At 72.1% G+C, this 162,514-nt stretch carries 155 protein-coding genes and 7 pseudogenes (1 of these 162 only partly in view); 79 read left to right on the top strand and 83 right to left on the bottom strand.

What is annotated here, in order from left to right; translation table 11 throughout:
- The 3 genes from AB0J66_RS28900 to AB0J66_RS28890 form a co-directional block, all read left to right on the top strand.
- The coding region (locus AB0J66_RS28900; RefSeq protein ID WP_364666978.1) for an RICIN domain-containing protein at positions 1-748 on the top strand (748 nt) is incomplete at its 5' end.
- A 57-nt stretch (positions 749-805) separates the two neighbouring features.
- Positions 806-2,089, top strand: coding sequence for a hypothetical protein (locus tag AB0J66_RS28895; RefSeq protein WP_364666975.1), 1,284 nt, complete (start codon positions 806-808; stop codon positions 2,087-2,089).
- A complete protein-coding gene (locus AB0J66_RS28890; RefSeq protein WP_364666972.1) occupies positions 2,079-3,062 on the top strand; it encodes a TIGR03617 family F420-dependent LLM class oxidoreductase in 984 nt (327 codons plus the stop codon). Before AB0J66_RS28895 ends, AB0J66_RS28890 begins: the two co-directional genes overlap by 11 nt.
- 322 nt (positions 3,063-3,384) lie before the next feature.
- On the opposite strand, the pseudogene AB0J66_RS28885 reads toward AB0J66_RS28890, so the two are convergent.
- Positions 3,385-3,786: pseudogene (locus AB0J66_RS28885) on the bottom strand (chlorophyllase); the annotation flags it as partial.
- 337 nt (positions 3,787-4,123) lie between these two features.
- Here AB0J66_RS28885 and AB0J66_RS28880 point away from each other — a divergent pair.
- Together AB0J66_RS28880 and AB0J66_RS28875 are read left to right on the top strand one after the other, a co-directional pair.
- A complete protein-coding gene (locus tag AB0J66_RS28880; protein WP_364666969.1) occupies positions 4,124-5,140 on the top strand; it encodes a sulfotransferase in 1,017 nt (338 codons plus the stop codon).
- Between the two features lie 51 nt (positions 5,141-5,191).
- The gene (locus AB0J66_RS28875) at positions 5,192-5,320 is read left to right on the top strand and encodes a hypothetical protein (protein ID WP_364666966.1); all 129 of its coding nucleotides are present in this window, start codon (positions 5,192-5,194) and stop codon (positions 5,318-5,320) included.
- Here AB0J66_RS28875 and AB0J66_RS28870 read toward each other — a convergent pair.
- Positions 5,284-5,658 (bottom strand): DUF427 domain-containing protein, encoded by a 375-nt coding sequence (locus tag AB0J66_RS28870; protein ID WP_364666965.1) that lies wholly within the window; start codon positions 5,656-5,658, stop codon positions 5,284-5,286. The genes AB0J66_RS28875 and AB0J66_RS28870 overlap by 37 nt on opposite strands.
- Positions 5,659-5,849: 191 nt before the next feature.
- Here AB0J66_RS28870 and AB0J66_RS28865 point away from each other — a divergent pair, with 191 nt between their 5' ends.
- The 5 genes from AB0J66_RS28865 to AB0J66_RS28845 all read left to right on the top strand — a co-directional run bounded on the left by AB0J66_RS28865 (position 5,850) and on the right by AB0J66_RS28845 (position 8,792).
- Positions 5,850-6,194: a hypothetical protein gene (locus AB0J66_RS28865; protein WP_364666963.1), complete on the top strand. Its 345-nt coding sequence runs from the start codon at positions 5,850-5,852 to the stop codon at positions 6,192-6,194.
- Between the two features lie 63 nt (positions 6,195-6,257).
- Positions 6,258-6,722 carry a YbaK/EbsC family protein gene (locus AB0J66_RS28860; protein ID WP_364666960.1) on the top strand — a complete coding sequence of 155 codons (465 nt, stop codon included), beginning with the start codon at positions 6,258-6,260 and terminating at the stop codon, positions 6,720-6,722.
- Between the two features lie 30 nt (positions 6,723-6,752).
- Positions 6,753-7,103 (top strand): UBP-type zinc finger domain-containing protein, encoded by a 351-nt coding sequence (locus tag AB0J66_RS28855; protein ID WP_364666958.1) that lies wholly within the window; start codon positions 6,753-6,755, stop codon positions 7,101-7,103.
- Positions 7,104-7,187: 84 nt separating this feature from the next.
- A complete protein-coding gene (locus AB0J66_RS28850) occupies positions 7,188-8,168 on the top strand; it encodes a calcium-binding protein (protein WP_364666956.1) in 981 nt (326 codons plus the stop codon).
- A gap of 54 nt (positions 8,169-8,222) precedes the next feature.
- On the top strand, positions 8,223-8,792 hold the full coding sequence (locus tag AB0J66_RS28845) for a DUF2087 domain-containing protein (RefSeq protein WP_364666954.1): 570 nt from the start codon (positions 8,223-8,225) through the stop codon (positions 8,790-8,792).
- Here AB0J66_RS28845 and AB0J66_RS28840 read toward each other — a convergent pair.
- A complete protein-coding gene (locus tag AB0J66_RS28840; RefSeq protein WP_364666951.1) occupies positions 8,769-9,242 on the bottom strand; it encodes a GNAT family N-acetyltransferase in 474 nt (157 codons plus the stop codon). The two genes, AB0J66_RS28845 and AB0J66_RS28840, sit on opposite strands and share 24 nt — an antisense overlap.
- Before the next feature lie 24 nt (positions 9,243-9,266).
- On the opposite strand from AB0J66_RS28840, the gene AB0J66_RS28835 reads away from it, so the two are divergent.
- Complete coding sequence (locus AB0J66_RS28835) at positions 9,267-9,770, top strand: GNAT family N-acetyltransferase (protein WP_364666948.1); 504 nt, start codon at positions 9,267-9,269, stop codon at positions 9,768-9,770.
- Between the two features lie 78 nt (positions 9,771-9,848).
- Here the strand turns inward: AB0J66_RS28835 and AB0J66_RS28830 are convergent, their stop codons facing one another.
- Positions 9,849-10,001 (bottom strand): hypothetical protein, encoded by a 153-nt coding sequence (locus AB0J66_RS28830; protein ID WP_364666945.1) that lies wholly within the window; start codon positions 9,999-10,001, stop codon positions 9,849-9,851.
- A gap of 735 nt (positions 10,002-10,736) precedes the next feature.
- Between AB0J66_RS28830 and AB0J66_RS28825 the strand changes: the two genes are divergently transcribed.
- Positions 10,737-12,017 (top strand): hypothetical protein, encoded by a 1,281-nt coding sequence (locus tag AB0J66_RS28825; protein WP_364666943.1) that lies wholly within the window; start codon positions 10,737-10,739, stop codon positions 12,015-12,017.
- Here AB0J66_RS28825 and AB0J66_RS28820 read toward each other — a convergent pair.
- On the bottom strand, positions 11,996-13,147 hold the full coding sequence (locus tag AB0J66_RS28820) for an MFS transporter (RefSeq protein WP_364666940.1): 1,152 nt from the start codon (positions 13,145-13,147) through the stop codon (positions 11,996-11,998). The two genes, AB0J66_RS28825 and AB0J66_RS28820, sit on opposite strands and share 22 nt — an antisense overlap.
- A gap of 132 nt (positions 13,148-13,279) precedes the next feature.
- Between AB0J66_RS28820 and AB0J66_RS28815 the strand changes: the two genes are divergently transcribed.
- The gene (locus tag AB0J66_RS28815) at positions 13,280-14,161 is read left to right on the top strand and encodes a hypothetical protein (protein WP_364666938.1); all 882 of its coding nucleotides are present in this window, start codon (positions 13,280-13,282) and stop codon (positions 14,159-14,161) included.
- On the opposite strand, the gene AB0J66_RS28810 is transcribed toward AB0J66_RS28815, so the two are convergent.
- From AB0J66_RS28810 to AB0J66_RS28795, 4 genes are read right to left on the bottom strand one after another with little or no spacing between them, the layout of a single operon-like run.
- A complete protein-coding gene (locus AB0J66_RS28810; RefSeq protein WP_364666936.1) occupies positions 14,151-14,714 on the bottom strand; it encodes a dihydrofolate reductase family protein in 564 nt (187 codons plus the stop codon). The two genes, AB0J66_RS28815 and AB0J66_RS28810, sit on opposite strands and share 11 nt — an antisense overlap.
- The gene (locus AB0J66_RS28805; protein WP_364666934.1) at positions 14,711-15,076 is read right to left on the bottom strand and encodes a hypothetical protein; all 366 of its coding nucleotides are present in this window, start codon (positions 15,074-15,076) and stop codon (positions 14,711-14,713) included. The genes AB0J66_RS28810 and AB0J66_RS28805 overlap by 4 nt, the downstream gene beginning before the upstream one ends.
- 8 nt (positions 15,077-15,084) lie before the next feature.
- Positions 15,085-15,603: an NUDIX hydrolase gene (locus AB0J66_RS28800; RefSeq protein ID WP_364666932.1), complete on the bottom strand. Its 519-nt coding sequence runs from the start codon at positions 15,601-15,603 to the stop codon at positions 15,085-15,087.
- 9 nt (positions 15,604-15,612) lie between these two features.
- Positions 15,613-16,296: a DMT family transporter gene (locus AB0J66_RS28795; protein WP_364667093.1), complete on the bottom strand. Its 684-nt coding sequence runs from the start codon at positions 16,294-16,296 to the stop codon at positions 15,613-15,615.
- Here AB0J66_RS28795 and AB0J66_RS28790 point away from each other — a divergent pair.
- Positions 16,234-16,776, top strand: coding sequence for an Lrp/AsnC family transcriptional regulator (locus AB0J66_RS28790; protein WP_364667091.1), 543 nt, complete (start codon positions 16,234-16,236; stop codon positions 16,774-16,776). The two genes, AB0J66_RS28795 and AB0J66_RS28790, sit on opposite strands and share 63 nt — an antisense overlap.
- A 19-nt stretch (positions 16,777-16,795) precedes the next feature.
- The gene (locus AB0J66_RS28785; protein ID WP_364666929.1) at positions 16,796-17,200 is read left to right on the top strand and encodes a hypothetical protein; all 405 of its coding nucleotides are present in this window, start codon (positions 16,796-16,798) and stop codon (positions 17,198-17,200) included.
- 15 nt (positions 17,201-17,215) lie between these two features.
- Here AB0J66_RS28785 and AB0J66_RS28780 read toward each other — a convergent pair whose 3' ends face one another.
- Positions 17,216-17,557, bottom strand: a complete 342-nt coding sequence (locus tag AB0J66_RS28780; RefSeq protein ID WP_364666926.1) for a hypothetical protein — start codon at positions 17,555-17,557, stop codon at positions 17,216-17,218.
- A 122-nt stretch (positions 17,558-17,679) separates the two neighbouring features.
- Here AB0J66_RS28780 and AB0J66_RS28775 point away from each other — a divergent pair, with 122 nt between their 5' ends.
- Entirely contained in the window at positions 17,680-18,105 is a 426-nt protein-coding gene (locus tag AB0J66_RS28775) for a hypothetical protein (RefSeq protein ID WP_364666924.1), read from the top strand.
- Here the strand turns inward: AB0J66_RS28775 and murJ are convergent.
- A complete protein-coding gene (murJ, locus tag AB0J66_RS28770; protein ID WP_364667088.1) occupies positions 18,002-19,474 on the bottom strand; it encodes a murein biosynthesis integral membrane protein MurJ in 1,473 nt (490 codons plus the stop codon). The genes AB0J66_RS28775 and murJ overlap by 104 nt on opposite strands.
- Between murJ and AB0J66_RS28765 the strand changes: the two genes are divergently transcribed.
- Positions 19,473-21,353 carry a glycoside hydrolase family 15 protein gene (locus tag AB0J66_RS28765; protein ID WP_364666922.1) on the top strand — a complete coding sequence of 627 codons (1,881 nt, stop codon included), beginning with the start codon at positions 19,473-19,475 and terminating at the stop codon, positions 21,351-21,353. The genes murJ and AB0J66_RS28765 overlap by 2 nt on opposite strands.
- 3 nt (positions 21,354-21,356) lie before the next feature.
- On the opposite strand, the gene AB0J66_RS28760 is transcribed toward AB0J66_RS28765, so the two are convergent.
- From AB0J66_RS28760 to AB0J66_RS28710, 11 genes and pseudogenes are all read right to left on the bottom strand, one after another.
- Positions 21,357-21,851 (bottom strand): DUF1877 family protein, encoded by a 495-nt coding sequence (locus tag AB0J66_RS28760; RefSeq protein ID WP_364666919.1) that lies wholly within the window; start codon positions 21,849-21,851, stop codon positions 21,357-21,359.
- A gap of 866 nt (positions 21,852-22,717) precedes the next feature.
- Positions 22,718-23,515, bottom strand: a complete 798-nt coding sequence (locus AB0J66_RS28755) for a M15 family metallopeptidase (RefSeq protein ID WP_364666916.1) — start codon at positions 23,513-23,515, stop codon at positions 22,718-22,720.
- Between the two features lie 56 nt (positions 23,516-23,571).
- Complete coding sequence (locus AB0J66_RS28750; RefSeq protein ID WP_364666913.1) at positions 23,572-24,591, bottom strand: ABC transporter ATP-binding protein; 1,020 nt, start codon at positions 24,589-24,591, stop codon at positions 23,572-23,574.
- Positions 24,588-25,421, bottom strand: coding sequence for an ABC transporter permease subunit (locus AB0J66_RS28745; protein ID WP_364666910.1), 834 nt, complete (start codon positions 25,419-25,421; stop codon positions 24,588-24,590). Before AB0J66_RS28745 ends, AB0J66_RS28750 begins: the two co-directional genes overlap by 4 nt.
- The gene (locus tag AB0J66_RS28740) at positions 25,409-26,305 is read right to left on the bottom strand and encodes an ABC transporter permease subunit (protein WP_364666907.1); all 897 of its coding nucleotides are present in this window, start codon (positions 26,303-26,305) and stop codon (positions 25,409-25,411) included. The genes AB0J66_RS28745 and AB0J66_RS28740 overlap by 13 nt, the downstream gene beginning before the upstream one ends.
- Positions 26,298-27,416: an ABC transporter substrate-binding protein gene (locus AB0J66_RS28735; RefSeq protein WP_364666905.1), complete on the bottom strand. Its 1,119-nt coding sequence runs from the start codon at positions 27,414-27,416 to the stop codon at positions 26,298-26,300. Before AB0J66_RS28735 ends, AB0J66_RS28740 begins: the two co-directional genes overlap by 8 nt.
- Positions 27,417-27,496: 80 nt before the next feature.
- Positions 27,497-27,727: pseudogene (locus AB0J66_RS28730) on the bottom strand (diguanylate cyclase); the annotation flags it as partial.
- Between the two features lie 30 nt (positions 27,728-27,757).
- Positions 27,758-28,825, bottom strand: coding sequence for a CaiB/BaiF CoA-transferase family protein (locus tag AB0J66_RS28725; RefSeq protein WP_364666902.1), 1,068 nt, complete (start codon positions 28,823-28,825; stop codon positions 27,758-27,760).
- 150 nt (positions 28,826-28,975) lie between these two features.
- Positions 28,976-31,009, bottom strand: coding sequence for a 3-hydroxyacyl-CoA dehydrogenase NAD-binding domain-containing protein (locus AB0J66_RS28720; RefSeq protein ID WP_364666899.1), 2,034 nt, complete (start codon positions 31,007-31,009; stop codon positions 28,976-28,978).
- The gene (locus AB0J66_RS28715; protein ID WP_364666896.1) at positions 31,009-32,223 is read right to left on the bottom strand and encodes an acetyl-CoA C-acetyltransferase; all 1,215 of its coding nucleotides are present in this window, start codon (positions 32,221-32,223) and stop codon (positions 31,009-31,011) included. The genes AB0J66_RS28720 and AB0J66_RS28715 overlap by 1 nt, the downstream gene beginning before the upstream one ends.
- Positions 32,213-33,376 (bottom strand): acyl-CoA dehydrogenase family protein, encoded by a 1,164-nt coding sequence (locus AB0J66_RS28710; RefSeq protein ID WP_364666893.1) that lies wholly within the window; start codon positions 33,374-33,376, stop codon positions 32,213-32,215. Before AB0J66_RS28710 ends, AB0J66_RS28715 begins: the two co-directional genes overlap by 11 nt.
- 61 nt (positions 33,377-33,437) lie before the next feature.
- Between AB0J66_RS28710 and AB0J66_RS28705 the strand changes: the two genes are divergently transcribed.
- Positions 33,438-34,037 (top strand): TetR/AcrR family transcriptional regulator, encoded by a 600-nt coding sequence (locus AB0J66_RS28705; RefSeq protein ID WP_364666890.1) that lies wholly within the window; start codon positions 33,438-33,440, stop codon positions 34,035-34,037.
- 10 nt (positions 34,038-34,047) lie between these two features.
- Here AB0J66_RS28705 and AB0J66_RS28700 read toward each other — a convergent pair whose 3' ends face one another.
- The 4 genes from AB0J66_RS28700 to AB0J66_RS28685 form a co-directional block, all read right to left on the bottom strand.
- The gene (locus tag AB0J66_RS28700) at positions 34,048-35,244 is read right to left on the bottom strand and encodes an alpha/beta hydrolase-fold protein (protein ID WP_364666887.1); all 1,197 of its coding nucleotides are present in this window, start codon (positions 35,242-35,244) and stop codon (positions 34,048-34,050) included.
- A gap of 63 nt (positions 35,245-35,307) precedes the next feature.
- Positions 35,308-36,693 (bottom strand): NAD(P)(+) transhydrogenase (Re/Si-specific) subunit beta, encoded by a 1,386-nt coding sequence (locus AB0J66_RS28695; RefSeq protein ID WP_364666884.1) that lies wholly within the window; start codon positions 36,691-36,693, stop codon positions 35,308-35,310.
- The gene (locus AB0J66_RS28690) at positions 36,690-36,974 is read right to left on the bottom strand and encodes an NAD(P) transhydrogenase subunit alpha (RefSeq protein WP_364666881.1); all 285 of its coding nucleotides are present in this window, start codon (positions 36,972-36,974) and stop codon (positions 36,690-36,692) included. The genes AB0J66_RS28695 and AB0J66_RS28690 overlap by 4 nt, the downstream gene beginning before the upstream one ends.
- Positions 36,971-38,089 carry an NAD(P) transhydrogenase subunit alpha gene (locus AB0J66_RS28685; protein WP_364666878.1) on the bottom strand — a complete coding sequence of 373 codons (1,119 nt, stop codon included), beginning with the start codon at positions 38,087-38,089 and terminating at the stop codon, positions 36,971-36,973. Before AB0J66_RS28685 ends, AB0J66_RS28690 begins: the two co-directional genes overlap by 4 nt.
- 81 nt (positions 38,090-38,170) lie before the next feature.
- Between AB0J66_RS28685 and AB0J66_RS28680 the strand changes: the two genes are divergently transcribed.
- Complete coding sequence (locus tag AB0J66_RS28680) at positions 38,171-38,884, top strand: acetoacetate decarboxylase family protein (RefSeq protein ID WP_364666875.1); 714 nt, start codon at positions 38,171-38,173, stop codon at positions 38,882-38,884.
- 27 nt (positions 38,885-38,911) lie between these two features.
- Positions 38,912-39,196 carry a hypothetical protein gene (locus tag AB0J66_RS28675; protein WP_364666872.1) on the top strand — a complete coding sequence of 95 codons (285 nt, stop codon included), beginning with the start codon at positions 38,912-38,914 and terminating at the stop codon, positions 39,194-39,196.
- Here the strand turns inward: AB0J66_RS28675 and AB0J66_RS28670 are convergent.
- Together AB0J66_RS28670 and AB0J66_RS28665 are read right to left on the bottom strand one after the other, a co-directional pair.
- Positions 39,193-39,627 (bottom strand): MarR family transcriptional regulator, encoded by a 435-nt coding sequence (locus tag AB0J66_RS28670; protein WP_364666870.1) that lies wholly within the window; start codon positions 39,625-39,627, stop codon positions 39,193-39,195. The genes AB0J66_RS28675 and AB0J66_RS28670 overlap by 4 nt on opposite strands.
- A gap of 179 nt (positions 39,628-39,806) precedes the next feature.
- Entirely contained in the window at positions 39,807-40,685 is an 879-nt protein-coding gene (locus tag AB0J66_RS28665; protein WP_364666867.1) for an SDR family oxidoreductase, read from the bottom strand.
- Positions 40,686-40,766: 81 nt separating this feature from the next.
- Here AB0J66_RS28665 and AB0J66_RS28660 point away from each other — a divergent pair, with 81 nt between their 5' ends.
- Positions 40,767-41,339 carry a helix-turn-helix domain-containing protein gene (locus AB0J66_RS28660; protein ID WP_364666865.1) on the top strand — a complete coding sequence of 191 codons (573 nt, stop codon included), beginning with the start codon at positions 40,767-40,769 and terminating at the stop codon, positions 41,337-41,339.
- A 305-nt stretch (positions 41,340-41,644) separates the two neighbouring features.
- On the opposite strand, the gene AB0J66_RS28655 is transcribed toward AB0J66_RS28660, so the two are convergent.
- Positions 41,645-44,956 (bottom strand): DUF6493 family protein, encoded by a 3,312-nt coding sequence (locus AB0J66_RS28655; protein ID WP_364666862.1) that lies wholly within the window; start codon positions 44,954-44,956, stop codon positions 41,645-41,647.
- A gap of 263 nt (positions 44,957-45,219) precedes the next feature.
- Here AB0J66_RS28655 and AB0J66_RS28650 point away from each other — a divergent pair, with 263 nt between their 5' ends.
- From AB0J66_RS28650 to AB0J66_RS28640, 3 genes are all read left to right on the top strand, one after another.
- Positions 45,220-46,800, top strand: coding sequence for a methyl-accepting chemotaxis protein (locus AB0J66_RS28650; RefSeq protein ID WP_364666859.1), 1,581 nt, complete (start codon positions 45,220-45,222; stop codon positions 46,798-46,800).
- 80 nt (positions 46,801-46,880) lie between these two features.
- Positions 46,881-47,864, top strand: a complete 984-nt coding sequence (locus AB0J66_RS28645) for a zinc-binding dehydrogenase (protein WP_364666856.1) — start codon at positions 46,881-46,883, stop codon at positions 47,862-47,864.
- Entirely contained in the window at positions 47,861-48,868 is a 1,008-nt protein-coding gene (locus tag AB0J66_RS28640; RefSeq protein ID WP_364666853.1) for an RNA polymerase subunit sigma-70, read from the top strand. Before AB0J66_RS28645 ends, AB0J66_RS28640 begins: the two co-directional genes overlap by 4 nt.
- 559 nt (positions 48,869-49,427) lie before the next feature.
- Here the strand turns inward: AB0J66_RS28640 and AB0J66_RS28635 are convergent.
- A complete protein-coding gene (locus tag AB0J66_RS28635; RefSeq protein WP_364666850.1) occupies positions 49,428-50,624 on the bottom strand; it encodes an epoxide hydrolase family protein in 1,197 nt (398 codons plus the stop codon).
- The gene (locus AB0J66_RS28630) at positions 50,621-51,058 is read right to left on the bottom strand and encodes a nuclear transport factor 2 family protein (RefSeq protein WP_364666848.1); all 438 of its coding nucleotides are present in this window, start codon (positions 51,056-51,058) and stop codon (positions 50,621-50,623) included. The genes AB0J66_RS28635 and AB0J66_RS28630 overlap by 4 nt, the downstream gene beginning before the upstream one ends.
- Between AB0J66_RS28630 and AB0J66_RS28625 the strand changes: the two genes are divergently transcribed.
- The gene (locus tag AB0J66_RS28625; RefSeq protein WP_364666845.1) at positions 51,057-51,563 is read left to right on the top strand and encodes a MarR family winged helix-turn-helix transcriptional regulator; all 507 of its coding nucleotides are present in this window, start codon (positions 51,057-51,059) and stop codon (positions 51,561-51,563) included. The two genes, AB0J66_RS28630 and AB0J66_RS28625, sit on opposite strands and share 2 nt — an antisense overlap.
- On the opposite strand, the gene AB0J66_RS28620 is transcribed toward AB0J66_RS28625, so the two are convergent.
- Complete coding sequence (locus tag AB0J66_RS28620; RefSeq protein WP_364666842.1) at positions 51,564-52,409, bottom strand: helix-turn-helix transcriptional regulator; 846 nt, start codon at positions 52,407-52,409, stop codon at positions 51,564-51,566. It lies immediately after the preceding gene.
- 113 nt (positions 52,410-52,522) lie between these two features.
- Between AB0J66_RS28620 and AB0J66_RS28615 the strand changes: the two genes are divergently transcribed.
- Positions 52,523-53,050 carry a YbhB/YbcL family Raf kinase inhibitor-like protein gene (locus AB0J66_RS28615; RefSeq protein ID WP_364666839.1) on the top strand — a complete coding sequence of 176 codons (528 nt, stop codon included), beginning with the start codon at positions 52,523-52,525 and terminating at the stop codon, positions 53,048-53,050.
- Here the strand turns inward: AB0J66_RS28615 and AB0J66_RS28610 are convergent.
- Positions 53,047-53,604: a TetR/AcrR family transcriptional regulator gene (locus AB0J66_RS28610; RefSeq protein WP_364666837.1), complete on the bottom strand. Its 558-nt coding sequence runs from the start codon at positions 53,602-53,604 to the stop codon at positions 53,047-53,049. The two genes, AB0J66_RS28615 and AB0J66_RS28610, sit on opposite strands and share 4 nt — an antisense overlap.
- A gap of 75 nt (positions 53,605-53,679) precedes the next feature.
- On the opposite strand from AB0J66_RS28610, the gene AB0J66_RS28605 reads away from it, so the two are divergent.
- Positions 53,680-54,633: a 2-dehydropantoate 2-reductase N-terminal domain-containing protein gene (locus AB0J66_RS28605; RefSeq protein WP_364666834.1), complete on the top strand. Its 954-nt coding sequence runs from the start codon at positions 53,680-53,682 to the stop codon at positions 54,631-54,633.
- A 60-nt stretch (positions 54,634-54,693) separates the two neighbouring features.
- Positions 54,694-55,140: a hypothetical protein gene (locus AB0J66_RS28600; protein ID WP_364666831.1), complete on the top strand. Its 447-nt coding sequence runs from the start codon at positions 54,694-54,696 to the stop codon at positions 55,138-55,140.
- 2 nt (positions 55,141-55,142) lie between these two features.
- Here the strand turns inward: AB0J66_RS28600 and AB0J66_RS28595 are convergent, their stop codons facing one another.
- From AB0J66_RS28595 to AB0J66_RS28575, 5 genes are all read right to left on the bottom strand, one after another.
- The gene (locus tag AB0J66_RS28595) at positions 55,143-55,646 is read right to left on the bottom strand and encodes a hypothetical protein (protein WP_364666828.1); all 504 of its coding nucleotides are present in this window, start codon (positions 55,644-55,646) and stop codon (positions 55,143-55,145) included.
- Positions 55,643-56,056 carry a hypothetical protein gene (locus tag AB0J66_RS28590; RefSeq protein WP_364666825.1) on the bottom strand — a complete coding sequence of 138 codons (414 nt, stop codon included), beginning with the start codon at positions 56,054-56,056 and terminating at the stop codon, positions 55,643-55,645. Before AB0J66_RS28590 ends, AB0J66_RS28595 begins: the two co-directional genes overlap by 4 nt.
- Complete coding sequence (locus AB0J66_RS28585) at positions 56,053-56,334, bottom strand: hypothetical protein (RefSeq protein WP_364666822.1); 282 nt, start codon at positions 56,332-56,334, stop codon at positions 56,053-56,055. The genes AB0J66_RS28590 and AB0J66_RS28585 overlap by 4 nt, the downstream gene beginning before the upstream one ends.
- A 53-nt stretch (positions 56,335-56,387) precedes the next feature.
- On the bottom strand, positions 56,388-56,741 hold the full coding sequence (locus AB0J66_RS28580; protein ID WP_364666819.1) for a hypothetical protein: 354 nt from the start codon (positions 56,739-56,741) through the stop codon (positions 56,388-56,390).
- A 213-nt stretch (positions 56,742-56,954) separates the two neighbouring features.
- A complete protein-coding gene (locus tag AB0J66_RS28575) occupies positions 56,955-59,351 on the bottom strand; it encodes a phosphoketolase family protein (RefSeq protein ID WP_364666817.1) in 2,397 nt (798 codons plus the stop codon).
- A gap of 139 nt (positions 59,352-59,490) precedes the next feature.
- Between AB0J66_RS28575 and AB0J66_RS28570 the strand changes: the two genes are divergently transcribed.
- From AB0J66_RS28570 to AB0J66_RS28555, 4 genes are read left to right on the top strand one after another with little or no spacing between them, the layout of a single operon-like run.
- Positions 59,491-61,143, top strand: a complete 1,653-nt coding sequence (locus AB0J66_RS28570; RefSeq protein WP_364666814.1) for a sulfatase-like hydrolase/transferase — start codon at positions 59,491-59,493, stop codon at positions 61,141-61,143.
- Positions 61,144-61,147: 4 nt separating this feature from the next.
- Positions 61,148-62,035, top strand: a complete 888-nt coding sequence (locus tag AB0J66_RS28565) for a nucleoside hydrolase (RefSeq protein WP_364666812.1) — start codon at positions 61,148-61,150, stop codon at positions 62,033-62,035.
- Positions 62,036-62,062: 27 nt separating this feature from the next.
- Positions 62,063-63,430, top strand: a complete 1,368-nt coding sequence (locus AB0J66_RS28560) for a transaminase (protein WP_364666809.1) — start codon at positions 62,063-62,065, stop codon at positions 63,428-63,430.
- Positions 63,431-63,471: 41 nt separating this feature from the next.
- The gene (locus tag AB0J66_RS28555) at positions 63,472-64,992 is read left to right on the top strand and encodes a methyl-accepting chemotaxis protein (protein ID WP_364666806.1); all 1,521 of its coding nucleotides are present in this window, start codon (positions 63,472-63,474) and stop codon (positions 64,990-64,992) included.
- A 624-nt stretch (positions 64,993-65,616) separates the two neighbouring features.
- On the opposite strand, the gene AB0J66_RS28550 is transcribed toward AB0J66_RS28555, so the two are convergent.
- From AB0J66_RS28550 to AB0J66_RS28535, 4 genes are all read right to left on the bottom strand, one after another.
- On the bottom strand, positions 65,617-66,345 hold the full coding sequence (locus AB0J66_RS28550; RefSeq protein ID WP_364666803.1) for a GNAT family N-acetyltransferase: 729 nt from the start codon (positions 66,343-66,345) through the stop codon (positions 65,617-65,619).
- 24 nt (positions 66,346-66,369) lie between these two features.
- Positions 66,370-68,907 carry a tetratricopeptide repeat protein gene (locus AB0J66_RS28545; protein ID WP_364666800.1) on the bottom strand — a complete coding sequence of 846 codons (2,538 nt, stop codon included), beginning with the start codon at positions 68,905-68,907 and terminating at the stop codon, positions 66,370-66,372.
- A 208-nt stretch (positions 68,908-69,115) separates the two neighbouring features.
- Positions 69,116-69,733, bottom strand: coding sequence for a TetR/AcrR family transcriptional regulator (locus AB0J66_RS28540; RefSeq protein WP_364666797.1), 618 nt, complete (start codon positions 69,731-69,733; stop codon positions 69,116-69,118).
- A 22-nt stretch (positions 69,734-69,755) separates the two neighbouring features.
- Positions 69,756-71,345, bottom strand: coding sequence for an MFS transporter (locus AB0J66_RS28535; RefSeq protein ID WP_364666794.1), 1,590 nt, complete (start codon positions 71,343-71,345; stop codon positions 69,756-69,758).
- A gap of 164 nt (positions 71,346-71,509) precedes the next feature.
- On the opposite strand from AB0J66_RS28535, the gene AB0J66_RS28530 reads away from it, so the two are divergent.
- Entirely contained in the window at positions 71,510-73,756 is a 2,247-nt protein-coding gene (locus AB0J66_RS28530) for an EAL domain-containing protein (protein WP_364666791.1), read from the top strand.
- A 10-nt stretch (positions 73,757-73,766) separates the two neighbouring features.
- Here the strand turns inward: AB0J66_RS28530 and AB0J66_RS28525 are convergent, their stop codons facing one another.
- A complete protein-coding gene (locus AB0J66_RS28525; RefSeq protein WP_364667086.1) occupies positions 73,767-75,050 on the bottom strand; it encodes an acetyl-CoA C-acetyltransferase in 1,284 nt (427 codons plus the stop codon).
- Between the two features lie 58 nt (positions 75,051-75,108).
- Here AB0J66_RS28525 and AB0J66_RS28520 point away from each other — a divergent pair, with 58 nt between their 5' ends.
- From AB0J66_RS28520 to AB0J66_RS28480, 9 genes and pseudogenes are all read left to right on the top strand, one after another.
- Positions 75,109-76,410, top strand: a complete 1,302-nt coding sequence (locus AB0J66_RS28520) for a 3-oxoacyl-ACP reductase (RefSeq protein ID WP_364666788.1) — start codon at positions 75,109-75,111, stop codon at positions 76,408-76,410.
- The gene (locus AB0J66_RS28515) at positions 76,407-77,429 is read left to right on the top strand and encodes a MaoC/PaaZ C-terminal domain-containing protein (RefSeq protein WP_364666785.1); all 1,023 of its coding nucleotides are present in this window, start codon (positions 76,407-76,409) and stop codon (positions 77,427-77,429) included. The genes AB0J66_RS28520 and AB0J66_RS28515 overlap by 4 nt, the downstream gene beginning before the upstream one ends.
- A gap of 41 nt (positions 77,430-77,470) precedes the next feature.
- Positions 77,471-78,211, top strand: a pseudogene (locus AB0J66_RS28510) (acyl-CoA dehydrogenase family protein); the annotation flags it as partial.
- A 159-nt stretch (positions 78,212-78,370) separates the two neighbouring features.
- Positions 78,371-78,829, top strand: a pseudogene (locus tag AB0J66_RS28505) (acyl-CoA dehydrogenase family protein); the annotation flags it as partial.
- A 119-nt stretch (positions 78,830-78,948) separates the two neighbouring features.
- Positions 78,949-80,844, top strand: a complete 1,896-nt coding sequence (locus AB0J66_RS28500) for an AMP-binding protein (protein ID WP_364667083.1) — start codon at positions 78,949-78,951, stop codon at positions 80,842-80,844.
- Between the two features lie 16 nt (positions 80,845-80,860).
- Positions 80,861-81,658, top strand: a complete 798-nt coding sequence (locus AB0J66_RS28495) for an SDR family oxidoreductase (RefSeq protein ID WP_364666782.1) — start codon at positions 80,861-80,863, stop codon at positions 81,656-81,658.
- 40 nt (positions 81,659-81,698) lie between these two features.
- Positions 81,699-82,109, top strand: coding sequence for an NUDIX domain-containing protein (locus AB0J66_RS28490; RefSeq protein WP_364666779.1), 411 nt, complete (start codon positions 81,699-81,701; stop codon positions 82,107-82,109).
- Complete coding sequence (locus AB0J66_RS28485; protein ID WP_364667099.1) at positions 82,039-82,539, top strand: hypothetical protein; 501 nt, start codon at positions 82,039-82,041, stop codon at positions 82,537-82,539. Before AB0J66_RS28490 ends, AB0J66_RS28485 begins: the two co-directional genes overlap by 71 nt.
- Complete coding sequence (locus tag AB0J66_RS28480) at positions 82,536-83,288, top strand: hypothetical protein (protein WP_364666776.1); 753 nt, start codon at positions 82,536-82,538, stop codon at positions 83,286-83,288. The genes AB0J66_RS28485 and AB0J66_RS28480 overlap by 4 nt, the downstream gene beginning before the upstream one ends.
- Here the strand turns inward: AB0J66_RS28480 and AB0J66_RS28475 are convergent.
- The 3 genes from AB0J66_RS28475 to AB0J66_RS28465 all read right to left on the bottom strand — a co-directional run bounded on the left by AB0J66_RS28475 (position 83,239) and on the right by AB0J66_RS28465 (position 87,088).
- Positions 83,239-83,682, bottom strand: a complete 444-nt coding sequence (locus AB0J66_RS28475) for a hypothetical protein (RefSeq protein WP_364666773.1) — start codon at positions 83,680-83,682, stop codon at positions 83,239-83,241. The two genes, AB0J66_RS28480 and AB0J66_RS28475, sit on opposite strands and share 50 nt — an antisense overlap.
- 32 nt (positions 83,683-83,714) lie before the next feature.
- The gene (locus AB0J66_RS28470) at positions 83,715-86,135 is read right to left on the bottom strand and encodes a glycogen/starch/alpha-glucan phosphorylase (protein ID WP_364666770.1); all 2,421 of its coding nucleotides are present in this window, start codon (positions 86,133-86,135) and stop codon (positions 83,715-83,717) included.
- Between the two features lie 62 nt (positions 86,136-86,197).
- The gene (locus tag AB0J66_RS28465; RefSeq protein WP_364666767.1) at positions 86,198-87,088 is read right to left on the bottom strand and encodes a LysR family transcriptional regulator; all 891 of its coding nucleotides are present in this window, start codon (positions 87,086-87,088) and stop codon (positions 86,198-86,200) included.
- Between the two features lie 67 nt (positions 87,089-87,155).
- Here AB0J66_RS28465 and AB0J66_RS28460 point away from each other — a divergent pair.
- Positions 87,156-87,914 (top strand): annotated as a pseudogene (locus AB0J66_RS28460) (inositol monophosphatase family protein); the annotation flags it as partial.
- Between the two features lie 42 nt (positions 87,915-87,956).
- Here AB0J66_RS28460 and AB0J66_RS28455 read toward each other — a convergent pair.
- Positions 87,957-88,136, bottom strand: coding sequence for a pentapeptide repeat-containing protein (locus AB0J66_RS28455; protein ID WP_364667080.1), 180 nt, complete (start codon positions 88,134-88,136; stop codon positions 87,957-87,959).
- 83 nt (positions 88,137-88,219) lie between these two features.
- On the opposite strand from AB0J66_RS28455, the gene AB0J66_RS28450 reads away from it, so the two are divergent.
- Complete coding sequence (locus tag AB0J66_RS28450) at positions 88,220-88,828, top strand: NAD(P)H-binding protein (protein ID WP_364667077.1); 609 nt, start codon at positions 88,220-88,222, stop codon at positions 88,826-88,828.
- A gap of 151 nt (positions 88,829-88,979) precedes the next feature.
- Here AB0J66_RS28450 and AB0J66_RS28445 read toward each other — a convergent pair whose 3' ends face one another.
- Positions 88,980-90,446 carry a GGDEF domain-containing protein gene (locus AB0J66_RS28445; protein ID WP_364666765.1) on the bottom strand — a complete coding sequence of 489 codons (1,467 nt, stop codon included), beginning with the start codon at positions 90,444-90,446 and terminating at the stop codon, positions 88,980-88,982.
- 214 nt (positions 90,447-90,660) lie between these two features.
- Here AB0J66_RS28445 and AB0J66_RS28440 point away from each other — a divergent pair, with 214 nt between their 5' ends.
- Positions 90,661-91,113, top strand: coding sequence for a hypothetical protein (locus tag AB0J66_RS28440; protein ID WP_364666763.1), 453 nt, complete (start codon positions 90,661-90,663; stop codon positions 91,111-91,113).
- Here the strand turns inward: AB0J66_RS28440 and AB0J66_RS28435 are convergent.
- Entirely contained in the window at positions 91,106-91,963 is an 858-nt protein-coding gene (locus AB0J66_RS28435; protein WP_364666760.1) for an acetyltransferase, read from the bottom strand. The genes AB0J66_RS28440 and AB0J66_RS28435 overlap by 8 nt on opposite strands.
- Positions 91,964-92,150: 187 nt before the next feature.
- On the opposite strand from AB0J66_RS28435, the gene AB0J66_RS28430 reads away from it, so the two are divergent.
- A complete protein-coding gene (locus AB0J66_RS28430) occupies positions 92,151-92,633 on the top strand; it encodes a DUF6069 family protein (RefSeq protein WP_364666757.1) in 483 nt (160 codons plus the stop codon).
- Positions 92,634-92,838: 205 nt separating this feature from the next.
- On the opposite strand, the gene AB0J66_RS28425 is transcribed toward AB0J66_RS28430, so the two are convergent.
- Genes AB0J66_RS28425 through AB0J66_RS28415 form a run of 3 tightly spaced genes read right to left on the bottom strand, consistent with a single transcriptional unit; the run spans position 92,839 to position 94,014 of the window.
- Entirely contained in the window at positions 92,839-93,156 is a 318-nt protein-coding gene (locus tag AB0J66_RS28425; RefSeq protein WP_364666754.1) for an SHOCT domain-containing protein, read from the bottom strand.
- Positions 93,157-93,158: 2 nt separating this feature from the next.
- Entirely contained in the window at positions 93,159-93,605 is a 447-nt protein-coding gene (locus AB0J66_RS28420; RefSeq protein WP_364666751.1) for a DUF6325 family protein, read from the bottom strand.
- 10 nt (positions 93,606-93,615) lie between these two features.
- Positions 93,616-94,014, bottom strand: a complete 399-nt coding sequence (locus AB0J66_RS28415; RefSeq protein WP_364666749.1) for a DUF6325 family protein — start codon at positions 94,012-94,014, stop codon at positions 93,616-93,618.
- 87 nt (positions 94,015-94,101) lie between these two features.
- Between AB0J66_RS28415 and AB0J66_RS28410 the strand changes: the two genes are divergently transcribed.
- Complete coding sequence (locus AB0J66_RS28410) at positions 94,102-95,481, top strand: hypothetical protein (protein ID WP_364666748.1); 1,380 nt, start codon at positions 94,102-94,104, stop codon at positions 95,479-95,481.
- On the opposite strand, the gene AB0J66_RS28405 is transcribed toward AB0J66_RS28410, so the two are convergent.
- The 4 genes from AB0J66_RS28405 to AB0J66_RS28390 are packed head-to-tail and all read right to left on the bottom strand — an operon-like array spanning position 95,460 to position 98,573.
- Positions 95,460-96,773, bottom strand: coding sequence for a DUF2252 domain-containing protein (locus AB0J66_RS28405; RefSeq protein ID WP_364666745.1), 1,314 nt, complete (start codon positions 96,771-96,773; stop codon positions 95,460-95,462). The two genes, AB0J66_RS28410 and AB0J66_RS28405, sit on opposite strands and share 22 nt — an antisense overlap.
- Positions 96,770-97,264: a DUF1269 domain-containing protein gene (locus AB0J66_RS28400; RefSeq protein WP_364666743.1), complete on the bottom strand. Its 495-nt coding sequence runs from the start codon at positions 97,262-97,264 to the stop codon at positions 96,770-96,772. Before AB0J66_RS28400 ends, AB0J66_RS28405 begins: the two co-directional genes overlap by 4 nt.
- Positions 97,261-98,400, bottom strand: a complete 1,140-nt coding sequence (locus AB0J66_RS28395) for an AI-2E family transporter (protein ID WP_364666740.1) — start codon at positions 98,398-98,400, stop codon at positions 97,261-97,263. Before AB0J66_RS28395 ends, AB0J66_RS28400 begins: the two co-directional genes overlap by 4 nt.
- Positions 98,376-98,573: a hypothetical protein gene (locus AB0J66_RS28390; RefSeq protein WP_364666738.1), complete on the bottom strand. Its 198-nt coding sequence runs from the start codon at positions 98,571-98,573 to the stop codon at positions 98,376-98,378. Before AB0J66_RS28390 ends, AB0J66_RS28395 begins: the two co-directional genes overlap by 25 nt.
- 157 nt (positions 98,574-98,730) lie before the next feature.
- On the opposite strand from AB0J66_RS28390, the gene AB0J66_RS28385 reads away from it, so the two are divergent.
- The 5 genes from AB0J66_RS28385 (at position 98,731) to AB0J66_RS28365 (ending at position 107,844) form a co-directional block, all read left to right on the top strand.
- Entirely contained in the window at positions 98,731-99,240 is a 510-nt protein-coding gene (locus AB0J66_RS28385; protein WP_364666735.1) for a DUF1269 domain-containing protein, read from the top strand.
- A 12-nt stretch (positions 99,241-99,252) separates the two neighbouring features.
- On the top strand, positions 99,253-101,010 hold the full coding sequence (gene sulP / locus AB0J66_RS28380) for a sulfate permease (protein ID WP_364666732.1): 1,758 nt from the start codon (positions 99,253-99,255) through the stop codon (positions 101,008-101,010).
- Positions 101,011-101,040: 30 nt separating this feature from the next.
- Positions 101,041-103,728, top strand: a complete 2,688-nt coding sequence (locus AB0J66_RS28375; RefSeq protein ID WP_364666729.1) for a glucosidase — start codon at positions 101,041-101,043, stop codon at positions 103,726-103,728.
- A complete protein-coding gene (locus tag AB0J66_RS28370; RefSeq protein ID WP_364666726.1) occupies positions 103,725-105,173 on the top strand; it encodes an alpha-amylase in 1,449 nt (482 codons plus the stop codon). Before AB0J66_RS28375 ends, AB0J66_RS28370 begins: the two co-directional genes overlap by 4 nt.
- A 76-nt stretch (positions 105,174-105,249) precedes the next feature.
- Positions 105,250-107,844 carry a LuxR C-terminal-related transcriptional regulator gene (locus AB0J66_RS28365; RefSeq protein ID WP_364666724.1) on the top strand — a complete coding sequence of 865 codons (2,595 nt, stop codon included), beginning with the start codon at positions 105,250-105,252 and terminating at the stop codon, positions 107,842-107,844.
- Here the strand turns inward: AB0J66_RS28365 and AB0J66_RS28360 are convergent.
- Positions 107,831-108,265 (bottom strand): hypothetical protein, encoded by a 435-nt coding sequence (locus AB0J66_RS28360; RefSeq protein WP_364666721.1) that lies wholly within the window; start codon positions 108,263-108,265, stop codon positions 107,831-107,833. The two genes, AB0J66_RS28365 and AB0J66_RS28360, sit on opposite strands and share 14 nt — an antisense overlap.
- Before the next feature lie 159 nt (positions 108,266-108,424).
- On the opposite strand from AB0J66_RS28360, the gene AB0J66_RS28355 reads away from it, so the two are divergent.
- From AB0J66_RS28355 to AB0J66_RS28335, 5 genes are all read left to right on the top strand, one after another.
- On the top strand, positions 108,425-111,052 hold the full coding sequence (locus AB0J66_RS28355) for a LuxR C-terminal-related transcriptional regulator (RefSeq protein WP_364666719.1): 2,628 nt from the start codon (positions 108,425-108,427) through the stop codon (positions 111,050-111,052).
- A gap of 107 nt (positions 111,053-111,159) precedes the next feature.
- On the top strand, positions 111,160-111,741 hold the full coding sequence (locus AB0J66_RS28350) for a DUF308 domain-containing protein (protein ID WP_364666716.1): 582 nt from the start codon (positions 111,160-111,162) through the stop codon (positions 111,739-111,741).
- 3 nt (positions 111,742-111,744) lie between these two features.
- Positions 111,745-113,844: an alkaline phosphatase family protein gene (locus AB0J66_RS28345; RefSeq protein WP_364666713.1), complete on the top strand. Its 2,100-nt coding sequence runs from the start codon at positions 111,745-111,747 to the stop codon at positions 113,842-113,844.
- Complete coding sequence (locus tag AB0J66_RS28340) at positions 113,769-114,605, top strand: class II glutamine amidotransferase (protein WP_364666710.1); 837 nt, start codon at positions 113,769-113,771, stop codon at positions 114,603-114,605. The genes AB0J66_RS28345 and AB0J66_RS28340 overlap by 76 nt, the downstream gene beginning before the upstream one ends.
- Positions 114,606-114,622: 17 nt before the next feature.
- Entirely contained in the window at positions 114,623-115,345 is a 723-nt protein-coding gene (locus AB0J66_RS28335; protein ID WP_364666707.1) for a metallophosphoesterase, read from the top strand.
- Here AB0J66_RS28335 and AB0J66_RS28330 read toward each other — a convergent pair.
- Positions 115,326-115,817: a hypothetical protein gene (locus tag AB0J66_RS28330; RefSeq protein ID WP_364666705.1), complete on the bottom strand. Its 492-nt coding sequence runs from the start codon at positions 115,815-115,817 to the stop codon at positions 115,326-115,328. The two genes, AB0J66_RS28335 and AB0J66_RS28330, sit on opposite strands and share 20 nt — an antisense overlap.
- Before the next feature lie 88 nt (positions 115,818-115,905).
- On the opposite strand from AB0J66_RS28330, the gene AB0J66_RS28325 reads away from it, so the two are divergent.
- Together AB0J66_RS28325 and AB0J66_RS28320 are read left to right on the top strand one after the other, a co-directional pair.
- Positions 115,906-116,448 carry a hypothetical protein gene (locus AB0J66_RS28325; RefSeq protein ID WP_364666702.1) on the top strand — a complete coding sequence of 181 codons (543 nt, stop codon included), beginning with the start codon at positions 115,906-115,908 and terminating at the stop codon, positions 116,446-116,448.
- Between the two features lie 53 nt (positions 116,449-116,501).
- Positions 116,502-117,884, top strand: coding sequence for an MFS transporter (locus AB0J66_RS28320; protein WP_364666699.1), 1,383 nt, complete (start codon positions 116,502-116,504; stop codon positions 117,882-117,884).
- On the opposite strand, the gene AB0J66_RS28315 is transcribed toward AB0J66_RS28320, so the two are convergent.
- From AB0J66_RS28315 to AB0J66_RS28305, 3 genes are read right to left on the bottom strand one after another with little or no spacing between them, the layout of a single operon-like run.
- Positions 117,832-118,707: a YhjD/YihY/BrkB family envelope integrity protein gene (locus AB0J66_RS28315; protein WP_364666696.1), complete on the bottom strand. Its 876-nt coding sequence runs from the start codon at positions 118,705-118,707 to the stop codon at positions 117,832-117,834. The two genes, AB0J66_RS28320 and AB0J66_RS28315, sit on opposite strands and share 53 nt — an antisense overlap.
- A gap of 38 nt (positions 118,708-118,745) precedes the next feature.
- Entirely contained in the window at positions 118,746-119,150 is a 405-nt protein-coding gene (locus AB0J66_RS28310) for a hypothetical protein (RefSeq protein WP_364666693.1), read from the bottom strand.
- Entirely contained in the window at positions 119,147-120,505 is a 1,359-nt protein-coding gene (locus tag AB0J66_RS28305; protein ID WP_364666690.1) for a diacylglycerol kinase family protein, read from the bottom strand. Before AB0J66_RS28305 ends, AB0J66_RS28310 begins: the two co-directional genes overlap by 4 nt.
- Before the next feature lie 111 nt (positions 120,506-120,616).
- Between AB0J66_RS28305 and AB0J66_RS28300 the strand changes: the two genes are divergently transcribed.
- From AB0J66_RS28300 to AB0J66_RS28280, 5 genes are read left to right on the top strand one after another with little or no spacing between them, the layout of a single operon-like run.
- On the top strand, positions 120,617-121,465 hold the full coding sequence (locus tag AB0J66_RS28300) for a M48 family metallopeptidase (protein ID WP_364666688.1): 849 nt from the start codon (positions 120,617-120,619) through the stop codon (positions 121,463-121,465).
- 5 nt (positions 121,466-121,470) lie between these two features.
- A complete protein-coding gene (gene ppk2, locus AB0J66_RS28295; RefSeq protein WP_364666686.1) occupies positions 121,471-122,265 on the top strand; it encodes a polyphosphate kinase 2 in 795 nt (264 codons plus the stop codon).
- The gene (locus AB0J66_RS28290; RefSeq protein ID WP_364666684.1) at positions 122,262-122,477 is read left to right on the top strand and encodes a hypothetical protein; all 216 of its coding nucleotides are present in this window, start codon (positions 122,262-122,264) and stop codon (positions 122,475-122,477) included. Before ppk2 ends, AB0J66_RS28290 begins: the two co-directional genes overlap by 4 nt.
- A 13-nt stretch (positions 122,478-122,490) precedes the next feature.
- Positions 122,491-122,943: a hypothetical protein gene (locus AB0J66_RS28285; RefSeq protein WP_364666681.1), complete on the top strand. Its 453-nt coding sequence runs from the start codon at positions 122,491-122,493 to the stop codon at positions 122,941-122,943.
- Positions 122,944-122,951: 8 nt separating this feature from the next.
- Positions 122,952-123,521, top strand: a complete 570-nt coding sequence (locus tag AB0J66_RS28280; RefSeq protein ID WP_364666678.1) for a DUF308 domain-containing protein — start codon at positions 122,952-122,954, stop codon at positions 123,519-123,521.
- A gap of 288 nt (positions 123,522-123,809) precedes the next feature.
- Here the strand turns inward: AB0J66_RS28280 and AB0J66_RS28275 are convergent, their stop codons facing one another.
- The 4 genes from AB0J66_RS28275 to AB0J66_RS28260 are packed head-to-tail and all read right to left on the bottom strand — an operon-like array spanning position 123,810 to position 128,231.
- On the bottom strand, positions 123,810-125,141 hold the full coding sequence (locus AB0J66_RS28275) for a dipeptidase (protein WP_364666675.1): 1,332 nt from the start codon (positions 125,139-125,141) through the stop codon (positions 123,810-123,812).
- Positions 125,141-125,578, bottom strand: a complete 438-nt coding sequence (locus AB0J66_RS28270; RefSeq protein WP_364666673.1) for a hypothetical protein — start codon at positions 125,576-125,578, stop codon at positions 125,141-125,143. The genes AB0J66_RS28275 and AB0J66_RS28270 overlap by 1 nt, the downstream gene beginning before the upstream one ends.
- Positions 125,575-127,011 carry an APC family permease gene (locus AB0J66_RS28265; RefSeq protein ID WP_364666670.1) on the bottom strand — a complete coding sequence of 479 codons (1,437 nt, stop codon included), beginning with the start codon at positions 127,009-127,011 and terminating at the stop codon, positions 125,575-125,577. Before AB0J66_RS28265 ends, AB0J66_RS28270 begins: the two co-directional genes overlap by 4 nt.
- 35 nt (positions 127,012-127,046) lie before the next feature.
- A complete protein-coding gene (locus tag AB0J66_RS28260) occupies positions 127,047-128,231 on the bottom strand; it encodes a threonine/serine exporter family protein (RefSeq protein WP_364666668.1) in 1,185 nt (394 codons plus the stop codon).
- Between the two features lie 64 nt (positions 128,232-128,295).
- On the opposite strand from AB0J66_RS28260, the gene AB0J66_RS28255 reads away from it, so the two are divergent.
- The 3 genes from AB0J66_RS28255 to AB0J66_RS28245 are packed head-to-tail and all read left to right on the top strand — an operon-like array spanning position 128,296 to position 131,949.
- The gene (locus AB0J66_RS28255; protein WP_364666665.1) at positions 128,296-129,783 is read left to right on the top strand and encodes an MFS transporter; all 1,488 of its coding nucleotides are present in this window, start codon (positions 128,296-128,298) and stop codon (positions 129,781-129,783) included.
- On the top strand, positions 129,780-130,883 hold the full coding sequence (locus tag AB0J66_RS28250; RefSeq protein ID WP_364666663.1) for a Xaa-Pro peptidase family protein: 1,104 nt from the start codon (positions 129,780-129,782) through the stop codon (positions 130,881-130,883). Before AB0J66_RS28255 ends, AB0J66_RS28250 begins: the two co-directional genes overlap by 4 nt.
- 1 nt (position 130,884) lies before the next feature.
- Positions 130,885-131,949: a hypothetical protein gene (locus tag AB0J66_RS28245; protein WP_364666660.1), complete on the top strand. Its 1,065-nt coding sequence runs from the start codon at positions 130,885-130,887 to the stop codon at positions 131,947-131,949.
- Between the two features lie 67 nt (positions 131,950-132,016).
- On the opposite strand, the gene AB0J66_RS28240 is transcribed toward AB0J66_RS28245, so the two are convergent.
- Entirely contained in the window at positions 132,017-132,976 is a 960-nt protein-coding gene (locus tag AB0J66_RS28240) for a zinc-binding alcohol dehydrogenase family protein (RefSeq protein WP_364666658.1), read from the bottom strand.
- Between the two features lie 244 nt (positions 132,977-133,220).
- On the opposite strand from AB0J66_RS28240, the gene AB0J66_RS28235 reads away from it, so the two are divergent.
- Complete coding sequence (locus tag AB0J66_RS28235; protein WP_364666656.1) at positions 133,221-133,868, top strand: TetR/AcrR family transcriptional regulator C-terminal domain-containing protein; 648 nt, start codon at positions 133,221-133,223, stop codon at positions 133,866-133,868.
- Between the two features lie 199 nt (positions 133,869-134,067).
- Here AB0J66_RS28235 and AB0J66_RS28230 read toward each other — a convergent pair whose 3' ends face one another.
- Genes AB0J66_RS28230 through AB0J66_RS28215 form a run of 4 tightly spaced genes read right to left on the bottom strand, consistent with a single transcriptional unit; the run spans position 134,068 to position 137,772 of the window.
- Entirely contained in the window at positions 134,068-134,967 is a 900-nt protein-coding gene (locus AB0J66_RS28230; RefSeq protein ID WP_364666653.1) for a YhjD/YihY/BrkB family envelope integrity protein, read from the bottom strand.
- A complete protein-coding gene (locus AB0J66_RS28225; protein ID WP_364666650.1) occupies positions 134,964-135,137 on the bottom strand; it encodes an LPXTG cell wall anchor domain-containing protein in 174 nt (57 codons plus the stop codon). The genes AB0J66_RS28230 and AB0J66_RS28225 overlap by 4 nt, the downstream gene beginning before the upstream one ends.
- A 13-nt stretch (positions 135,138-135,150) precedes the next feature.
- Entirely contained in the window at positions 135,151-135,579 is a 429-nt protein-coding gene (locus tag AB0J66_RS28220) for a hypothetical protein (RefSeq protein ID WP_364666647.1), read from the bottom strand.
- A 57-nt stretch (positions 135,580-135,636) separates the two neighbouring features.
- The gene (locus AB0J66_RS28215; protein ID WP_364666645.1) at positions 135,637-137,772 is read right to left on the bottom strand and encodes a LuxR C-terminal-related transcriptional regulator; all 2,136 of its coding nucleotides are present in this window, start codon (positions 137,770-137,772) and stop codon (positions 135,637-135,639) included.
- Between the two features lie 309 nt (positions 137,773-138,081).
- Between AB0J66_RS28215 and AB0J66_RS28210 the strand changes: the two genes are divergently transcribed.
- From AB0J66_RS28210 to AB0J66_RS28200, 3 genes are all read left to right on the top strand, one after another.
- Positions 138,082-140,580, top strand: a complete 2,499-nt coding sequence (locus AB0J66_RS28210) for a LuxR C-terminal-related transcriptional regulator (RefSeq protein ID WP_364666643.1) — start codon at positions 138,082-138,084, stop codon at positions 140,578-140,580.
- 18 nt (positions 140,581-140,598) lie between these two features.
- Positions 140,599-141,495 (top strand): HAD family hydrolase, encoded by an 897-nt coding sequence (locus tag AB0J66_RS28205; RefSeq protein ID WP_364666641.1) that lies wholly within the window; start codon positions 140,599-140,601, stop codon positions 141,493-141,495.
- Positions 141,496-141,560: 65 nt separating this feature from the next.
- Positions 141,561-142,502: a phosphoglycerate dehydrogenase gene (locus tag AB0J66_RS28200; protein WP_364666639.1), complete on the top strand. Its 942-nt coding sequence runs from the start codon at positions 141,561-141,563 to the stop codon at positions 142,500-142,502.
- A 90-nt stretch (positions 142,503-142,592) separates the two neighbouring features.
- On the opposite strand, the gene AB0J66_RS28195 is transcribed toward AB0J66_RS28200, so the two are convergent.
- Entirely contained in the window at positions 142,593-143,165 is a 573-nt protein-coding gene (locus tag AB0J66_RS28195; protein ID WP_364666637.1) for a hypothetical protein, read from the bottom strand.
- Between the two features lie 264 nt (positions 143,166-143,429).
- Between AB0J66_RS28195 and AB0J66_RS28190 the strand changes: the two genes are divergently transcribed.
- Positions 143,430-144,089, top strand: a complete 660-nt coding sequence (locus AB0J66_RS28190) for a hypothetical protein (RefSeq protein WP_364666634.1) — start codon at positions 143,430-143,432, stop codon at positions 144,087-144,089.
- 3 nt (positions 144,090-144,092) lie between these two features.
- Here the strand turns inward: AB0J66_RS28190 and AB0J66_RS28185 are convergent, their stop codons facing one another.
- The 6 genes and pseudogenes from AB0J66_RS28185 to AB0J66_RS28160 form a co-directional block, all read right to left on the bottom strand.
- The gene (locus AB0J66_RS28185; RefSeq protein ID WP_364666631.1) at positions 144,093-145,649 is read right to left on the bottom strand and encodes a pentapeptide repeat-containing protein; all 1,557 of its coding nucleotides are present in this window, start codon (positions 145,647-145,649) and stop codon (positions 144,093-144,095) included.
- A 362-nt stretch (positions 145,650-146,011) separates the two neighbouring features.
- A pseudogene (locus AB0J66_RS28180) lies at positions 146,012-146,203 on the bottom strand (NAD-dependent epimerase/dehydratase family protein); the annotation flags it as partial.
- Positions 146,204-146,249: 46 nt separating this feature from the next.
- Complete coding sequence (locus AB0J66_RS28175; protein ID WP_364666628.1) at positions 146,250-147,563, bottom strand: hypothetical protein; 1,314 nt, start codon at positions 147,561-147,563, stop codon at positions 146,250-146,252.
- Positions 147,563-147,958, bottom strand: coding sequence for a hypothetical protein (locus AB0J66_RS28170; RefSeq protein WP_364666625.1), 396 nt, complete (start codon positions 147,956-147,958; stop codon positions 147,563-147,565). Before AB0J66_RS28170 ends, AB0J66_RS28175 begins: the two co-directional genes overlap by 1 nt.
- Positions 147,955-149,217: a P-loop NTPase fold protein gene (locus AB0J66_RS28165; protein ID WP_364666622.1), complete on the bottom strand. Its 1,263-nt coding sequence runs from the start codon at positions 149,215-149,217 to the stop codon at positions 147,955-147,957. Before AB0J66_RS28165 ends, AB0J66_RS28170 begins: the two co-directional genes overlap by 4 nt.
- Before the next feature lie 59 nt (positions 149,218-149,276).
- Complete coding sequence (locus tag AB0J66_RS28160) at positions 149,277-150,473, bottom strand: lanthionine synthetase LanC family protein (protein WP_364666620.1); 1,197 nt, start codon at positions 150,471-150,473, stop codon at positions 149,277-149,279.
- 90 nt (positions 150,474-150,563) lie between these two features.
- Between AB0J66_RS28160 and AB0J66_RS28155 the strand changes: the two genes are divergently transcribed.
- The 3 genes from AB0J66_RS28155 to AB0J66_RS28145 are packed head-to-tail and all read left to right on the top strand — an operon-like array spanning position 150,564 to position 151,874.
- Positions 150,564-151,229 (top strand): hypothetical protein, encoded by a 666-nt coding sequence (locus AB0J66_RS28155; RefSeq protein WP_364666617.1) that lies wholly within the window; start codon positions 150,564-150,566, stop codon positions 151,227-151,229.
- Between the two features lie 17 nt (positions 151,230-151,246).
- Positions 151,247-151,495 (top strand): hypothetical protein, encoded by a 249-nt coding sequence (locus AB0J66_RS28150; protein ID WP_364666615.1) that lies wholly within the window; start codon positions 151,247-151,249, stop codon positions 151,493-151,495.
- A 4-nt stretch (positions 151,496-151,499) separates the two neighbouring features.
- Positions 151,500-151,874, top strand: coding sequence for a hypothetical protein (locus AB0J66_RS28145; protein WP_364666612.1), 375 nt, complete (start codon positions 151,500-151,502; stop codon positions 151,872-151,874).
- Between the two features lie 60 nt (positions 151,875-151,934).
- On the opposite strand, the gene AB0J66_RS28140 is transcribed toward AB0J66_RS28145, so the two are convergent.
- A complete protein-coding gene (locus AB0J66_RS28140) occupies positions 151,935-155,324 on the bottom strand; it encodes a bifunctional proline dehydrogenase/L-glutamate gamma-semialdehyde dehydrogenase (RefSeq protein ID WP_364666609.1) in 3,390 nt (1,129 codons plus the stop codon).
- Positions 155,325-155,415: 91 nt separating this feature from the next.
- Here AB0J66_RS28140 and AB0J66_RS28135 point away from each other — a divergent pair, with 91 nt between their 5' ends.
- Complete coding sequence (locus AB0J66_RS28135) at positions 155,416-156,357, top strand: LysR substrate-binding domain-containing protein (protein WP_364666606.1); 942 nt, start codon at positions 155,416-155,418, stop codon at positions 156,355-156,357.
- A 34-nt stretch (positions 156,358-156,391) separates the two neighbouring features.
- Here AB0J66_RS28135 and AB0J66_RS28130 read toward each other — a convergent pair.
- From AB0J66_RS28130 to AB0J66_RS28120, 3 genes and pseudogenes are all read right to left on the bottom strand, one after another.
- A pseudogene (locus AB0J66_RS28130) lies at positions 156,392-156,565 on the bottom strand (ion channel); the annotation flags it as partial.
- A 374-nt stretch (positions 156,566-156,939) separates the two neighbouring features.
- Positions 156,940-157,524 carry an RDD family protein gene (locus AB0J66_RS28125; protein WP_364666604.1) on the bottom strand — a complete coding sequence of 195 codons (585 nt, stop codon included), beginning with the start codon at positions 157,522-157,524 and terminating at the stop codon, positions 156,940-156,942.
- The gene (locus AB0J66_RS28120; protein ID WP_364666601.1) at positions 157,521-158,156 is read right to left on the bottom strand and encodes a hypothetical protein; all 636 of its coding nucleotides are present in this window, start codon (positions 158,154-158,156) and stop codon (positions 157,521-157,523) included. Before AB0J66_RS28120 ends, AB0J66_RS28125 begins: the two co-directional genes overlap by 4 nt.
- A gap of 144 nt (positions 158,157-158,300) precedes the next feature.
- Here AB0J66_RS28120 and AB0J66_RS28115 point away from each other — a divergent pair, with 144 nt between their 5' ends.
- From AB0J66_RS28115 to AB0J66_RS28105, 3 genes are all read left to right on the top strand, one after another.
- On the top strand, positions 158,301-159,251 hold the full coding sequence (locus tag AB0J66_RS28115; protein ID WP_364666598.1) for an aliphatic sulfonate ABC transporter substrate-binding protein: 951 nt from the start codon (positions 158,301-158,303) through the stop codon (positions 159,249-159,251).
- Positions 159,252-159,345: 94 nt separating this feature from the next.
- Positions 159,346-160,176 (top strand): ABC transporter permease, encoded by an 831-nt coding sequence (locus AB0J66_RS28110; RefSeq protein ID WP_364666595.1) that lies wholly within the window; start codon positions 159,346-159,348, stop codon positions 160,174-160,176.
- Positions 160,149-160,898 (top strand): ABC transporter ATP-binding protein, encoded by a 750-nt coding sequence (locus AB0J66_RS28105; protein ID WP_364666593.1) that lies wholly within the window; start codon positions 160,149-160,151, stop codon positions 160,896-160,898. Before AB0J66_RS28110 ends, AB0J66_RS28105 begins: the two co-directional genes overlap by 28 nt.
- Positions 160,899-160,910: 12 nt before the next feature.
- Here AB0J66_RS28105 and AB0J66_RS28100 read toward each other — a convergent pair whose 3' ends face one another.
- Together AB0J66_RS28100 and AB0J66_RS28095 are read right to left on the bottom strand one after the other, a co-directional pair.
- Positions 160,911-161,522, bottom strand: coding sequence for a peptidoglycan-binding domain-containing protein (locus AB0J66_RS28100; protein WP_364666591.1), 612 nt, complete (start codon positions 161,520-161,522; stop codon positions 160,911-160,913).
- Positions 161,523-161,641: 119 nt separating this feature from the next.
- Positions 161,642-162,514 carry the 3' portion of an FAD-binding oxidoreductase gene (locus tag AB0J66_RS28095; RefSeq protein WP_364666589.1) on the bottom strand. The gene runs 459 nt beyond the window's last position, so 873 of the gene's 1,332 nt are visible here — the last part of the coding sequence; its start codon lies beyond the right edge, outside the window — the gene reads right to left on this strand; it ends in the stop codon at positions 161,642-161,644.

Raw genomic sequence — 162,514 nt, 5'->3', positions numbered from 1 at the left:
CTTGGCTGCGTCCGGCATCGACCTGGCGCACACCGGCTCGGCTGCGTCCGGCATCGACCTGGCGCACACCGGCTTGGCTGCGTCCGGCATCGACCTGGCGCACACCGGCTTGGCTGCGTCCGGCATCGACCTGGCGCACACCGGCTCGGCTGCGTCCGGCATCGACCTGGCGCACACCGGCTTGGCTGCGTCCGGCATCGACCCGGCGCACACCGGCTCCGTTGCTTCCGGCACCGACGTAACGCGGGCTGGCTCCGGCACCGATCGGGCGTCCGGCGCACGGGCGACACCGAGCGCCTCCGCGGGTCGGGGCGGCCCGGGGCCAGTTGATCTGGTCGGGCTTGAGTTTCAGCTGATCAACGCGGCCAGCCGGGACTGTCTGACCACCGCGCTCGTCACCAGGCCGTGCGCCGGGGGCGATTCGTTCCGCTGGCGCATCCGGCCGACGGTGACCGGGGCCGGGTCGCTGCAGCTCCTCAACGTCGCTACCGAGAAGTGCCTGTCGATCGCGGGCGCCGCGACCCGCGACAACGCCCGGGCCGACCTCTACCCGTGTGACGGGCATGCCACCCGGCTGTGGCGGCTGCGGGACTCGACCGGTGAGACCGCCCGGTTCCAGAACGTTCTCACTGGCAAGTGCCTGACCTCGCGCGGCGACGTCGCCGTGCAGCGGCGTTGCACGGCCTCCCAGCGCTGGACCGTCAATGTTCTGCGCATCCCGCTGCCCTTCATCGGGACTGGCTCGTAACCCGAAAGAAGTGGCCGGTGTAGATGTCCGGGGCCGGCTCCTGATTAGATCCGAGGCATGCCGGAAACCCGCAGTCGCGCCGCTTTCACCGCGTGCATCGCGGCCGGGGTGCTGCTGCTGACCCTCGGCGTGGTGACGTCGCGGCCGGAGCCGCAGGGGGCGGCGATCGCGGCCGGGGCGGTGCCGCCGCCGCGGCCGCCCGGGCCCTACGAGCGGGCGGTGGGGAGTCTGCGGGAGCAGTCGGCGGCGCTGCTGCGGGGGGACGAGGCGGGGTGGCTGGCGGCGGTCGCGCCGGCGCTGCGGGCGCGGTACCGGTCGATGTTCCGCTCGCTGCGGGCGCTGGACGTGTCGCGGTTCGACTACCGGCCGGGCATCGGGCGGCCGGTCCGGGACGGGGTCGAGTTCCGGGTCGAGGTCTCGTACTGCCTGGGCACTGACATGTGCCCGGGCCGCCCCGGCTCGCAGTGGCAGGAACCGCCGCGCATCGAGCAGAAGCTGACGTTCAAACCCGAGGGGCCGCGGTACGTCATCACGAGCGCCACAAGCGCCGCCGAGGCCGATCCGCGGCGTCCAGCGCCGTGGGAGGACGGCGAGCTGGCCGTGTTGCGCGGTTCGCGGGTGACCCTGCTGGCCGCGCCCGCCCAGCGCAAGTACCTGCCCCGCCTGCTGCCGGTGGCCGAGGCCGCGGCCCGGGCCGACGACCGGTTCGCGGCGCTGATGGGCACCCCGCAGTCGCGGTACCGGATCTACCTGGCCGATGATCCGCAGTGGCGTTCCTGGTACGGCGGGGAGGAGAACGACTGGGCGATCGGCCTGGCCGTCCCGCTCAACATGTACGCGACCGATGTCGTGCTGCGGATGAGCGAGCTCGACGACGATCCGGAGTTCCTGCGGGTGGCCCTGCGGCACGAGCTCGGCCACGTCGTGACGCTGGCCGGGGCCTACCGGGCCGATGCGGCCGAGGACACGTGGCTCAGCGAGGGCATCGCCGAGTACATCGGCTGGTCGCCGCGGCCGGCGTCGGCCAGCGGGCGCCGGGACAGCGCGCGGTGGCAGCTGCGGGCCGAGCCGGCCCGCTCGATGATCCCGGTCAAGCCGGGCCCGGACGCGCCGGACCGGGCCGGGGACGCGTTCTACGGGCTCAGCCACTTCGCGGTCGACTGCATGGCCCAGCGGTACGGCGAGCGGAAGCTGTTCACGTTCGTCCGGCTGGTGCTGACCCAGGACAACGAGTACGACCAGGCCGCCCGCGACGCGTACGGCGTGCCGTTCTCGGTCGTGGACCAGGGCTGCGCCGAGTGGATCCGGGCCCGGGTGCTATCAAGGGATCATGCTGGTTGATTTCGCCGCCGACGTCGCGGCCACGCCCCTCGAGGTGGAAGCGGCCGCGGTGGCGGCCGAGCGGGCCGGGTACGACGGGTTCGCCGCGGCCGAGACCCGGCACGACGTGTTCCCGGCGCTGACCCTGGCCGCGCGGGCGACCGAGCGGATCACGCTGCAGTCGGCGATCGCGGTGGCGTTCGCCCGCAACCCGATGAGCGTGGCCGTGCTCGCCAACGACCTGCAGCTGATCTCGGCCGGCCGGTTCCAGCTGGGCCTGGGCTCGCAGGTGCAGGCGCACATCGAGCGGCGGTTCGCGATGCCGTGGGGGCGGCCGGCGGCGCGGATGGAGGAGTTCGTCCGGGCGGTGCGGGCGATCTGGCACGCCTGGGCGACCGGTGACCGGCTGGCGTTCCGCGGGGAGTTCTACCGGCACACGCTGATGACCGACTTCTTCAGCCCGGGCGTCAACCCGTACGGCCCGCCCCCGATCTTGATCGCCGCGGTGGGGGAGCGGATGACGCAGGTGGCCGGCCGGGTCGGCGACGGTCTGCTCGTGCACCCGCTGACCAGCGCGGCCTATCTGCGCGAGCGCACCCGCCCGGCGCTGGCCGAGGCCCGCGGCGGCGACCTGGACGGCTTCTCGCTGGGTCTGTCGGCGATGGCGGTGCTGGGTGCGGACGAGGCCGCGCGGTCGCGGGCCGAGCAGGCGGTCAAGGGCCAGATCGCGTTCTACGCCTCGACGCCCGCCTACCGGCCGGTGCTGGAGCTGCACGGCTGGGGGGAGCTGGCCGATCAGCTCAACAGCCTGTCCCGCCGGCAGGCCTGGGCCGAGATGACCGCCCTGATCACCGACGAGGTCCTGGACACGTTCGCGGTGACCGGCGACGTTTCCTCGGCGGTGAAGAACCGCTTCGGTGGGCTGGTCGACCGGATCTCGCTCTACACGCCCTACGAGGTCGATCCGGCGCTGGTCCGGGCGGCGCTGAGCTGATCGGTGAGCGTTCCCAGCGAGCCGGCCGACAGCGCGGGCACGCCGCCGTGGAAGGCCCAGCGCAGGAATCGGGCGCCGGCCGTGCTGAGGATCGGGAACTCGGCCGTGCTGGTCTGGTGCCCGCCTCGGTGAACGACAGCAGGGCCCGCGACCAGGGCGTGGCCTCGAAGACGGTGTGCCCGGCGGACCAGCTGACCGTGTCGTCCTTCCTGCCGTGCACGTAGAGCAGGGCGGCCGGCGGTCCGGTGAACGGGGTGGCCAGGAAGTCGGTGCCGGCCAGCACGATGCCGGCCTTGAGCCGCTCGTCGCGGTAGGCGCTGAACAGCCCGGTGGTGGTGATCCCGCCGGCCGAGTGCCCGGCCGCGGCCATCCGCGAGCCGTCGACCCGCCCCTTCAGCGGGCCGGCCACCGTGTTCTGCAGGGCGATCTGGGTCAGCACGTGTGAGGCGTCCAGGGGCTGGTCGGCCACGTCGTACGCGTTGAACGCGGCCGTGCCGAGCGAGGTGTGCGGATAGAGCGGGGCCGCCACCACCACCCCGGTCAGCGCCCAGCTGACCAGCAGCGCCGCGTAGTCGTCGGGCTGCGAGAGCATGCCGTGGCTGAAGACGAGCACCGGGTACGGGCCGGGGCCGACCGGGTACCACACCCGGGTCGGCAGCGACCGCCCGTCGCGGCTGAACGTGTAGTCGGCCCGTCCGACCGAGTTCACCCCGGCCGGCGGCATGCCGCCGGCCGGCTCATAGGCGGTGACCGGGCGCGGCCGCAGCGTGGACGTCTTGACCGAGGCCAGGATCTGCGAGACCGGGTTCGACCCGCGAACGGCCGCTTCGGCGGCGGTGGCCCTCATCGCGACGGCGCCGGCGGAGACTCCGAGCAGTAATGATCTTCTGCGCACCCGGGTCACGATGCCGCGCGGGCCTGTGCAGCGCCTTTGCCGTCCCTGTGCGGCCGCTAGCTGTGAACTTCCCAGGAGTCACAGGAGTTTCCTGAGCCGTACCCAGCTCGGTGGGTGATCGTTGCCGGAGAAGCGACGCTTTCTTCCGAACTGGGGTGATTTGTCCATGCTCAGCGACCGACCGATCTTCGTGGTGGGCTGCCCACGCTCCGGGACGACGATGCTCCAACTGATGCTGCATGCCCACCCGCGGATCGCGCTGCCGCCCGAGAGCCGCTTCCTGCTGCCGGCCTACCAGCGCCGGCACGAGTTCGGCGATCTGCGCGACCCGGACCGCCGCCGCGACCTCGGCGCCTGGATCGTCACCACGGACAACTTCGGCGACCTCGGCCTCGACGCCGGCCGGGTGATCGACGCCGTCGTCGGCGCCCCGCCCACCCTCGGCTCGGCCCTGGGCACGGTCTTCCGGCTCTACGCCGAGCGTTTCGGCAAGCCCCGCTGGGGCGACAAGCGCCCGGCCTACCTGCGCCACTTGCCGCAGCTCCTGCGGCTGTTCCCGGACGCGCAGATCATCGACATCGTGCGCGACGGGCGCGACTGCGTGGCCTCGCTCAAGGAGGCGCCCTGGGCCGCGGACTCGCTCGACCTGCTGATCGGCACGTGGGCCCGGTCGGCCGACGCCTCACTGCGGGCCGCCCGCGCCTACCGGCCCGACGTCTACCTGCAGCTGCGCTACGAGGACCTGGTGGCCGACCCCGCGGCCGAGCTGCGGCGGGTCTGCGCGTTCCTGGGCGAGGAGTACGACCCGGCGATGGCCCGGCCCCAGGAGGTGGCGTCGGTGGCCGTGCCCTCGTACAAGACCTGGCACACGCGGACCCACCAGAGCGTGACCACCCAGCGGGTCCGCAGTTGGCGGCAGCGGCTGAGCGCCGAGGAGATCGTGCGGTGCGAGGCCGTGCTCGGCTCGCGGCTGGCCCGCTTCGGCTACGAGCCGTCGACCCGCCTCGCGCCCTCGCCGGGCGTGGTCGCGACCCGGGCCTGGCTCACCGCCCGGGCCCACCTGAGCCCGCTGCGGCAGCTGGCCGGCGATGCCCGGGCGGCGGTGCGGGCCGGGCGGCGCGAGCCGGTGGTGGCCGCCCGGCTGACCAGCGGTCAGCGCAACAGCCGACCTCTTTCGAGGTAACGACGGCCCGGCTTGATCGCTAAGCCGGGCCGTTTTGGATCTTCTTTACCCGTGTCGTTGATCCGCGCGCTCGCGCTCCTGGCTTTCCTGGCCGCCTTGCTCGGCTTCACCAGGAGCGCGGCGGTCACTCTGGCCCCGGCCCGTCAGCTGATCGAGATCGAGTCGACCCGGTCCGGGTAGAAGGCGACGTGGTCCTTGATCTCGGCCACGGCGGGCCGCGGGTCGCGGTAGACCCAGATCGCGTCCACCGACTTCTCGCCCCCGGCCGGGATCGAGTAGTAGCTGGCGTCGCCCTTGTACGGGCAGTAGCTCTCGGTCCGGCTGTCCTCGAGCAGCGCCTGGTCGACGTCGCTGAGCGGGATGTACGGCACCGGCGGGTAGTTCGACTCCTGCAGCGTCAGGGCGTTGCGGGTGTCGGCGACGACCTTGCCGGCGACCGTGACCACGATGTGCGCCGGGTTCGGCGTGATCGTGATCGGGTGGTCCGGTCCGGGTTCCAGGACGGGCTTGCCGGTCATGTGGGAGCTCCTTCGCTCATGATCCATTCCCTGAACACATTCTGTCTCGCCGCGCAGCCGATCGTCCAAAGTCCGGCCGGTCATCCAGGATCCCCGGCCGAACGCCTCAAAGGCCGCTGTTACCGCATATGCGGCGAACCGCAGTGATGGTCTGGAGGCGAACGAACATACGGCTCGAGGAAGGTAGAGACATGAAAGCGGCAACGCGGATCCTGACCCTCGTCGGACTGAGCCTGGTCACGGGCGTGACGATCGGTGCGGGTCCCGCACAGGCGGCCTCGGCTGCCTCGTCCTCGCAGGGCGCGACCCAGACCCAGGTACGCCCGTGGGACGACGATGACGACGATGTGGCCGGCTACTACGACGATCGCCGTGATTGTTACCGCGCCGGCGAGCGCGGCGAGCGGCGCGACTGGTGGGAGAGCTACGACTGCGACTTCGTGCGCCGTGGCCCGCACCGTGGCGACTGGAAGCTCACGGTCGACCGGGACGACGACCGCGACCACTGGCGGGACCACCGCCGCGGTCGGGACTGAACGCGCGTAAAACAGGCCACACCCGCTTCGGGTGTGGCCTGTTCGCTGTCTACGGTTGATCACATGTCGAACCCCGCCGAAACCGCCGCCGCCGCGCTCGGCGTCCCGGCCGAGCTCCTGCGCCACGGTCCCGTCGCCAGCGTCGCGGAGGCGGCCCAGGCCCAGGGCGTCGAGATTCAGGACCTGGTCAAGACCCTGGTGGTACGCCGTCACGACGACGACTACGTTTTCGTGCTGGTCCCGGGCGACCGCTCCATCTCGTGGCCCAAGCTGCGCGCGCTGCTCGGCGTCAACCGGCTCTCGATGCCCGACGCCGCGACGGCCCTGGCCGCGACCGGCTACGAACGCGGCACCATCACCCCGTTCGGATCGGCCAAGCCGTGGCCGGTCATCGCCGACGAGCGCACCCGCGGCCGGACGATCAATCTGGGCGCCGGCGAGCGCGGGGTGGGCCTGCAGGTCCCGGCCGACGAGGCGGTGGCCGCGCTGGGCGGCCAGTTCGCCGATGTGACGGACGAGGCATCCTGACACCGCTGAGCCTCGGGTAGGTTGCTCCTCGTGACGAGCGAAGACCCGATCCAGCCCCACGTCCCCCCGTCCGGCACCGGCTGCGTCGAGTGCCTGGACGCCGGCGGATGGTGGTTCCACCTCCGTCGCTGTGCCCAGTGCGGCCACGTCGGCTGCTGTGACAGCTCCCCGAAGCAGCACGCGACCGCGCACTGGCGCGAGACCGGCCACCCGGTCGTCCAGTCCTTCGAGCCGGGCGAGGACTGGTTCTGGGACTACAGCACCGAGGAGGCCGGCAACGGGCCGCGGCTGGCCCCGGCCGACAGCCACCCGATCGACCAGCCGGCCCCCGGGCCCGCGGGCGCGGTCCCGGCCGACTGGAAGCACCACCTGAACCGCTGAGCTCTGCCGGGCCGCTCACCCCGTCCGGGCGACAATCGTGGGAACCGCCGCGCCGGCTCCACCGGCCGGATACGTTTCCTGGCCATGCGCTCTCTGCTGGTGATGGCCGTGCTCAGCATCGGTGTCGCCGCCCCGGCCGTGGCCTCCGACGGCAACTACTGCCCGAGCGAGGCGACCATTGTCGGCACCGCCGGCCCTGACAAGATCGTCGGGACGGCCGGGGCCGACATCATCTGCGGGCTCGGCGGCAACGACGTCGTCTACGGGCGCGAAGGGAACGACGACATCTACGGCGGGCCCGGCCGGGACATCGTCTGGGGCGAGACCGGCGACGACGACCTCAACGGCGGGACCGGCAACGACAGTCTCGCCGGCGGGGACGGCAAGGACACCATCCGAGGCTGCTACGTCGGCGCCTGCGGAACGGCCGCGGCCGAGGACGACGACAACATCTTCGGCGGCCCCGGCGCCGACGCCATGCAGGGCGGCCCCGGCAACGACGTGATGTACAGCGGGGGCAGCCCGGGCCAGGACATCATGTACGGCGATGCGGGCGACGACGCGCTGCTCGGCCAGGGCACGACCTACGGCGACACCTACTCCGGCGGGACGGGCAACGACATCCTCTATCCGCCGCCGGTGCGCACCTCGCCGCTCGGCAACCGGGCCTCCGGCGGTAGCGGCAACGACGTGATCATCCTGGCCAACTTCGCCATGGACGCGGCGACTCTCGGCGCGGCCCCGAACGTCCCGGTCGGGAACTGCAAGGTTGGCCTACCGCTGTCGGACGACCCACAGGAAGGCGACAAGACCAGTCTGAAGTGCACCCTGCCGTGGCCGTCGAAGATCAGCGCCCTGGCGAATGTCGTCTCGCTGAACGGCACCGTCGACTCGAACGGTGAGATCACCGCGGGCGCGTCGATGATCGGTGGCCTCGCGTCGTTCAAGGCGGTGAAGTGGACGGCGCTGGCGAAGTCGCAAGGCGCCCAGCCGGCCTGGAACGCCGACTTCTGCGTCTGCGACCCCAAGCTGAGCCCGCAGCTGCCCTACGACCTGATCCTTTGAGCGCCGCGGCCAAATAGGGATGCGACAGGGCCGGGCCCGCCTTACGGTGACGGGATGTCCGCCGACGCCGCGCGTGCCGCCGAAATGCTCAACCAACTCGCCAGCCCGCCGCGCCTCGCCGCCTACGCCGAGCTGGTCCGCCGCGGCAGCGAGGGCGCGACGATAGCCGAGCTCGCCTTCACCGTCGACCTGCCCGTGCAGAAGGCGGGCGAGACCCTGGCCCGGCTCGTCGGGGCCGGCCTGGCCACGGGCACCGGCAACGGCGTCTACCGCGCCGACCCCGGGGCCCTGCGCGAGGCCGCCGCCGCGGTCGACGCCCTGCAGCCGATCGCCCCGCTGCTGCGCGACTATCCCCAGCTGCGCGGCAACTTCGCCCACGGCCGGCTGACCAGCCTGCCGCCCACCCTGGGCGAACGCTACGAGCTGATCGGCGAGCTGTTCGCGCGTTACCTGGCCCTCGACGGCCTCTACGACGAGGACCACATCAACACCCGCCTGGCCCAGATCACCGACGACGTCGCCGGCGTCCGCCGCATGCTCGTCGACACCGGCTGGCTCGAACGCGACCGCGCCGGCACCACGTACGGCCCCGGCCGCCCCCTACCCGCCCAGCTCACCCCATGAGTAGAGGTACTCGTCGGCCGTCTCGCCGCAGAGCGTGAAGCGCAGCCGTTCGTAGAGCCGCCGCGCGCCGTCGTTGTCCTTGTCCACGTTGATGAACAACGGCCGGTGGTCGCGCCGCAGGCCGAGGATGATCGACGTGCCGATGCCCCGGCCCTGTACGGCCGGGACGAGCTGGATCCCGGCCAGCCGGACACCCCGCTCCTCGCGCACGGCCCGCAACCGGCCGACGATCTCCCCGCCCAGCAGCACCACCGACAGCACGTTGCCAGGGCTCGCCTCCTCGACGGTCCGCCGGCTCCACTCGGCGAAGCCGTCGCGCCACTCCGCCCGTTCCCGCTCGGTCATGGCGGGCAGGCGCCCCTGATGCTCGGTGGCCTCCAGAACGATCTCCGCGAGCCGCTCGGCATCCCCGGCCGTGGCCGGTCGGACGCTCACTCCTCGCAGGACCATGCCGACCTCCGCTCTAATGAGATGATGCAGCCCTCGGACATCCGCTTCACCGAACGGCTCCGCCTCGAACCGGTGACCGAACGGCACGCCGGCGATCTGCTGGCGCTCTACCAGGACCCGGCCGTGGCCGAATGGTACGGCGAATGGACCCCGGAGGCGATCGAGGCCGAGGTGGCCCGGATGGCCCGGCACTGGCGGGTCGACGGGGTCCACAAGTGGATGGCCTACCACCGCTCGACCGGCGAGCTGGTGGGCCGCGGCGGCCTGTCCCGGCAGCAGGTGGACGGCGTCTCGCGGCTCGAGGTCGGCTGGGTCCTGCACCGGCGATTCTGGGGCCAGGGCTACGCCACGGAGATCGGCCGGGCCGGCGTCGCCATGGCCTTCGACGAGCTGGCGGCGCCCGAGGTCGTCTCCTTCACCGAGGTGCACAACGCCCGCTCCCGAGCCGTCATGGAACGGCTCGGCTTCCGCCACACCAAGGACATCAGCGTCGAGGGGGAGCCGTTCGCCCTCTACGTGCTCGACTGACTCCGCGCGGCCCGCAAGGTGGTGGGTGTCGCGGGGTAGCGGGTGTCGTTGCGTCGCGGGATGGCGGTGTTCTAGGGCTCACGAGGTGGTGGGGAGCGGGCCGACGAGGGTGTCGATGAGCTCCTCGGCGGTGGTGCCGCCCCATTTCGGATCCTCGAGTTGGCGGGTCACCTCAAGGCCGGCGACGCCGGTGGCGCTGGCGATCATGGCCGGCACCGGCACTGCCGGCATGCGCGCTCTGGCCGCCGGCATGACCGCCGAGCAGGACACGCACTACGGCACCCTGATGCGTGCGCTGCCGGCCCACGCCGCCGCCTTCACCGCGGCCGGCGTCACCGCCGACGTGGCAGCCCGCACGATCGCCCGGGCCGTGACGGTCGGCCTTGGCTACCGCAAGGCGTCAGCGTTGGCGGGGAGCTGTTCGCCCTTTACCCGCTCGGCCGACTTTGCGTGCCGCTGCCTCGACGGCGGCGGCCGCGGCCAGCACGGCGGCCGTGCCCAGCGGGAGCGAAACGACATACCCGGCGGCGATCCAATGGCGTCTCATGATGACCTCCTGCCTCCAGCCAACGCCGCCGCGGGCGGTCCGGGCAGAGGCGTAAGGCCCTACAACCGCACGCGGAACGGGAGTGCACTGGAGGAGACGAGGCCATCATGTCCACAACAGAGATCACTCCGGTCCGCCGGGGCCGCCGGGAGGTCGGTGCCCATCTCATCACCCCGAGCGGTACGAGACACGTGCCCGCGGTCGACGTCACCGCCCTGGCGATGGCCGCCGCCGTGGCCGTCACCGGGATATCGATCGGCCTCGCCGTACCCCGTCGCCCCGCCGTGCGTGGGGGCCCTCTTGGGGTTGGGTCCGCGTCGGTGCCCGCTGGAAGTCACCTTGGCGATCTGCGTTTCCGATGGCTCGTCGACGTGGGGCGGCCGGCCCGTGATCGGCAGTGTGCTTGCTAGCGTTCCGGCATGGCGGTGGATGAGCGCGGCAGGCGAATCAGCGGGCTGGTCTTCGCGGCGGTGACCGGGGCGCTCAGCGGGGCCGCCCTCGCCGGGCGGCGGGGCCGGCGGGCGGCAGTGCTCGGTGGCCTCGCCGGGGCCGCCGCGCTGGCCGGGACCGAGGCGGTGTCGCGGGCGCGCCAGCGGCCGGGCGAGGTTCCCGCCTGGTGGTCGCGGGTGGTGATGAGCGGGGCCCTCGCGGCTCAGGCGGGCTGGGTCGGTGGGCGGCTCATCAAGGCCGGGCCGCTGGCGGTGGGGGTTGCGGCCGGTTCGGTGGCCGGGGCGCTCGGGTTGCGGCCGCAGAAGGTGGTGCTGGGGCCGGTCGTCGGGGCTGCTGTGGGTGCGGTCTGGCGGCGGGTGGGCGGTCGTGATGCGTCGTCGGCTGCTGTGGCGGCGAGTGCGGTTGTCGGGTACCGGGCGGTGGCTGCCCTGCTGTTCCGCGATCCGCAGGTCGGGCTGTTGGCGGAGCGGGCGCGGGCCGAGGATCTGCCGTTCGTGGTTCCGCTCGAGGCGCGCGGCGGCTATGTCGGCACCGACTATGTGCGGGAGCTGGCCGGGGTGCTCGGTGGTAAGTACGAGCCGGACGCGGCCGACGTGGGTATCGTGGCCTCGCTCGACGACCTGGCCGGGCCGGAGTTCGATCCGGCGGGCGTGGATCCGCTGGTGCGGGAGTTCTACGAGCACACGACCCGTTTCCGGCTCGACATCGTGCCCGAGTGGCGGCTCTGGGTGCGGCCCGGCTATCTGCTGTACCGCACGCTGGTCGCGCGCCGCCTGGGGCAGGCCAACGTGCCGATGAATCAGCGGGAGACCCAGCGCGGCGTCCGCAGCCGGATCGACACCATCACCCCGGAGGGTCAGGACCTGGTGGGCGTACGGGGGTGGATCCGCTCCTTCGCCGACACGGACGAGCCGATCTACGTGGGCGTCTACACCACGTACCGGCACGACGGCCGGGGTTATGTCAGCGTCGGGTTCCCCGTGCCGCAGGGCAACTTCACGGCGACGTTGGCGCCGGAGCCGCGTACCGGTAATGGTCTGGTCCTCACCAGCCGCAGCCGGCTCCCGCACCCCGGCCACTACCTGTCGTACATCGATCCCGAGACCCGCGACCTGACCACCCTGGCCGTCCACGGCTTCGCCGAGCAGCTCGACGTGTTCGCCGAGGACGGCCAGTTGCGGGCCGACCACGCGTTCTCGCTCTACGGTTTCCCGTTCCTGGTCCTGCGCTACACGATCTTCCGGAAGTAGAGCGCCGCCCCGGCGAGCGCGGGAACGGCCGTGGCGGCGAAGCACACGGGCAGCGGAACCCGTCCGATCAGCAGGCCGATCCCGGCCGCGCCGAGCGAGTTGGCCAGGTTGTAGCCGCTGTTCACCCACGCCCCGGCCCGTACTCGTGCCTCGGGCGCCGCGGCCTCGTCGGCGATCAGGTAGGCGGTGGTCAGCGCCGGCGACAGGAACACGCCGGTCACACCCACGAGCGCCGCCAGTGCCCACAGGTTCCCGGCCAGGCCGGCCGCCGCGAGCGTCACCCCGAGCGCGAGCGCCAGCAGCGGCAACCGCACTTGACCGGACGCCCGCCACCGGATCGTGCCGTAGATCAGCCCACCGGCGACGCTGCCGACGGCCAGCGCGGCCTCGAGCCAGGCGACCGCCGCGAGATGCCGCTCCCGGTCGGCGAAAGCGACGAGCAGCAGACTCAGCGCACCGAGACCGATCCCGACCGACGCCGCCACCAGGACCGGCCGGAACCCGACCCGGGCGGCCCCGACCGGTTCGGCCTCGCGCTGTTGCTTCCGGACCACCGGCGCGGTGGCCAGCAGCAGGCTTCCGAGCAGGACGAGCCCGGCGCTGACGGCCACCCCCAGCGCCGGATCGGCCACTGCGGCGAACACCCCGGCCAGCAGCGGCCCCGTGACGTACAGCAGCTCCTCACAGACCGTGTCCAGCGAGAAGGCCCGCCGTCGCAGCTCTTCGCCGCTCACCAGCTCGGTCCACAAGGCCCGCATGACGGGCCCGAGCGGCGGGGTCAGGCCGCCGGCGGCCACGGCCAGGATCAACAGCCGGCCGTACGCCGGTCCGGGCCGGACGGTGACCGCGGCGATCACGCCGAGCGCCAGGGCGTACCCGGCCGCCATCGGGGCGAGCGCCCGCCGCAGCCCGTGCCGGTCGATGAGCCGGGCCCGCAGCGGCGACAGGAGCGAGCTGGTCAGGCCGAACAGCGCCGTGAAGGTTCCGGCCATCGCGTACGACCCGGTGGCGTGCGTGACCGCCAGCACGAGCGACAGGAAGACGATTCCGTAGGAGAGCCGCCCGATCAGGGCGGCGCCGAAGGTTCGCGCCACGTTCGGGGCGCGCAGGACAGCGACGTACGAAGGCATGGTTGTTCCTCGGACGAGTGAGCGACAGGGCAGCGAAGAGCCGCGGTCGCCTACGCACAGAGGAACGTCATGCCCGAGATCCTAACCCGGCCTTCTGTCCGGCCCTCGGGACGGCGATGGCACGATCGTCGGGTGACTACGGGGTTGGACGGCATCCGCGAGACGATCACTTCGGCGCCGCTGCGGGAGCTGATCGAAGTGTTCGGCGGCCGGCTGCCCGACGCCGCGACGGGTGACCTGCTGGCCTGGCTGGACGATTTCTCCGGCGAGCACTGGGATTTCCGTCGCGGGCGCGTGGAGCGTCACCTGATGGGCCCGGCCGATCTGGGCGCGATCCCGCCCGCCGTCATCTCGCGGGCGGCAACGGCTCTCGGCCTGACCGGCACCCGCGCTCCGGCTCGGGCCGATTACAGCCACCTGCTGATCCTCGGCGGCCTCGGTGCCACCTGCCTCCAGCGCGCCGAGCACGCCGCCGGACTGTGGCGCTCCGGCCGCGTCGGCTCGCCCCGGGTCACCGGGCTCGGCAGTTTCCGCCCGCTGCACGAGGCCGAGCTGACCGTGCCCGCCCTGACCGGCTGCCGCTACGAGGTCGACGCCATGCGAGTCGGCGTGCGCGACAGCTTCGGCCTCGCCGACCCGGTCGAGCACCGCGGCCCCACCGGCCCGGTCACCCACCAATCCTGGTCGATCACCACGTTCGAGCCGCCGTCCGTCCAGGTGATGGCCGCCCCGTCGGCCGAACCGGCCACGCGCCGCGCCGACACCTCCGACACCTACCGCTTCTGGGCGCGGCACAACAGCCCTGGGCCGGACGACACCATCTTGATCGTGACCTCGCCGATCTACGTGCCGTTCCAGCACGCCGACGCGCTCCGGCTGCTCACCCTCCCGTACGGCTGCACGGTCGACACCGTCGGCCTCGACACCGGGCAGGCCATCGCCCCCGAGCGCTATCTGCAGGAGATCCGCTCCACCGTGCGTTCCCTGCGCAGACTCCACGCTGTCATCGGCTAGTGGGGCGATATCGCAGAACGACCGCCCCCGAGCGGAGCTCCTGGCGGTCCACGAGCTCGAGCTGGATGTGCTCGCGCAGCCCGGCGAGCAGCGTCGGCTCGTGCCCGGCCAGGACCGGCTGCACCACGAACGCGTACTCGTCGATCAGCCCCAGATCGGCCAGGGCCAGGGGGAGCGTCACGCCACCCACGAACAGGCCCTCACCCGGCTCGTCCTTGAGCTGCTGAACCGCTTTGGCCAGGTCGCCCCGCAGCAGCTCGGCGTTCCAGTCGGCCCCGCTCAGCGTGCTCGACACGACGTGCTTGGGCGCCCGGTCGATGGTCTCGGCGAACGGGACCTGCCACTCGGCCATCCACTCCGGCCACGCCCCCGTGGCCGGCCGCCGCCACGCCGATTCCATCATCTCGTAGGTGACCCGGCCGAACAGCAGGGCATCGGCGCGGGCCATCTCATCGGCCCAGTAGCGCATCGACTCCTCGTCGGGCGCGACCCCTGCCTCGTGATGACAGCAGCCGTCGAGGGTGACGTTGATGGAGTATCGCAGTGGTCTCATATCGTCGTTCTCCCGCTCTCCGGTCCAACCCTTGACGTCACGGCGGCAGCATCCGGCAAGCGACCGGCGGCCAGCAGAGCATCGAGCTCGCCGAGCAGCACCTCGAGGTCAGCCGGGCCGGCCAGGTCGTAGTGCTTGCTGACGACCCGCTCGTCGTCGAGGCGGACCGCATCGAGCTCCGCCTCGCCGCTGACCCAGACCAGCAGGTGACCCGTCCAGGTCGCCGACTCGAACTCACCGGCCACCATCGGCTTGCCGTGATTCGGCGTGACCGGGCGAACCCGCCACCCGACACCCAGCCGCGCCCACGCGCCGGCCCGCGCCGCCACGGCCGGCCCCAGCGCCTCGACCGGAAAGTCCACCCCCGGCACTATCGCACGGCCCCGGCCAGCCATTGCGCGTGCTCGCGCATGCGGGAACGATCGTCGGCGAACCAGCCCTCCCACGGATCGTCCAGGCTCCTCCAGGCAGCGGGCTGGCCCGGCTCGGGCACCAGCACAGCCGCCGGGTCGGCGATGGCCACGTACGACACGCTCAACGTCGCCGGCCGGCCGGGCTTGAAGGAACGCACGAACGCCGCGGCCGGCTTGTCGAGGAGCTCAGCGTCCACTCCGGTCTCCTCCCTCAACTCACGACGGGCCGCCACCCGGGGCGTCTCCCCGGGCTCGACCTTGCCGCCGGGCGGGACCCAGCCCCGCCACGGATGGAACACCAGCAGGACCTGGGCCAGGGCCGGGTCGAACACCCAGACGTCGGCCCCCAGCGGATCCGCCGGGCCGGCGCCGCCGGCATCCACCCAGCCGGCGACGTCGTCACACCCGGCCCGGGCCGCGCCGGCGTCGGCCAGCGCGGCCGCCAGCGATCGCCGCTGCAACTCCCCATGACTCATGGCTCCAACCTAGTGAGGGGGTACGACATTCTGGACCGGGCGGCGAAGCGGCTGCTCCGAGACGATGACGGCCAGGACGATGAGGGCGCCGCCGGCCAGCGAGCCGGCCGTCAGGCGCTCGCCGGCCAGGCGGCCGATCAGGGCGGCCCAGACCGGCTCGCCGGCGTAGATGACGGTGGCCCGGGTCGGGGCGACGGAGCGCTGGGCCCAGTTCATCGTGACCTGGATGACGGCGCTGGCCACGCCGAGGGCGCCGACGATGGCGGCCAGCGTCCACGAGGGCGCCGGCATCGGCTCGCCGGCCACCGGGCGTACGGCCAGGGCCAGCAGAGCGCACACCGCAAGCTGGACGACGGTGACCCGGCGGGCGTCGACGCGGCCGGCGAAGCGGCCGATGAGCAGGATCTCGGCGGCGATGGCGACGGTGCCGACCAGGGTGATCACCTCGCCCGGGCCCAGCCGCAGGCCCGCGGTCGTGGCGCCGGTGAGCAGCAGCAGGCCGGTGAAGGCGCAGCCGATCCCGGCCGACGCGCCGGCGCTGGGGGAGCGCCGGGTCAGCGCCCACAGCCCGAGGGGCACCAGCGGCACGTACAGGGCGGTGAGGAAGGCCGAGGTGGAGCTGGGGATCGACTGCAGGCCAACGGTCTGCAGCCCATACCCCGCGGTCAGCGCCACCCCGACCAGCGAGCCCACCGCCAGTTCGCGCCGGGTGAGCCCGCGCAGGGCGCGCGGGGACAGCGCCGCGAGCGCGAAGGCGGTGAGGGGGATCTGCCCAACATCGAGCTCGCCCGCCGGCTGCGGCTCTCCCCGGCGGCCACCCTCCGGCGGGTGCAGCGCTTGCGCGCCGAGGGTGTCATCACGGGCGTACGGGCCCTGGTCGACCCGGAGAAGGCGGGCGCCCGGGTCGAGGCGTTCGTGCTCGTGGCCCTCACCGAGCACTCCGACGAGGGTGACGCCCGCTTCGCCGAGGCCCTGGCCGGCATCCCCGCGGTGCTGCGGGCCGACGCGGTCACCGGGCCCGAGGACGTCCTGCTGCACATCGCCGCCGCCGACGCCCGGGAGCTGCAGCAGGTGCTTCGCTCGCTGACCCGGGTCGGCGCGCGCCGCCTGACCACGCTGCTGCGGCTCGAGTCGGTCAAGGCGCCGTCGCCGGTTCCCACCACCCGCGGCTGAGCGGCCCTATCCTCGGCGGATGGCCCGCTACGTCATCGACGCCCCGACCCTGCTGCACCTCGTCGACACCTCGTCGACGGTCCATTCCGGACACCAGCTGGTCGCGCCCAACGTCATCCGGTCCGAGGCCCTGCAACTGCTGCTCACGGACGTACGGCAGGGCAAGCGCACCGATCCCGCCGCCCGGGACACCCACCGCCTGATCACCGAGCTGAAGATCCGCCTGCTCGGCGACCGGATGTCCCGCGGCGTCGCCTGGCGGATCGCCCGCGAGCAGGACTGGGACACCCTGCGCGACGCCGAGTACCTCGCCGTGACCCGCCTGCAGGCCGACGCCCTCGTCACGATCGACCCCCGCCTGGCCGCCCGGGCGGAAAGCCTGGTGCCCACCGCCCCTCTCAAGGTCCTGCTCGACGCCGCATAGCCGCCTTCACTAGCGTCAGAGCATGGAGGTCGAGACGCTCCTGCTGCGGATCGGGACGACGGTGGCCACGGTGGGTGGGAAGGCCCTGGTCGCCGGGCGCCGGTCGGCGGCGGAGCGGCGGGTCGCCGGGAACGGCGGTCGGCCACCGAACGGCGGATGGACCTGCTGGAGCTGGCCGGGGCCCGGGGGCTGAGGGCCGTGCCGCAGCGGCGGCTGCGCCGGCAGATGGAGGAGCTGGCGGAGGTCGTCGCCGATCGGCTCCAGCCGGTCGTCGACGCCGAGATGACGACGATGCCGTCGGCCGACCGCAACGCCGCTGGACGGGGTGGCGGCGGCGCTGGAGGCGACCGAGTTCACCGACGACGTGCTGTTCGCGGCCGACGTCGACGAGGCCGGGCTGATGGCGCCGGTCGCCCCCGCGGCCGGGCGGCAGATGGCCCGGATGGAGTTGAGCGCGGCCGGTGAGTTGTTCTTCGACCGTGAGCGGCCTGCTCGCCCGGCTCCCCGCCCTGCGACGGCTGGAACTGGCGAACGTCGCCCGGCTGGAGGACACGGCCCGGCTGGGTGAACGCCATTCGTCCCTGTCATCGCTCACGCTGGCCTGGTGCACGGTCGGGGACTGGGAGCCGCTGGTCTCTCTGGGCGGCCTGCGGGAGCTGGCGCTGCTCGGCAACAACGACCTGCCCGACGTCGAGATCCTCAAGGAGATGCGCAGCCTGAAGAAGGTCCGCGTCGAAGGCCTGAGCCACCATCTGGGTCCGGAAGCGCAGAACTTCGTCGCGAAGCTGGAGGGCTCGGGCGTCAGACCGCGAGCCGGAACAGCTGCCGCAGCTCGCTCAGATGCACCAGCTTGGCCACGGCGAGATAGACGGCGGCGCCGGTCGGGGCGGCCGCGCCGAGCGTGATCAGCGCCGGCCCGCTGAGGGGCAGCACCAGGGCGACGGCGGCCAGGCCGGCGAGACCTGCGGCCACCGCGACCTTGGCGTGGGTGCGGAGCAGCCGGTGCCCGTCCAGGCGGCCCAGGCGGCGGCGCAGGATCAGCGCCGAGGCGACCAGGCCGGCGGTGTAGGCGATCGCGTACGCGAAAGGGACGCCGACCACGACGTACGCCCGCGGGAGAGCCCAGCCCGCGGCCAGGCAGCCGAGGACGCCGACCAGGGTGACGCCGGTGGTGATCAGGGCGGGCGTCCGCGTGTCCTGCAGGGCGTAGAAGCCGCGCTGAAGAATGGCGTAGGCCGTGAACGGGACCAGGGCCACGCCGAACGCGGCGATGACCAGGCCCAGCAGGGTGACCGCGGACGGCGAGCTGTTGCCGTGGGCGAACAGCAGGGTGGCGATCTGCGGGCCGAGCACCAGCATGGCGGCGGCGATCGGGGCCAGGGCGGCCACGGCCAGCCGGATGGCCCGCGACAGATCCTCGGTGACCTGGTGGTGGGCGCGGCGGGCGGCGTTGCGGGACAGCCTCGGCAGGATGGCCGTCATCACCGACAGCGCGATCACCGCGTACGGCATCTGGAAGACCGCCAAAGCGTTCTGGTAGGCGCTGACCCCGCCCGGGCCACTCAGCGACGCCGCCCGGGTGGCCACGGCCAGCAGCGCCTGCGCGGCGGCCACCGACAGCAGGACCCAGCCGCCGAGGCGGGCGATCCGCCGCAGGCCGATGCCGCGCGGGTCGAGCCGCGGGCGCAGCGGGAAGCCGCTACGGGACAGGGCCCACAGCACCACGGCCATCTGAGCGAGGACGCCCGCGGTCGTGCCCACGACCAGCAGGGTGAACGACGGCACGGCCAGGTACATGAGCCCGGCGACGATGACGACCAGGCTGTTGGCCAGCGGCGCCCAGGCGGGAGCGGCGAAGCGGCCGCGGGTGCTGAGGACGGCGCCGGCGACGGCGCTCACCCCGTAGAAGAGGATCTGCGGCAGGAAGAAGCGCGCGAACGAGACGGCGAGGGAACGCTGGGCCTCCGAGAAGCCAGGGGTGTAGAGCGACACGAGCCACGGCGCCAGGACCAGGGCGGCCACGGTGATGGCGCTCAGGGCGTACAAGATCAGCGTCAGCAGCCGCTGGGCGTAGGAGAAGGACGGGAAACGGGCCAGCAGCGGCACGACCACGCTGGCCATGGCGCCACCCACGACGAGCTCGAAGACGGCGTTGGGCAGAGTGTTCGCGACGTTGTAGGCGTCGAGCACCGCGCTGCCCAGACCGAGGGCGGACGCCACCACCAGAACCCGCGCGAAACCGGCAGCGCGCGACACCAGCGTGGCGATCGCCATGCCACGGCCGGCCTGCCCGGGAGAAGTCACCCCGCCGAGGATAAACGCCGGCCGCACGCGGGTATGGAAACCCGGCATGGCACTGCCGATCGAGGACTACGCGATCATCGCCGACACGCAGACGGCCGCGCTGGTCGGGCGGAACGGGACGATCGACTGGCTGTGCGTGCCGCGCTTCGACTCCGGGGCGATCTTCGCCGCGCTGCTCGGCGACGAGGAGAACGGGCACTGGAGCATCGCGCCCGCCGGTGAGGCCACGGTCAAGCGGCGCTACGTCGAGGACACGCTGGTGCTGGAGACCGAGTTCGAGACCGCGGACGGGCTGGTGCGCCTCACCGATTTCATGCCGCCCCGGGACAACCAGGCCCCCTCGGTGGTCCGCATCGTGACCGGTGTCCGGGGCCGCGTCGACATGACGATGGTGCTTCGGCTGCGCTTCGATTACGGCCACGTGGTGCCGTGGGTCTACCAGGAGCAGGGCGACCTGGTCGCGGTGGCCGGCCCGGACGCGGCCTGGCTGCGCACGCCGGTCGAGACGCGCGGCGAGAACATGGCCACCCGGGCCGAGTTCACCGTCGGGCCGGGTGACAGCGTGCCATTCGTGCTGACCTGGCGCCCGTCGCATCTGCCGCCGCCCGAGCCGGTCGACCCGGTCAAGGAGCTCGGCGTCACCGAGGGTTACTGGCGGGGCTGGGTCTCCGCGTGCACCTACGACGGCGAGTGGCGCGAGGCCGTCGTACGCTCGCTGTTGACCCTCAAGGCCTTGACGTACGCCCCCACCGGCGGCATCGTCGCCGCCGCGACCACCTCCCTGCCGGAGAAGCTGGGCGGCGTCCGGAACTGGGATTACCGCTTCTGCTGGCTGCGCGACGCCACCATCACCCTGCAGGCGCTGCTCTTCTCCGGCTTCCAGAGCGAGGCCACGGCATGGCGCAAATGGCTGCTGCGGGCCATCGCCGGCAACCCGGCCGAGCTGCAGATCATGTACGGGGTGGCGGGTGAGCGGCGCCTCGACGAGTACGTGGCCGACTGGCTCACCGGATACGACGGCAACCCCGTGCGGATCGGCAACGCGGCCGCCGAGCAGTTCCAGCTCGACGTCTACGGCGAGGTGATGGACGCGCTGCACCAGGGCCGGCGCGCGGGCCTGAAGGCCGAGGACCCGGCGTGGGGTCTGCAGTGCAAGCTGATGGAGTTCGTCGAACAGCACTGGCGCGATCCGGACGAGGGCATCTGGGAGGTGCGCGGCGGCTCGAAGCAGTTCGTGCACTCGAAACTCATGGCGTGGGTGGCGGCCGACCGCGCGGTCAAGGCGATCGACGATTTCGGCCTGCCGGGGCCGCGGGAACGCTGGATCAAGCTGCGGGACGAGATTCATGACGAGATTCTGGCCAAGGGGTACGACAAGAAACGGCGCACCTTCACCCAGTACTACGGCTCCGAGGAACTCGACGCCGCGCTCCTCATGGTCCCGCTGGTCGGTTTCCTGCCCGCCGACGACGAACGGGTGACCGGCACGGTCGCCGCGATCGAGGAACACCTGCTGGTCGACGGCTTCGTGCAGCGCTACACCCAGCATCCCGGCACCGACGTCGACGGCCTCCCGCCGGGCGAGGGCGCCTTCCTGGCCTGCACGTTCTGGCTGGCCGACAACTACGCCCTGATGGGCCGGCACGACGAGGCCCGCGAGACCTTCGAGCGCCTGCTGGCCCTGCGCAACGACGTCGGCCTGCTCTCCGAGGAGTACGACACCGACGCGGGCCGCCTGGTCGGCAACTTCCCCCAGGCGTTCAGCCACGTCCCCCTGATCGACACGGCCCGCACGTTGTCGGCCGCGCTCGCCCCCACGGAGGCGCGTGTCAAGGAGGGCCTCAAATGACCGTCATTGATCGACCGTGAAGATGACCGATCGGCCGCCCTCGGCGGCGCGTTGGTAGAAGTCGCGAACCTCGGCCAGATACGACCACGTGTACGCGAAATCCTCGTCGCTGAGGACACCCTGGTAGTCGTCCGGGTCGATCCGGTCGTAGCGCTCGCGCAGCCAACTCTCGGAGATGGGCTCGAGCGCGGCCGCCACCGCCGGGACCTGGTCGGCGAGCACGTGGGCCACGATGTAGTCCTCACCCTCGTGATGGTGAGCACCGCCGAGCAGGGCCAGCTCCAGCGGGCCGCCGGTGCGCCGGCCCAGTTGCAGCGTGCCGTCGCTCAGGCAGCGGTGCATCGCGTCCCACGACTTGTCCACCTCGCACAGCCAGGCAGCCTCCCACGCCTGCTCCACCTCGTCGACGAACTCCACGACCTCGTCGTCGTCCCGCGTGGCGACGAGCATGGCATCCTGCGCCCCGGTCAAGGCGAACAACACTCCACGGCAACCCATGGTGAAGAGTATTGCGGAGGGGTCTCTGTTCACCGGACCGATCCCAGATCCTCAGACGTCCCCGGAGATTACACCTGGGTCCTCATCTCGTCGCAGTTTCGTCCCAGGCAGCGGCCGTCCCCGTAGCGCGCCGCTCCACAAGCGCCCACGGAACCCGGAAGACGGAGAAGGGCAGCGGCGTGAGTTCTCGGGTCCGTCGACCTCGGACATGGTCCGCCAGGGCGCGCCTACGGTCCCAGATGCTGTAGCTCGAATGTTCATCACGACTTGCCTGATATTCGGACGATATGCAGGTCTTATCCCGAATATAGCATCGAAGTTCATTAAAATGGGAGCTGTTCACGATCTTCGGTCCCGGCAGAGCCGTGACCGATGGTCCCGGGGTCGAATCAACCTGATCGCGTGTTGGCATTATCGGCATCTGGCTATATGTACGGAACGGCTTCTCACCTCAAGTTCGGGCTGCGACGATCCTCACCTGGGCGGTGTAGCCGGCAAGCCGGCATCCGAACGTCAAGGAGGAGTCGTGACGAGTAGGGCTGATCTGGAGAGCAAGGGCGCTACCTGCGAACAAGTTGCCCTGGACTTCGTGATATGCACAGAGGCGAACGGGAAAGTCTGGTGGTGTTCGAACGGCGGAAAGGACTGCATCGAGGAGCCTAAGAGCCACCCGGTGCAAAATGGCCCCCGTGGGCGGATAATGCCGCGTTGGACGCGATGGACACGGTTTACGCGAGTGACAAGTTCGGAAGGACCATTGTGACCATCCGACTCTTTGCCGTGCCGAAGAAATTGAGGGGGGGCTCCTAGGGCACCCCGCCGTAAGTTGGGCCGGGAGTGAGCCGGATATGCGTGCGACCAGGCCGTCAGCGGTTGGTCAGGCTGAAGTGCATGTAGTCCTTCAAGGAGCGCCAATACCCGCCCCAGTGATATCCGTTCCCGAGGAAGGCTCGGGCGGCGCCCTCGGGGTGGAGCATGCCGATCAGGTAGCGGTTGCGGTTCAGGTAGTAGGCGCTGTTGGCGGGGGAGATGCTGGTGCCGCGGATCATCGGGTTCTGGAACGGGTTGATGTCGATGGCGACGCCGGAGGCGTGTTCGGAGAAGACCTTGGTGCCGCCGACGTTGCGGCAGCTGTAGGCGGCGGTGACGGTGGCCATGTTGGTCTGGGTGGGGTTGTTGACGCGCATCGGGGCCATGCCGTGGATGCGGAAGCGCCAGTTGTAGAGGGTGTGGAAGATCTGCTGGACCCGGGGGGCGGCGTCGGCGCGGACGACGATGCTGCCGTCGTGGTGGGCGCCGGTGAAGTCGATGTACGAGACCCAGACCTTGCGCAGGCTCGTCGGCAGGACGGGGCAGCGGCGCAGCGGGTTCCAGTTGACCATGCCGGGGGTGACGGTCTCGATGTGCGTGCGGAACGGTGGGAGCAGCACCGGCGGCGGGCTCAACCGCATCACCCCGTCGACCTGCACCGTGGTGTCGATCGGGAGCTGGTTCCAGCGGGCCAGCGTCGCTTTGGTGTAGCCGTACATGTGGGCGATGCCGGCCAGCGTGTCGCCGGGGCGGACCACGTGCCAGGCGGGGGCGGCGGCCGCGGGGCGGGCGACGACAGCGCATATCAGGGCCACAAGAAGGGCCACGAGAGCGGCCAGGGATCTCTTCAGCACGGTTTCCGACCGTACGAAGAGATCCCGGCGGGCCGCAGGGAAACGTGAAAAAAGGGTCAGGCGAGGGCGACGGGGCTGGGTTGCAGGGTCACCTTGACCGGGGCGCCGGCGGGCAGCGTGGGCAGGCGGTCGCTGGCGACCTGGGCCACCACGAGGACGTCGCCCACCATCACGGTGACTTTGCTGATCGGTCCCAGGAAACTGCTGGTCACGACGCGGCCGGGGCCGTCGGGGTCCGGCTCGACCGTGACCGACTCCGGGCGTACCAGCGCAGTTGCGTCCTTTGATCCGGACGGCGCGATCAGCGGGAGCCGGGTGCCCAGAACCTCGATCTCGTCGCCGGTGACGGTGCCGGGCAGGCGGTTGGAGAGGCCGACGAACTCGGCCACGAAGGCCGAGGCCGGGGCCTGGTAGATCTCGGCCGGCGGGGCGAGCTGCTCGAGCCTGCCGGCCCGCATGACACCGACCCGGTCGGCCACGGCGAGCGCCTCCTCCTGGTCGTGGGTGACGAAGAGCGTGGTCGTGCCGACCTCGGTCTGGATGCGGCGGATCTCGTCGCGCAGCTGCACCCGGACCTTGGCGTCGAGGGCGGAGAGCGGCTCGTCGAGCAGCAGCACGCGCGGCTCGATGGCCAGCGCGCGGGCCAGGGCGACGCGCTGCTGCTGCCCGCCGGAGAGCTGATGCGGGAAGCGATCGGCGTGCGTCCCGAGGCCGACCAGGTCGAGCATGTCGCCGGCCCTTGAGGCGGCCTTGACCCGGCCGCGCAGCTTCAGGCCGAAGCGCACGTTGTCCACAACAGACAAGTGCGGAAACAGGCTGTACGCCTGGAAAACCATGCCCATGTCGCGCTTGTTGGCCGGCAGCGGGGTGATGTCCTGACCGTCGACCAGGACCTGGCCACTGTCCGCGTCCTCAAGGCCGGCCAGCACCCGCAGCGCGGTCGTCTTGCCACAGCCGGACGGCCCGAGCAGCGCGATGAACTCGCCCGGCGCGATCGACAGGTCCAGATCGTCCAGAGCGTGCACGGAGCCGAACGTCCGGCGCAGACCCTTGAGATGTACGGCGACGCCGGTCATGCGGCGGACTCCTTGGTGACAGTGGACGAGACGGCGGGGGAGGCGGCCTTTCGCTTCCGCTCGCCGACCAGGGACAGGAGCAGGAGCAGGACGAACGCGAGCAGCAGGGCCGTGAGCGACACGGCGACCGACATCGTGGCGCTGCTCTTGCCCAGGAACGCGATGGCGACCTGCAGGTTGGTCCGGTTCAGCAGCGACGCGATCGTGTACTCGCCGAGCACCAGCGCCACGGTCAGGAACGCCGCCGACAGCACCGCCGAGCGGATGTTCGGCAGCACGACCTTCCCCATCACGGTCGCCCAGCCCGAGCCCATGCTGCGCGCGGCCTCGGCCAGCGTCTTGACGTCGATGGCGGACAGGCCGGCGTCGATGGCGCGATAGGCATAGGGCAGGACCAGGACGGTGTACGCAAAAACGAGCGTGACCGAGGACCCGCCCAGGAAGTAGTTGACCCAGGCGTAGACCGGCGCCAGCCCCACGACCAGGACGATCGCCGGAATGGTGAGCGGCAGCAGGCAAAGAAACTCGACCAGGCGGCGGACCCGGGGCAGCCGCAGCCGTACCCACACCGCGGTCGGCACGAGCAGCACCAGCATCAGCACCGCGGTGAGCGCGGCCTGCAGCAGCGAGGCCAGGATGCCGTCGGCCAGATCCGGGTAGGTGGCGCTCAGCTCCGGCCAGTCGGCCAGCAGCGGCCATGTTCGCGAGTCGCGGGTGGAGAACTCCACCATCGCGGCCAGCGGCAGCAGGAAGAACACGCCGAGCACGACCAGCACGGCCCAGCGGAAGATCCGCTGTTTGCGGGCCCGGCGGGCGATCACCCCAGCCATTTCGCCGTCCTCTTCTGCAGCAGCGTGTAGAGGCCCATCACGACCGACACCACGATGACCATGCCGAGCGCCATGGCCTTGCCCAGGTTGGCCTGGCCCAGGACGACCTCGCTGGTCAGGGCGCTGCGGATCTGCAGCGGGACGATCGGGTTGCCCTGGCTGACCAGGGCGGCCGCGGTCGCGTAGGCCGAGAAGGCGTTGGCGAACAGCAACAACGCGGAACCGAGGAAGGCCGGCCCGAGCAGCGGCCCGGCGACCTTGGTCCAGTACTGCCACGTGGTGCCGCCGAGGCCCTCGGTCGCCTCGCGCCACTGCGGGCGGATGCCGTCGAGCGCGGGCAGGAAGACGATCACCATGAGCGGGATCTGGAAATACGTGTAGACCAGCGTGAGCCCGGGCAGCTCGAACAGCCAGACGCCGCCGGAGTAGATGTCGACCCCAAGGTGATCTTGGAAGAAGGTCGTCACGAATCCGGACAAGCCGATGGTGGCCAGGAAGGCGAACGCCAGCGTGACGCCGCCGAACTGAGCGAGCACGCCCGCCGCCGCGGTCACGGTGCGGCGCAGAATGCCGTCCGAACGGGCGGTGACCAGGGCGTACGCCAGCACGGCGCCCAGCACCGCGCCGACCAGGGCGCTGATCGCCGACAGCAGGATGCTCCGGCCGAAGGCGTCCAGGATGTACGCGTCACCCAGCGCCTTGATGTTCTCGAGGGTGGCGCCGCCGTCGTTGCTCGCGAACGCGCCGATCACCACGACCAGCGTCGGGATGATCAGGAAGATCGTCACGTACGCGAAGAACGGCAGCGTGCCCAGCAGGGCGGTGCCCCGCAGGCGCGGCCGGGTGGCCACACGCTGCGGGGCGGCCGCGACGAGATCAGCCAATGGCCTTGGCCCAGCTCGCGGTGAGCGTCGCCTTGGCCTTGGTGTTCTGGGCCTCGGTGGGGACGACCGGGGTGCCCTCGATCGTCGGGAGCGCCTCGTACAGGGTCTTGTCGATGGTGCCGGCCTTCTGCATGGCCTCGGCCCGGACCGGGCGGGCGCCGCCCTTGAGCCACAGGTTCTGGCCCTCGTCGGAGTAGAGGAACTCCTGCCACAGGCGGGCGGCGGCCGGGTGCGGGGCGTCCTTGTTGATCGCCTGCACGTAGTACGAGCCCAGGACCGCGCCGTTCGGGACGTACGTCTTCCAGGTCTTGACCTTGGCCGCCTGGGCGGCGTTCAGGTAGTCCCAGTCGAAGACGACCGGGGTCTGGCCCGACTCGATGGTGGCCGGGGTCGGGTCGACCGGCAGGAAGTTGCCGGCCTTCTTGAGCTTGCCGAAGAACTCCACGCCGGCCGCGATGTCGTCGGCCGAGCCGCCGTTGGCCAGGGCGGCCATCTGCACGCCGCCGAACGCGGAACCGGCCTGGGTCGGGTCGCCGTTGAGTGCCACCTTGCCCTTGTATTCGGGCTTGAGCAGGTCGGCCACGCTGGCCGGGGCCGGGACCTTGGCGCTGTCGTAGCCGATCGACATGTAGCCGCCGTAGTCGTTCGTCCAGGCGCCGCCCGCGTCCTTCAGGTTGTCCGGCACGTCGGCCCAGGTGCTGACCTTGTACGGGGCGAACAGCGCGGTGTTGGCCGAGGCGACCGAGCCGCCCAGGTCGAACACGTCGGGCGCCTTGTCCTGGCCCTTGAGCTGGTTGGCCGCGTTGATCTCGTCCTGGCTGGCCGCGTCGGGCTGGGCCGAGTTCACCTTGATGCCGTACTTGTCGCCGAACGCCTTGATGATTTCGCCGTAGTTGGCCCAGTCCGGCGGCAGCGCGATGACGTTGAGCTGCCCCTCCTTCTTGGCCGCCTCGACGAGCGCGTCCATTCCGCCGAGGTCGGCGGCGCTGGCCGCGGTGGCCGCGCTGCTCGAGGCGGACGCGCTCTTCTTCTCGGGCGGGGAGCAGGCCGCGATCGCGGCAATCGTGGTGGCCGCCAGCGTGACGGCGACCGAGCGCTTGAATGTACGCACCGTTTTCCCTCTCTGCGCACACCGTGTCGCCGGTGCACGCCGGGTGATCATGAGAGGGCTTGGTGAACACCCGGAAACGATCAAGCACCCGGCCGAAGATCAAAATTTGAAGCTGCCCACCGGCCGTCGCAGCTCGTCGTGAGACGCACGTGACCTCGGTCGATGCGTGCCGGGGCCGGCTTATCGGGCCCGAGCGTGTCGTTGACCGCCTTGAACCCGTTCAGGTCCAGCAGCAGCACGTCCACGGCCCGCCCGTCCAGGTCGGCCGCGTAGGAGAGCAGCCGCTGCCGGTTGGGCAACCCGGTGAGCGAGTCGTGCGTGGCCTGATGATCGAGCCCCGCTCAGGCCCAGCCGGCCAGGATCTCCGGGACGCTGACAACTGTTTCGGGCCGGGGGTGCCGGGCGGGGGTGCGGTCGAAGCGCGGCGCGGGAGCGGGCTGCGTGAGGCCGTCGATCTGGATGAAGCTGGTGCGGGCGACGTTGTGCGGATGGCTCGGGGCTTCGGCGGGGGAGAGGACCGGCTGGACGCAGGCGTCGGACGACGAGAAGACGGCGGTCCACTCGGCGCGGGTCTTCGATTTGAAGGTGGACGCGAAGCGTTCGCGCAGGGTGGGCCAGGCGGACTGGTCGTACTGGTCCGGCGGGTCGGAGAGTTCCAGACCGTCGATCAGGGCCTGGAAGAACTGTGGCTCCAGCGCGCCGACGGCCATGAAACCGCCGTCGGCTGTCTCGTAGGTGTCGTAGAACGGGGCGCCGCCGTCGAGCAGGTTCTCGCCGCGGGCGCCGGGCCAGTGGCCGATCGCCGTCATGCCGTGCAGGAAGGTGGTGAGGAGGGCGGAGCCGTCGACCATGGCGGCGTCGACGACCTGCCCGCGGCCCGAGCGCTCCCGCTCCAGGAGGGCGGCCAGCACGCCGACGGCCAGGAGCAGGCCACCGCCGGCGAAGTCGCCGATCAGGTTGATCGGGGCGTGCGGCCGTTCGCCGGCGCGGCCGAGCGGCTCCAGCGCCCCGGCCACCGCGATGTAGTCGATGTCGTGCCCGGCCCGCGCGGCCAGTGGGCCGTCCTGACCCCAGCCGGTCATCCGGGCATACACCAGCCGGCCGTTGATTCCGGTCAGGACGCCCGGCCCGAAGCCCAGACGCTCGGCCACCCCGGGCCGGAACCCCTCGACGAAGACGTCGGCGTGCTCGCTCAGCCGCAGCAGATCACCCACCCCGGCCGGCGTCTTCAGGTCGAGCTCGACCGTCCGCCGCCCTCGCCCCAGCGGCCCGGGCGGCGGGTACTGCCCACCCGGTCGGTCCACGCGCACCACGTCGGCGCCCAGGTCGGCCAGCACCATGCACCCGAACGGCCCCGGCGCCAGCCCCGCCAGCTCCACAACCCGCACGCCCGCCAGCGGCCCGCTCACGCCGGACCCCGCCCGCACGCCTCGCCGCGCCCGCTCACGCCGGACCCCCGCCTGCACGCCTCGCCGCGCCCGCTCACGCCGGACCCCGCTCGCGCGCCTCGCCGCGCCCGCTCACGCCGGACCCCCGCTCGCACGCCTCGCCCTGGCCGGTCATGCCGGGAGGAATCTGTCGCCGTAGCGTTTGGCGAGCTCGGTGGCGCGGGTGCGGAAGTCGGGGTGCTGGTGGGCGAAGCGCAGGACGCCGCCGGTCCAGGCGGGGTAGCCGATGCCGAGGATGGAGCCGACGTTGGCGTCCTCCTCGGTGCGCAGGACGCCCTCGGCCAGGCATTTCTGGGCGTCCAGGGTTTCGGCGAACAGGAAGCGGTCCTTCAGGTCGTCCAGGGGCACGGCGCGGCCCTCGTCGGTGGCCAGGTCGGCCAGGCCGGGCCACAGACCGGTGCGCTTGCCGCTGTCGTAGGTGTAGAAGCCCTGGCCGGCGGCGCGGCCGGGGCGGGCGTGCTCGTCGACCATCCGGTCCACCAGGTCGTGCGAGGGGAGGCGCTCGAAGGCGTCGCCGGCGGCGGCCTCGAACTGGCGGCGGATGCGCTGGACCAGGGACAGGCTCACCTCGTCGGCCAGGGCCAGCGGGCCGGTCGGGTAGCCGGCCTGGAGGGCGGCGTGCTCGATGGACGCGGCCGGGACGCCCTCGGCCAGCATGCCGATGGCCTCGTCGATGAACTTGCCGATCACCCGGCTGGTGAAGAAGCCTCGGCCGTCGTTGACCACGATGGGGGTCTTGGCGATGCGCCGGCCCAGGTCGAAGGCGCGGGCCACGGCCTCGTCGCCGGTCTTCTCGCCGACCACGATCTCCAGCAGCGGCATCTTGCCGACCGGGGAGAAGAAGTGCATGCCGATGAAGTCGGCCGGGCGGGACACGCCCTCGGCCAGGCCGGTGATCGGCAGCGTGGACGTGTTCGAGGCGAGCAGCGCGCCCGGGGCGAGGACCGGCTCGACCTCGGCGAAGACCGCCTGCTTGAGTTTCGGGTCCTCGAAGACGGCCTCGATCACCACGTCGCAGCCGGCCAGGTCACGGGCGTCCGCCGTCGTCGTGATCCTGGACAGGACTGAGGGGTCGCCCGCCAGCTTGGCCCGGGCGGCGGCCTCGGAGGAGACGTCCTTGACCACGACCTCGAGACCGGCGCGGGCGCAGGCGTACGCGATGCCGGCGCCCATCATGCCCGCCCCGAGCACCGCGACCTTGGTCGCCGGCGGCACTTCGACGGCGGGCCGGGCCAGGCCGCCGTTGACGGCGCGCAGGTCGAAGAAGAGCGCGCCGATCATGTTCTTGGCGATCTGGCCGGTGAGGAGCGAGATCAGGTGCCGGGTCTCGATGACCTGGGCCGTCTCGAAGTCGACCTGGGCCCCCTCGACCGCGGTCTGAAGGATCTTCTCCGGCGCCGGCAGCGAGGCGCCCTTGAGCTGCTTGCGCAGGGTGGCCGAGAACGCGGGCAGCTGCGCGGCGAGCTTGGGCGTCGACGGCGTGCCGCCGGGCATGCGGTAGCCCTCGCGATCCCACGGCTGTTGCGCACCGGGGTTGGCGGCGATCCACGCCCGCGCTTTCTCGATGAGCTCCTCGCGGGAGGAGGCCACCTCGTCCACGAGGCCGTTGTCGCGGGCGTCGGCCGGCTTGTAGCGGCGGCCGGTCAGCAGCCACGCGGTCAGCGCGGGGGCCAGGCCCAGCATGCGAACCGTGCGGGTGACGCCGCCCGCGCCGGGCAGCAGGCCCAGCGTGACCTCGGGGAAGCCGAGCCGGGTGCCCGGGGCGTCCAGCGCGATCCGGTGGTGGCAGGCGAGCGCGATCTCCAGCCCGCCCCCGAGGGCGGCGCCGTTGACGGCCGCGACGACCGGCCGGCCGTACGTCTCCAGGCGCCGCAGGTCGCGCTTGATCGTCCCGAGCAGCTCGAAGAGCGCCGGGGCGTCCTCGACCCGGGCCTGGATCATCGTGGGCAGGTCGCCGCCGGCGAAGAACGTGGGCTTGGCGCTGGTCACGATGACCCCGGTGACCTGCTCGCGCTCGGCCTCGAGACGGTCCAGCGCGGCCGACATGGCCTCGACGTACCGCTGGTTCATGGTGTTGGCCGACTGCTCCGGGTCGTTGAGGGTCAGGGTGACCACGCCGGCGTCGTCCCGCTGATAGTCGATCATCAGAGCCTCTCGATGACGGTGGCGACGCCCATGCCGCCGCCGATGCAGAGCGTGACCACGGCCCGGCGCTGGTCGCGCCGTTCGAGCTCGTCGAGCGCGGTGCCGAGCAGCATCGCGCCGGTGGCGCCGAGCGGGTGGCCGAGGGCGATCGCGCCGCCGTTGACGTTGACCGTGTCGGGGTCGAGATCGAGGTCGCGCTGATACTTCAGCACCACCGATGCGAACGCCTCGTTGATCTCGTACAAATCGATGTCGCCGGAAGAGAGACCCGCCGTGGTGAGCGCCTTGCGCGTGGCCGGAATCGGCCCGGTCAGCATGATCGTCGGATCCGAGCCGGTCACCGCGGCCGCGGAGATGCGAGCCCGGGGCGTGAGCCCCAACTGCCGCCCGATCTCCGCCGACCCGATCAGCACCAGCGCCGCCCCGTCCACGATGCCGGACGAGTTGCCCGCGTGGTGGACGTGGTTGATCCGCTCGACCCAGTGGTATTTACGCAGCGCGACCGAGTCGAAGCCGGCCGCGGCCCCGATCGCGGCGAACGACGGCTTGAGCCGGGCCAGCGCCTCACGCGTCGTCTCCGGGCGCGGATGCTCGTCGGCGACCAGCACGTCGAGGCCGTTCTCGTCGCGGACGGGCACGATCGAGCGGGCGAAGTGGCCGCCCGCGATCGCCTTGGCCGCCCTGTCCTGCGAGCGCAGCGCGTAACCGTCGACGTCGTCACGGCCGAAACCCTCGACGGTGGCGATCAGGTCAGCGCTGACGCCCTGCGGCACGAAGTCGGTCGACAGCGCCGTCTCCGGGTCGAGGAACCAGGCGCCACCGTCCGAGCCCATCGGGTTGCGGGACATCGACTCGACGCCGCCGGCCAGGATCAGCTGGTCCCAGCCGCTGCGCACGCGGGCCGCGGCCTGGTTCACCGCTTCCAGACCCGAGGCGCAGAAGCGGTTGAGCTGGACGCCGGCGGCCGTGTCGGGCAGGCCCGCGAGCAGCGCCGCGGCCCGGGGCAGGTCGCCGCCCTGCTCACCGATCGGGGTGACGATGCCCATCACGATGTCGTCGATGCGGGCCGGGTCGAGACCGGGGTTGCGCTCGCGCAGGGCGCCGATCAGGCCGGTGACCAGCGAGATCGGCTTCACGCCGTGCAAAGAGCCGTTGGCCTTTCCGCGGCCGCGGGGGGTTCTGACCGCGTCGTAGATGAACGCCTCAGAGGACACGGGCGATCAGCTCCTTCATGATCTCGTTGGTGCCACCGTAGATCTTCTGCACGCGCGCGTCGGCGTACATCCGGGCGATCGGGTACTCGGTCGTGTACCCGTACCCGCCGAAGATCTGCAGGCAGCGGTCGACGACCTCGCACTGACCGTCGGTCAGCCAGTATTTGGACATCGCGGCGGTGGCGACGTCGAGCTCCTGCCGGCGATGGCGCACGATGCAGTCGTCCAGGAAGATCCGGGACACCCTCGTGCGCGTCGCGCACTCGGCCAGGACCATGCGCGTGTTCTGGTGGCCGAGCAGCGGCTTGCCGAACGCCGTGCGCTCCTTGGCGTACGCGGTGGCGAGCTCGACGGCCCGCTGCATGGTGGCCACGGCGCCCACCCCGATGACGAGCCGCTCCTGCGGGAGTTGCTGCATCATCTGGAAGAAGCCGCCGCCCTCGGCGCCGAGCAGGTTGGCCACCGGGACACGGAAGTCGTCGAAGAACAACTCGGCCGTGTCGTTGGCGTGCAGGCCGATCTTGTCGAGCAGCCGGCCGCGGCGGAACCCCGGGGCGCCGTCGGCCAGCTCGCAGACGAGCAGGCTGATGCCGCTCGCGCCCTGGGCCGGGTCGGTCTTGACGGCGAGGATCAGCAGGTCGGCCAGGCCCCCGTTGGTGATGAAGGTCTTCGAGCCCGTGACGGCGTACTGGTCGCCGTCCTTGATCGCTCTTGTCCGGATCGCTTGAAGGTCGGAGCCGCCGCCGGGCTCGGTCATGCCGATCGCGCCGACCAGGCTGCCGTCGCAGAGCCCGGGCAGCCAGCGCTGCTTCTGCTCCTCGGTGCCGTAGGCGGTGATGTAGCCGGTCACGATGCCGCTGTGCACGGCCAGGCCCAGGCTGCCCTCGCCGCTGAACGTCTGCTCGGTCAGCAGCACCGCCTCGTGGGTGAAGTCACCGCCGCCACCGCCGTACTGCTCCGGGACGGACAAGCCGAGAAGGCCGAGCTCACCGGCCTGCCGGTAGTGCTCCCGGTCCGGATGGCCCTGGGCCTCGAGGCGGGCCGCGTGGGGCACGACCTCCTTGGTGAAGAAGGCACGGGCCAGCTCGGCGAGGTCCTCGTGCTCGGGCTCGAGCCACGCCGGGGTGTATCCGTCCAGTCCTGGGGTCGGCATGGGCCAACTCTTCCGGCTTGTTGGCGGCCTGTCAACAAGCTCGTGGCTTAAGGTCAACGGGATGAGCATCGACGTGGGACAGCGCCGGCGGTTCTCCCCGGACGCCCGGCGGGAGCAGATCCTCTCCGTCGCCGTGCGGTTGTTCGGCGAGCGCGGGTACGCCGAGGTGTCGACCACCGATGTCGCGCGCGAGGCCGGGGTCGCCCGCGGTCTGATCAACCACTACTTCGGCACGAAGAAGGACCTCTACCTCGAGGTCATCCGCGTGATGCTGACCGTACCGCCGGTGGCCCTGGCCTCGCTGCCCGACGGCGACCTGCCGGTGCGGATCGACGCCATCGTCGGCTGGTTCCTCGACGTGGTCTCCCGGCACAGCCAGTCCTGGCTGGCGGCGATCACGGCGGGCGGCATGGCCGGCGACGCGGAGGTCGACCGGGCCATCTCCTCGGCCATCGACGCGGCGGCCGACGCCGTGCTGACCGCCGTCGGGTTCTCCGCCGTCACCCCAACCTTGCACGCCATGGCTCGCTCGTACGTCGGGCTGGCCACCTCGACCGCGCGGGAGTGGCTGGAGCGGGGCGTGCTCACCCGCGACCAGGTCCACCGGCTGCTCTCGCTGACCTTGCTGACCATGGTGTCCTCGGTCTTCGGGGACGCCTGACCGGGGGCGGTCAGGCCGTGGGGACGCGGGAGACGGCGATCAGGGCGTCGGCGAAGGTGCGGCGCCAGCTCAGGTAGTCGTGGCCGCCGGTGAACTCGGCGTAGCTGACGTGGTAGCCGCGGGTGCGCAGGGCGTCGCGCATGGCGCGGTTGACGGTGAGCTGGTCGGGGGCGCCGCCGGGGCCGGGCAGCGTTTCGCCGGTGCCGACGTCGAGGGCGAAACGGACGTCGGCCCGTGGGCGCCGGGCCACCTCACGCATCATCCAGCCCGGTTCGCCCTCGTCGGGGCTGGGCCACCAGAAGCTGCCGGATTGCGAGATCACCGCGCCGAAGCAGTCGGGTGCGCCGAGCGCGATGTGCGCGGCGGTCAGGCCGCCCCGCGAGACCCCGCCGATGATGTTGCCGCCGGGCTCGGCGCCGGCGCCCAGTTCCGTCCGCAGCCACGGCATCAGCTGTCCCGTCACGAAACCCGCCATCGCCGGGCCCGGGCTCAGCTCCTCGTCCCGCTCCGCGTCGCGGCTGCCCACGAAGACGGCGATCAAGGGCGGGATCAGGCCGTACGCGATGAGGTTGTCCAGCGTCGCCGGCACCCGCTGGACGGTCCGGGCGAGAAACCCGTCGAACAGCACCAGAACCGGCAGGCCGTCCGTGTCGACGCCCGCCGGCCGATGAACCGCGATCTCCCTCGAGCCCCCCAGCGGCCCGCCCGGCAGGGTGGCCGTCGCCGAACTCCCGGTCGTCACTCCCGGCCGGGGCGAGATCCACGGCTCGGCGGGGGCGTCCGGCAGCTCCAGGACCGAGGCCCAGTGGTCGTGGTCGCTCGGGTCGGACGGGTCGGCCGGGAAGAGGAACCGTTTCAGGTTGACTGCATCAACATGGACGGGCCCGTGTCCCGAGGTATCCCGGGGCAGCCCCTCGACCCCGTCGTGCAGCAGGCAGTAGACGGTGCGCAGATCGGACGGCAGCACCCGCGTCGCCCACCACAGATCCGTGCCGGGGATCCGGTCGAGCGGGATGTCGACGCCCCACCACGCCCGCGTCGATGTGGCCTCCCCGCGCCACAAGAACGTCACGAGACGGTTCGCGTCGTCGTACGGCTCGATCAGCGGCGCACCGGTCTCGACCACCCGGGCCCACAGATCGGCCACCCGGCGCGGCGACGGGTCGGCGAGCAGGCGGGTGATCTGCGGACTCTGCACGACAGCCACTCCATTGATCGTCGCCGATGGTGACCGAACCGCCACCGAGCGTCGCAAGTGGATTGACGAGTGTCAAGCGTAGGCGTGCAAGCCCGTCAGCAGAGCGGCCAGACCGGCCTTGGCGTCGGCGAAGAGCATCGCCGTGCGGGGATCGGTGTAGAGCTCGTTGTCGATGCCGGCATAGCCGTGCCCGAGCGATCGCTTGATGACGATCACCGAGCGGGCCTTGTCCACGTCGAGGATCGGCATGCCGGACACCGGGTTCCCGGGACGGCGGGCGGCCGGGTTCGTCACGTCGTTGGCCCCGATCACCAGCGCCACATCCGTACGGGCGAAGCCGGGGTTGCTCTCCTCCAGATCCTGCAGTTGCTCGTAGGGGGCGTTGGCCTCGGCCAGCAGCACGTTCATGTGGCCCGGCATGCGGCCGGCCACCGGGTGGATCGCGTAGGTGACCTCGACCCCGCGCTCGGTCAGGGCCTGGGCGAGGGCCACCGCCTCGTGCTGCGCCTGCGCCGCCGCGAGCCCGTAGCCCGGCACGATGACGACCTTCTCGGCGTACGCCAACTGGATCGCCGCGTCGTCGACAGTCACCTCCCGTACCTGTTGACTGGACCCCGTCGAGACCGCCACCGCGTCGCCCGTGCCGTAGCCGCCCGCGATGATCGCGCCGATCGGCCGGTTCATCGCGTCGGCCATGAGCTTGGTCAGGATCGCGCCCGCCGCGCCGACCAGCGCGCCCGCGATGATCAGCGGGGTGCTGCCGAGGACGAAGCCGGCCATCGCCACGGCCGTGCCGGTGCACGCGTTGAGCAGGGAGATCACGACCGGCATGTCGGCCCCGCCGATCGGCAGCGTGAGCAGCACCCCGGCCGCCAGCGCGGCCACCGCGATCCCGGTCAGGGCCCAGATGGAGGGCTCGTACCCGACGAAGACCGCGGCCAGAACCACGGCGGCGACGGCCAGCAGCGCCGAGATCCACCGGCCGTACGGCACCGAGATGGGCCGGCCCGGCACCTTCCCCGCCAGCTTGCCCGCCGCGATCAGCGATCCGCTGAACGTGAGCGCGCCGATCAGCACGTCGAGCACCCCGGTCACCTCGGCCGTCGTCGACGCCGGCCGGTCGCCGAGCGCGATCAGCGCCGCCGCTCCGCCCCCGACCGCGTTGAACAAACTCACCAGCTGGGGCATCGCGGTCATCCGGACCACCCGGGCCGCCACCAGCCCGGCCACCGCACCGCCGGCCGCCCCGATGCCCAGGGCCCACGCCGCGTACATGGTGACGCTGTCATCATGAATCAACACGATCACCGTCGTCACGACGGCCACCGCCATGCCGCCGGCCGAGACGTGGTTGCCGCGCCGGGCGGTGGCCGGGGTGTTCATCAGATGAAGCCCGACGACGAAAGCCACCGCGCACGCGAGATAGAGCAGATGCGTGGCCGTCGCGAACCCGCTCATGACCGGCTCCGGAACATCGCCAGCATCCGGTCGGTGACCACGTAACCGCCGGCGACGTTCATCGCGGCGAAGAAAGCGGCCACCGCGAGCAGCACGTAGCCGGCCACAGTGTCGACCGAAGCGGCCAGCAGCATCACGCCGACGATGACGACGCCGTGGATCGCGTTGGCCCCCGACATCAGCGGCGTGTGCAACGTCGCCGGCACCTTGCTGATCACCTCGAAGCCGACCAGCAGGGCCAGCGTGAACACGGTCAGATCGGCGAGCAGCAGCGCGCTCATGAGCGGATCTCCTTCGGCAGCCGGGGATGGACGACCTGCCCGCCGTGGCAGACCAGCACGCCGGCCTGCACCTCGTCGGTGGGGTCGAGGACCAGGACCCCGTCGGGCATCAGGTGGGTGATCAGGGCGACGGCATTGCGGGCGTACGCGGTGGAAGCGGCCACGGGCACGGTGGCGGCCAGATCCGGGGCGCCGATCAGGGTGACCCCGCCGTCGGTGACCAGCCGGGTGTCGGGCCGCGAGCCGGCCACGTTGCCCACCGCCATGTCGATCACGACCGAGCCCGGGCGCATGGCCGCCAGCGCGGTCTCGTCGACCAGCAGCGGGGCCGGCGCGCCGGGCACCTTGGCCGTCGTGATCACCACGTCGAAGCGGGGGATGGCTTCCTGCAGCGCTCTCTGCTGCGCGCTCGACTCGTCGTCGGTCAGCCGCTGTGCGTACCCGTCCTGTCGTGACTTGTCGGTGCTTGTCAAGCGCAGTGGGGTGGCGCCGAGCGAGGCGATGTCGGCCTGCGCGGCGTCGCGTACGTCATAGCCCGTGACCAGCGCACCCAGCCGCCGCGCGGTGGCGATGGCCTGCAAGCCGGCGACGCCGGCGCCGAGCACGAGCACCTGGGCCGGCCGGGACGTGCCCGCGGCCGTGACCAGCATCGGGAAGAAGCCGCCGTACGCCTCGGCCGCGAGCAGCGCCGCCTTGTACCCGGCGACGTTGGCCTGCGAGGTCAGCGCGTCCATGGCCTGCGCCCGGCTGAGCGTGCGGGGCAGCAGATCCAGGCTGATGGCGGTGATCCCGGCCGCCGCGAGCTGCCCGATCAGCTCCGGACGGCCCAACGGATCGAGCAGACCGGCCAGCACCCGCCCCTCGGCCAGCGCCGCGACGTCCTCCGGGGGATGCAGACAGAGCAGGAGGTCGCTCTCCGCGTACACCCGTTCCCGGGTGACCACCTCGGCCCCCGCCCCCTCGTAGTCGGCGTCGCCGAACCACGCCCTGCGCCCCGCCCCGGCCTCGACCAGCACCTGGATCTCGCGCCGGTTCAACCGCCCGGCCGCATCCGGGGTCAGGGCGACCCGGCGCTCACGCCCCGGGGCCTCGCTGAGTACTCCGACGATCGTCATCGGCATCCCCTCGCATCGATATCGATGCTGTACCACTTCCGACCTCGGCTCGGCCACCCTCCCGGCGGTAGGGTCGGCCGCATGGCGGAACGGATCGGCCCCGGCGTGTGGTCCCTCCAGGGGGAGACGGTCACGCTTCCGGTGACCATCACCGATGCTCAGATCACCGCGGCCGTGTTCACCTCGCCCGCCGTGGACGCCCGCAAGCTGCTGGCCGGGCTCCCGCTCAAACCGTTCACCGTGCTGGGCCGGGCCTTCGGGCTGCTCATGTGCATCCATTACGGGGAGTGGGCGCTCAAGACGTACGACGAGGTCGGCGTGGGCCTGCTGACCGTCGGCCCCCGGGGCCGTCTCGGGCTGTTCCTGCTGGACCTGCCGGTGACCGGCGCCTTCACCCGGGAGGCCGGGCAGGACTTCTGGGCCCTCCCGAAGTGGCTGATGACCTCCACGCTGCGTTTCGGCGCCGGCCGGACCGACGTCACCGTCAGCGACGACGGCACCCCGGTCTTCTCGGCCTCGCTCACCCACGGCCGGCTCCGCCTGCCGTTCGGCCTCCGCTCGTCGCTGCCCGCCTGGTCCCACCTCGACCACGGGGCCCAGGCCGGCCGGCTCCTGCGGGGCCGGGTCCCGATGAATCTGTCCGGCGTGCGTCTGGGCCGAGGTGCTTCGTCGGTACGCCTCGGAGCGCACCCGATGGCCGACCGGATGGCAGCCCTCGGCATGGTCGGCCGCCCGCTGCTGACCGTGCACGCCGCCTCGCTGCGCGGCTCGCTCGGGGAGTGGCCGGCGAATTAGTCAAGAACTTGGACTATATTGGCCCGCATGACGACCGTCGAACTGACCCGCTTCCGCGTCGACCCCTCCCGCGCCGGCGAACTGCTGGCCGCCCGGCCCGGGATGCTCGCCGACTTCCGCGCCGACCGCGCCGGCTTCGTCGACGCCACCCTCGTCCGCCTGCCGGACGACCAGTGGCTCGACATCGTCACGTGGCGGACGCCCGAGGATTTCGCCGCCTCCCGCGCCAAGGGGGCCAACCGGCCCGGCATCGCGGCCTTCTTCGCTCCCATCGCCGAGCTGATCAGCGCCGAGGAAGGCGCCGCCGTCTAGGTTCCTGGCTCGGTGATGGCGGCCAGGGTGGCGACGAAACCCTGATAGGCCGGGCGGCCGACCTTCTCGGCGTACTGCGCCTCGATGTCGCGCACGATCGCGTCGGAGAGAGCCATCAAGGCCGAACCCCGGGGCGTGGGCATGATCAGCTTGGCCCGCCGGTCGCGCGGGTCGGGGACGCGCGTGACGTAACCCAGGGCCTGCAGCTCGTCGAGGATGGTGGCGATGGTCTGCTTGTTGCGGCCGGAGAGGCGTACGAAGTCGTTCTGGCGCAAGCCGCCCTCGTCCAGATAGGCCAGCACGGCGCCGTGGCGTGGCCGCAGATCGTCGAAACCCTCGGCGGCGCAGCGCCCGAACAACTCCGACTGCAGACCGAACAGCAGGCGGGTAGCCAGCATGCCGAGGTCGGCGGGCCGGGTGCTGCGGGACATGGCAGCACCCTATCGCCGCGTGCCCGCCGGCCTGCTTGCCGCTGCCTGCGTGCCCCCGCCCGCGTGCCCGCCGGCCCGCCCTCGCTCGCTTGCCCGCCGGCCTGCCCCGCCGCCCCGCGTGCCCGCCGGCCCGCCCTCGCTTGCCAGCTGGCTAACTTGCTTGCCCGCCCGGGCCCTGCTCAGCTGAAGTAGTGGCCCTGCTCGAGGTCCTCGATCAGGCCGGGGTGGATCGGCCGCCAGCCCAGCAGATCGCGGGTGATCGCGCTGGAGGCGGGCTGGTCGAACGAGAGCACCATGCCCAGGAAGCCGAACTCCTCGGCCGGGCGCGGCTTGGGCGCGACGCCCAGGTGCCGGCCGATGACCTCGGCGATGTCGGCGATGCGGACGCCCTCGTCGCCGACGGCGTGCAGGACCGTGCCGGCTGGGGCGTTCTCGACGGCCAGCCGGAAGAGCTTCGCAGCATCGAGGCGGTGCACGGCGGGCCAGCGCTGCGACCCGTCACCGACGTAACCGGAGACACCGGACTGGCGGGCCGCGGCGACCAGCATCGCGACGAAACCCTTGTCGCCCGGGCCGTGCACCGTCCGGGGCAGATTGACCACCGCCGAGCGGACGCCACGCTCGGCCATGCCCACGACGATCCCGGCCGTGACGGCGCGGCCGCCGCCGGGGGAGTCCGGGCTGACCGTGTCGTGCTCGGTCGCCACCCGGCCCGGGATGGCGGGCGTGCCGGACGCGATGACCAGCGGCTTGCCGGTGCCCTCGAGGGCCGCGCCCAGGGTCTCGACGGCGCGGCGGTCGTCCAGGATGTTCTGCTCGAAGGTCGAGAAGTCGTGCTTGAAGGCGAGGTGAATGACCCCGTCGGCGGCGGTCGCCCCGGCCCGCAGCGCGCCGGCGTCGTCGATGTCGCCGCGGATCACGTCCACGCCGGCGGCGGTCAGCGCGGCGGCCGAGGCGTCCGAGCGGGCCAGGCCGGCCACCTGGTGACCGGCCGCGAGCAATTCCGGGACGACGGCCGATCCGGTCCAGCCGGACGCGCCAGTGACGAAGATGCGCATGGGTTGATCTCCTCTGATGGGACTCGGTCCTGTCACCGTAGCACGTGATGAGACCGAGTCCCATCACGCTAGAATCGGCCCATGGCACGGTGGGAACCCAACGCGCGCGAGCGCCTGGCCGCGTCCGCGCTCGACCTGTTCGTCGAGCGCGGCTACGAGGGCACGACCGCGGCCGAGATCGCCACCCGGGCCGGGCTGGGCAAGAGCACGTTCTTCCGCCACTTCGCCGACAAACGCGAGGTCCTGTTCTCCGGCCAGGAGCTGCTCAACGACGCCTTCGCCACCGCCATCGCGGCCTGCCCGCCGACCGCGAGCCCACTCGACCTCCTCCACGCCGCCCTCGCCGCAGCGGCCCGCGCCTTCACCCCCGAACGCCGCGACTTCGTCACCAAACGCCAGTCCGTCATCGAGCAGAACACCGAGCTCCGCGAGCGCGAGCTGCTCAAACGGGCCGCGATGACCGACGCCCTGACCACCGCCCTGCGCGCCCGCGACGTCGACCCCCAGCTGGCCGCCCTGGCCGCCGAGATCGGCAGCCTGGCCTTCCGCACGGCGTTCGCCCGCTGGCTCGACCCGGCCAACGACCGGGATTACGCCGAGCTGGCCCGCGATGAGCTGACGGCCTTGAGCAAGGCCGCCGCCACCTTGTCCTGAGCACCCGAGCGGCCGACCCATCCAAGGCCGGAGTCCGCGACTGGCCCGGAGCTGGAGTCGAGCCGGGGTTGCTGCTCGCGCTGAAGTCCGGGGGTGGGGCGTGGGCTGGGGTCAGCGCTTGGGCTGGCGTTGGTGCTTGGGCTGGGGTTGGGTTTGTGCTGAGCCGAGGTCAGGGCTTTGCGCTGACGCCGAGGTTGCGGCCCTGAGCGGGGCCGAGGGCGGAGCCGGGGTTGGGCCTGAGCCGAAGCTGCGGTCGAGGCTTGAGCCGATGCGGGACTGGAGCCTGAGCTGGTCCGAGGGCGGGTTCAGCTCAGGGTCTGGGCGAGGCGGGCGGCCTCGTTCTTCAGGCGGGTGCGTTCCGGGCGGGCCGCGACGGCCGTCACCTCAGGTAGGTGAGCGCGCGCGCCGATCGCGGTGGCGGTGGCGGTGGCCAGGGCGAGCAGGTCCGGCAGGCCGGCGGGTGCGTGCTCGAGTCGCAGCAGGGCCGGGACCACCGCGTGCAGCACAGCCCAGACGGCATGCTGGGACCCGCCCCGAGCCAGATCGGCGAGGGCGTCGGTGGCGGCGTCGAGGCTGCCGTCGCCGGACCCGGCGGTCGCGCCGACGTGGGTGCTGAGAAGGATGGCCAGCTCGCGACCGAGCAGCCCCGCGTCCAGCCCACCGCCGTGCGCCAGATGCGAGATCGCGGCGACAGCATCCCGGCGAGCCGCCTCGGGCCCGAAAGCCATCGCCTGGCCGAGGGCCAGCGCCATCGCCGCCCCGAACGGCCCGGAGGAGCGCGCGAGCGCGGACAGCACGCCGAAACGACCGTCGCCCTCTACCTCCGCCGCGCTGACGGGTTCCGAGCTCCCGGCTCCCACGCGGGAACTTCCCAGCTCAGGCTGACCGGACTTGGAACGTTCCGAGCCGGACGGGTCTGGGCTGGAACGTCCCAGGCCCCGGCTGGCCGGGTCGGGACGTTCCGACCCGGGCAGGTTGGGGCCGGAACGTCCCGGGCCCCGGTCGGCCGGGTTGGAACGTTCCGAGCTGGAGCTTTCGAGCCTGGAGGGCGCCGTTACCGAAGAGCCCGGGATGAGCTGAGGCCCGCGGGCACGCTCCAGGCCGGAGCCGGATGGATCGGAACGGGTTGAGCGGAGGGTGGCCGCCTGGGAACGTTCCAGGCCGGGCTGGGCCGGGTCCGAAGATCGCTCGTGATTTATCGTGCTGGAACGTTCCAGGGCTGGTTGGGGCGGGTTCGAAGAGGCCCGGGCGTGATTCAGAGAGCTGGAACGTTCCGGGCCGGGATGGGCCAGGTCTGAAGATCGCCGGGCGTGATTCACAGAGCTGGAACGTTCCAAGTCGGGGTCGGTCGGGGTGGAGTGGCCGGGGCTGGAGATGTCCGGATAAGTGCTGGCGGCGCGGGCCTCGGTGGGGCGGGAGTGGATGACGTGGGCGGCGATGATCTCGCGGTGGCTGGGGAGGACCATCGGCCAGGTGGACTGGTCGGGGTGATGCGGGTAGGTCCGGTCGGCGGGCACGGTCAGGAGGCCGGGCGGGACGGCCAGGCCGGAGGCGTCGAGCGGGGGGAAGGCGACGCTTCGGCGGGCCGGGTCCGCGACCACGGTGACGGCGGGGTCGGGCAGGCCGCCGGCGCGGAGCCAGGCGGCGAAGCGGCGGCCGGCGGTGGAGTTGAGACGGGCCGCGGCGGCGTGCACCTGCGGCGGGCACTCTCGGGGGAGGCGCAGCAGGGCCTGGGCCAGATCGTACGGGCCGGGCTGCCAGCCGGCGCGCTCGGCGGAGGCCAGGCGCAGCAGCAGGCGCGCGGGATCGACGTGACCGTCCTGAGTGGCCGGTGTGGCCAGCAGGGCGGGTGGCCCGTCGCCGGCGGCCAGCTGGTCGGCCAGCTCCTGGATTCGCAGCCGCAGCATCTCCTGCGGCGGTGGAAGCGTCTGCGATGCGCGGCTCGACCACGTCGCCCCGGCCGAGGCGACTGTCGCCGGCGCTGCGTTGGCGTCCGGGGCCGCCGTGGCCGGTCGAAGTGCTGCCGGACCGGACGTGGCGATGGGGGGCGGCGAGTTTGTCGGCCGGGCGGCGATGCCTTCGCGGGGCGCTGCGGGCGGGTTGGCCGGGCGGCGGCGGGCGCCCAACGGGGCGTACGTCTGGGGTGTGGGTTTGGGTCTGGCCAGGCCGGGAGGGACGACGGCCTGGATGACGGGGGCCAAGGGTGAGGTCTGGTCCGTGGTGTGCGGGGCCAGGGCCCAGGCGAGGTCGGTGCGGGCGGACGTGGCGAATTTGACCACGGCGGCCAGGGCGCGCTCGAGGTCGACCGGGCTGAGGGGGCCCTGGGCGAGGGTGGCGGTCAGCTCGGGGAGGGAGGCGATGGCCGGGGGCATGGGGGGCGACGCGGAGGGCACGGGAGCGGGTGGGAAGTGCGGCGCGGAAGGGATGGCGGGCACGCCCAGGATCTCGTCGGCCTGGCGGCGGAGGTCGCCGGTGAGGGTTTCGGCGGCGGGGCGGAGGGCGGCCGGGCCGGCGTTGTGGTGGCCGACGACGCGCAGGGCCCGCTCCGCGACCTCGGGGTCGTCACTGTCCAGGATGGACGTGGCGGCTTCCAGGAGGGTCGGCGCGGCTTCGGGGTGGCGGCTGATGGCACGGTCGAGCCAGGCGATCTGGGCGCGGATCAGCTTCTTCTCGGTGCGGGCGAGGGCGGCCCGGGTGGCCGCGACGACCGTGCCGGCGTCGAGGTGGCCGCCGTCGTCGAGGGCGCGGAGGATGCGCTGGGCCAGCTCGGCGACGGGACCGCTGGGTTCGGCCAGCATGGCCAGGAAGTCGGCGTGGTGGGCGGCGCGTTCGGCCGGGGTGGGGTCGAGGTGGCGGAAGGTGTCCAGTACGGGCCGCAGCGCGGCACCCCGGTCACCGGAGCGCAGGCGGGCGACCAGCAGCGCGAGCAGGTCGCGGCGGTCGATGCGTTTGCCGGCGGCCAGCAGGGCCAGGGCGGCCGGCCACGTGTCGTCCAGGTCGGTGGCGACCTTGGGCGTGGCGAACAGGGCGGGCAGCAGGTCCTCGAGCCAGGGGTCCTCGGCCAGGCGGGCGGCCAGCGCGCCGGCCGAGGCGGCGGGGGAGAAGTGGCGGACCCAGCCGCGCAGCATCTGCTCGGTGGCGGGCGGGGGCAGACCGGCGGCGCGGAGGGCGGCCGCGGTCAGGGCCCATTCGCCGCGGTCGTGGTCGCGGTTCTTCAGGTGGGTGGCCAGGTCGGTGGCGACGGTGGCCAGGCCGGGGCGGCCCGGCGCCTGCAGGACGCGGATCGCGGCGGCGATCGTACGGCTGGTGAACTCGCCCTTGAACCTGGGTGAGCGCAGCCAGGCGACCACGTCCTCGACGGTCGCCAGGCAGCCCGCCCCGGCCACGAGAAGGGCGCCTTCGCGACGGGAACGGTCCGAGGTGTGCCCCGGCCGGCTTCCGGTGGCCAGGTTGACGGCCCGGATGCGCGGGACCAGCGCCCGCCGGCGCGGCTCGTCCAGGTGGAGCAGCGCGTCGGCCACGTCGTCGGCGTCGCCCTCGTCGAGGAGCCGGACGAACTCGTCGTAGCCGGGCGGACGCGACGACTGCCGGGTGTGCTTCTCGGTAGCCGTGGCCATGAGGGGAAGGTAGCGACCACTCAGACCTCTCCGCCCCGGTTCCGCCACATTCGTTCTCTGTCTCACCTATAACCCCTAGGTTCCTAGGACGCTGTACGGGTCGCGCCCGTGCGCACATGAGACGAAGCGGCCTCGGCTCACCGGAACGGGCTTTAACGTGATCGTGAAACTTTCTCGGCGGAACCTGGTCGCGACTTCTTATCCGCACCACTCCGGTTGCCGATGTGCGCGGTTGCGAAATACGGACAGGAGAGGCATCGGGGATGGGACTGACATCAGCGTTCGACAACAGGTCACTGCGAACTAAGATCGGCGCGGCGGTCCTGGTGGGCACGGTCAGCGGGGTGATCGTCGGTGGGGTCGCCCTGGTCACCCTCCGCGGGCAGAACTCCGATGCGGCGAACTCCCAGCGGCGCACCGTCGCCCTGGAGGCGGCGGTCGGCACGTACAGCAAGAACATCGAGGCTTACAGCGGCAACAACTCGAGTCTCAAGCTCTACCCGACCCTCACGGCCGGGATCAAGAAGAACATGGAGACCAACAAGGCCGACATCGAGGCCGCGCTTGACACCCTGAAAACGGCGTTCAACGGTGACGCGACCGGTACGGCCGCGGTCGCCAAAGCCTCCACCGACTGGGACGCCTACCTCGAGTTCAGCCAGCGGGACTACTCGACGGCCACCCCGGCCCAGCTCCAGGCGGCCGTCACCGAGTACACCAAGCTCTACGGCGCTCTCGGCAAGGATCAGGCCGACCTGACCACCCGGGCCGAGCAGCTGTCCGAGCAGTCCATCGCGGACGGCGAGGCGGCGACCACCAAGGCCACCTGGACCGTCGGCCTCCTGCTGGCCGCGGGTGTCATTCTCAGCGTGCTGCTCGGGTTCCGGGTCGCCGGCCGGGTGCGCGGCACGGTCCGCGAGGTGTCCCGGGTCGCCGAGGGACTGGCCGAGGGCGACCTCACCCGTACCTCCGGGGTCACCACCCAGGACGAGGTCGGCAGGATGGCCGCGGCCATGGACCAGGCCGTGGCCCGCCTGCGCGAGGACGTGGTGCAGCTGGCCGGCAACGCGAGCACCCTCAACTCGGCCGCCGGGCAGCTGACCAGCGTCTCGGGCCAGGTCGAGTCGGCCGCCAACGAGGCGTCGTCGCAGGCCGGCACGGTCGCCGCCGCGGCCGACGTGGTCTCCAACAACCTGCAGGTCGTCTCGGCCGGCTCGGAGGAGATGGGCTCGGCCATCCGCGACATCAGCGTCTCCACCACCGAGGCCTCCGAGGTCGCCGTGCAGGCGGTCGAGGTCGCCTCGGCCACCAATGCGATCGTGGCCCGCCTCGGCGAGTCGTCCTCCGAGATCGCCTCGGTGGTCAAGGTGATCACCTCGATCGCCGAGCAGACCAACCTGCTGGCCCTGAACGCCACGATCGAGGCGGCCCGGGCCGGCGAGTCGGGCAAGGGCTTCGCCGTGGTCGCCGGTGAGGTCAAGGACCTCGCCCAGGAGACCGCGAAGGCCACCGAGGACATCTCCCGCCGCGTCTCGGCGATCCAGGCCGACACCGACGGCGCGGTCACCGCGATCGGCGAGATCTCGGCCATCATCGAGCGCATCAACGGCATCCAGATGACGATCGCCTCGGCGGTGGAGGAGCAGACGGCCACCACGCAGGAGATGAACCGCACCCTCTCCGAGGCCGCCGCCGGCGCCGGCGACATCGCCGCCACCATCGGCACCGTCTCCGACGCCACCCGCCGCACCACGGCCACGGTCGGCGACACCCGCCACGCCGCGGACGACCTCGCCGCCACGGCGGGGCAGCTGCAGGCTGTGGTTTCGCGCTTCCGCTACTGACCGCATCGCAGGAAGAAGGCCCGTCCGGTTCGGACGGGCCTTTCGCGATTCCTTTGCGGGCCGGTCGAGGTCTCCATGTCATGAGAGATGTTCCCGCGACGATGCGCGCCCTGCGGCAGATGTCCCTGAACGGCCCGCAGGACATGCGCCTGGTCGCCGATGCGGCGGTGCCGAGGCCGGGGCCGGGGGAGGTGCTGGTCCGGGTGGTGGCGGCCGGGATCAACTTCGCCGACGTCGCGAAGTCGCGGGGTGCGTTCGGCGGCGGGCCCAAGCCTCCGTACGTGGCGGGCTTCGAGGGAGCCGGTGAGGTGGTCTCGGCGTCCGGCAAGCTGCTCGGCGCCCGTGTGGTCGGCGTGGGAGAGGGCACCTTCGCCGAATATGCGCTGTTTCCCGCGGCGGGGGTGATGCCGCTGCCGGGCGGGTGGAGCGAGACCGAGGCCCTGGGCCTGGTGGTGAACACCGTGACGGCGCTGGCCGTCCTCAAGCCGGTCGGCGGTCTGGCGGCCGGGCAGACGGTGGTGGTTCAGGCGGCGGCGGGCGCGACCGGGCAGGCGGCGGTGACGATGGCCAAGCACTACGGGGCGACGGTCATCGCCACCGCTTCGCGGGGCAAACACGACGTCGTACGGGCTTTGGGCGCCGACCACGTGCTCGACTCGACCGGCGGTGATCTCGCGGCCGAGGTGCGGGAGCTGACCGGTGGCGCGGGCGCCGATCTGGTGCTGGAGTCGGCCGGCGGCGACACCTTCGAGGCCAGTTTGGCCGCGGCCAAACGGGTCACCGGCCGGGTGGTGGTGTACGGGCTGGCCGGGGGCGAGGCCCCGGTGACCAACCGGGACCTCGTGTACGAACACCAGGTCCAGCTGGCCGGGTTCAACCTGGGCACGCTGATCCGGGCGGCGCCGCAGGTCTTCGGCGCGCTGATGGGGGAGCTGTCGGCTCTGATCGGGGCCGGGGTCTTGACGCCGGGCCGGCCGACGGCGTACGAACTGGCCGACGGGCCCGAGGCGCTCGCCCACCTGGAGGACAGAGTCACGATCGGGAAACTGGCGCTGCTGCCGTGACCACGCCCGACCTAGCCGGCTTCACCGCCGAGACCGAGCCGTTCCGCCGGGAGCTGCTGGCGCACTGCTACCGCATGGTCGGCTCGGCGCACGACGCCGAGGACCTGGTGCAGGAGACGCTGCTGCGCGCCTGGCGGTCGTACGCCCGCTTGGAAGGCCGCACGACGGTCCGGTCCTGGCTGTACACGATCGCCACCAACGTCTGCCTGACCGCGCTGAAGCCGCGACCGATCCGCGTCCTGCCCTCCGGGCTGGCCGGGCCCGGCGAGATCGCCGACCGTCCACCCCGGCCACTGGCCGAGGTGGCGTGGCTGGAACCCCTCCCGGACGCGTGGATCGCGCCGCCCGAGGACGACCCGGCCGCGGTGGTGGTCGCCCGGGAGTCGGTGCGGCTGGCGCTGATCGCCAGCCTCCAGCATCTGCCGTCCCGGCAGCGGGCGATCCTGGTCCTGCGCGAGGTCCTGGGTTTCACGGCGGCCGAAACCGCCGCCATCCTCGACACGACCGTGGCCGCGGTCAAGAGCGGCCTGCAGCGGGCCCGATCCCGCCTCGACGAGGTCGGCCCGGCCCCCACCGAGCTGCTGGAGCCGGCCGACGAGCGGGCCCGCGCCCTGCTGGCCGGTTACGTGGCCGCCTTCGAACACTCCGACGCCGCCCTGCTGGAGCAGGTGCTGCGCACCGACGCGACCCTGGAGGCAACCCCGTTCCGGGACTGGCAGTCAGGCCGCACGAATTGCCGGCACATGCTCGTGACCTACGTCCTGGGCACCCCCGGCGACTGGCGGATGCTCCCGACGAGCGCCAACGGTCACCCGGCCGCCGTCGTCTACCGCCGGACCCTCACCGGCGCCCACGCCGCCGACGGTCTGGTCGTCCTCACCGCGACCCGTACCGGCATCGCCCGGGTGACCAAGTTCCACGATCCCACCCTGGCCGCAGTCTTCGGTTTCCCGCCGGAACTCTCCGCATGTCGACAGGCGGACGCCATCGTGGCCGGCCGGTAGTCGCACTGGATCGGCTTGGGAAGGCGGGCCGATATTGGCCTGCACCAAAGTGCGTCCCGGCCGGCCGAGGACCGGTTCAGCGCGACCGACCTGAGCCACCTGTTCGCGCGCGGCTGACAGATGCCGGTGATGCTGCGCCTGCCCGCGCCCGTTGAAACCGCGGCCCTCGAAGTCGTCCGCGTCCGCGAGGAAGCTGACCTGCAGGCGGCCGAACGTGCCGTGATCGCCGGTTCCCGAGCTGTCACGCTTCGAGCCGTACCGGCCGGGTGAGATCTTCCCCCTCGCCCTGCTGGACCAGCCCGGCGTGGCCATCTTCCCGGCCTTGATCGACGGCACCGCCGGGGCCTGCGTCACCGTGACCGCCGACAACCTCGCCAGCCACTACTGGGTCGGCACCCCACCGGCCCACAGCTCCCGCGGCGTGGGCCGGGCGGTGATGCTCGGCTCCCTCGCCTCACTGGCCGGGCTGCCGGTCACCCTCACCGCTTCAAAGCTGGGCCGCCCCCCTGTACGAATCACTGGGATTCACCGCCGCCGCGCCGGCCACCTGGTGGTCCTCTCACTGAGGCTGCGGCCCGGTGCTCACCGCCGAGGACTTCTCCGGGTCGCCGCGGAACGGGCGGAAGAAGTCGCGCAGCTCCTGGGCGTAGATCTCCGGCTGCTCGTAGGGCGCGAAGTGGCCGCCCCGGCGGGGTTCGGTCACCCGGACCACGGCGGAGTTCCGTTCCAGCCAGGCCCGCGGGGGCCGGACCAGGTCGCCGGGGAACAGGGAGAAGCCGGACGGCACCTCCACCCGCCGGGCGTGCTGGGCGGCCGGGATGGCCGCGTTGGCGTGGTACATCGTCATCGACGGGCCGATGCTGTTGGTGAACCAGGCCACGCTGAGCAGATCGAGCACGTCGTCCCGGGTGAAGACGGTGGCCAGGTCGCCGTGGCAGTCGCTCCAGGACCGAAGCTTCTCGACGATCCAGGCGGCGAGCCCGGCCGGCGAGTCGGACAGGCCGGCCGCGGCGGTCTGCGGCTTGGTGCGGTGCATGGCCGCGTAGGCGCCCTCGGCCGCTCCCCAGGCCGACACCTCGGCCAGCCAGGCCAGCTCTTCACCGGACAGATGGCTGGTGTCGGCCAGGACGGGCAGGCCGGCGTCCATCCGGTGTACGGCGACGACGTGCTCCCGGTGATCGAGCGCCAGGAACCGGCTGACCGAGCTGCCGATGTCGCCGCCGGCCGCGCCGTAGCGGGCGTAGCCGAGCTCGCGCATCAACTCCGCCCACAGACCGGCCACCGCGATCGAGTCGAGGGCGGCGCCCACGGGAGCGGGTGAGTGCCCGAAGCCGGGCATGTCCGGGATGACGACGTCGAAGGCGTCGGCCGGGTCGCCGCCGTGCGCGGCGGGGTCGGTCAGCAGGCCGATGACCTTGTGATAGCGCCAGGAGGAGTCCGGCCAGCCATGGCTGAGGATCAGCGGCAGCGCCGGGCCGGGCGAGGCGGCGCGCACGTGCCGGAAGGTCACCTCCGAGCCGGTTCCGAGCCGCATCCGGTACCGCGGAGGCTCCGCCAGAGCGGCTTCACGGGCCGGCCAGTCGTACCCGTCGGCCCAGTAGGCGATCAGGTCGCGCAGATAGTCCTGGTCGGCGCCGAGCGACCAGCCCGCTCCGGCCGGCCCCGACGGCCAGCGGGTGGCGCGCAGCCGGCGGCGCAGGTCGTCGAGCGCGGCCGGGGCGGTGGTGGGCCGGAAGGGTTGCGGGGCGGACGTCATGGCGTCACCGGCGCCGCGGCCGCAGGCCGGTAGCAGTCGAACGTCTCGTGCTCGGCCACGACACCGTCGCGGACCGTCAAGAGCGCGGCCACCTCGGCGATGAGCTCCTGCCCGGCGCGGAACGGCCCGGCGTCGACCCCGGCCACGCCTCGCCAGGTGGCTCGGACAGCCGCGCGCGGGCCGGCCGGCAGCACTTCGTGCACGGCGAAGCTCTGCTCGCGCAGCAAGGCCTTTCCGGCCCGGAACCCGGCGATCGTGCCGGAAAGGTCGCGCACCGCGCCGGCCGGTGTGACGGCGTTCGGATGCTCGGTGACCCGGATGCCGGGCGACAGGAGGGCCCGGAGCTCGTCCTCGGTCGAGCTCCGGTCGGACACCACGGCGTAGTAGCGGCGGACGACGGTCTCCACGTCCGTTGACGAAGGAAGGCTTGTCATGACCGCGACGATACACAACTATGGTTGTGTGTTGAAAGAGGAACTTCCCGGGCTCGACATGTCATCGGCGCTCACCCTGCTGGGCGACGCGATCACGCAGCAGGTGCTTCGTGCTCTCGACGGCACGGGGCTGCGCCCCGGGCACGGATATGTGATCCAACGGCTGCTGACCGGGCCTGCCACCGCCACCGAGATAGCCGACGACCTGGGCGTCAGTCAGCAGGCCGTGTCGAAGGTGTTCAGGGAGCTGCTGTCGCTCGGCCACATCGAGGTCGCCGCCGCGGGCGACGACCGGCGACGACGGCCGATGGCGCTGACGGCGACCGGGCGGCACGCTGTCGAGACCGCCCGGGCGGCCCGCCGGCGCCTCGACGCGCAGCTGCGCGAGGCGCTCGGCGCCGACCGGTTCGACACCACCATGGCGGCGCTGCGCACGGCCCTGGATGCCCTGGGCCTGGCGGACCGTGTCCGGCGCCGCGCGGTACGGCCACCGGACGAGGCGTAGTCAGTTCACCGCGCGCAGACCGTTCGACGGGAAGAGGAGCGAGCGCAGCGCGTTCTCGGCGTGCGCGTCGGCCGGGGTGACGACCGAGAGGCGCTGCTCGGAGCCGTCCTGGACGGCCAGGACGTCGTAGCGCAGGGTCATCACGCCGGCGGTGGGATGCAGGACGCGTTTGGTGCCGTTCGTGCGCTGCTGCACGGTCTGGTCGTCCCACCAGGTGGCGAAGTCGTTGCTCGCACGGCGGAGCTCGGCCACCAGGGCCCGCAGGCGCGGGTCGTCGGGGTGCCGGGCCAGGTTGGCCCGCAGGTTGCCGACGTGCTCGCGGGCGATGCGGTCCCAGTCCAGCTGGAACTCGCGGGCGCCGGGGTCGAGAAAGAGGGGCTCCGTGGTGTTCGTCCCGACGGCGAAGCCGGGGCCGAACAGGGCCACCGCGGCCGCGTTGTGCGCGAGGACGTCGAACCGGAAGTCGACGATCCAGGCCGGGGTGGCCGGCATGCTGCGCAGCAGCGTGCGCAGCGACTCGCTCGGGGGCGCCGGGACGTGCCGCGCGGGTGGGGCCTCGCCCCGGGCGATCAGGTGCAGGTGGTGCCGTTCGGCCTCGGACAGCTTGAGCGCCTGGGCCAGCGCGTCCAGCACGGCGGTGCCGGGCACGCCGACCCGGCCCTGCTCGAGCCGGATGTACCAGTCGATGCTGACGGCGGCGAGCTGCGCGACCTCCTGGCGCCGCAGCCCCGGCGTACGGCGCCGGCTCATCTCGGGCAGACCGACATCTTCCGGCCGTACGCGTCCTCGCATGGCCCGGAGGAACGCGGACAGCTCGGGCCGGTTGGCCGATCGTGGCGCTGGCATGATCCCAGTCTGCTCGACCGCCGGGCCGGTCGGCGACGGTGGAGGGTGGCACTGCGGGCACCAGCATGCCGAGGATCTCCCTGCCGGTTGTCGCGGGTCGCAAGCTTCTCGGCATGACAGCAATCAACAACCCGTTCGCCCGTCTCCCTCAGGTTCCGAGCTTCGAGGTCACCAGCACCGCGGCCGCCGATGGCCGGCCGCTGCCGCTGCCGCAGAGGTCCGGCGCCTTCGGCATCCCCGGCGGGGAGGACATCTCGCCCGACCTGACCTGGTCCGGCGCCCCCGCCGGCACGAAAAGCTACGCGGTGACCGTCTTCGACGCCGACGCCCCGTCGATGTCCGGCTTCTGGCACTGGGCCGTCGCCGACATCCCGGCCGGCGTGACCGCCCTGCCCGCCGGAGCGCAGATGCCCGCGGGCGCGTTCCAGCTGCCCAACGACGCCCGCCTGCCGCAGTACATCGGCGCCGCCCCGCCCGCCGGCGACGGCCCGCACCGCTACTTCATCACCGTGCACGCCCTCGACGTCGAGACCATCGGCGTGCCCGCCGAGGCCACCCCGGCCTACCTCACGTTCACCATGGCCGGCCACACCCTGGCCCGCGCCACCATCGTGGCGACCGCCGAGACCCCCGCCGGCTAGTCGCGGCGGAGGCCGTCCAGGACGAGGGTGATGGCGCCGTCGGCGTCGGTGCGGGCGTGGGGCTGGTCGTGGGCCGCGCACAGGCCCTGCAGGGTGAGCATGACGGCGCCGGCGCCCACGTCGGCGCGGATGGTGCCCTGCTCGACGCCGGCGGCCAGGAGTTCGCTGATGACCAGGGTGAGCTCCTGGCCGCCCTCGGCCAGGGTGCCTTCGCGGGCGGCCATGAGGGTGGCGAGCGTACGGGCCAGGCCCTGATGGTTGTGCAGGTGAGTGACGAAACCGCGCAGGAAGGCGGCCAGCGCGTCGGCCGCGGGACGGGTAGCCCGCAGCTCGCGGCCGTGCGCGCAGATCGCGGCGAGCTCCTCGCGGTAGACCGCCTCGGCCAGCGCCTCGCGGGTGGGGAAATGCCGGTAGAGCGTGCCCGTGCCGACGCCGGCCAGCTTGGCGAAGTCGTCGAAGCGCATGTCGAAGTGGCCGTCGGCGAACAGCTCACGCGCCTTGGCCAGCAGGGCGTCGCGGTTGCGCCGGGCGTCGGCGCGTAAGGGTTTGGTCACCGGCACTCCTTTGACAAACGGAAACCGTCTCCATATTTTAGAAGTGGAGACGATCTCCAATTATAGGGGTGTGCCGTGAAGGTTCTGATGTTCGGCCGGGGCGTCATCGCCGCGGCCTACGGGTGGGCGCTGGAGAAGGCCGGGCACGAGATCGAGTTCTACGTACGGCCGGGCCGGGCCGCCGCCTACGGAGACGCGATCGACCTGGAGCTCGTCGACGCGCGCCGCCGGCCGTGGGGGCGCCGGGTGACCGAGACGTGGCCGGTGCGCTACCGCGAGACGCTCGAGCCGGGCCACGACTTCGACCTGATCGTGGTCAGCGTGCAGCACTACAACTTCGCCGAGGTGATGGACTTCCTCGGGCCGCGTGTGGGCCAGGCGACGGTGCTGGTCTTCAACAACCTGTGGGCCGAGCCGGCGGCCGCGGTCGAGGCGCTGCCCGCCGGCCAGGTGGCGTGGGGCTTCCCCGGCGCCGGCGGCGGCTTCGGCGACGACGGCGTGCTGCGGGCGGCCCTGCTGCCCGTGGTCTTCTTCGGCACCCTCGGCCACCCGCCGGCCGGGCGCGAGCAGGCCGTCCGAGGAGTCTTCCGCCAGGCCGGCTTCCGGATCCGGGAGGACGCCGACTTCTCCGGCTGGCTGGCCATCCACTTCATCCAGAACGCGGGCCTGCACACCCAGAGCCTGAAACTCGGCTCCCTGTCCGCGCTGGCCGGCCGGCCCCGCCGCGTCCGCGAGGCGCTGCTGGCCACCCGCGAGCTGCTCCCCCTGGCCGAAGCCCGCGGCGTCGACCTGCGACAACACCGCGGCGACATCCTGCCGTACACGGCGCCCCTCTGGCTCACCGCGCCGCTGATGGCCTGGCTCTTCGGCCACTTCCCCCCGATGCGTACGGTCATGGAGGCCCACGCCAACCCGGAGGAGCTCCGCGCCGTCTGCCGCGACACCCTGGCCGAAGCCCGCCGCCTGGGCGTCCCGACGCCCCGGCTGGAGGCCGCCGAGCCGTACTTTGCCGCCGAGAAGGCCTCGTAGCAGCGGTCCCATCGGCGACAGTTCCCTGGCCGCCCGCCGGCGATCTTGCTGTTGTCAGGTATGGAGAAGGAACAGTCGAGAGGCGGCCGTACGTTCGTCGCGTTCGTGCTGATGGCGCTGGGCGTGGCCGCCACACCGTTCTTCGTCGACGCCTTCACCTCGGAGGCCGGACAGGTGGCGGCCTTGTGCGTCGCGGTCTTCCCGCTCGGCTTCTGGGCCGCCGCCGCGCTGAGCTGGCGCGGCCCGTTCTTCTTCATCGTGCTCGGCGTCGTCCTCGGCTTCTGCGCGTGGGTCGCCCTGCTCGCCTACCTGCAGCTGCGCTACCCCGAGGTGACCAACCCCCCGACCACCACCTGGCTCGTACGCTTCGGCGGCGGCGTGGCCCTGTCCTTCGCCGCCGGCGCCATCGTCGTCACGGCCACCCGCGGCAAGCGCCCGGACGCCTTCGGCGTGGCCGCCACCATCCTCGGCCTCGTTGGCACGGTGATGGGCTTCCTGGGCGACTGAGGTCACGCTTCGGGGGCCCACCGGGCGCTTCCCAGCGCAAGGTCGACGACAAGCGTCCCGGCCAACGGCGTGTGCGGATCAGCCGGCGAGGACGGCGAGCGGTACAGCGTGAAACTCAGCCGTCGAGCGCCGTCCGGAACCGGCCAGGGGCCGAGGTCGCCGTTCGTTCGGTCGCCGCCTTCGAACAACTCGATACCGCCTGGCCCGATGCCGTCGCTCCCCGCCGTCGTCCACGGCATCGGCACGTCGGTGTCGAAGGCCGCCAACAGCACGAAGCGCTCGGTGAAGCCCCGCACCACCTCGTTCGCCTGCACTCCGGGAACCAGGGCGTACTCCAGCGACACCATCTGGTAAGCGACCTCCTGCTCGCGCGAGGTGAGATCGGACCGCGAGCGCCCGTTGTCAACCAGCCCGGTCAGCACCACCCTATGCGCCGGCACCAGCTCACCACAGTCGACCGTGAACTCGACCAGCGGCCGATCAACGAACCCCAGCGAATCGGTCATGACGCTTGACGATAGGACTCGTGAGAAATCTTCGCCGCAAGCTCTTGCCGGAAGCTGCCCTTGGGGGCTTTCACCTTCTTCGCCGCTTCTTGGATCTCCACCCGCTCGGAGGCGGAGAAACGCTCCCACATGTCGTCCGCCAGCTTCAGTGCGTGATAAACCTCCGTCTGTGTGGCCGGCCGGGCGATCGCATCGGCGAGCGACTTCGCGTCGACCAGCGAGGGATCACCGCGCATCAGGCCCAGGACCATGACTCGCACGACGGGCGCGCCGTTGGCGAAGAGCTTGCGGATCTCCGCCGGGTCGAACTTCTCCCGCTCGGAGATCGTCGCCGCCCGCTTGATGAGGACGTCCTGGATGTGGATGCGCACCTCACGGTAGTGATTGCCTTGCAGTACCTCCCGGATCACCCCGTACGCCTCCGTGAGCCGCGCGAGGTCGCTGCGGTCGAGAATGCAGCGGTCTTCGGGGCGCCCTGTTCGGCGATGTTGCGCGAGAGCCCGAGCTCGAGTCCGGAGCCGCCGACCGAGACGCGCTCCACTCGATCGACGACGAAGGGGGCGACGAGCAATAGCGCGCCGGCGATGACGAGCACGGCCCCGGCGGTTCCGTTGTCGCTGGTTACCACTTTCCAACCGCCCGCGCCGAGCGCCAGCGCGCCGGGGACGCCCAACATCCATCGCCGCATAGCGACGATGGTAGGCGGTCCGAGGCCCCGAAACGCGGGACGAATGGCGTTGATCAAGGTGAGGGGGTGAGTTCGTCGTAGTGCTGCTGCCGGCGTTGGGCGTCGCGCATGATCTTTCGGACCATCGGGGTGGCGAGGCGGGGGAAGAGGTCGGCGAAGCGCATCAGCGGGGCGCGGCGGCGGGGCACGATGGTGACGGGGCGGGGGCGGTCGGTGAGGCGGCCGACGACCCGGCCGATCGCGGCCGGGGCGAGCAAGGGCGCCGTGGAGGAGGCGGTGGCTTCGGGGTCGTCGGCGTGGTCGGTCACCAGCGGGGTCGCCACGCCGCTGGGGCAGACGGCGCAGAGGTCGATGCCGCGGTGGCCGGCGCGGCGCAGGTCGAACAGGGTGCTCAGGGTGAAGGCCATCGCGGCGTGTTTGCCGGCCGCGTAGACGGCCTGGCCGGGCTCTCGAAGGCGCCGGCGGGCCGGCGGCCGGTCGCCCAGACGGTGAAGCCGGGGCGGGCCGGCTCGGCCGTGATGGCCCGGCCGAGCCCGCCGCCGGCTCCGGTGACTACTGCGGTTCTCATGGGACCGGCCCTAGGACGGCCCGGTGGACGGCCTCTGGACGAAAGTTGGAGCTCAGGGCTTGGTGGCCCAGTCGCCCAGGGTCCAGTCGCGGACCTCGGGCATGTCCTCCAGGTGCTCGACCACGTACTGCTCGTGGCGGGCCAGCTGCTCCTGGCACCACTTCTTCAGGTCCTCGGCGCCGCGCGGGAGGCGCTTGGCGTTGTTGATGGCGTCCATGACCAGGTGGTAGCGCGACGCCTTGTTGCGGACCGTCATGTCGAACGGGGTGGTGGTCGTGCCCTGCTCGATGAAGCCGCGCACCCGGAACCGGTCGGCGTCGGGCCGGCCGTGCACCAGCTGGTGGATGGCGCCGGGGTAGCCGTGGAAGGCGAAGACCACGTCGACCGTGTCGGTGAACAGCTCGGTGAACAGGGTCTCGCTCATGCCGTGCGGGTGGTCCTTCGGGCGCGGCAGCGTCATCAGGTCGACCACGTTGACCACGCGCGTGCGCAGGCCGGGCAGCTTGTCGCGCAGGATCTGCGCGGCCGCGACCGTCTCCATGGTGACCACGTCGCCCGCGCAGGCCAGCACGATGTCGGGGTCCGAGCTGTCGTCGGCGGTGCCCGCCCAGTCCCACACGCCGGCGCCGCGAGCGCAGTGCTCGATCGCGTCGTCCATATTCAGCCACTGCAGCTGCGGCTGCTTGTCGATGACGATCAGGTTGACGTAGTTGCGGCTGCGGAAGCAGTGGTCGGCCACCGACAGCAGGCAGTTCGCGTCCGGCGGCAGGTAGATGCGGCTGACGTCGCCGCGGGCGGTCAGCACCACCTGGATGAGGCCGGGGCCCTGGTGGGAGAACCCGTTGTGGTCGTTGCGCCAGGCGGTCGAGGTCAGCAGCACGTTGAGGCTGGGCACCTTGGCCCGCCACGACAGGTGGTTGGCCTCCTCCAGCCATTTGCTGTGCTGGACGGTCTGCGAGGCGCTGACCATGGCGAACGCCTCGTACGTGGCGAACAGCCCGTGCCGGCCGGTCAGGTTGTAGCCCTCGAGCCAGCCGTGGCAGTTGTGCTCGGACAGCACCTCCATCACCCGCCCGGACGGGCCGATGGCCACGTCGTCGCCGGTGACGTGCTCCATGAACGCGCGGTCGGAGACCTCGAAGACCGCGCCGAGCCGGTTGCTGTTGGTCTCGTCCGGCCCGAACAGCCGGAACCGGTCGGGGTTGCGCGTGTACATGTCGCGCATCATCTCGCCGAGGCGCCGGGTCGACTCGATCCGCTCGGTGGCCGGGCTGTCGACCTTGACCGCGTAGTCGCGGAAATCGGGCAGGTCGAGCTCCCGCGTCAGCAGGCCGCCGTTGGCGTGCGGGGTGGCGCTCATCCGCTTGTCACCCTCGGGCGTCGCGCTGAGCACCAGCTCGACCGGCGCACCGCCGGAGTCGAACAACTCCGACGGGCCGTACGACTTGAGCCACCGCTCCAGAAGCGCCAGGTGTTCGGGATTCTCGCGGACGCCGGCCAGCGGCACCTGATGGGCCCGGAACGTGCCGGCGACGTGGACGCCGTCGACCTCCTCGGGACCGGTCCAGCCCTTGGGGGTCCGCAGGATGATCAGCGGCCACCGAGGACGGGTGCCGTCCCCGCCGCCGGACCGGGCGGTCTGCTGGATCTCGCCGATGCGGGCGTAGGCCGTGGCCAGGGCCGCCGCGAAGCGGGTGTGCATGCCGGGCAGGTCGGACCCCTCGACCTCGATGACCTCGTAGCCGTGGCCGCTGAGCAGCTCACGCACCTCCGCCGGGTCTTTCCGGGCGAGCACGGTCGGCCCGGAGATCTTGGCCCCGTTGAGGTGCAGGATCGGCAGCACGGCGCCGTCGTGGGCCGGGTTGATGAAGGAGATGCCCTTCCACGAACCCTCGAGCGGGCCGGTCTCGGCCTCGCCGTCGCCGACCACCGCGATCGCGAGCAGATCAGGGTTGTCCATCACCGCGCCGAACGCGTGGACCAGCACATAACCCAGCTCGCCACCCTCGTGGATGGAGCCGGGCGTGGTCACCGAGACGTGGCTGGGGATGCCGCCGGGGCTGGAGAACTGGCGGAACAGCCGCAGCATGCCCGCCTCGTCCCGGCTGACGGCGGGATAGATCTCGCTGTACGTCCCCTCGAGCCACCCGGCCGCGACCAGGGCCGGGCCGCCGTGCCCGGGCCCGGTCAGGTAGAGCGTCTCCTGACCGGTGTGCCGGATCAGCCGGCACACGTGCGCGTAGACGAAGGAGAGGCCGGGGCTGGTGCCCCAGTGCCCGAGGAGCCGGGGTTTGATGTGCTCGGGCTTGAGCGGCTCCCGCAGCAGGGGGTTGGCCTGCAGGTAGATCTGGCCGATGGTCAGGTAGTTGGCGGCCCGCCACCAGGCGTCCAGCTGGGCGATTTCCGCCTCGGTGGGCGCGGATAGCAGGTCCGAGGTTGCCGTCGGCACGGGCACGTCCTCTCACGTCGCGGTCGTTGGCTTCACCGTAGGGCTACCCAGTGGGCAGCTATAGAGTCTTTGGTACTGGTCGAAAGTGACTTTGGGATGTCACTGAACCGATCGGCGGTGTGAATCCGTTCCCTCTGACGTGCCGCCACGCGTTCGTGCCTTCCTCCGCCACCCCCGGGTCCAGCTGTCGCTCACCGTCCTGGCCGGAGTGCTCCTTTTCGCCTTCCTGATCTTCCCGAACATCCTGTCCCGCCTGACTCCCGGCGGATTCGCCCGAATACCGATCGAAGCGGCGTTTGTCGTGGCGATTCTGATGTTCCTGCCGACCAAGGCGCGGCGTACAGCCGGAACAGTGATGGGCGTGATCATCGGCTGGCTGGTCATCGAGAAGTGCCTGGACATGGGCTTCTTCGAGGAGCTCAACCGCCCCTTCGACCCGGTGCTCGACTGGGTGCTGTTCGACGACGCGTACAGCTTCGTGGTCGACTCCTACGGCCGCCTCGCCGCGATCGCCGCCGTGGCCGCGATCCTGCTGCTGGTCGCCGCCGTCCTCGCGCTCACCTGCTGGTCGGTGCTGCGGATCGGCGCCGTCGCGGCCCGTCACCGCCGCCGCTCGGCGATCACCGCCGGCGGCATCGCGGTGGCCTGGGCACTGACCTTCTCCCTCGGCATCTCGGTGTACGCGTCGGTGCCGGTCGCGGCGCGCAGCAGCGCCACCTACGCGTGGGACCGCGCCCACCAGGCCCGCGCCGGCCTGCGGGACGAGGCCAATTTCGCCAAGGAGGTCGAGAACGACGCCTTCAAGAACGTCGCCACCGATCAGATGCTGACCGCGCTCAAGGGCAAGGACGTCATCTTCACCTTCATCGAGAGCTACGGCCGCAGCGCCGTCGAGACCCCGGCCCTGGCCGAGCTGACCGGCCCGGTCCTGGCGAGCGGCACGGCCCAGCTCAAGCAGGCCGGTTACGCCGCGCGCAGCGGCTGGCTGACCTCGCCCACCTTCGGCGGCGGCAGCTGGCTGGCCCACTCCACCTTCGAGTCCGGGCTGTGGATCAACAACGAGCAGCGGTACCGCAACCTCGTCTCGACCGACCGGCTCACCCTGACCCGCGCGTTCCACAACGCCGCGTACCGCACGGTCTCGGTCATGCCCGGCGCCACCCGGGCCTGGCCCGAAGGCCAGTTCTACGGTTACGACCAGGTCTGGGACTCGCGCAACCTCGGCTACAACGGCCCGAAGTTCAGCTGGGCCCCGATGCCCGACCAGTACACGCTCAAGCAGCTCAACACCATCGAGTACAAGAAGCCGGGCCGCGGCCCGCTGATGGTGGAGATGCCGCTGGTCTCCAGCCACACCCCGTGGGCGCCGATCCCGGACTATCTGCCGGACTGGAACCAGGTCGGCGACGGCTCGGTGTACGAGAAGATGGTCGCTGACGGCACGAAGCCGAAGGCGCTGTGGGCCGAGCCCAAGAAGGTCCGGGCCGAGTACGGCAAGTCCATCCGGTACTCGCTGACCACCCTGGTCAACTGGATCACCCAGTATGGCGACGACAACCTGGTCATGGTCTTCCTCGGCGACCACCAGCCGTCGCCGATCGCGGCCGGGGCCGACGCCAGCCACGACGTGCCGATCACCATCGTGGCCAAGGACCCGAAGGTGCTCGACAAGATCACCTCGTGGAACTGGGCCGACGGGCTCAAGCCGCAGCCCACCACCCCGGTGTGGCCGATGAGCGCGTTCCGGGACCGGTTCTTCGCCGCGTTCGGCCCGCAGGCTCCCGCATCATGAGCGGATGATCCTCCACCTCGACTGCGACACCGGCATCGACGACGCGATCGCCGTCGCCTACCTGTTGGCCCATCCCGGCGTCGAGCTGAACGGCATCGGCACGGTCAACGGCAACACCTCGGCCGTCCAGGCCGCCCGCAACACGCTGGGCCTGCTCGCCCTGGCCGGCCGCGACGACATCCCGGTCGCGGTCGGTGAGGGCGAGATCAAGCGCGGGGCCAAGGCGGTGCACGGCGACAACGGCGTCGGCGGCGCGGTACTGCCGGCGGGCGGGTCGCCGGATCCGCGTACCGCCGTGCAGTTGCTCCTCGACCTGTCCCGGCAGCACGCCGGTGAGCTGCACCTGCTGGCCACCGGCCCGTGCACCAATCTCGCGCAGGCCCTGGCCGAGGACCCCGGGCTGCCGGGGCGGATCGCGAGCGTGACGGTGATGGGCGGGGCCGTGCGGGTGCCGGGCAACGTCACCCCGCGGGCCGAGGCCAACATCGGTGACAACCCGGCCGCGGCCGCTGCCGTCTTCGGGGCCGCCTGGCCGGTCACCCTCGTCCCGCTCGACGTCACCCTGCAGCACCGCTGGACCGAGCGGGACCGGGCGTCGCTGACCGACACCCCGCTGACCCGCGCGCTGGCCGGGATGCTGCCGGCTTATCTCGACTTCTACGAGGGCCGTACGGGGACTCGCGCCGTCCCGCTGCACGATCCGCTGGCCGCCGCCATCGCCACCGGCGAAATCCGGCCCGATGCGCTGGACCTGCCGCTGAGCGTGGCGCCCGACGGCCACATTTCCGAGACAGGCGACAAAACGGTCAGGGTGGTCTTCGGCGCCGGCCGAGACGCTGCGATGATCATCTTGCACCGGATCAACGGAATCAGCGGCCCACCTATCGCCTAGACACCAGATCATTAGTAGCATCGCCGCATGTCGACGGAATCCGGAGTTGATCGCGGTCGTCTCGCCGAGCTGGCCACCCGCGAGCGGGCCGCCTTCGCCGAGCGCCACCCCCGCTCGGCCGCGGCCTACCAGCGGTCCGACCACCTGTTCGGCCGCGTGCCGATGACGTGGATGAACAAGACGGCCGCCGGGTTCCCGCTCTACTTCGCGACCGCCCGCGGCAACCGGATCACCGACGTCGACGGCCACGAGTTCCTGGATTTCGCCCTCGGCGACACCGGCGCCATGGCCGGGCACTCCCCGCAGCCGGTGGTCGAGGCGGTCACCCATCGCCTGGCCACCCTCGGCGGCGCCACCACGATGATGCCGACCGAGGACGCGGCCGTCGTGGCGGCCGAGCTCAGCCGGCGCTTCCGCGTGCCGTACTGGAGCTTCGCCCTGACCGCGACCGACGCCAACCGCTGGGCCATCCGGCTGCTGCGGGCCGTCACGGGCCGGCCGAAGATCCTTTTCCACAGCTACTGCTACCACGGCTCGGTCGACGAGTCGCTGATCGTCGTCGGGCCGGACGGGCGCGGCCAGAGCCGCGAGGGCAACGTCGGCGCGCCGACCGACGTGACCACGACGAGCCGGGTGGCCGAGTTCAACGATCTCGCGGCCCTCGAGCGCGAGCTGGCCCACGGCGACGTGGCCGCGGTGCTGATGGAGCCGGCGCTGACCAACATCGGCATCGTGCTGCCCGAGCCCGGCTACCTGGCCGGGGTGCGTGAGCTGACCCGCAGGTACGGCACGTATCTGATCAACGACGAGACCCACACGTTCTCGGCCGGGCCGGGCGGGGCCACCGCGTACTGGGAGCTGTCACCGGACGTCGTCACCATCGGCAAGGCCATCGGCGGCGGGATCCCCGTGGGGGCGTACGGCCTCTCGGAAGATCTCGCCACGGCCCTGACCGGCCGCACGGACCTCGACCTGGTCGACATGGGTGGCGTCGGTGGCACGCTGGCCGGCAACCCGGTCTCGATGGCCGCCACCCGCGCCTGCCTCGAGCAGGTCCTGACCGGCGCCGCCTTCGGCGGCATGATCGACACGGCCTCGGCCTTCGCCTCCGGCCTGCGCAAGATCATTGAGACGTACGCGCTGCCGTGGTCCGTGAGTCAGCTCGGCGCCCGCGTCGAGTACAGGTTCGCCGACCCCGCTCCCCGCAACGGCACCGAGTCGGCCGCCCACGCGGACGCCGAGCTCGAGGACTTCCTGCACGTCTACCTGGCCAACCGCGGGGTTCTTCTGACCCCGTTCCACAACATGGCGCTCATGTCACCCCAGACCACCGCCGAGGATGTCGAGCGGCACCACGCGCTCTTCAACGAGGCTTTGCACGAGTTAACGTCGTAAACCCCGGAAAAAGCGGCATTTCACTCCGTAGCCTGACTGTCATGGGTCTCTTCGGTAGCCGCCGCCCAGAGCTGGCGGAGCCCTCCGCCAAACGCACCCCGCCGCGCGACATCGAGGCGCTGGAAGAGCTGTCGAGGAATCTCGAAGCCGCCACCGGCGAGGGCAGCACCTGGCGCATCTACGCCTCCACCTACGTCGAGTTCTACGACATGGAGTACGGCGCCGTCTGGTGCGTCGAGAACGGCGCGCTGAAACTGGAGTTCGAGCTGGGCCGGCTCAAGGGCCAGCTGACCGGCCCGTCCAGCCTGGTCCAGCAGGCCATGCGCACCTCGAAGCCGGTCTACGCCAACTCCGACCAGCCGTCCACCGACGCCCGGTTCCAGACCGCCGTCCGCGCCGGCGCGCGGGCCGCCGTCATCGTGCCGTCCATGCGGGGCACCAAACTCGTCGCCCTGTTGGAGTTCTACGGCAGCAACCCGATCGCCATGGACGCCGCCCTGATCAGCAAGTGGGGCGCCATCGGCCGGCTCGCCGAGCAGATCCGGGTGGCCGCCCTCGCCGCGTACACCACCCGGCAGGTCGCCGACGACCGCCTCGCCGTCACCAGCGTCGTCACCGCCCTCGGGCGCACCGAGAACTCCGCGATCGCCCTCAAGGCGGCCCTCGACGCGGTCCGCACGGCCTTCCACTGGGCCTACGGCTCCTACTGGGAGGTCGACGATCAGGAGAACGTGCTCCGCTTCCAGGTCGAGTCGGGCAACGCGGGCGAGGAGTTCCGCAAGGTCACCCTGGCCGCCACCTTCGCCGAGGGCGTGGGCCTGTCGGGCCGGGCCTGGCGCCAGCGCGACCTGGTCTTCGTCCGCGACATCGGCGAGCTCACCGACTGCGTCCGGGCCCCCGCGGCCCAGCGCGCCGGCGTACGCTCCGGTGTCTGCTTCCCCATCGTCAGCGGCGACCGCATCGTCGGCACGATGGACTTCTTCACCACCGAGTTCGTCGAGCTGTCCGACTCCCGCGCCGACGCCCTGCGCAACGTGCAGCAACTCGTCTCCCAGCGCCTCGAGGTGGTCCGCGCCGCCGAGGCGGCCAAGGCCAACGCCCGGGCCCTGCTCGACACCGTCGACCGCCTGCGCAGCGCCACCGCCGACGCCACCCGGGTCGCCGACGAGGCGGTGAGCCGCGCCTCGGCCATGACCGGCGACGTCAACGCCCTCGGCAACGCCTCCGCCGCCATCGGCGACGTCATCCAGATCATCTCCTCCATCGCCGACCAGACCAACCTGCTCGCCCTCAACGCCACCATCGAAGCCGCCCGGGCCGGCGAGATCGGCAAGGGCTTCGCGGTGGTCGCCGGCGAGGTCAAGGAACTGGCCCGCGAAACCGCCGACGCCACCAAGAAGGTCTCGGAGCAGATCGCCGCCCTCCAGGAAAGCGCCGAGTCGGTGGCCGGCGGCATCCGCGACACCAGCGAGACCATCCATCAGCTGGACTCCGTCCAGACCCGCATCGGCGAGGTCCTGGAGGAACAGGCGACGATGGCCCACGCCCTGGAAACGTCTTGAACCCCCGGGGCGAAAGACCGATGCCCGCTTGGTTGGTGAGCGAAAGGCGTAACCTCTGGCTTCCTGTCGCCACGGCGGATCATCCTGTGCGCAAGCTGGCACTCGGAGCGATCAGCCGAGCCTGCGCAAGAAGTTACAAACTATCGCCGGCAGCAGAAGGTGAAGCCTTCAGATTCGACGGTTCATTTTGCCTTTCCCGACACTCGTAGGCTTGAGTGGCTCCAAGACTCGAAGAAGTTGGAACAACAGCTTCGATCTGATCCCCCCTCTGTTTTTGTCGATGTCATCAGAGACGAGAAAGCAACGATCCGTACTGCTCAAGTCAAGAGACGGGTGTGGGAGCTCGGCGTTGATCCGGCTGTGGTGGAAGATGCCTTCGCGTCCAACAGGGAAGCTCTGCGGAAGAATCCGCACATCGTCATCGAGGGATCGGCCCATACCTGGAGCGACGTTCCAGTGTTCGCGCTCGTCGACATGCCCGGCGCCTTTACAGCATCGCCTCACAGCCGCATGAGGACCTCGAGTGGTTGGCGAGTCGGTCGGGTGGTCGCGGAACTGACAATCTGGCCTAGTCGGCCTGTCCGTGTTGGCGCACCACATTGCTGCTCGATCGGGTGTCAAGACCTAGCGGGAGGACCACCAGGTGGCCGGGGTGGCGGCAGTGAAGCCCAGCGATTCGTACAGGGGCCGTCCCAGCTTCGAAGCGGTGAGAGTGACCGGCAGATGAGCGACCGGCGCCAGGGAGCCGAGCATGACGGCTCGGCCCACGCCGCGGGAGCGGTGGGCCGGTGGAGTGCCGACCCAGTAGTGGCTGGCGAGGCCGTCGGCGGTCACGGTGACGCAGGCCCCCGCGGGAGCACCGTCGATCAAGGCCAGGAAGATGGCCATGCCCGGCTGGTCCAGCAGGGCGCGGGGGAAGAGCTCACCCGGGCGGTACGGCTCGAAGCGTGACAGCTCGAAGCCGGCGATCACGGCGCGTTCGGCCGCGTGCAGGCCGGGCTCGTCGCGGACGCGGACGACCTCGAGGGCCGGAGTCTCGACGGGCCCGGGTGGGCGCAGCATCACCGGCATCTGCCAACTGCGGGCGAACAGGTGGCTCAGGTCGGTGGCGCTGAACGGGTCCTCGGCGTCGACCGGGCCCGGGGCGCCGCGGATCAAGCCGGCGATCTCCGACAGCTCGCCGGCGGTCACGGCCGGCTCCTGGATGAGGATGCGCAGCCCGGCCCGCTCGTCGCCGGCGACGGCGAGGAAGCCGGGGCGGCGGATCAGCCGGTGGCCGCGGGCCCGGCCGGTCGCCGCCCAGAAGGCGGCGGAGTTGCGGGCCTGGAGCCGCGGCGCGTCGATGAGAAGCACACGACGACCATAGGACCCGAGGGTCTACAGCGACGACCGGCCGGACAGGTTGGTCTCCGCCTCGAGCAGGGCGGTGATGCGGTCGGCCTCGGGGGAGCGGAGCACGATCCACAAAGCGCGCGCCTCGTAGAAGTGCCGCCGGGCGGTGTCGTGGTCGCCGAGGACCCACAGGCAGTCCCCGAGCCCGGTCAGGGCGCGGGCGTGCTGCTGCCGGTCGGCGGCGGCGACGGCGGCCGCGTGGGCGGCGGTGTGGGCCGCCACGGCCGCCGGGAGGTCGCCGGTGGCCTGGTGGTCCTCGCCCAGGCCGTTGTGGGCCCAGGCCTGGCCGTCGACGTCGGCGGTCTGCTCGAAGATGTCCAGGGCGGCGCGGTGGCAGGCCGTCGCCTCGGCCAGGTCGCCGCCGCCGCGGTGGGCGGTGCCCAGGCTGTCCAGGGCCCATGCCTCCAGGCTGCGGTTGCCGAGGCGGCGGGAGATGGACAGGGCCTCGCCGACGTGGGCGACCGCGTCCGCGTGGCGGCCCAGCCGGACCTCGACCTCGCCCAGGTTGGACAGGGCGCCGCAGGCGCCGAGCTCGTCGCCGGTGGCCTTGTAGAGGGCGAGCGCCGCCGAGTACTGCCCGGCCGCGCCCGCGTCGTCGCCGGTGCGCGACGACAGATTGCCCAGGTTGACCAGGGCGCGGGCCTGCCCGGTGCGGTCGCCGGCCTGCTCGTAGAGGGACAGCGCCTCGTGGTGGCGGCCGGCCGCGCGCTCGTACCGGCCGAGCCTGGTCTCGGCGACGCCGAGGTTGTTCAGGGTGCGGGCCTGGTCGACGCCGTCACCGGCGTGGCGGAACAGCTGCAGGGACTGCTCGAGGTGGGCCGCCGCGTCCTCGTGCCGGCCGAGCTGGACCTCGGCCACGGCCAGGTGGGCCAGGGCACGGGCGTGGCCGTGGGCGTCGCCCGAGGCGCGGGCGGCGTCGCGGGCGTGACCGTGCACGGCCAGCGCCTCGGTGTGGAAGCCGCCCATCAGGTAGCGGAACAGCACCGCGGCGAGCCGGGTGGTGTGCGTCGGCCAGCCGTCGGCCGCGGTGTAGGCGGTGACGGCGATCAGATTGGCCCGCTCGGCCGCGAGCCAGCGCAGCGGGTCGGTGACGTCCGGCAGCGGGGTGGCCGGGGCGTCGACCGACGGGCGGCGGTGGGCCTCGACCGGGTCGAGGCGGTTCATGGCGGCCGCGGCCGAGGCCAGGTAGAGGTCGAACATGCGGGTCAGGGCGGCCCGGCGGTCGGCCCGGCGGTCCTCGTCGGCCGCCCGGCCCGACGCGTAGGCGCGGACCAGGTCGTGCAGGGTGTACCGGTCGTCGCCGGCCGGCTGGATCAGGTGGTGGGCGGCCAGCTCGCGCAGGTGGGCGGCGGCGCCGGGGGCCGAGGTGGCGGCCAGCGCGGCCGCCGCGTACACGTCGAAGTCCTGCCCGGGGTGCTGGGCCACCAGCCGCAGCAGGTCGCGCCCGGCCGGCGGCAGGTTGCGGTAGGAGACGTCGAGGGCGAACTGCACGCCGGAGTCGAGCCGCCCGGACCGGTGCCGTTCGTCGAGCCAGTCGGCGTGGTCGGTCAGCGTCCAGCCCGGCTTGGCCCGCATGTGCCCGGCGACCAGGGCGAGCGCCAGCGGCAGGTGGCCGCAGCGGGCGGCGATGCGCTCGGCCGCGCGGGGGTCGGTGCCGGTGGGCACGCCCGGCACGTCCCGGGCGAGGAAGGCCAGCGCCTCGGCCTCGGAGAAGACGCCGACGTCGACCGTGGTCAGGCCGGGGAAGCGGCGGCGGCTGGTGACCAGCGCCACGCAGCCCTCCGCGGAGGGCAGCAGCGGCCGGATCTGTTCCTCCGACGCCGCGTCGTCCAGGACCACCAGGGTGCGGGTCCCGGAGAGCTTCCTGCGGTACGCGGCGGAGCGCGCCCCGAGATCATGGGGCAACTGCTGACCGGGCACGCCGAGCAGGCGCAGGAACCCGTCGAGGACCGCGGACGGGTCGGCCGGCGGCTGCGCCTCGTCGGGGTGGAAGCCGCGCAGGTTGACGAAGAGCACGTGGTCGAAGGCGCCGAGGCGGTGGGCCACGTGCACGGCCAGCCGGGTCTTGCCGACCCCGGCCATCCCGGCCAGGAGCACCGCCGAGCCGTCGCGGACCGCCGCCACCAGGCGGTCGGCCTCGGCCGTACGCCCGGTGAAGCCGCCCAGGTCGTCGGGCAGCGCGTCCTGCACGCGGACCTGGGCCGCGGCCCGGGACTCGCCGCTGATCACCCGCAGCGCGTGCCGCCACTGGGTGACGTAGCCCAGATCGGAGTGCAGGGCCTCGACCACGGCCACGACCAGCTCGACGTCGAGCCGGCGCCGGCCGGAGCGGAAACAATCGACCACGGTGGTCTTGCCGACCGCCCGCGCGGCCGGCCGCCCCGCGTTGACCCGGCCGGTGATGGTCTCGTACGACGGGTTGCCGGCCCAGGCCTTCAGCCGCCGCAGACCGTCGGTGAACTCGTCCAGCGTCGTGGCCTGCCCGGGATCGGGCAGCCGGGCGAACCGATCGGCGGAGGGCAAGGCGCGGCTCCGAGGGGGAGTGGGGGCGGCGAATCATCGACGTTAGTCGCCGCCCGCCACCCGGATTGTCGGGCGGCGGACATTCGGATTCGTTCGGATTCCGCCCGGGCGGGCGGAATCTGCCGCAGAGTGAACGGGCGCGGCCGGATCGGTAACGGGGGGTCGTTCCCCTTCAAGGGGAGCGGCAGCGGCCCGGCCGCGCTCTGCCTCAACTGGCAGGCTCAGCCGCGGCGGCTCCGCGGAGGAAAGCGTCGACCAGGGACTCGGCGAAGCCCTCCTCGGGCACCTTGGGTGCCCAGCGGAGCATGCCGTGCATCATCGACGGCGCCGTCACCATCAGCACCGCCAGCTCGATGTCGAGGTCGGCCCGCAGCTCCCCGGTCTCGATGCCGCGGCGCAGCACCCCGCGGGTGACGTCGCGCCGGGGCTCCATGACCGCCTGCCACATGTCGAACAGGTTGTCGTCGCGCAGGAACTCCGGCAGCAGGCAGGCCGTGACCTTGCTGTAGCGCTGGGCCCGGCCCTTACGGTTGGCCTTGATCAGCATGATCAGGTCGTCGCGGACCGAGTGCCCGGCGGGCTCGGGCAGCGGGCCTTTCATCCCCCGGATCGCGTCCATCAGCAGCGCATCCTTGTTGGGCCAGCGCCGGTAGATGGTGGCCTTGCCGACCCCGGCCCGGGCGGCGACCGCCTCGATCGAGATGGCGGCGGCGCTGGAGCCCTCGGCCAGCAGGTCGAGGACGGCGTCGAGGATCGCCTCGTCCGCCTGCGCGTTGCGGGGCCGCCCAGGAGCCTTGCGCTCCTGGGCGGTCTCTGCCGTAGTCATGTCGTTCATTGTTACCGACGTGTCACGCTTCGACCAGTTCCACGCCCTGCTCCTCGGCCAGCCCCTCGGAGCTGGTCGGAGCGGGCGCGCCGGCCGGGCGCTGGCCGGGGATCCAGATCAGCGCGACCAGCGCGCCGAGCAGGGCGAACACCATCGAGCCGGCCGAGGCCCAGTGCATCGCGGTGACGAACGACTCGTTGGCGCTCGACAGCAGGTCGCCCGCCGCCGGACCGGCCTGGGCGGCCACGCCGTACGCCCCGGAGATGGACTCGCGGGCGGCGTCGGCGACCGGGCCGGGCAGGCCGTCGGTGGCCGAGCCGAGCTGGTCGCGGTAGACCGAGGACAGCACCGCACCGAGCGCGGCCACGCCGAGCGCGCCGCCGAGCTGGCGGATCGTGTTGCTGACAGCCGAGCCGACGCCGGCCTTCTCCCGGGGGAGCGCCGCCATGATCGACTCGGTGGCGGGCGGCATCACGTTGGCCATGCCGATGCCCATGATGAAGAACGCCGCACCGACGACCCAGATGGGCGTCGTCTCGCCGACGAACAGCCAGGCCGCGAGGCCGACGGCGACCAGGATCAAGCCGGTCGTGCTGACCGCCTTGGGGCCGAACCGCTTGACCATGGCGGCGCTGCGCGGGGCGAAGACCATCTGGGCCACGGCGAACGGGACGAACAGCGCGCCGGACGCGAGCGGGCCGTAGCCCCGCACCAGCTGCAGGTAGAACGCGCCGAAGAACATCGAGCCCATGGCGGCGAAGAAGATCAGGCCGATCACGCCGGTCGAGGCGGAGAACTGCCGGTTCTTGAACAGCCGGACGTCCAGCGACGGAAACTCGACCCGCAGCTCCCAGAAGATGAAGCCGGCCAGTACGACGGCCGCGCCGATCAGCGTGCCCCACGACTTCGGGTCGCCGAAGCCGGCGTCGCCGCCCTCGATCACACCGTAGGTGAGCAGGGTGAGGCCGATGATGGAGAGGATGACGCCGACGAAGTCGATGCGGTTGGGCCGCGGGTCGCGCGACTCGGGCACGAGCGCCAGCACGAGCACGACGCCGGCGGCCGCGATCGGCACGTTGATCAGGAAGACCGAGCCCCACCAGAAGTGCTCGAGCAGCAGGCCGCCCAGGATCGGGCCGATGGCCACGCCGAGGCCGACCGCGCCGGCCCACACGCCGATGGCGCGGCCGCGCTCACGCGGCTCGAAGACGTTGGCGATGATCGACAGGGTGGCCGGCATGACGGCCGCGGCGCCCAGGCCCATCAGGGCGCGGGCGGCGATGAGCTGGTTGGCCGAGTCGGCGTAGGTCGAGACCAGCGAGGCGATGGCAAAGATGGCCAGGCCGGTGACCAGGGTGATGCGGCGGCCGAGCCGGTCGGCCAGGATGCCCGCGGTGAACAGCAGGCCGGCGAAGACCAGCGTGTACGAGTTGATCGACCATTCGAGCTCGCTCTGCGTCGCGCCGAGACCGTGCACCGGGTCGGCGATCGTCCGCAAGGCGACGTTCAAGATGGTGTTGTCCAGCACGACCACCAGCAAGCTGATGACCAGGACACCGAGGATGGCCCAGCGCCGGGGGTGCCCGGCGGGAGCCTGCACGGTTGCGTCCATCTGGTGTTTCCCCCACGTTTCGATACGAGACTGTTCCGTATTCGTGGGTCAGCCTAAGCGAAACGAGACGTATCCGTATCGGAATGTGGGGCCGGTCACGATTGCAACCGTCGCGCACCCGGCCGGAAGCGTGACCGGCACCTCGGCGGGCCGATCTTCGGAGCATGCTGAACATCAGGAGCTGGCTTCCGGCCGGTGGGGGACTCCGCGACGAGGACTGGGCACGCCGTCACCGGCTGCTGACGCTCATCCTCGCCGGCTTCGTGGGTGGCCTCACCGTCTTCGGCGCTTGGCGGGACGAGCTCGGCAACCCGCTCGCCCTCGTGCTGCTCATGCTGACCCTGGCCGCCGTGGTCGCCGGCCGGCTGTGCCGCGGCCGGCGGCTGCCCTCGTCGTTCGTGTCGTTCGGCTTCACCGCCGGATGCGCGGACTTCGTGGTGATGTGCCACGGCCAGACCGAGGCCCACTTCACGTTCTTCGTCACGGTCGCGGCGCTGGCCCTCTACCGCGACTGGGCGCCGTTCGGCATGGTCCTGGTGACCACCGTGTTCCACCACGCCGCGTTCGGCATCTTCGACGCCGAGGCGACCTACGGCCACCACTCGGCCCAGCAGCACCCGCTGTTCTGGGCCGTGATCCACGGTGTCGCCGTGCTGTTCGCCGCCGCCTTCCAGGTGGTGGCGTGGCGCCTGACCGAGGCCGAGGAGGCCCGGGCCCAGGCCAGCCTGGACAAGAGCCAGGCCCAGCTGGGCGTGGCCTTCGACGAGACCCCGGTCCCGATGGCGATGATCTCGCCCGACGGTGTTCTGCTGCGCACCAACTCCGCCTACCGCAGCTGGCTGCGCCTGCCGGACGAGCTGCCGGCCGGCTTCCGGGTCAGCGACCTGCCGATCGTGTCGCTCGACCCCAAGGGCAGCGCGCTCGGCGAGCTGCTGGCCGCTCCCGACTCGGCCGTGCTGACCCGTCAGTACCAGCGGCGCGACGACGGCTCGATCATGTGGATCGAGGTGCACAGCACCGGCCTGCGCGACGCCGCGGGCAACCTCGAGATGGTCTTCGTGCACTGCCTGGACGTCACCGACAGCCGCCTGCACGAGGAGGAGCTGCGCCACCAGGTACGCCACGACGCGCTCACCGGCCTGCTGTCACGCCCGGGCTTCGAGGGCGACCTGACCGACCTGCTGGCCGAGCGCAGCGGCCCCGTCTCGGTGCTCTACCTCGACATCGACCGCTTCAAGTCGATCAACGACGGCCTCGGTCACGCGGCCGGCGACGAGCTGCTGCGCGCCCTGGCCACCCGCCTGGAGGCCACCGTGCCCACCGGCGCGCTGGTCGCCCGTCTCGGCGGCGACGAGTTCGTGGTGGCCCTGGCCGGGCCGGTCGACGCCGGCTGCAAGGTGGGCCGCGAGATCCTGGCCGCCTTCGCCGAGCCGCTCACCCTGAGCAGCGGTCACATCCAGATCTCGATCAGCGTCGGCATGGCTCTGGGCCGCGCGCCGGAGCAGGCCGAGGACACGATGCTGGCCGCCGACACCGCGATGTACGCGGCCAAGCGCGCCGGCGGCAACCGTCTGCAGGTCTTCAGCGACGAGATGCGGGTGGCGGTCAAGGAGCGGATCGCGGCCGAGGCCCGTCTGCGGGCCGCCCTGGCCGGCGACCGCGAGGCCTCGCTGCCGGTCTGGTTCCAGCCGATCGTGTCCACCGCCACCGGCCGCATCGTCGGCGCCGAGGCCCTGGTCCGCATGTTCACGCCCGAGGGCACCCTGCTCGGCCCGGGTCACTTCATCCCGGCCGCCGAGGAGACCGGCCTGATCGTCCCGCTCGGCGAGCACGTGCTGCGCCTGGCCGTGCGCCACCTGATGACCTGGCGCAACCAGCTGCCGTACATCTCGATCAATGTCAGCCCGCGCCAGCTGAACGAGCCGGACTTCGTGGCCACGGTGGCCGCGGTGCTGGCCGAGTACCCCGGTCTGGACCCGTCCCGGGTGGTCCTGGAGATCACCGAGACCGCCCTGCTGGGCTCCTCGGTCGACGTCCGGGAGCGGCTCGAGGCGCTCAAGGCGCTCGGCGTGCGGGTCGCGCTGGACGACTTCGGCACCGGGTACAGCTCGCTGACCTGGCTGCAGTCGGTGCCGGCGGACGTGGTCAAGCTCGACCGCTCGTTCGTGGCCGGCCTGGCCGCCGACCCGCGCAAGTCCTCGATCATCTCGGCCGTGCTGTGGCTGGCCCGGTCGCTGAACATGACCGTGGTGGCCGAGGGCGTCGAGGACCCCGAGGACTGGAAGGCGCTGCAGGCCGCCGAGTGCGAGTCGTGCCAGGGTTTCCTGTTCGGCCGGCCGCTGCCCGCCTCGGAGTTCGAGCTGATGCTCCCGTTCCCCGAGCCGGCCCGTACCCGGCAGCTGGCGAGCTGAACCGGCTCGATCAGCGCTCCAGGATCGCCACGACGCCCTGGCCGCCGGCGGCGCAGATGGAGATCAGGCCCCGGCCTGAACCCTTCTGCGCCAGCAGCTTGGCCAGGGTGGCCACGATCCGGCCGCCGGTCGCCGCGAAGGGGTGACCGGCGGCCAGGCTCGAGCCGTGCACGTTGAGCTTGGCCCGGTCGATCGAGCCGAGCGGGGCGTCCAGGCCCAGGCGCTCCTTGGCGAACTCGGGCGACTCCCAGGCGGCCAGGGTGGCCAGCACCTGCGAGGCGAACGCCTCGTGGATCTCGTAGTAGTCGAAGTCCTGCAGGGTCAGGCCGTTGCGGGCCAGCAGGCGGGGCACGGCGTAGGCCGGGGCCATCAGCAGGCCCTCGTCGCCGTGCACGTAGTCGACCGCCGCGACCTCGCTGTCGACCAGGTAGGCCTGCACCGGCAGGTGGTGCTCGTCGGCCCACTCCTCCGAGCTCAGCAGCACGGTCGAGGCGCCGTCGGTCAGCGGCGACGAGTTGCCCGCGGTCATCGTGCCGTTGGCCCCGCCGAAGACCGGCTTGAGCTTGCCCAGCTTCTCCAGGCTGGTGTCGGCCCGCAGGTTCTGGTCGCGGGTCAGCCCCAGGTAAGGCGTCACCAGATCATCGAAGAAGCCCTGGTCGTACGCGTGCGCGAGGCGCTGGTGGGAAGCGAGCGCCAACTCGTCCTGGGCCTGGCGGTCGACGTGCCAGCGCACGGCCGTGATGGCCGCGTGCTCGCCCATGGACAGGCCGGTGCGCGGCTCGGCGTTGCGGGGCACGTCGGGCTGGAACGCCTTGACCGGGTTCACCCTGGCGAGGACCTTGAGCCGCTCCCCGAGCGAACGGGCCCGGTTCAGCTCCAGCAGCGTACGGCGCAGGTCGTCGTTGACCTGAAGCGGCGCGTCGGAGGTGGTGTCGACGCCGCCGGCCACACCCGCCTCGATCTGACCCAGCGCGATCTTGTTGCCGACCAGGATCGCCGCCTCCAGACCGGTGCCGCAGGCCTGCTGCACGTCGTAGGCCGGGGTGGTCGCGTCGAGCCGCGAGCCGAGGACGACCTCACGCGTGAGGTTGAAGTCGCGCGAGTGCTTGAGCACCGCGCCCGCGACCACCTCGCCCAGCCGCGCGCCGGCCAGCCCGAAGCGGGCGACCAGGCCGTCGAGGGCGGCGGTGAGCATGTCCTGGTTCGACGCCCGGGCGTACCTGCCGTTCGAGCGGGCGAACGGGATCCGGTTGCCCCCGAGGATGGCGACCTTGCGTGGCACGACTGCCTCCAGTGGTCAATAGCTACCGATGAGTAGGCTACCAAGCGGGCCGCCGAGTAGGCTGCGGCCCATGGGTGACAGGTACGCGAGTTTCGCGAACTCCGCGCCGGGCCGGAACCTCGTCAAGCGCCTCGGGCTGCCCGATCCGCCGCGGCTGCGCCGATACCAGCCGGGCGATCCGGTGGCGGCGGGTCCGGTGCTGCTCGGCGCGGCGCCGGGTGGGCGGCTGGCAGATCACATTCGCAAGATCCTTGGCGGTACGGGTACTGAGGTGCTCGATGCGGCGGCGGACAGCCACGGGGCGCTGGTGTTCGACGCGACCGGGATCAAGGACGTCGAAGAGCTGCGCGCGCTGTACGACTTCTTCCACCCGGTGGCCCGGTCGCTGGTGCGGTCGGGGCGGGTGATCGTCTTCGGGGACGCGGCGGGCGGTGTCGCGCAGCGGGCGCTGGAAGGGCTGACGCGCAGCATCGGCAAGGAGTTCGGGCGCGGGATCACCAGTCAGCTCGTGTATGTGGCGCCGGGCGGAGAAGGGGCGATCGAGTCGACGCTGCGCTTCTTGCTGAGCGGTCGTTCGGCGTACGTCTCAGGTCAGGTCGTGGTCGTCGGCGCGGGGACGCCGCCGGCGCCGGCCGACTGGGATCGGCCCCTCGAAGGGAAGACGGCGCTGGTCACGGGGGCGGCGCGCGGGATCGGGGCGGCGATCGCCAAGGTGCTGGCGAGGGACGGGGCGGACGTGATCGCCCTGGACGTGCCGGCGGCCGGGGACGCGCTGGCCGGGGTGGCCAATGACGTACGCGGCCGGGCGCTGCAGCTGGATCTGACCGCGGACGGGGCGGGGGAAAGGCTGGCGGCCTACCTGAGTGGGCCGCTCGACATCCTGGTCCACAACGCGGGGATCACGCGGGATCGAACCATCGCCAAAATGGACGCCGCGGGGTGGGACAGCGTTCTCGGGGTCAATCTGGTCGCGCCTTCGCGGATCAATGCGGCGTTGCTGTCCCACGGCCTGCTTCGTGAAGGCGGGCGGATCGTCGGGGTGTCCTCGATCGCGGGCATCGCCGGGAACCGCGGGCAGACGAATTACGCCACCAGCAAGGCGGGGGTGATCGGGCTCGTGCAGTCGTCCGCGCCGTCCCTGCTGGAAAAGGGAATCACGATCAACGCGGTGGCGCCGGGCTTCATCGAAACGGCGATGACGGCGAAGATGCCGTTGGGGCTGCGCGAGGCCGGGCGGCGGATGAACAGCATGTCGCAAGGCGGGCTGCCGGTGGACGTGGCGGAGACGATCGCGTGGTTCGCCTCGCCGGGGTCGGGGACCATCACGGGCAATGTCGTACGCGTTTGCGGGCAGAGCCTGTTGGGGGCGTGATGGCCGTCGAGGACCTGTCGTCGGATCCGGGCGGGAACACGCTGCGGGCGGCGCTCGGGTTGATTCCACGCGCGCGACGGGATGATCTGCCGGCGGTGGAGCTGGTCCGGCGCGGAGTGGTGGTGGACCGTGATCATCTCGCGTCCTACGACCGGGTGTGCGGGTTCCGGCTCTCGGACGTATTGCCGGCGACCTATCCGCAGGTGCTGGCTTTCCCGACCGTCATGCGGCTCCTGACGGCGCCGGACTTCCCGTTGCCCGCCGTGGGGCTGGTCCACATCGCCAACCGCATCACCACAACCCGCCCGCTACTGGCGTCGGACCGGATGGACCTCTCGGTAACGGCCGCCGATCTAAGACCCCACCATCGGGGCCGGCAGGTGGACATCCACGTCTCCGCCTCGGTCGAGGGCGCTGAGGTGTGGTCAAGCGTGTCGACATATCTCTCCCGTTCCGGCCGCCCGCCGTCCTCCTCCGTGGCGCCATCCTCTTCCCCCGCGGCGGCGCCCTCACCTGCGCCGACCCCTTTGTCTGCGGTCCCGGCCTCGTCGACGGTGCCGCCCCCGCCTGGGCCGTCCCTTTCGCCGGCGCCTCCCCCCGCTTCCGCCCCCTCTTCGTTGGCGTCCCACACTTCCTCCTCCGCCCTTTCGCCGGCGCCGCGCCCCTCCTCCTCGATGCAGCCCCTCTCGTCATTGCCGGCGGCGTCGGCGGTGTGGCGGGTGCCGGTGAGCGTCGGTGGGGCCTATGCCGCGGCAAGCGGGGATCGGAATCCGATTCATACGTCGCGGGTCGGAGCGCGGCTGTTCGGGTTTCCGCGGCCGATCGCGCACGGGATGTGGACCCTGGCCCGGTGCCTGGCGTTCTTCGAGGGGCGACTGCCGCCGGCGTACATCGTGGACGTCGCCTTCAGGCAGCCGATTCTGCTGCCGGGGAAGGTCTCGTTCTGGGCCGACGACGCCGGGAATTTCGGCGTTTACGGCAAGCGTCCCCATCTTGCGGGCCAACTTACGCCTGCGTAAGGTTACCGGCGAGTAAACCCCCGTGGCTGGGAAGGTCTCGCATGGAGTTCTGGCTCGATCTGAACGAAGAGCAAAACGACCTGCGCGAATGGGTACACGGCTTCGCCGAGGGCGTGATCCGGCCCGCCGCCGCGGAATGGGACGAGCGCGAGGAAATGCCCTGGCCCGTCCTGCAAGAGGCGGCGAAGATCGGGCTGTACGGGTTCGAGTTCCTCGTCAACGCCTGGTCGGACATGGCCGGGCTGTCGTTGCCGATCGCCAACGAGGAACTGTTCTGGGGCGACGGCGGCATCGGAATGGCCATTTCCGGCACGTCCCTGGCGGTGGCGGCCATCTATGGCTCGGGCACGCCGGAACAACTGGTCGAATGGGTGCCGCAATGCTTCGGCGACCCGGCCGCACCGGCCGTCGCGGCGTTCTGCTCGACCGAGCCCGAGGCCGGCTCCGATGTGGGCGCCATGCGGACCCGGGCGGTTTATTCGGAAGCCACCGACGAATGGGTGTTGAGCGGCCAGAAGGCGTACGCCACGAACGGCGGCATCGCCGAGGTCCATGTGGTGACCGCCTCGGTCGACCCGTCCCTCGGCTCGCGCGGCCAGGCCGCGTTCATCGTCCCCCCGGGCACCCCGGGCCTGGCCGGCTCGAGGAAGCTCCGTAAACTCGGCCTGCGCGCCTCCCACACCGCCGACGTCTTCCTCGACGACGTCCGCGTCCCCGGCTCCTGCCTGCTGGGCGGCAAGGATGCTCTCGACGAGCGCCTCGCCCGCGCCCGCTCGAAGCAGGCTTCACGCTCGGCCGGCGCGGACGTCGCGGCTTCAGCGCAAGACGGCGCGGGTGTCACGGCTCCAGCCCCGGACGGCCTGGGTGGCCCGGCTTCAGCGCCGGCCGGCGCGCGGGCGGACGGTGGGTCGCGGGCGCCGCGGCAGGGGGACTCGGGACGGCAGGCGGCGATGCGGACGTTCGAATTGTCGCGGCCGGCGGTGGGCGCGCAGGCGATCGGGATCGCGCGGGCGGCATATGAATATGCGCTGTCGTACGCCCGGGAGCGGGTGCAGTTCGGGCGGCCGATCGTGGAGAACCAGGCGATCGCCTTCGCGCTGGCCGACATGAAGACCGAGATCGACGCCGCGCGGCTGCTGGTCTGGCGGGCGGCGTGGATGGGCCGCAACGACAAGCCGTTCGACGCCGGTGAGGGCTCCATGTCGAAGCTGAAGGCGGGCGAGGTCGCCGTGGCCGTGACCGAGAAGGCCGTGCAGATCCTCGGCGGCGCGGGCTACCTGCGCGACCACCCGGTGGAGCGCATGTACCGGGACGCGAAGATCTACACCATCTTCGAGGGCACCTCCGAGATCCAGCGGCTGGTGATCGCCCGAGCCATCACCGGCATGCAGATCCGCTGATGTTCGGCCTCCGCACGATGGCCCGCCGCGGTCTGCTGGCCCGCGGCAACCCCTCCGCCCGCCGCACGGTGGCCCGCCGCGGTCTGCTGACCCCTGGCAAATCATTCGTCCTGCGGACGATGGCGCGCCGCGGCCTGTTGACCCCCGGCAACCCCATCCGCATAACCCGGCAATTCGCCGCCCTGCACCGCTGGGGCTTCGGTCTGGCCGGCGAGCTCCGCCAGGCCGCCGCCCGAAGCCCCGGCCGGACTGCTGTCATCGACGAGACCGGCTCCACCACCTATGCCGAGCTGCTCGCCCGCTCCTCCCGGCTGGCCGCCGCCTTGCCGTTCACCCCCGGCGACCGCGTCGGCCTGCTCCGCCGCAACTCGACCTCGATGATCGAAACTCTCATCGCCCTCACTCAGCTGGGCGCCGACCCCGTCCTGATCAACACCGGTCTGTCCGCCGCCCAGCTGAGCGCCGTCATCGAGAACCAGCAGCTGAAGGCGCTGATCCACGACACGGAGTTCCTCAGCATCCTGCCAAAAGCGACAGCCGCGACGTTGTCCACAGGCAGCGAGCGGGATCTTGGCGATCCGCGGGAGGATGACTGTGCTGGCGGGGGCCCCCTTGGGGAGGGCGGGCCGGCGGGTGGGAACGGACCCGGGGGTGGCGGCGAGTTCGCGGGTCGCGGTGAGTCCGCCGGTGAGGACGGACCCGGGCGTGGCGGCGAGTTCGCGGCTGGGAACCGGCCCGCGGGTGGCGGCGAGTCAGCGGCTGGGGACGGGTCCCTTGGTGGGAACGGGCCGGCGGATGGTGACGGGTCCGCAGGTGGAGACGGGCCGGCGGGTGGCAACGGGACCGCGGGTGGGGGCGAGTCCCCGTATGGGGACGGGCCCGCAGCGGGGGCCGAGTGCGCTGGTGGGGGCGGGCCGTCAGGCGCGAAGTGTGTGCTGCTGGGGGAGGGTGACATTGAGAGGCTGATCGCGCGGTCGGGCGGGGGTGACCTGCGGCCTCCGGTCAGGGCGGGGCGGACGATCGTGTTGACGTCGGGGACCACGGGGACGCCCAAGGGGGCTCGGCGGCCTACGCCGGGTGGGTTTTCGCCGTTGTGTTCGATCATTGACCGGATTCCGTTGCGGGCCGGGGTTCGGATGCTGATCGCGGCGCCGTTGTTTCACGCGTGGGGGTTTGCGGCGTTGCAGATCGGGCTCGCGTTGCGGGCGACCATCGTGCTGCGGCGGCGGTTCGACGCGGCGGATGTCCTCGAAACGGTTCGCCGCGAGGATTGTTCGGCGCTTGTCGGCGTACCGGTCATGCTGCAGCAGCTCATGGAGCAGCCGGCGCGGGAGGTGCCGCTCAGGGTGACGGCCGTCAGTGGTTCGGCCCTGCCCGGTGGGCTGGCCACGCGGTTCATGGACCGGTACGGCGACATCCTCTACAACCTGTACGGGTCGACGGAGGCGTCCTGGGCGTCGATCGCCACCCCGGCCGATCTGCGCGCGGCGCCGGCGACGGCGGGGCGGCCGCCGCACGGGACGGTGGTGCGGGTGCTCGACGACGCGGGTGAGCCGGTGCCCGCCGGGACGCCGGGGCGGCTGTTCGTGGGCAACGAGATGTTGTTCGAGGGCTACACGAACGCGGCGGGCCGCGAGGTGCGCGACGGACTGCTGGCCATCGGCGACGTGGGTCACCTGGACGAGGCGGGCCGGGTGTTCATCGACGGCCGGGCCGACGACATGATCGTGTCGGGTGGCGAGAACGTCTTCCCGTCCGAGGTCGAGAACCTTCTGGCGGATCTTCCGCGGGTGCGTGAGGTCGCGGTGATCGGGGTTCCCGACGAGACGTACGGGCAGCGGCTGGCGGCCTATGTCGTCGCGCAGCCGGGCGCCGCCCTGGACGAGGACGAGATCCGGGCCCATGTGCGCGCGCACCGCGCCCGATTCTGCGTGCCGCGCGACGTGGTGTTCCTCGACGCCCTGCCCCGCAACGCCACCGGCAAGGTCATCACCCGCGACCTTCCTCGTCCGTGATCGCTATGGTGCATTGATGGAGCGCACTGCACTGGTCACCGGGGCCTCGTCGGGCATCGGGCGGGAGACGGCGTCGGCCCTGGTCGCGGCCGGCTACCGGGTTCTCGGGACGTCCCGCGACCCGTCGTCGGTCCCGTCGCCGCTGCCCGGGGTCGAATACCTGTCGCTGGACCTCACCGACCCCGAGTCGATCGAGGCGCTGGCCGGCCCGCTGGCCACCGTCGACGTGCTGGTGAACAACGCGGGCGAGAGCCAGTCGGGCCCCTTCGAGGAGCTGCCGGGCGACGCGCTGCGGCGGCTCTTCGAGATCAACGTCCACGGCCCGGTACGCCTGACCCAGCTCGCGCTGCCCGGCATGCGGGAACGCGGTTACGGCCGGGTGGTGATGGTCGGCTCCATGCTGGCGTCGTTCCCGCTGGCCTACCGCTCGTCGTACGTCGCCTCCAAGGCCGCCATCAAGGGCTTCAGCAACGGCGCCCGGCACGAGTTCTCGCCGTACGGCGTCTGGCTGACCACCGTCGAGCCCGGCTCGATCGCCACCGGCCTCAGCGAACGCCGCACCACGTACATCTCGCCGTCATCGCCGCACCGCAAGCGTTTCGAGGCCATGCTGGCCGCCCTGGACCGCAACGAACGCGCCGGCACGCCACCGGCCCGGGTCGCCCAGACCATTCTCACCGCCATCAAGGCCGCCCGCCCGCGCCAGCGCTACGCGGTCGGCAGTAATGCGCCGGTCGTCTTCGCCCTTCGCCGCGTGGCCCCGACCTTCCTCGCGGAACGCCTGACCCACCGCCGCCACGATTTGTCCATCTAGGACATGGGCGGCTGCTTGCCGGCTCGGGTAGCTTCAGCGGATGTCGCCGATCCGTCCGATCGCCCTCGCCACGCCACGCCGTGGTGAGGATCTGCTCGTCCTCGAGTACCACGATCCGCCCAGGGGCCAGACGTTCTACCGTCCCCTGGGCGGGGGCATCGAGTTCGGTGAGACGGCCGAGTCGGCCTTACGCCGCGAGCTGCTGGAGGAGCTGGCGGTCGAGCTTCTCGACGTGCGCCGGCTGGGTGTGCTCGCCCGCTCTACCCAGCCGGCCTGGCCGATCTCCTCAGCGGTCCATGAGCCGCCGACAGCGTTTCGGGCGCCCCGCCGGCCGGGCAGCGGCGGGGCAATGGTGAGGGAACAGGTGCTGGGAGGCGCTGTTGCGGGAGGACGAAGACATGGTGCCGAACGAGGAGGCCGTCCCGGTCGGCGAGGTTGTCGTGCTGGGTGAGTCGCGCATGTGGCCGGGTGTTCTGCTCCCGGCCGCTCTCACGATCGTGGTGGTCGTCTACTACGGGGCTTACCTCACCACCGTGCTCGGTCTCGTCGTCGCGGCCCTGATCGTCGCCCTGGTCCGCCGGCGCAACGCTGTCCTAGCCGACGACCAGGGGATCCTGATCCGGAATCGTCGGGGGCTGCGCCGCTCCTACGACTGGTCGCAGATCGAACGCATGGGCTGGGTCTCCGCCCCCGGTTGGGGAGCGACCCTGACCGTCTACCCGCGCGGTGGCCCCTACGACGTCCCGGGCCCGAACTCGCCGGCCGAGGTGGCCGGCATCTGGCCGAAACGCCGCTCGACGACGCCGGATCCGCTGCCCGGTCTGCGGGACCGGCACGGCATCGAGCCACTCTACGAAAAGTCACCGAGAGGGGCTCGATGACGGACGAACGATCGCCGTTCGGAATGCGGCTGTGGCGGCTGCTGGCGCATCGGCGGCCGACGGTGGCGACGACAGTGGAAGAGATGGTGTTGCGTACTGCCTCGGTGGCGGGAGTGGGAGAAGCGGAGCTGCAAGCGGTGGTCGACGGCGCGGTGCCGAGTGGGGAGCTGATGGAGCGGCTGGCGCCGGTGCTCAACATCCCGCTCGCCGACCTCTACGTCATCGCCGGGTTGCCGGTGCCCCTGGGCGAGGCGTCGGCGTGGCCGACCAAGCCGTGGGATGTCGGGTATCTGCTCCGGCAGGTCGCGCCGTTGAGCCGGGAACGGATCGCGGAGCTGGGCGAGCTGATCCGGGCGATGCCGGTGGAGCCGCGCACCGAGCCGGCGCCGGCCGACGGGTTTCCGGAGTCGCCCGGGGCGCTGCTGGTGCGCCTGGCCAAGAACCGCAACATCAAGCCGCACAACGCGTGGGTGATGCGCAAGATCGCCGGCGGCCCGTACGTCTCCGACTCGACGATCTGGTCGCTCGGGGCGGGCCGGGTGGTCGTGACGCCGCTTTACGTGACGGCTTTCGCGCACCTGCTCGGATATGACCCGGCGGACATGGTGGCGCTGGCCGGCGTGGGGCCGGTCGTCGAGAACGCCCGGCCGGTCCCGGAGCACGCTGCGCTGGCCGCGCTGGCCTGCGACGCCCGCCGGCTCACCGGCGACCAGATCCGGCAAGTGCTCGACGCGGCCGGAGTGCGGTGAAAGCCTTGCGCAGCAACGGATCGGCGACCGAGGCCCGCCACGCCTCCGAGCCGGCCGGGGTGGCCAGGTAGCGCAGCACCGCCGGAGCCGGGCCGTGCCGGAACGGCGCGTGGCCCGCGTGACCGCGCGTGAGATGGTGGTGCGGATGGGACGCCGGCTCGTCGTCGCCGCACATCACCACCTCGCCGGAGCGCACCAGGCCGAGCAGATCGGCCTCGAACGCCGAGAACGCCGTGCCCGGCGCGGGCCACCGCACGAGATGGCTGGCCGAGGACGTGACGGACGCGGCCCAGGCCGCGTAGACCTCCTCGACCAGCAAAGGCCGCGTCGCGCTGGTCACCGCCCGCAGGATGAAAGGGGCGTAACCGATGCGCTCGAACTCCACTGTGAACATGGCCAAATTCTCGCAGGGGGGTATGACATTTTTCAGGAGTCGACCCGGACCGGGGTCGCGTGCCAGATGCGGTCCAGATAATCGGCGACCGTGCGGTCGGAGGAGAAGAAGCCGGCGCGGGCCGTGTTCAGGATCGACATCGTGGTCCAGCGCTCCTGGTCGCGCCACGCGGCGTCCACCGCGGCCTGGGCGTCGACGTAGGCCCGGTAGTCGGCCAGCGTCAGGTATTCGTCGCGGTCGAGCAGGGAGGCGGCCACGTCCTGCCCCACCCCGCCGAAGGCGCCGGCCAGGATCGCGTCGAGGGCGCCGCGCAGCTCGCCGTCGGCGTGGTAGTAGTCGCGCGGGTGGTACGAGCCGGAGCGCAGGGCCAGCGCCTGCGCGGCGTCCAGGCCGAAGAGGAAGAAGTTGTCGGCCCCGACCCGGTCCCGGATCTCGATGTTGGCCCCGTCCAGGGTGCCGATGGTGAGCGCGCCGTTGAGCGTGAGCTTCATGTTGCCCGTACCGGAGGCCTCCTTGCCGGCCATGGAGATCTGCTCGCTGAGGTCGGCCGCCGGGATGATTCGCTCGGCCCGGGTGATGTTGTAGTTGGCCGGGAAGACCACGCGCAGCAGCCCGGAGGTGGCCGGGTCGGCGTTGACGACCGAGGCCACCGCGTTGATCAAATGGATGATGTTCTTGGCGGCGTGATAGGCGGGCGCCGCCTTGCCTCCGAAGAGCACAGTGCGCGGTACGCCGTCGTAGCCGCCGGCCAAGATGCGCTGATACAGCGTGATCACGTGCAGCAGCTTGAGTTGCTGACGCTTGTACTCATGGAACCGCTTGACCATGACGTCCATGAGCGCGTCCGGATCACCGAGCCCGAGCGCCGCTTTGTTGGCCCGCTTGACCTCCCGCCACTGCGCCCGAAATGCCCCGTCTGCCACCAGCGCTTCCAGGCCCGACAAAAGCGGCAAGTCCGAGATCCAGGAATCCGAACCGAGCCCCGAGGAAATCAAAGAAGAAAGCCGTGGGTCGGCCAACCGCACGAACCGCCGCGGGGAAACGCCATTGGTGACATTGGTGAACCGCGAAGGCCATAGATCCGAAAAGTCCCGCAGCACAGTCGACGTCAAAAGCTCCGTGTGCAGCTCGGCCACCCCGTTGGTCATCGACGTCCCGGTCACGGCCAGATTCGCCATCCGCACCAGGCGCGCCGGTTCCTCCTGGATCAGCGACATACGCCGTACGCGCTCGAGGTCATCCGGAAAGCGCGACCGGACCTCGTCGAGCAGCCCCGCGTTGATCCGATAGATGATCTCCAGGTGGCGCGGAAGCAGGTGGCCGAGCATGTCCACCGGCCACGTCTCCAGCGCCTCCGGCAGCAGGGTGTGGCACGTGTAGTTGAACGTGCGGCGCACCAGCGACCAGGCCTGATCCCAGTCGAGACCCTCCTCGTCGACCAGCAGCCGCATCAGCTCGGGGATGGCCAGCACCGGGTGGGTGTCGTTGAGCTGGATCGCCGTCTTGTCCGGGAACGACCGCCAGTCGGAGTTGCGCAGCCGGAACCGGCGGACGATGTCGCGCAGCGAGCAGGACACCAGGAAGTACTGCTGCTTGAGCCGCAGTTCGCGCCCCGAGGGCGTGCTGTCGTCCGGGTAGAGCACCTTGCTGATGTTCTCGGCCCGCACCGCGTTCTGCACGGCCTCCGCGTACTGACCGGCCGAGAAGCGCGTCAGGTCGAAGGACGCCTCGTGCGCGCGGGCGCGCCACAGCCGTACGATATTGACCGTCGTCGTGCCGTAGCCCGGCACCAGCAGATGACTCGGCTCGCCCAGCACGACCTCACCCGGCGCCCACACCGTACGGCCGTCCTGGTCGTAGACGTGACCGTAAAAGCCCACCGTCTGCACGTCGTCCGGCGCCGGGAACTCCCACGGGTCGCCCTGGAACGCCCAGTCGTCGGGCTGCTCGACCTGGCGCCCGTCCTGGAACTCCTGCTTGAAGATGCCCAGGTCGTAGCGGATGCCATAGCCCACGGCGGGGATGTCCATGGTGGCCAGCGAGTCGAGCAGGCAGGCCGCGAGCCGCCCCAGGCCGCCGTTGCCGAGCCCCGGCTCCACGTCGAGCGCCGCCACCTCGCCGGGGTCGAAACCGCACGCCTCCAGCGCCTGGCGCGCCGCCTCACCCGTTCCCGAATAGAGCAGATTCTGCTCCAGCTGCGGCCCCAGCAGATACTCCGCGCTCAGGTAATACACCCAGCGGGGATTGCTCGCATACTGCGCCGTCGCGGTCCGTGCCCTCCGTTCCGCCAGGCGGTCCCGCACGGTCAGGGCCAAGGTGTCGTACGCGTCCTGAGCACTCGCCGACTCCACGGTCGTCCCGCGCCGGTAATACAGATTACTCAGCAGATCGCGCCGGAATTCCTCGGGCGTGCTGCCCAGCGACCGCAGTTCCACCCCGTTACGAAGGTCCATGCCTGTACCTTGCCCCAACCAGGTTTCCGCAAGTTGTCGCCCGGCCGACACCTCGAGGGCGGTCAGGCCCCGGCCAGGGCCGCCCGCACCTCGCCGCGCAGCCAGACGTGGCCGGGGTCGGTGTCGTAGCGCTGGTGCCAGACGCTGACGATCGGCGGGTCGGGCAGGGAGAACGGCAGCGGGGTGGTCACCAGGCCGAAAGCCTCGATCAAGGGCCGGCTCATCGCGTGGGGCGTGGTCATCAGGCTGTCGGTGCGGCTGAGCACGGAAGCGGCCGCGGCGCCGGTGCCGAGGGCGGCCAGGACGCGGCGCCGCAGGCCGTGCGACGCGAGGATCTCGTCGACCGGGTCGGCGAGGCGGCCCCGGCGGGAGACGATCACGTGCGGCTGCGCCGCAAACTGCTCGAGGGTCAGACCCCGGGCGTACGGATGTGAGCCGCGCATCGCCACCACGAGCTGGTCGTGCGCGACGACCTCGGAACGGAACTCGGGCGCGGCCGGGACGTCGGCGCCGACCTCCAGATCGACTCGCCCGTGCCGCAAATCGTCGGTGTCGACCGCCGTCTCGGCCAGGAACCTCACCCGTACCTGCGGGGCCTGACTCTCCACCACCCGCAGCAGAGCCGGAGCGAGCGCCGCCGCCAGGGTGTCGTGACAGCGCAGCGTGAACGTGCGCTCGAGGGTGGCCAGATCGAGCTCGCGGCTCGGGGTCAGCACCTCGTTCGCCTGCCGGACCAGGTCGCGGACCTGGTCGCGGATCGACAGGGCGTACGGCGTGGGGGTCATCGTCCGGCCGGTGCGCACCAGGATGTCGTCCCCGGTGTGCCGGCGGATCCGCCCCAGCGTGCGGCTGAGCGCGGGCGGCGACAGCCGCAGCCGATCGGCGGCGCCGGTGACGCTGCCCTCCTCGAGCAGCGCGTCCAGCGCGGTGAGAAGGTTCAGATCCAGTTGCATGGCGGTAAATCGTAGCCTAACAAGAGTGCATTGGACTTAATCGTCCGTCGCGACGAGGCTTCCATGCATGACGAACGAACTGCTTCCCGTAGTGACCGCGGCCGTCCGGCAGGCCGGTGCCCGCCTGCTCAGCCGCTACTCCACCGAGGCCCGGCCCTCGACCTTCGACGAGCTGGTCGCCGCCGTCCAAGCCAACGACGCCGCGGTGGCCGACCTGTTGCGGCCCGCGTTGACCGCAGCGCTGCCCGGCTCCCGCTGGGAGGAGGACGAGCACGCCACCGGCCCGATGCCCGCGGGTGACTGGTGGGTCGTCGACCCGGTGGGCGGCAACGTCAACGCCGTGCACGGCATGACCGACTGGAACATCGGCGTGGCCCTGGTCCGGGACGGCAGCCCAGCGCTGGCCGTGCTCTACATGCCGCTAACCGACGAGATGTTCACGGCTGCGGCCGGCGAAGGGGCGCTGCTCAACGGCGTACCGCTCAAGGTATCGAAAAAGACCGACCTGACCGCCGCCCTGGCCGGCACCGGCCAGGCCCGGCCGACCCGCGACCCCGCCGCGGCCGCCGGGGCCGGCGCCGCCATCGCCGCGATGATGCGCTCGGCCCTGTACGTCCGCGCCTCCGTCCCGGTCACCCACGAGCTGGCCCAGCTGGCCGCCGGCCGCATGGACGTGCTGTGGCAGTTCGACAACGTCCGCTCCCACATCGGCCCCTTGCTGCTGGCCCGCGAGGCCGGGGCCACGATCACCCACCTCGACGGCACCTCCTGGCAGATTGCTGGAGGCCCCTACCTGGCCGCGGCTCCGGGTCTGCACGCTGCGGCCCTGGCCGCCCTGCGCGCAATGCCGTCCACCCCGGACTGGCGGTCAACAGCCGAGTCGGCCCTGGGTGAGGCGGCCCTGGGCGAGTCGGGCCTGGGTGAGGCGGGTTTGGGTGAGTCGGGCCTGGGTGAGGCGGGTTTGGGTGAGTCGGGCCTGGGTGAGGCGGGGCGGGGTGAGGCGGCGTCGAAGGTCGAGGGTCCGGTGTCGGTGAAGGAGGCGGTGCATGTGGACGCCGTGGTCAATGAGGCGACGGGCGAGCGTGCCGCATCCGACGAGGGGCCCCTCGCGGCGCGGAAGGTGGCGTGAGCATGCGGATCGCGGTGCTCGGAGCGACCGGAGCTGTCGGATCGCTACTGGTGACGGAGGCGCTGGGGCGAGGCATGGAGGTCACGGCGCTCGCCCGTGATCCCGGGCGCGTGCCGGAGCGGGCCGGGCTGGCGGTGGTGGCGGCCGACGTGAACGACCCGGCGTCGATCAGCCGGGCCGTCGAGGGCGCCGACGTGCTGGTCTCCGCCCTCGGCGTGGCGAAGGGCGAGCCGCCGGGGACTCTGACCGCCGGTGCCAAGGCCGTCGTGGCCTCCGGGGTGGGCCGGATCGTGTGGCTCGGGGCTTACGGCACCGGCCCTTCGGCCCCGTCGGCCGGCCCTGTCACCCGCACGCTGCTCGGCTTGTTGATGCGGGCCGAACTCCCCGACAAGGTAGCCGCGGACGCCGCCGTCCTGGCCGCCGGCGGAACCGTCTTCCACGTCGGCCCTCTGGCCGACGGCCCGGCCGGGCATCGCACGCTGCCGCTCGAAGCCGCCCCGCACCGGTTGTTCCCGGCCCGGGTGAGCCGCGCCGCGGTGGCCGCCGCCATGATCGACGAAGCGACCCAGCCCGAATTCCCCGCCCGCCTCGTCATAGCGGTCAACAGGTGACGCCCAGCCTCCTGTTGACGTCGAGCGGTCATGTTGACGTCGAGCGGTCATGTTGACGTCGAGCGGTCATGTTGACGTCGAGCGGTCATGTTGACGCCCGGCCGTCATGTTGACGGCGGGGCCGGCGTCGATGGGTTCGCGACGAGTTGGGTCAGACGGGGACGGGGGTCGGGGTGGCGATGGTGACGCGGTCGCGGCCGGCGTTTTTCGAGGCGTACAGGGCGCGGTCGGCGGCCAGGACCATCTCCTCGGCGATCTGGGGGCCGGCTACGCCTACCGAGACGGTGACCTGGTGGTGGTGGTCGCTGTCGACCTCGATGGGGGTGGCGGCGATGGCCCGGCGCAGGCGGTCGGCGATGTCGGCGGCCTCGGCGGGGCCGGCGCCCGGCAGCAGGACGGCGAACTCCTCGCCGCCGTAGCGGGCCACCAGGTCGCCGGGGCGGACCGCGGCGTGCAGGCGGTCGGCGACCTCGGTTAGGACGCGGTCGCCGCCGGCGTGGCCGTACGTGTCGTTGACGGTCTTGAAGTGGTCGATGTCGAGCAGCAGCATGCTCAGGTCGGCGTCGTGGCGGGCGGCGCGGGACGACTCCGAGCGCAGGGCCTGCTCGAAGAAGCGCCGGCTGCGCAGGCCGGTCAGGGCGTCGGTGATGGCGGCGTGCCGCTGGGCCCGGACCAGGCCGGCCATGCGGCCGACGACCAGCAGGAAGATCAGGTTGCAGACGAGGCCGGCCACGATGATGTGCGGCGGGGCGCCGCGCAGACTCTGCACGATCATCACGGTGGGGGCCATCGTCGCGGCCACGGCCAGCACGGCCAGGCGGCGCGGGGTGGCGTCGGCGGTCACCGTGGCGTTGCGGACGAGCAGCTTCGGCGCGCCGGGGTGGGCCACGCCGGCGGCCAGGATGAAGCCGGCGCTCATCCACAGCAGGTCCAGGAAGTTGCCCGCCCGGTAGCTGCCGTCGAGGGTCTGCACGGTGTAGAACGTGTCGCTGAACAGTGTCAGCGCCAGATAGCCGCCGATCATCAGCAGCGGCGCGGTGCGGGCGCCGCCGATCATCAGGCGGGCGCCGACCACGATGAGCAGCACGTCGCCGACCGGGTAGGCGACCGAGACGAGGGTGGTGATGTTGGCCGAGCTGACCGCCACCGTCGGCAGGACGGTGAACTCGAGGACCAGGTAGGCGGCGCTGACCGCGACGATCGCGGCGTCGACGGCGCTGGCGAAGTCGCGGCCCGGGGTGCGCCTGCGCACGATCAGCAGCAGGCCGCTGGCCATCAGCGGGTAGGCCGCCAGATAGCCGAGGTCGGCGATGCTGGGGTACGCGACCTCGCCGCCGACCAGCGCGAGGAAGTAGAAGACGATGTCACCGAAGATCGACGTGAGCGCCGAGGCGGCGAACAACAGCATGATCGGCCGTAGCTCGCGGCGGCGCCACGCGGTGACCAGGCAGCTGACCGCGAGGGTGCCGTTGGCGCTGGCGTAGAGCGCCACCTGGATCCCGCCGAAGCCGGGTCCCAGGTGCAGGAACCAGTAGTAGAGGGCGATCGTGGGGGCGCCGAGGGCAAGGATCAGCTGCCATCCCGCCCATCGGCGGAGCGGCGTGTTCGTCGAAGCCATCGGCACCCCTGAAGCCTGCGCCGCCCGGGGCGTTTCCCCGGTGCGGCCCGGGTGCAAGCCGGTTGCAGCCGGACCACGGATCCAACGGGTCCCGCCCGGCGGCGCGACCATCGAGGCGGGGCCGGCAGGGCGGGCTGAGGTCCAGGTCACCCAGGGGTGACACCAGGGTCTTCCACGGGCTCGGCCGGGGGGCACGACACCGCAGGCTGTACGCATGTCGACCATCCGCATGCACGAGACCACCACCCTCACCCCCGAGCAGTTCGTCGCCGGGCTCACCGACTTCGGGCCGGGCCGGCAGAAGCTGTTCGCCAACAGCTCCGACGCCGGCCTGACGGTGCACGAGCTGGGGGACACCCACGCCGACGTCACCGAGGGCTCGGGCGGGATCTGGGAACGCCTCGCCTACGACTGGTCCGATCCCACCCGTGTCACCATGCGGACGATCGATTCCAACATCTGGGGCGGGGCCTCGGGCCACACCTACACGCTGACCCGCCAGGCCGACGGCACCACCACCCTCGACGCGGTGGTGGTGCGCGACGGCAAGAACCTCAAAGGCAAGCTCACCGGGCTGCTGCTCGGCAGCGTCGGCAAGGGCGTGCTGGCCAAGGCCCTGCACAACACCGTCAAGGCGATCGAGGCCCGTCAGGCCGCCCTCAGCTGAGCACGATCCGGGAGCGGACCTGACGGAAACCGGTCCGCTCCAGCGCCGCCAGCACCTCCACCCGGTAGGAGTCGACGTCGGCCACCACCTCCCGGGCCCCGCCCTCGGCCAGCACCCGGACCGCCTCGGCGATCAGCTCCTCCCGCGCGCCCGGCTCGACCAGACCCAGATAGCCGATCAGCGGATAGCAATGGTCCCCGGCGGCGGCGACAACCCCGGCGCCTTCGGCGACCAGCCAACTGGCCGTACGCAACCAGGGCAGCGGATCGGTGGCCAGATCGAGCTCCGCCACGGCGAGCGCAGTCTCGGCGCCCGTGACGACATCCGGCCGCGCGACCCGGGCGACCATGGCCGTGATCTCGTCGTCGCCGGTGGCCGGGCGGAAGGCGTACCGGCCGTTGGTGGCCGGCAGGGGAGCACCGGCCCAGGTCAGCCGCAACCGCTCGCCGCGTTCCACGAGACCGGCCTGCTGCGCGGCGGCCAGGCGTACCGCCAGAACGCTCTTGACCTCGGGGTTGTGCCGCCAATGGGCGGGGGCGGCGGCGTAATAGGGCAACGGGCCGCCGAGGGCCTCGTGGGCCTCCCGCAGGAGCGCGGCGCCGATCGCGGGATCGGTCGTGTCGAAACGCTCGAGCCAGGGACGGCCGGTCGCCCCGGGCGGCAACACCCAGGCCGCCCGGGCGACCAGCTTGTCGTCGCGCAGTGCCACCCACGCCCGCGACGGGTGGAAACCGCCCGAGGCGAGACCGTCGGCGTACGACGCCTGGCGCAGCTCGGGCAGCGGATCGGGCAGGGACTCGAACAGGTCTTCCTCACCCGCGACGAGCGGGCGGAACGTCACAGCGGTCATGCTGGGGCCTCCGGGAAGGAGCGCGCCCGCCTAGAGCCGCGGGGACGCCGGGCCGCGGAAGGGGCGCAGAACATCGGACATTGTTCTGACCTCCCTTCGGCTGCTCGTCGGCGTGCCCGGCCACGATATCAGGAACCATCCATCTCGGGTGAAGCGTGCGCCGGGCCGCTTGATGAGGCTCGACGGCATGACCGGTATCAACGAACCACGCCCGGCGGTCAACGCCGGCAAGCTCTGGTCCGGCGGCGCGGCCACCGCCGTGGTCGCCGCCCTGATCGCGGTGGCCGGGATCCTGTTCGGGCGCGGCCTGTTCGACATCGACGTGCTCGCCCCCAAGGGCGAGGGCACGTGGGGCGACGCGTCGACCGGCTGGTACGCCTTCGGGGCGGCGCTGGCCGCGCTCGTCGCCACCGGGCTCGTGCACATGCTGCTGCTGACCACGCCCCGGCCGATGCGCTTTTTCGGCTGGGTGATCGGCCTGGCCACCGTCGTGGCCATGCTGGGCCCGTTCGTCACCGACGCGAGCCTGGGCGCCCGCATCTACACGGCCGGCCTGAACATGGTGCTCGGCATCGCCATCGGCTCCCTCGTGGCCGGCGTCGCCAAGTCCGCGGTCATCCGCGTCGCCCCGCCCCCGTCGCCCCGCCCCTACCCGCGCACGTACAGCTGACGCCCCGGCCGACCCTGGACCCGCGGCTCAGAGCGATGCCACGGGCCACGGGCGGGCCGGGGACGGCCGGTGGCCGCTGCATGCTGACGTCGGCAAACCCGTCGGCCAGCGCGTTGGCGAGCGCGAGGTCACCCCGGCCTGATCACAGGGGAAAGCGCGGGCCGCCCCGGCCATCCGGCCGGGCCGGCCCGCGCCGTCGCCGGGATCAGCCGAGGATGCGGGCTTTCTGGGCGGCGAACTCGGCGTCGGTGAGCACGCCCTGGGCTTTGAGGTCGGCCAGCTGCTTGAGCTGGTCGATCTTCGCCGACATGTCAGGGGCGGGGGCGGCCGGTGGGGTGGCGTACACCGGCTGCTGCTGGGGCGGCGGGGCGTACACCGGCTGCTGCTGCTGTTGCAGCATGTCGTTCTCGGCTTCCTGACGGGCCCAGCGGCCGTCCTGGCGGTGGCGGACGCGGCCGGCCACGGAGGAGGCGGTGCCGGCTACGACGGCGGTGCGGGCGATTCCGCGGAGCAGTCCGGGCATGGTTACCGTCCTCCGGTTGCGTACTGCGGTTCGGATTCGTCCAGGGCGGCGAGGATGGCCTGCACCGGGATGCGGCCGGTGGCCAGCAACTGGGCGCCGACCTGGCGGAGCTGGCGGGCCAGCGGGGCGGCCCAGGTGTTCTCGTAGATCAGGATCACGGCCGCGGCGCCGGGGGCCAGCAGCTCGCCGGCCTCGTGCAGGTCCTCGCCGCCGAGCACGCCGGAGGCGGCGCCGTGGAAGGTCTCGAGGCCGTGGTTGTCGAACTCGGACTCCTCGAGGACGGTGACCTTGCCGTCGGGGCTCTTGCGGACGAGCGCGATGTCCAGGATGTGGATGACGTGCCGGTTCACCAGGTCTTCGACCATGGAGAAGGCGGTGCCGTCCATGCTCCCGGCCGGGAACTCGACGGCCAGGTAATCGATGGGGCCCATGTCGTCGACGTCGGGCATGGTGGTCCTTTCACGAGGGGCGAGGGGCGCCCGGGATGTGGGTGAGGGCGACGATCCGGCCGCGGGCGGCGGCGACCCGGCCGGCCAGGTCGCCGAGCCAGCGGTGCTCCAGGAGCACGGCGAGCACGTCGGTGGCGTCGTCGGTGAGAAGCGCGACGTCGTGGATGTCGGTCTCGGTGATCAGGCCGGTGGCCAGGGCGGCCAGCACGGCCGGGTCGCCGCGGATGCCGGGCAGGTCACTGAGCTCGACGGCGAAGGCGCCGCCGGTGGGGTCGGCCCGGACCACGAGCGCGTCGACCACGCGCATCTGCCCGGTGTGGTCGAGGCGGTCCAGCGTCGCCCGTACGCCGTCGTTGAGATCCGCCGCGGGAAAGGACAAGACCATGAGTTCCAGCGGGCCCAATGCCATGGGTCTCAGGGTGCGCCGCGGGGGTGGGGCGGGATTCATCCGGCAGGGATGAATCGGCCGGTCCCGCCGATCGGTGACGGTCGGAGCATGACGAGCAGCGTCCCCACGGCAGCCGAAACGCCCGGCGTGCCGAGCGTCCAAGAGCACGAGGAGCTGGAGAGGTTGCGCGCCGAGGTCGCCGGCCTCCGCCAGGAGTTGCAGACCCGCGAGCGCCGGCGCCGCGGCCCGAGCGGGCGGCAGGTGCGCGGCGTGATCGCCGCGATCGTCGCCGCCGTGGCCGCGTTCGCGCTGGTGCTCAGCGTGGTCGGGCTGTGGGCGGCGCGGACCTCGCTGAGCACGGACCGCTGGGTGAGCACGGTGGCCCCGCTGCCGCAGGACCCGCAGATCTCGGCCGCTGTGGCCGAGTACGCGACGGCGCAGACCTTCACCGTGATCGACGTCGAGGGGCGTCTGCGTGAGGTGCTGCCGCCGCAGGCCGCGTTCGCCGCCGGCCCGGTCGCCGGTCAGCTGCGCACCCAGATCCGCAATGTGGTGACCAACGTGCTGCGCAGCGACGGCTTCCAGACCGTGTGGATCGAGGTCAACCGCCGGGTCCACAACCGTCTGATGGCCGTCGTCGAGGGCGACAGCACCGTGATCAACGCGCAGAGCGACCACATCGACATCGACCTGCTACCGCTGATCAACCAGGCCCTGCGCGAGATCAGCGCCCAGTTGCCGACCCTGTTCGGCAGGACGGTCACGCTGCCCGACCTGAGCTCCGGGGCGATTCCCGGCAACCTGCGGGTACGCGTGCAGGACGCGCTGGGCGTCACTCTCCCGGCCAACTTCGCGCAGTTCACGGTCTACGACGGTGGTCAGCTGAAGGCGTTGCAGGACACCGTGGCCGCCTCGAAGCGGTACCTGGCCCTGTTCGTCGCCGCGACCGTCGTGCTGGTGCTGGCCGCGTTCGCCATCTCGCCGCGGCGGCGCCGCACCGCCGTACAGCTGGGAATCTGGCTTGTGGTGGCCGCCCTGACGGTCACCGTGATCGTGCGGGCGGTCCGCCGCCAGGCCGTCGAGCAGGTGCCCGAGGGGGTCTACCGTGACGGCGTGAACGCGGCCGTGGACAGCGTCTTCGCGGTGCTGCGCGAGCGCGGCACGCAGCTCATCTGGGTCGGCGCGGTGCTGGCCGTGATCGCCTACCTGGCCGGGCCGGGCCGCTTCGCGGTCTGGCTGCGCCGGAGCGTGGTGAGCGGGACTCGCTGGGCGGTCCGCAGGAGTCGCACCGCTTACAAGCCGGGCTTCGTCGCGCGTCATCTCGACCCGATCCGGATCGGAGGGCTGGTCGTAGCGGGTGTAGCGGTCCTCATCGGGACGTCCTGGACCAGCCTGCTCGTGACAGTGGTGCTGCTGGCCGCGTACGAGGTCGCCGTGACCCTGATAGCCAAGCGTGAGCAAAGAGGTCAGGAGCTGAAGGCGGCGTGATCGCGCTCGGTCCGGTCGGCGTAGTCCTCGGCGAACCGGACCAGCGCCCGGTCCATGGCGTCGCTGTTGCCGAGATAGGCCGCGATGGCGATGCGGTCGCCGGCCCGGGCGTGGGCCCGGGCCAGCGTCCACCCGCAGATCTCGCCGTAGATGCGCAGCCCTTCCGGCTTGAACTGGGCCGACTCCATCGAGCCCTTCCAGTCACGCAGCTGGCGCACGTAGAAGTCGCGGCCGCTGTAGCTCTGCCAGCCCAGGAAGATGTCGCTGTGGGCCTGCATGAGCCGTTGCCCGGCCACCACCCGGCGGCCCTGGTTGTCCCACTCCGGCTCGGCCTTGACGTAGTCGGCCAGCACCGACGGCCCGCTCTCCTTGACCTGCAGCAGCAGCGGGTCCCGGTCGTCGCGGCCGGTGAGCAGGATGATCCAGCAGCGGGTGCCGACGCTGCCGACGCCGACCACCTTGCGGGCCATGTCGACGAAGGTGAATCCGTCGAAGAGCCGCCGGCGGTCCTCGGGCAGGGTGTCGCGGTAGCCGGCGAGCAGCTCGCGGATCTCGTCCTCGAGCCCGGGCCCGCCGTCGACCAGGTCGCGGACCGGCACCAGCAGCGGTGGGTCGGCCACGATACGCCGCCGGCCGCCGGCGAGCTCGGTGAGTTTGCGGAACGCTTGCAGGCTCGTCCGCTCGCGGGCCTTCGCCCCGGCTGCGGCGACCTTCTTGCTGCGCGTCTTGTCGAGCTGCAGCCGTAACTGGTCGACGTCGGCGTGGGCGTACCAGAGGTCGAGGTGGCCCATCGCGGCGAACGACGTCATCGCCTCGCGGTAGGCGCGGGCGGCTCCGCCGGTGATCACCGCGCGTTCCTTGCGTTTGAGGGCGTTGGCCCGCCCGGCCAGGGCCAGGCTGGCGATCAGGCGCTTGAGGTCCCACTCGAACGGGCCGGGGTGGGTCTCGTCGAAGTCGTTGAGGTCGAAGACGAGGCGGCGCTCGGGCGAGGCGAACATGCCGAAGTTGGCCAGATGGGCGTCGCCGCAGAGCTGGGTGAGGAGCCCGGAGTGCGGCATGGCGGCCAGGTCGGCCGCCATGACCGCGGCGCTCGCGCGGTAGAAGGCGAACGGGTCGGTGCTCATCCGGTCGTGCCGGATCGGCAGCAGCTCGGGCACGCGGTCGCGCTCCTGCGCGGCCAGCAGCGCCACCGGGTCGCGGCCGCCGGCCGGCGACACCACCTCGGCGTGCGCCGGGAGCGGGAGCTGCTTGCGCGCTGCCCGCCCCGCCCCGGCCCGTTCCTCCGGTGTCACTGTTTCGCGTCGCTGAAGGTCTCGAGCAGGATGTCCCGCTCGCCCTCGGTCAGGTTGGTGGCGATCAGCCGGCTGTGCTCGCCGTGGAAGCGCTCGCCGAGCCGGTCCAGGTTGCCGCTGTCGGTGACCAGGAACAGCGCCGACGTGCCCTCGGTGACCTCGGTCCGGATCTTCTCGAGCTCGTCCTGGGAGATGCCGGTACCCTCGGTGGCCTTGGCCAGCGCGCCGACCCCGGCGCCGACCACGCCGCCGACGATGGGCACCAGGAACAGTCCGCCGACGACGATGCCCCAGAACGCGCCCCAGCCGACGCCGCGCCGGGCGCTGTCGTGGTGATGGTGGATCTCGGGCTTCTCCGCGCCCTCGGGCCAGCTGACGATCGCGTGGTCGACGACGTGGATCAGGTGATCGCCGGCCGCGTCCTTGATGACCCCGAAGACGCTCTCGGCGCGCTTCGGGTCGTCGAACTTCCACACCGTGAAGGTGGTCATGGCGTGCTCCTAGCGGATCGGGGACGCCGCCATCGTCCGTTCCGGGCCGGTGGCGTCGCATCATCCGCGGGAGGCGATTCCGCGGGCGGCGACGGCGCCGACAGCAGCGTGTTGATCCAGCGCGTGCTCGGGTCGATGTCGATCAGCAGCCCCTTGGCGAGCAGGGTGAGCGGGATGGCCAGCAGCGCGCCGAGCCCGCCCAGCACCCAGGCCCAGAAGATGAGGGCCAGGAACGACACCGTGGCCGAGAGCCCGACCGCGTCTCCGACCACCTTGGGCTGGATCACCGACTGGATCACGAAGTTGACCGCGCAGTACATGACGATGACCGCGGCCATCAGGCCGGGGCCGCCCTCGAGCAGCGCGAGCAGCGCCGGCGGGATGAGCCCGATCACGAAGCCGATGTTCGGGATGTAGTTGGTGATGAACGAGAGCAGACCCCACAGCAACGGCAGCGGCACGCCGAGCGCCCACAGCAGCACGGTGTCGATGGTCGCCACGATCAGCCCGAACACCGTCGAGACCAGCAGGTAGCGGCGGGTGCCCTGGGCGAAGGAGCGCAGCGCGCCGACCACCTCGGGCCGCTGGCCGGCCGTGGAGCGCAGCCGGCGCGGGAAGTCGACCGTGTCCAGGCACATGAACAGCAGCACGGCGAGCAGGAACACGGTGTCCGACAGCGCGCCGGCCAGACCGCCGAGCAGGCTCTCGACCACGTGCAGCACGGTGCCCGCGTCGACGCCGGCCAGCGCCGCCGCCAGCTGGTCGCTGCTGATGCCCAGGCCGGCGAGCTGGCCCGCCAGGTCCGCGCGTAGCTCGGCGAACTGGGCCTGGTACTGCGGGATCAGGTCGAGCAGCCGGGCCGCCGACACGTAGAGGGCGCCGCCCAGCGCGAACAGCAGCACGTTGACCACCACGATGGTGGCGAGCCCGGCCAGCCAGACCGGTGTCCCGCGGCGGCGCAGCCACTCGGTGAGCGGGCTGACCGTGACCGCCAGCATCAGCGCCAGCATGACCGGCGCGACCAGGCCGGAGATGCCCTTGATGCCGGCCACGACCACGACCAGGCAGGCCGTGCCCAGCAGGACGACCACACCGCGGGGCAGACCGGGGTTCAGCGCGGGACCCGGCTCAGGCACAGCACCTCCACCCCGGACCGGTCGAGCCGATCGATCAGGCGCTCGAGGTCCTTCTCGGACAACCGGCCTTCGATGACGCTCTGCCGCGGCACCGCCCGGTAGCGCAGGCCACCGAGCGCGATGCGCAACACCGGGCCGAGGAAGCCCCGGATCCGGAACTCGTACTGCTCCATACCTGCTGACAGTCGTCCACGGGCGCCGCCGGCGCCCTCCTCCGACGGGGATGAACACGCGCCGGTTTCATCCCCGAGAGGTGAAGAGCCGGCCGCCGGGCCGTGGCTGACTGGGTCCGACGCCGCCACGGCGGCACCGACGAAGGGAATGTCAATCATGGCAACTCTGGTCGCCATCGGATACCCCGACGAGACCACGGCGACAGCGGCGTCGCTGGAAGCGAACCGGCTGGCCAAGGACCTGATCATCCAGCCCGACGCGATCGCGGTGATCATCCGCGACAAGGAGGGCAAGTACCACGTCACCACCAACCACCAGCCGGTCGGCGCCGGGGCGACGTGGGGCATGTTCTGGGGCCTGCTGTTCGGCGTGCTGTTCTTCATCCCGATCCTCGGCATGGCCATCGGGGCCGGTCTGGGCGCGCTCACCGGCAAGCTCACCAAGAACGCGATCAGCAAGGACTTCCAGGACCGGATCCGCGACGAACTGCAGCCCGGCACGTCGGCGCTGTTCCTGGTCGTCGAGGCGGTCACCCCGGACAAGGCCGTCGAGTCGCTGAGCAAGTTCGGCGGCACGGTGATCAAGTCCTCGCTGTCCAAAGAGGCCGAGGCCGACCTGCAGGACGCGCTGCACGGCGGCGGCCAGCAGGCGGCGAACCTGCAGTAACCTCGTCCCACCATGACCTCGACACCGCCGGACGCCGCCCGCACCACCGGGCGGCGTCCGCGCTTCGAGTGGATCCCCGGCCTGACCGCGGCGGCCACCTACAAGCCCGCCTATCTGCCACGCGACCTGGTCGCCGGCATCGTGCTGACCACGCTGCTGGTGCCGCAGGGCATGGCGTACGCCGAGCTGGCCGGCCTGCCCGCGATCACCGGCCTGTACACCTCGATCCTGTGCCTGCTCGCGTACGCGGTCTTCGGCCCCTCGAAGGTCCTGGTCCTGGGGCCCGACTCCTCGCTCGGGCCGATGATCGCCGCGGTGGTGATCCCGATGGTCGCCTCGGGCGGCGACCCGCAGAAGGCGGTCGCCCTCGCCTCGGTGATGGCGCTGCTGGTCGGGGCGTTCATGACGATCGCGGCGGTGGCCAAGCTCGGCTTCGTGGCCGACCTGCTGTCGCATCCGACCCAGCTCGGCTACATGAACGGCCTGGCCCTGACCATCCTGATCGGCCAGCTGCCCAAGCTGTTCGGGTTCTCGGTCGACGCCGACGGCCTGTTCGCCGAGGCCGGCGCCTTCGTGGCGGGGGTGGCCGGCGGCCGGACGGTGCCGGCCGCGCTCCTGGTCGGCGTGGGCGGCCTGGTCGTCATCGCCGGGTTGCGCCGCTGGCTGCCCAAGGTGCCCGGCATCCTGATCGCGGTCGTGCTGGCGATCCTCGCCGTCGCTGTGTTCGGCCTGGAGGAGCGCGGCGTCGACCTGGTCGGCCCGCTGCCGCAGGGCTTCCCGCCGTTCACCATCCCCTCGGTCAGCTGGTCCGAGCTGGGCCTGCTGGCCGCCGGGGCGCTCGGCATCACGCTGGTCTCGGTCACCGACACCATCTCCACCGCCTCGGCCTTCGCCGCCCGCAGCGGCCAGGAGGTCCGCGGCAACCAGGAGATGGCCGGCATCGGCGCGGCCAACCTGGCGGCCGGGCTCTTCCAGGGATTTCCGGTCAGCACGAGCGGTTCCCGCACGGCCGTCGCGTTTCAGGCCGGGGCCCGTACACAGATGACGGGGCTGGTCGGCGCGGCGGCCATCACGCTGATGCTCGTGCTGGTCCCCGGGCTGCTGCGCGACCTGCCCCAGCCAATGCTGGCGGCGGTGGTCATCGCCGCCTCGCTGTCGCTGGCCGACGTTCCCGGGATGGTCCGGTTGTGGCGTCAGCGGCGGGTCGAGTTCTCCCTCGCGGTCGCCGCGTTCCTCGGCGTGGCGATCCTCGGCGTGCTGCCCGGCATCGCCTTCGCGGTCGCCCTCAGCGTGCTCAACGTCTTCCGCCGCACCTGGTGGCCCTACCGGACGACGCTGGGCCGGGCCGAGGGGATCAACGGCTTCCACGACGTCCGGGAGCACCCGGAGGCCGAGTTGCTGCCGGGTCTCGTGCTGTTCCGGTTCGACGCGCCGCTGATCTTCGCCAACTCCCGCTCGTTCCGGCAGGAGATCCGGCACCTCGCCAACGCCGACCCGGCCCCGACGTGGATCGTGGTCGCAGCCGAGCCGATCACCGACGTCGACACCACCGCCGCCGACATGCTGCAGGAGCTCGACGCCGAGCTCGACGCTGAGGGCGTGTCCCTGGTGTTCGCCGAGATGAAGAGCCCGGTGCGCGAGAAGCTCGACCGCTACAAGCTGACCGGCAAGATCGAGGCGGCGCACTTCTTCCCGACCATCGACGACGCCGTGGCCGCCTACCGGCACCGCACCGGCACGGACTGGAGTCATCCTCCTCGGGTGTTGTGACGCTGCGTGATCAAGCCGACGCTGAGGCGCATGGCCAACTCTTCCGGCGCCGAGTCACGGCGCCTGCACGACGCCGACATCAACGCCGCCGCCTGGCGGCGATGGGGGCCGTACCTCAGCGACCGTCAATGGGGTGGGGTCCGTGAGGACTACAGCGCGGACGGTGACGCCTGGTCCTCCCTCACCCACGATCACGCGCGGTCCCGGGCGTACCGCTGGGGTGAGGACGGCATCGCCGGCTTCAGCGACGACAAGCAGCGGGTCTGCCTGGCCCTGGCGATGTGGAACGGCAACGACCCGATCCTCAAGGAACGCTACTTCGGGCTGACCAACGGCGAGGGCAACCACGGCGAGGACGTCAAGGAGTACTGGTTCCACGTCGACGGCACGCCGACCCATTCGTACATGAAGATGGTCTACAAGTATCCGCAGCGCGAGTTCCCGTACCACGACCTGGTGGCCACGAACGGCGCGCGGGACCGGCAGGCCTTCGAGTACGAGCTGCTGGACACCGGGATCTTCGACGAGGACCGGTACTTCGACGTGATCGTCGAGTACGCCAAGGACGGTCCGGAGGACGTGCTGGGCCGGGTCACCGTGGCCAATCGCGGGCCCGGCCCGGCCATGCTGCGGCTGTTGCCGACCGTGTGGTTCCGCAACACCTGGTCCTGGCACGCGGGCGCGGCCCGGCCGCTGCTGCGCGAGCAGGACGGCGCGGTGCGGATCGAGCATCCGGAGCTGGGGGAGCGGTGGTGGTCGGTCGTCGGTGACCATCCGCTGATCTTCACCGAGAACGAGACGAACAACGAGCGCGTGTTCGGCGGCGCCAATCGATCGCCGTACGTCAAGGACGCCTTTGATCGCTATGTCGTGCACGGCGAGAAGGAAGCGGTGAATCCCGGGAAGTCGGGCACGAAGGCGGCGGCGGACATCGCGCTGGAGGTGCCGGCGGGCGGCGAGACGATCATCCGCTTCCAGCTCAGCGAGCGGGACGCCCGGCCGGATTCGGCCGCCTTCGATGCCGTCTTCGAGGCGCGCCGGGCCGAGGCCGACCAGTTCTACGCCGAGCTCCTGCACCCGGAGCTGGGCGAGGCCGAGCGCAAGGTGAGCCGCCAGGCGCTCGCCGGGCTGCTCTGGAGCAAGCAGTACTACGAGTACGACGTCGAGCGCTGGCTGGCCGAGCACGGCCAGGACACCCTGGGCGGGTCCACCATCCGCAACGGCGACTGGTACCACCTCTCCGCCTCGGACGTGTTCTCCATGCCTGACACCTGGGAGTACCCCTGGTTCGCGGCCTGGGACCTGGCCTTTCAGTCGGTGGCCATCGCCGGTGTCGACCTCGGCTTCGCCAAGCAGCAGATCGACCTGCTGCTCAGCCGCTGCTACCTGCATCCCAACGGCCAGATCCCGGCCTACGAGTGGAACTTCAGCGACGTCAACCCGCCGGTGCACGCCTGGGCCGCCTACCTGGTCTACGAGGTCGACAAGGCCCGCAACGGCCGCGCCGACCACGATTGGCTGGAGCGCACCTTCCACCAGCTCGGCAAGAACTTCATGTGGTGGGTCAATCGCAAGGACGTCGACGGGCGCAACATCTTCCAGGGCGGCTTCCTCGGGCTGGACAACATCGGCGTGTTCGACCGCAGCGCCCCGCTGCCCACCGGCGGGCACCTCGACCAGGCCGACGGCACCGCGTGGATGGCGCTCTACGCGCAGACCATGCTCCAGATCGCGCTCGAGCTGTCGACCACCGACCCGGTCTACCTCGAGCAGGCGCAGACCTACTTCGAGCACTTCGCGTGGATCTCGGTCGCGGTCAACCAGGCGGCCGCCGGTGAGGGCATGTGGGACGAGGAGGACGGCTTCTTCTACGACTTGCTGCGCCGGCCCGACGGCTCCGCCCAGCGGCTCAAGGTGCGCTCCATGGTCGGGCTGCTGCCGCTGGCCGCGGCCACGGTCTACCACCCGCGCCTGATCGAGCACCGGCCCGCCCTGGTGCGGGGCGTGCTGGAGTTCGCCGAGCGGCATCCCGCGGTCCACGCGCTGCTCGCGCCCGGCCTGGCGCCCGGCCCGAACGGCGAACGGCTGCTCGCGCTCTTCGAGCAGAACCGGCTGCGGCGGATCCTGGCCCGCCTGCTCGACGAGGACGAGTTCCTCAGCCCCTACGGCCTGCGGTCGTTGTCCAAGCACCACGCCGGGCACCCCTTCGAGTTGCGGGTCGGCGACCGGGCGTACGGCGTCTCCTATCAGCCGGCCGAGTCGGACAGCGGCATGTTCGGCGGCAACTCCAACTGGCGCGGCCCGGTATGGTTCCCGGTCAACGCGCTGATGATCCGGGCCCTGCTCAACCTGTACGTGGCCTATGGCGACGACTTCACGGTGCAGTGCCCGGCCGGCTCCGGCCGCGAGATGACGTTGTTCGAGGTGGCCCGGGAGATCTCCGGGCGGCTCACCCGGATCTTCGTGCCGGACGAGCGCGGCAACCGGCCCTGCTACGGGGGCCAGCCGATCTTCGCGAGCGAGCACTGGAAGGATCTGGTCCTGTACGCCGAGTACTTCCACGGCGACAACGGGGCCGGTCTGGGGGCCTCGCACCAGACCGGCTGGACCGGCCTGGTGGCGCTGTTCCCGAACCTGTTCGCCGGGGTCACCGGCCGGCAACTGCTGGAGAACGGCATGACGGGCGTGCTGCGGGTAGCGCCGGAGGAGGAGTCGTGAGGGCGGTCTACGAGATCTTCACCTGGCCCTGGCTGACCGGGCTGGCGCAGCGCCTCGGCCGGCCGGTCACCCTCGGCGACATGCCGGGGGAGGTCTGGGACGAGGTGGCCGCCTCCGGGCTGGACGCGGTCTGGCTGATGGGCGTCTGGGAGCGCAGCCCGGCCGGCCTCGAGGTCGCGACCGGCAACGAGGGGCTGCAGCGGGCGTTCCGCGAGGCGCTGCCCGACTACACCCCGGCCGATCTGGTGGGTTCGCCCTACTGTGTGCGGCGGTATCGCGCCGATGAGCGCCTGGGCGGGCCGGCCGGCCTGGCCGCGGCCCGCGCCGAGCTCAGCGCGCGGGGACTGAAGCTGATCCTCGACTACGTGCCCAACCATGTGGCGCCCGACCACCCGGCGGTCTTCGCCCATCCGGGCTGGTTCGTCCAGGGCACGCGGGAGGACCTCGAGGCCGACCCGGCCGGCTGGTTCGCGGCCGATGGCAAGGTCATCGCGCACGGCAAGGACCCGTACTTCCCGGCCTGGCCGGACGTGGCCCAGGTGAACGCGTTCACGCCGGGCCTGCGCGGCGCGACGGCCGAGGCGCTGATCGACATCGGCGACCAGTGCGACGGGATCCGCTGCGACATGGCCATGCTGCTCACCAACGAGATCTTCGCCCGCACCTGGGGCCGGCAGGTGGGCCCGGCCCCGGCCGGGGAGTTCTGGCCGGCCGTGCTGGGCCGGGTCCGGCAGCGGCACCCGGATCTCGTGCTGATCGCCGAGGTCTACTGGGACATGGAGTGGACGCTGCAGCAGCAGGGCTTCGACCTGTGCTACGACAAGCGGCTGTACGACCGGCTCGTGCACGAGGACGCCGGGTCGGTCCGCAAGCACCTGGTCGCCGGGCTCGACTACCAGGAGAGGCTGCTGCGCTTCATCGAGAACCACGACGAGCCGCGGGCCGCGGCCGCGCTGCCCGGCGGGCGGGGACGGGCGGCCGCGGTGGCCGTCGCGACCTTGCCCGGCACGACGCTGTGGCACGACGGCCAGTTCGACGGAGCGCGGGTCCGCCTGCCGGTCTTCCTCGGCCGGTCCCCGGAAGCATCGCCCGACCCGCAGCTGCATTCGTTCTACTCGCGGCTGATCGAAGCGGCATCGCGGGTGCGGCGTGGCCAGTGGACCCTGCTGGAGCCCGGCGGCTGGCCGGACAACCCCACCCATCAGGACGTCCTGGCCTGGTCGTGGCGCGACGGGCCGGGCCGCCACGTGGTCGCGGTGAACTTCGCGGACCACGACTCGCAGGCCCGGATCGCCCTGCCCTGGGACGACCTGGGCGCGCGGGAGTGGCGGCTGACCGACCTGATCGATGGCCGCGTCTTCGACCGTGACGGCCGTGACCTGGCCGACAGCGGCCTCTTCGTCGCCCTGCCGCCGTGGGGACACCACGTCTTCAGCTTCACGTAGCCGTTCCGGCACTCAAGGTCACGTCTATCCGAATCGGACGATGTGCGAGCGACCAGGCCGGGCAAGGGTGGGAGTCGTGCTCGAGACTTTCGCGGACAACGCGATCCTGGCCAGCAAGTTCGCCGTGCCGGCGGCTCCGCCTTTCATGGTGGAGCGGCCGGTGCTGCGCGACCGGCTCACCGAGGGTGTGCACGGGCCGGTCACCCTGGTCACCGGCGTCGCCGGCGGCGGCAAGACCCAGCTGCTCGCCTCGTGGGTGCGCAGCCGGGCAGTGGACTGGCCGACCGCCTGGATCACCGTGGAGAGCGATGACGCGTTCTGGACGTACCTGGTCGAGGGCCTGCGCCGGGCCGGGGTGCCGGTGCCCGCGCTGGTCCCCTCGGCACCCGGCGTGGGCACCAGCCGCGCCCTGCTGACCCGGCTCGCCGGCGTGCTGGCCGCGCAGCCCACGCCGGTCGTCCTGATCCTGGACGGCGCCTCCCAGCTGCCCGGCGACCGCTGGGCGGCCGGCCTGGAGTTCCTCCTCGAGCACACCGGCAACCTGCGGGTCGTGCTGGCCGGGCGGTGGGACCCGCCGCTGCCGCTGCACCGCTACCGGCTGGCCGGGGAGCTGCACGAGATCCGTACGGCCGATCTGGCCTTCACCGACGGGGAGACGGCCCGCCTCCTCGAGCTGCACGGCGTGCCGCTGGCCGCGCCGCACCGCCGCACCCTGCTGGCGCACACCGAGGGCTGGGCGGCCGGCATCCGGCTGTGCGCCTGCGCCCTGCAGGTCAGCGAGGACGCGGAGCGCCTGGTCGCGACCTTCTCGGGCGACGACTCGACGGTCGCCGAGTACTTCACGGCCGAGGTGCTGCGGGCCCAGGCGCCCGAGGTGCGCCGGTTCCTGCTCGAGACCAGCGTGCTCGACACCTTCACGCCCGGCCTGGCCACCGCGGTGACCAGCCGTTTTGACGCCTCGCGGCTGCTGGCCGAGCTGACCCGGGAGAACGCGTTCATCCAGCCCGTCGGCGAGGGGGTGCCCGTCTACCGCTACCACCGGCTGTTCGCCGAGCTGCTGCAGGCCCAGCTGGCCTGGGCCGAGCCCGACCTGGTGGGCCGGCTGCACCAGCGCGCGGCCGGCTGGCTGGCCGAGCACGGGCGGCTGGAGGAGGCGGTGGACCACGCGGTCCGGGCCGGGGACTGGAGCACGGCGGCCAAAATGGTCATCGAGGACTACGCGGTGGGCCGGCTCGTCATCGACGGCAGCGCCGGCCGGCTGGGCCGTCTCTTCGCCCGCCTGCCCGAGCACCTCGCGGACGCCGAGACGGTCCTCGTCCGGGCCGCCATCGCCTACGGCGACGGTGACCACCTGCGCGCGGCCGAGCAGTTGCGATACGCCGGCACCCTGCTCAGCCTGCACGGCAGCACCTGCGGGGACGGGCTCACCCTGGCCTGCTTCCTGATGCGGATCCTGCTCGTGCGGGGCGCCGAGCCGCACCGGGTGGACGAGCTCGTGCCGGTGGCCCGGACGTTCCTGTCGGTCGCCCCGGCCGACCGCCTGGCCCGCCACCCCGAGTTGCCGGCGCTGCTGCGGGCGGCCGAAGGGCTGGCCCACGGCGACGCCGGCGCGGTCGACCGGGCCGTGGAGGCGCTGACCGAGGCGGCCGCCATGACCCCGGTCGGCAGCGAGTCGCTCAAGGTGGACTGCCTGCGCCGCCTCGCCCTGCTCGAGGCCCACCGGGGCCGGCTGGGCCGGGCCGAGACCTACGCCCAGCAGGCCCTGGACCTGGCCGTCCAGTGCGGGCTGACCGGCCCCCGGGCGCCCGGCGCGGCCGAGGTCGCCCTGGCCTGGGTGGCGCTGGAGCGCTACGACGTCGAGGCGGCCGACCGGCACCTGCGCGCGGCCCAGCCGCTGTGCGGGACGGGCGCCGACGCGCTCTCCACCGCCTCCTTCACCCTGATCAAGGCGCGCCGCCTGCAGACCCGGGGTGAGCAGCGCAGCGCGCTGACCACACTGACGGCCGGCGCCGCGCCGGAGGCGCCCGCGTGGCTGCGCTCGGCGATCGTGTTGGCCCATTGCCGCCTGCTGATCGCCGCCGGCCACGTGAGCGAGGCGGCGGCGATCCTCGGTCCCTACCCGTCGCCGCGGCCGGCCGAGGTGGCCGTCGTGGACGCCGCCCTGTTCCACGCGCGCGGCGACGTCGTCCGGGCTCACGAGGTGGCCCGGACCGTGGCCGACGCGGCCCGGGTCCCGGTGCCGGTGGCGATCGAGGCCTGGCTGCTGCTGGCCGTGCTCGCGGCCGACGCCGACGACGCCGGGGCCGCCCGCGAGGCGCTGCGCCGGGCCATGCGGGTCGCCGCCCCGGACGGCCACCGCCGGCCCCTGCACCAGGTGAAATCCAAGCTGCGCAAGGTGCTGCGGGCCGAGGACCAGTTCCGCTGGCTCGGCGCCGAGCCGCCGGCCGAGGGCCCGGCCGCGGCCCCGCCGGTGCTGATCGAGCCGTTGAGCCGCCGCGAGCTGGACGTGCTGCGGGGGATGGCCGAGATGCTGCCGACCGAGGAGATCGCGGCCCGCATGTACGTCTCGGTCAACACCGTGAAGACGCATGTGCGCAGCATCCTGCGCAAGCTCTCGGCGGCCCGGCGCAACGAGGCGGTCCGCCGGGCCCGCCAGCTCAACCTGCTCTGACGTCGCGCCCGTGCGCGCACAGCGCGTAGATGATCGCGATGTCCATCGCGATCAGCAGGGTGCACCACACCGGCGCCGCCGGCAGGAACGTGGCGTGCACCAGCGTGGCGAAGAAGACGATGGCCACCCCGGCGATCCGGGCCCAGAGCAGGCCGGCGAGGACGCCGAGGCCGGCCGCGATCGCCAGCAGGCCCAGCGAGAGGTGGACCCAGCCCCAGGCGGTGTAGCTCAGCTCGACCAGCAGGTCCTGCGGCACGACCAGCAGCACCTCGTCGCGGAACAAGGCGGTGAACCCCTCCAGCGCCTGCAGACCGCCGGAGACGATCAGCATGATGCCGCCGAAGACGACGATGCCGATCCACCCGGTGGTGGCCGGGGCCGGGGCGGCGTCCGAGGGACGTTCGGTGGCGTAGCTCGACATGCCGGACAGCATGGGCCCAGGGCCGCTCCGGCGCCTCATGCGCTCGGGGTGAAGGCCGGAGATTTCTTCCCCACCTGCGAATACCGGGGGTTGTTGCTTGTCTGCCCGGTGTGTTTCGGTGACGGAGGTGACCGGCCGCCGCACCCACCTGGAGGCGACATGGGCGATTCCGTGGTGCGCGGCCGCGCCGTGCCCGCGCCCGGGGCCCGGCCGTCCGGTCCGCGGCTGCCGCCGGCGCTGCTGTGGCGCGGCCGGCTGGCCGAGCGGCTCGACGAGGGCGTCCGGCGGCCGGTGACGCTCATTCGCGGCGGGCCCGGCTGGGGCAAGACCTCGCTGGCCGGTTCGTGGGCGGCCGCCCGCTCGACCGCCGGCCCGATCGCCTGGCTCACCTGCGAGCCCCAGCACAACCAGCCGTACGCGTTCTGGTCCGACCTGATCCTCGCCCTGCGCACGTCCGGGGCCGTCCCGCCCGGGCACCCGCTGCCCGGGACCGGCCCACCGCCGGCCGAGGACGACCTGGAGTTCGCCTCCCGGGTCGCGGCGGCCGTGGCCACGCTGCCGTCCACCACCGTGCTGGTCCTGGACGACCTGGACAAGTTGACCGGCGAGCGGTCCCTGGCCGGGCTGGCCACGCTGGTCGCCCGCTCCGGCGGCCGGCTGCGCCTCGTGCTGGCCACCCGCGGCGAGCCCGGCCTGCCGCTGCACCGCGAGCGCGCCGCGGGGGAGCTCACCGAGATCCGTCAGGCCGATCTGGCCTTCCGCGGGGCCGAGGTGGCCGAGCTGTCGGCCCAGTCCGGGCGGCGGTTGCCGGCCGAGCGGCTGGCCGAGCTGTTGCGCCGGACCGAGGGCTGGGCGGCCGGCCTGCGCCTGGCCCTGGACGCGCCCGAGGGCTTCAGCCCGGCCGCCGCGGCCCAGGACTATCTCATGCGCGAGGTGCTCGCCGGGCAGCCCGCCCCTCTCCAACTCTTCCTGCTGCGCACCAGCGTCGGCGACCGGATCTGCGGCGAACTGGCCGACGCCCTCACCGGTCAGCAGCACAGCCACCAGATCCTGGAGCAGCTGGCGGCGGCCGGCCTGTTCGTGGAGCGGACCGGCTCGGGGCCCTGGTTCCGCTACCACCCGCTGTTCCGGGCCGCGCTGCGTCACCGGTCCACCCTGGACAATCCGGGCGAGGTGCCCCGGCTGCACCTGCTGGCCGCCCAGTGGCACAACGGGCAGGGCCATGGGCTCACCGCGCTGCGGCACGCCGCCGCGGCCGGCGACTGGGGCCTGGTCGGGCGCCTGTTCGCCGGCCGTGGACTGCCGCTGGTGGCCTCGGCCGACCACGCCGACGTGATCGCGGTGCTGCGCCGCATCCCGCCCGGCCGGCTCTCCGACACCCCGGAGCTCGTGCTCTGCTCGGCGATCCTGCGCTACGCGGACGGCGACCTGGCCGCCCTGCCCGAGCGGCTGGCCCGGGCCCGGGCCATGCTCGAGACGTACGCGCCCGGCTACCGCGGCCAGGTCGAGCTGGCCGTCGCCGTGCTCGAGTCGGGCGCGGTCACCCGGCGCCGGGGCGACATGCCGGCCGTGATCGAGAACGCCACGACCCTGCTGGGCGAGCTGACCCGGCTCGACGCCGAGAACCTGCCGTCCCTGCTGCCGTACCGGGCCATGGTGCTCAACAACAAGGGCGCGGCCCTGTTCTGGACCGGCCGGCTCGACCACGCCGACCGCTACCTGTGGGCGGCGGCGTCAGCGGCCCGGGTCACCGGCACCCCGCTCATCGAGATCAACGCGCTCGGCCACGTGGCCCTGCTCGTCCAGTGGCAGGGTTCGCCGTCCGAGGCAGCCGGCCACGCGAGCGCGGCCATCGAGGCCGCCCGTCGCATCGACGCGCTCGCCCACACGGCACTGGTGCCGGCCTATCTCGCGCAGGCGCTCGTAGAGCTCGACCGGGGCGCCGACGCCGAGGCCGAGGCGGCGTTGCGCCGCGCGCTCAAGGCGCTCGGCGAGCTCCCCGAGACGGTCATGGCCGGGCTGGCCGCGGTGGTCCGGGCCCGCATGCTGCTCGACCGGGGCGAGCCTGCGCCCGCCCGCTCGGTGCTGGCCAAGGCGGCCGCCGAGGCCGGCCCGTGGCTGGCCGCGCCGGTCCTGGACCGCTCCCTCGACCTGACCGGGGCCGAGATCGACCTCGCGCTCGGCGAGCCGGCTGCGGTCGTGAAGCGGTACTCGGCCGGCCCGCTGTCCGCGGCCGAGCAGCTCTGCCTCGCCCGCGGCCACCTCGCCCTCGGTGACTTCCACGCGGCCGACCAGCTGCTCGCGCTCGCCCGTGAGGGCCCGGACCGGGTGGCGGTGGTCTCGGCCTGGGTGCTGACCGCGCTCGCGGCCGACGCGCACGGGCGCAGCGGCCGCGCCTCCGACGCCCTCCGGCAGGCGCTCGCGGCGGCCGAGCCGGACCGGATCCGCCGGCCGTTCCGCCGGCTCGACCCCGAACGGGTGCTGGTGCTCGCCGGCCGGCAGCAATGGCTGACGGAGCCGCGCCGGCCGGCCGGCGACGGCGTGCTGGCCGAGATCACCGGCGAGATCCCGCTGCTGACCGGGCTGCCCTCGGCCGACCCGCTCAGCGAGCGCGAGGTCGACGTGCTGCAATATCTGCCGACCGTGCTGACCGCGGCCGAGATCGCGGAAAGTCTGGGCATCTCGGTTAACACGGTCAAGGCCCACATGCGATCGATCTATCGCAAGCTCGGCGCCGGCCGCCGCCGGGAAGCGGTCGTCCAGGCCCGGCAGGCGGGGCTTCTCTGATCCGGACCGCCGCCTGGTCCCTCGTGGCTCGCCCGCCGCCGGTCGTCGGTGCTTGCTCACTCGCCCGGGATGAGGACCCCGGGGCGGGCGGGGCCGAGGCTGAGCCCATGACCGAGGCAACGATCAGAACCCGGCCGCAGGATCTGCTGGCCGACGCGCGGTCCCAGCCGTTCCCGTGGTGGGCGATGCTCGTCACGGGCGTGCTCGGCACGGCGTTCGGCGTCGCCGTGCTCGCCTGGCCCGACATCAGCCTGCGGATCATGGCGCTGATGGTCGGCATCTGGCTGTTCATGAGCGGCGCGGCCTGGACCGTCGGCGCGTTCGTGCCCGGCCGCGGCAAGAGCGCCGGCGAGCACGTGCTGACCGGCATCGTCGGCATCGTGGTGCTCGTCGGCGGGCTGCTCTGCCTGCGCGACCTGGTCACCCGCCTGACCGTGCTGGCCCTGATCTTCGCGGTGACCTGGATCCTGAGCGGCCTGGCCGAGATCATCGCCGGTTACCGGGCGACCGGGGTGCGCCGGGCCGGCCTGCTCGGCGTCGGCCTGCTGTCCATCGTGGCCGGCCTGATCCTGCTCTTCGCCCCCGGCCTGTCGCTGACCGCGCTGGTGCTGCTGACCGGCATCAGCAGCATCGTGGTCGGCCTGGGCGAGATCGTCCTGGCGTTCTCCCTGCGCCGCGCGGCGCCCTGAGCGATGGGCGCCGCCGCCCGCACGGTGGCCGTCGTCGTGCTCGGCTGGGCGGCCACCGCCATCACCGTCGCCGTCCTGCCCGGGATCAGTGCCCGCAGCGGCTGGGACCTGCTCGCCGTCGCCGTCACGGTCGGCCTGCTCGGCGCCGTCCTGCGCCCGGCGCTGGCCGCGCTGTTCGCCTGGATCGGCTGGGCCGGCGTCGTGGTCGGCTGGCTGGTCACCCAGGCGCTGATTGTCTACCTCGCGCTGGAGCTGTCGCCCGGCATCCACGTCGACGGGTACTGGCCGGCGTTCTGGGCCGCCTGGCTCGGCGCCGCGCTGATGAGCCTGGGCCTGTGGGTGGTCACCGCGGGCCAGCCGGGCGTCGTGACCCGCCACCTGATCCGGGCCCACCGGCGCCTGCGCGGCGACGTCACCCGCACCGAGGACCCCGGCGTGGTGTTCATCCAGATCGACGGGCTGTCGGCGCCGCTGGCCCGCTGGGCGGCCGAGGCCGGCAACCTGCCCACGCTGAGCCGCTGGCTGCGGACCGGGCACACGCTGACCGAGTGGCACGCCCGGCTGCCGGCGACCACGCCGGCCAGTCAGGCCGGCCTCCTGCACGGGGCCAGCGATCAGGTGCCGGCCTTCCGGTGGTACGAGAAGGGGGCCGGCCGCCTCGTCGTGACGAACCGGCCCGCCGACGCCGCCCTGGTCGAACAGCGCTGCGGCGGCGGCCTGCTCACGGACGGCGGGGTGAGCGTCAGCAACGTCTTCTCCGGCGGCGCGCCCACCTCGCTGCTGACCATGAGCACGGTCCGCGGCCGGCGCGGCCCCGACCGCTACGTCAGCGCCTACCTGCTCGACCCGTTCGGGCTGACCCGCTCGCTCGTGCTGACCGTGGGGGAGATCGTCAAGGAGCTCTACCAGGCCCGCCGCCGGCGGCTGCGCCGGGTCGAGCCGCGGATCGGCCGCGACTGGGGCTACGTCCTGCTGCGCGGCGCCACCAACGTGCTGCTGCGCCACCTCAACCTCGCGCTGGTGGCCGAGCACGTCATGCGCGGGGCGCCCGCCGTCTACTGCGACTTCGTCGACTACGACGAGATCGCCCACCACGCCGGCCCGTTCCGGCCCGAGGCGCTGGCCTCCCTCGAGGGCATCGACGCCGTGCTGGCCACCCTGGAGGAGGTCGCGCGGGCCGCGCCCCGGCCGTACCGCTTCGTCATCCTCTCCGACCACGGCCAGAGCCAGGGAGCGACCTTCGCCCAGCGCTACGGCCTGCGCTTCGAGGACCTGGTCGCCCAGCTCACGCAACCCAGCGCGCCGGCCGTCCCCCGCCGGCCGCCCGCCCCTCATGGTGACCAGGCGCCACATGGTGACGTCGTGTCGGGCGTGGACCCTGCGAACGCGACTGTCCTCGCGCCGGCGGACGACGAGCAGGAGGGCCGTGCCCGCGTGCTCCGGGCCGGGTTGACGGCGAACCCTCCACCGGAGGAAGAACAGATCGGCCGTCCCGAGATCGTTGTGGCCGCCTCGGGAAACCTGGCCCTGATCTATCTGGCCCGGGTGCCGGGGCGGGCCACTCTCGAGCAGATCGAAGAGCGGCACCCCAAGCTGATCGACGGACTGGTCACCCACCCCGGCGTCGGCTGGGTGATGGCCCGCTCGGCCCGGGACGGGCCTGTCGTGCTCGGCCGCGGCGGTCGCCGGCTGCTCGGCGGTGGCGGGACGGGCGGCGGAGGCGAGGGTGATCGCGTTGAGGGTGTCGACCCGCTCGGTGGGTTCGGGCCGTATGCCGCGGACGATCTGCGGCGGCACGACGGGCTCGCGCACACCGGCGATCTGCTGGTCAACAGCTTGTTCGACGCGGACGTGCAGGAGGTCGCCGCGCTCGAGGAGCTGATCGGCTGCCACGGCGGCCTGGGCGGCTGGCAGGACCGGCCGCTGCTGATTCATCCGCGGGAGTGGGCCGCGCCGCCCGATCTGCTCGGCGCGGACGCCGTACATCTCCTGCTCCGTTCCTGGCTCGATGATGAAAGGGATCCGTCATGTGCCGCTGGCTCGCCTATTCCGGAACACCCGTCCGCCTCGACGAGCTCCTCGTCAAACCCGAGTACTCCCTGATCGATCAGAGCATGCACGCCAAGCTGGGGGTGGAGACGACCAACGGCGACGGGTTCGGCGTCGGCTGGTACCCGATGGACGGCCCGGCGGAACCGGCCCTGTTCCGCGGCGCCGGCCCGGCCTGGAGCGACGCCAACCTGCGCGAGCTGGCCCACGCCACGGTCTCGCCGCTGTTCCTGGCGCACATCCGGGCCAGCACCGGCACGGCCGTGCAGCAGACCAACTGCCACCCGTTCCGGCACGAGAACTGGCTGTGGGTGCACAACGGCTCGATCCGCGACTTCGCCAAGCTCAAGCGGGACCTCGTGCTCGCCATCGACCCCGACCTCTACCCGTCGCTGGCCGGGTCGACCGACTCCGAGGTGATGTTCCACCTGGCCCTGACGTACGGCCTGCGGGACCGGCCGATCGCCGCTGTGGAGCGGATGGCCGGCCTGGTCGAGTCGGTGGCGCGGGCCCACGGCGTGCCGGATCCGCTGCAGATGACCGTCGCCACCACCGACGGCGACCGGATCTGGGCCTTCCGCTACTCCAGCGAGGGGCACAGCCGGTCGCTGTTCTACAGCTCCGACATCAGCGCGCTGCACCAGCTCTACCCGGACGACAAGCGGCTGCGCGGGCTCTCCGACGAGACCCGGCTGGTCGTCTCGGAGCCGCTGGGCGACCTCAAGGGCGCGTGGCAGCCGGTGCCCGAGTCGAGCTGGGGCGTGATCCAGAAGGGTGAGGACGAGATGGGCCGCTTCGAGCCGGCCATCCCTTGACCCTGCTCGTGGCGCACGTGTCCGATCTGCATTTCGGCGCCCACGACGACGGGGCCGCGGCCGCGCTGGTGGCCGATGTGGTGGCGGCCCGGCCGGCGCTGACCGTGGTCACCGGGGACCACACGATGCGGGCCCGCACGCGCGAGTTCCGGGCGGCGCGGGCCCTGCTCGGCCGGCTGCCCCGGCCGCTGCTGGTGGTGGCCGGCAACCACGATCTGCCGCTGGTCAGCTGGCGGCGCGGGCTTCATCCGTACGGCCGGTATCGCAGCTGGATCACCGACGAGCTGGACCCGGTCCGCCGGATCCCGGGCCTGACCGCCCTGGGTCTGCAGTCGATGCCGCGGTGGCGGTGGAAGAACGGGCGGCTGACCCGCCGCCAGGCCGGGCTGGCGGCGCGGGTGCTGGGGGAGGCCCCGGCCGGTGACGTACGGCTGCTGGCCCTGCACCACCCGCCGTTCGCCGGCCGGCTGCCGGGCTGGCGTCGCGTCCGCCGGGCCGGCCGGCCCGACCTGGTGCTGGCCGGGCACACGCACGTGCCCCGGGTGTTGCCGATGGACGGGACCGTCGTCGTGGTGGCCGGGACCGCGACCAGCCACCGGATGCGCGGCGTGGCCCGCTCGTGGAGCCTGATCGCGGTCGCGCCGCACGCCTTCGGGATCACCGAGCGCTACCTGGACGGCGGTGGCTGGTACACCGGCCGGGTGGTCGAGGTGCCCCGGTTCAGTGCAGCAGGGTCTTGAGGACGATCAGGCCCGCGCCGAACGCCCCGGCGACCACCGTGGAGAGCAGGCGCTCGTTGAGGGTGAGCCGGCCGCCGGCGCCGATCCGCCAGCCCGCCATGCACAGCAGCACGGTGGTGGTGGCCAGCGAGGCGAGCTCCGCGCTGATCAGCGTCGCCCCGGTCACCTTCACCGCGAGCAGCACCAGCAGCGGCAGCAGCGACGCCGTCACCAGCTCCCACCCGCTGGTCAGCTGGGCGCGCACGGTGCTCCAGGCCGGCCGGTGGCCCTGATGGATGCGCTCGGCCACGATCCGGGCGTACCGTTCGGCCGCCCAGTAGATGACCAGCGTGACCACCACCGCCACCACGACCGCCCGGGCGGTCGAGGCGTGCCCGGCGACCAGCACGGCGGCGCCGACGATCAGCCCGTAGATGCCGGACGCGGTCGCCTCCTCGGTGTCGCCCCGGAGCGGAATCCATGTGCGAGCCATGCCGTCGAGCCTGGCCGAGGGCAACACGACCGGACTCATCCGGCCGGGGTGAACCCTCTCGCGGCCCGGCCCGGGGATGCTGGGAGGCGTGCGAAACGAGCTGCGCCGGACCACCGACCGGGTGGAGAGCCTGATGGTCTTCAGCCTGGTCATGGCGTTCCTGTTCACCGCGCCGCTGCTGGGCTGGTGGGCCGGGCAGCAGGCGTACCGCACCGACCTGGCCGCCCAGCGCTGGGAGCAGGGGCACGTCTTCGAGACCCAGGCCGTGCTGCGCGGCAACCCGGTGGCCTCGGTCGGCGGGCGGACCGGGGCGACGCTGACCGCCCAGGCCACCTGGACCGGGCCGGACGGCAAACCCCGCGAGGGCGCCGTGCCGGTCACGCCCAACGACATGGCCGGCAGCAGCGTGATGATCTGGGTCGACGACCGCGGCGTGCCCCGGCCCGCGCCGCCGCAACGGCAGCCCCGCTCGCAGGGCACGATGGTCGGGGTGGCCGTCGTGCTGTGCGCCGCCGCGGCCACCGCCGGGCTGCACCGGATCGGCCGGTCGGTGCTCGACCGCCGCCGTTACCGGGCCTGGGAGCGCGAGTGGCTCGAGGTCGGCCCGCGCTGGAGCCGCGACCGGCGCTGAGTCATGCGTTGCGGACGATGCCGGGCCCGGCCCGCGGCGCGAGGCTCTGGGGCATGGCCGTGCGTTTCTCCGCCGACTTACGTCGGGCTCTGATCCCGTTCGCGCTGGCGCAGTTCATCTGCAGCTACGCCGGCTCCAACATGAACGTCATGATCAACGACATCAGCGAGGACCTGAACACCACGGTCTCCGGCGTGCAGGTCACCATCACCGTCTTCCTGCTCGTGATGGCCGCGCTGATGATCCCGGGCGGCAAGCTCACCGACCGGTACGGGCGCAAGCCCTGTCTCACGGCGGGCCTGCTCATCTACGCGGTGGGGGCGATCCTCAGCGCGTTCGCCCCCGGCCTGTGGGTGCTGGTGCTCGGCAACTCGATCCTCGAGGGTGTCGGCACCGCGCTGCTGATCCCGCCGGTCTACATCCTCACCACGCTGCTGTTCACCGACGTCACCTCGCGCGCGCGGGCGTTCGGCGCGATCAGCGCGATGGGCGGCATCGGCGCCGCCACCGGCCCGCTGATCGGCGGCTTCATCACCTCGTTCTTCAGCTGGCGGGTGGCGTTCGTGTTCCAGGCGGCCATCGTCATCCTGATCGCCGTGCTCAGCCGGCGCTGGGTCACCGACCCGCTGCCACCCGACCCGGCCATGCCGTTCGACGTGCGCGGCTCCATCACCTCCGCGGCCGGCCTGGTGCTCGTGGTCAGCGGCATCCTGGCCGCCGACGACAACCTCGCGCTCTGCCTCGGCCTGATCGCCGCCGGCATCCTCATGCTGGCCTGGTTCTTCATCTCGGTCCGGCGCCGCGAACGGGCCGGCCGGCCGGTGCTGCTCTCGACCAGCCTGTTCCGGAACCGCGTCTCCAACCTCGGCATGGTCACCCAGAACCTGCAGTGGCTGATGCTGATGGGCACGTCCTTCGTCGTCTCGGCCTACCTGCAGGTCGTGCGTGGCTACAACGCCGTCGAGACCGGCGTCATCTTCACCGCGACCACGGCCGGGCTGCTGCTGTCCTCGCTCGGCGCCGAGCGCTTCGCCCGCCGGCGCACCCAGCGGACCCTGATCGTGGCCGGCTTCGCCGTCACCATCGTGGGGGTGGCGATCCTGGTGCCGATGGTCAGCGCCGCCGACTCGCCGTGGGCCTTCGTGCCGGGGCTGTTCGTCATCGGCTTCGGGCTCGGCGGCATGCTCACCCCGTCGGTCAACGTGGTCCAGTCGGCCTTCGGCGAACAGCTGCAGGGCGAGATCTCCGGGCTGTCGCGCAGCGTGTCCAACCTCGGCTCGTCGCTGGGCGGCGCGATCGCCGGCACCATCCTGGTGGCCGGCATCGCGGCCACCCCGGGCCGCTCCTACGCCCTGGCCATGGTCGCGGTGGGGGCGGCCGGGCTCATCGGCCTGGTGGCGGCCCTGGGTCTTCCCCGGGGCCGTACGGCCGGGTGACCACCCGGTCGCCGGGCAGGCGCTCCTGCTCCCGGGCGAGCAGCAGCAGCGCCCGCTCGTCGGCCGGCGCCGGGCGGGCCGGGTCGAGAGCTCGCGGCCACAGCCGCGCGTAGCGGACCGCGGCGGCCTCGGCCGCGTACACCAGGGCGTTGCTCAGCAGGTAGAGCAGGGTGAACACGGCGGCGACGGTGGCGAAGCCGCCGTAGACCGGCCCGGCCCGCCGGACCAGGCCTGGCAGCACGCTCGTGCCCAGAGCGAGGACCAGGGCGATCGCGGCGCCCCCGGCCAGCGCCGCCGGCCACAGCGCCCGCAACGGCGCCGGCCGGGCCAGCAGGATCTTCGCCACGGCGACCAGGGTCGCGGCGGCCACGAGGGCGCCGGCCGGCGCCGGCGCCAGCGCGGCGGCGGCCAGCCCGGCCAGGGTGATCAGAAGGGCGGCCAGCACCCGCGACAACCACGACAGCACCCCGTGGCGGGCCCGGAACGGCACCGCGGCCACGTGGTTGAGCGTGCGGTAGGCCGAGAAGACCACCCCGGCCCCCGTGTACAGCAACGTGCCGAGGCCGACCGCGAGCGGCGCCACCGAGGTCGGCAGCTCGGCGACGGCCGCGTCCACGCCGGACCGCAGCGACGGCGGGACGATCGCGCCGATCAGTTCGGCCCGCAGCTCCGGGCGCCCGGCCAGCACCTGGGTCAGCACGGCCACGCCGAGCAGCAGCAGGGGGAACAGGCTGAGGAAGCCGTAGTAGGTGATCAAGGCGGCCTCGCGGGCGCCGCCGTCGTCCAGGTACTTGCGGACGACGGCGTACGGAAAGCCCAGCACGGCGTGCCGGCGCTGCAGCTCGTCGAGGCGCCGGAGGATCAGCAGGTCCCGGCCAGCGCGTCGCGCATCTGCCGGGCGCTCGCCCGTAGACCGCCGACCGTGGCCCGCACGGCCGTGAGCGAGGCCGCCCCCGGATCGGCCTGTGCGCCCTGCAGAGCGGCGCCGACCTGCTCGACCGACGAGCGCAGGGCGTCGGCCTGGGCCGAGAACTGCGCCTGCGCGTCCGTGATGAGCCGGCCGAGCTCGTCGCGCAATTGCGTCAGCAGCGGCCGCAACTGCTGCAGACCGTTCGCCGACACGTTGGTCTGGCGGATGTGGTTGACCGTGTTCTGCACGGCGGCAGCGCTGTCACACACCGCGGGCGTGCCATTGGCGGAGGCCTCGCTGTCGCCACAACCGGCGAGCAGGCCGAGGAGCAGGACCAGGATCGCAGAACGCCTCATGGCGGCAACGATCCGCCGCCGCGGCCGGGCGGCGCCTCATCCCGCGCGGGCGATCGGCTCGCCGCCCCGCCTCGTTCCGCGCGGGCGATCGGCTCGCCGCCGAAGGCCAGCTGCCGGAGCCGGGCCCAGTCCAGGTCCGGGCGGGCCCGGGGCACGCCCGGCCGGCGCCGGGGCACCCGCACGCGCAGCGCGCCCGGGCGGATCGTGCAGCGCACCGGCGTCGCCAGCACCAGCGCCTCGCCGTCGACGCCGACCGGCAGCTCGGCCGCGTCGGCGTCGATCACCGCCTCGGGCGCCTCGCGGACGCTCACCGCGCGGGCCCGGCCGCCCGCGCTGACCAGGCCGGCCGCGTCGAGCGCGCCGCGCACGGTCACCGCGAGCACGCCCAGCACGCCCCGGTCGAGACGGGTGCGCCGGCCGGTGCCGCTCGCGTACGGGTTGTTGCTCACCAGCACCGCCTGCGGGCCGGTGAGCGTGCCGTCGCCGGTGGTCAGGCGCAGCGGGCGCTCCTCGGTCAGCACGGCCGGCAGCATCTCCAGAGCCGTTCCGATCTTGTTGTCCCGGTAGGCCGCGCTCTGCACGATCTCGGCGTACGCCCCGAACGAGGCGTTGTTGACGAACGTACGGCCACTGATCACACCGAGGTCGATCCGCACCTCGACGCCGTCGGAGAGCGCGTCCAGGCATGTGGCCGGGTCCTCACGGTCGAGGCCGAGGTCGAGGGCGAAATGGTTGCGGGTGCCGGCCGAGACGACCACGAACGGCAGGCCGTGCTCGGCTGCGATCCCGGCCACCAGGGCCTGGGTGCCGTCGCCGCCGGCCACGCCGAGCAGGTCGCAGCCGTCGCGGACGGCCCGCCGCGCGACCTCGGCCACGTCCACCGCCGCGCCGTCCAGCAGGTAGACCTCGGCCCCCAGGTCGCGGGCCCGCTCGGCCAGGCGGAAACGTTCGACCTTGCCGCCCCCGGAGCGCGGATTCATGATGAAGTACGGCCGTCGCGGCGGCGCCGACTCGTACTCCTCGGGCTCCTTCTCGGCCGAGGTCAGGGCCCGCCGGCCGGCCGCGACCGCGCCCGCCCAGAGCAGTCCGAACAGGACCATCACCCAGATCAGCGCGGCCCGCGCGAACAGCACGGCCACGACCAGCGGGGCGATCACCACGACGGCGCCGGCCAGCCAGCGCACGACGCCGTGGTGGGTGAGGAACCACCAGGCCGCGACCAGGCCGGCCACCACCCCGGCCACCCCGGTGATCAGCAGCGCGAGGCTGCCCCGGATCCCCGCCGCGGCGAGGACGAGCACTCCGGCGGCCGCGATCGTGACGAAGGCGAGCCGCGCCAGCCACCGTTCCGTCATGGCACCAGCCTCGGGTGTCGCCCGCCGCCGTACCTCATACCGGCAGGATGAGGTGCGGCCGGTCATGCCGGGGGAGCGTCGTGGTCATTCACCGGAAGAAGGGACCCCGCCGTGCCGAACCCACGTCTGCGGCACCCCGCCGAGATCCCCATGTTCGTGTTCATGGTGGTCCTCAACGTGATCATCATCTGGGCGATCCTGCAAGCGGCGTTCACCCTGCCGTTCCTGCCCGACCGGATCCGCGAGTCCGGCTGGGGCACGACCGTACGCTCCGCCTTCGTCGCGCTGCTGCTGTTCGTACCGGCCCTGGTGGTCATCCGCGAGACCCAGCGGGCCGCCATCCGCGGCGGCGCGGTCGAGCTCAGCCCGCGGCAGTACCCCGAGCTCTACCGGATCGTCGACGAGTTCGCGCACAAGCTGCAGCTGCCCCGGCGGCCCAGCATCTACCTGGCCAACGGCAACGGCACCCTCAACGCCTTCGCCGCCCAGGCCACCGGGCACGACTACGTGGTGATCGCCAACGAGCTCTTCGTCAACCTGCGCGGCGAGAACCGGGACGGGCTGCGCTTCATCCTCGGGCACGAGGTCGGGCACATCAAACTGCACCACGTCTCGCTGTGGTACCAGCTGGCCGTCGCGTACTCCGAGCGCATCCCGATCCTCGGGCCCACGCTGTCGCGCCTGCGGGAGTACTCGTGCGACCGGCACGGCGCATACCTGTGCCCGCACGGCGCGACCGGTCTGGTGCTGCTGGCCGGTGGCCGCTACACCGAGCACACCGTGGACATCCCCGAGCTCGTCCAGCAGGGCAAGCGGCTGCACGGGTTCTGGGTCGGGCTGGCCCAGCTGCCGATGTCCCACCCGTACGTGGTGCGGCGCCTGGAGAGGCTGTTCACCCTCGGGCTGCTGCGGTCATCCGCGAAGGATGACGTGCGTACCGCCCACCCGGTAACAGGCTGATCGGCATGGACCACGCCGACGCGTACGACAAAGCCGCCCGCAAGTTGAGCGCCGAGCGTGCGCTGCGGCCCTGGCAGGTCGAGCTGCTCAAGCTGCAGAAGCACCTCGAGATCCAGAACCTGCGCATGATCGTGCTGTTCGAGGGGCGCGACGCGGCCGGCAAGGGCGGGGCGATCCGCCGGGTGACCCGTTTCATGAACGCCAAGCGGTACCGCGTGGTCGCCCTCGGCCATCCCACCGAGGAGCAACGCTCGCAGTGGTACTACCAGCGCTACGTCGCGCACTTCCCGGCCGGCGGGGAGATGGTCCTGTTCGACCGCAGCTGGTACAACCGCGCGATGGTCGAGCAGGTCTTCGGATTCTGCACCCCCACCGAGTACACGAACTTCCTCGACGGGGTCACCGGCTTCGAGAAGGACCTCGTCCGCGCCGGGACGATCCTGGTCAAGCTCTACTTCAGCGTGACCCGCGAGGAACAGGCCCGCCGCTTCGAACGCCGCCGCACCGACCCGCTGCGGCAGTGGAAGCTCAGCGAGATCGACCTGCAGGCCCAGGACCGCTGGGACGACTTCACCAACCGCAAGTACGACATGCTGCGGCGCACCGGCACGACGGTCGCGCCCTGGGTGATCGTGCGCTCCAACGACAAACAACAGGCCCGGCTGAACACCATGAAGGTCATCCTCAACGCCGCCGACTACAAAGGACGCACCCCCGATCTCGACTTCACGCCGGATCCCCGGGTCGTGGTGCCGGGCGACGAGGAGATCGCCCTCATGGAGGGGGGCACGTGGTCATGACCGACGCGACCTACCAGGTCCGGGTGTCCGGGGTGCTTCCCGAGGAGCTGCTGGCCGAGCTGCGCGACCTGACGGTCAGCGTCGAGCCGCCGGAGACGGTGCTGCACGGCTCGATGCCCGACCAGTCGGCCGTCATCGGGCTCATCTCCCGCATCCACGGCCTCGGGCTGCGGCTCATCGAGGTACGCCGCCTCCCACCTTCCGAACTCTGATTGGGGACTGGACATGTCCGAGACACAGGCGAGGTCCGACTACGCGGCCGACGAGACGTACACCCCGCCCCGCCGCCGGGCCGCGGAGCCCACCGCCTGGGTGGGTGTCGTCATCTTCGCCGCGGTGATGCTCATGCTGATGGGCGGCTTCCAGGTCATGGAGGGCATCGTCGCGATCGTCCGCGACGACTACTACCTGACCACCAGCAGCGGCCTGATCCTCACCCTCGACTACACCGCGTGGGGCTGGACCCACCTGATCATCGGCCTGATCGCGGTCGGCGTCGGCATCGGCATCTTCGCCGGCCAGACCTGGGCCCGCGTGGCCGGCATCGTCATCGCCTGCCTGAGCGCCCTGGCCAATGCGGCGTTCCTGCCGGCCTACCCGCTCTGGTGCGCCATCATCATCGCCATCGACGTCCTGATCATCTACGCGCTCGCGGTGCACGGCCGCGAGGTCAAGTGAGCCAGGCCGTGTCCCGCCCACTCAACTGGCTCCGGCTGACCGCGGGGATCCTGGCCATCGTGGTCGGGATCGTCGCGTACGCCTGGCCCGGCGCCACCCTGCGGGTCGTGGCCTTCCTGTTCGGCCTCAACCTGCTGATCGCCGGCATCGTCCGCACGGTCACGCTGCTGATGAGCCCCGGCTACCCGGTCCTGAACCGGGTGCTAGGGATCATCTTCGGCGTGCTGACCGCCCTGCTCGGCATCCTGTGCCTGCGCAACGTGGTCGCCTCCCTGGCCATCCTGCTGCTGGTCGTCGCGATCGGCTGGATGCTCGACGGCCTCGCCGAGATCTTCTCCACCGTCGGCAGCGGCGAGTCCGGCGGCAGCTGGCGCATCGGCCTGGGCCTGCTCGCCGTCCTGGCCGGCGTCGCCCTGCTGGTCTGGCCCCAGATCGGCCTGAAAGCCTTCCTCTTCTTCGGCGCGACCGTCCTGGTCTTCGTCGGCCTCGGCCTGGTCTTCGTCGCCGTCGCCCGGCTGCGCTCCCCAGGCCCCAGCCTCGCCTCGAACACCGACCCAGGCCTGGCCTCCAGCGCCTGAAGCCGGTACGGCCCACCGCCCTTGGCGGTCCCTCAGCCCGGCTGAGATGCGGTTCGAAGCGTCTGCCCGGGCCCTGCGCCCTGGCCAGGAACGATGAACCTGACTGGGGAGCGCAGGGCCTGGGCCGATCGCGCGACTTGCTGCCCCTGCGAAACCTGCCGCCAAGAGCGCGAGCTGAGCGACCGATGCTGCTTACTCTCATGGAATCGCTACCTTTGGCCAATCACATCCCGGCGCGGGGGCGCCCGGCCTCCGGGGTTGCAGGCCGGGCGCTGGCCGGAGCGGACGCTACTTGCGGTAGGACTGCAGGAACAGGGCCTCGGCGTGGGCCACGCGGGCGATCTCGGTGGGGTCGACGCTTTCGTTGGGGGCGTGGATGAGTGCCTGGGGTTCCTCGACGCCCATCAGGATGATCTCGGCGTCGGGGTAGGTGTCGGCGAAGACGTTGCACAAGGGGATCGAGCCGCCCTGGCCCAGGGTGGTCATCTCGCGGCCGTAGGCCTGCTGCATGGCGGTGGCCATGGCCCGGTAGGCGGGGCCGCCGGTCCGGGCCTCGAAGGGCTGGCCGAGTGCTTCCTTCTCGACCTCGACCTGTACGCCCCACGGGGCGGCCGCGTGCAGCTGGGCGATCAGGGCGTTCTGGGCTTTGACGGCGTCGGTGCCGGGCGGCACGCGCAGGTTGAGCCGGGCCCGGGCGTGCGGCTGGATGGCCGCGGCCGAGCCGACGACCGGGGGGCAGTCGATGCCGAGCACGGTCACCGCCGGGCGGGCCCAGATCATGTCGGAGACGGTGCCGTCGCCGAGCAGGCCCACGCCGGGCAGGAGGCCGGAATCGGCGCGGAACTGGTCGGTGGGGTAGGGCGCACCGGTCCAGGTTTGATCACCCGACAGGCCGGCGATCGTGGTGTTGCCCGATGTGTCGCGCAAGGACGACAGGATCGTGATCAGAGCGGCCAGGGCGTCCGGCGCGGCGCCGCCGAACATCCCGGAATGGAGCTCGCCGGCCAGGGCGGACACCGTCACGACCACGTTGACCAGGCCGCGCAGGGTCACCGTCGCGGCGGGGACGCCGACCGCCGCATTGCCCGTGTCGCAGACCAGGATGGCGTCGGCGGCGAGCAGCGCGGGGTTGCGGACGACGAAGTCCTCGAGCCCGCCCGTGCCCTGCTCCTCGGAACCTTCGACGATCAGCTTGAGGTTGACCGGCAGGTCGGCGCCGAGGGCGCGCAACGCCGTCAGGTGCATGACGATGTTGCCCTTGCAGTCGGCCGTCCCGCGGCCGTACCACCGGCCACCCGATTCGGTGAGCTCGAACGGCGGTGTCCGCCACGCCGCCTCGTCCAGCGGCGGCTGCACGTCGTAGTGCGCGTACAGCAACACCGTCGGGGCGTCCGGCACGCTCGACGGGCGTAGGCCATGGACCGCGCGGCTCCCGTCACTCGTCTCCTTGAGCGACAGGTCGGTGAAGCCGATCCGGGCGAAGTTCTCCACCACCCATTGCGCGGCCTTCGCGCACTCCTCCGGCGGGTACTGCCGGGGGTCGGCCACCGAGCGGATGGCCACCAGCTCGGCCAGATCGGCCCGGGCCCGGTCCATCAGGCCGTCGATCCGGTCACGCATCACATCGCCGCCACATCGTCGAATTTGAGATCGTCGATGACCTTCTGGAAGTCGTCGGCGTAGTGCGGGCAGTACACCTTGATGATCATCAGCTGGCCCTGGACGACCCGGCTGTCGGCGATGACCGGCCGCTGCCCGGGACCGGCGGCGCCGTTGGTGAGCTGGCCGTAGAGGGTGGCGCGGCGCAGCGCGTCGCCGGGGTCGTCGCAGATCGGGCCGCCGTCGTCACCGAGGACCCGGACGATCTGATCAGTCGAGGGAACCCGCATGCCGGCCGCGGAGAGCTGCGACTGCAGCTCCTGGGCCTTCTCCTCGGCCTGGCGGGACTCGTGGGCGCTGCTGAAGGCGAACAGCGCCGTGCCGAGGATGACCAGGAAGACGATGCCGAGCACGATGTAGGTGACGGTGTTGCTCTTGCGCTGGACCGAGACGCTCATGCGACTACCTCCTCTTGCGTCGATGTGGGCTCGGTCTTCCAGGACGGTTTGCGCGACCGGTAGAACAGCCACGGCACGAGCAGGCCGAGCCCGAGCGCGCCGCCGGCCACGATCGCCAGGTAGGCGCCGACGTTGCCGTCGCCGAACTGCGACGAGGGGACGAAGCCGATGAGCAGGGCCGCCAGCGAGGCCGCGAAACCGATGCCGCACAGGCCGGTCAGCATGGGCGCACGGTAGCCGCGCGGGTGGTCGGGGTTGTTGCGGCGCAGCCGGACCGCGGCCACGAACATCAACAGGTACATGATCAGGTAGACCTGAGTGGTGATCACCGAGAAGATCCAGTACACACTGGACACGTCGGGGATGAGCGCGTACGCCAGCGCGATGACCGTGGTCACCAGCCCCTGGGTGACCAGGATATTCTGCTGCACGCCGTGCCGGTTGAGCTTCTGCAGGAACGGCGGCAGGTAACCCTCCTGGCGCGAGATGAGCAGCAGACCCTTGGACGGGCCGGCCAGCCAGGTCAGCATGCCGCCGAGCGAGGCCGCGACCAGCATGACGCCGAGGATCGGGGTCAGCCACTGCGAGTTGAATTCGGCGAAGACCGCGTCGAAGGCCTGCATGACGCCGGCCGTCAGGGACAGCTGGTCGGCCGGGACGATCCAGCTGATCGCCAGCGCGGGCAGGATGAAGATGAGCAGCACGAGACCCATGGCCAAAAACATCGCCCGCGGGAACTCGCGGCCCGGCTTGCGCAGTGAGGAGACGTGCACCGCGTTCATCTCCATGCCCGAGTAGGACAGGAAGTTGTTGACGATGAGCACCAGGCTGGACAGGCCGGCCCACGCCGGAAGCAGGTTGTCCGAGGTCATCGGGGCGGCCGACTCGTTGCCCTGGCCGAGGAAGGCGATGCCGAGCACGACCAGCACGACCCCCGGGATCAGTGTGCCGATGACCAGGCCGGCACTGGCCAGACCGGCCACGCCCGAGGTGCCGCGCGAGGAGACCCAGACGCCGGTCCAGTAGCAGACCATGATGACGATCGCGGTCCAGACGCCGCTGGAGGCCAGGTCGGGATTGATGACGTAGGCCAGGGTGCTGGCCACGAAACCCAGCAGGCTCGGGTAGTAGAAGATGGTCATCGCGAACTGACACCAGACGGCCAGGAAGCCCATCGGCTTCGAGATGCCCTCACTGACCCACTTGAAGACGCCGCCGTTCCAGCCCGAGGCGAGCTCCGCCGAGACCAGAGCGGTCGGTAGCAGGAAGACCAGGGCGGGTAACAGGTAGAGGAAGATGCTCGCCAGTCCGTAGACCGCCATGGTCGGCGCGGGCCGCAGGCTCGCCACCGAACTCGTCGTCATCAGGGCCAGCGCCACCCACGAGATGTAGTTGACCGCTCTTGTGGCGGGCTTCGTGTCCGTCGCGCTCATGGCCAGATCATCGGCAATGCTGGACGCCCGGCACTTCACCCCCGGCGAGTGAGCGCGGCCCCGACGAGCATCCCGACCGCGATGGCGATCAGCAGGCCCACCATGTCGGTCACGCCGCCGACGCCCTCGATCGGATGGCCGCCGATCCAGCTCTCCAGGCCGCGCAGCCCGTGCGAGCCCGGGGTCAGGACATAAAAGGCGCCAAGATAGAGGACGTACGCCGGGGGAAGCGCAGGCTTCCGTCCGAGGCGCAACGCCACCGTTGTCATCAATACCGCCCCGGTGAACGTCCCGAACGGGTCGCCCAGCGCCCGGGTGGCCAGCTCGGCCGCGGCGGCGGTGAGCAGGATCAGGCCGAGCGCCCACGGGAAGTCGCGCGGGGCCATCTGGAAGACGAACATCACCCCGAGCCCGAACAGCACCCAGCCCGCCCACACCTCGAACGGGCCGAGGTTGCCGGGCACGCTCACGTCGAACAGCACGCTCGGGGGCAGCTGCAGCAAGACCGTGGCGACCAGGGCGCCGAACGCCAGCACGAGCAGCACGATGATGCTGTAGACGAGGCGGGCGGCGCCGGCGGTCATCCGGTTCAGGGCCAGCTCGAGGGCGGCCGCGCTGATCGCGTCGCCGGGGATGAAATAGAACAGCGCGGGGACGATGAGCTGGATCGGGCCGCCGTCCAGCCACCCGTGCTCGTACAGCAGGAGCACGACCACCGAGACCAGGACCGAGGCGACGAAGGGCTCGATGAGCCGGCCCCGGCCCGAGATGACGAGCAGGCCCACGACGAGACCGGTGAGCGCCGAGACGCCCACCTGTTGCCACGTGGCCTGCACCGAGATGCCGAAGCCGACGGTGAACAGAACCAGCCCGGCCAGTTGCCAGGCCTTGTTCCAGCGGGGCGGCATGGCCGCGATCTCGCTCAAGCGGGCCGCGGCCTGCGTTTCCGTCAGGTGCGACATATCGGACAGCAGGCGTTTCATCGCGGTGACCTGGTTCAGAGGCGGAACACCAGGCTCCCGGGCGTACGAATACGCGCGTCCGTCCACAGTGAGCAGTGCCGAGTCTGCGAGGAACGTGACCTCCACCCGATGGCCGTAGCGGGCCGCCACGTCGCGTACCACCCGCTCGGAGCGCATCGTCCCCTCGAAGCTGCCCCGCAGCAGCCATTCCACCAGCGGCCCGAGCAGCTCCATGCGGCCGAAGTCAACCAGGATCACCCGCGGGCCGATTCATCCGGAACGAAGGATCCCGGCGGCCGAACGCGGCAGCGACGCTGTCGGCATGACGGTGACAACGAGCCGGGCCGCGGGCACCGGCGTGCTGCTGGCCGCGTGTGTCTCGGCGCTGGTGGTCAACGCCAACACGTCCGCCGTGACCATCCTGCTGCCCGCGATCAGCCAGGACGTCGGCGCCTCGCTGGACGTGCTGCAGTGGGCGGTGACCGGCTACATGCTGGTCGGCGCGGCGGTCATCGTCACCGCGGGCGCGCTCGGCGACGTCTTCGGCCGCCGCAAGATCTTCCTGGGTGGCCTGGTGCTGTTCGTGGCGTCGTGCGCGCTGATCGCCCTGTCGCAGAACGCGGCCGGCATCATCGCCGGCCGCATGATCCAGGGCGCGGCCGGCTCGACCATCCTGGCCTGCGGGATGAGCCTGCTGTCGGTCGCCTCGTCCGGCGCGGCCCAGATGAAGGCGATCACGCTCTGGGGCGCCGCCTCGGCCGTCGGCGCCGCCGTCGGGCCGCTCGTCGGCGGGGTCCTGGTCGATTCGACCGGCTGGCAGGGCCTGTTCTGGATCGACGCCGCGATCGCCGCGGTCTGCGTGCCGGTCACGCTGTCGGCGGTACGCGAGTCACGCGACGAGCACCGCACGAAGTCGATCGACGTTCTCGGCACGGTGCTCGTGGCCGTGCTGCTCGTTCCGCTGGTTCTGGCCCTGAGCCAGGGCGGCGACTGGGGCTGGTTCTCGGTGCCGACCGTCGGCTGCCTGGTCGTGGCGGTCCTCGGCGGCTTCGGTTTCGTGGCCGTGGAGAAACGCTCGGCGGCGCCGCTGGTCGACCTGAAGCTGCTGCGCAACCCGGTGCTGGTCGGCGCGACCATCGCCATCCTGCTGGTGGCCGGCATCATCAACGCGCTGATGTACCTGCTAAGCCTGTACTTCCAGGACCCGGCCGGATTCGGGCTGAGCGCCCTCGAGGCCGGTCTCGCCACGCTGCCCGCCGCGGCCGCGATGATCGCCGTCACGCCGCTCATCACGCCGCTCGCGGTCAAGCTGGGCGGTGGGGTGGCCGTGGCCGGGGGCTTCCTGCTGGCCACGATCGGCGTGGGGGTCCTGATGTTCGTGACGGCCGACTGGACGTACGGCGCCTTTGTCCTGCCCTTGATCGTCCTGTCGGTCGGACTCGGCTTCGCCAACGGGCCCGCCTCCTCCGCCTCGACCTCGGCCGTCGACGCGGACCAGGTCGGCCAGGCGTCCGGCATCTCCAACATGGCCCGGTACGTGGGCGGGTCGCTCGCGGTCGCGGCGGCGGCCACCGTCTCGACCGCGGCCACGGACAACCATCAAGGCGAACCGGCCGCGGACGCGCTCGCGGCGGGTCTCAGCGCGGCCTCCCTCCTTCTTGCGATCATGTCGGCGGCCGGTGTCGCCCTCGTCGTCCTGATGCGCCGGCACCGCCAGGCCCACGCCTCGGCCGTGCACCTCGCGGCCGCGGCCGCCGCCGCCAGCCACACGATCCCGACCCGGCCCGTACCGGAAGGTGCCCCGACATGACAGCCAAGGACTACGCCCGCCGCATGGAGAACGCGGTGGCCCAGGCGGCCGCCGAAGGATTGACCGGACTCCTGGTCACACCCGGCCCCGACCTGACCTACTTCACCGGCTACAAGCCGACCGCCACCACCGAGCGGCTCACCCTGCTGATCCTCGACGGCGACCATGACCCGCACCTGATCGTGCCGACCCTCGAACGGCCGGACGCGGCCGAGGCGCCCGGCTACTCGGTGGTGGAGACGACCGACTGGGCCGACGGCACCGATCCGTACGGCCCGGTCTCGCGCCTGCTGGATCCGGCGGGCCACTACGCCATCTCGGACTCGGCGTGGGCCATGCACCTGCTCGGGTTGCAGGCGGCGCTGCCACAGACGCGCTACACGTCGATGACTTCCTCGCTGCCCATGCTGCGCGCGGTCAAGACCCCCGACGAGGTGGCCCGGCTGGAGGCGGCGGGGGCGGCGGCGGACGCCGCCTACGAGCAGATCAAAGCGGTACGTTTCGAAGGGCGCACCGAGACCGACATCGGCCGGGATCTCGCGCGGCTACTGATCTCCGCCGGGCACTCGCAGGTCGACTTCACCGTCGTCGGGTCGGGGCCGAACGGGGCCAACCCGCACCACGAGATGGGCGATCGCGTCATCCAGGCCGGTGACATGGTGGTGCTGGACTTCGGTGGGCTCAAGGACGGGTACGGGTCGGACACCACCCGGACCGTCCATGTAGGACCGCCGACGCCGCTCGAACGGGACGTGTTCGACATCGTGCGGGCGGCCCAGCAGGCCGGTTTCGAGGCGGTGCAGCCGGGCGGGCCGTGCCAGGAGGTCGACCGGGCGGCCCGGAAGGTCATCACGGACGCGGGCTACGGCGAATACTTCATCCACCGGACCGGGCACGGGATCGGGCTGACGACCCACGAACCGCCGTACATGGTGGAGGGTGAGACACGGCCGATGGTGCCCGGGATGTGCTTCTCGATCGAGCCCGGCATCTACCTGCCGGACCGCTTCGGCGTCCGCCTCGAGGACATCGTCACGGTCACCGAGAGCGGCGGCCGCCGCCTCAACAACACCAGCCACGACCTGCACGTCGTCGCCTGACATGGGGCGCCCGGGGCGGGTCCTCACTCTCGCCGTCGCCTCCGTCCTGGCGGTGGCGGCCTGCGGCGACGGCGACAGCGGGGTGGCCCTGCCGTCCACGCGGCCGTCGGTCACCCTCGACCGCACGGCCGAGGCCACGCGAACCGCCGAGGCCGAGCCGACCCGCACCCTGCCGCCGCGCGCCACCGGTCCGGTCGAGACCACCGATCCGGAGCCCACGTCGACCCGGACCACCACCGTCCAGCCGGAGCCGACCCGCACCACCGAGCCTGTCCGCACGACCGAGCCGACCCGCACCACCGAGCCTGTCCGCACGACCGAGCCGGCCCGCACGACGGCACCGACCAGGGCGAATCAGGCGACCACTGAGGCGACCGCCCAGACCGCGACCGCCGCCGCTCAGACTCCTACCGCGACCCGGACCAGCGAATCCGCGGCGGCCGTGCCCGCCTCGGACGACAGCGACAGCGGCAACCTCCTCGCCTGGTTCCTGCTCTTCCTGGTGGTGGGCGGGGTCATCGCCGCCGTCCTGATCACCCGCGCCCGCAAGAAGGGCACCTGGGACACGGAGTCGACCGCCCTGACCGCCGACACCCGGGCCCTCCTGGACCGCGGCCTCCCGCGGGTCCTGGCCACCACCACCTTCGCCGACCGTCGCCTGGCCTGGCCCCCGGTCCGCGACGACCTGATCGCCCTCATCACCCGCTGGGAGTCCCTGGCCGCCCGCGCCGGCGACGGCCCCCGTCAGGCCGCCTCCGGCCAGATCGCCCTCCTGCTCCACGACCTGATAGCCACCATCGACGACGAGTCCGCCGCCCAGTCCGCCGCCCGCGACTGGCGCCTGCTCCGTCCCCAGGTCCAGGCCGTCCTGGACGCCCTCAACGCCGAACTGGCCCCCACCCCACCCGACCCGAACGCCGCCCCCGGAGCACCCCCGCCCGGCACAACTCCCGACGGGCAGCCGGGCCCGGATCCCGCAACAACTGCGCCACCGCCGGGCTCCGGGTCCAGGCCCGGTCCGCCGGAGGAACCGCCCCCACCCGGCCGGCCCGGTTCGGAGCCTTGATCCGGCTGAGCGGATCAGGCCCGAGCCCGGCTGCCGGACCGGCGCACCCGGCAGGAACGGCCGGAGCTCACGGCACCACGACCAGCCGGCGGCCGCGCAGATCGGTGCGCGGCCAGGCGGCCTCGATGTCGGCCAGGGCGACCCGCTCGACGTCGAAAGTGAGCTCACCGGACTGCGCCCACGCGACGATCTGGCCGTACACCTCCTGCATGGTCTGGGGGCCGAGGCCCTTGGCCGCCCCGTAGATCTCCACCCCGGAGGTACGCAGGCTTTCCGCCGCCAGGGTGAGCTCGCCGCCCGCCGACTCACCGATCTGGATCAGCCGGGTCGGCTTCGGGAAGGCGAACGCCCGCGGAACCAGCGATCGCAGCAGGATCTCCGTGGGCCGGCCCCAGAGATAGTCGAGCACCACGTCGTACCCCTCGCCCTTGGCTTCGAGGTAGGCCTGCGCTAGCGCCTCGTCCGGCACCGCCGTGTTGATCACCGCATCGGCCCCCAGGGCCCGCACCTCCCGCAACTGGCCGTACTCGCGGCCGGTCGCGACGATCCGGCCGGCGCCGAGCAGCCGGGCCACCTTCACCGCGAGCCGCCCCGCGACCCCGGTGGCGCCCTGCACGAGCACCGTCTCGCCGGGCGCGAAGCCGGCGGCGGTCCGGACCGACATGGCGGTGATCGCGGTGGCCAGAACGGTCGCGATCACCGGATCGACGCCGTCCGGGATCGGGGCGTACGCGCCCTTGGGCACCACGGTCTTCTCGGCGAGCGCGCCATAGGGCGGGCGCGGGTTGCCGAATCCCACGAGGGTGCCGTCGGGCAGCGCGCCGACGCCGTCGAAAGCGGGAATCGCCGGTAGCTGGGCGGTGTACTGCCGGCTCGCGTAGTGCGTGCCGTCCGCGATGCGTTTGTCGACGTTCTCGACCGCGACCGCCTTCACTTCGATGACGACTTCGTCGTCGCCGGCCACGGGATCCGGGAAGTCCTCGTAGCGCGGGACACCGCCGATCTCGTGCAGCACTGCTGCCTTCATCGCGGTGCCCGCTCGACGAACGCGGCGATCCGCCGCTGCCACGCGGGCAGGAACCGGGGCGGCCGAGCGGGCGAGTGGTTTCTCCGCTGGTGAGGGTGGGCCGCGGGGCCCTGGTGCCCGGCCAACCGCTCGGCGTGCGCGGGAACTCCGGGGACGAGGTGACTAAGGCGGTGCAGAACCATGCGAATCGACATGACGGTCTCCGTCGCTCTATCAGTGATAGGGAGAATCTAGCACTGATAGAGTGACGGTGGAGGTGGCAATTGTGGCGCTGGACCGGCAGAGGATCGTCGACGAGGCCGTCGCCCTGCTGGATGCCGAGGGCCTCGACGGGGTGACGACACGCAAGCTGGCCGCGCGGCTGGGCGTGCAGTCGCCGACGCTCTACTGGCACATGCCGAACAAGGCGGCCCTGGTCACCGCGATCGCCGACGCGATCCTCGACCAGGAGTTCGGCCACCTGGCCCCGCCCGCGGCGGATCAGGCCTGGCCGGAGTGGTTGAGCGGTCTCGCCGGGCGGTTGCGCCGCGCCCTGCTCGCCCACCCGGACGGCGCCCGGGTGATCTCCGCGGCCCAGCTGTCCCGGACCATGGCGGCGATCTCCGAGCTGGCCATGAGCACCCTGGTAACGCGGGGCGTCCCGCTGCGGCGGGCCCGCGTGATCGTCCTGACGGTCGAGCGCTTCACGGTCGGGCACGTGCTCGAGGAGCAGGCTCCCCGCCCGGACGCCAAGGCGCTGGAGGGATTCGACCTGCCGGCCTTCACCGAGAAGCACCCGACCATGGTCACCGCGATCACCGAGTACTTCCAGCCCGGGCGCACCGTGGACGACTTGTTCCAGGAGTGTCTGGAGGTCGTCGTCGAGGGCGCCGCGGCGCGGGCTCAGCAGTAGGAGCCGAGGGGTTGACGTTGTCGGTCACGGCGATCAGCTGGCGCTTGGCGGTGGTCCAGGAGCCGGCGCCGGAGCGCCGGGCTTCGGCCAAGGGGAAGACGTGGTCGATGTCGACGTCGGCGGCGGCGATCGAGAAGCCGAGGAGCAGGGCGAGACGGTGCTTCAGCACAGCTGCCACGGGGCACGGGATAGATGAAGATCAGTCTCGATGGTCGGCGGGAACGGGTGGAGATCCCGTTCGCGGCCTACGGCCGAAACAATAGTTTCGGATCAGGAGGCCGAGGCGGCCGGGGTCGGTGGCGATCACCTGGCCGGCCGCGGCCGTGATCAGGTAGGCGAACGACAACACGTACAGCCAGCCGATGTAGGTGAAAGCCACGCCGATGGTCCCGAAGCGGGCCGCGCTCACGTCCAGCGCGTGCGGCAGGTAGAGCGAGCCGGCCGGCCGCAGCACCAGCATCGCGACGGCGAACAGCAGCGCGCCGGGCAGGAGCAGCCGGGCCGGGATCCGGCGGGCGGTCAGGATCCACGGCAAGAACAGCGCGCCGCCCAGGTCGGCCAGCATGGTCACCAGGGCCACCGTCACGTACGGGGCGGGCGCCTCCATGGCGGCCCGGACCAGCAACTGGATGGCGACCACGCTGAAGGCCAGCACCAGCACGGCGACCAGCCACCGCCAGGCGTGCCGCGGGGTGCTGCGCGGCCGGGGCAGGCCCCAGATCGTGGCGTAGGCCCGGGTGAAGGCCCGGGCCAGGCTGGTCGTGGAGACGAGCACAATCAGGGTGCCGACCACGCCGAAGGCGCCGACGCTGCTGCCGCTGATCGCCTCGTTGAGCAGCCGCGCCACCTCGTCGGGCAGCTTCACGACCGTGGCCAGCTTCTCGTCGAAGGTCCGCCCGAGCAGCACCGCCAGCATGATCAGCAGTGGGAAGACGGACGTGAACAGCTGCGCGGCCAGGGTCATGGCCCGGTCGAAGATCTCCAGGCGCACGATCGCGGCCAGCGTGCCCAGCCCGATCCGGCCCGGCCAGCGGGTGGACGCCCACTCCCAGACGGCGCCCACCCAGCGCGGCGCCCCCGGCAGCGGCCGGGTCGTCACCTCACTGTGGACAGCGGCGCCGCCTCGGTCTGCGGGGTCTCGGCCGGCTTCGACCGGTTCTTGCGGCGGCCGATCACCACGGCGGCCGCGCCGGCCAGGGCGAGACCGGCCGCGGCGACGGCGGCCGGGCGGCGGTTCTTCGAGGCCTTGCTCTTCTTGCGGGAAGTCATGACGATCCTCCAGTCAGGGGCGCCGGTCGTCGTAGTCGGGCCGGATCTCGGTGCCGTGCGCGGTGATCGCGTAGATCGTGACCATGTTGAACCCGATGATCAGCACGGCGTAGACCGGGAACGCGGCCAGGAAGGCCAGGTTGGACAGCGAGCTGAGGAAGGCCAGCACCACCGCGAAGACCCGGCCCCAGCTCTGCCCGGCCAGCAGGGCGAGCCCGACCACGATCTGGACGGCCCCGATGATCAGGTGGGTCCAGCCCCACGCAGTCCAGCTGGTGGCCACAAGCAGCCGGGACTCGTCGATCGCGAACAGCTCGTGCCGGGTCAGGGCCAGGACGCCGAGGGCGACCTGCAGGATCCCGACGATGCCGAGCAGCACCCCGGCGAAGACGACCCAGGCCGCCCACGGGGTGACCTCGGTCGGCCGATTCTGAACGGACATGGCCCGAGCCTGACCCGCCGGGCCGCGCCGGGCCTCACCCGGGAGGAATGAGCCGCGTCATTCAAGGAGCCCACGCTCGCGGCCCTGGACCACCGCGGCGGCCCGGGTCGTCGCGCTGAGCTTGCGATAGACGGCGGCGACCTGGGTCTTGACCGTGTTGCGGGACAGCTGGAGCTCACCCGCGATCTGGTTGAGGGTGAGATGGGTCGGCAGCAGCCGCAGCACCCGCTGCTCGGCCGCGGTCAGCCCGGCCGTGTCGGTGATGCCCTCCGGCGCCGGCTGCGGCCCCAGATCGGCCACCAGCGCCCGGTACCGCTCGGCCAGCACGCCCGTGGTGGTCAGGTGGTCCAGGGCGAGCCGGGCCCGGACCGCCGCCTTCGAGGCCTCGGGCTTGTCCCCGGCGTCGAGCATGATCCGGGCGAGCCGGATCGACGCCGACGCGACCAGCCACGGGAACGGCCGGGCGTGCTCCATCGCCTCGGCCCCCTCGCCCAGCAGCACCCGGAACGCCTTGGTGTCCCCGACCTCCAGCGCCACCCGGGCCCGGACCAGATGGGTCAACACCGACCAGCCGTACGAGCGCAGGCCCGGCCCGAGCAGCGCCGCCGACTCCTCCGCGTAGGCGGCCGAGGCGGCACAGTCGTGCTGGTCGGCCGCGTGCCAGGCCAACCCGGCCAGAGCGAGCGCGGACGGCGCCGGATGCTCGCCGCCGGCCCGGGCGGCCCGGGCGAAACGGGCCGTGGCCAGCACGGTGTTGCCGGTCAGCTCCTCGGCCACGCCGAGCAGGGTCATCGTCGTGGCGTACCAGTCGGAGCCGGGCCGCTCGGACCGGGCGGCCCGGCGGGCGTTGCCGAGCATCCCGTCCACGCCGCCGGGGGCCAGGGCGGCCCGCAGCCGGTCGAACGCGGCCGCCGTCCGCGCGTCGGGCGCGGTCCCGGTGTCCGCGTTCAGGCAGGCCGTGGCCTGGACCGGGCGGCCCGCGAAGGCGTACGTCCAGCCGGCCCGCGCGGCCAGCCGCGGATCCTGCTCCACCGCGCCCCGGCCGAGCGTGTCGAGGGCGGCCGCGACCTGCGGGGCGCGCCCCTCGTCGATCAGCTCACGCCCGTGGCGCAGCACCAGCCGTGCAGTGGCCTTCAGATCCCCGGCCGCCGCGGCGTGCCGCACCGCCGCTTCCGCCTGCTGGCGCCGCTCGTACCAGGTGACCGCGCGCCGGTGCAGGGTCGCCTCGGTGGCCGGTTCCCGGCGGCGCAGCTCGGCCACCAGCATGTCGCGGAACGCGGGGTGGAACCGGTACGTGCGGGCGGCCGGGTGGATCGGCGCCACGAACACGTTGCGTACGGCCAGCCCGGCCAGCAGCTGCCCGGAGCCGTGCCGGCGCAGCACGGCGTCGCACAAGCTGCCGGAGAGACTGTCCAGAGTGGCCACGCGCAGCAGGAACCGGACCGTGTCGGCCGGCTCCGGGGCCAGCACCACGTCGCGGAAGTACTCGCTGAGATAGGCGTCGGCCCCGGTGACCTGCTCGGCGGCGGTGGCCGCGTCGGGCCGGCCGCGCAGGCTCAGCGCGGCCAGGTAGACCCCGGCCGGCCAGCCCTCGAACCGCCGGTTGAGGGCCAGGGCCTGCTCGGCCGGCAGGACGGTGCCGGTGGCCCGGATCAGGTGCAGCGCCTCGGCCCGGGACAGCCGCAGGTCGGACGGGCCGAACTCGGCGCACCGGCCCTCGCTGCGCAGGCCGCCCACGTGCAGGCCGAGGCGGCTGCGGGCGCCGATCGCCAGGTGGCACCCGGCCGGCATCCGCTCGGCCAGGGCCAGCACGAGCTGATGGCCTGGCGTGCCGCGCAGCCGGTGGACGTCGTCGATGACCAGCACCGGTGGGGCCGCCGCGGCCAGCCGGGGCACGGCCTCGGTGACCAGCTGCTCCGCGGGCGCCGAGAGCGCGCGCCAGGTGGCCGGCTCGACCGGGCGGATCTCGGCGACGGCCCGGGCTATCCGGCGCAGCAGCCGGTGCGGGTCGGCGTCGGCCTCCTCGGCGGTGACCCAGGCGAAGGGGCGCTGGTCGCGGGCGGCCCACTGGCGCAGCGCGATGGACTTGCCGTAGCCGGGCGGGGCGACGACGAGGATCAGGGGCACGTCGTCGCGCACCGCGGCCAGATCGGTGATCAGCCGGCGGCGGGGCACGAGCTCCCCACGAGTCATCGGCGCAGTGACCCCCCGTTCGCGAGTTCGAGTAATCGTGCCCTCGCACACTGTGCAGTCATCGCACCTTGTCGTCGCACAAGTTTCAACCCCCTCGGCGCTTGTGACCTGGTATCTGTCCGGCTTCGACATCCGCTTTCGGAATCACCCAGGTCGGGTGATGTGACTGTTGATGATCGGGAGAAAACTCTCCGTAGACGACGGAGTCACCTGGTCGCGGCCGCGACGCGCCGGGGACGGTCGCATTGGGGGATCCGCATGCGCCATGAGATCGCAACCGAGCAGACGGCATCCGACGGTGAACCGATCATGACGATCAAGCTGGAGCCGCCCGGCCTTCCACCGTGGTGGGTGGTTCGCGAGCGCCTGCGGGAACGGCTCGACACCGGGCCGGCGCGCCGGCTGACCGTGGTGACCGGCCCGGCTGGTTCGGGCAAGAGCAGCCTGGTGGCCGACTGGACGGCCAGCGGTCACGCCGGCGGCCGGGTGGCCTGGCTGACCCTGGAGCCGGGTGACGACGAGCCCGGGATCTTCTGGTCGTACCTGACGGCCGCGCTCTTGCGGGCCGGCGTCGAGCCGGGCGGCCGGTGGCGGCCCGAGGCCGAGCGGTCCTTCCTGGTCCGGCTCGTGGTCGGGCTGGCCGCGCGGGCCGAGCCGGTCGTGCTGGTGCTGGACAACGTGCACGCGCTGACCAAAGCCGCCATCCTCGACGGCCTGCACTTCCTGGTCGAGCACTCCGGCCCGCAGTTGCGCTGCGTGCTCGTGGGCCGCACCGACCCGCCGCTGCCGCTGCACCGCTACCGGCTGGCCGGCACGATCACCGAGATCCGTCACGACGATCTCGCGTTCACCCCGGCCGAGGCGGACGCGCTGCTGACCGCGCACGGCGCCCGGCTCGGGCCGAACGCCGTGGCCGAGCTGACCGAGCAGACCCACGGCTGGGCGGCCGCGCTGCGCCTGGAGGCGCGGGCCCTGCCCGTGCCGGGTGACAAGAAGGACGAGCTGGCCGACTACATCCGCAACGAACTGCTCGGCGAGCAGTCCACCGCCACCCGTGACCTGCTGCTGCGCACCTGCGTGGCCGAGCGGCTGCCGGCCGGGCTGTCGGTCGAGCTCAGCAGCCGGCGCGACGCCGCCCAGGTCCTCGACCGCCTGGCCCGGCAGGGCCTCTTCGTGACCGCCGGCACCGGCGGCGAGCGCGTCTACGTCCACCATCCGCAGGTGCGCGAGGTGCTGCTGGCCGCGCTGGCCGAGGGACCGGTCGACCGGGCCACCGGGCTGCACCGCCGGGCCGCCCACTGGTACGCCGGCTTCGACCGTTACGCCGAGGCGCTGCCGCACGCGCTGCTGGCGCACGAGTGGGCGCTGGCCGCCACCGCGGTGGTGCGCAGCCTCGCTGTCGCCGAGGTGCTGGACGGCCGGCGGGCGGCCGCCTTCGCCGCGATGCCGGCCGATCTCGACCGGCCCGAGGCCGCGGTCGTCGCCGCCGCCGTGGCCCACTATCTCGACGACCCTGAGGCGTGCGCCAAGCATCTGCTGCGGGCCGGCGAGATGACCGGCGGCCATGACATCACGCTGCCGCTGAGCCTGGCCGCCGTCGACGTGGCCCGGGCCCGGCGCCACGGGCGTGCCGACGACCTGGCGGCCGCGGCCGAGATCGCCTGGCGGCTGCTCGACGACGCCCTCGTGGCCGGCGTCGCGGTGCCGCCCGACCTCGCCTCGCTGATCCGCCTGGCCCGGGCCGACACGCTGCTCTGGCGGCACGACCTGACCGGCGCCTGCGCGGCCCTGCAACCGTCCGAGCACGACGGGCCCGAGGTCCTCGGCCGGCTCGCCCTGGCCGAGGCGCTCTGCGGGCGGCTGCGCCGCGCCGGGGAGCACGCCCGCCGCGCCCTCGACCGCACAGGGGACGGCGAAGGGCCGGGCGACGCGGCGGCCGACGTCGCCCTGGCCTGGGTGCAGACCGACGAGTACGATCTGGCCGCCGCCCGGGTGCACGCCGAGCAGGCCGCGGCCCGCCTCGAGGAGCGGCCCGACGCCCTGCTGGCCGGGCTGCTGGCGCTGGTCCGGGCCCGCGTCCACCGCGGCGCCGGGGACATCGCGGACGCGGCCGAGGTGGTCACGGCCGTACCGCCCGGTCCGCGACCGCCGTGGCTGACCGAGCTGCTCGGGCTGACCCGCGACGCGTTGCTCGCCCCGGGCCGGCCCCCGGCCGAAGCCGGCGCCACCCCGCAGCACGCCGTCGCCGAGGCGATGGCCGCGGTCTTCGCCGGGGACACCGTACGGGCCCGCGCCCTCGTGGCCGCGCTGGGCGAACGGCCCGGTCTCGCCCTCGACACCCGGGTCGACGGGTGGCTGATCACGGCGGTGGCCGACCTCGGCGACGGGCGCCGCGACCGGGCCCGCCGGGCGCTGCAGCGGGCCCTGGCACTGGCCGAGACCGAACGGCTGCGGCGGCCACTGCTGGAGGCCCCGGCCCCGGTCCGCCGGTTCCTGCGCGAGGATCACGACCTCGCCGTACGGCACGAATGGCTCGGGGTGACCCCGCGGCCGGCCCATGTGCCATCCGCCGCCCTGCCGTCGTCGCCGGCGGTCCCGGCCGCCCCGGTGATGGTGGAACCGCTGACCGCCAAGGAGACCGAGGTGCTGGGCTACCTGGCCCAGTTGTTCTCCACCGAGGAGATCGCCCGGACCATGTACGTCTCGGTCAACACCGTCAAGACCCACGTCCGCGGCGTGCTGCGCAAACTCGCCGCGACCCGGCGCAACGAGGCCGTCCGCCGGGCCCGCGACCTGGGCCTGCTGTAGGGCTCTCATCCTCGAGGGGTGACGACCGTGGTGGGCGCTGTGGCGATGCTCGTCGGCATGACCGACGTCACCGATCTGCCGTCGTGGCGCGACACCGCGGCCCGGCAGAGGATCGTCGAGTTCGTCGCGGTCGCGGTCGCGGGCATCCCGCCCGAGGAGCGCATCGCGGTCTTCGACAACGACGGCACCCTGTGGTGCGAGAAACCGCTGCCGGTGCAGGCCGACTTCCTCCTGCGCCGCATCGGCGAGCTGGCCGGGCGGCCTCCGGAGGTGCTCGGCCGGCAGCTGCTCGGCGGCGGCGACGCCGAGCTGCGCGGGATGGCGGCGGGTCTCCTTCAGGCGTACGAGGGCACGACGGTGGACGAATTCGCCGAGCTGGCCCGCTCGTTCCTCGTCAAGGGCCGACACCCGACCCTGGCCCGGCCGTACGTGGACACGGCGTACCAGCCGATGCGGGAGCTCATCGACTACCTCGGCGGCAACGGGTTCGCCTGCTACATAGCCACCGGCGGCGGGCGGGACTTCCTGCGCACGGTCAGCGCGGAGGTCTACGGCATCCCGGCCGACCGGGTGATCGGCAGCTCGGTGGCGCTCGAGTACCGCGACGGGCGGATCGTGCACACGGCCCGGCTGGACGTCTTCGACGACGGGCCGGCCAAACCGGTGCGGATCTGGAGCCGCGTCGGCCGCCATCCGATCCTGGTCGCCGGCAACGCCAACGGCGACCTGCCGATGCTGCGCGCGGCCGGGGGCGGGCGCCGCGATCCCCTGCGCCTGCTGGTCGTGCACGACGACGCGGAGCGCGAGTTCGCGTACACCACCGGCGCGACCGAGGCCATCGCCGCCGCCGAGACGGAGAACTGGGTGGCCGTGAGCATGGCCGGAGACTGGTCACGAGTCTTCGGCCCTCGTTGAAGGGGGGAAACCGAGGGTGCGCGGGGAGGGCGATCCCCGCGCACCCGAGGTTAGTGTTCTGATCCATGAAGCTCCTCCTGCCGGACAGCATCGCCCTCGACCTGTCCCTGCCCTCGGGCGTGACCACCTCGCTCTACGCGGTGAATCAGCCCCTCGCTGAAGATCAACTCGATGCGGCCGCCATGGTGGTGTGGGGCAATCCGGGCGATCAGCTGCGCGACGCGGCGTCCCGTCTGCGGTCGCTGCGCTGGGTGCAGACGCTGGCCGCGGGTCCCGACGCGGTGCTGGCGGCCGGCTTCGATCCCTCGGTGGTGATCACCTCGGGCACCGGGCTCCACGACCTGACGGTCGCGGAGCACACCCTGGCCCTCACGCTGGGTGCGGCCCGGCGTCTCAACCTGCTCGTACGGGCCCAGATCGGCCACCGGTGGGCGCAGGAGCTGGGCGGCAACCAGCCGGTCCACGACCCGCACGCCTTCCGAACCCTGCGCGGCGCCCAGGTCGTGATCTGGGGTTTCGGCAGCATCGCGGCCACCCTGGCGCCGTACCTGAAGGCCCTCGGCGCCTCGGTCACCGGCGTGGCCCGCACCGCCGGCCAGCGGCACGGTTTCGACGTCGTGACCGCCGACGAGTTCCCGTCCCTGCTGCCCCACACCGACGTGCTGATCTCCATCCTGCCCGCCTCCGACGCCACCACCCACGCCCTGGACGCGCGGGTCCTGGCCCTGCTGCCACCCCGGGCCTGGGTCATCAACGTCGGCCGCGGCGCCACCCTCGACGAGGCAGCGTTGCTCAACGCTCTGCGCTCGGGCCGCCTGGCCGGCGGCGCCCTGGACGTCTTCGAGACCGAGCCCCTCCCACAGGACTCACCGTTGTGGGACGAGCCCAACCTCATCATCACCCCGCACGCCGCCGGCGGCCGTCCGGTCGGCGCCGCCGACCTGGTCACCGAGAACTTGACCGCGTTCCTGGAGGGCCGGCCACTGAAGAACGTGGTTTCGAGCTAATTCCGGCACGCTTCGAACGGGCTCTTCAGAAACTTGTTCTCGCGGATCGATCGCAGCGCCACCCCGGCCCCGGCTTTGATCCCCTCCTCGTCAGGCGTGCTCAATTCCACCGATCGCGAAGTCTTTGAGAACCGCGTAGACCCGGCCCCGCACGAAGTAGTAGCTCGCCTGGCGACTATTGAGCTCGATGGCAATGCTGATCGAACCCAGCGCGGACCCGGAGGCCCGGCCGGAGGGGCATTTGCAAATCGCCGCCGCGTAGCTGCTCACCGCCCGGTCCAGTTCCTTGGCGGCTGCCTGGTCCTTGCCGTTCTCGATCAGGGCCGAGGAGTCGGCGCACCTGATGGCGTGCACCGATCGGTGGGCGGCCCACACCGCCCCGCCGGCCAGCGAGGGGAGAAGGATCGCGCCGGCGATGGTGGCAAGCAGCGGGACCGGTCGTAATTTGATCCACAAATACCAGATCGTCACGCACAAAGCTGCCGCGCAGGCTAGGGCCACCAACACCCATACGGACGCCAGGCGCAAGGAGCCCACCGAGGTGGCCAGGGCGACCAGGATGGCCACCCCGCCCAGGGCCGCCGCCGCGGCGCCGAAAGCCGGTGTGGATGCCGTCTGTTTGCTGGAAGTCCGCTGATTGGGCCTTCGCGGCATTCTGCTCATCGGCTCCTCCAGCCTTTCCGGCCAGTTCGTTCCTTTCCTCCCCTCGCCATCACCTAACGTCAGAAGCCGGACACCCGGCGGGCCTTGCCGCCGCGAAGGTGCCCGCTGCGCCGGCTGAGTGTGCTCATTGCCCTGGGCGACTTTCAGGGCTACGCGGCGTCGCCGCATTGGCACTTATCCGTGATTTGCCGGGGCCGGAGCGAGACGATGCTGACTCCTGACGCGCGTCGTGTCGGATGAATCCACGGGGGAAGGAACACTCTGATGCATCGTCTCGCCCACACTCTCGGCGCTGGCACTCTGGTTGCCTTCGTTGCCGCTTGCAGCGGCAACGCGGCCGGATCCGCCCCGGCCGCCAGTTCCGCGGCGGCGCCGGCCACCTCCCTGACCGCGCCGGCCACGTCCGCGCCCACCACCTCCGTGCCTGCTCCCGTCACCTCTTCCGCGGCGAGTCAGGGGGCGCCTACCGACGCGGCTGACCCGGCCATTCAGCCCGACCACATCGGACCGCTGCGGATCGGCATGAGCCTCAAGGCGGCCAAGGCGACCGGGTTGATCGTCGTCAACAGCGGGCAGGACGACTCGGTTTTCGACAACTGCGTGTCGGCGCACTGGAAAGGGCAGTCGGACGAGGAGTGGATGGTGTTCAACGGCAAGTACGGGCTGCGGGCGCTCGACTCGTTCGGGCGGCAGGAGACGCCGGAGGGGATCAGGGCGGGCAGTCCGCTGAGCGCGGTGCGGCGGGCCTACCCGCAGCTCACGTGGCGTATCGACGGCGATGAGATCCCTGACGCGAAGCGGACGGGTGGGGACGCGCTGGTCGACACGGTGAAGGGCGACGGCGCGCACTATCGGATCAGCATCGAGAAGAGCAAGGTGGTCGACGTGCAGCTGGAGAGCGATCGCACCGGCTGCTACGAGTGAGCTTCAGAGCGGCTCGACGCGGGCGGCGCCGCCTGAGGTGACGAGGTGCCAGCCTGCGGGCCATTTGTCGGCGCGGTCGGTGCGGGGGGTCACGGTCAGATCGTCCAGGGCGGCCGGGTAGGTCAGGGTGGCCGAGGCCAGGTCGATGTCGCCGATCAGGGTGGCGCCGTCGAAGCGTACGCCGCCGTTGAAGACCGCGTTGTTGAAGTCGGCGTGGCCGCCGAAGCGGGCCCGGCGGTAGGCCGCGACGCGGGCGAAGCGGGCCTGGCGGAAGTCGGCGTCGCGCTCGAAGGAAGCCTCGCGGAAGAAGGCCGCGTGGCGGAAGGTGCAGCCGGTGAAGTCCGCGTCGGCGGCGAAGGTCGTACGGTCGAAGCGGGCCGTCTGCTCGAAGGAGGCCAGCTTGAAGCGGGTGGGCTGAGCGAAGACGGTGTCGTTGAACGACAGCAGCCGGGCGGTCATGGCGTCGAACTGGGTGTTGCTCTCGAAGCGGCATTCCTCGAAGTTGGCGCTGACGGCGAAGGTCGCCCGCTCCAGCCGCGCAGGGCCGAGAAACTCACAACCGGGGAAGTGGGCGGCGCCCTCGAAGGTCACACCGCGGAACACGGCGGCGCCGCCGAACCGGGATCGGTCGAACCGGACGACCCTGCCGAACTTCGCACCCTGGAAGAGGGCCAGCTGGCCGAACTCGGCGTTCGAGAACGAGGTGACACCCTCGAACGAGACGCCGCGAAACCGTGCGTCGCCGCCGAAGAGCGTGCCCTCGAACGTCGCCCCGCCGCCGAATTTCGCCGAGCTGAAGGTGGCGCCCAGGCGGAACCTCGTCGCGGTGAAATCGGCGTTCTCCACGAACGTGGCGCCGGCGAAAGACGCATGTCCTATCCGGCCGTTCCGGAGCCTCCACCGGACCAGGACCGCGCCGGTGAGGTCCAGGTCGATGTCGCGCCAGAACCGGGGAGAATCGGGTTCGGCGACGGCCACGTGCGAGGTGATCATACGTTGGGCGGCCAGTCGCACCTGTAGCTCTTCGTAGGACTCGCGCCATCGCTCCTCGGCCCGGGCCGGCCCGGGGAGGGTGAAGGGCATGCGGAGATAGGCGCACAGGACGTTGGCCACCGTCTGCTGCTGCTCCGGGCTGTTCTCGGCCACGCGCTCCAAGGCGTACAGCCCACCCAGCCGCACAGCCGGAACGGTCGATCCCAGCTGTTCCACCGCCTTGGTGTAGAGGTCGGTCAGCTGGCGTTCCGCCGCGTCGTTCTCGGAATGGAACTGGCGGCGCAGATCGAGGTTGTGCGCGTCCTCGGTGACCTGCTGCCGCCGGATGGCGAGCAGGAGCGCCGCCGCCGCGCCGGCCGCCGCGAAGAAGCCGAGCCCGAACTTGATGGCGTCGATCTGCAGCTTGGCCCGCTCGGACGCCGTGGCGCCGGCCGCGATGAGGAACATCGCCAACAGAGAGACGATCCCGAGGACGCCCACCGACACCGCCACCGTGAGCACGCCGGAGTTCGACAGCAGCCACGGCCACTGCCGCGACTCAGGGGTCCCGCCGGGTCGACTGTCCACGACGACATAGTGACTCTTCGATGCCAAGAGAGAAAGTCGAGGACGCCGCTGGCGGGGCGGTAGCCGAGGGCGGTCCGGGCGGCGGTGGAGTCGTACACGCGGTCGATCTGCCGGGGGAGGGGCCAGCCCCGATCGTGGAAGGCGGCGGCGAGAAGGGCGGCCGCGGCGACGTCGGGCAGGGCCACGGCCCGGTGGAGCAGGCGGGTGGCCAGCAGGGGCAGCGGCTCGGGGAAGCAGCGGGCGATGCGCAGGGTGACGGACGGGACCGCGCCGGCGGCGACCAGGCGTTCGGCGGCCAGTTTGGTCTCGTCGTAGATGTCGCGGGGGCGGGGCTCGAGGTCGGGCACGACGGTCACGTGCGGGGCGTGCCGGGCGGCGGCGTGGACGACGACGTCGGTGGCCGGCAGGGCGGCCCGCCGCACCGTCGCGTCCCGGAGGTCGCCGACGATGGTCGTCCGGCGGCCGGGCGTGCGGTCGACGCCGCGGACCGTCCAGCCGGCGGCGGTGAGAGCGTCCGCCACGGCGGCGCCGACCCGGCCCGAGGTTCCCGTCACCACCGCGGTTCCGTTGCGCACACGTCATTGTGGACGACGGGCCGGGTCAGGCCAGCCAGCGCTCCAGCGATGCGGCCCGGGCCTCGGTCTGCTCGGTGATCGCGGCCATCGCCTTGGCGGTGATCTCGTCGAGTTGGGCCGGTGAGTACTCGACCAGGCGGAGGGTTCGGTGGATCAGCGCCCGGGCCGCGTGGTCGGCGGCGAGGCCGGAGCCGCTGACCACGGCGCCGAGGGCGAACGAGGCCAGCTCGGGCTTCAGGGCCGGGGCGAAGCGGGCCCGGACCCGGTCGAGGGCCGAGGAGAAGAAGTCCTGGGGAACGGGGAGCGAGGCGAAGGAGGGCGGCACGCTGAGTTCGGTGAAGCGCTCGGCCTGGCTCACGCGTTCGAGGAGGTGGTCCATCTGGTCGGTGAACAGGTCGGGCAGGGTCAGATCGAGGCGCACCCGCAGATCATGGAGGCCGTGCCGGCGGCAGATCCGTTCGAGGCGCATGGACAGGTAGTAGTCGAGTGAGCCGGCCAGGGCGCGCGTGGCCTCGTACACCCCGAACTTGACGTGGTTGGCCATGGTGGCGGCGGAGCCGCGGGCCTCCAGCATCTGGGCGGCCACCTTGGTCTTCATGGTCTCGAGGGCCACCACCGCCTCGGCCCGGACCTGTTCCGCCGTCTCCGGCGTCTGCACCAGGGCGGCGACGTCACGCCGGAAACGGTCGACGGCGGCCCGATGCCGGCCGTTGCTGACCAGGCCCCGGACGACGGCGAACGCCGGGTCCTCGTCCTGCTCGACGGTGGCGGTGGGGAAGACCTCCCGGCACAACCGGCCGGCGAAGGGCATGCGCGAGCCGCCTCCGGTGAGGACCACAAGGTGCGGCGTACGCTCGCCGAGCAGCCCGGCCACTTCGGTGAGCACCGCGCGGAAGTCGTCGGCCCAGCCGCCCGGCGCGGTCAGCATCTGCGGGATCTCCAGGTCGAGCAGCCAGGTCCACGCGGTGGCGACGATGGGGCGGAAGCGTTCATGGCAGGACTCGCGCAGGTTCATGAGCCGGCGCGACACGCCCGAGAACTGCGCCTCCTTGGCCCACCGGCAGGCGAGCAGCAGGAAGGCCGCCCCGCCGTCGCCGTCCAGGGCCTCGGCCAGCGCGCTGTCGTGGTCCAGGGCGGCCCGGACCTGGGCGGCGAGATGCTCGTCGATCTGCCGGCAGCCCAGCGTCGCCCCGGCCGGCAGGTTCCTCGGTTCCAGATTCTCGACGATGGTGAAGTCCGTGGTGGACGAGCCGATGTCGACGATCAGGACCCGTTCGAGCTGCTTGTCGTCGCGACCCCGGTCGCGGACGTGCAGGAGGGCGGACTGCGACTCCGGCATCAGCCGTACGGGGCGGCCCAGCCCCTCGAGGCGCCGGCGGTAGGCGGCGACGGCCTCGGGTGGCCAGCCGGCCGGGTGGCCGACGACCAGGACACTGTCCTCGAAGACTTCCGGATGATGCTGCGGAACTCGGTCAGCAGGGTCTGCGCGAAGACGGCGGCGTCGGGTGTCCCGGGGCTCTTGAAGTTGACGCCGAAGTGGGTCGCCCCGGGGCTGACGACGGCCTCGTCGCCGATGAGCCGGCCGGACGGCGACTGCGCCATCGCGGTCACGATGCTGCGTTCACCGGATCGCGGCCGCGTGTAGATCCGCGTCGGCTCGGAGCGGTCGGCCGGGGCCCAGCCGAGGCAGCTTTCGCCGTCGCCGATGTCCAGCCCGATGACGAAGCGGGTCATGACGGGTCTCCCGATCCGCCCGTCACCGTCAGGACCTGGGTGACGACCTCGATCTGCGCCTTCGTCGGCAGGGGCGGGAACGAACAGCCGTCGCGGTCGCCCGGCGTGATGGCCAGCAGCAGGTCGGGCAGCGCGGGCTCGGCCGTGGCCAGCTCGATCTCGTCCTGGCGGAGCCCGGCGTTGTTCTGGGTGCGCGCGGCCTCGTCCAGCCGCACCCAGACCGCGGGATTGGCCTGCACCCGCCGGAAGAAATCGGGAAAACGCATCCGGAGCGCCAGCAGGATCGCCGCCTGCATCAGCCGGTCCCGGCTGGGTCGCGAATGCAGCCGCAGCGTGGCCGCGGTGAGGTTCAGAGCCGAGACGAACCGGCGAATGCGCCGCGGGTTGTCACCGAACGCCTTCTCGGCGAGCTGCCACAGCGCCGGATCGCCGCTCAGCTCCGACACCACCGAATCCTGCAATTGCCGGAACACCGCCTCGAACCGTACCTCCGGCAGGTGGTACGGAAAATGAATCAGCTTCTCGAGATATTGGCGTCCACGGGCGTCGTCACCGTCGACGCGTTTGGCGGCCGCGGCCGCGATGACGTCGAGATCCATGGCCAGGACGAAGACGCAGGAGGCCTCGCCGAGGAAGAGCTTGAGGGCGTCGAGCACGGCGATGGCGGTGTCGCCGTGACACCGGTCCAGATCGTCGACGAACACCACCAGCCGCCCCCGGTCACCGACGAAGGCCTGCACCACCTCGGCGAAGTCCGCCTCGAAGTGGTTGATGTGCCGGTAGTTCTCGACGCCGCTGGTCTGCCAGGCGTCCCGGGCCGCGGTCACGTCCCCGCCGCCGAGCAGACCGCCGGTCAGCGGCCCGGCCGTGTGGCGCAGCAGCAGCCAGGTGGCGGTGCTGCTCAGGCGCCGGGCCTTGGCCACCAGATCGTGCCGCCGTCCCTCCGGCTGCTCGGCGATCTCGATGAGGATCGTCTGGATCAGCGCGTGCCAGATCGCCTCCTTGTCGTCGTACTTCCAGGGATTGAAGGCGATCGCGGGAATGCCGCGCTGCTCCAGCATCTCCCGGCAGATGTTGAGAAAGCTCGACTTGCCCGTGCCCCACGGCCCGAAGACCCCGACGGTCAGCGGCAGATGGACGGCGGCCTGAATGGCGTCGCACAGCACGCGGCCGTGCGTGCCGAAACCGAATTGATCGTCGTCCTGCCCGGCGACCGGATTGTCGGTCAGGAGCAGCGGCGAACCATGGAGAACATTCATGAGGCGCTCCCAAGACGTGCGTACGCCTGAGATTACGATCGCCGCCGGGTGATTTATGCCTATTGGTTGGTATGTCCGATGGCCGACAGTGGCGGGTGATCAGGCCACGCGACCGCGTACTCCGGGTCGGCCCCGGCAGTCAGGCGGGCGAAGCGCAGGAGCTCGCGGATGATGCCGGCGTTGCCCATGGCCCAGCCGGGCTCGGGAGCCAGGGCGCTCGGGGTGGCGCGGTGTTCGTGGTTCGACCAGCGGGCCCCGGCGGCGTCGACCGTGGCCCGGCGGGTGAGGTCGTCGACCAGCACGGTCGCGAAGTCGAGCGGCTCCGAGCGCTCGACGTGGCGGTCGCAGGCCAGGGCCAGGACGCCGGCGGTGCCGCAGCAGCGGCCGCTGTTGTCCCAGAAGCCCGGGCGCAGGCGCGCGGGCAGGCCGCTGGTGGTGACGGTGTGCCAGCAGCGGTCGGCCAGCGCAGGCCAGGCGGCTTCGCCGGTGAGCCGGCCCAGCCGGCGGAAGACCTGGGCGTCCCCGGCCGGTCCGTTGCACCAGCCGAAGCTGTAGCGCTCGATCAGCTCCGGCCGGTGCGGCGGATCGGAGTGGGGGACCAGGAAGCCGTCCGGCCCGGCCTCGTTGCGGGAAACCACGTCGGCCGCGCCGGCCCGGGCCAGCTCGATCAGGTCGGGCCGCCCGGCGGCGGCGCCGACGGCGGCCAGGGCGTGCACGATGCCGAGGGTGCCGTGCGCGATGTGGTGCGAGCGGGGCGGGCTCGGGCGTACGGCCCAGTTGACGCCGCCGGGAGTCGGGTCGGCAGTTCGGCGGTACGGATCGACGGCCACGACGGCCAGCTCGAGGTCGCCGGCGTGCAAGGCCCCCAGTGCGATCCCGGCGTTGCCGAAGAGCAGCTCGAACATCTCGCCCCAGCGCTCACCGTCGAAACGCTCCCGCACAAGCCTCAGCGCCTGGTCCGCAGCCCGGCCCACCGCCTCGTCGCCGAGTCGCTCGTGGACGGCCCGCAGCGCCACAGCCGTACCGGTCAGGCCGAAGTAGAGCGAGGAGTCGTCACCCGTCAGATCCAGCGCGGCCGCCCGCCGCACCGCCTCGTCGCCGTAGTAGTCGTCACCGAAATGCCGCTGGGCCTCCAGCAGCGCCATCACGACACCGGCGCCGCCGCTGTACAGGGTGGGATCGTCGGCCGGGGCCGCTCCGATCATCCAGCGCAGAGCCTCCGCGGCCAGTGCTTCCGCCCCGCTCCCGGCTCCCATGGCCCCATCCCACCAGACCGGACAGTTCATGGACAGATCCGTCGCCGTCCCCGTTGGGCCACGCGAACAATGACGCCGAGGAGGCCGGAAATGAATCCCTATGAATGCGGCAGCTGCGCCGGTCGCACCGGTACACCGCCGCCGAACGCGTACAACGCGTCCCGTCGCGGATATGCGCACGGCATTCCCCGACAGCCGTTCACGATCGACGGGGAGCCGGGTGATCCCGTTCGGCTGGCCGCTTTGCGGAATCAGCCCTTGCACACGGTCGTGGGCCTGGAGGCCGGCGAGCGCGGCTCGTCCGCCGTGGCCATCTACACCGACGAGGACGCCGCCACCGAGACCCTGCGCCGCGCCTCGAACCCGGAGGGCGAGCCCTCGGCGCCGAATGCCCGGGCCCGGCTAGGGCTCACCCTTGACCTGACGATGTGGGAACACATCGAGCTCTCGGGCTGTGCCTGGGAGTTCGACACGAACACCGACATCTCCGTGCTCACCAACTTCGACCTGGCCTGGTCATGCGGCTTCCTCTTCTGGGGCTGGCGGCAGCTGGGCACCAACGCGTCCTCGTTCATGGTCGCCATCGCCTGGCCCTACTTCGGTTTCCGCGACCGGGCCGGCAACAGCATCGCCTGGATCCTCAACCCACCCTCCGGCGCGTCCACGCTATGGAGCGGCGTCGTCCGCGACCTTGTCCCGCTCGGCTGGAACGACCGCGCCATCAGCATCACCCTGCCCGGCGCCACCTACCCCTGACCGGATCGGAGAAGGAAGTGGATCTGGAACAACATCTACGGCAATCGAGGCCGGACCACGCCGAGGTCCTGGCCACGCTGCCCGCCGACCCCCGGCTGCGGGCCGCCGCGCTGGCCACGGTGCTGGGGCTGGACGCCCTCAAGGCCATGCGAGGCGACGTCCCGACCGACCAACTGCTCGCCGAGCGCGATGAGAGGGAGAACGCGACCCGGGCCGCCGACGATCTCTTCCGCGCTCAAGGAGCGCCGATCTGGCCGAAGGGATAGACAGATGGCCAACTGCGGAATCTCGGTTTACCCGACCGTGCCCAAGTACGTCGACGGCGGCCCGTTCACCAGCTTCTCCGAGACCATCTATGTGGTCCGTGCCTACTGGTACGCCGTCCTGCAGATGGAGGTGCTCACCGGCTACGACGCGCTCGCCTCGTCGGCGGCGGTGCTGGTCAACAACACGAAGATCGGCGTGATCGAGCCGCGGCCGACATCGCGGTATCAAGACCCGCAGGCCTGTTCGATCGTGTTCTCCACGGGCACGTTCAACCCGCCCTACCCCTACACGGGGAACAACAGCCTGAGGGTGCAGCCGGTGAGCCAGGTCGACTGGGTGGTCATCGGGAACTGGTGGGTCACCTACTACGCGCAGTGAAAGACGAAGCCCTCCCCACCTGGCGGGGTGGGGAGGGCTTCGGCGTGGTGCCGGGTGGGGCTACAGGGCCGAGGCGGCCAGTTTGTCGGGGTTGCCGAAGCGGTGGGCGGTGATGCTGACGGCCTGCTCGTGCAGGAACGGGAGCATCTCGAGGCGGCCGGCCTCGGTGACCGGGCCGGACCAGACCGCGAGGTCGGGGCGGCCTCCGGTGGCGGCCGCGACCTGAGCCAGGGAGCCTCCGATCAGCCGTACGCGGGTGACGCCGTCCAGGCTTCGGGCCCAGGTGGCGTCGTCCTCGACGGTCACCTCGACCGGCAGGGACGCCGGCACCGGGACGGCCGACGACACTCGGAGCGGCGCTCCGGCCCGCAGGCCCGCGGCGATCACGCGCAGCAGGGACGGGGCCGGCGCGCCCTCGGCGAGGCGGATCGAGACCGGGACGGGCAGGTAGCGGAGCACGTTGCGCTCGGCCCACAGACCGGACACGTCGGCCAGCTTTCCGAACTCGTCGGCCCAGGCCGCGGCGTCGCTGTGCGCGGCGCGGGTCAGGTAGTCGTCCCCGGCGACGAGCTGACGGACCACCGGGTGGTCGATCGGCGCGGTCGCGGTCGAGGGGGCGGGCTGCCAGGACGAGAGGCCGGCCAGGTAGTTCGGGCCGCCGGCCTTGGTGCCGGCGCCGACCGCGGACTTCTTCCAGCCGCCGAAGGGCTGGCGGCGGACGATGGCGCCGGTGATGCCCCGGTTGACGTACAGGTTGCCGGCCTGGACGCGGTCGAGCCAGGTCGCCAGCTCTTGCGGGTCGAGCGTGTGCAGGCCCGAGGTGAGGCCGTAGTCGACCTCGTTGACCAGGTCGATCGCCTCGTCCAGGGTGGCCGCGGTCATGATGCCGAGGATCGGGCCGAAGTACTCCGTCTTGTGGTATTCCGAGCCGCGGCGCACGCCGTCGCGGACGCCGGGGCTCCACAGCCGGCCGGAGTCGTCGAGGCGCTTGGGCTCGAGCAGCCAGCTCTCGCCGGGGCCGAGCTTGGTCAGGCCGTCGAGCAGCTTGCCGGCGGCCGGTTCGATGACCGGGCCGACCTGGCTCTCCGGGTCGGCCGGCCAGCCCACGGTCAGCGACTCGACCGCGTCGATCAGCTGGTGGCGGAACCGCTGCGAGCGGGCCACCGAGCCGACCAGCACGACCAGCGACGCGGCCGAGCACTTCTGGCCGGCGTGGCCGAAGGCGGAGGCGACGACGTCCTTGACGGCCAGGTCGAGGTCGGCGCTGGGGGTGACGATGATGGCGTTCTTGCCGCTCGTCTCGGCCAGCAGGGGCAGGTCGGGGCGGAAGGAGCGGAACAGCTGCGCGGTCTCGTACGCCCCGGTCAGCACGACCCGGTCGACGAGGGCGTGCCCGATGAGCTGGCGGCCCAGCGTCTGCTCCTCGACCTGGACGAGGGTGAGCAGGTCGGCGTCGGGCAGCACGGGCTTGATGATCTCGGCCAGCAGCGCGCCGCAGCGCTCGGCCGGACCGGCCGGCTTGAGCGCGACCGCGGAGCCGGCGGCCAGCGCGGCCAGCACCGAGCCGGCCGGGATGGCGACCGGGAAGTTCCACGGGGGGGTCACCAGCGTCAGCTTCTCCGGCACGTGGGTCGCGCCGTCGACATGGTCGAGGCCGGCGGCCCGCTCGCCGTAGTAGTGGGCGAAGTCGATCGCCTCGGAGACTTCGGGGTCGGCCTGGTCGGCCGTCTTGCCGGTCTCGGACGCCATCACCTCGATGAGGTCGGCCCGCCGGGCTTCGAGGGCTTCGCCGACGCGATGCAGGATCTCGCCCCGAGCCGCACCCGAAAGCCCACCCCAGGCCGAAGCGGCCGCGACAGCGCCGTTGAGGACGGCGTCGAGCCGGCTCTCGTCCCGCACGCGAGCCGCTTCGATGGTCGCGACGCCGAGGGAGGAGGAGGGCACCCGAGCCAGGACGTCCCGGATGAGGGAACGGTTGGATTCGACGGACGGGTCGGTGTCCGGCGTGTTCTCGAAGTGGCCCGGCTGAGACGGCGCGACGGCGGCGAACCGGTCGGCCACGCGATGCGGCGGCGGCACGGCGTCGTCCAGAGCCGCGAGGGACGCCAGGAAGCGGTCGCGCTCCCGGTTGAACAGGGCCTCGTTCTTGTCCAGCTCGAACACCGCCGACATGAAGTTGTCGCTGCTCGCGCCCTCCTCGAGGCGGCGGATCAGGTACGCGATGGCCACGTCGAACTGCTCCGGGCGTACCACCGGGGTGTAGAGCAACAACCCGCCCACCTCGCGCCGGACCACCTCGGCCTGGCCCTCGGCCATGCCGAGCAGCATCTCGAACTCCACGCCGGCGCGGACGTCCCGGCGACCGGCGAGGAGCCAGGCGTACGCGACGTCGAACAGGTTGTGGCCGGCGACCCCCAGACGCACGTTGCCGATCCGGTCGGGGTGCAAGGCGTAGTCGAGGACGCGCTTGTAGTTGGTGTCGCTGTCCTGCTTGCTGTGCCAGGTGGCCAGCGGCCAGCCGTGCACGTTCGCCTCGACCTGCTCCATCGGCAGGTTCGCGCCCTTGACCAGGCGGACCTTGATCCCGGCGCCGCCGTCGGCCCGGCGCGCGGCCGACCACTCCTGCAGGCGCATCATGGCCGAGAGGGCGTCCGGGAGGTACGCCTGCAGCACGATGCCCGCTTCGAGGTCGTGCAGCTCGGGCTTCTCGAGCAGGCGGGTGAAGACCGCGATGGTGAGGTCGAGGTCCTTGTACTCCTCCATGTCGAGGTTGACGAACTTGCGCGTGCGGGCGGTCGCGGCCCGGGTGAACAGCGGGGTCAGCTGCTCGACGATGTGGCCCACGGCCTCGTCGAAGGCCCACGGGTTGTGCGGGGCGACGGTGGCCGACACCTTGATCGACACGTAGTCGACGTCGTCGCGGGCGAGCAGGCGCTCGGTCTCGCGCAGGCGGCGGGTGGCCTCGCCGCGGCCGAGGACGGCCTCGCCGAGCAGGTTCACGTTCAGCCGTACGTCACGCTTCTTGATCCTGGTGATGGCCCGGCCGAGCTTGGCGTCGGTGGCGTCGACGATCAGGTGGCCGACCATGCGGCGCAGCACGCGGCGGGCGATCGGCACGACCACGCCCGGCATGACCGGGGCGAGGGCGCCGCCGAGGCGGACCGCGGCCCGCAGCGGGGCCGGCAGGAAGCGTGGCACGTCCGGCGCGAGGGTGTGCAGGGCGCGGGCGCTGACCTTGAGATCCTCGGGGCGGACGACGCCGTCGACGAACCCGACGGTGAAGGCGAGACCCTTGGGGTCCTTCAGGACGCCCGCGAGCTGTGCGGCCGAGCCGCCCACCGGGATCGACGCGGCCTCGTGGAGCCAGCGGCGGACCAGGGCGACCGCCTCGGTGGCGAGATCATTGTCCGCGGCCGGAGTGCTGGCCGGGGAGTGGGCGACGTCAGTCATGCCGACAGTGTCCTTCCGGGTTCCGTTCAGGAAAAGCGACGGTTCATGACGAGTACTCTTCACTTCTGCTTACGCTTTCCGGGGGTCGACCATGCTTGAGATCCGGCGTCTCGTTCTACTGCGCGAGCTGGCCATCAAGGGCACGATCGCGGCCGTCGCCGAGGCCCTCAACTTCTCCCCGTCGGCCGTGTCGCAGCAGCTCAGCCAGCTGGAGAAGGAGGCCGGCATGCCGCTGCTGCGCAAGGCCGGCCGGGGCGTGCAGCTCACCCCGCAGGCCGAGGTGCTGGTCGAGTCGGTCAGCGAGGTCCTCGACACCCTGGAACGGGCCGAGGCCCGCCTGCAGGCCTCGGTGACGCGGGTGAGCGGCCGCGTCCGCGTCGCGGTCTTCCAGTCCGCGGCGCTCGCGCTGATGCCGGCGACGTTGCTCGCCATGGCCACCCGCTTCCCCGACGTCCGGGTCGAGATGGTGCAGCGCGAACCGGAGGAGGCGCTGCGCGAGACCTGGGCCCGCGACTTCGACATGGTGATCGCCGAGCAATACCCGGCCCACGCCGCGCCACACCATCCCGGCCTCGACCGCCGCCCGCTGACCACCGACCCGATCCGGCTCGCCCTGCCGGCGGTGGAGGTGGCGCTGCGGCCGGTGGCGTCGCTGGAGGAGGCCCGGCAGATGCCGTGGGTGATGGAGCCGCGCGGCGCCGCCTCGCGGCATTTCGCCGAGCAGCTCTGCCGTTCCACAGGCTTCGAGCCGGACGTACGCTACGAGACCGCCGACCTGCAGGCCCACATCCGCCTCGTCGAGTCCGGCAACGCGGTCGCGCTCATCCCCGACCTGGTCTGGGCCGGCCGGCAGACCTCGTGCCGCCTGCTCGACCTGCCCGCCCTCCCGCGCCGGACCATCTTCACCGCCCAGCGTCTGGCCGGCTCGGCGTCACCGGCGGCGCGGGCGTTCCGGACGACGCTGGAGGAGACGGCGCGGTCCGGCGCCACAGTTTCGGATGCCACGCCTCCACCACCTTCGCCACCGCGGTGATGAGGAAGAGCTGGCCGACGAGGGCCTCCAGGACGGCCAGGGTCTGCCCGGGGTTGCCAGCCGGCACCACGTTGCCGTACCCCGTGGTGGTCAGGGTGACGAAGCTGAAGAACAGCGAATCGGCCAGCGTGCCGTCGCCGGTCTGCGGGCCGAAGAACGGGCCGGCCTGCAGCGTCGCGATGCACCGGTAGGCGAAGCCGAAGGCCATGCCCAGCATCAGGTACGCCGAGAGCGCGCCCAGCATGAGCTCCCGATCCGCCTCCGGGCGCCGGGCCACGTCCCGCACGATCGCCACCGGCGCGATCACATAGAGGGCGCTGCCGCTGACGAACGTGGCCGCGAGCAGCAGCCTCTCGGCGTCGGCGACCGCGTTCCAGGCCGCGGTCACCAGCGAGAGAAGAAGGACGACAGAGGCCACGGCCCGTACGCTGCGGCGGGCGACCGACACGCGCAGGGCGTACCAGACCGTCGCGGCCTGCACGAGCAGCACCACCGAGATCGACCAGTACCCGCTGAGCGAGGTGGCGAGCACGTACGTGGCGGCGATCAGGACGATCACCGGCAGGTACGAGCGTTTCGCGATCATCCCGGGCTCGGGCGCAGCACCGCGGTCCGGGCCACCTTGTCGTGGATCGCCTGGTGCCGCCGGTCGACGAGCATCCAGGCCGCCCCGATCGGGAAGTAGGCGAGCAGCACCCCGCGGACCAGCGCCGGGAACCAGCGCACCGGACGGCCCCGGGCCGTGACCACCCGCAGGCCGAGCAGCGCCATCCCCGGGGTGCGGCCGGCCAGCAGCCAGAACAGCGCGCAGTAGACCGCGAAGACGGCCGGCAGCAGAAGCGCGTAGGCCCCGGTGAGGAAGGCTTCGAGGTCGCGGGCGACCACGCCGGCCACCTCGCCGACCAGGGCCAGCACCGCGATCGCGCCGGTGCCGAAACCGGTGACCAGCAGCGCGTCGACCAGGTAGGCGACCAGCCGGCTGACCGGGCCGGCGTAGGTCAGCGCCGGCCGTCTCGCCGAGTGTCCGTTCGAGCTGGCCGGGGCCCGCGCGGGGTCATCTGCCGCGCGCCTCCGCGCGGGGTCATCTGCCGCGCGCCTCTGCGCGGGGTCGGGGGCCGCGCGGATCGGCGCGGCCGAGGCGCTCAGAGGCGGCCGGGGCTCGTTCACCGTGGGTCGGCCGGTGGCACCGGGACCGGCTCCCCGCCGCGCCGCAGCATCCGGGTTGTGACCCGGTCGACCGCGCTGTCCCCGGCTGCGGCGCCATTGCGGATCCGCCCGACCAGCTCGTCCACCATCGTGTCGCGCTGACCGCGCACGAGCGGCTGGATCCGTTCCGGCTCCTCGGCCAGCAGGGCCAGCACGTCGTCCAGGATGGTCCGGACCAGCGGCCGCAGCACCCGCTCGAGCTGCGCGTCGACCACCCGGTCGGCCAGCTCGGAGGTCGCCACCGCCATCACGGCCGCGTCGAAGGCCGCCCGGGCCCGCTGGGCGCGGCCGAGGACTTCGGCTGTGGCATTCTCCCGCTCGGCGGCGCCCCGCGCGGCCATGCCGCCGAACCGCTCCAGCACACCGGACCGGGCCGCTTCGAGCCGTCCGGCCGCACCGGACCGGGCCGCGTCGACCCGTCCGGCCGCACCGGACCGGGCCGCGTCGATCCGTCCGGCCGCGCCGGCGCCCACGCTTCGCGCCCGGCCGGCCCCGGCGTCGCGTACCTCGACGAAGACCCGAATCGTGGCGTCCTGCGCCTGGAAGACCGCGCCCAGCGCCGCGTCGCGCCACCTGCCGAGACCGTCCGCCATCGCGCTCACCCCATCCGGTCGCGGGCCGTCGGCTCATCGTGCCGCCCGGCCGAACCGCCCTGCCTCATCTTGCGGGGATGAGAGCATCTCGCGGGGATGAGAGCGCCTTCCCCTATCTCCTATCGGTTAGATAGGCTCATGGGCATGCGTCGATCATTTGCGCTCCTCGCCACCGCGACCCTGGCCGCCGCCCTGGCTCTCACCGGGTGCGGCAAGGGCGACTCCACCGGCTCCTCCGCCGACGAGGCCGGCCTGCGTGTCGGCTACCAGCGGTTCGGCGGCCTGAGCCTGGTCAAGGCCCGCGGCGACGCCCCCGGCGTCACCTGGTCGCTGTTCGAGAGCGGCCCCGCCCTCACCGAGGCCCTCAAGGCCGGGGCCATCGACATCGGCCAGACCGGCGAGGCCCCGCCCATCTTCGCCGCCGCCGCGAAGACCCAGTTCGTCATCGCCGGCGTCGGCGCTCCCTCCCCGAAAAGCGAGGCCGTGCTGGTCAAGGCCGCCCGCGGCTACAAGTCATTCGCCGACCTCAAGGGCAAGACGGTCGCCCTCAACAAGGGCTCCAACGTCCACTGGCTGCTGCTCAAGCTGCTGGAGGCCAACCACATGACGCTGGCCGACATCAACGTCAAATACCTCAAGCCGGCCGAGGGGCGCCCCGCCTTCGACAACGACCAGGTCGACGCCTGGATCATCTGGGACCCGTACTTCGCCCTGGCCGAGCAGCCCGGCGTCCAGATCCTGGCCGACGCCACCGGTGTCGCCAACAACCGCGAATACCTGCTGGTCGGCAAGGACGCCGCCGACGCCAAGACCGAGCAGATCAAGACCTTCCTCCAGACGTACGAAAAAACGACCGCCTGGGGCCTCGGCCACCCCGACGAGCGCGCGGCCGTCCTGGCCCCCGAACTGAAGATCGACGAGCCCACCACCAAGCGCGCCCTGGCCCGCGCGGCCCAGCCGGTCGACCCGCTCACCGCCGAGATCGGCGCCGAGCTCCAGGCCATCGCGGACGGCTTCGCCACCCTGAAGCTCATCCCGGCCCGGGTCGACATGAAGTCGCTCGTCGACTCCCGCTTCGCCGGAACCGCCCCATGACCCGCCCCGCCCCCACCTCGGCCCATCGCGCCGCCGCGCCCGTCCCCATCTCGGGGCGCCGCGCCGTGGGGCCGGTTCTTGGTGGGGTGGCGTCGTGACGCTAGTGAGCACGCCCGACACCGAGGTGGCCGACGACGTCGCCCAGGTGGCGACGCCGGCGCGGCGGCGGCGACCGCGCTGGCAGCGGCTGGTCAGCCCACTGGTGATCCTGGCCGGCTGGGAGGCGGCGTCGCGGGCCGGGCTGATCGGCGAGGACAAGCTGCCGGCCCCGAGCGCCGTGCTGCGCACCGGCTGGCGGCTGGCGGCCGACGGCACGCTCGGGGCGCACCTGCTCGACTCGCTCACCCGGGCCGCGATCGGCCTGGCCATCGGCGGCGTGCTCGCCCTCGTGCTCGGCTCGGCGGCCGGGCTGCTGCGGGTGGCCGACGACGTCCTCGACCCGCCGATCCAGATGGGCCGGATGCTGCCGCACCTGGCCCTGGTCCCGCTGCTGATCATCTGGGTCGGCATCGGCGAGTCCATGAAGATCACCCTGGTCGCCCTGGGCGCGTTCTTCCCGCTCTACTTCAACACGTACGCCGGGATCCGCGACATCGATCAGCGCCTCGTCGAAGCCGCCCGCACGTGCGGCCTCAACACCTGGCAACGCCTCCGTCACGTCGTACTGCCGGGGTCCCTGCCCTCGATCTTCCTGGGTCTACGGCTGTCGATCGGGGCGGCCTGGCTGAGTTTGGTGGTGGGGGAGCAGACCAACACGCAGAACGGCATCGGCTTCCTGATGATGGAGGCCCGCGAGTTCAGCCAGACCGACGTGGTCGTGCTCGGCCTGTTCGTGTACGCCTTGCTGGGCCTGCTCTCCGACGTCCTGATCCGCACCCTGGAGAGGAGGACCCTCGGATGGCGTCAAGGGCTCAAGGCCACCTAGGTTCCGATGTCGCTTCGGACGCCGGCGAGGTGGTGGTCCGGGCCCTCGGTGTGCGGCGATCGTTCGGCCCGGCCACGGTGCTGGCGGGCGTCGACCTCTCGATCGGCGCCGGCGAGGTCGTCGCCCTGCTCGGCGGCAGCGGCTCCGGCAAGAGCACCCTGCTGCGCGTCCTGGCCGGCCTCGACCCCGACGCCACCGGCGAGTTCGCTGTGCCGGCCCGGCACGCCGTCGTCTTCCAGGAACATCGCCTCCTCCCGTGGAAGCGTGTCCTCGACAACGTCGCGCTCGGCGTGACCGACCGCGCCGCCTGCACCGCCGCCCTGGCCGAAGTCGGCCTGGACACCCGCGCCCGGGCCTGGCCGGCCGAACTCTCCGGCGGCCAGGCCCAGCGTGTCGCCTTCGCCCGCGCCCTGGCCCGCTCACCCGAGGTCCTGCTGCTCGACGAGCCGTTCGGCGCCCTGGACGCCCTGACCCGCCTGCGCATGCAAGAACTCTTCCAGCGCCTGCGCTCCCACCACGGCTTCGCCGCCCTGCTGGTCACCCACGACGTCGACGAGGCCCTGCTGCTGGCCGACCGGGCCCTCGTCCTGGACCGCGGCGTGATCGCCGCCGACCTCCCGGTCGACCTGAGCCACCCGCGCGCCCCCGACGCTCCCGGCTTCGGCCGCCTCCGCCGCCGCCTGCTGGGTCTGCTCGGAGTCCCGGTGCCGTCGGCGTCCTGACCCTCGACCCGATCAGCCGACCAGCGCGCACCAGAGGACGCCGCCGCTGAAGGTCCACGGATTGGGCGCGGCCTTCCACTCCGCCGGCGTCGGCAGGCGGCGCTTCCAGATCACCTTGGCCAGGCGGCCGGGGCCGGTGAACGTGCTCTTCACGCCGTTCACCACGCACTTGCCGACCGGCTGGCCCATCGCCACGGCCGCGCCGATGTCGCCGTCCGGCTCCACGTTCTGCACGGTCGCGCCCTGCTGGGTGTCCCCGCGGTCGTCCATCAGGAGGAAGGTCGTCGGCAGGTACTGCGCGCACGAGAACCGCCGTTCCTCCGGCAACGCCATGATCATCTGATCGCCGGTGGCCTGCCCGACGATGCCGTCCGCGAGCAAGCGCCGCTCCACCTGCCAATTGCGCACCGCGGCGTAGGTGGCGTCGCCGAACTGGCCGTCCGTCTCCTGCCCGACCACCTCCTGCACGCAGCGCACCCCCTCGGGCGGGTTGGCGTAGCGGGCCGACGGCCCGATCCAGCGGATCCCGGGGTTGGCCGATGCCACCCCGGCGTTCACCAGCACCCCGCTCGCCACGACCGCCAGGGTGAGGCCGGAGTTCAGCAGGAACTTTCTGATGCGCATGACGTCTCCCCGTCTGAGCTGCTGGAACACGGGGTGAACGTAACGTGCGGCCGGGCGGGCGGGAGCCACTTGTCGCCCGCCCGGATGATAATCAGCCGCCCACGGGGCCTGAAGACCCTTCAGGCGGCCGTACGGCGGGGGACCTGGCCGGCCCGGAACACATCGGCCGGGTCGTAGCGCTCGGCCACCTCGGTCAAGCGGGCCAGGGTGGCCGGGTCGTAGGAGCGGGCCAGGCGGTCCGCCCCCACCCCCGCGCCGAGGTTGGGCAGGGCGCCGCCGGTGGTCCAGGGGGCCAGGGCGGCGCGGATCTGCTCGGCGTGGGCGGGGACGGCAGCCGCGACGGGTGGGGCCAGGACGCCGATGGTGACCAGGCTGAAGGCGGCGTCGCGGTGACAGAGGGCGCTCGGGTGTTCCGGTGTCGCGGCGAGGGCGCCGCCCAGGTGGCGGAGCTCGACGATGACCTGCGGGGAGCCGGCGGTGGGGCCGGCGACGGCGAGCAGGGCGTCGGCGGCCGGCGCGGGCAGGGCGGGCAGCAGGTCGGTGGCCTCGTGGACGGGCATCGGGTCGGCCGGGTCGGCGTGGATCATGCCGAGGGCGGCGTACGGAATGGTCTGCACGGCGTCGATCAGCGGGGTGGCCGCGGCCCGCATGGGGGCCAGCACGGCCGCGCCGCCGTCCGGGGCGCCGGTCCAGGCGAAGCGGACGGCCACGGTGAACCGGCCGGCCAGCGGCGGCTGGACGCCCGGCAGCGGGGGCAGCTGCAGGAACGCCAGGGAGGTGGTGGCTTCGAGCGGCAGCGACGGGGTCCAGCAGCGCCAGCCGTGCAGCACGGCGGCCGCGTCGGCGCCGTCGAAGTACAACGCGCCGGCGTAGAGCGAAGCCTGGGGGACCAGGTCGAACTCGAGGGCGGTGATGATGCCGAGCGCGCCCTTGCCGCCCCGGATGCCCCAGAACAGGTCGGGGTGCTCGGTGGCGGTCACCCGGCGGAGCTC

The sequence above is a fragment of the Actinoplanes sp. NPDC049598 genome, assembly GCF_040675435.1.
Lineage (GTDB): Bacteria > Actinomycetota > Actinomycetes > Mycobacteriales > Micromonosporaceae > Actinoplanes.
This window is presented reverse-complemented; position numbering and strand designations above follow the sequence as displayed.

Coding starts and splice junctions, on each gene's coding strand:
- AB0J66_RS28195 (WP_364666637.1), bottom strand. CDS start 143,165: ATGAGCAGAATGCCGCGAAGGCCCAATCAGCGGACTTCCAGCAAACAG.
- AB0J66_RS28685 (WP_364666878.1), bottom strand. CDS start 38,089: ATGACGATCGTCGGAGTACTCAGCGAGGCCCCGGGGCGTGAGCGCCGG.
- AB0J66_RS28680 (WP_364666875.1), top strand. CDS start 38,171: ATGGCGGAACGGATCGGCCCCGGCGTGTGGTCCCTCCAGGGGGAGACG.
- AB0J66_RS28100 (WP_364666591.1), bottom strand. CDS start 161,522: ATGCGCATCAGAAAGTTCCTGCTGAACTCCGGCCTCACCCTGGCGGTC.
- AB0J66_RS28465 (WP_364666767.1), bottom strand. CDS start 87,088: ATGCAACTGGATCTGAACCTTCTCACCGCGCTGGACGCGCTGCTCGAG.
- AB0J66_RS28200 (WP_364666639.1), top strand. CDS start 141,561: ATGAAGCTCCTCCTGCCGGACAGCATCGCCCTCGACCTGTCCCTGCCC.
- AB0J66_RS28860 (WP_364666960.1), top strand. CDS start 6,258: ATGTCGAACCCCGCCGAAACCGCCGCCGCCGCGCTCGGCGTCCCGGCC.
- AB0J66_RS28375 (WP_364666729.1), top strand. CDS start 101,041: ATGGCCAACTCTTCCGGCGCCGAGTCACGGCGCCTGCACGACGCCGAC.
- AB0J66_RS28270 (WP_364666673.1), bottom strand. CDS start 125,578: ATGAGCGTCTCGGTCCAGCGCAAGAGCAACACCGTCACCTACATCGTG.
- AB0J66_RS28670 (WP_364666870.1), bottom strand. CDS start 39,627: ATGTCCCGCAGCACCCGGCCCGCCGACCTCGGCATGCTGGCTACCCGC.
- AB0J66_RS28750 (WP_364666913.1), bottom strand. CDS start 24,591: ATGACCGGCGTCGCCGTACATCTCAAGGGTCTGCGCCGGACGTTCGGC.
- AB0J66_RS28430 (WP_364666757.1), top strand. CDS start 92,151: ATGACCGGTATCAACGAACCACGCCCGGCGGTCAACGCCGGCAAGCTC.
- AB0J66_RS28585 (WP_364666822.1), bottom strand. CDS start 56,334: ATGCGGCGATGGATGTTGGGCGTCCCCGGCGCGCTGGCGCTCGGCGCG.
- AB0J66_RS28850 (WP_364666956.1), top strand. CDS start 7,188: ATGCGCTCTCTGCTGGTGATGGCCGTGCTCAGCATCGGTGTCGCCGCC.
- AB0J66_RS28835 (WP_364666948.1), top strand. CDS start 9,267: ATGCAGCCCTCGGACATCCGCTTCACCGAACGGCTCCGCCTCGAACCG.
- AB0J66_RS28765 (WP_364666922.1), top strand. CDS start 19,473: ATGCCACGGCCGGCCTGCCCGGGAGAAGTCACCCCGCCGAGGATAAAC.
- AB0J66_RS28560 (WP_364666809.1), top strand. CDS start 62,063: ATGTCGACGGAATCCGGAGTTGATCGCGGTCGTCTCGCCGAGCTGGCC.
- AB0J66_RS28825 (WP_364666943.1), top strand. CDS start 10,737: ATGGCGGTGGATGAGCGCGGCAGGCGAATCAGCGGGCTGGTCTTCGCG.
- AB0J66_RS28705 (WP_364666890.1), top strand. CDS start 33,438: ATGAGCATCGACGTGGGACAGCGCCGGCGGTTCTCCCCGGACGCCCGG.
- AB0J66_RS28555 (WP_364666806.1), top strand. CDS start 63,472: ATGGGTCTCTTCGGTAGCCGCCGCCCAGAGCTGGCGGAGCCCTCCGCC.
- AB0J66_RS28600 (WP_364666831.1), top strand. CDS start 54,694: ATGGAGAAGGAACAGTCGAGAGGCGGCCGTACGTTCGTCGCGTTCGTG.
- AB0J66_RS28120 (WP_364666601.1), bottom strand. CDS start 158,156: ATGGCGGACGGTCTCGGCAGGTGGCGCGACGCGGCGCTGGGCGCGGTC.
- AB0J66_RS28840 (WP_364666951.1), bottom strand. CDS start 9,242: ATGGTCCTGCGAGGAGTGAGCGTCCGACCGGCCACGGCCGGGGATGCC.
- AB0J66_RS28355 (WP_364666719.1), top strand. CDS start 108,425: ATGGGCGATTCCGTGGTGCGCGGCCGCGCCGTGCCCGCGCCCGGGGCC.
- AB0J66_RS28480 (WP_364666776.1), top strand. CDS start 82,536: ATGACGGACGAACGATCGCCGTTCGGAATGCGGCTGTGGCGGCTGCTG.
- AB0J66_RS28720 (WP_364666899.1), bottom strand. CDS start 31,009: ATGATCGACTATCAGCGGGACGACGCCGGCGTGGTCACCCTGACCCTC.
- sulP (WP_364666732.1), top strand. CDS start 99,253: ATGACCTCGACACCGCCGGACGCCGCCCGCACCACCGGGCGGCGTCCG.
- AB0J66_RS28250 (WP_364666663.1), top strand. CDS start 129,780: ATGACAGCCAAGGACTACGCCCGCCGCATGGAGAACGCGGTGGCCCAG.
- AB0J66_RS28420 (WP_364666751.1), bottom strand. CDS start 93,605: ATGCCCGACGTCGACGACATGGGCCCCATCGATTACCTGGCCGTCGAG.
- murJ (WP_364667088.1), bottom strand. CDS start 19,474: ATGGCGATCGCCACGCTGGTGTCGCGCGCTGCCGGTTTCGCGCGGGTT.
- AB0J66_RS28105 (WP_364666593.1), top strand. CDS start 160,149: ATGGCGTCAAGGGCTCAAGGCCACCTAGGTTCCGATGTCGCTTCGGAC.
- AB0J66_RS28410 (WP_364666748.1), top strand. CDS start 94,102: ATGACGAGCAGCGTCCCCACGGCAGCCGAAACGCCCGGCGTGCCGAGC.
- AB0J66_RS28225 (WP_364666650.1), bottom strand. CDS start 135,137: ATGACTTCCCGCAAGAAGAGCAAGGCCTCGAAGAACCGCCGCCCGGCC.
- AB0J66_RS28895 (WP_364666975.1), top strand. CDS start 806: ATGCCGGAAACCCGCAGTCGCGCCGCTTTCACCGCGTGCATCGCGGCC.
- AB0J66_RS28655 (WP_364666862.1), bottom strand. CDS start 44,956: ATGGCCACGGCTACCGAGAAGCACACCCGGCAGTCGTCGCGTCCGCCC.
- AB0J66_RS28475 (WP_364666773.1), bottom strand. CDS start 83,682: ATGTTCACAGTGGAGTTCGAGCGCATCGGTTACGCCCCTTTCATCCTG.
- AB0J66_RS28265 (WP_364666670.1), bottom strand. CDS start 127,011: ATGAGCGCGACGGACACGAAGCCCGCCACAAGAGCGGTCAACTACATC.
- AB0J66_RS28695 (WP_364666884.1), bottom strand. CDS start 36,693: ATGAGCGGGTTCGCGACGGCCACGCATCTGCTCTATCTCGCGTGCGCG.
- AB0J66_RS28135 (WP_364666606.1), top strand. CDS start 155,416: ATGCTTGAGATCCGGCGTCTCGTTCTACTGCGCGAGCTGGCCATCAAG.
- AB0J66_RS28240 (WP_364666658.1), bottom strand. CDS start 132,976: ATGAAGGCAGCAGTGCTGCACGAGATCGGCGGTGTCCCGCGCTACGAG.
- AB0J66_RS28615 (WP_364666839.1), top strand. CDS start 52,523: ATGACAGCAATCAACAACCCGTTCGCCCGTCTCCCTCAGGTTCCGAGC.
- AB0J66_RS28760 (WP_364666919.1), bottom strand. CDS start 21,851: ATGGGTTGCCGTGGAGTGTTGTTCGCCTTGACCGGGGCGCAGGATGCC.
- AB0J66_RS28175 (WP_364666628.1), bottom strand. CDS start 147,563: ATGCCGGAGTCGCAGTCCGCCCTCCTGCACGTCCGCGACCGGGGTCGC.
- ppk2 (WP_364666686.1), top strand. CDS start 121,471: ATGGACCACGCCGACGCGTACGACAAAGCCGCCCGCAAGTTGAGCGCC.
- AB0J66_RS28145 (WP_364666612.1), top strand. CDS start 151,500: ATGGCCAACTGCGGAATCTCGGTTTACCCGACCGTGCCCAAGTACGTC.
- AB0J66_RS28115 (WP_364666598.1), top strand. CDS start 158,301: ATGCGTCGATCATTTGCGCTCCTCGCCACCGCGACCCTGGCCGCCGCC.
- AB0J66_RS28495 (WP_364666782.1), top strand. CDS start 80,861: ATGGAGCGCACTGCACTGGTCACCGGGGCCTCGTCGGGCATCGGGCGG.
- AB0J66_RS28390 (WP_364666738.1), bottom strand. CDS start 98,573: ATGGAGCAGTACGAGTTCCGGATCCGGGGCTTCCTCGGCCCGGTGTTG.
- AB0J66_RS28620 (WP_364666842.1), bottom strand. CDS start 52,409: ATGCCAGCGCCACGATCGGCCAACCGGCCCGAGCTGTCCGCGTTCCTC.
- AB0J66_RS28310 (WP_364666693.1), bottom strand. CDS start 119,150: ATGAGGCGTTCTGCGATCCTGGTCCTGCTCCTCGGCCTGCTCGCCGGT.
- AB0J66_RS28675 (WP_364666872.1), top strand. CDS start 38,912: ATGACGACCGTCGAACTGACCCGCTTCCGCGTCGACCCCTCCCGCGCC.
- AB0J66_RS28660 (WP_364666865.1), top strand. CDS start 40,767: ATGGCACGGTGGGAACCCAACGCGCGCGAGCGCCTGGCCGCGTCCGCG.
- AB0J66_RS28635 (WP_364666850.1), bottom strand. CDS start 50,624: ATGACGTCCGCCCCGCAACCCTTCCGGCCCACCACCGCCCCGGCCGCG.
- AB0J66_RS28215 (WP_364666645.1), bottom strand. CDS start 137,772: ATGACTCGTGGGGAGCTCGTGCCCCGCCGCCGGCTGATCACCGATCTG.
- AB0J66_RS28450 (WP_364667077.1), top strand. CDS start 88,220: ATGCGGATCGCGGTGCTCGGAGCGACCGGAGCTGTCGGATCGCTACTG.
- AB0J66_RS28690 (WP_364666881.1), bottom strand. CDS start 36,974: ATGAGCGCGCTGCTGCTCGCCGATCTGACCGTGTTCACGCTGGCCCTG.
- AB0J66_RS28845 (WP_364666954.1), top strand. CDS start 8,223: ATGTCCGCCGACGCCGCGCGTGCCGCCGAAATGCTCAACCAACTCGCC.
- AB0J66_RS28470 (WP_364666770.1), bottom strand. CDS start 86,135: ATGGACCTTCGTAACGGGGTGGAACTGCGGTCGCTGGGCAGCACGCCC.
- AB0J66_RS28245 (WP_364666660.1), top strand. CDS start 130,885: ATGGGGCGCCCGGGGCGGGTCCTCACTCTCGCCGTCGCCTCCGTCCTG.
- AB0J66_RS28155 (WP_364666617.1), top strand. CDS start 150,564: ATGAATCCCTATGAATGCGGCAGCTGCGCCGGTCGCACCGGTACACCG.
- AB0J66_RS28170 (WP_364666625.1), bottom strand. CDS start 147,958: ATGACCCGCTTCGTCATCGGGCTGGACATCGGCGACGGCGAAAGCTGC.
- AB0J66_RS28190 (WP_364666634.1), top strand. CDS start 143,430: ATGCATCGTCTCGCCCACACTCTCGGCGCTGGCACTCTGGTTGCCTTC.
- AB0J66_RS28415 (WP_364666749.1), bottom strand. CDS start 94,014: ATGGCATTGGGCCCGCTGGAACTCATGGTCTTGTCCTTTCCCGCGGCG.
- AB0J66_RS28870 (WP_364666965.1), bottom strand. CDS start 5,658: ATGACCGGCAAGCCCGTCCTGGAACCCGGACCGGACCACCCGATCACG.
- AB0J66_RS28540 (WP_364666797.1), bottom strand. CDS start 69,733: ATGACTACGGCAGAGACCGCCCAGGAGCGCAAGGCTCCTGGGCGGCCC.
- AB0J66_RS28565 (WP_364666812.1), top strand. CDS start 61,148: ATGATCCTCCACCTCGACTGCGACACCGGCATCGACGACGCGATCGCC.
- AB0J66_RS28320 (WP_364666699.1), top strand. CDS start 116,502: ATGGCCGTGCGTTTCTCCGCCGACTTACGTCGGGCTCTGATCCCGTTC.
- AB0J66_RS28500 (WP_364667083.1), top strand. CDS start 78,949: ATGGCGCGCCGCGGCCTGTTGACCCCCGGCAACCCCATCCGCATAACC.
- AB0J66_RS28455 (WP_364667080.1), bottom strand. CDS start 88,136: ATGCACCGCCTCCTTCACCGACACCGGACCCTCGACCTTCGACGCCGC.
- AB0J66_RS28580 (WP_364666819.1), bottom strand. CDS start 56,741: ATGGCCTTCACCCTGAGCACCCTGTTCGACCTGCGCCGCGCCGGCCAC.
- AB0J66_RS28210 (WP_364666643.1), top strand. CDS start 138,082: ATGACGATCAAGCTGGAGCCGCCCGGCCTTCCACCGTGGTGGGTGGTT.
- AB0J66_RS28445 (WP_364666765.1), bottom strand. CDS start 90,446: ATGGCTTCGACGAACACGCCGCTCCGCCGATGGGCGGGATGGCAGCTG.
- AB0J66_RS28165 (WP_364666622.1), bottom strand. CDS start 149,217: ATGAATGTTCTCCATGGTTCGCCGCTGCTCCTGACCGACAATCCGGTC.
- AB0J66_RS28800 (WP_364666932.1), bottom strand. CDS start 15,603: ATGAGTCATGGGGAGTTGCAGCGGCGATCGCTGGCGGCCGCGCTGGCC.
- AB0J66_RS28345 (WP_364666713.1), top strand. CDS start 111,745: ATGGGCGCCGCCGCCCGCACGGTGGCCGTCGTCGTGCTCGGCTGGGCG.
- AB0J66_RS28360 (WP_364666721.1), bottom strand. CDS start 108,265: ATGTCGAGCTACGCCACCGAACGTCCCTCGGACGCCGCCCCGGCCCCG.
- AB0J66_RS28255 (WP_364666665.1), top strand. CDS start 128,296: ATGACGGTGACAACGAGCCGGGCCGCGGGCACCGGCGTGCTGCTGGCC.
- AB0J66_RS28435 (WP_364666760.1), bottom strand. CDS start 91,963: ATGACCGCTGTGACGTTCCGCCCGCTCGTCGCGGGTGAGGAAGACCTG.
- AB0J66_RS28440 (WP_364666763.1), top strand. CDS start 90,661: ATGTCGACCATCCGCATGCACGAGACCACCACCCTCACCCCCGAGCAG.
- AB0J66_RS28140 (WP_364666609.1), bottom strand. CDS start 155,324: ATGACTGACGTCGCCCACTCCCCGGCCAGCACTCCGGCCGCGGACAAT.
- AB0J66_RS28880 (WP_364666969.1), top strand. CDS start 4,124: ATGCTCAGCGACCGACCGATCTTCGTGGTGGGCTGCCCACGCTCCGGG.
- AB0J66_RS28710 (WP_364666893.1), bottom strand. CDS start 33,376: ATGCCGACCCCAGGACTGGACGGATACACCCCGGCGTGGCTCGAGCCC.
- AB0J66_RS28650 (WP_364666859.1), top strand. CDS start 45,220: ATGGGACTGACATCAGCGTTCGACAACAGGTCACTGCGAACTAAGATC.
- AB0J66_RS28490 (WP_364666779.1), top strand. CDS start 81,699: ATGTCGCCGATCCGTCCGATCGCCCTCGCCACGCCACGCCGTGGTGAG.
- AB0J66_RS28530 (WP_364666791.1), top strand. CDS start 71,510: ATGCTGAACATCAGGAGCTGGCTTCCGGCCGGTGGGGGACTCCGCGAC.
- AB0J66_RS28290 (WP_364666684.1), top strand. CDS start 122,262: ATGACCGACGCGACCTACCAGGTCCGGGTGTCCGGGGTGCTTCCCGAG.
- AB0J66_RS28385 (WP_364666735.1), top strand. CDS start 98,731: ATGGCAACTCTGGTCGCCATCGGATACCCCGACGAGACCACGGCGACA.
- AB0J66_RS28350 (WP_364666716.1), top strand. CDS start 111,160: ATGACCGAGGCAACGATCAGAACCCGGCCGCAGGATCTGCTGGCCGAC.
- AB0J66_RS28535 (WP_364666794.1), bottom strand. CDS start 71,345: ATGGACGCAACCGTGCAGGCTCCCGCCGGGCACCCCCGGCGCTGGGCC.
- AB0J66_RS28595 (WP_364666828.1), bottom strand. CDS start 55,646: ATGACCGATTCGCTGGGGTTCGTTGATCGGCCGCTGGTCGAGTTCACG.
- AB0J66_RS28520 (WP_364666788.1), top strand. CDS start 75,109: ATGGGTGACAGGTACGCGAGTTTCGCGAACTCCGCGCCGGGCCGGAAC.
- AB0J66_RS28400 (WP_364666743.1), bottom strand. CDS start 97,264: ATGACCACCTTCACGGTGTGGAAGTTCGACGACCCGAAGCGCGCCGAG.
- AB0J66_RS28160 (WP_364666620.1), bottom strand. CDS start 150,473: ATGGGAGCCGGGAGCGGGGCGGAAGCACTGGCCGCGGAGGCTCTGCGC.
- AB0J66_RS28275 (WP_364666675.1), bottom strand. CDS start 125,141: ATGCGTGACCGGATCGACGGCCTGATGGACCGGGCCCGGGCCGATCTG.
- AB0J66_RS28305 (WP_364666690.1), bottom strand. CDS start 120,505: ATGACGGAACGGTGGCTGGCGCGGCTCGCCTTCGTCACGATCGCGGCC.
- AB0J66_RS28220 (WP_364666647.1), bottom strand. CDS start 135,579: ATGTCCGTTCAGAATCGGCCGACCGAGGTCACCCCGTGGGCGGCCTGG.
- AB0J66_RS28645 (WP_364666856.1), top strand. CDS start 46,881: ATGAGAGATGTTCCCGCGACGATGCGCGCCCTGCGGCAGATGTCCCTG.
- AB0J66_RS28865 (WP_364666963.1), top strand. CDS start 5,850: ATGAAAGCGGCAACGCGGATCCTGACCCTCGTCGGACTGAGCCTGGTC.
- AB0J66_RS28890 (WP_364666972.1), top strand. CDS start 2,079: ATGCTGGTTGATTTCGCCGCCGACGTCGCGGCCACGCCCCTCGAGGTG.
- AB0J66_RS28745 (WP_364666910.1), bottom strand. CDS start 25,421: ATGGCTGGGGTGATCGCCCGCCGGGCCCGCAAACAGCGGATCTTCCGC.
- AB0J66_RS28810 (WP_364666936.1), bottom strand. CDS start 14,714: ATGAGACCACTGCGATACTCCATCAACGTCACCCTCGACGGCTGCTGT.
- AB0J66_RS28820 (WP_364666940.1), bottom strand. CDS start 13,147: ATGCCTTCGTACGTCGCTGTCCTGCGCGCCCCGAACGTGGCGCGAACC.
- AB0J66_RS28285 (WP_364666681.1), top strand. CDS start 122,491: ATGTCCGAGACACAGGCGAGGTCCGACTACGCGGCCGACGAGACGTAC.
- AB0J66_RS28340 (WP_364666710.1), top strand. CDS start 113,769: ATGTGCCGCTGGCTCGCCTATTCCGGAACACCCGTCCGCCTCGACGAG.
- AB0J66_RS28665 (WP_364666867.1), bottom strand. CDS start 40,685: ATGCGCATCTTCGTCACTGGCGCGTCCGGCTGGACCGGATCGGCCGTC.
- AB0J66_RS28625 (WP_364666845.1), top strand. CDS start 51,057: ATGACCGCGACGATACACAACTATGGTTGTGTGTTGAAAGAGGAACTT.
- AB0J66_RS28630 (WP_364666848.1), bottom strand. CDS start 51,058: ATGACAAGCCTTCCTTCGTCAACGGACGTGGAGACCGTCGTCCGCCGC.
- AB0J66_RS28425 (WP_364666754.1), bottom strand. CDS start 93,156: ATGCCCGGACTGCTCCGCGGAATCGCCCGCACCGCCGTCGTAGCCGGC.
- AB0J66_RS28330 (WP_364666705.1), bottom strand. CDS start 115,817: ATGGCTCGCACATGGATTCCGCTCCGGGGCGACACCGAGGAGGCGACC.
- AB0J66_RS28785 (WP_364666929.1), top strand. CDS start 16,796: ATGGCCCGCTACGTCATCGACGCCCCGACCCTGCTGCACCTCGTCGAC.
- AB0J66_RS28830 (WP_364666945.1), bottom strand. CDS start 10,001: ATGCCGGCAGTGCCGGTGCCGGCCATGATCGCCAGCGCCACCGGCGTC.